The organism is Mucilaginibacter ginsenosidivorax (assembly GCF_007971525.1).
GTDB classification, from domain to species: domain Bacteria; phylum Bacteroidota; class Bacteroidia; order Sphingobacteriales; family Sphingobacteriaceae; genus Mucilaginibacter; species Mucilaginibacter ginsenosidivorax.
The window spans coordinates 2010361-2241046 of record NZ_CP042437.1 but is presented as its reverse complement, the minus strand read 5'-3'; the positions used below and the strand labels follow the sequence as shown (position 1 = coordinate 2241046).

The following is a 230686-nucleotide window of genomic DNA, read 5'->3' as shown; positions in this document are numbered from 1 at the left end:
AGACAGTCATAGAGAAACAATTAATAATATATTCATCAAAAAATAAACAAATTTGTAAATCAGAGGAATGCATCTGACACAATCATCTGCACATCTGAAATCTGCATATTTGCACATCCGATTAAAAATGAACTGGAAATTCTGGAAAAAAGATAAAACCACGCCGAAAAAGAAAAAAGGGGCCGTGCGCGAATGGGCCGATGCCATTTTGTTTGCAGTGATAGCCGCTACCCTTATCCGTACACTTTTTATTGAAGCCTATGTTATCCCCAGCGGATCGATGGAGGGCTCGCTGCTTGTTGGCGATTATTTGTTTGTAAGTAAGGTTAACTATGGCGCACGGATGCCTATAACGCCATTGGCTGTGCCGTTTACTGCGCACACCATACCGTTTACCGAAACCAAATCGTACCTGGATGTGCAATTGCCTTATTATCGCCTGCCAGGTTTAAGCGACATAAAAAAGGGCGATATTGTGGTGTTTAACCTGCCCACGGAAGCAGATTCGCCATTGTACCGGCCGGTTGACCGCCGCGAGAATATCATTAAACGATGCCAGGGTACCCCGGGCGATACACTGAGTTTGGTTAACGCGTTGGTGTATGTTAACAGTAAACCCAGGCCGCCTGTTGAAGCTGGTAAAATGGCCTATGTTATAAAAACAGATGGCAGCGGAATAAACCCTGATGTAGTTAACGAATTGCACCTGGAAAGTTTTGGCGCTGTTGACAACACTACTTTTACAGCCAATGCTACAGTTGAATCGGTGAGGCAGTTAAAAACTTATTCCAATGTAAAATCGGTGACGCCCAATATCGCTATTAAAGGCCTGGTCGACGACGCAAACCCGGTATATCCGCTATCGCATCCAGACTATCAGCTGGGCGCCATGCCACACTACAACTGGAACGTAGATAACTTTGGCCCTGTAATTATTCCCAAAAAAGGCTGGACAGTTAAGCTGGATAGCCTTACCTTCCCAATATATGGGCGGGCTATAGCTATTTACGAGCACAATACTGTAAAAGTTGTTGGCAGGGATGTTTTTATAAACGGAAAAAAAGCCGATACTTACACCTTTAAAATGAACTACTACTGGATGATGGGCGATAACCGCCATAACTCCACCGATTCGCGCTATTGGGGCTTTTTGCCCGAAGATCACGTAGTTGGCAAGGCCTTGTTTACCTGGATGAGTGTTGATAGTACGGCATCGTTTGCAAATAAAATAAGGTGGAGCAGGTTGTTCAGGGGTATAAAATAGCTGTTACTTAAAGAAAATATATAGTGAATATTATAATTGCGTTTTTGTTATTTGTGGTTCTGCCTTTTATTGGTTTATATAAATTATTTGAAAAAGCCGGCAGACCGGGGTGGGAGGGTGTAATACCCCTTTATAATATTTACATTATGATAAAGCTGAGTGGCAGGCCGTTATGGTGGCTGGCGCTCATGTTACTGCCGGGATTAAATATCCTGGTGTTTATTGGCCTGATGGTCGATTTTTTAAAGTCGTACGGTAAATTTTCATTAGGCGAACATATTGGTGGCGTTGCGCTTCCCTTTATATTTTTGCCAAAATGGGGTTTTGATAAAGATACTAAGTATGTTGGCCCATCGGCCAACCTGGAGTTCAGGGAAAAATATAAAAAAGCACTTAAGAAAACGGTTACACGCGAGTGGGCTGATGCCATCATTTTCGCGGTGATAGCTGCTACCCTGATCCGCACACTGTTTATCGAAGCTTACGTGATCCCGAGCGCATCTATGGAAAGCTCGCTGCTTATTGGCGATTACCTGTTTGTAAGTAAGGTAAACTACGGCGCACGATTACCCATGACACCTATAGCCTTTCCGTTTGCGCACCATACCATGCCCCTTATTAATACCAAGGCTTACTGGGATGGCATCGAGCTGCCTTATTACCGCCTGCCCGGTTTAAGCGACATTAAAAAAGGCGATGTAGTGGTATTTAATTACCCGATGGATGCCGATGCCCCTTTAAGCCGCCCGGTTGATAAACGCGAGAATTTTATAAAGCGCTGCCAGGGTACACCCGGCGATACGCTGAGCGTGGTGAACGCCCAGGTGTTTATTAACGGCAAAGCCAAAACAACTCCTGTAAATGGCGAAATTACTTATCGCGTACAATACGACGGGACGCCAATTAACCCCGACCTGATAAGCGACCTGCACCTGGCCGATATTGCCACAACCGATAGGGCTAATGAGTTTGTAACAAACACTACTGTAGCGTCGGCCAATGCTTTAAAAGGGTACGCGAATATAAAATCAGTTACCCCCGATTTGGCTAAGCCCGGTGCTTCTGACGGATACACTGTCTTCCCGTCGAAATACCCTAATTATAAAATTACCCCAAACTTCCCCCGTTTTACCTGGAACCAGGACAACTACGGGCCTATCATCGTGCCTAAAAAAGGCTGGACAGTGAAGCTGGATAGCCTGACATTCCCGGTATACGGCCGCGCTATCGAAATTTACGAAGGCAACAAAGTTGAAGTAGTTGGCAAGGATATCCTGATTAACGGTAAAAAAGCCGACAGCTACACCTTTAAAATGAACTACTACTTCATGATGGGCGATAACCGCCATAACTCTGAAGATTCACGTTTCTGGGGTTTTGTTCCCGAAGATCATATTGTGGGCAAGGCCCTGTTTATCTGGATGAGTATTGATGACCAGGCCGGCTTCCTGCACAAAATCAGGTGGAGCAGGTTGTTTAATGTTATTAGGTAGGTAATAAAGTCAAAATTCAAAAGTCAAAAAAAGGCAGGTAAGTAATGAGCTTTCTGCCTTTTTTTATAAAGGGTTAACTAAGCTGAATTAGATTTAAATATACGGCTTGCCTTTGGTCTTTCACCTTTTACCTTTCGCCTATAATTCGTCAAGTCCCCGCAAAAGTTCCAGGCCTGCTGCCCATTCTCCTAAGCCCGATGAGGCGTTAATATGGCCAGCATCACCTATGTTCACCAGCTTGCTGCCCCAGGCAGTAGCAAATAGTTGGGCGCGTTGGGGTGTTACATAAAAATCGTTGGTGCTCATTACCGTGGTACTTTTAAACGGCAGGTTTATGAGCGGCACGGGTGCAAAGCCGGTTGTTCCGGTTGGGTAGCTTTCGGCTTCGGTATCGCTTGGGGCAACCAGCAGGGCGGCTTTAATGGCTACGTTATATTCCTTTGCCCAGTAGGCAATGGTGGCGCAGGCCAGGCTATGGCCTACCAATATCAAATCTTTAGCGTCATATTTGTCTACATAAGTCTGCAGGGAAGTTATCCAGTCGGTACAAACGGGTGTTTCCCAGTCTTGCTGTTCCACACGGGTAAAACCAAATTGCTTTTCCCAAAGTGATTGCCAATGCTGCGGCCCCGAATTACCCAGCCCCGGGATGATGAGGATAGTTGATTTAAACATGATTTTACAAGATTAACAGGCTTTTTTGGAAGCTTAACGCCACCTTCCAACTCCCCCTTCAGGGGGACGGGGGGCTTCAGCCGCTTTTTTAATTTCCCGGTTGCGTTGTTCCAATAACCGGGTCATATAACGTTCCAAAAACAGGAAGTTAGCTATAATTCCTAAAAATCCCAAGGGGGCATCAAACATAAAAATATCCTTCATCAGGGTTTGGTTATTGATGGGATAAAAATAATGTTCGTGACGGAAGGCTTTAAATACGCCCTCAACCATTTCGTCGGTGAAGTAATTGGGATATTCCATTTCGGTAACCCCGGAGGTTAAGGTTTGCCATATGCCGAAATGCTTTGCCCTCCAGGTAACGGTTTCGCCCAGCTCAATCAGTCCGCTGGTTCGGCCGGCCACAGCAGTCTCGCCGCTTTGCTGCATCGAATCTACATGCATATCAATGCTCCTGGCCAGGTCGAAACACCGGGCAACGGGGGCATTAATGTGGGTGGCTAATTCGATAATGGGCATGGTCAAGCCCCCTCTAAATCTCCCCCGGCAGGGGAGACTTTTATTTTAAAAGCCCTCCCTGCCGGGGAGGGTTGGGAGGGGCTGTTAAAATTCCGCATTCTTCGGGAATCTTGGGAAAGGGATCACGTCACGGATGTTGCCCATGCCGGTAACAAACAGCACCAGGCGCTCAAAGCCTAAACCAAAACCAGCGTGCGGGCACGAGCCAAAGCGGCGCGTATCCAGGTACCACCAAAGCTCATCTTTAGGGATGCCCATTTCGTCCATGCGTTTTTCTAACAGATCCAAACGCTCTTCACGTTGCGAACCGCCTACAATTTCGCCTATGCCCGGGAAAAGGATATCCATAGCGGCTACCGTTTTGCCATCGTCATTTTGGCGCATGTAAAACGATTTGATCTCTTTAGGGTAATCGGTCAGGATCACCGGCTTTTTAAAGTGTTTCTCAACCAGGTAGCGTTCATGCTCACTTTGCAGGTCGGTACCCCAACCTTCCACAATATATTGGAATTTCTTCTTTTTATTTGGTGTCGATTCTTTTAATATTTCGATAGCCTCGGTGTAAGTAAGGCGTTCAAAATCGTTATCTAAACAAAAGTTCAGCTTCTCTAACAAAGTCATGTCAGAGCGCTCGTTTTGCGGTTTTTGTTTTTCTTCTTCCTGCAGCCGCTGAGATAAAAACTCAATATCATCCGGGTTTTTATCCAGGGCAAATTTGATCACGTATTTCAGCATGTCCTCGGCAAGGTCCATGTTATCATGCAGGTCGTTAAAGGCCACTTCCGGCTCAATCATCCAAAACTCGGCCAGGTGGCGGGTAGTGTTTGAGTTTTCGGCACGGAATGTTGGTCCGAAGGTATAAATATCGCTCAGGGCCATTGCGCCCAGTTCGCCTTCCAGCTGGCCGGATACGGTAAGGTTTGTTGATTTGCCAAAAAAGTCTTGTTTGTAATCTACCTCGCCGGTATCGGTTTTGGGCACATTGTTCAGGTCGAAATTAGTTACGTGGAAAGCTTCGCCCGCGCCTTCGGCATCCGATTGTGTGATAACCGGGGTATGCAGGTAAATAAAACCACGCTCCTGGAAAAACTGGTGCACCGCGAATGCCAGGCTGTTACGCAGGCGGAATATAGACCCAAAAGTGCTGGTACGGAAACGCAGGTGAGCGTTTTCCCTCAAAAATTCAAGGCTGTGTTTTTTGGGTTGGATAGGATATTTTTCAGGATCGCTGTCGCCTAAAATTTCAATATCCTGCGCTATAACTTCAACCGTTTGGCCTTTGCCTAACGACGCTATGAGTTTGCCCGATACGCTTAGTGCCGCGCCAACTGTAATACGTTTTAGCAAAGCGGCATCGGTGTTTTCAAAATCAACAACAATCTGGATGTTATTATTAGTTGAGCCATCATTCAAAGCAATAAAACGATTTGACCGGAAGGCACGAACCCACCCTTTAACTGTTACATCAATATCCGTTTGCTGGCTTTGCAGCAATGCTTTGATCTTTGTGCGCTGACTCATAATGTGTAATTATGTATAAAATTGTGTATTTTTTTGAGCCGCAAAAATACAATTAATTATGTAATGTAACTTTGAATTTGCCATCTAAAAAACTTACACTATCGGCCCCGGCGCCCGGCTGACTATCATATGTTTTGATGAATTTCAGGTCGAAAAAACCTTGTATAATCATATCTGCCTGGTTAACCGATATAACGCTTACCGAGTTTAAATGGGTAGGGCTAAGGGCATACTTTTTGGTAATAGCGCCGTTTTTTTTGAGCAAGTAATACCCCTGGTGGTTTTTAAGCGGATAATAGCCAACACCGCCTATGCTTAGTTTAATTGAAAAAGTTTCTTCTTCGCCGCCCTGGGTTTGGGTTCCGGCTATGGTTGTTGTATCGCCCAGTATATTGGAGGCAGCGGGTTGTATCTCCCATTTGACACCGTTTTTATCAGCAATAATAAAATCGGGCGTTACCGGTACTACGCAGCAAGATTTTTTGGCGCAGGAGCTCAAAAGCAATAAGGCAGCGCAAAAAAATGAAAGCAGGCATTTTTTCATAACAGTGAAACAGCAACAACGGTTGATGATAAAGGTTGTACTAAAGGTATACAAATTAAAGGATATGCATTAGCGTATTTAATTTGGGCGCAAAGTTGCCCTATGATATATTCGATGGTTAAAGCACCCGGATGATGAGCTATTTGCTTAAGTTTGCCGCTCAATTAAAACGTTATCATGAACCCTAAAGTGAGCCTGGTTATTGGTATTTTATGTATCTCGTTTTCGCCAATATTTGTGAAGCTTGCCGGGGTATCGCCAATTGGTTGCGCCTTTTACAGGGTGTTTTTTGCCTGGCTTTGTTTGCTGCCCTATTGCATCATTAAAAGCAAACTCCGGGTTAAAAAAAAGCAATTGGTAATTGCCATCATAGCGGGCGTAATTTTTGCCGCCGATGTAGCCGTTTGGAATTTATCATTGTTAAAAATAAGCGCCACCGTATCAACGCTAATTGCCAACCTGGCACCGGTTTGGGTTGGGTTGTTCAGTTTCCTGCTATTCAAAAAAAGTTCGGGCAAGTTATTTTGGATAGGTACCGTTGTGGCCATAACAGGCATGGTGGTGCTGGTGGGTTATCAGCATATTTTACACCTGGAGCTTAACGCGGGTATTTTGCTTGCCGTACTGGCCAGCCTGTTTTACGCTACGTACATCATGACATCAAAAAACATCATGGGCGGCATTGATGTATTTACCTTTATGTTTTACAGCATGATGGGGGCAAGCGTGTTCCTGCTGGTTGTTAATGATTTTATGGGCACAAGCATTTTGCATTTCCCGGTAAAAGTTTGGCTGTGCTTTTTGGGTATGGGGGTAATTTGCCAGCTTGTTGGCTGGCTTACCATCAATTATTCTTTACGCTACCTCGAATCGACCAAGGTATCTATCGCCTTGCTGAGTCAAACTGTTTTTGCCGCCATATTGGCCGCTATTTTATTGAACGAAAAGCTGGAACTGAACGAGATTATCGGTAGCGTAATTGTGCTGGCCGGCATTGCGGTAACATTTTTAAAGCGCAGGCAAGTAAGCATGGCTTAGGTTAAGGATATAATTTATTATCTTCAACTAATGAATTTTTTTCCCTTCGAAAACCTTGTCATTTTAACGCCGCATCAGCCGGCCGAGGTTGAAGCGATTTTGCAGAAAGCTGTAATGCCCTCCCGCTTTAATTATGAAAACTGGGTGTTTTACAACAAAAAGGAGCCATTATTTATTGGTGACGTATTTAACCTTCAATTCAGGTTTAAGCCGCCACATAGCCCCCGCGCGGCCATGGTGCCCATAGCCAAAGGCGGCATTACGCCGCATTTGCAGGGAAGTAAAATAACTTTGAAGATTTTTCCGTCAATGATCATCTTCATGATGATTGGCATGCTTTTTTGCTGGGAAGTGGCTTTTATATTTATTTCAAGGACAATTAAAGATAATTTTAGTTATTGGTTGCCTTTTGTGGCCCCAATTTTGGCTTACCTGCTGCTTGTCGTTTTCTATAAATATGAAGCAAGCGGTGTTAAATCATCGCTGCTTAAATTGTTAGATGGTAAGTTTGCTTAGCGTTGTCGTTTGAATTTTAAACCCCTCGCCATCAAATAAAAGTGTAATTTAACGTTTGCGGATTTAGGGCAACGCTCATCTTTGCCTACATTTGCATTTTAGCGCATGATCATAAAATCCACCATCGACCGTATTATGGAAGCCACCGACATTGTGGAGGTGATAGGGGAGTTTGTGCAGTTAAAAAAGCGCGGGGCCAATTACGTGGGCCTTTCGCCATTTGCCAATGAGCGTACACCATCGTTCACGGTATCGCCCGCTAAAGGCATTTTTAAAGATTTCTCTACGGGTAAAGGCGGCTCGGCAGTTACTTTTTTAATGGAGCTGGAAAAATTCAGCTATCCCGAAGCCTTAAAATGGCTGGCCAAAAAATACGGCATCGAGGTAGAGGAAACCGTTGAAGCACCCGAAAACCGGGAAGAAGACCTGCGCCGCGAAAGCCTGATGATTGTATCGGGCTATGCCGCCAAATTTTTTCACGAAAGTTTGCTTGAAACGGACGAAGGCAAAAGCATCGGCTTAAGCTATTTTAAAGAGCGTGGTTTCAGTAACGATATCATCAAAAAATTTGAGCTGGGCTACTCGCCCGATCAATGGGAAGCATTTACTGGTAGCGCCTTAAAGGAGGGTTATAAAGAACAATTTTTGGTAGATAGCGGCCTGTCTGTTAAACGGGATAACGGTACTTTGTATGATCGTTACCGTGGCCGGGTAATGTTCCCGATACATAATTTTACCGGCAGGGTTATAGCGTTTGGGGGCCGTACCTTAAAAAAAGATAAAAACGTACCCAAGTATGTAAACTCGCCCGAGAGCGAGATCTACCATAAATCAAATGTACTTTACGGCTTATACTTTGCCAAAAAAGCCATCCGCGAGGAAGATAACTGCTACCTGGTTGAAGGCTATGCCGATGTACTTTCGGTAGTGCAGGCCGGTATCGAAAACGTGGTGGCATCGTCCGGTACATCCTTAACCGTTGAGCAGATCAAGCTCATCAGCCGGTTTACCAAGAACATTACTATTTTATATGATGGCGATGCCGCGGGCATAAAAGCCGCCATCCGCGGGCTGGATATGATCCTGGAGGAAGGCCTTAATGTAAAAGTAGTTACCTTCCTTGATGGGCACGATCCCGACTCGTACGTACAGGCCAACGGCTCAAGCGCGTTTAAAAAATACATCGAGGAGAACAAAAAGGATTTTATCCTTTTTAAGGCCAATACACTGCTAAAAGATGCAGGGAACGACCCGATAAAAAAGGCGGGCGTTATCCGCGAGATTGTAGAAAGTATTGCCAAGATACCCGATTCTATCAAGGCATCGGTGTTCATTAAAGAGTGCAGCTATATTTTGCAGATTGATGAACGCGCGCTGCTATCCGAGCTTAACAAAATGCGGCAGGCCAAATCCAAAAAGGATGGTCAGCAGCAGCAAAATCACAACCGCTACCAGCCGGAGATGCCGCCCGATGAGCCTCATTTTTTTGACGAGGTTGACCTGGCGCCAAGCGCCCCCAAAAAAGAGTATTTCCAGGAGAAAGAGGTTATCCGCCTGTTGTTATTATACGGCAGTAAAATGATTGATTGGGATGGCATTGCCAATACCTATATTGGCCCTTTTATGATAGCCGAATTGGGTGATGTTACCTTTGAGCATGAAACCTGCAAGCTATTTGTTGAACTTTATCAAAAAGAGGTTGAAAACGGTATTCTGCCAGAGGATGCATATTTTATTCACCACGCAAATAAAGGCATTGTTGATATCAGTATTGATTTGCTGAGCTCCAAATATACCCTGAGCGAGAACTGGTACGATATGCACAAGATCATGATTCATGACGAGCAGCATAATATGAAGGCTACCATCCTGGGCGCTATTTTTCATCTTAAAAAACATAAGGTAGAGGGGATGCTGGATAACCTGCGGATTGAACTTAAAAATGCATCGTCGGAAGCTGACCAGGAAATATTGCTTAACCAGTATATGCGCATGAAAAAGGTTGAAAAAAGTATCTCCGACTTTTTAGGGTCAGTAATTATCAAATAATGGCCCAACACCTTGATCTTGGTCGCGCGGGCGAAGCTTTAGCCAAAACACACCTGGAAAATGCCGGTTATGAAATACTGGACGAGAACTGGACGTACGGCAAAGCCGAAATTGACCTGATTGCATATAAAGACAAGGTTATTATATTTACCGAAGTGAAAACGCGCACCGGCACCGGCTTTGGCATGCCCGAAGATTTTGTTGATGCACGCAAGCAAAAGCTACTGGCCGATGCCGCCGACGAATATATTTATTTGATGAACCACCAGGGCGAGGTGCGGTTTGATATCATCGCTATTTTGTTTGACAAGGATAAAAATTATATACTAAACCATATCGAAGACGCGTTTTGGCCGTCGGGTACATTATGAAAAAGATGAATAATAAATTAAAGATATTTTTTGCAGCCGGTTTACTGCTGGCTTTGGGCTGTAACAGCTGCAAACAAAAACCGGCGGATAACGGCGCCGATTATACCATCAGCCCGGAAGCCGGCACTACTTACAAAGCCGGTGATGTAGTGAAGGTAAAAGTGGGCCTGCCAGCCGATACCAAACCCGATTCGGTAGTGTACATGATGGAAGAAACCCGTTTAGGCGTTGCTAAAGACTCATCGGCCATCAGCGTGAAAACAGATAGTATTCCCCTGGGTATAAAACTGATTACTGCCAAAGTGTACCAGGGAGGTAAGAGCCAGGATGTAACTACCAATATTTTGCTGCTGGCTGGTAAAGCGCCCGAAGCTTACAGCTATAAAGTAGAGAAGACTTACCCCCATGATACCAGTTCATACACAGAAGGGTTAGAGTATTTGGATGGTATTATGTATGAAAGTACGGGTGATCCTGGTCATTCTACCATTCGTAAAAACAACCTGGAAACAGGCAAGGCAATTCAGCTTACCAAATTGGGCGACCAATATTTTGGCGAAGGGTTATCTGTAGTGGGCGATAAAGTGGTGCAGCTTACCTACCGCGAAAAAGTTGGTTTTGTGTATGATAAAAGCAATTTGAAGCTGCTAAAAACATTTACCAACAACGTGGGCGTTGAAGGATGGGGTATGTGTTTTGATGGAAAAAAACTTTACATGGATGATAGTACCAACAAAATTTGGTTTTTAGATAAGGATACCTACCGGCAAATTGGCTCTATTGAAGTTTGCGACGATAAAGCCAAGATAGATTCTGTAAACGAGCTGGAATATATTAGCGGTAAGTTGTATGCCAATGTTTACCAAAAGGATGAAATATTAGTAATTAATCCTAAAACAGGTGCGGTAGAGCAAAAAATTGACATGAAAAATTTATACCCCGAATCGGAACGCCCGGCAGGCCGCGATTGGGGGAACAACGTGCTTAACGGTATAGCCTATGATGCCGCCACCAAACGCATTTTTGTAACCGGCAAAAAATGGCCGAAAATGTACCAGGTAAAGTTTATGAAGCAATAGGGTTAAGTCGGAAGTACTAAGTCTAAAATTAAGAAAAACAGATCGTCATTGCGAGGTAGGAAGCAATCCCCGATATGATAAGTCCCACCTAGCTCGGGATTGCTTCGTTCCTCGCAATGACGGTAGTTTAGTAAATGGATTTAGTCATATTTCGTTGCACGAGATAACGATTTTTATGTTTAAACGAGCATTTTTGTAAGGTTATTCGCCCTTAGCATACTCAAAAGCCCTCACTCCCTCATACCCGCAATCCTTCCATACGAACAACATGCCCGCAAGCGGCTGCTGCTCCAGTTCATTGGCAGTAAGGCCTTTTTGAGCGGTGGTGATGTACAGGTCGTTTAGGTTGGGGCCGCCAAAAGTGCACGATGTTACATTGGCTACGGGTAGCGGTAAGGTAAATAATTTGGTTGCGGTATGCGGGTTCCAGCGGCTTACCTGCCAGCCGTTCCAGTGGGCAATCCACAGCATGCCGTCGGTGTCTATGGTCATGCCATCCGGGTAGCCATCTTTTTCATCAATAGTGATCACCGTTTTTTTGTTGGAGATTGTGCCGCTATGTACATCAAAATCATAGGCCACCACGTTCATGGTCGGTGTATCGATATAGTAAAACGTTTTGTGGTCGTGGCTCCATGCCATTCCGTTGGATATGGTGGTGCCATGTATTTTGGCTGCGATATCCTGTTTGCCGTTCAGCATATACAGTTTCCCCGCGTTTGGGGTTTCGTCAATAGCCATCGACCCAATCCAGAACCTGCCTGCCGGGTCGCATTTGCCATCATTAAAACGGTTCTGCGGCAAATGAGCTTCCGGGTGGACCAAAAACGCCGGTTCGCCACTTTCGCGGTCAATCATAGCCAGCCCGTTTTTTAAGGCGGCAAGTAATTGTCTGTCGCTGCAAGCCACTACCGCACCAACCATCTGGTTAACATCAATGGTTCTGAAATTCTTGTTTTCGGGCTTGTATTCATGGATATGGCCGCCCATAATATCAACCCAGTATAAAATGTTATCGCGCCAGTCCCAAACCGGCCCTTCGCCCAAAAAGCTGGCGTGGTTAACTGCTACTTCTACCATTGTATTATTTTATTTGATGCCATCAGGCAAAGTACTTACCGATGTCCAGCCGCCATCCACAATCAAGCTTTGGCCGGTAATGTGTTTGGCCTCGTCAGATACTAAAAAGAGCGCCGTATGGGCAATATCGGTAACATAAGCCGGCCGGCCCATGGGGGTAATGTTCGACCATACCCGTTCATAGTCCGCTTCTTCCATAGTACGTTCGGTTAAAGTAGCGCCGGGCGCAACGGTATTTACATTGATGCGGTACTGCGAAAGTTCGATCACCAGGTTTTTGGCCAGCATCTCCAATGCGGCTTTGGTCATGGCATAGGCGGCAAGGCTTTTGAGTGCCTGGTGCCCTACTACTGAGGATGTAAAAAGTATTGCCCCGCCATTTGCCTGGTCTTTCATTTGTTTAGCCGCCGCCTGCGCCAGGAAGAACGAGCCGCCAAGGTTTACATCCAGTACTTTGGAGAAGGCTTCTTTAGTATAAGCAAAAAAATCGCCATATAAAGTAATGCCGGCATTAGCTATCACAATATCCAGCCGGCCGTATAGTTCTACAGCGGTATCAACCATGCTATTGATGAAACCAACATCGCTTGAATCGCCCGGCATGGCTAAACAACTATCCGGACGGTTTTGGTTAATCAGGCCTTCCGCTTTTTTTGCTAAACCGATATCTATATCATTTAGTATTACAGTAGTGCCTTTTTGGGCCAGCATGCGGCAAATTTCAAACCCTATGCCCTGACCTGCACCGGTAACTATGGCAACTTTATTTTTAAAACTCATTATATCAGCTTAATGTGAATCTCGTAAAACCTTGCTGCCCGAACCACCCACCAGGAAATCCATATCGGCCCCCATGTGCGCCTGCTGCACATGGTCAATATACAGTTTCACATATCCTCGGTTGGTAACCGGTTCGGGCGGGGTGTATTGCCGCTTTCGTTCGGCAAACTCTTCGGTACTGATAGCTACATTTAACGTGCGGTTGGGCACATCAAGCGTTATAAGGTCGCCGGTTTGGATGAGGGCAAAATTGCCGCCTGCCGCAGCCTCTGGTGATACGTGCAATACTACGGTGCCAAAGCCCGTCCCGCTCATGCGTCCGTCGGATATGCGCACCATATCAGTAATTCCTTTTTCCAATAGCTTTTTGGGGATGCCCATATTACCTACCTCGGGCATACCAGGGTAGCCTTTGGGTCCTACATTTTTTAATACCAAAACGCTGTTTTCATCAACCTCCAGTTCGTCGGTATCAATACGGGCTTTAAAATCTTCAATGTTTTCAAATACTACGGCTTTGCCGGTATGCTGCATTAAATGCGCGCTGGCGGCCGATGGCTTTATCACCGCGCCCTGCTCGCACAGGTTACCTCCTAAAATAGCCAGGCCGGTAGCTGTATTAAAAGGCGCATCAACCGTGGTAATTACATTGCTGTTATAACCCACGGCATTGCTATAGTTATCGCCAATGGTTTTACCGTTTACCGTTATAGCGTCCCGGTGAAGTATGCCATCCAGCGCCTTTAAAACAACAGGCAGTCCGCCGGCATAAAACAGGTCTTCCATAAAGTATTGGCCCGATGGCTGTAGGTTGGCTATCAGCGGGATGTTTTTAGATAAGGGATCAAAATCCTTCAATTCAAGCGGAACGCCAATGCGGCCGGCAATAGCCAGCAAATGGATCACAAAATTGGTCGATCCGCCTATGGCGGCATTGGTCATGATGGCGTTTTCAAAAGCCTGGCGGGTAAGTATGTCAGATAATTTCAGATCTTCCTTAACCATCCTGACAATGCGTAAACCCGAGAGTTGGGCCAACACCTTTCGCCTGGAATCGGCAGCAGGGATGGCCGCGTTGCCCGGCAGCGAAAGGCCCAGTGACTCAACCATACAAGCCATGGATGAAGCCGTACCCATCACCGCACAATGCCCCTGGCTGCGGCACATGGCTGCCTCGATGGTGAGCAATTCCTCTTCCATGATCTTGCCCGAGCGTACATCATCATGATAACGCCAAACATCGCTGGTGCCAATCTGCCTGCCCCGGTGATTGCCGGTAAGCATAGGCCCGCCACTTACCACGATGGTAGGGATATTTACACTACAGGCGCCCATTACCAATGATGGTGTTGTTTTATCGCAGCCGCAAAGTAACACTACACCATCCAGCGGGTTGGCCCGTATAGATTCTTCTACATCCATACTGGCCAGGTTGCGGTACAGCATGGCAGTGGGCTTCATTAAAGTTTCGCCAAGCGACATTACCGGGAACTCTACCGGGAAACCTCCGGCCTCTAAAATGCCCCGTTTTACCGATTCGGCAAGTTCGCGAAAATGAGCGTTGCAGGGGGTAAGCTCGCTCCATGTATTGCAGATGCCTATTACCGGTTTGCCCTGAAACTCATAGTCGGGGATGCCCTGGTTTTTCATCCAGGCACGATAAATAAAGCCATCCTTGCCTTTGCGGCCAAACCATGCCCTGCTTCGTAGTTCTTGTTCGTCCATTGGTAAATATTGTTTTTCGCCTGAAGGCGTTTATAATTGGTGCTGAAACAAATATAATCGCAATATTTAATTATTGGGGGCGAAATGCATGTTGTTTCTCTTTTGGTAGAGACGCATAATTGCGTCTCCCGCAGGATATTCAGGATTTGCAAGGTGGATTGGATGGCTGGATTTGCATGTGTGATTTGCATGGGGGAGACGCAATTATGCGTCTCTACAAAAAAAACAGGGCCTTTTCATTTCTTGTTGTAGGTCAAGTTTCTCCAACCAATGTCACCGTACTTTTGATGTAAATAAAAACAGCAACTCATAAAATAATCAACATCATGGAAAATACAGTAAACGGCATTCACCACATCACAGCAATAGCAGGCAATGCCAAACGCAATTATAATTTTTATGCCAATGTACTGGGTTTACGCCTGGTTAAAAAAACAGTAAACTTCGACGATCCTGAAACTTACCATTTATATTATGGCGATAAAGAAGGTACGCCTGGTACTATCCTTACCTTTTTTCCCTGGGAAGGTATCACTGCAGGCCGCCGGGGTGCACGCCAGGCTACCGAAATTGGTTACTCGGTTCCTGAAAGCAGCTTCGATTTTTGGCTGAAACGTTTTGATGCCAACAATATCATATACAACAAGGTATCCGAAAAATTTGGCGAGCCATACCTTACCGTTTTAGATCCCGATGGCTTAAAACTGGAACTGATAGCTTCAAAAACTGCCGATAACCGTTTGCCATGGGAAACTACAGATGTTAAGGCCGAAAACGCCACCAAAGGTTTCCACAGTGTAACCATTACTACCAATAAAATGCAGCCTACTGCCGATATTTTAACCGGCGTATTTGGCTACCGTTTACTGGAGCAGCATGTAAATCGTTACCGCTTTATTACGGATGCTGTTGAAAACGCAGCCATTGTTGACCTGGTTGAGGTTGCCGGCGAAGTTGCAGGCCATGTGGCCGGAGGTTCGGTTCACCACGTTGCATTCCGCGTTAAAAACGAGGAAGTGTTGATGCAATACCGCGAGAAAATTGCCGCCCTTGGTTTGCATATTACCGATAAAATAGACAGGAACTATTTTTACTCGTTGTATTTCCGTGAACCAGGCGGTGTATTGTTTGAATTGGCTACCGATAATCCCGGCTTTGCTGTTGACGAACCGGTTGACGAATTGGGTACCCATTTAAAATTACCTGCACAACACGAAAGGTTCCGCAGCACTTTAGAAAAAACATTACCTCAATTATATTGATCATGTACACACATCAAAAAAATTATATAACCACAGGCACCCCGGTTACCGAAGCCGGGGCAGCCCTGGTAATGATACATGGTCGTGGGAGCACCGCCCAAAACATTGCCAGCCTGGCCGATAGCTTAAATGTACAGGGCATGGCTATCTATGCCCCGCAGGCAAGCAATAATAGCTGGTACCCCTACAGCTTTATGGCCGCCGATAAAATGAACCAGCCGGCTTTAAACTCGGCCCTGGATACGATAGACCAGCTGGTGCAACAGATTAAAGCTGACGGCATCCCCGAAGAAAAAATTTATTTCCTGGGATTTTCGCAAGGCGCCTGTTTAACCTTGGACTATGTTACCCGCCATGCCAAAACATACGGCGGTGCCGTAGCGTTCACCGGCGGCCTGATAGGCGAGGTCCTCGACCTTAATAACTACCAAGGTAATTTTAACGGAACACCCGTGCTGATCACCACCGGTAACCCCGATCCGCATGTACCTTTAACAAGGGTTGAAGAAAGCGTTGCTATCATCAAAAACCTGGGCGCCGATGTAACCCTTAAAGTATATGCCGGTCGGCCGCATACCATCACCCAGCAAGAGATTGACCTGACCAACCAACTGGTATTTAAATAAGGAGTGATATATAATTAGCTGCGTTAAACTTCCGCGTTTTAATACACCGGAAGTTTAACAGCATAGCTATGCAATCAATACCGATTCGGCCAGCGCTATAAAATATTTAGCGCCATAAATTAAAGCGTCATCATTAAAATCATAAGCCGGATGATGGAGCGGCATCGACTTTTCGCCATTACCAATCAATGCAAAATTGCCGGGCACATGCTTTAAAAACCGCGCGAAATCTTCAGATACGGTTACCGGTTTAAAGCTGCTATCAATATTATTTGACTCAAATACCGTGGCCGCCGCTTGTAACGCGGCTTTTGTGCATAGATCATCGTTAATAAGCGGGATAAATTCGTGGGAGTAGTTTACTTCAACATGGCAATCATAAGCCAATGCCGTACCGGCCGCCAGGCGCCTCATTTCAGTTTGGATGGTTTGGCTCACTTCGGGCAAAAAACTCCTGGCGTCGCCTTTTAATATCACCTGGCCGGGTAAAGCGTTGCGGGTACCATTAGTAATAAACTCGGTGACAGATACAACGGCTATATCGGCAGGGTTTACACGCCGCGATACAATAGTTTGCAAATCCATTACCAGCGAGCTTGCGGCTACCAGAACCTCGCGGCCCGTATGCGGGCGCGATGCATGGCCGCCAAGGCCGGTCAGCGTAATTTCAAAAAGGTCTTCGGCACCCATAAGCGGCCCTGCGCAGGTGGCAAAATGCCCAACGGGTAAGCCAGGCCAGTTGTGGATGCCATAAACTGCATCAAACGGAAACCGTTTTAACAAGCCATCGTTAAGCATGGCCAGCGCGCCCTGGCCCCATTCTTCGGCTGGTTGAAAAATGAAATATATGGTGCCGTTAAAGGTGCTTTCGGTTGCCAGCCATTTGGCAGCTCCTAAAAGCATGCTGGTATGCCCATCGTGTCCGCAGGCATGCATTATACCATCGTTCTTTGATTTGTAGGGATAATTGCCTTGCTCGGTTATGTGTAACGCATCCATATCGGCGCGTAACGCTATGGATGCTGTGCCGGTTCCTTTTTTTAGCGTACCAACTATACCTGTGCCGCCTATGCCTTCAGCTACATCATCCAAACCAAATTCGCGCAATTTGGCAGCTATGAAAGCGGCGGTTTGTTTTTCTTCAAAACCAAATTCGGGGTGTTGGTGTAATTCCCGTCGCCAGGAACACATTTCTGTACGTAAAGCCTGAATATTTAAGCTGCTCATTTTTTGATGTGGATGAAATGCAGGTTAATGATTGGAGCCGCCCGCAAACTGCTTCTCGCCGGCTTTTACGGCTATGGTTAGCCGGTTTTCGTCGGGCGGTTTGGGGCAGGAGTAATTGGGGCTGAATGCGCAATATGGGTTATAGGCCTTGTTAAAATCAACAATAAGACTGCCTTCCTTAAAATCGGTTGTTTTGAGATCGATGTACCTGCCACCACCATAGGTTTCCTTTCCGTTGGTATCATCAGTAAATGGCAGGAATAGGTAATTGCTGAACATTGGATTTTGCGACAGGTAGATGTTTTTATAAACAGTAAGTTCCATCGGTTTTCCAAGCAGCTTGAATTTAAGCAGTGCATATTTAACGTACTGGCTGCCTGTGCCATGAAATACGGGCATCACAAAATTGGTTTCGTTGCTTAGCAGCGTTACTTTACAGGTAACCCGGTAAGTGCTGTCGGCATCGTAAAAGCGAAGGTTTTTAAGGTCGTCCTTTTTCAAGGGCGAATGGGTATCAGTCAAAAAATCATTCATATAACCCTGGCGAAACTGGTCTATTTGCGCTTTATAGTCCTGCGCGAAACAGTTGATGCCGGTCATAAATAGCAGGATCAGGAGGTATCTCATAAACGTGTATATAATTGCCTTAATAGTAATGGCAATATATAAAATTACAATACTTAATACCGAATAAATGAAAGAGACAGTTTAATTATTAAGGGATAATGCCTGGCTGTAATCCCTGCTTACTGCTTTTTGTTTATCGGCGACTATCTCGTTTTGTACAGTTTTGCTGGTAAAAATGGCAACTCCCAGGTCGGCCTTATACTGGTACCTTAACGAAAGAGTTAGCAGGCTTGAATTCCAGTTATAAATATCGCTGTAGTTATCGGGTCTGTCGGTAAACTGGCCATACATGCTGATGAATTTTTGTAAAACTTTATACGCATCCGTTATTTTAAAAAATAAGTAAATATTCACAACCTTATCTTTATAAGCGCGGATGCCTACCATATCAAGATTTAAGCTATCGCCCAAAGTCAAAACATTTGGGTCATTATAGGCGTATTTTAAGCAACTGTCGGCATCAACACGGCTATCGCCATCAAGGTAGGATAAGTTAGCAGTATGGAGATCCTTGATATCGGAGCCTAAGGTAACACTGTTGCCCGGGCCGTTATTTAATGTTAAGTACGTTATGGAGCCCGTGTTAAGCGACTGTGCATTTGCCATGAACCACTGGCAGCTAATAATGATAAACAGAGCTATTTTGATCCCTGAAATAGCCTTATGGTAAATTCTTTTTTCCATGTCTCTCCACCTTGCATATTGGTGGAGAGGCAAGTTTGATACCGAATTTTAATTGGAATGTTATTTTGATTAATTTTTGATTAAATTGTAAATAAAAGTGCAATAAAAACAGAACATTGCAAGTAATTTATAATCAATCCGCTCTGTTTTAAGTACAAAAATTTCCTATTGGTTAAAAAAATGTCTGAAATATCATGCAATTTTATTTTACGGCCCATTCATGAATACCGGCCGAGTTATCAACCGGGAGTTGGATTTCCATTCGTAAAGCGGTAGTATTTACCGGCTCAAAGCTTACCGTGTTGAAGTTATCCTTGCTAATGGTATAAGGGGTTGTGTTTTTTACCGGCACCCATTGCCCGTCTTTTTTATACAATATTTTGTACGATGCCGGGATACGGCAACCGCCCCACGGTCCATCGTCAAACCAATAAACTTTCGATTCGCTTACGGTATGTGCTGCGTCAAAATCGTACTGTACAAATTCGCTGGTATCCTTGGCCGGCCACCAGTGCATAAATGGGAAGCTGTTATCGTTTGAGCTGGCCGGTTCATATTGGTCTTTTATAGATGCAAACATCTTTTTGTTTTTTAATGATGCACTTACTTTACTGGTGCTTGCAATAGTAGGTGCCGGCTGTGGCCTTGATGCTGATGCCTCGTATGGAATCCAAACCGTCATTTCGCTTGGCCCGCGATTGGCCCATGCGTAGTAAGGAATAGCTTTTACCTGTTGGCTGGTTTCGGTCAGCTTATCGCTATTGAGCTGCCTTTTGGTACTTTTGCCCTCGGCGTTTATGACATCTACACCGTTTAACAGGTCGGCCTGGTAATTGGCGTTTGCTATGGCATTTTTATCTATCATGATGTTTTGCACCAGGCTGTCGCGGTTATCGGGGCCTTCCAGGCAATAAACAATAGGGCCGCGCTCAAACGCAAAACGATCCCGGTCGTCTTTCACCTTTTGGTTGGCTAATACCTTTTCGGTTTCCATAGGCAGGTTAAGGGTTATTTTATCGCCTTTTTTCCAGCTGCGTTTTATTACGGCGTAACCTTTTTCGGTTACAAATGAGGTTGCTTTGCCGTTTACAGATAGCACAACAGGCAGCTGTACTTTATTCATAAATGAATATAAATCGCCGGGAACAGGCTGCTGTTTAGCCCATCCGGGGATGCGTATCCTTAGGGTAAATGCTGTTGCTTTTGCCGGGTTAACGGTAATATCAACCTTACCTTTCCACGGGTAATCGGTTGTTTGCACAATGTTTACATTGCCCGATGTTAGTTTAATGTTACTGGTGTTGCTCATGAACAGGTTAACATACAGGTCGTTTTTATTTTTGGCATACACATAGCCTGGTAACGATGGCAAAAAGCGTGTCATGTTACTGATGCAACAGGCGCAGCTTATCCAGGCGCTGCGTTGGTGCTGGTTCATGGATGCCAGCGGGTTGGGGTAAAAAAAGCGGTCGCCACTAAGCGAAACGCCCGAAAGCAGGCCGTTGTACAGCGTACGCTCCAGCACATCAATATATTTAGCATCGCCGTGCAGTAAAAACATGCGGTTGTTCCAATATACATTGCCTATGGCAGCACAGGTTTCGGCATAGGCCGACATGTTGGGTAATTGATAAGCGTCGCCAAAAGCCTCGCCATTGCCGGTTGCACCGATGCCGCCGGTGATATATAATTTTTTGTTAACCACATCGCCCCATATATCATCAATGGCGCTAAGGTATTTGGTATCGCCGGTTAAGGCAGCAATATCGGCCATGCCGGTATACATGTAGGCTGCACGTACGGCGTGGCCTTCGGCCTCGTGCTGGTCAACCACTTTTTTATTGGCCTGGTTGTATGAGTCGCCTTTGGGGCCGCGTACATCCAAAAAGAATTTGGCCAGGTCAAGGTATTCTTTTTTGCCGGTAACGCGGTACATTTTGGATAGGCCTATCTCCACAATCTGGTGGCCGGGGTACTCTTCAATTTTGCCGGGTCCAAAGGTTTTTACCAGCAGGTCGGCATTTTTTATGGCTATGTTAAGCAGTGTACGTTTGCCTGTGGCCTGGTAATGGGCAACGGCGGCTTCATATAAATGCCCGCAATCATACAATTCATGGCTTAATACCTCTTCGTTCACCCAGCGCTTGTCGCCAATCCACTCATGCGGTTTTTTGGCGTTAACAGTACGGAAGGTATATAGGTAACCATCCGGTTCTTGCGCCGCCCCAATAATATTGATGAGCGTATCGATGTACCTATCCAGCGTAGGGTTCTTTTTATTCTGCATCGAATAGGATGCCCCTTCAATAGCCTTGTATACATCAGTATCGTCAAACGGGAATTCGCTTAGCTTATCGCCATCCAGTTGTTTGGCGGCGCGTAAAAAGTTGTCCATGCGGCCATTCTTTTTGCACTGTGCAAGTACATAAGGGATAGTTACATTGGCATTTACCGCCATTTTAGGCTCCCAGAATTTATCGTTTACCTGCACACTGGTAAATGCTACGGGTTGGATGGGGTAATCTTTTTGCTGGGCAAATAAGCTGTTGCTTAAACCTAATACCGATGCCGAAAGCAGGCAGGCTATTTTAATTTTACTGGTCATCATATTTTAGTTTTTTACCATGCGGCTGCCATATACCGGGCCGGCACTGTTATCTTTTTTAGGTAATAGTTTAACGCTTACTTTTTGCTTTCCTTTGGTTAATTCGATAGGGATCAGATAGCTGATGTCGTAAAAACGGCTCTCTTTGTACTTGTTTAAATCCTCGGTTGCCACTTTTGTGCCATCTATCATAATGTCAAATGTGCGGCCGCGGTTATCCATACCCCAATAGGTGTTAATGAGTGTATTTTGGGTGCTGGTATCAACCTTCATATCATAGGTAAAATAGCCACCGTTTTCTGTCGACCGCCATTTCTTCTGATGGTCCTCGCCGGTGGTGGTGTTTTCGCCGGCAAAATTATGGTCGCGCTCGGGCTGCATTTCGCCTATGCGTAACACATCGGTAGTATGAGCTTCCAGCTCCTGCTGTTTTTTCTTTTGCTCGTCATAAGCTTTTTGCTGTACTACCCAGGCATCCGGTGTAAATACATCCCAATAAACCGAGTAATATTCATCTTTGGTCTGGTTGAAGGGAATCAGCTTTACCTCGACGGGTTTTGAAACGTTGTCGGTACGGAAGCTTAATTGTGTTTTATCAACCATTTGCAGCCATTTGTTGGGGTCGGTTTCGCTGGTTACAAAAACGGGTACCCCTTTTAGCGGGTCGGGTTCGGTGTTACCTAAAACACCTGCTAATAATACAGGGCCGTAAAATATGGCGCGTCTGTTGGCATTATCGGGCATGGCCTCGGTATATAAACTCTCGGGAGTGGTAAACGTTATTTTATCGTTGTTAACCCATTTACGGTTCAATACAAAATAACCTTCCGCATCAGGGTTAAGCTGTTGTGCTTTTCCATTGATGCTTATAGCGGGGTTAGTTGTCCATTTGGGTTTACGGATACGGATAGCAAATGTAGCTGGTTTTGCAAGGGTGATGGTATAGGCCATCTGATCGGCCGAAGGTAAATTGCCTTCCTGTTTAATGCTCAGGCCTTTTTGTTTCCAGTTTAATATTGATGGAATGAACAGGTTGATATAAACACTGCCATCGGCCCCTCTGAAATAAATACTTTCGTTATACTTTACATGGTTTTCCATACCCGAGCCTACGCAGCAGGTAAAATCATCAAAGGGTGTACTGTAGCTTTTTTTACCGCCCATGCGCAGCGGCACAAAATAACATACCCCGCCTGTTTCGTGGTTTTGCGATGCCAGGATGTGGTTGTACAAACCCTTTTCGTAATAATCCATCAACCTTGCCGAAGGCTCAACCGCAAATAAATGACGGGTAAGCTTTAGCATATTATAGGTGTTGCAGGTTTCGGTGGTGTTTTCGGTAAGCTTGTCATTTAGTTTACCCGGTTCGGTAAGGTATTCATAGTTACTATTACCACCAGTGGCGTAGGAGTGAAAGCCGGTTACGGTTTCCCAAAAGAAATCGGCTATGGCTTTGTCCTTTACATCGCCGGTAAGTTCATACCTGCGGGCGCTGGCTATTATTTTAGGTATCTGGGTGTTAGAGTGCTTGCCGGGCAATATATCGTCCTTTTGGGCAAGCGGATCTAATATGCGCTTGTCATAAAACTTGTACGACAGATCGAGGTATTTTTTGTCGCCGGTTATGGCGTATAAGTTAGTCAGGGTTTCGGCCATACCGCCATACTCGCAAAGCAGCATTTTTTGCAGCTTGTCGTCGTCAAGGTTTTTGATGGTTTCGCCTGTCCAGTTGGCCATGCCCTGGCATATTTTAAGCGCCTGTGTATTGTTGGTATATAAATAGGCATCCAAAAGCCCGGCCATAACCTTATGTACCGTATACCACGGCGACCAGCCCCCATTTAAATCAAACCCACGCGAGCGGATGTCGCCTTTGGCTACTTCTGCCCAAATGGTATCTTCTTTAGGTATAGCGCCTACATAACCGGTTTTGCGCGCAACCTGACACTCGTTCAACTGGCTAACTATATAATTTGACCGTTTTAAAAACTCCGGGTCGCGGGTTGATGCGTAGTGCATGGCAATGGCCGATAGGTAATGGCCTAAAGTATGCCCGGCCAGGCCAGAATTTTCCCAGCCATCGTATATTTTCCCTTTAGGCTGTAAGCCCGAGTGCGAGCGGAAGCCTGAAAGTAAACGATCGGGCTCGATAGTTAATAAATAAGCCGCATCAACCTGCATAGCCTTTTTAAAGGGACTTTCTAAAAGTTGTACATCCTTTAAGTCGAAGCTATAGGCTTTTACCGGCACAATGGGTTTTACTTTAAAGCGCGTATCGTTCCACTCGGGTACATAAGATTGCGCCTGCGTTTTTTCGGCAGCAATAAAACAGGCAAAGGCGCAGCAGCTTATTTTAAAATACTTGTTTACAAACATTAGCATAAGGTTAATACTATAAATTCAATTTATAAAATTACCCGGATGAAATGAATGTTTATGGATAATAATTGGCAGGTTTTAGCCGGATATTAGCCCTTTTTACGTGACGTTAACATTTTTGGGGTTTTATTAATTTTAATAGTAAAATAGCCTTAATTGGCGGACTTTATGCAATAATTACAATTTATTAATGCCATTGTAACAAGAGAGTTAATATATGGGCAGCTTTGGCAAAATTTTGTAAAAAATGCAGTGTTGGGGGCAAATAGATTTACATATCTGAAAATCAGGTTGTAGATAAATAGATTTTAACCCCAAAACTTTAATTTATGAAGTTGAAACAATTACTAAAAAAGTTCATTTTGCCTTTAGTAACACTGTTTGTATTTTGCATTAACGCTAATGCCCAAACAGTTACCGTAAAAGGAAAAGTATCTGACGATAAAGGCTTACCCCTCCCGGGTGTCACTGTCAGGTTAAAAGGCACCAATAAAGGTGTTAGTACCAATATTAATGGTGCGTTTAGCATTAATTACCCGGGTACAGGCACACTTGTATTTTCGGCCATTGGGTACATCCCCAAGGAAATTAAGCTTACCGGCGAAACCGAGATTAATGTTGTTTTGCCTGAGGATAACAAGGCGATTAGCGAAGTTGTGGTTACCGCGCTTGGTATAAAACGCGATAAAAGGGTGTTAACCTACAGTAGCCAGGAAATTAAAGGCACCGACCTTGTGCAGGGAAAAGACCCCAACATTGTTAATGATATTGCCGGCAAAGTATCGGGTGTACAAATCACCAGTTCGTCGGGTAATCCGGGTAGTTCTGTGCGTATTGTAGTTCGTGGGGCATCGTCATTTTATGGCGATAACAACGCTTTAATGGTGTTAGACGGTATTCCGGTGGATAACAGCGAAACAGGTAACCTTAACTCCGGCCCTGGTACAAGCAGGATTGCCGACCTTGACCCTAACATTATTGAAAGTATTAACGTTTTAAAAGGTGCCGCTGCTACTGCGTTATATGGTTCGTTAGGTGCCAATGGGGTAATTATCATTACCACTAAAACAGGGTCGGGAAACAAAAAAGCTTCTGTTAGCTTTTCGTCCGATTTTTCGTCCGAAAATCCGTTGCTGCCGCAAATACAAAGCAAGTATGCGCAAGGTACAAATGGAAAATTTTATGACGGCACAACCCTTAAAACCAGTACTTCATGGGGCCCGTTAATGGACACCCTGAAAATAAACGGCCAGCCTGCAAAAAAATATAATCAAGCCGATTTGTTTTTTAAAACCGGGCATACCTATAACAACGTAGTGAGCATTAATGGTGGCGGCGAAGCATCAAACTATTATATATCATACTCCAATTTTAATCAACAGGGTACGGTACCAACCACCTCTTTTGTACGTAATTCGTTATTTGCCAAATATGGTGCAAAGATTCTGCCAAACCTGACTACCACTTTCCAGTTAAATTATTCCAATTCGCAAAACGACAGGCTGCCCGAAGGCTATGCATTAGAGAGCCCGGTGTGGACAATTTTTACCGCCCCCATATCATACAACCTGTTGCCTTACGAGAATGCCGACGGAACACAACGTTTGTACCGCTACTCCAGGAACAACCCTTACTGGGTACTTGATAACATCTCCAACAAATCGGGCGTAAACCGCTTTATGCCAACCTTTACGGCAGATTATAAACCTTTAAAATGGCTTACCATAACCGAGCGTTTTGGTGCCGACGTGTATGTTGAGCAGGATAAATACCATGAATCTGCCAATTCGGTATCAAACCCCAATGGCCGTATTGTGGTTAACAACGCCAATTTTAGGCAAATTAATAACGATTTGATTATCAGTGCCAACCACCGGTTTGGCGATTTTAATATCGATGGTATTTTAGGGAACAATATTTTTTCGCAATATACCGAAGACTCTTATGCCAATGGCCTGGGGCTTGCAGTAGCCGATTTAGATAACATCAGTTCGGCATCTACGGTAAGTTATTCTGAAAGCCATGCATTGGTGCGCAGGATAGGATTTTACCTGCAAACCAACATCGATTATAAAAAGTTCCTGGTACTTTCCCTCACCGGCAGGTATGATGGAAGCTCGGTATTGTCAACAACCCATAATTTTTATCCTTACGGATCGGCAGCTGCCAGCTTCATATTTTCGGAGTTTTTCTCTAAAGATTTCCAGGATGTGATGAACCTGGGCAAATTCAGGGTTTCATATGCTACAGTTGGTAGCAGTAATGTGGGCGCATATTCGCTTACTACGCCGTATTACAGCCAAACCATTCGTAATATCACCTTTCCTTACCAGGGCCAATCAGGATTTTTACTAAGCTCAACTTTGGGTAACCCTTTCCTGAAAAATGAAAGGATAAACGAGTTTGAAGCGGGGTTTGAAACGGGCTTTTTTAACAACAGGATAAGTTTGGAGGCATCATATTTTGCCAAGAAAACTGTGGATGGTATTATTCCGGGAGTAAGTATAGCCCCTTCAACCGGCTATAGCGGTACAACTGTAAATACCGGCGTAATGCAAAATAAGGGTATTGAGTTATTGCTTACCGTAGTGCCTGTTAAAACCAGGGACTTTAACTGGACAATGACCATGAACTTTACCCGTACCCGCAACAAGGTATTAAACCTGTATGGCGACCTGAAACAGCTGGGCAACGGTTTTACCTCGCTTATTGTAGGCCAGCCTTACGGAATAATATACGGCACCAGCTATGCCCGCAACGCGCAGGGACAACTGTTACTTGACGATGCTGGTTTGCCAACCAGTTCGCAAGGCATTATAGGGAATACCAACCCCGACTGGACGGGCGGGATTACCAATAATATCCGGTACAAGCAGTTTAACCTTAGTTTCTTTTTTGATGTGAAAAAAGGGGGCGATATTCAGAATAATGTGGATGGGTACGGATATTTTTACGGAACGCCGAAAATTACCGAAAATAGAGCGCCAAGGGTTGTTCCCGGCATTATTGAATCAACCGGGCAGCCAAATACCATATCTGTTACCGGCCAGGCTTATTACCAACGGTTAAATGGTATCACCGAATCGGTAATACAGGATGGTACTTATATTAAATTGAGGAATGTGAGCGTGGGCTATACCGTAAAACCAGTGTGGTTAAAAAGCACGCCTTTTAAATCGCTTAATTTTAGTGTAACAGGTCGTAACCTGTGGATTTATGCGCCGCACTTTACCGGCGGCGATCCGGAAGTAAGCTCATTTGGCGCATCAAACGGGTCGCAGGGTATTTACTCCTTCTCTACCCCAACTTCCCGTTCTATCGACTTTAGCTTAAAATTCTCACTTTAATTCATTTATCAAACAAAAAAGTATCATGAAAAAAATATCAATGATTTTAATATCATGTACCCTGATAAGTGCTTCGGGGTGTAAAAAGTATATCGACGTAAATCAAAACCCAAATCAACCTATTGATGTGGCCGAAGCCCAGATCCTGGCGCCGGTTGAACTGGATATATCGTCAAGCCTGTATGCGGGCAACGTGGCCGTAATTGTGCAGGAATATATGCAGGTGGCTGCCCTTAACCAGGTGGCGCCAAACGCGGGCACTTACCTGATGTATAACTCGGATATGGATGGCGATTGGACCAACCTTTACGTAACCTGCTTAAATAACCTGGCAACGCTAAATAAAAAAGCTACGGCCGATGGTAAATCAAATTATGCAGGTATAGCTAAAATACTAACCGCATACTGCCTGGGTACAGGTACCGACCTTTGGGGAGATATGCCTTATTCGCAGGCGTTTAAAGGAAGCTCCAACTTTACACCGGTATATGATGCCCAAAAAGATATTTATACCCAGATACAAAGTTTACTGGATGCCGGTATTGCCGATATTGCCAAAAACGGTACCGTAAGCCCATCTGGCGACGACTTTTTTTACGCGGGCGATATGAGTAAATGGACAAAGCTGGCCTACACCCTAAAAGCCCGTTATTACATGCACTTAACAAAAGCACCCGGCTACACGGCTGCGGCGCAGGCCCAGTTGGCACTTACCGCATTGACAAAAGGCATGCAATCAAACGATGACGATTTAAAAATGGCCTACACGGGTGCAGCTGGCGGCGAAAATCCATGGCAGCAAAACTTCATATCGGCCAGCACAGTTGTGTTGGGAAGTGCCTTTGTTAATGGTTTCGCAACCCGTAGCGATCCGCGCCTGAGTGCTATGGTAGCCCCTGCTACAGCAACAGGCCTGTATACCGGCCTGGGGCAGGGCTTAAATACCATTGGCCAGCTGGAGGATTACTCGCGCCCCGGCGATTTTTATGGTGCAACAGGTGCCACCAACTATATTGTAAATTATTCTGAAGCATTGTTTTTAAAGGCCGAGGCTACACTAATAACATCGGGCTACGCAAGCGCAACCCCTGTTTACCAAAGCGCGGTTTTATCGCACATGACAAAACTTGGCGTAAGTACTGCTGATGCCAATACTTACCTGGCCTCAAGAGCGCTAACCGCCAGCAATGCCGAACAGTTGATCATTGAAGAAAAGGGTATAGCCAACTTCCTTTCACTGGAAAATTTTACCGACTACCGGCGCACCGGATATCCTGTTTTGCCGTCAGTGCCAAACGCGCTATCGGCTATACCACGTAGGGTATTATATCCACAGGCCGAAATAACATCAAATCCACAGCCACAGCAAACAGCTAAGCTTACAGACAGGCTTTGGTGGGACGTTAAATAATTTGCACAACCCCTTATTGATAGCATACTATTACACCCGTATTCCCTAACAGGATGCGGGTGTTTTTTTTGCCTGGGGATTTTTTGGGGGGGGGAGGGTTATCAAAAATGCCTGACCTTTTTTTAAAATTCTTCCCAAAAGCGGTCGTTTCCGTCAAATTTATTTTAATTGTTCCCGGTACAATTAACTTGTAAAATAATGCGCGTAAACACATGATTGATAGTTGTAATGAGTGATTTATTATTGTATAAATAACATTTAATATTGTTGCTGAAATGGCCCAAAAAGGCATAAATGGTTACGGTTTTAACCGCTCCATCTGCATGAAATTAACAGATGGTAGCAGCATTTTATCCGTTTGGGGGCAATTGTTGGTTTTTAGAGTTAAGTAATTGTAAATTCAGGGAACATTAACAATCGTTCATATGAAAGTTTTACAATTTACTATCCCTGTACCCCATGATAAGAGTGTGATAGCAGAAAAAGTTTCTCTTCCATACCATTATCCTTATTTGCACCGCCATAAAGAAATACAGATTACCTGGATCCAGAAAGGAGAAGGAACCCTGATTGCCGGCAACAACATGCACGATTATTCATCGGGCGATATTTTTTTACTGGGCGCCAATTTACCCCATGTGTTTAAAAGCAACCCCGAATATTTTGTAAACGGCGGCGATAAACAGATTGAGGCCATATCTATTTTTTTTAATCCCGAAGGAACCTTAGCCCCCTTGTTTGATTTACCAGAGCTAAAATCGAGCAAGATGTTTTTGCAGCAACACCAGCAGGGTTTTAAATTACCTCACAGTGCTTCTGATAAGGTGTCGCAAACCATGATAGCTTTACGAAACGCAGGTGGCACAGATCAGCTTGTTCAGTTTTTTGCCTTGCTTAAGGCGTTGGTGAATATGAAAGTTAAGCTCGACCCTTTATCAACCTATGGCAACCTGCCCGGCATTACCGAGAATGAGGGGATCAGGATAGGCAATATTTACAATTTTATTATGCAACACTATAGCGAGCAAATAACGTTGGAGGATGTTGCCAAAGTAGCCTTTATGACGCCCGAATCGTTTTGCCGGTATTTCAAAAAGCATACCGGGCATACCTTTATATCGTTTTTAAACGAGATACGGGTAAACGAGGCCTGCAAAAAACTGATAGCCCATAAGTTTGAAAGCATTAATACCGTGGCTTACAAATGTGGTTTTAAAAGTATCACCAATTTTAACCGGGTATTTAAATTTGTAATAGGCAACTCGCCCCGCGGCTACCTCGATTCGTATAACAATAACCTGGTAAGTCTGAGCAGGGCGGCAAGTTAACATACCCCAGGCAGGGGCAATTAATTCGACAGTCTTAAAGCTTTAAGACTTGCACTTTTTGCTTTAAGCTTTTAAATAAAACAGCTAACTTACCATCTAAAAAAAACAAACTGTGTTTACCATCACAAAAACAACCACCACCTTTTTTGCTGCAATTTGTTTAACAACCTGCTCATTGGCGGGCAAGGCGCAAACGGCTACCGCTAACAATGCCCTTTACGAGCAAACTAGCGAAATGGCGGGCACCATCATCCGTTACGGGCAGGATGTTAATGCCATTAAAGATTTTTACTCGCCTTATTATGTTAACGAGCATAACGAGGATGAGTATAAAATGAATGTGCTTAATTCGCCCGAGCAGCGTAAAAGGCTGGTTGAGATTGATACCGATTATCTGAAACAATTGCAACAAGCCGATTTTGAATCGATGAGCATTTATGGTAAAGTAGATTATATTTTACTAAAGAAACGCATCAACTTTGACCTGGGCGATCTGAAAAAGGAAGAGGAACAATACAACCAGGTTGCCAAATACCTTTCATGTGCCGATGGTATTTACGCCCTGGAAAAGAAACGCCGCCACGGCGATTTTATGGACGGCGAAAAAGTGGCGACCGAATTAACCGCCATACTGAAACAATTGAAAGCCGATACCGCGGCATATCATAAACTTCCCAGCCTGGATATGCCACTGGCTCGCATTACTAAAGAAGCGCTGGCAGGCCTTAAGGGGCGCCTAAGAGACTTTTATAGCTTTTACAATACGTACGATCCTGCCTTTACATGGTGGGTGCCCGCGCCCTATAAAGCCCTTGATGCCGCCCTTGGCAAATACAGCGATATAGCGTTAAGCAAAGGGAAAGTAATAACAACCCAGAAGCCAGATAGCAGCGGCATAAAAGGCGTGCCCATTGGCCGCGATGCCCTGATAAGCCAGTTACAGGCCGAAATGATTCCCTACACGCCTGAAGAACTGATTCAACTGGCCAATAAAGAATTTGCCTGGTGCGATAAAGAAATGTTAAAGGCATCGCAGGAAATGGGTTTCGGCAGCGACTGGAAAAAAGCGCTGGAAAAAGTAAAGAATAGCTACGTACCAGTAGGCCATCAGCCAGAACTGATTGTGAAATTATATAACGATGCAATCAGCTTCATTAAAGAACGCGACCTGATCACGATACCGCCATTGGCCGAAGAAACCTGGGGAATGACAATGATGTCGCCCGAGCGGCAGTTGGTTAACCCGTTCTTTTTGGGTGGTAAAGAGATCATGATATCGTACCCTACCAATAGTATGGAAGCGCAGGATAAACTAATGAGCATGCGCGGCAACAACCCTTATTTTTCGAGAGGGACAGTACAGCATGAATTAATACCAGGCCACAACCTGCAATATTTTATGAACAGCAGGTACAAAGCTTACAGGCAGGATTTCGTGACCCCGTTTGGGGTAGAGGGCTGGTCGTTATACTGGGAATTATTACTGTATGATAAAGGCTTTGCCAAAACACCCGAAGAAAGGGTGGGGATGCTTTTTTGGCGCATGCACCGCTGCGCAAGGATCATCTTCTCGCTCAACTATCACCTGGGCAAATGGACGCCGCAACAGTGTATCGACTTTTTGATTGACCGTGTAGGGCACGAAAAAGCCAATGCCGCCGGCGAAGTAAGACGCTCATTTGAAGGTGGATATAGCCCGCTTTACCAGGTAGCCTACCTACTGGGCGGCCTGCAAATTATGGAGCTTAAAAAAGAAATGGTTGATAGCGGTAAAATGAGCTACAAGCAATTTCATGATACGTTTATGAAACAGAACCTTATCCCTATTGAAATGATGCGGGCCACATTTATTAACCAGCCATTAACCAGGGACTTTACCACCAGCTGGAAGTTTTACGATTTTAATAAATAACAAAATGCAGCCCGGTTTTAGCGCCGGGATGCTTTAAAAATATTCATCAATTTCATCTGTCTCCAAATGCGATACACTCGTTTTTGTTTGCTGCTGGTTTTTGCAGCTAACTTTAGCTATGCCCAAAAAACGGCGGTTACACCATATTTGCCAACCCATCAACAAATGCTGCAGGCGTATGCCAATGCCGACAGGTTGGATTCGGCCTGGAAAAAGATTCCGGTTGTAACCAACATCAGGCCCAATTGGCAGGCAAACGGCAAACAGTTCTGGTACGATAAACGCGTCGGCACCGATGCAACCGAGTATTGGTTTGTTAATGCAGAAAAGGGAACCAAACACAAGGCCTTTGATGCCAAACAAATGGCCAATGGGGTGGCTGCCGTGTTAGGTAAGCCTGTACCTGCAAATAAACTGCGCATCGCGGTTATGTTTTATGGCGTCGATGAAAAGCAGGTTACTTTTAAAATCGGCAAAAACTGGCTCAAATGCAATTTGAGCAATTACTATTGCGAAAAAACTACTGATACCGTTTTTAAGGATTACGACCCGACCGCCCCGCTGCAAAAACGTACCTATCGCTGGGAGGCTAATGTTACCGATTCGGTTTCGCCCGATAAGCAATGGACGGCTTTTATCAGGAACGGGAATTTGTATGCAAGGTCATTAAAGGGTTCTGCCGAAATACAGTTTACAACCGATGGTACAAATGATAAGCCTTATGGTGAAATCACATGGTCGCCGGATAGTAAACATTTGGTGGCTTACCTTACCGACCCTAAAAAAACAAAGAAGGTATACTATGTATTAAGTTCGGTGCCCGGCACTACAAGGGGACAGCTTGAATCGCATGAGTACGACCAGCCGGGCGATGAATTTACATCGTACCAGCCTTTTGTTTTTAATATTGCCGATAAAAGCAAGCTGGCCGTTGATGCCGAAAAGATTGATTTTTTTGGAGCGCCTATACTGCATTGGCGCGATGGTAACAGCCGCTATTACACATATGAAAAGGTTGACAGGGGGCACCAGCGGTTCAGGGTTATCGAGGTGGATGTACAAACAGGTAAAACCCGCAATATCATCGACGAGAAGACGAATACTTTTATTTACGAGCAAAGGTTATATACGCGTTATTTGCCCAAAACGGATGAGGTAGTATGGATAACTGAAAAAGATGGCTGGCGGCATGTTTACCTGATTGACGAGCTTACCGGCAAAGAGAAACTAATTACCAAAGGCAATTGGGTGGTACGTGATATTGATAGCGTTGACGTAAGCAAAAGGCAGCTATGGTTTACCGCCAGCGGCAAAAATTCAGGTGAAGACCCTTACTTTATTCACTATTACCGTATGGGCCTTGATGGTAAAAACATGGTTGACCTTACCCCGGAAAAGGGGAATCACCGGCTTACTTTTTCGCCCGATAGGAAATATTATATCGATACTTATTCAGAAGTAAATGTTGCCCCGCGTATGGTGCTCAAAAATATGGCTACGCTGAAAACTGTAATGGAGCTGGAGCACCCTGATATAGCGCCCTTATTAAATACCGGCATAAAATTGCCCGAAGTATTTGTAACTAAGGGGCGCGATGGCATAACCGATATATGGGGCGTAGTTTATCGCCCTGCTAATATGGACTCCGCTAAAAGCTATCCCGTTATTGAAAATATTTACGCCGGACCGCAGGATTCTTTTGTGCCTAAAAACTTTGCCGCTGTAAACGAGATGCAAAGTATAGCCCAGCTTGGTTTTATTGTGGTACAAATTGATGGCATGGGTACAGCCAACCGTTCCAAAGCTTTCCATGATGTATGCTGGCATAACCTTGCCGATGCAGGTTTTGCCGACCGTATTTTATGGATGAAGGCGCTTGCAGCCAAATGCCCGCAGGCTGATATCAGCAGGGTGGGCGTTTATGGCACATCAGCAGGCGGGCAAAATTCGGCAGGTGCCGTGTTGTTTCATCCCGAGTTTTACAAAGCAGCAGTATCTGCCTGCGGCTGCCACGATAACCGCATTGATAAGCAATGGTGGAACGAGCAATGGATGGGTTACCCCGTGGGCCCGCATTATGCTGAACAATCAAACATTACCAATGCTGCAAAACTACAGGGCAATTTAATGCTGATAGTGGGCGAGGCCGATACCAACGTACCTCCCGAGTCCACCTATCGTTTTGCCGACGCGCTGATAAAAAACAATAAGTTTTTTGATTTGCTTACAGTGCCGGGCATGGGCCACGGTGATGGCGGTGTTTACGGCCGTCAAAAAAAGCGCGACTTCTTTGTTAAACATTTACTGGGTACCGATCCTCCAGCACGGAATAGCGGCGAAAAGGCATCAACTGCCGGTTTTTAAGTCGGGGAAGCATGATAAATGGAAAAGCACAGAGCTATATGCCCTGTGCTTTTCTGTTGGTGCGCCTGTGCTTTTTTAGCTTAAAGCCCCGCCATGAAATTTAAAATATCGCCGCCAATTTCGTTAACATGGGTTTCTAAAGCGAAGTGCCCGGTATTATAAAATTTAACAGTGGCGTTAGGGTCATCGCGTTTGTAAGCTTCGGCCCCTGCTGGTAAAAAGAAGGGATCTTTATTGCCCCAAACAGCCAGAAATTTGGGTTTGTATTGCCTGAAATAGGCCTGGAATTTTGGATACAGCTCCACATTGCTTTTATAATCCTTCATCAAATCCAATTGAATCTCCACGTTTCCGGGACGATCTAAAAAATGCTGATCTAAAGTATAGCTTTCGGGGGCTATCAATGATGGATCGGTTACGCCTTCGTGGTACTGAAACCAGGTTATTTTTTCTGACACGAAATCTTTCAATGCGTCCCTGTTATCTGGCGACTCGTGTTCCCAGTACCGCTGGATGGGGTTCCAGGCGTTACTTAGGCCCTCAACGTAGGCGTTGCCGTTTTGCGATATGATGCCGGTGATTTTTTCGGGATTGGCCATTGCCAGCCTTAACCCGGTTGGCGCACCATAATCAAATATGTACAGTGCAAAATGTTTAAGGCTAAGTTCGTTTATAAAAGCCTGCATGGTATTGGCCAGGTTATCAAATGTGTAGGCAAACCGGGTATGGTCGGGCGCGTCTGAATAGCCAAAGCCAGGCAAATCGGGGGCTATCACGTGGTATTTTTCGCTAAGTATGGGTATCAGGTTCCTAAACATGTGCGATGATGTTGGGTAGCCATGCAGCAATAAAATTACAGGGGCATCTTTTGGTCCGGCTTCACGGTAAAATATATTCAGCCCGTTAGCTTTAATGTTGCGGTAATAAATTTGAGTAGTTTCCATGGTGTTGTTAATGGGTTTTAAATGCTCGACAGCTAACGCATGCAACTGGCTACCTACCAGGCTGACTGCTGTTAATAGCGAGAGTGTTGTTTTTGTTATGTTTTTCATCTGCTGTTTTGCTTATTCAAAACTAATCCTTAGATTTGATTGTTAAAAACGATTTGTAATGATTTATATAATCATATTTTGTGATTTATGAATACCAACGATCTTAAAATATTTGAAGCCGTGGCGGCCAATGGCAGTTTTACTAAAGCCGCCGAATCAATGTTTACAGTACAATCAAACGTAACGGCACGCATTAAAAGTTTGGAGGAAGAATTTGGCACCGAGCTTTTTACCCGAACATCGCGCAAGGTTGAATTGACGGCAGCCGGGCAAACTTTGATGCAGTACAGCAAACAGGTAGGCCATTTGATTGAGGAAGCCAAAAAAAACATCCAAAATGCCGACCAGGTTAAAGGGCATATAAAAATAGGTTGTATTGAAACAACCATGGCACTCAAAGCCCCCGCGATCATCAACCATTTTGCAGATACCTATCCAGAGGTTGAACTCGAGTTCAGATCGGCTATGGCGGGCAGCCTTATCAGCGATGTTATGAACTATAAATTGGATGCAGCTTTTGTGCCTGCGCCGGTTAACATTCCCGAGCTGGAGCAGGTGATGATTAAAGAAGAGCAACTGGTCATTTTAGCACCGGCCGGCATCAAAAATATTAACGACGCCATTGCCGTTAGTCCCTTAAAAATTGTGGTATTTGACCAGGGTTGTGTTTTTAGGGCAAGGTTGGAATCGTGGCTTGGTTCAAAAGGCATCATTCGCTATAAAAGTATTGTGGTTAACTCCATCGAAGGCATCATCAACTTTGTAGAAGCCGGCCTGGGTGTCAGTATATTACCAGAGGAAGTGATTAGCCAGTATTACAGCAACCGAAAGATAAATACCTTTGTGATGAATAAGGAAATAGGCACCATGACCACAGTACTGATAACCCGGAGAGATGTACCGCAATCAAGAGCATTGAAAGCTTTTTTGGATATGTATTGATTGTTATAAAACGCATATATCCTACCTCAAATAATCCGTAAATACCTGCTGCATAAAAGCCTTGGCATAATCCAACGTTTTATTAGTATAAGCTTTTGGTGCGTTCCTGTTTTGGATATAGCTAACTGTTTGGCCTGCATTATCGTAAGTAACAGCCTGGTTGGGCAGCATAAAGCCCATGCCATTATCCCAGTCGAAAAAAGCGAAATCCAGGCTATAAGGGTTCAGTAAATTCTTCGACCATTTGAATTGCTGATGTGGCAGGTTCAGCTGCGCCAACAGGGTAGCCGCTATATCCGTTTGGTTGCCCAGTTTTTTTACCCTTAGGCCACGATACTCCGGTTTAATGGCATCGCCAAAAAACAGTATGGGAATGTGGTATTTACGTGGTTCGTAAGGTTCCGATTTATCGAGCGGTAAGCGGTGACCATGATCGGCCACTAAAACAAACAGGGTGTTTTTGTACCAGCTTTGTTTTTTTGCGGTATCAAAATATTGTTTCAGGCTGGCATCAGTATAATATGCGGTGCTCCTGAATTTATTGCCCATATCATCGCCGGGGAAATGCGGTGGAACTGGAAGCTCAAAGGGTTCGTGGTTGCTTAGCGTTTGAACATAACTAAAAAATGGCTTTTGTACTTTGTTCAGGTAGCTGATATTCCGCCTGAACAAAATATCGTCGTGAGCGCCCCATTTGGAGTTCATTTCTTTGGCTTCAAAATCTCTTTTATCTACCAGATCGGTTATTTTATGGCTTAGCAGGTAGGCTTTAAAGTTCATGAACTCGCTTTCTCCGCCGTAAAAGTACGATGTTCGGTATCCTTGGTCGGCAAAAACACTGGATAGTGCCGGCAGGCGTTCCTGCTTTTCGTTATCAATGATGATGGTGCGCGTGGCCTGCGATGGGAAAGCGCTCATAATGGCTACGATGCCTTTGTCGGTACGGTCGCTGGCGGCGTATACGCTATCAAACAAAACGCCCTGTTTTATAAAATCTTCAAAGTTAGGCGCATCGCCTTTCTCTCCGCCTAATGATTCAATCAGGTCGGCAGTAAAACTTTCCAGTTGAAAAATAACTACGTTTGGGCGGTTGGTTGTCAGGATATGTAAAGTGCTGTCCTTTTTTACGGCGTACATGCTATCAACCATTGCCGAAGCTTTTTTGGCAGGCATAAACACGTACGGATTGCCCGGCGATTCCAGGTTTTCTACCACGTTCTGGATCAGGTTCCACTCGGTGTTTAATGCCGATTGGTTAAGGATGGGTTTTGACGAGAAATAGGCATTGCTTTGGGCTATCGGCGCTACCTGCAGGCCGCCACGGATAATGAGCAGGGTTATCCCCAGCAACAAAACAACGATAACGGGCTTTACAATCAGTGGCGCATTGGGCTTTTTAAAATCAAAATCGATAATGTATTTCGACAGAAAAACACCTCCGGCTATCAACGCCACAAACAGCGCAAAAGTTAAAAACAGCGGCGACGAACTTGATGCTGCAAAAGCCTCGGATGGCGCGTTAAAGAAAACATCAAACGCCCTGAAATTTACCTTGGTGCCCCATTCGCGGAAAATGTTGAGGTTAACAACCGTTACAATAGCGATGATAACCACAGCCAGGTAAACGTAAAACCTGAGCCATTTACTGCCGATGTGCCCTTTGGTAAACCAGTTAACACAGAATACAAGCAAGGGAACCGAACTGATGTATGCCGCTACCGAGGCATCCATCAGGAAGCCGTACTGAAAGGTTTGAGCTATCTCCGAAAAGCTGGCGCCACTGAGTTTGTTGCGAAAATAGACTTCGAATATCACACGGGTAATGAGGGCCAGTATGATCCAGAAAATAAAAAATCGGCAAAAACTGAAGAGGCTCCTTAACATCGGTTTCAAAAATAACTATTTAAACCTGATGTTAAGAAGCCTTTAATGTAAGGTAAACATAATATGGACTTTAGCTGACAAGCATACTTTTCAGCTCGGTACAAAGCACCTGAATCTCGGCCTCTGTGTTATAATAATGCACCGATGCCCTCACGTTGTTTAGCAAGTGGTTTTTATCCATATAAATTAGCGTGGATATGGCTTTGCCAACCGATACATTGATGTTTTTATCGGCCAGCTTATTTTTTACAAGCGCGTTCTCCAATCCTTTTGCCGAAAAAGTTACGATACCGCATTGCTGTGCACCAAAATCGTGGACCGTAATGCCCTCAATTGCTGCAAGTTCACGGCGCAACAGGGTGGCTAAGTATTGTATGCGCTTCCAAATCCTGTCTACGCCGATGTTTAATGCATAGTCTACCGCTTTGCCCAACCCAAGGGTGAGGGCGCGGTTCTTCTCGTATAGCTCAAATCGGCGGGCATCGCCTCGCGGTTTAAAATCATGCAGGCTTACGGTTGGTGCACTGTAACCATCCATAAACAGCAGCTTCAGCGAGTCCTGAATCCCTTTGCGTATAAACAAAAAGCCGGTTCCTCTTGGTGCCCGCAGGTATTTTCGACCGGTTACAGATAGCATATCGCAGCCAATCTCTTTAACATCCAGCGGAATTTGCCCGGCACTTTGGCAGGCGTCAACCAGATACAAAACCCTGTGCCTGCGGGCTATTTTCCCAATCTCCACAACCGGGATCATGCCACCTGCCGTTGACGGTATCTGCGTCATGGCGATGAGTTTGGTTTTGGGCGAAATGGCCTGTTCAAAAACATCCAGCGGAAAATTGCCCTGTACATCATTGGGGATTATTTTAAGGCTTACACCCAATGTTTTTTGCACATTTATAAAACCGATGATATTGGTTACATATTCCATTTCGCAGGTAATTATCTCATCGCCGGGTTTAAAATCGATACCGTTAAAAGCTATGCCCCAGGCGGTGCTCGCATTTTCTACAATGGCAATTTCGTCGTCATCGGCGTTAATCAGTTTGGCTATCAACCTGTACGTATTGTTTAGTTCATCGCGGTATTTATCTTCAATTTCGTAGCCGCCCAGGGTTGCTTCTTCACGCAGGTAGTTAATTACAGTATCCACCACCACATCGGGATTAAAAGAAGCCCCGGCATTATTGAAGTGTATTTTTTGAGTTGTGCCAATGGTTTCGGCACGTAGTTGTGTTATTTCCTGTTCTGTTATCGGGGTAATGTTCATGGTGTTGTTTAGTAGGGGTTGAAGTGTTTCATACTAAGCCGCTATTGGTTTGCTTACTTTGTTTAGCACCTTCGTCCGAAAAAATTATTGAAAATTTATCTCCATCATAATATCCGCGCGGCCATAAGTACCGGGAGTTACCGGGATTTCTGTAAAGCCCAATTTGTGATAAATATGAATTGCGTTTTTTAAAACGCGGCTGGAGAAAAGGATAAGCTTTTTAACCCCCATTTCCTTTGCTTTATCAATACCGGCCTGGCATAAAAACTTGCCGGCGCCGCCGCCATGATAGGCTTTATCAACTGCCATTTTGGTAAGTTCAAAAACGCCATCTTCAATAAAGCGCAGCCCAACAGTGCCTATAATGGTATCGCCGGAGGCCGCGAAATATATTTTGCCGCCTTGTTTCAACATCGCTTCGTCTGGGTTTTCTAAAACCCATTTGTCGAGTGGCTCAACTACAAAAAATTCTTCGAGCCAGGCCTTGTTAAATTTTTCGAAGTAAGGCTGGTATTCGGGCTGATAGTCGATAAGTTGCAGTTCCATTTTTTTAAATCATTTATAAATACAAATTAAAAACATCTGCCTGTAGTAAAACAGATTCAGTTTCATTAATTTTGACCATAACAGATTTGAAATGGAAAAGCAATTAATAGCCCAGCATGATGATTTTTTATATGCGCAGATCGTATCGCGCATTGAAAAGCAAATCAAACAAAACCTGTTAAAAACCGGCGACAGGCTGCCATCTGTAAGGGCGTTAAGCCTGGAGCAGGGCATCAGCATTAGCACATCGTATAAAGCGTATGTGGAACTGGAGAATATGGGAATGATAGAGGCCCGGCCTAAATCGGGCTACTATGTTAAGTTTTCGCCTGCAAAGGTTAGCCATGTGCCAACCACAAAGCCGCCCGCCAAAAAAATAGCGCAAGCCAGCGTTACCGACATGATAGCCATGGTATACCAGAACATGGATAGCGACAGCGTGTTGCGCCTGTCGCGCTCATCGCCGCCGCTTAGCATGATACCGATGGCCAAGCTCAATAAATCGATGATGGAGGCTATTCGTAAAAGTCCGTCGGGCAACATCAATTACGAAAACCTGCAGGGCAACGTTTCGCTGCGCAGGCAGATAGCCAAAAACGCGTTTAACTGGGGCGGCAACATTACCCAGGAGGATGTGGTAACCACCCAGGGCTGCATGGAGGCGCTGATATTTTGCCTGCGTGCGCTTACCAAACCCGGCGATACCATAGCTATTGAAAGCCCTACTTATTTTGGCATTTTTAATATTATGCTCAGTCTCGATTTAAAAGTGCTGGAGATTCCGGTTAACCCCGATACCGGCATCGACCTGGACTATTTAGGGCAAGCCATTAACGAGGTTGATATTAAAGTATGCCTGTTTGTTACCAATTTTAGCAACCCGGTAGGCAGCTGCATGCCCGATGAAAACAAGCAGCAACTGGTTACCTTATTAGCCGCCAAAAAAATCCCACTGATTGAGGACGATATTTATGGCGAAATATACTTTGGTAAAAGCCGCCCGCGTACCTGCAAAAGCTATGATAAGGATGGCTGGGTATTGTTATGCTCCTCTGTTTCCAAATCTATAGCGCCGGGTTACCGGGTGGGCTGGTGTATCCCCGGGCGGTTTAAGGAACAAATCATCAATCTGAAAATGATGCATACCATCAGTGCGGCCACCCCAACGCAGGCTGCCATTGCCCATTTTTTTGAAACCGGCCGCTATGATTTGCATATGCGCAACCTGCGCAAGGCTTTGTACACGCAATCGCTCAGGTATACGCAGGCCATTGCTACCTATTTTCCGTCAGGCACTAAAATAAGCCGGCCGCAAGGCGGGTACGCGCTATGGGTTGAGCTGGATAAACACATCAATGCGTTTGAACTTTACCAACTGGCCATGGCCCAAAACATCAGCATTGCCCCGGGGCAAATTTTCAGCACCGATGCCCGGTTTACCAATTTTATCCGTATTAGTTTTGGGCTAAGTTTTGATGATGTGGTAGAGCAGAGTATTAAGGTGCTGGGCGAGTTGGTGAGAAGCCTGTGATTTTTTCGTAGAGACGCATAATTGCGTCTCCCGCAGGACATTCAGAATTTACCAGATCGATTTGCATGTGTGATTTGCATGCGGAAAACGCAATTATGAGCTTCTACAAGAAAAAATATTTGGATAAGATGTTCAATCAAGCATAATGCCGTACGGGGCTATGTTAACTAACTTTGCAATATGATAAGGGAAGCAAGAAACACAGACGCACTTACGCTAAGCCAGCTTATTGTCCTTGCCATGGGCGAGCTTGCCCCCAAATTTGTAAACGGCAGAGATGAGAGCGAGGCCGGTTCTCTTTTTGAGCTGTTTGCCGGCAAAACAGGCAATCAATACAGTTATGAAAATGCTTTAGTTTATGAAGATGAAACCGGCATTTGCGGCATGATCCTCGGGTACGATGGTGCTAAACTGGCCACATTAAGGGAGCCGTTTTTACAGCATATTAAAACGACTTACAACTTTGAGCAACCTGTTGAAGACGAAACCGAACCCGGCGAATATTATATTGATTGCCTAAGTGTGTTCCCCGGCCACCAGGGTAAGGGGATAGGCAAAAAACTTATAAAAGCATTTATCGAATATGCGGCTGATAAAGGGTATTTCACCACCGGCTTACTGGTCAGCAAAAATAACCCTGGGGCTAAATCTATGTATACCAGCCTGGACTTTAAGGTAGTGGACGAGCGGCTTTTTGTAGGAGATATGTACGAGCACCTGCAATACAAAATTAAGCCGGAGGCTTAAACCATGCCTCCCACGAGTTAAAACCTCGCGGGAGGTCAGATCTTGTAAATTATTTTATATAAATCCTGCAAAGGATATTCTCCCTGTAATCCATAATCTTCAATTACAATTTTGCCGGTATCGGTATAAAACGTTATTGTCGATTTGGGCTGATCTGGAACGCTAACAGAATATTTATTTTTCAATTTTTTTAAATCAGTATGCTTGAGCATGCTGTCAATTTGCCGCATGTCGTTATTACTTAACAAATAAGTAGAATCTTTGAACTTAGAGCTATCGTAGATTTTTTTACAACTACTTGATTTATCTGCCAGGTTTATCAGGCAATGGATTGATGGATACCATTCTGATTCTACCCCGAAATTGCTCAGGTCTGATTCGATTTTAACGATGGAATTTGCTGTAAGTGTTTTTTGTGCGCAACCAAATGTTAAAGCACAAAAGAATACTATAACTAAAACATAGTACTGCGGTCGAAATCTTAAATGCCACATTTTTCAGTTTTCAAGGATTAATCTTAAAGCCTTTTTTATATAATTCGCGTCAAGGAAGATCTTAGCTTCTTAAGTCTTCAGCGTTTTTTGCTTGTTCCGCAGCATGATCATTGCCTTATCGGCCCTCACTTTGCGCGTATCTTCCTGCTTTGCCGAGCCTACCCAATCGCAGTAACCCTGTTTGTATGATTTGGACAGACTTTCAAAAAATTCCATAGCCTCGGGTTCCTGGTCAAGCAGTACCTGTAGTTCGGTTGGGGTACCTTCAATGTGTTCGCCTTTTTTTAACATTTGGTTTTGTTGAGGTATAAATATATTGATTCTGCTGGATTACATATTGAATAATCTGGTTAAACGCGGGGGTTTTTCAATTTGTCTTTTTTCTTATTTGTAATTAATCTAAATAAAAATAACTTTGCGCAAAAAATAACCCGGCACTTGGTCGCCAAACTTCATACCGGGCAAATAACAAACCTGTTAAAATTTATTATTTAAGTAAAACTATGCATTTTACCGCTACCAGCCCCTCAACATTTGTTAAATTTCCCCTCGTTTTATTAAAAGTCTTCAATTGCATAAAACTCGCCTGCTTATTTGCGCTCCTTATAACTTCTTACCGGGTATCTGCCCAGGTAGCATCAAACGGATCGGTAAAAGGAACAGTAAAAACAGCCGACGGTAAAGCCGCGGAATATGTAAATGTTACCATTACCGAAGCCAGCCAGGGCGCGGTTACTACGCAAAGTGGTCATTATGTGATAAAAAACATTAAGCCAGGCAACTACACATTGGTAGCCAGCTTTATTGGTCTGCAAACCCAAACCCGGCAGGTAGTCGTAACCGCAGGCGGAACCACTACTGTAAATTTTGTTTTAAGCGAAGGCGGCAAGCAATTGCAAGAGGTTTACATACAAAGCGCCAAGCACAACAAGTTTCTGAAAAAGGAAACCGAAGATGTTGCCCGCTTGCCCCTTAAAAACCTCGAGAACCCGCAAGTGTACAGTGTAGTTACCAGCGAACTGATGAAAGAGCAGGTGGTAACCAGCTATGTGGATGGATTTAAAAATATTCCGGGTACCGGCGTTCCGCTGGTATATAATAACGGCCGTACAACTTTGCTGTCGCGCGGTTTTGTAACCGGCAATTTTATCCGTAACAGTGTTGCCGGTTATAACTTTAACAGTATCGATCCGGCAGATATTGAAAAGATAGAGGCCATTAAAGGCCCAACTGGCACCTTATTTAACAGCAGCCTTGCATCATTTGGCGGGCTGTTTAACCGGGTTACCAAACAACCATTTGAAACCGCCCGCACCGAAATTACCTACCAAACCGGTAGCTTTGATCTTAACAGGCTTACCGCCGATGTAAACCTGCCTTTAAATGCAGATAAAACCGTATTGTTTAGAATTAACACCGCTTTGCATAACGAGCACAGCTTTCAGGATGCCGGTTTTAACCGCAGCTTTTTTGTGGCCCCCAGTCTTACCTATATCGTAAACGATCGTTTATCGGTTGATTTAAATTTAGAAATAGGCAATTCAAATGCTACATCGGCCTACCGCCTGGCACCCGACACCAAGGGAAAGATTTTTAATGTTAAAGACCTGGGGATTGACTACAAACGATCCTTCGCCAATAACAGTGTCGATTACCTGAGCAGGCAAATTGACGTTTACGGGCTGATAAAATACAAAATATCAGATAACTGGAAATCGCAGACCATGTTTAACAAAACCTACTCGAGCACCAAAGGCTTCGTTACCCTGCTAACCCTGGTTGATAGTGTAAAAAAGATTAAACAGCAGGCTACCAAAGAAGATTATCCGTACTACATTACCAATGTTCAGCAAAACTTCATAGGCGATTTTAAGATCGGTCAGTTCCGTAACCGTATTGTGGCAGGGGTAGAGTATTATAACCAAAAAAGTAATAATGCTAATGTTACCGTAACCATGCCCGCTATAAGCTATCTTGATCCGGGAGCGGCGTACAACAATTTTACTGCAGACAAACTTTCGGCACTGGTTGCGGCAGCTACGCCTAAAACGAGCGATTACGTTCAGAATAATCAAAGTTCATACGCTGCCTATTTATCTGATGTATTTAACATTACCGACAGGTTAAATGCTATGGCCAGTATCCGTATTGACAGGTTTGATAATAAAGGCGCTTATACACCGGCCGATGGAAAAACAACAGGTAATTTTAAGCAAACGGCCTGGTCGCCTAAGTTTGGTATGGTTTACGAACTGGTTAAAGGCCAGATATCGTTATTTGGCAATTATATGAACGGGTTTAACAATGTAAGTGCAACCAGTTTTGATAATACCCCATTTAAGCCGCAGTATGCCAACCAGTGGGAAGGCGGGGTAAAGGTTGATGCCTGGGATCATAAAATCAGCTCGACCGTAAGTTATTACGATATTTCGGTAACTAATACCACCATGGACGATCCTGCGCACGCTGGTTTTTCGACCCAGGCAGGCACGCAGCTAAGTAAGGGTATCGAAGCGGAGTTAATTGCCAACCCGTTTAAAGGCTTTAATATTGTTGCAGGCTTTGCCTATAATGATAGCAAAATAACTAATGCCGCTGCGGGGACTGGTCTGCAAGGTTTACGCCCGGCCAATGCCGGCCCCGCGCGTTTGGCAAACCTGTGGATGAGCTACCGCATTGTTAGTGGCGGCTTGCAAGGCCTGGGCGCCGGGGTAGGGGGCAACTACGGCAGCCAATCGTACCAAACCAATACACAAACATTTAAATTTGTTATCCCGTCATATACCACCATTGATGCCACGGTATTTTACGATAAGCCCAAATACCGCATAGGCTTTAAACTGGATAACCTGACCAACGAAAAATACTGGTCGTTCCGCCTGGCGCCTCAAAACCCAACACGTGGAACGTTGAGTTTGAGTATTAAGTTTTAAGGGTTTGAGGGAGCGGGGCAAGTATTTGGCCGAAGTCTTAAGCTTAAGTCGAAAATGGCAATTCAAACTTGGGGACTTACGACTAAGTGCTTATGACTTAACAGGAAATGTTATATCAATGTAAAGTGTAAAAAATACACCAACTAAATTAGTCTGCTGGTCCTCATATGCTTAAATTTGCGCCATTAACCATATCAAATACGCATGGAGGCAGAAATTGACGCAGATACTACATCATCAAAGGTTAGCTTAACCATAATCGGTTTTGTAGCATTTACGTTTATCGCTTATGTATCCATCGGGTTATCCCTGGCTGTGCTGCCGGTATTTATCCATCAAAAACTGGGGTTTAGCGCTATCGTAGCAGGCATAGTCATCAGCCTGCAGTATATCACTACGTTTTTATGCCGCATGTTTGCCGGTAACATGGTTGATAAGCGGGGCCCAAAGCCTGCAGTTACTGTGGGTATGGCTGCTTTTACAGTAAGTGGTGTAATGATGCTTTTTGCCTGGTTGCTGCGTGATACACCGTTGATAAGCCTGGGCGTACTGATAATTACGCGGCTGATAACCGGTATTGGCGAAGGCTTTGTAGGATCGAGCCCCATAAATTGGGCCATATTTGCTACCAGCGACGAACACACCGCCAAAGCAATATCATTTAACGGCATAGCCAGTTACGGAGGTATCGCGGTTGGCGCACCGCTTGGGGTCATCATTAGCAACAGCTTTGGTTTAGGCGCCATAAGTTTGCTGATTGCAATGCTTGCCTTTGGCGGCTTTTTGTATGCTAAAAACAAAACGGCGTTGCAGGGTAGTAGTAAAGCACCCCGCCAGGGCTTTCTGCAGGTACTCAGAAAAGTATCGCCATATGGTATTGCTATGGGGCTTGGTGGTTTAGGTTTTGGTACCATATCAACCTTTATAACACTGTATTACATGGCGTTAAAATGGCAAGGGGCGGTATTGTGCCTCTCGGCCTTTAGTTCGATGTTTATTTTAGGGCGCTTGTTATTTTCAAAGGCCATTAACAAATATGGTGGCATGAAAACCACCCTCGTTTGCCTTTCGGTAGAGGTAGTTGGTTTACTGGTGCTATGGCTGGCGCCTGCACCTTACCTAGCTGTAATAGGCGCGGGTATTGCCGGGCTTGGTTTTTCGCTGGTATTCCCGGCTCTCGGTGTCGAGGCGGTTAAACTGGTTCCTGCATCCAACAAAGGAGCTGCGCTCAGCGGCTATAGCTTGTTTATCGATATGTCGTTAGGGTTAACCGGCCCGCTGGTTGGCTTTGTGGCAAGCCAGTTTGGGTTGATGTATATTTTTCCGTTTAGTATGGCTATGGTGGTTATTGGGCTGGGGATTGTGGTGTGTCTGTATAGAGCCCCCTCTAAATCTCCCCCGGTAGGGGAGACTTTTTGATTTTCTGAAGCCCTCCCTTCCGGGGAGGGTTTGGGTGGGGCTCTGCCAGGAGACAAAAGCGCGGGTGCATTTTTTCACTTTCCAGATAGCCAACTTACTCCAAAATGATTTGCTAACCTCATATCGGGGGCTCACGTCGTCTTAGTACGATTTGGAGTTACGTTCCAACTCTTGCTGTACAACGTTAAGTATCCTGCTTGTTTTTTCAGAACAAAAAAGCTCCCCATCCGGCTTTACGATAACAGGCTTGCAGAATAATTCCTTTATCGGATCATATTTGTCCCTTATAAATTCGTTTGAAGCCCATGCTAAGTTGCCTATACACGATACCTCCACAGCGTCATTGGCATAAAAATAATGTGATTTAGGCACCCAGGCTATTAAATAGGCAGCATTAATGTCATGCTGTGGTTTATAAAATTTTATACCATTTAATTGCGCTCCAACGGCCAGCCACGTGTCCCATGGTGGGGAATCTCCGATATCGATATAACAGGCGCTTTCTGCTTCGGGCGCTCCATCAGTTGTTGTTGAATCGGGATCAAATATCATTATCCGGCCATAATTGTGCAATTCCGAAACCGGGATCAACTCCACTCCTGATTCAACCAGTAAAGCCGCTCGGGCTGAAACGATCCTGTTAACAGCCGAAAGCTTTTCACCATCCGGAATTTGATAGTAATAATAATTCGGTGATAACTCCGCAGACCGGAACAGGTTAGTATTAAAGTCGTTGTTAACTTTTTCTATCCAGGTCGCGGTTTCCTGGATCACCTTAATTATATCCATAGAAAGTTGGTTTTAAAATGTATTCGAAACACGTTTTTCGTCTTGATTCTTGACTCTAATCTCTTGACTCTATTTTAACCTCACCACCAACCCATCCATCTCCTCCGTAACCCGCATCTGGCAGGCCAGGCGGCTATGCTCGTCGGCGTTGGGCAGGGTATCCAGCATGTCGAGCTCGTTATCTGTGGCATGAAAGTATTGTTCGGGGCCTTCCAGTACCTGTATGTGGCAGGTGGCGCAAAGGGCCATGCCACCGCAGGTGGCCAGTACATCGTATTCCGAGGCCTTTAAAACCTCCATCAGGCTCAGGTTAATGCCTTCGGGGATTTCTACAGGCTGGCGGTCGCCATTGCGGTCTTCAATAGTTAGGTTGATCATGACTAAAATTCGGTTACGCCGTAAACGGTGGTGTATTTAAAACTTAATTTTTGCTCGGGGTAAACGTACTTGAAGGCGCTTTGGGCCATCAATGCTGCTTCGTGGAAACCACATAATATCAGCTTGAGTTTACCAGGATAGGTATTGATATCGCCGATGGCGTAAATCCGCTCTACGCTGGTGCTGTAATCCCTGGTGTTCACCTCAATGGCCGAGAAGCTAATGTTTAAACCCCAATTGGCAATCGGGCCAAGTTTAGGACTAAGGCCAAACAGCGGGATCAGGTGATCGGCTGCAATGTGACTTACCTCGTTGTTTCTATCCAGCAATGTTATTTCCTGCAAATGACCCTCACCGGTCAGGGCGACTACATTTGATTTCAGGATCAGGTCTATCTTACCTTCGCGGGCCAGTTCAAAAACCTTCTCGGCAGAATCGGGCACACCGCGGAAGGTATCGCCACGGTGAACCAGGGTAACCCGTTCGGCAACGTTGGCTAAAAAGATGGCCCAATCAAGGGCAGAATCGCCGCCGCCGGCCAAAACTACTTTACGGTCGCGGAACAGTTCAGGATTTTTTACCATATAGGCCACGCCTTTGCCTTCAAATTCGATGAGGCGATCAATCTCAGGTTTACGGGGCTCAAAGCAGCCTAAGCCGCCGGCTATCACTACCACTTGGCAATGTACGGTAGTGTTATCATTAGTTTGGATGGTGTATGATCCGTCGTCGTGGCGATTTAGGGTTTCAACCCGTTCACCCAGGCTAAAGGTGGGATGGAAGGGCGCTATTTGTTCCATCAACCTATCTACCAATTCCTGCGCGGTAACTTCGGGGTAGCCGGGGATATCGTATATAGGTTTGTGCGGATAAATTTCGGAAAGCTGGCCACCTACCTGGGGTAGTACATCAATCAAGTGGCAGCGCATTTTTAAAAGCCCGGATTCAAAAACCGCGAATAAACCAACCGGCCCAGCGCCAATAATGCAAATATCAGTATCAATATGTTCCATAACCTACTCTTTAATTCAGTACTCAAAAGTGGCTGTAAAGCGGTTAGCGAACAAATGATATAAAGTAATATACGATTACTTTAAGTTATAATTAGCCAGGCAAAAACGCTTAAAAAGTTCAATGAGTTTACTGTTTTTGCCATGCAGCTGGATGAACTGGAAAGTGCGGAAAATCTCGAGCCCTTTTATCTCAATAACACTCAGCTCATTATATTTTAACTCGCTCACTACAGATTGAATGGATAGGAAAGTAGCGGTATCTGAGTATAAAAGGTACTGTTTTATGGCGATACTGCTCTCCAGCTGAATTTCGATCTTCAGATCTTTGGGGCTGATCTGAACGCCTGCCAACGCCTCGTAAATAACGTCAAGGGTACCCGATCCGGCTTCGCGCAAAACAAGGGGGATATCTAATAATTGTTTCGGACTGATCTCGGCTTTTTTTGATAACTTATTGTTGGCCCTGGTCACCAATACAATTTCATCCTTGGCAAAAGGCGAATAAGCCAGCTGGGGTGAGTGGGACGAGCCTTCGATGATGGCAATGTCCAGCTTTTCGTCCATGATCATTTGGGATACCTGGTCGGTATTGGCCTGTATAAAGTTGAAGGTGATCTCGGGGTAAGTTCTTTTAAACATTGCCAGTATTTTGGGCAATATGGTTTGGGCTACCGTGGTGCTGGCTCCGATGTGCAATGTGCCCGCTTCGATATTGTTAAGCTGCGCCAGTTCGGTTTCGAGGGCGCTGTAGGTTTGGAAAATCTTATCGGCATATTGCACCAGTACTTTACCGGCCGCGGTAAGGGTAATGTTGTTGCCATTGCGCTTAAACAGCTGCACATTAAGCTGCTGTTCCAATTCTTTAATATGCTTGGTAACGGCAGGCTGCGTAATAAACAGTTCATTGGCCGCTTTGGTAAAGCTAAGCCGCTGCGCCACCGTATAAAATACCTTTAACCTAAAATCGAAGATCATTGGGTTAAAGGTAGGGGTTTTAAAATAAAAGAGCCTCACCCTGCCCTCTCCAAAGGAGAGGGTTCTTGATTTGCATGATGCTTAGGTAAAATCGATAATTTCCATCATGCTAATAAAAGTCCTCTCCTTTGGAGAGGATTTAGGTGAGGCTCCCCCTTTGTCTTAACTCTTGATTCTTAACTCTTGGCTCTTCTCCCTATATTTGTACTATGACAGGAAAATCGCCCAAAGAATCATATACCATTATGAATGAACTGGTATTACCCAATGATACCAATACATTAAACAACCTGATGGGGGGGCGCCTGCTGCACTGGATGGATATTGCCGCCGCTATATCGGCACAAAAGCATTGCAACCGTATTGTGGTTACAGCTTCGGTAGATAATGTATCTTTCCAGGCCCCCGTAAAGCTGGGCGATGTAATCAGCATAGAAGCCAGGGTAACCCGCGCTTTCAATACTTCGGTTGAAGTTAGGATGGATGTTTGGGCGCAAAATATTCCCTCGGGTACCAAGGTAAAAAGCAACGAGGCCTATTATACTTTTGTAGCTTTAGATAACGACGGACGAAAAACCCAGGTGCCGGCATCATTGCCCGAAACAGATGAAGAAATAGCGTTGTTTGAAGGAGCACTTCGCCGCCGCCAATTGCGATTAATACTTGGCGGAAAAATGCTTGCCAATGATGCAACCGAATTGAAAGCCTTGTTTTTTGGCGAGCAGCTGCCGCTGAACCTGAAAGATTAATTTTAGTAACAAATGCGGCCAGGCTTAGTCAAAAAGGTATCAGCTTAAAAACTAACAGCCATGAGATACTTTCTTTGCTTTTTATTCCCGCCCCTGGCCATACTCACAACCGGCCGCATTGGCGCATTTATACTCAATATATTTTTAACCCTGTTTTTCTGGATTCCCGGCGTAATTCATTCCATATTGGTTACCAGCGATTATTATGATGCCCGCAGGCACAGGAGATTGGTGAGGGCTGTGAGGAGAAGTGGTTGGTAGTTGTTGATTGGGTGAGTGTTTGATTAAGTTGATTGGGTGAGTGGTTGATTAAGTTGATTGGGTGAGTGGTTGATTAAGTTGATTCGGCTGAGTTAAGTTAATCGAGTACCACCCATAGTTAACCAACTCAATCAACCCAATCCAACCCGCTCCAACTCAATCAACTTAATCCAACCTAATCAACCATTCACCAAAATTTACCATATTTGCCTTGATGCAAAAAGGTAAGCTTTTAATTATTGACGACGAGGAACGGCTGCGTAACCTGATGGCCCGCATTCTGCAACTGGAAGGGCATGAAGTTATTACTGCAGGCACTGCTAAAGAAGGGTTGCGTAAGCTACAGCAGGAGAATATTCAGGTTGTTTTGAGTGATGTTAAGCTGCCCGATACTGATGGTATTACGCTTACCGATACCATCAAAAAAACATATCCATCTACCGAGGTAATTGTACTTACCGCTTATGGCACTATCAATGATGGCGTAAAGGCCATTAAGGCAGGTGCTTTTGATTACATTACCAAGGGCGATGATAATGAAAAGATAATCCCGCTGGTAAGTAAAGCCATGGACAAGGCCCTGTTGCAGCAAAAGGTACTGGAGCTGCAAAGTAAACTGAACGAGAAATTTGGGTTCGACAGGCTCATTGGCAAATCTACCGCCATTAGCGATGTAATTAAGCTGGCCCAAAAAGTAGCCTTAACCGATACCACTGTTTTGCTATTGGGCGAAACCGGTACCGGGAAAGAGATTTTTGCCGAGGCCATTCACCAGGCCAGTAACCGTAATACCAAATCGTTTGTGGCTGTAAACTGCAGCGCCTTTACCAAAGAATTGCTGGAGAGCGAGCTGTTTGGCCATAAAGTCGGCTCATTTACCGGGGCTGTTAAAGATAAAAAAGGACTGTTTGAGGAGGCCTCAGGCGGCACCATATTTTTAGATGAAATTGGCGAGCTCGACCACGATCTGCAAGCCAAACTGCTCCGCGTGCTGGAATCGCAGCAGTTTTTAAAAATTGGCGATACCAAACCTACGCAGGTTAATGTGCGCATTTTGGCTGCCACCAACCGCAACCTGCAAACCGAAATTAACGAAGGCCATTTCCGGTCGGATTTGTTTTACCGTTTATCGGTTTTCCAGATTACGCTGCCCCCTTTGCGCGAGCGTAAAAAAGATATCAAGTTGCTGGGCGAATATTTTATGCAATACTTTGCCCTGAAAGTTAAAAAGCAGGTAAACCAGCTCAGCGAGGAGTTTGTAAGCAAACTGGAAGCCTACCCATGGCCCGGCAACATCCGCGAGTTTAAAAACGTAATTGAACGCGCCGTAATACTCACCGATAACAATGTTTTGGACGAGAGCCTGCTGCCTCATGAAATTCAACAACAACAGGTTAAGGCGGGGGCACCTATTTCTGCCTTCGATCTTTCATCGGTAGAGAAACTGCATATCCAACGCGTGCTTAACCACACGCACGGTAACCGTGCCGAGGCCGCCCATTTGCTGAATATTGGGGTGGCTACGTTGTATAGGAAGTTGAAGGAGTATGGGTTGGAGTGAGGGGAAGACAACTATCCTTTCCCCGCTGTCATGCTGAGTGGTAAAATTTCATGAAATTCTGAAGGGGGAATGACATACAATAAGAGAACTGTCATCCTGAACGTAGTGAAGGATCTATTCGCGAACTTTTCTGTCGGCGATGCATGTCGGTTAACAGATTCTTCACTCCGTTCAGAATGACAAAGGGGTATTAACAACATGTCATGGGTATGGACGAAGCATCTATTCACGAACTTTTATGGCGAATACGCCGCTGCAGCGAGTTTAAACTCGTGGTAAAACATGGTTTCAGTTTTCAGCTGAACTTGTAAGCAATCATGGTTAACAAAGGTTAACATAATTTCGGTTTATTTTTACTTAAATAGTTTATAATCAATATATTATGTAAAAATCATGGTTAACATGTGTTAACCATGATTTTTCCGGGTTTCGTATTGTTACTAATGAAACCTAAGGTTTTTCTATTAACTGAAGTAAGGCCTGATAATAATTGTCAAAACCCTGCTCATGGCAGTTTAAAAACAAATATGGCTCAATAAGCTCAAGCTCCATTAAAACAAAAGTTCCATTTGATATTATTCCATCAACCCTGGCGTACAAAGTGTCTTTGCTGTACTTTTCCACATATTTGCCGGCTGTTTCAAGATGCGCAGTATCTGGGTTTATTTTTTGAACGGAGCCGCCATATTCACTTTGAACTCTAAAGTCGCCTGTTTTAGGAACTTTCAGCGTACAATGACTAAAATTGCCTTTAAAGAACATGAAAGACAATTCGCCTTGTAAAATTTCTTCCATAAAAGGTTGAACCAGGAAACTTTCATGTGCTAAAAGATCGTTAATTGCATTCTGTAACAGTGAAACATTATCCAGGGTAAGTAACATCGTATTTTTGGCGCTTGCACTTACGCATGGTTTAATGATCAATTTTTTGCTTAAGGATTTATCAAGTAATTCTGCCAGGTCTGGTACCAATCCTTTCTCAAGAAATACAGACTGAATTACAGGTAGGCCATCGTCGGCAATTTGCCCTAAATAATGCTTATCGCTATTCCATAGTACTGTTTTAAGTGGATTTAATATTTTGATTCCAGCTGCATCTAAATCATTTAGCCATGATATAAATGAATCAAAATGTTCATGGTAATCCCAGGGCGATTTTAATATAACAACATCAAATTGTTTCCAATCAATTTGCCAATCGTTCCACACTACGCTCTTAACAATCAAACCTTTGGCTTCAAGGAATTTTGATAGTTGAAAATCTTCTTCTAAATGCGATTGAGTTAATTTTTTATTTTGGTAACTGACTAAGGCTATGTTCATTTTCACTATGAAATAATGAGCGTAAATTTATGATTTATCTTAGCCCTCTCCCGATAAAGTGTTTACAAGATGAATTTTAAATTTCCAGCTGCCACGAGTTTTAAACCCATGGCAAATATGGTTTCAACTGAATAGTGAAGTTTATAACCCACAATACCCCTACTGCTTACTGAAAACCATAGGCGAAGGCACGCAATCGGCGTTTGGTGGGCAGGTAAAGTAGAGCGAAAGTTTATTTTTTTTGCTGTTTACCGACAGGCCGTAAGCAACGGTTTTGGAGGCCGAAACGGGTATAAGTTCGGTTACCGGGCCGTAACTATTTTTGGAGTTTGAATAATTTACCTGGTCGAACATCATTAACGAATCATTTTTGATACTGTATTTCCCTGTAACTCTGAAGCGGTACCCTATTATTTTTTTGGTAACCGAATCTGTAGCTATAATATCGTATTGAAACTGGTTGCCATTTTTAAATTCATATTGTTGAATTCCCTGGAATTGCAGAATAGCCCATTTTCCTGTAATATCAATATTTCCGCCTGCATCTTTTTTACAGGCCGAAAAAGTAAATGCTAAAACAACGGCCAAAAGGCCGAGGGTTTTGATAAGGGTAAGTTTTGTTTTCATATTAACCATTACGCTTAAATAGGTGGCGATGATACAGTTGGGGTGATTTTTTTAGGCCGATTGTAATGATATAATTGCAACGAAAATTCTGGCAGAGACGCAAAGTTTTGTGACTTCCGTGTGCCAACAGGCCTTGCTGAAGAAACGAAATTTAATTAGATCAACGCCCTGAACCACCGTAGTTGTGAGTGAGCATCAGGTAAAATCAGAAAAAATATGTTAGACGTGCAGTGAATATAGTCAAACCAATGCCCTAAACCACCGTCATAGTGAGGTACGAAGCAATCCCGAACTATGTGGGACTTAGCATGTAGGGGATTGTTTCGTACCTCAATGACGGTAGTTTGATATTAATAGTCAGTAAGTCCGCCGCTGCCGCGAGTTTTAAACTCGTGGTAAAACGTGGTACGCTATCGCTAACCTCGCGGTAGCAAGAAAGTTCGGTTACAGGGACATGATTTTTTTTGAATTTGCGTAAGCCGTCTTATTAACTATGGTTATTTAATAATCAATATATCACTATCTTTATTGATCATAAACCAATAGCATTGATACAGCTCATCAGTAAAATCACAGGTAAGTTTATATTATTAAGTCTTGCCACTGGTATAATTTTATCATCCTGCCAGAAACAGTCGGAGCAACCGCCCATCGTAGCGTCGCCCACCGCAGTGCCGGGTGCGCCTACTATTACGGGTATTAGTCCGGCTACCGGTGATGGCGGCACTATTGTTACCGTTACGGGTACAAATTTCGATACGGTGATTGCTGGCGATACGGTAATGGTTAACGGTGTACCGGGTGTCGTAAAATCGGCCACGGCAACTTCGCTTACGTTTGCCGTCCCTCAAAACGGCATGTCGGGACCGGTAAGGGTTGCAAGCAGCAAGGGCTTTGCCATCGGGCCCGATTTTCACTTTCCGCATACTATTTATGCAACCGGGTACCAGCGTACAAAGGCAAACAGTAATTCGCTCATCATGATCTGGAAGAATAGCAACGGGCACTATGTCGACGGGTACCAGGCTTTCGGTGAGGGCTTAGGCATTGCCGTAATGGATACCGATGTATATGTTGCCGGTTGGAACTATAACAGCGGTGCTATCGAAACGGCACGCTACTGGAAAAACAATGCTGAAACGGTATTGTATGAAGGATTGAACTGGAGCACGGGTAATGCCATCGCTGTTAATGGAAGCGATGTATATGTTGCCGGCTTCCGGGCGGTGGATGTATATAATTCGCAGTATGTGGCCTGTTACTGGAAGAATGGTGCCTGCACCTACCTGTCGCAGCCCGGGCCGTGGGGCGTTGCCAACAGCATAGCCATATCTGGCAGCAATGTGTATATGGCTGGTTGCTATACCGGATTACAGCCATCTGATTATGTGGCATTTAACTGGCCGTGTTATTGGAAAAACGGGAAAATGGAAACCATAACACCAATGCATCCGGATGGATACTCCACCGCAAATTCCATTTTCATTTCCGGGAGCGATATCTATGTTGCCTGGAGTGAACTATATGGCGTTTCGACTGCCTATATCTGGAAAAACGGCGTCAGCATCGCGCTTACCGACGGTGCTCATGATGCCGATGTGAAATCGGTATTTGTTGTCGGGAACGATGTTTACGCTGCAGGTTACGAGAGCAACGGATCGCGCAAGGTAGCCAAATACTGGAAAAACGGCGTACCGGTATCCCTCACCAACGGTAGTACCGATGCCGAGGCAAATTCAATTTCTGTAGTCGGTAATGACGTATATGTGGGCGGCTATGTGAGCGTAAGTGGCTATGCGCTGATCGATAATTCGGACAGCGGATGCATAGCTACGATCTGGAAAAACGGAACGCCGTATTACCTCAACAATCCCATATATCCGGCTAAGGTATATGCCATCACTGTGAAATAATTACTTAAGATCGTAGGTTGCAATGGACGCAATTATTTCATAGGAAGGAAAAATCCATTTGTAACTATTTTTATGATTAATTATAGCTGAAACAAGACGCTTCAAAAAAACGACTTGTAAATTTTTTCACTAAATGCGGCTATTTTACATTTTATTAAAAAGCTATTTAAAGTTTAATTAATTGATTTTTAATGACTTAAAAAAAGTCTATTTACCTCAAATTCGGAAAAATATTAGTTGGGGGGGCACTTGGGGGGCAAAACCAATTAACGTTTCGGTCTAAAAAGCGCCAATAATAAGCCATTGATAACCTTTAAAAAGTTACGATAGCTTTTTTTTCTTACAAGTGGTTTTGTTTTTAGTTACAAGTGGTTTTCACGATATTAACTCAAATATATTCAACGCCGGGTGGTTTCTTACGCAGTATGCATGCCAAGACATTACATAGACTTATAATTTCAATTACCCCCCTGCGTTAACCATTGCAGCGGATACCGGCCAAGCGCCTAAGGCCTGCGCAGTATGAGCGAAAAGCGTGGGCCGCAGGCAACACCAGGAAAAGAATCAAGAATCAAGAGGCAAGAATCAAGACAGCTTCATTCAAATTAAATCCTGGCTATCCTTTAATCCTAAAAATCAAAGGTTCAGACAAAAAAGATTAACATAACAACGGCCCGTTCCTGGCTTCAAAAAAAGCCAGGAACGAACCGTTTTAAATAATGGGCTAAGGGCTTAACTTAACCAACCCAATCTAACTCAATCAACTTAATCTAACCCAATCCAACCAATTACCCCAACAATTCTTCCAGTTGGTTAAGGCCGATAGTAAAGCCGCCCTGGAAGCCCATGGCTACCAGTTTCTCCAGGTCTGCTTCGGATTGGAAGGTGAGGGTTACGTTAACAATTGTTTTATCGCCCTCCTGTTTCATGGCCACATGCCAGTTGGATGGCGAGAAGCCCGGAGCCTGTACGCCATTTTCGTCGCTGAAAAAAGAGGTGGCTTCAAAGGTGTTGGTACCTACGGTGATAAACTGTACATTGCTCCAATGTACTTCGCCGGCGGGGCCAACCATCGAGTACAGCCATTGGCCGCCTGGTTTAAATTCCATTATTTTGGTTACGGCGTTCCATGGTCTTGGTCCCCACCATTTGTCCAACAGTTCGGCCTCGGTCCAGGCGCTCCATACTTTTGCTATTGGCGCTTTAAATTCACGCACAACGTGTAGTTGCTTTTTTGCTAAGTCTTTTTCAAAGGAGATCATAGTGTTTGTTTTTTACAGTGTATCTAATAAATTATCTAATTGGTTAAAACGGTCTGTCCACATGTTGCGGAAGGCTTCTATCCATTGGTCTACTTCTTTCATCTTGTTCAATTCTAAATGGTAGTAAATTTCGCGACCCTGTTGCTCCTGCTTCAGCGCGCCGCACTCGGTTAATATTTGTATGTGTTTAGATACCGCCTGCCTGCTGCTGTCAAAGTGTTCGGCAATGGCATTGGGGGTCATGGCGCCTGTTACCAGCAGGGTTAAAATGGCCCGGCGGGTTGGGTCGGCAATGGCTTGATAAATATCGCGTCTCATATAATTTGCAACTGATTGATTGCAAATATAAATGCAATTGATTGATTGCGCAATATTTTTTTGAAAATATTTTTTGGAGTGGAGGGAGTGGTGGGATTTCATAGTGTTGGGTTGGGTAGGGCACGAGCACTAGTATGAACGCGGGCGAAGACTCACCCGGTCTACGCTTCGCTGGACCACCCTCTCTCCGGCTAAAGCCGCAAAGAGGGTGAAGCTCATTTTTATTTTCTTATCTTTTTCTTTTTTCGCCCCTCTATGCGCGAAGCGGAGAGAGGGCAGACGGGCGCAGCCTCGTCGGGGTGAGTCGTCTGCGCCCCGCTCCCACATTGATAATCAACTATCAAAATGATAGGCTATTTTCATCAATTAAAACAGTTTTTGTTGGTTGTGCAATGATAATTATCTGTTAATCAGTTATTTGTTAGGTTGTGCCAATTATTGGCATCTGCTTGGTAAACCCTCCTGCAAAAACTAATAGTATGGATATTTTACAGATTGTTATTTATGTGGCCACCTTCATAGCCATATTCTGGATCTTCTTCAAATCAGTTAATTACTTCGAAAACATTTAATCATCATGATCGCATTATTCATTGTAGCAGTGGCTGTGTTTGTATACATGGTGTATGTGCTGCTTAAACCCGAAAAATTTTAAACTATTAAACCCATGAACACTGAAATTTCAGGTGTAATTTTTACCTACCTGCTCACGCTGGCAATAGCCATCCCCCTGGGCCGTTACATCGCCCGCATTTTTAAGGGCGAGAAAACCTGGCTCGACTTTTTAGCGCCGCTCGAAAGGTTCATTTTTCGTTTCAGCGGCATTGATACCAAAAAGGAAATGAACTGGAAACAGCATTTATTTGCCCTGCTTACTATCAATAGCGTATGGCTTATTTATGCATTTGTTTGTTTAATGGCACAAGGCCACCTGCCGCTTAACCCGGATGCAAATCCCGGCCAATCGCCCGATACCGCCTTTAATACCGCCATCAGCTTTTTGGTAAACTGTAACTTACAGCACTACTCGGGCGAAAGCGGCGCCACTTACTTTACACAGCATTTTGTGTTTATGTTTTTGCACTTTGTATCGGCAGCTACAGGTATTGCAGCGCTGATTGTACTGTACAGGGCCTTGAAAGATAAAGTGACCGATAAACTGGGTAACTTTTGGGATTACTTTGTAAAAGCCATCACCCGTATATTATTACCTATATCATTTGTAATAGCCGTCATCTTCGCTTTTAACGGCATGACAACCAGCTACGCAGGTAAAGATACTTTTATCAGCATGCAGGGCGATACCGTTCATGTATCCCGTGGCCCCGTTGCTGCCCTGGTAGCTATTAAACACTTAGGTACAAATGGTGGTGGCTGGTTTGGTGCAAACTCGGCCCACCCTATTGAAAACCCTAATTATTTAACCAACACCGTTGAGTTGGTTGCACAGCTTATTATACCTGTTGCGCTGGTATTTGCCCTGGGCTTTTACCTTAACAAAAAGAAATTTGCCTATGTGATTTTTGGAGTGATGACGCTGGGGATGCTCATGCTGATGATACCAACCATTAATGCCGAACTAAACGGTAACCCAGCTATAGCCCATATGGGTGTTAGCCAGCCTACTGGTGCTATGGAAGGCAAGGAGGTAAGGTTTGGGCCGGCCAACTCGGCTTACTGGAGTGTAATGACTACTGTAACATCAACGGGTTCAGTAAACTCCATGCACGATAGTACCATGCCGTTATCAGGTTGTATGCAATTGCTGGGTATGATGGTTAACTGTTTTTACGGTGGCGTGGGTGTTGGTTTCCTTAACTTTTACATCTTTATTATCATCGCGGTATTTATATCGGGCCTGATGGTAGGGCGTACACCCGAGTTTTTGGGCCGCAAAATTGAAGCCCGGGAAATGAAGATAGCTTCGCTGATTGCTTTATTACACCCATTCATCATATTGGTGGGCTTAGCCGTATCATCATACGTAGTGGTGCACATGCCTGGTGCCGATTGGGCAGTAAAACCATCAACATGGCTAAACAACCCCGGCAATCATGGTTTTTCTGAAATGCTGTATGAGTATACTTCATCGGCCGCAAATAACGGTTCGGGCTTTGAAGGTTTAGGCGATGGTAACATCTTCTGGAACTTTAGTACCGGTTTAGTAATGATTTTGGGTAGGTTTTTACCAATTATTGGTCCGCTGGCTATTGCAGGTTTACTGGCCAATAAAAAATACATTCCAGAATCTGCCGGTACACTTAAAAGCGATACTTCCACTTTTGGACTAATGATATTCGCGGTAATTGTAATTATAGCCGCCCTTTCATTCTTCCCTGCACTGGCTTTAGGTCCAATTGCTGAACATTTTTCACTGAGATAAGCCCCCTCTAAATCTCCCCCGGTAGGGGAGACTTTTGATTAAAGTTTTTTAAAGTCTTCCCTTCCGGGGAGGATTTAGGAGGGGCTGGCACTTTTAATTTTTACAAATCATGAAAACCTCAAATACATTATTCCAGGGCGATCAGATGAAGGAGGCTTTTAAGCAGTCGTTCATCAAACTAAACCCACGCATACTGTTCCGTAACCCGGTTATGTTTACCGTTGAAATAGGAACGGCAGTAATGCTTATAGTAACTATATTTTCCTTTGCAAATAAAGGCCAGGGCAGCTTTGCCTATAACTTCACCGTGTTTTTGGTACTGTTATTAACTGTACTGTTTGCCAACTTTGCCGAAGCTATTGCCGAAGCACGTGGTAAAGCCCAGGCCGAAAGCTTGCGCAAAACCCGCGAGGAAACTCCGGCACGCTTACTGGTTAACGGTAAGGAAACCATGGTAATGTCGAGCCAGTTAAAAAAAGGCGATGTGTTTATCTGCGAAACAGGCGATAATATCCCTACCGATGGCGAGATCATTGAAGGTATTGCTACCATTGATGAATCGGCCATTACAGGCGAATCTGCCCCGGTTATCCGTGAATCTGGCGGTGATAAATCATCTGTAACAGGTGGTACCAAGGTTTTATCTGATAAGATCAAAGTAATGGTAACCACCCAGCCCGGTGAAAGCTTTTTGGATAAGATGATTGCGTTGGTTGAAGGTGCATCGCGCCAGAAAACACCAAACGAGATAGCTTTAACTATCCTGCTTGCAGGCTTTACGCTCATATTTGTTATTGTTTGCGTAACCCTGAAACCATTTGGCGATTATTCAAATACCCCAATAACAATAGCTGCATTCATCTCACTATTTGTTTGTCTTATCCCAACCACTATCGGTGGCCTGTTATCGGCCATCGGTATTGCCGGGATGGATAGGGCGTTACGTGCAAACGTGATAACCAAAAGTGGTAAAGCAGTTGAAACTGCAGGCGATTTGGATACCTTGTTATTAGATAAAACAGGTACCATTACTATTGGTAACCGTAAGGCAACCAATTTTTATCCTGCCACAGGTGTTAGCAACGCCAGCTTTGTAGCCGCCTGTGTATTAAGCTCACTGGCCGATGAAACCCCCGAAGGTAAATCGATAGTGGAACTTGCCAACGAGGATAAAACCTTACCTAAAGTTGTAGCGCCTGCCAATTCGGTATTTATCAAATTTACCGCCGAAACCCGCTCAAGCGGTTTGGATACGCCCGATGGTTTACGCATCCGTAAAGGTGCTTTTGATTCCATCCGTAACATTGCCTTAAAGGCTGGTCACCCTTTCCCAACCGAGGTTGAGGATAACGTTAAAAAGATCTCGTCAAATGGTGGTACACCGCTGGTAGTATCACAAAATGAAGAGATAATGGGGGTAATTGAATTACAGGATATTATTAAACCCGGCATTGCCGAACGTTTTGACCGCCTGCGTAAAATGGGCGTTAAAACAGTAATGGTTACCGGTGATAACCCATTAACTGCCAAATTTATTGCCGAAAAAGCAGGTGTGGACGATTTTATTGCCGAGGCCAAGCCCGAGGATAAAATGAACTACATTAAAAAAGAGCAGCAAGGCGGCAAACTGGTAGCCATGATGGGCGATGGTACAAACGATGCCCCGGCCTTAGCCCAGGCCGATGTTGGCGTGGCCATGAACAGCGGTACCCAGGCTGCCAAGGAAGCCGGTAACATGGTTGATTTGGATAACGACCCAACCAAGCTGATTGAGATTGTAGAAATTGGAAAACAATTGCTGATGACCCGCGGCACACTTACCACCTTCTCGATAGCTAACGACGTAGCCAAGTACTTTGCTATTGTTCCGGCCTTATTTATGGTATCTATACCATCATTAAGAGCGCTGAACATCATGGCATTGCACAGCCCGGAATCGGCCATATTATCGGCAGTAATATTTAACGCCATCATTATCCCGCTGCTTATACCATTGGCCTTACGCGGTGTGGAATACAAACCTATAGGTGCAAGCGCATTGTTACGCCGTAACCTGTTGATATACGGCCTGGGTGGTATACTGATACCATTTATCGGTATTAAATTAATTGACCTTGCCGTAGGGTTTTTTATTTAGATATGAGATGTGAGATATGAGATTTGAGACAGAAAATAAAAGTCGAATATCTTATATCAGCGCACTCAGATCTACATTTCAAGGATGCGGGGCTAATCTCACATCTCAAATCTAATATCTCAAATCTCAAAAAAATGAAAACATATTTGTTGCCATCAATCAAGTTAACTATCATCCTGATAGTAATTACAGCCGGTATTTATCCATTAGCTATAGCCGGTGTGGGCAAATTAACTCCCGGTCATGGTGACGGGGAAACTGTAACATACAAAGGCCGCGTGGTTGGTTATGCCAACGAAGGCCAAAAATTCACTAAAGACGAATACTTCTGGAGCCGTCCATCTGCGGTTGATTATAATGCTGCCGGTTCGGGCGGTTCAAACAAAGGCCCCTCAAACCCCGATTATTTGAAACAGGTAGAAGGCCGCATCCAGGATTTTTTAAAGCATAATCCCGGTGTAACCCGCGCCCAGATCCCTGCCGAACTGGTTACCGCATCGGGTAGTGGGTTAGATCCTGACCTTTCGCCTGCAGGCGCAAAGGTACAGGTGGCCCGCGTTGCCAAAGTACGTGGCTTATCTGCCGATGTTGTAACCAAACTGGTTGACGAGCATACCGAAAAACCAGTGTTCGGCGTATTTGGCCCGTCAAAAGTAAATGTGCTGAAGCTGAATGTGGCTTTGGATGAATTGAAAAAATAGCCCCCTCTAAATCTCCCCTAAAGGGCGAGATTTAGAATTGCAGGTTTTTCTCAAGTCCTCCCCTTCAGGGGAGGATTTAGGAGGGGCTTGGGCTCAAGATATGTATGAATGGTTATATAGTTAATTTTGGTTTAATTATATGTTAGTTTGAGAAACATTCATACCTTAAAAGGGGGGCCGCGAGGGCTCTCCCTTTTATTAAAAAGCCCCCTCTAAATCTCCCCCTGAATGGGGAGACTTTTGATTGGCATAGGTTTTAAACTTGGTCGTAAATCAAAATGGGATCTGTGCAGGTTTAAACATAATGGTTATTAATAAGTGTTAGATAAATTAAAATTTTAAAGTCTCCCCCTTCGGGGGGAGATTTAGAGGGGGCTTGGGCATATGGACGGCGAAAAAGAACGATCGGTTGAGCATTTCCTGGAGCTGATAAAAAAATCCAGACGCGGGAAATTCAAGGTTTACATAGGCATGAGCGCTGGCGTGGGCAAAACCTTCCGCATGCTGCAGGAAGCCCAGGCTTTGATGCGTAACGGCATCGACGTTAAAATTGGCTATATTGAAACGCATAACCGCAAGGAAACCGTTGCCCAATTGGAGGGTTTGCCGGTGATACCGCGCCGCAAATTGTTTTACAAGGGTAAAGAACTGGAGGAGATGGATTTGAAAGCCATCATTAGCCTGCGCCCCGAGGTGGTTTTGGTTGATGAACTGGCCCACACCAATATTGAAGGCAGCAGCAATGAAAAACGCTGGCAGGATGTGCTGGAGATATTAAACGCGGGTATTAATGTTATCAGCGCGGTAAACATTCAGCATATGGAAAGCCTGAACGAAGAGGTGGAACGCATAACCGGGGCCAAAATAAACGAGCGTATACCCGATAAGGTTTTGCAACTGGCAGACGAAGTGGTAAACATCGACCTTACCGCCGATGAACTGATAGACCGCTTAAAGGAAGGCAAGATATACGATGAAAAGAAAGTGCCGATGGCGCTCAATAACTTTTTCCAGGCCGATAGAATTTTACAGCTGCGCGAACTGGCCCTGCGCGAAGTAGCCCACCAGGTTGAGCGGAAGATAGATATTGAAATACCCAAAACCATTAAACTACGGCCCGAACTTTTTTTGGCCTGCATTAGTACCAATGACGAATCGGCCAAAATAATTATTCGTAAAACGGCAAGGTTATCATCATATTACCGCTCAAAGTTTTTTGTTTTGTATGTGCAAACATCACGGGAAAGCAGCGATAAAATAAACCTTGCGTCGCAGCGTCACCTTATTAATAACATGAAACTGGCAACACAACTGGGGGGCGAAGTAATTAAAGTGAAAAGCGACCGCATAGCCCAAACCATTTGGGAAACGGCCGAAAAATACGACATTACAACTATTTGCCTGGGTAAACCCCGCTTTAAATTTTACCAGGTTATTATGAAAACGGCGGTGTTTACTCAATTGTTAAATAAAATGTCAAAAACTGATATAGACCTTGTAATACTATCATAACCATGACTATTAAAAATAAACTCCGTACAGGCATCGGTTTCTTGTTTGTACTGGCGCTCACCTGCTGCGGGTTATCTGTTTACTTCCTTAACCGCCTGTCGGCTGATGCGGGGGCAATACTTAAGGATAATTATAAAACACTGCAGTATACCCAAAACATGCAGGATGCTATTGACGCGAATGATAAGCCGCTTTCGCCAAAACAAATTGCGGTTATCGACAATAACCTTAAACTACAGCAACATAATGTTACAGAAAAAGGGGAGCAGGAATTAACAGATTCATTAACGCTGGTTTACACGCAGATAAAGCAGCATAATAACAATATAACTGAGCAATTGCCTTTAAGGAGCCACGCCCGTCGGCTTATTTATAGTATTATGCATTTAAATATGGATGCTATTTCGCGCAAAAATGCCATAGCTGCCGATACGGCAAGCAGGGCAAATGTGCTGGTGGCCGTAAGTGCTTTTTTGTTGTTCACCATCGCTTTTACTTTCGCAGTAAATTTTCCGGGTTATATAGCCGATCCTTTAAAGGAATTAACAGCGAGGATTAAAGAAGTATCGAACCGTAATTACCACCAGCAGATTGACTTTCACTCGGATGATGAGTTTGGCGAATTGGGGCAGGCTTTTAACAATATGACCCGTAAGCTGGATGAGTACGAGAACAGTAACCTGGCCAGCATCCTGTTTGAAAAAAAACGGATAGAGACTATTATTAACACCATGCACGATGCCATTATTGGTTTAGACGAAAAGCAGTTTATCATATTTGCCAACGAAGTAGCATGTAACCTCATAGGTATGACGACCGAACAGCTTACCGGCCGGTACGCACCAGATATTGCGTTGGAGAACGACCTGCTGCGCAACCTGCTCATTAATGAACAGCCACGATTGAAGATTTTTGCCGATAACCGCGAAAGCTTTTACAGCCGCGATTCATTATCTGTGAGTAGCAAAAGTAAAGTGATAGGTAAGGTAATTATCCTGAAAAATATTACCGAGTACCAGCAGCTGGATGAAGCCAAAACTAATTTTATTGCAACCATATCGCATGAATTGAAAACGCCGATATCGTCCATAAAAATGAGCCTGAAATTGCTGGAGGACGACCGCATAGGCAATGTAAACACCGAGCAAAGGCAACTGCTGGAAAATATTGACGATGATGCCCGCCGCCTGCTGCAAATAACCGGCGAACTGCTGGATATGGCACAGGTTGAAACCGGTAAGCTACAGCTTAATTTTGGCAGCACACACCCCCGTAATATTGTTGATTATGCTGTAAAGGCCATCAAGTTTACTGCCGATCAAAAGCAGGTAAACATCAAAGTAAAATGCGATGATACCCTGCCCGAGGTACATGCCGACCTGGATAAAACTACCTGGGTATTGATCAACCTGTTATCGAACGCTATAAAATACAGCCATGAAAAATCAGTTGTTGAGCTAACTGTTAAAAAACACAAGAACGACGAGATTGAATTTTCGGTAAAAGATCATGGCAAAGGGATAGAAGAGCAATACCTGTCGCGGTTATTTGAGCGCTACTTTAAAGTACCCAACGCCACTGCCGACCAAACCGGCACCGGCCTTGGCCTTGCCATAGCCAAAGATTTTATTGAAGCCCAAAGCGGGCATATTATGGTTGATAGCGAAATAGGGGCAGGGAGCCGATTTGCCTTTACGCTGAAAAGGGCGGTGTAGCGTACTTTTAAAAAAAAATTGTCCATCCTGAGTGGTAAAATTTAGCGAAATTCTGAAAGAGGGAATAACAATCAAAAATAAAAGACTGTCATCCTGAGGTACGAAGGATCTATTTACGAACTTTTCTATCGGGCATGCACGCTGATAGATCCTTCGTACCTCAGGATGACAGGAAAATTGGATATGTCATGAGGAGCGACGAAGTATGACGATCTTTATTTAACATATTTACTCCCCGTCAGAACTTCTCGAAATTTTACTATTCGGGATGACAATATGGAATACAATTAATTCACCTCCACAATCTTCATCCCCCACGGTTCCAACTGCATAGCCGAGTTACTGCTCACACTTGCTCCCGAAAATAACTCTTTCCCATTCCCATAAGGATATATAAAGTTTACTTCCTTATCCGAGTAATTAAAATAATAGTGTACCGTTTTACCGGCCTGGTTTACGCCATACTTGGTAATCAGCGGGAAAGCCAATTGCTGATCGGTACCCCAAAGGCCTGCTTTTTTAACCGCGTCAGCCAGTATTTTATCGGTAACGGCGCTTGTTGTAACGCAGCCAATGTAGGTTGCCAGGCCTTTGCCGTATGTGTTTTCGGTGATGGCGGCGTATTTGCCCCAAACCGGGTGGTCGTAATAGGCCAGTACCTTTGCAGTGGTAGGGGTGATGAGTTCCATCCAGGTATTCAATTTTTTATCTTCAGGTTTCAGGTTAAAATCATCGCCTTTAAGGCCAACGTTTTCGGGTACGGTAAACTGGCTGTAGTAAATCCCCAACGCCTCGTTAATAATGCCCGGCTGGTGGGTTGTGCGCACTTTAACATTTTCGTCGCTGAAGCCGCTTTTAAAGGTGTAGATGATGTGCCCACCATTTTTTACGTAACGGTTAAGTCGTTGTAATAAACTATCGGGTGCGGCATACAAAACCGGTACCACCAGTAATTTATAGTTTTCGATGTTCAGGCTCGTAGGGTCAACAAAATCGCAGCCTACGTTCATGTGGTATAGGCCATCATACAGTTGGCGGAGCACCTCATTATAGCCTGTGCGCACACCCCATCCAAAACCAAAAGCTTTAAAGCCCGTAAGTGCCTCGTTGCTGAATAATATGGCTACATCGTTTTTCTTTTTCAGGTTAATCAGTTTCGGGCTTAACCGGTCAAAATCCTTACCGATAGTTTTAGCCTCATTATAAACCGGGTTGGGTTCAAAATCATGGCTTAACAATCCTTTCCAATAAGTTTCGGCCGAGTTGTGGATGGAGTGCCATGGCCAGTATCCAACCATGTTGGCGCCCGATGCCAGGTGGCTAAAGGCCTGCAATCTTAACTGGCCCGGGTAAGGTGTCCATTGGGCAAACCCTTGTGCTTCGGTTTCTATGGTCAAATAGTTTTTACCGCCCTTCATGGAGCGGGTAAGGTCGCCGCCAAAAGAAATCTCGGCGCCTGTAAGCTTATCCTGGCTGGGGTGATAAATATCTATTCCCGCTATATCCATTACCTTGGCAGCCGCAAAATGATCAACATCAGGCTGGATACCGAAAGATGAGCCGCGCCAGTCAAGGTCAAAGTTTTGGGTAATAAATTGGTCGGGGCGTTTGTATTCGCGCACAATGGCCGCTTGCCAGCCTAAATATTGTGTAACCACCTGGCGCTGAAACTTGGCAAACTCAGATGATAAACTACCATTAATGGTGTTATTCATCGATGGGAAATCTTCCCAGGCGTTAATGCGGTTGCTCCAGTAATCCAGCCCGAAAATATGATTGATATTATCAAGCGTTTTATATTTGGCCTGCATGTATTTTACAAACAGCGCCTGCACATTTGGGCCCGATGTACCGTATGATTTGGTTTCGTTATCAACCTGGTAACCAATAACCGCGGGGTTATCTTTCACATGCTCCATTATCTTGCGGATCACCCGCTCGGCATACATCCTGAAATCGGTATTGGTGATATCCATATTTTGCCTTGGCCCGTATTGGTTTTGGCCCGATGGCGTAATGGCTAATATTTCGGGATGCTTTCTGGCCATCCAGGTGGGTATAGCATAAGTAGGCGTGCCAACAATTACTTTGATGCCGCCTTTTTGCATGGCCGCCAGCATCCTGTCTATATGGGTAAAATCAAAAACACCATCCTGCGGTTCAACGGTGCTCCAGGTCGATTCGGCAATGCGCACTACATTTATACCCGCTTCCTTCATCATCTGCACATCTTTTTCAAGGCGCTCATAAGGCATATACTCATCATAATAGGCTACGCCGTAAAGCAGCTTATCCATTTTGGGATATTGCGCAAATGAAGCGGCGCAAAAACATAATTGCACAATGAAAAGCAGTAGGTATTTCTTTTTCATAAAACTGGATTTTGGTACAAATTGGTTTCGGGCATGAATCTACAAATTAATTGTGTTTTTAACACATAATAATAAAAAGTTTACGCTTTTAAACATTGCTTGCCGGGGTTAGGCAAGCTTTTAGCCAAACCGGGTGCTTTTGTGCAGTAAATGTAGTAGTAAGTCATCTTTTAATTGTTGTTTAAAAACAGATATTAGCATCCTGTTATTACCTATATAAACCAGTGCATATATGATGAAGATAGCTGCCCGTATTTTACTGATACTATTGCTTTACTTTTTCCTGCGGGATGCCAACGCGCAAACCAAAAGGTTAACTTATTGCAACCCGCTAAACCTCGATTATGGCTATACCCCCTTTGATAGTTTTGCAGGCTGGGGCAAACACCGCGCCACTGCCGACCCAACCATGACCTTATTTAAAGGCAAATATTACCTGTTTAGCACCAACCAGTTTGGTTACTGGTGGAGCGATGATATGCTGAACTGGAATTTTGTATACCGCAAATTTGTACGCCCCTACAACCAGGTTGCCGGCGATGAGCTTTGCGCGCCTGCAACATTAGTTTTAGGCGATACCTTGCTGGTAATTGGATCAACCTATAATAAGGATTTTACGCTGTGGATGAGTACCAACCCTACCAAAGATGACTGGAAAGCGGCTAAAGATTATTTTAAAGTAGGCGCCTGGGACCCCGGTATGTTTGCCGATGATGATGGCCGGGTTTACATTTATCATGGCTCCAGTAATACCCTGCCGCTTTACGGACAGGAGATTGACCGTAAAACATTTGAGCCTATCGGCCCCAAAAAAGAAATGGTTAAGCTGGATCCAGAAAAGCATGGCTGGGAACGTTTTGGCGAGCACAATGATAACGTGTTTTTGCTGCCCTTTATTGAAGGCTCGTGGATGAACAAACACAACGGTAAATACTACCTGCAATTTGGCGCGCCCGGCACCGAACAAAGCGGCTATGGCGATGGCGTTTTTGTGGGCGATAAGCCGCTTGGCCCATTCACCTATCAAAAGCATAATCCATTTTCGTACAAGCCCGGCGGCTTTGCAAAAGGAGCAGGGCACGGGGCAACCTGGGCCGATAAGTTTGGTAACTACTGGCATATCAGCACCATGGGGATTTCGGTAAAAAATAACTTTGAACGCCGTATTGGCTTTTGGCCCGCAGGTTTTGATAAAGATGGAACGCTGTACTGCAACACCGCTTACGGCGATTATCCTCAATATTTGGCCACTGGTGCCGAAGACCACCTGCAAAGCAACTTTACAGGATGGATGCTGTTAAACTTCAATAAACCGGTAGAAGTATCATCAACCCTGGGCGCTTATTACGCCAATAATGCGGTTGACGAGGATATTAAAACCTATTGGAGCGCCAAAACTGCCAGCAAAGGCGAATGGTTTAAAACTGACCTGGGCGAAACCAGTACCATCAACGCAGTGCAAATTAACTATGCCGACCAGGATGCCACGTTTATGGGCAAATCATTAGGCGTTTATCATCAGTATATAGTTTATTCGTCGGCAGATGGAAAAACATGGAAACCTTTGATTGACAAAAGCCAAAACAAAAAAGATGTACCACATGATTATATCGAACTAAAAACACCTGTGAAAGCGCGTTACCTGAAAATGGTAAACCTGCATATGCCAACAGGAAAGTTTGCGTTATCGGGCTTCCGGGTGTTTGGTAAAGGAGTTGGCGCAAAACCCGATACTGCTCAAAACCTGATTGTACTGCGTGGCGATAGCGAGCGCCGTAACTCGTGGCTTAAATGGAAACCCAATGATAACGCCACGGGCTACACTATTTATTTTGGCATAGCGCCCGATAAACTGTACAACAACATGATGGTGTACGGCAAAAACGAGTTTTATTTTAGCGGGATGGATAGGGATTTACCTTACTATTTCCAGATAGAGGCTTTTAATGAAAACGGGATTTCGGCGAGGACAAAGGTGGTAAAGGTGGAATGATACAGCATTTTTCAAAATGCTTATTGATATGGCCTGATAGTTGCGGCTTTTTTGTAAACTGCACCTATGCTGAAAACAATACCTGTATTTATAATTTTCCTGTTTATTTATAGTGGAATTGCCGCGCAGACGCCCGATAGCACCCTAAAGAAATCGCCGGTTAAAACTTTAACCGATACGCAGTATACGGCATTGTTGAAAGGGGAGGATATTTATAATATGCCACCGGTGGCGCTGCTAAATCATTATCCAACGCCAGATGTGGCTATACAGTTTAAAAAAGAGGCCGGCCTTAGCCCTGCACAAATTGCTAAGATTGAAGCTATAGCTAAAGAGCTGAAACGCAAGCGAATTGAAATGGGCGGATTTATTGTTACCAATGAAAAGAAGCTGGATGATTTGCTTAGTAAAGGAACCGACGAAGGCAGCATCATTTTTTATGGAAACCGGTCGGGATTATACTACGGCGAACTGCGGGATGCTATTTTGGTTGCCTGCTACAATACCTGGAAACTGCTATCGCCGGCGCAGATAAAAAAGCTGGAAACTTTGCAAAATCATAATTGATAGATTTGCCAATTGATTTGTTTAATTTAGCGGCCCCAAATAAAGTGTATGAAAATAACTTTTGATTTTGAAAAACCCCTTGCCGAGCTGATGCAGCAGATTGAAAAGGTGAAGCAGGTTGAAGATAAAAATAAGCTTGATATGTCGGCAACTATTGCCGAACTGGAAGCAAAATTGGAAAGCACCAAAAAAGAAATATACGGCAACCTTACCGGCTGGCAAAAAGTACAAATTTCCCGTCACCCCGAAAGGCCATATACTTTGCAATATATTGAGCTGATGTGCGATGATTTTATTGAATTGCACGGCGACCGTACAGTTGGCGATGATAAAGCCATCATTGGTGGTTTTGGAACATTAAATGGCCAAACAGTGATGTTTATAGGCCAGCAAAAAGGCCGTAACACCAAAGAGCGCCAGTACCGCAACTTTGGTATGGCTAACCCCGAAGGCTACCGCAAGGCCCTCAGGCTGATGAAAATGGCCGAGAAATTTAACAAACCCGTTGTTACCTTAATTGATACACCCGGAGCTTTCCCCGGCCTGGAAGCCGAAGAACGCGGACAGGGCGAAGCCATTGCCCGTAACCTGTTAGAAATGTCGGTACTTAAAGTGCCTATCATCTGTGTTATCATCGGCGAAGGTGCATCTGGCGGCGCATTAGGTATAGGTATTGGCGATAAAGTAATGATGTTGGATAATTCCTGGTATTCGGTAATATCGCCGGAGAACTGCTCAACCATCCTTTGGAAAACCTGGGAAAATAAAGAACGTGCTGCGGAAGTGTTAAAACTGACATCTACAGAAATGCTAAAAAACAAACTGATAGATGGCGTTATTAAAGAGCCCCTTGGCGGTGCCCACCAGGATCCGGTAGCTATGGCTGCCACGCTTAAAAAGCAATTACTAAAAGATCTTAAAATCCTCAAAGAAAAAGACGTTACCGAACTGGTTAACGAGCGCATCGAAAAATTCTGCGCAATGGGTGTAGTAAATGACTAAGGATTCCCTGATTTGAATGATATACCAAAAAAAGCGGCGATTGCCGCTTTTTTTGTTTTGCCCTTTTGCTCAGTTCACGATTGCTTCGTGCTTTATAATGATTTGCTTGTAGGTGCCTGATTATCAGCATAGAATATCCGTCATTGCGAGGTACGAAGCAATCCCCGACATGCTAAGTCCCACATAGTTCGGGATTGCTTCGTACCTCGCAATGACGGTAATTTAGGACATTCGTTTAACTATATCCGTTGCACGTCATAATCTTTTTTTTTAGGTTTCACCTGATGGATACTTGCAATGAAATGGCTTTACCACTTCCATCGACTGTATGGCGCATCCTAATCAAAAGTCTTAACTCTTGATTCTTGACTCTTAATTCTATTTCCCCGCACCCATGCCCAATTTTTTCTCGTAATCTTTAAACTGCGCATCAAATTTGGCGTTCAGTTGTGGCTGTTTGTAGTTTTTGGTGAATTCTACCAAGCCATTCAGCATGGACATGGAGTATTGGATATCGCGGCTCTCCAGCGTGGTGTCGCCGCTTTGCAGCAGTGTTAAATTATAAGCAAGCAGGTTGGTTACGTAGGCGTCAACCAGGTTGGCCAGTTTGTTGGCCATCTGCGTTTCGCCAAGGCGATAGGCCGTTTCTATCAGGTAATATTTGCGGATGGCTATCTCGGTATTCGGGATGGTTTCCGGCATTACCTCGTCGTATTTTTTTAAGGCATTTTTAGCCAGGTCGGGTTTTCCTTCCTTCAGCAGGTTATCGGCCAGGCTGGAGTATAACCTCGATATCAGCGGGTAAAACATCGTGTTTGATTCATGATCAAGGTAGCTGGCCGTTTTCATGTTACCCCATTTGTATTGGGTCATCATGTTATGGTACATTACCGGGGTGTTAATCAAATCGGCCGCGTTTGCAGCAGTATCTGCTTTTAATGGCATCAGGCGGTTTGCAAAACCTTCGCTATATAAGTATTTGCCAAGGCCTATCAGGTTTTCATCGGGTACGGTAGTGGCAAAGTAAATTGGCCTTTTCCAGTTATTGTGGGCCAAAATATCCATCATGGCCAAAATATCCTTCGTTACATACTTGCCGTTAAATGTCCAGTCCATCTCTGGCGTTATCTGATCTTTTTGAGCAGCAGGTACCGTTCCGGTTTTCACCACATCGTCTGCATTAACCGTTATTTTGAATTTTTTGGTTGGTAAGTAGTTGCCCAGCTCACCATTACCATATTCGGCCATCGCCTCCTTTTGGTCCGAAGTAATAAAATCAAAAACATCCTTTAACTCAGTTGAGCCAGGTAGGTTTTTATCGCTTAAATAAACCACATCGCGTACACCTGCTTTAAATTTATCGTCGGGCATAGTTATGGGCAAAGGCTCAGATTCATTCATTTTATGTTTCATGCCACGGATATACCAATCGGTACCAAGCAAGCTTAAATTTACAATGCGTACATCGGGCCTTACATTTTCAACTTCCTGTATATACCAAAGCGGGTAGGTGTCATTATCGGCATAAGTAAACAAAATAGCATTTGGCGCACAGGAATTAAGGTAATTATAGGCCATATCATGCGGCGTAAGCTTGGTCGACCGGTTATGATCATCCCACTCCTGGCTGGCCATTAATACCGGGGCGGCTGACAGGCAAGCCAGCGTGGCAATAATACCGCTGGTTTTGGCATTAACCACTTTCCTCAAAAGCTCGGCTACACCCATAACGCCAAGTCCTATCCATATTGCAAAAGCATAAAATGATCCTGCGTAGGCATAGTCGCGTTCACGTGGCTGTAAGGGGTCCTGGTTTAGATAAAGTACAATGGCTAAACCGGTAAAAAAGAATAGTACTAATACAACACCGGCATTTCGCTGGTCGTTTTTAAAATGGAAAAATAAGCCTACAAGGCCAATTATTAATGGTAAAAAGAACAAGCGGTTATAGCTTTTGCTTTGGGTAACCTCCGCAGGCAATGGCTTGTTAAAATTCCAGCCGCTTATCCAGTTGCCATCGGCACCGCTGTTGCTGGTTTGCCCGTCAAGATCATTGGTACGACCAACAAAATTCCACAGAAAATAGCGGGTATACATCTGGTTAACCTGCCAGGTACCAAAGAAGCCCAGGTTGGTAGCAAATGTTGGATGTTCGCCATCGGCCAGCTTGCTCCATGCACGGTAAAACTGCGCATGGCCTCCCTTATCGCTAAACATCCGAGGGAAAATGGTATTACGATCATAAACTGTTGTCAGTTTTTTTCCTGCAACTTCGTACTGAGTTTTACCGCGGCGGTAAATTTTAGCGCCTTCGGTTTGTTCGGTCGGGGTCGAATCAAAAAACTGACCGTATAATAAAGGAGTATCGCCATACTGATCGCGGTTTAAGTAACTGTTGAGTGCAAAAGCATCCTGCGGGTCGCTGTTATTCAGGTTAGGGTCGGCCTTGGCGCGTACTACTATCATTACAAATGAACTGTAGCCAAACAGGATGAACAACAGGCATACAAAAAAGCTGTTGAGGGCAAAGCGTTTTTCGCGAATTTTAATCACGTACTCCAGCAGTGCCAAAATACCTATGCCGATAACTGCGCCAATAATGCCCGTGCTGATACCCAGGGCTAATATAAAACACACCGCCGATGCTATGATAGCGGGCTGCGATTGTTTAATAGTATAATAAATGCCAAAAGCAATGGTGCCTATAAGTAAAACAAAAAACGCGATAGCGCCGCTGCCAAAGCCCATACCCAGGGTGTTTACAAAAAGCAAATCGGAAAAGGCGGCGCCTTTAACGGTAAACTGGATAACGCCCCATAACACAAACGCTACCGATACCACGCCCGCAAAAAAAGCCAGTAGCGTACCCTGGGCGGTTATGGCTTTTGCTTTGCGGAAATAGATCACTAAAGCTATTGCTGGTATTACCAGCAGGTTTAACAGGTGAATACCTATTGACAAGCCCATGATATAGGCAATAAACACAATCCAGCGGTTGGCGTTGGGTTCATCGGCATGGGCATCCCATTTTAATATGGCCCAAAAAACGATGGCTGTACATAAAGATGATTGTGCATAAACTTCAGATTCAACTGCCGAAAACCAAAACGTATCTGACCATGCATAGGCCAAAGCACCAACCAAACCCGAACCAATAATAATGATGAGGCTGGCGATATTAATATCTTCGGCTTTTTTTACCAGTATTTTTTTGGCAAGCGCGGTAACAGTCCAAAATAAAAACAGGATAGTTGCGCCGCTGGCCAGCGCCGATGCCATATTGGCCCAGTAGGCTACCTTGGTATTATCGCCCATAGATAACAGCGTAAATACTTTACCTATCATGGTAAACAAAGGTGCTCCTGGCTGGTGGGCTACCTGCAGCCTGAAAATACAGGCTATAAATTCGCCGCAGTCCCAAAAGCTGGCCGATGGTTCAAGCGTTAAAACGTAGGTAACAGTAGCGATAACAAAGGCTATCCAGCCAAAAATATTGTTGATCTTATTGTAGTTCATGTCAGGTACTTTCGTATAGCAAAAGGCTTATTTGAGCCGAAATTAGCAAAAAACTATTATGATGCCGAAATCAAACGCCTTGCGTTAACTCTTTTTAATCATTTTTAGCTGTAAAACAGGCTTGTAAATACTTTTTTCAAATTCTGTTTTGAGAGTTAAAAAATCGTCTTATATTTGCATTCCTTTTCGGAGAGTAAAACATCCAGGGAGATTGCCTGATAGTATAATGGTAGTACGACGGTTTTTGGTACCGTTTGTCTAGGTTCGAATCCTGGTCGGGCAACAAGAGAATTTCGGATTTCGTATTTTCAATTTCGGATTTAGATTCGGGAGAAAAAATGAAATCCGAATTGTATTTTAGGACGTTATCAACACGGCTAATAGTTTTATGATGTAGCGCTAAGCAACTGAAAATTAAACAAATCCGAAATAAAACATCCGAAATCCAAAATCAAAAAAAATGCCATTACAATTTAATCCGGTTAAATTATTTGCAGGTTCGGGCTCAAAAGCACTGGCGCAAAAAATTGCTGAAGCCTATGGCCGCGAATTGGGCGATGTAGTACTTTCACGTTTTAGTGATGGCGAATTTCAACCACATTTTAATGAAACTGTTAGGGGATGCGATGTATTCCTGATACAAAGTACACACCAGCCTACCGATAACCTGATGGAATTGCTAATGATGATTGATGCCGCCCGCCGTGCATCATCGCATTATGTAAACGCGGTTATCCCGTATTTTGGTTTGGCACGTCAGGACAGGAAAGATAAACCCCGTGTAGCTATTAGCGCTAAGCTGGTAGCCAATTTGCTGGTTGCAGCCGGTATTAACCGCATCATGACCATGGATTTGCACGCAGCGCAAATACAGGGATTTTTTGATGTTCCGGTTGATCACCTGGATGCATCTATCATTTTTGTGCCATACATTAAAAGCCTTGGCCTTGGTAATTTAACCATTGCATCGCCGGATATGGGTGGCTCATACCGGGCACGCAGTTTTGCTAAGTTTTTTAATGCCGAGGTTGTAATTTGCGACAAACGCCGTAAACGTGCCAACGAAATTGAATCAATGACGTTGATTGGCGACGTAACCGACCAGGACATTGTGTTGATTGATGATATTTGCGATACCGCCGGTACATTGGCCAAAGCAGCAGGCCTAATTATGGAACGTGGTGCACGCAGCGTACGCGCGGTTTGTACTCACCCCGTATTATCTGGTAAAGCTTACGAAACTATCGAAAACTCGGTATTAACCGAACTGATAGTTACTGATACTATACCGTTGAAGCATCAAAGCCCTAAAATTAAGGTACTGTCAACTGCCGAGCTGTTTGCCAAAGCGATAAGCAATGTAAACGAACACGGTTCGATAAGCCAGTTGTTTAGGGTAGATTAATTAGTCCATAGCTGATGGTCGATGGTCCATGGCGATGAACGTACATTGAATGAATAAAAGCAAATCCATAGTTTATTGACCTTGGACTTAACAATAAATAATAAAATAAAAAACAATGAAATCAATTGCTATTAGCGGTTCTCCAAGAGAGAACGTAGGGAAAAGAGACGCTAAAGAACTGCGTTATCAGGGCTTAGTGCCTGCAGTACTTTACGGTGGGCCAACCCAAACCCACTTTTCAGTGTCCGCAGCTGATTTGAGAGCCGTAGTTTACACTCCGGTTGTTCATTTCATCGATCTTGACGTTGCTGGTGTTAAATCACAGGCTATTATTAAAGATTTGCAGTTTCACCCTTTAACTGAACAAATTATCCACGTAGACTTTTTGTTGCTTGACGAGAAAAAGCCTATCTCTATCGAAATCCCTGTTAAATTAACCGGAACTTCGCCAGGTGTTAAAGTGGGTGGTAAATTAGTTCAAAAACTAAGGAAACTGCGCATCAAAGCATTACCTAAAGATCATTTAGATGCTATTGAAGTAAGCATCGCTGCTTTGGAAGTTGGTAAATCAGTAAAAGTGGCCGAAATTAAATTGCCAAACTTAACTATTACCAATGCACAGGAAGATACTATCGTATCTGTAACCACTTCACGTGCATTACGTCAGGCTGAGCAGGAAGCTGCTTCAGGTAAAAAATAATTTTTATCTCCTGATAAAAAAACGCGGTTGGGCTTTGCCTGACCGCGTTTTTTTTTGCAAGGATTTTAACGGTGCACTATCGTACTTAAATCAACGGCTATTACCCTTGTGTAGAAAGTAAGAAACAAACAAACATTACTTTAGACTCTCGACTAAAGACTTTTTGACTTAACACCAGCTGTTTGAATTTTGTAATATTTGGTTTGATACTTATAACCGCAGCGCTAACTGTTGTATTACATTTGTAGTAACAAAAACATAATACCTATGGAATACAGAAATTTAGGGAACACCGGCGAAAAATTATCAGCAATTGGCTTAGGCTGTATGGGGATGAGTTTTGCCTATGGCCCGATAGATAACGATGAATCATTAGCTACGCTTAACCTTGCGCTCGACCTGGGCATTAACTTTTGGGATACTGCGGATATGTATGCCAACGGGAAAAATGAAGAGCTTATAGCCAAAGTACTAAAACAAAACCGCGACAAAGTATTTATAGCAACCAAATTTGGTTTCAGGGTGCGGGATGTAAACGCCCCTTATGCCGGTAGCGGCACCTCGAATGTTTATTTCGATGCTTCGCCGGCTTACATGAAAACCGCGGTTGAGCAAAGTCTCAAACGATTAAATATCGATACCATCGATTTATACTACGCGCATCGCATAGATCCTAATGTACCTGTGGAGGAAATGGTTGGAGCAATGGCCGAATTAGTTAAGGAAGGCAAGGTACGTTACCTTGGTTTATCAGAAGCATCGGCTGCAAGCATCCGTAAAGCACACGCTGTGCACCCCATTGCTGCCCTGCAAAGCGAATATTCATTGCTTACCCGAGATGTAGAGAACGAAATACTACCGGTACTGCGCGAACTAAATATTTCATTGGTGCCTTATAGCCCGCTATCGCGCGGCCTGGTAACCAATACCTTAAATAAAGAAGGACTTGCCGATGGCGATTTCCGTAAAACACTGCCCCGTTTTAGCGAGGACAACTGGGACAATAACCAAAAACTGGCCCATGAATTTGCTACCCTGGCGCAGCAAAAAAATGTTGCACCTGCACAATTAGCTTTAGGTTGGGTATTGGCACAGGGCGATGATATTATCCCTATCCCTGGCACCAAAAAGCGCAAATATTTACAGGAAAACGCAGGAGCTGTTGATGTGAAATTATCGGCTGCGGATTTGCAGGAGATTGATGATCTGTTAAAAAAATATCCTGATACCGGCCAGCGTTACTATGAGGCATCTTTAAAAATGACCAATCTGTAATTTTATTTAGTGGTGTTTATTTTTATGGTGATATTAGATTATGAAAGATCATCACTATAAAACCACCATCACCTGGACAGGCAATACCGGCGCCGGAACCAAAGATTATAGATCATATGAACGTGCCCACACCATCAGCATTGATGGTAAGCAGGATATTTCAGGCTCATCAGATCCAAATTTCAGGGGGGATAAATCCCGTTATAGCCCCGAAGACCTGTTGCTTGCATCGATAGCTACCTGCCACATGCTGTGGTACCTGCACTTATGTTCGGCGGCGGGCGTGGTGGTAACCGCGTATGAAGATAGGGCAGAAGGTACGATGGTTGAAACCAGCGATGGCGGCGGCTATTTTACCGAAGTAATATTAAAGCCGGTAATCACCCTTAAAGAAGCCACTATGGAGGTAAGGGCAGATGAACTGCACCACGAGGCTAATAAATTATGCTTTATAGCCAACTCTGTTAAATTCCCGGTTTTGCACCAGGCGGAGTATAGGGTAGAGGGCTGAGGTAAATTGCGTTTGGCTTCTTAATGAAAAGGCTCCTACCTGTGTAATAAATAAAAAGATGGAGGAATATTTAAATTCCCGGCGTGTTGGTTTGAAATACCGGGATCCGGAAATTATGCCAGGCTCAATTTTTTGACAAGCTTTAGTTGTAGATTCCGGTTATTTATTCCTTGTTTGCTAATAATTCATTTTGCAATTGTTTTTTACCCCAATTGTGTAAATGCTCTATAAACGGGATTAGTTCCCGTCCTGTTTCGCTCACCGAATATTCTACTTTGGGCGGCACTTCGTGATACATTTTCCGTGTTATTAATTTATCGTCTTCCAATTCCCTTAAAGTTTGCGTGAGCATTTTGGTGGTAATATCGGGCAACGTACGGGTTAGCTCGCCGTAACGCAGTACAGCTTTTGAATGTAAATACCATAAAATCCTCGCCTTATATTTTCCGCCGATGCGTTTAAACGCATATTCAACGCCACAATTCTGGATTTGCTCAGGGATTTCGCGTTTGTTTTTCATTTTTTTATATGTAAATTATTGATAATCAATAATAGATACTTTTTGGTATGTAAGATACAAATAAGTACATACTTGCCAAAAGTATACAAATATATTAGTATTGCAGCTCATTAAAAGCAATAAAATGGACTTAAAGTTAAAAGATAAAGTTGCGGTGGTTACCGGTGCATCAAAAGGAATTGGTGCCGGAATTGCAAAAGCATTTGCAAAAGCGGGTGCAAAAGTTGTGGTCAATTATGCATCGGCGAAGGCGGACGCAGATAAAGTAGTTGATGAAATAACAAAAGATGGTGGCACTGCCATCGCTGTTCAGGGTAACATAACACTATCGGCAGATGTGAAAAGGTTGTTTACCGAAACAAAAACTGCGTTTGGCGGGCTGGATATCCTGGTGAATAATGCAGGCGTTTTTACTTTTGAGCCTTTAGAGGCCGTTACCGAAGATAGTTTTCATGCACAATATAACACACATGTGCTGGGTAACTTATTGTGTACCCAAGGCGCGGTTGCGCTATTTGGCCAGGAGGGTGGCAGTATCATAAACATCAGCTCGACAGTAAGCCAAAATCCCATACCTGGCCTGGTGGTATATTGCGCGGCAAAAGCGGCCGTTGATACCATGACAAAGCTACTGGCCAAAGAGTTGGGCGGGCGGAAAATAAGGGTTAATACTATTGCACCCGGCGTTACAGAAACGGAAGGAACGCGCACTGCGGGTATAATTGGCGGCGATTTGGAGAAACAAATGATTGCTAACACGCCACTGGGGCGCACCGGTCAGCCGGAGGATATTGCAAAAGTTGCGGTATTCCTGGCTTCTGACGATGCAGGTTGGGTAACAGGCGAAAGGATAACTGTCGCCGGCGGGTTGTTGTAAAATTCAGGAACAGCTTTTTCTATCTCCGGTCAGAGGAAAAAATCCCCTTTAAAAAGTAAATCACCGCATCGCGCGGTGATTTACAAACCCAAAAGGGATCAGAGACCAAGCTGCCCCTTTGATATAAAAAGTAAACAAGAAACTATTTTTTTAGCGCCAGGTATTGATATGGCTGAATAGTAAGCTGGGCACCTAAAGTAATATTTGTTTTGGTGAAGCCGTTTGTCCAGGTAGTACCTTGCAGGGCTGCCGGAACAGCGTAAGTAACGCTGCTGTTTTTTGAATTTACCAGTACCAATACATCATCCGCTGCCGTCTTTTTCTCGAAGGATACAATATCATTATCGTTATAAGCGGTTAGTGTTCCCGTTTTAACAGCTTCGTGTGCCTGGCGGAAGGCGATAATCTTTTTGTATTCGGCAATCATATCGGGGTTAGCCGTATAATCTACCGGTACATTGTTAAAGAAATTTATGGAATTTGGATAGCCAACTTCCTGGCTACTGTATATTAATGGCACGCCATCCATATACGCTGCCAATACAAATGCGGCCAATGCACCTTGCTTGCCTTTATATTCGCTGATGGTGCTGCCATCTGACGATGCATTATCATGGTTGGTTATGTACCTTAACTTAATTCCATTGGCCGGTAACGAAGCTTTTTCGGCAGTGTTTGTTGAGAATAGGGCCGATGGGCTGGATGTACCTGCAAATAGGTTTTTAAGCGTACCGTAATAGCTGAAAGCAAAATTCATCTGGAAACCCGCGCTTATTTCGGGACCTTTGGTGCCCTCGGCTAAATAGATCAGTTTATGGGTGGTAATTTTATTTAAAGTATCTATTGCCTGTACCCAGAAATCATTGGGGATATTATCGGCAAAATCGCAGCGATAGCCATCGATATTGGCAGTATACACCCAGTATTTCATGGCCTTGATCATGGCGGCACGCATGCTGGTGTTGTTGTAATTCAAAGCGGCAACATCAGAGTAGTTTGTGCCTGGCGGAATAATGATATTACCCGATGCATCCTGCTGGTACCAGTCTTTATTCTGAATCCATGCATTATCCCATGAGGTGTGGTTAGCTACCCAATCCAATATAACGGCTATGCCCAGCGTATGTGCTTTGGCAACATAAGCCCGCAAGTCATCCAGTGTGCCAAAATCGGAGTTTACTGCCGTATAATCTTTAACTGCATAGGGCGATCCTGAAGCTTTCAAAACGCCTACCGGGTAGGTTGGCATTAGCCATACCACGTTAACGCCAAGCGCTTTGATAGAATCTAAGCGGGCCATGGCGCTACTTAAGCCAACCGGCGAATAGGTTTTTAAATTCACCTCGTACATTACGATATCCTTAGTTGCCGGTACGCCGCTAAAAGGGGTACCGTATTGTGCTGGGTCGGTATTGCTTGGGGGTGGGATGGTGCCGCCGTCATCTGTTGTTGGCGATTTTTTGCCACAGCCCAGTAGCGAGCCTATCAGCATTATAAATAGAATTAAACTGTTCATCTGTTTTTTTTTGTTACTCATGATCATACTCACACTTCCTTTTTAATAATTTATCTGGATGTTATTTGGCGCATTACTGATGGTTACCGTTTTAACAGGGCTGCTATCGGGCCTGTTTATGCTCCCTTGCGGGTCGGTATTTGCTGCGGCACCTAAAAACGCGATGCTGCTATCCTGTAGCTTTAAATTGCGGTTGCCTGCTTTAACTGATGTTGATTGTTCAAAGCCGTGCAGCATCAGCCTGATGTATTTAAAATTGGTTTTAAAGTTCCCTTCTGCCTTATCAAATGTGATGGTTTTTTTATCGGGATCAAAACTGATGGTACGTTTATAAAAATCACCTTTCTGGTAGCCGAAGCTTTTGCCATCATCTTCGTAATACACAAAATGATTGGCCTTGCTGCCTTTGTAAACATGTACGGCAAGGGTATCGGTAGGTAGTTCGGCTGTTGATTGGGTAAGGGACTGCATAGGGATAATGCTGCCACCTTTTACATAAACCGGCAGTTTGCTAACCGTTAGCGGGATAGTTACTTCCTGTGCACCTTTTTGTTGGGCCCCGGTATATAAATCATACCAGTTGCCTTCGGGAAAATATACTTTGCCAAAAGCCGCGGTGCTTTCAAAAGGAGCAACCATAAAGCCGTTACCAAACTCGTATTGGTTTTGGTAAGTGGCGTCCATTACTTTTGGGTCAAAAGTATAATTGATAGCCAATGACCTCATTATAGGCAAACCGTTTTGAGTCGACTCATAAAAGCTGGAGTATAAATAAGGCATTAACTGGTAGCGCAAGCTGATATAGTTTCGTGCAATGTCCAGCACATCCTCGCCAAAAGCCCATGGCTCGGCGGCGCGGCTGTTCAAGGCCGTGTGGTTACGATAGTAGGGGATAAATGCGCCAAGCTCAATCCAGCGTGTATACAAGGAGGTGGTGGGGTTGCCGGTAAACCCGCCAATATCCATCCCCGTAAACGATACGCCGCTTAGGCCAAGGCTATTCATTAAACGCACGCCTAACAACATGTGGTCTTCCTCGGCACGGTTATCGCCTGTCCAAATGGCCGAGTAGCGCTGCAGGCCTGCATAGCCTGAGCGGCTCAGTATAAAAGGCCGCTCTTTAAAATGTTCCAGCGCGCCTTCGTAGCTGGAGCGTACCATTTCTAATCCATACACGTTATGTGCCTGTAAATGGGTGGTTGGGTGGCCATCATAATCAAACAAAACATTATCGGGCATTTTTTGGCCCCAGGTAGATATTTCGTTCATGTCATTCCAAATACCGCTCACGCCCGATTTTGCGAAGAAATCGACCTGGTTACGCCACCATGCGCGGCCTTTATCGCTGGTAAAATCGGTAAAGTTGCACCAGCCCGGCCACACCTGGCCTGTGTATGGCGTGCCATCGGGGTATTTAATATAAACGTCTTGTTTCAGGCCGCTTTCATAAGCAGGGGCGCCTTTTTCAACCTTAATTCCCGGGTCTACAATAACCGTAAGCTTCAGGTTCATTTTGTTGAGCGCATCGGTCATTTTTACAGGTTCGGGAAAGCGGCTTTTGTTCCAGGTGAATAGCTGGTACCTGTCCATGTAATGGATATCTAAAGTAATACCATCAGCAGGGATGCGCTTTTCGCGCAGGGTTTGGGCTATGCGCATTACCTCGGCTTCGGGGTAATAGCTGTACCTGTTTTGTTGGTAACCTAAAGCCCATTTTGGCGGTAAAGGCATACGCCCGGTAAGCCAGGTGTAAGAGGCTATAATATCTGCCATTTTTTTATGGTAGATAAAATAATAGTTCATTTCGCCGCCATGCGCGCCGAATGATGAGAAACGGTTATTGCTGGCGCCAAAGTTAAAATCGCTTTGGTAGGTATTATCCATAAAAATACCATAGTTTAACCCATGGTGAATGCCTGCATAAAAAGGGATAGTAGAGTAAAGCGGATCGGCCATGGTACTGTAGCCATATACATCGGAGTTCCAGTTGGTATAGGCATTGCCTTTTCGGTCAAGGTTGCCGGTTTTTTCGCCAAGGCCTACAAAATGCTCATCCTCCTGCATTTTTTTATAGGTAGTTACCGCATCGTTTACCCAGGATGTGGTTAAACCAGGCTCGTCCTGGTTAATTATTTGGCCATCGATTGTATAAAACGTTACGCTAAAAGGTTTTTTTTGAATTACCGCTTTTAATGAATCGGTGCTGATATCAATCTCATTATCCGTTTGGCTGATCTGCACTTTTACAGCCTGCGCTTTGCCAACCACGGCGTACGAAAAATCGGCACCCAATACCTTTTTATCCAACCGCACCCGAATGATGGATGGGCTGTAAACAGATACGCTGCCGTAAGCATTGGTTGTTTTTAAAGAAACTTCCTGTTGCCCTATGGTAGCGGTTTCGATATTGCCGGGTGTTACTACCGGCGATTGCGCCATAGCACATGGCAAGTTTAAAACGCAGGCAAATAAAAGTGTGATCGTAGTAAATTTCATGTATAAATAAGGGTGATGAATAGTTATTGGGGCAGGCGGTCTGTTGTAAAAATCAGGAGCCCGGCAACCCCGGTTACTCCTGAAAATCAACTAATGCACACATGTAAAACCCGTTAACATACGCAAAGTATATTTAAAAAGGCATTGTGTAAGGCAGCAAACGCGCTGCCTTACCGGTTAATTTTTCTTTAACTTAAAGTTGTAATTGTTTGGATCATGCAGATCCAGTGTAATGGTATAATTACCATTTGACGGTACAGTTAGGTTGCCTAACGAGCCGTTGTACGGTAATGCAGGGTTATCGGCATACTGAATTTTGCCATCTGCTGTGATACCAAAATCAATAGCCCACTGGTTATTAGCCCTGAATTTGAACGATCCGCTTGAAACCATGTTGGCAGTAACCGTCCACACCTGTTTAGCCGGATCGTAAGTCATTTGGGTATCCGTGCTCCAGCCGCCTGGCGTGGCATCGCCAATTATTCCCCAGGTAACCAGGGTGTATGACCAGGTAAGGGTTTGTGGGTTAGCAACCAGTTCATAAACACCCGGGCCAGGCAAAACCAGATCGCCTTTGGTGCCATCGGTGGTTAATAAGCCGGGGCCGCCATCGCCGTAGTTAATGTGGTTCCAATCGGGCGCGCTGGTAAACTTAAAGTGATAGCTGCCGCCTGCAGGCTCATAAATATAACCTTCATAAATGTTAGGTACCGATGCCGCTACAGTTCCCGCAGTGCCCGGCGACCAGCCCTGGTAATCGCCCGGAAGGTATAATACCGGGTAATTGTTGCTTGGCGGCAGGATAATTTTATACGGGCTGATAGTTAATGTTACCGCTTTTGAATAAGCATTCCTATCCTGGTAGGCCTGCACCCTGAACACCATTTTGCCCACTTCATTTGGCGTAACGCCTAAGGCAAGGGCCAGGGTGTTTAAATCGCTGCCTTTGTAGGTTTTGGTCAGCACATCGGTTCCAATTAATACCGATGTAGCGTTTTGCCAGGCGGTTGCGCCTACGGTATCGGCAGGCAAATCGGCCTGCAGGGTGTAGGTTACGTGCGATTTGTAAGGGTAAACTACCGCAGGCCAGGTAAAGGTAATTACCGACTGATCGTCGGTTGTAGCAGACAAGGTGACTGTGGTTGTTGAGGCCGTCATGTTACCCGTGAAGGCAACCGGTTTAAGCGTGGTCAACTCCGCCTGCTTATGGCAGGCAACGGTCATGAAGGCCATCGCTGCAAATGTTAAGTTGATTATTTTTTTCATCACTTTATGAATAATTAATAACCTGGATTTTGTTTCAACGTGGTATTGGCGTTAAGCGCTTCAGTCGGTATCGGGAACAGCATCCTGTAGGCAGGTGTAGTTTGAACAAAACCGTGTGGCAGCAAAAATTTGCCAAACCTGATCATGTCCTGCCTGCGGTGGCCTTCCATGTTCAATTCAAATCCACGCTCATCGTAAATGTTATCTAACGTAGGTGCTGCAATATCGCTAAGACCGGCACGCTCCCTTACCTGGTTCAGGAATGGGGCTGCGGCTGTAACGTTGCCTAAGCGTACATTACACTCGGCCTGCATCAGCAGTACATCGGCATAACGGTAAACCGGGAAATCGTTTGATTCGCCGCTGCCGTCAGATGGTTTTACAGGGAAGAATTTATCGTCGCGGATACCCTCGTTAGGGCCTGCACCCGGGTCTATCAATGATGATACTTCTTTGGTATACGTAATACCGCCGGCCTGCGCGCCAACCAGGAATTGCTTTTTACGTACGTCGGTATTATCAAACTTATCATAATACTCTGACGGGATGATGGTGCCATTCCAGCCTGCAAAGCCTATAAGCGCCACACCATTGGGGCTGTTTAAGCTCCGGATGGTGTAAATGTTACCGCTGATAACGTTTTGCGTAATGTATAAGGCAAAAATGGTTTCGTCGTTAGGGCATACATCGCCAAAAAGGTCATAATAGGTGTTCCCCAGCGGTGCTGTTGTGCTTGCACCGGCGGCATGTAATGTAAAACCGCCTGATGCTACTTTGCTGGCTGCTGCCAAAGCTTCGGCCCAATGTGGGGTGCCAGTATAAACCTGGGCATTTAAGTAAACCTTGGCCAGTACCATGTAACCAGCCCATTTGTTAAAACGCCCATAATAAGCGCCGCCGCGTGTTTCAGAAAGTAAATCAACATTGGCTTTAAGCTCGTTTACCACAAAGTTGTAAACATCGGCACGTTTTGCCTGCGGTATTTTTGAAACGTTGGTATTGTTGTCGGTGTAAAACGGCACATCGCCAAAATCATCTATCAACAGGTAATAGATCCAGGCACGCATCACTTTGGCCTCGGCAATTTTTGCCGGATCGGCTTTGGCTGATGTAAGCTGGGCTATGGCCAGGTTGGCGCTGTAAATTGTAGAGTAAGCCCAGTTCCAGGTATTGTTGATGATACCCAGGTTTGGCAATTCGGTACGGGTATACAGTTGGGCAAAGTCAAGCTGCCAGTCGCCGGTGTTACGGTGCGGTATTACCTGCTCATCTGACGAGAAGCTATTTAAATCGTACCAGCAATTATCGCGGCCGGCGTAGTTAGATCCCCAGCTGCCGGTAATTTTTGAGTACACATTGGCCAAAGCATCATCGGCACCCGCCGCGGTTGAATAAAACTGGTCAGCCGTATATTTGTCATACACATGCTCATTAACCTTGGTACAGCTTGCGGCAAGGCTAATAATACAAATACTGATTAATATTTTTTTCATAATCAAATTATTTTAGAATAACATTTAAACCTAAAGAAAAGGTCCTGGTGCGCGGATAGGTACCGTAGTCGCCGCCTGATGAGCTGTCGCCACTCACGTTCACTTCAGGATCAAGGCCTTTGTATTTGGTTATAATGGCAAGGTTTTGGCCGGTTACAGATAAGCGTAAAGCGCTGATGTATTTTACTTTGGCCAGGTTAAACCTGTATCCTAACGAAAGATTTTCCCACCTTAAATACGATCCGCTCTCCAACCAAAGGTCAGACCCATAAGGCGACGATTGAATGCCTAAAGGCACCGCGCTGGTAAGCACGTTTGATTTTCCCAGGTTTTCTAAAAGGCTTAAATCCTGGCGAAGGCCGTTATAGATTTTGTTACCGCCCGATCCGCGCCAAACCATTGATGCATCAAAGTTTTTGTAGCTAAAGCTTGGCGTAAAGGCATAGGTATATTTGGGCAGCGATTGGCCTTCTTCATACCTGTCTTTACTTTGCGACCCCTGGTCGATAGTACCGTTTTTATCACGGTCAACAACGGTTTCGGCGCTGTTGGCATCTTTGCCCAGGTGTTTTAAAATAAGGAAAGTGCCCACAGGCTTGCCTACAACAAGGTAAGCGTTTGGTCCCCAGCCAACATAGTTGGTAGGTACATCAAAGCCTTGTATGTTGCCGCCTAATTTAAGTACCTTGCTTTGCAGTAATGACCCGTTTGCAGCAAGCGTAAGTGTCATATCCTGGCTTTTTATCACCATATAGCTTAAAGAAAGCTCAACACCTTGCGAGCGCAGGCTACCTACGTTTGCTAAAATGTTGTTCACAAAAAACTGGCCTACAACGGGTACGGTGTAGTGGTATAACAAATTATCGGTAGTAGCCCTGTATACATCAAAGGTACCATTCAGCCTATCGTTAAACATCGAAAAATCGAAACCGGCATTGGCCTGCTTACGGGTTTCCCACTTTAAGTTAGGATTGGCATTTTGTGTATAAAAATAGTTGGGAATGGTTGACCCGCCGAAGAACACCGAACCAGCCTGGCCTACCAAGGCAATAGAGTTTTGCGGGGTAATGCCTTGTTGGTTACCGGTAACGCCATAACCCACACGCAACTTAAAGCTGCTGAACAGGGTTTGGTTTTTCATGAAATCTTCCTGGTCAACCCGCCATGCAAGCGCTGCCGACGGGAAGTTACCCCATTTGTTGTTAACCCCAAACACGGTTGAACCATCGCGCCTGATACTGGCGGTTAACAGGTACTTGTTGTTGTACGAGTAATGGATCTGGCCGATGTAGGAAATAAGCCTCCTGTCGTTTTTGTACGATGAAATATCGCCCTGTAAAACTTTTGAGATATCGCCCAGCTGCAAAGCGTTGTAAGTAGCAAAATCGTTCACAAAACCTCGGCCCTGTGCAAAACTGCCGTTATAGGTTTGTGCCTGCCACTCGTAAATAGCCGATGCATCAAAATGGCTTAACCCAAATTCATGTTTGTAGCTCAGGCTGATGTCCATCAGTTTTTCGTCAACATGGTTGTTGCTGATGTTGGCGATGCCTTTGTTATCAATAGCGGTAGCTATGGTTGATGCTACAGGTGCATAATAACCTGTATTGGTATCAGATTTTCTCCAGCTGCCAAACCATCCGGCAGATATACCTTTGTAAATATCCAGATCGCCTCTTAAACTGGTGAACAGGTTGTTGGTGTTCACGTCGTTTTTAAGCGTTTTTGCAACTGCGTAAGGGTTGATGTACTGGAACACATTAGGATCGGAGTAGTATGATCCATCGGTATTAAATACAGGGTCGGTAGGCCTCGAGATGTACGTATTGCTGATCAGGTTTGAAGTAAATGCTGCCCGGCCGATGCCGATAGGGCTGTAAACATCATTGTTGATGCCGCTATTTACATTCATGGTCAGGGTTAACTTGTCGTCAAGCGCTTTTTGTGTAGCGGTAATACGGCCTATATATTTTTTATAGTTGGAATTGATAACAATACCGGTTTGTGTAATGGCACTTACCGATGCACGGTAGTTAAAGCCATTGGTACCGCCACCAAAAGCAAGATTATGGTTTTGCGTAACGCCGTTTTGGGTAAGCAGGTTAAACCAGTCGGTATTTGAACCGTGGTTTGCAGATACATCCACACCCTGTTTTTCGGCTTGTGCAGTCCATTGCGCGGCGTTTAGTTCCTGCAACTTGTGTGCAATCACGTCCAGCGAGCTATTTTCGGTATACTCAACACTGCTTTTGCCGGCGGCGGTTTTCCTGGTAGTAATCAGGATAACACCAGGCGCGCCGCGCGAACCGTAAATAGCGGTAGCCGACGCATCTTTAAGGATGTCTATTGATGCAATTTCACTCGGCGGCACCTGGTTTAGCAGGTCCATATTGCCTTGAATGCCGTCAACAACAACCAAAGGGTCATTACCACCTTGTAACGATGTTAAACCGCGAATGCGCACCGTTGGGGCCACACCGGGTTCGCTGCCTACCTGGGTAATGTTTACGCCCGCTGCTTTGCCGGCAAGTTGCTGTAATGGGTTGGTAACCGAGCCCGGATTAAGATCTTTAGCACCGATGGTTGCAACAGCGCCAGTTAAATCAGATTTTTTAACCGTTCCGTAACCCATAACCACTACTTCGGTTAAGGCTTTAGATGAGGGAACTAACTGAAAAGTGGGATTTTCGTTGGCTTTAATTACCCGCTCCAACACATCGTAGCCAACAAAAGTAACCTGCACGGTTAATACCTGTTGCGTATCGCCCGTAAGCGAAAACATACCATTGGCATCTGTTACTGTTGTTTGAGATGCACCCTTAACGTGCACTGTGGCGCCAGGCAATGGCTGGTTAAGATCATCAACCACTTTGCCCCTGAAAGCACCTTTTTGAGCAAACGAAGCTATCGCCGAGATTAAAAGGAGCACAGTCAGGCCGTACTTAAATAAGTAAACTTTTTTCATGTAAAATTGGTTTTAAAAATTGGTTTTTGCAGATGTACCATAGCTGGCAAATCCGAATCAAATAAAAGGAGGGAATTTTGGCTAATCAATAGCCTGAAAGCTCAATATAGAAAATACAGGCGGAATAATATTGTTAACTATTTGATTGTTAGTTATTTGTATTGTACTTTTAAAGGCTGTAATATAGATTTAATATAGGGCGATATAGATGTGTTTTGAGGGGAGCTGACGATAAGAAGACAACGATTGGTGAGGATATTATTAAGCCACCGTCATTGCGAGGTACGAAGCAATCCCCCAACTTTTCATTCGTCCATGCATTTGTAGAGATTGCTTATTACTCCCGTAACAAGTTAAAAAACGGTAGTCATCCTGAACTTGTTTCAGGACCCCATAGGACAGGTAGCCCGCATGATGTGCACTTAGCATGTGAGGTGCTGAAATAAATTCAGCATGACATTAGCGGGATGATTGTAGTCCTTACACCGCCTCTATCGCCATAATATGATCTTCAAACTCATCATTAGCGATAAATGATTTGTTTTTGATGCGATTTTTGTAGGAGTAGATGGTATTTACCGAGTAGCCCAACAGTTTGGCAATCCGGTCGTTATCGTGAATGCCCATGCGGATAAGGGCAAAGATGCGGTGCTCGGTGCTCAACAACTGCCCGTCGGCAATGGCAATTTTATCGTCTTTGTGAAACAAGGCTTCAAACTTTTCAATAAAATCGGGGAACAGGGAAAGGAAAACCTTATCGAAGGTATGGAACAACTGGTGTCGCTCATTCTCCAGGTTCAGGCTTTTAATGGCTGCCTGGGCATCTTCGTAGCGTTTGCTGCTCAATTTTTTATCCAACGATTTCTGGAAGCTTTCCAGCTTATCAATATAGATGGAATTGATGTTGAAGTAATAGCCAATGTATTCGTTTTTGATTTTATTGGCCGTACTTAAGTTTCTATTTAACGCTTCCAATGCAACGTTGCTTTCCTGTAACGATACATTGGCCTCCTTGATAAGGTTATCGGCGATGCGTAGCTTTTTAAGCTGACGGAAGATGATGAACGCAAACATTACCACAAAAAGTACCAACACCGTAATGATAGAAGCGTAAATAATCAGCGACTTGCGCTGCTGCTCTACCGTACTGATGCGCTGTGCCTCGATGATGGGCAATATACTGCTGATGGCAACCTGCCGGTGGCGTGCGCCATAAAAGGTAGCATCGTCCATAGCTTGTTTGATATAAACGAAGGCGCTGTTCAGGTCACCTTTTTTATACAGGAAATCGGCCAGCTTATAAATGGCGACTGTTTCTTTAGTGGCCGACTGCAAATCGGCAATGGCCGCCTGGATCAATAATTGGGTGGATTTGTCCTGATTGCCGAGCACTTCGTAGATGTAGCTTAAAGAGCAGGCACTTATGGCAAACTGGTTGGGCGTTAAGTTTTTTAACTTAAGCAGGGCGGTATAATCTTTTACGGCATCAGTATTATCGGCCTTGCGTAAGGCTTGCAGTCCTCTTAATGCATAATAGTTGTAGGTTCCGGGCGAGGCTAATGAAAGGGCTGAATCGATAAACTGAATGCCTTTGGGGTTATATATGGCCGAGTAATCAACATTACGGTCAAAATCGGATAAGTCGAAATAGCTGCGTGCTTTCAGGAAGTAATATTCCACTCTATCATCGGTTGATAGGTATTGCAGGTTGATACTGTTCAGGGTTTCCAGCGTCTCTTTAAACATGCCCGATGAAATGAGTGTAAAGCCCAGTTCCATTTTAGCAAAAGCCATACGGTTAGGGGCGTTTAGCTTGGCGGCGGTTTCCTGTAGTTTTTTGGCGTAGTTATAGGCCGAATCGTAGCTGAAGTTTTTATACTCGTTATACAGCTGTTGGTAAATGTTATATTTTTTATCCAGATCGTTGGCCTGGCTTAGCTGTTTGCCCAGCTCATCAATGCGGTTTGTTTTTTGCTTTACATATACATCTTTATCGGCCAGTACAGCGTTGAGCCTGGTTAGTAGTGAATCGGTGGCAACTGATTGTGCATAGCCCGGCAGGCTTATCGAAACAAATAAGAAAAATAAAAGATATAAGCCTGGCCTCATTTAATTAAAGGTAGTAATTGGATGTTCACCCCTAAAGGTAGGCAAACATATTAAAATATGGTGTATGGTTTTTGGGGGGAGAGCACAAACATTGGCTTTGAACGCCGGCCACTACTCACCCCGGCTACGCTGCGCTGGCCGACCCTCTCTCCGGCTTACGCCGCAAAGAGGGTTGAGCAAAGAAAAATATTTTTTTCGCCCCTCTATGCGCGAAGCGGAGAGAGGGGCAGACGGGCGGAGCCTCGTCGGGGTGAGTCGACTCGCCGCCGTGCGATAAACGTCATTCACCTTTCAGAATTTTGTAAATTTTATCATTCATTTGTGACGCAGAGGATGTTGCCGATAGCAATCTTCTTGCAATTTTCTAATCCAACCCCATACACCCAATCACAATAAGCCCTAACTTGCTATCCTGAACATGAAAGACATTCCCGTACATCTTTTAAAAGAGCGGGCCTCATCGGGCCTGGAAATCAATCGTTTTTTTAAGGGCGATAAACCCAAGGCCGATGAACCCCTGGGTGCGCACCGCGATGATCATTATATATTTTTTGTAATCGAGGGTGGATGGGGCTCGCTGATGGTTGATTTTAACGAGATCGTGATACAGGAATCCTGCCTTTATTATGTGTTACCCGGGCAGGTGCACCATCGTATCCAAAACGAAGGCGCTTACGGATGGTTTATAGCAGTGGATACCATGCTGATACCGCCCGATTATCGTAATGTGTTTGAAAATCAATTACTGTTGCAGCAACCTTATACCTTAAACGATGTACAAAAGCGGCAGTGCGAAAGCTTGCTTAACCTGTTATTTGAGCGGTACCGGGAGGACGAGCAGGCTGTTTTTAATTTATCTGTTGTGCATTCGCTGCTGCAATCGTTTTTGGGGATAGCTGCCGGGTGTTTTAGCCAAACGGGAAAGCCGGGTATGCTGATGTCTCGCCCGGTGCAGTTGGCTCAGGATTTTAAGAAACTGCTGGTTGAGCACGTGCGTACAATCAAAAGCCCGTCGGCCTACGCGGCTAAGCTTAATGTATCTGAAACGTACCTGAATGAGGCTTTGAAAAAAGCTACAGGACTGTCGGTAAGTTACTGGATTCAACAGGAAGTTATTTTGGAGGCCAAACGTTTGCTGTACTATAGCCAGCTGAATGTTAAAGAAATTGCACATGCGCTGGGTTATGAAGACCATGCCTATTTCTCGCGCCTGTTTAAAAAGGCAGAAGGGGTAACGCCACTCGCCTTCAAAGCCGATTACCGCAAATAGTCCAATCATTACCGCAGGTATGCCATTTTGTCGGGCATAGATAAGCCTTTTCTTTGTGATAATAATTCTACATCACATGGAAACATCCACTCTGCAAAAATTAAAACAAAAAACCGGCAAGCTATTTGAAGGCCGCCTGCAAACGGGCAATGTTTTGGAAGTAAGGTATTGGGAGCCCTGCACTTTAATTGAGGTTGACCTGCACCTGCCGCAAATAGATATGACCGGCTGGACCGAAATTCCTTACATTAAATTTAAGGTAGATAACCTTACTTTCAGGGATTACACCCCATCGGGCTGGGATGCCGAAACCCAAACCTGCACCATTTATGTTGATGCCGCTCATAACGGGCCCGGCAGTAATTGGGCGCGGCTGTTAAAAAAGGGCGATAGGGTAAATTATCTTAAAACGGGCACTACTAACCAAAGCCCGGTTGCTACATCGGCAATAGTTGCCCTTGGCGACGAAAGCAGCATGGGGCATTTACTGGCCCTGCAAAAAATGGTACTGCCCCATACCCGGTTTTCGGGCGGCATAGTAATTGGCAACGAGCATCACCGTAAATTATTCCAGGAATACTTTTGGACGCCGCTGGAGCCCATACCCCGCCGCGATGTTTACGGCCATCACAGCCTTATTGAATGGGTGCTCGATCAGCGTTACAGTTTAGAGAACACCGTATTTTATTTGGCCGGCAATAACACTATGGTAGCCCAGTTGCGCAAGCTGCTTAAAGGGCAGGGGTATCCGTCGGCACAAATTAAACTTCAGGGCTTTTGGGGTTAAGCTTTTTAAAAACGCCGGCTAAAATTTTAACACCTGCTTCCAACTCCCTGGGGTTGAGGGATGCAAAACCTATCCTTACGTAGGGATGGGTGCCGGTGTTATGGTAAAAATAATCGCGGCCGTTATTAATGGTAAGGCCCATAGCCGATGCTTTTTCGGCCACGTAGGCAGGGTTTATACCATCGGCATATTTAACCCAAACGGCAAAGCCGCCATCGGGTTTTTTAAAGCTTAGCCAGCTGCCAAGGTGCTCTTTCAGCAGGGCGCAAAGTATATCGCGCCTTTCATGATACAATTTATTGGCCTTTTTAAGGTGACGGCCTATGTCGCCGTTTTTAAGCAGGTTAGCTATGGCTTCTTCCAGCAGGTGCTCGCCCTGGCGGTCAATCATTTTACGCAGCCTGGTGGCCTGCACAATAAGGTTGGCCGGTGCAACCATAAACCCAATGCGGATGCCGGGCGCTACGGTTTTGCAAAACGAACCAACGTATATCACACTGCCATAATAATCGGCACTGGCCAGGGGCAATATGGGGCTGCTGGCATAATGAAAGTCGTAATCGTAATCGTCCTCAATAATGGCAAAGCGGTATTTGTGGGCCAGTTCAAGCAGGCGCATCCTTCTGTCGGCGCTTAGGGTAACCGTAGTAGGACGGTGGTGATGGGGGATAACATATACCAGCTTTACTTTTTTCTGCCGGCAAATTTCTTCCACAGAATCCAGGTTTATGCCGTGTTCATCTACCGGTACCAGTTTCAATTTGGCGCCGGTTTGTTCAAAAACTTCGTTAGCCCCCGGGTATCCGGGATCGGCGGCAATTACCACATCATGTTTGCTTAACAGGATTTGGGCTGCCAGGTAAATGGCCATCTGTGCGCCCTTGGTAACCAGGATATCATCGGCGCTAACCTGCAGGCCACGGGTTTCGCCCAGGAAACGGGCCAGCTCGGTTCGCAGGTTTGCCGAACCCTGCTCGGGGCCGTAGGTTAAATACTTTTGGGTGAAATGGTAATTGGCAAACCTGCGATACTCCCGTACCAGTAATTCAACCGGGGCTACGCGGGTATCCGGAAAGCCATCGTCAAATGTAAGCAACCCGGGCTTATCATCGTTAAATAAATCGGGGTAGGGCACCTTCTCGGTAACATCAAAATAGGTTTTTATGGGGTAAGGATTTCGTTTTAATGTGCTGTTGATTGGCCGGGGCGATACATCGGGCAGGTTTTTGGCTACAAAAAATCCTTTACGCGCATAAACATCTACCCAGCTTTGGGCATACAATTCATCATAAGCAGCCACAACTGTTTTTCTGTGAACTTTTAATGCGGCGGCAAGCAGCCTGCTGCTGGGTAGTGGCGATGCCGGTTTTAATGTGCCCTGCCTGATATGCCCGATAATACTATTGGTTATCTGCAGATAAACCGCTACCTGCGCGTCTTTATCAATAGTAATTAATCCTATGCTGAATTTCATACTGGACTATCTTGTTTGTGTTTTCTGGACTATAAAGATAGGCCAACTGATGCGTAATTTTATACCAGTTAATAAAAAAGATATGCAACTCATTGAAAATTATGCCATCCCGTCTGTCGCTTTGCGTGGTGCTTTGGCTACCAGCTACCTGTGGGAGGTGGCAGATCGCCTTGGTTTTTTTGGCGCCCACGGCCAGCCCCATGTAGGCTGGGGCGACTGGCAGCACTTTATGGAATATGCCAGGCAAGTAATGAACTTTTTGCCTTCCGGAATTATCCCGACACTGGCTGTGATAGCAACCATTGGCGAGGCCGGCGTAGGGCTGTTATTACTTGCAGGTTTGTTTACCCGTACGGCTGCGTCACTTAGCTGCCTGCTTAGCCTGGCGTTTGCTTTGGCCATGGCTATATCCGGCGGTATCGAATCGCCGGTAGGTTACTCGGTTTTTACGGTGAGCGCGGCAAGCCTGTTGCTGGCCACACTGCCCGATTATAAATGGAGTATAGATTCAATTATCAACAAAAACTAAAATAATCATGACAGCAGTTAACCAACAAAAAGCGCCTGCATTATTGGTAATCATAGCATTCGCTACAGTTTATATTGTTTGGGGCTCTACGTACTTTTTTATCGGGATGGCAGTACACGGTTTCCCCGCTATGCTGATGGGGGCGCTCAGATACACTACAGCAGGCGTGCTCATGCTGGGTTGGTGCGCCTACAAGGGCGATAAAATATGGGTAAAACGGGATATCATCAATTCGGCTGTTAGCGGTATGCTGATGTTGTTTGCAGCCACCGGCATGGTAATTTGGGTTGAGCAAACTTTGCCCAGCGCCATGGTAGCCATCACGGTATCGGCCAGCCCAATTTGGTTTGTAGTGCTGGATAGGCCCAACTGGCGTGTTAACTTCAAAAGCAAATCGACCATTATAGGGCTAATCGTAGGCTTTGCCGGTGTTGTGCTGCTGTTTGGCGAACAGGTAACCAAAGCCCTTGCCGATGAACATCATACAACCACTTTTTTGGGCATGGCTTTGCTGATTTTAGGGCCAATAGTTTGGTCGGCCGGTTCATTATATTCAAAGCATAACGTAAACAGCGGCCCTGCACGGTTAAATACAGCCTGGCAAATGGTTATTGCAGGTTTGACATTTATCCCCGCAGGCATGCTGCACCATGAATTTAACGGCTTTAGTTTGACGCAGGTACCGGCTTCATCATGGTTGGCCATTGCCTACCTTGTTATATTTGGATCCATTGGGGCATTTAGCGCTTACGTTTGGCTGTTGCAGGTAAAGCCGGCTACACAGGTAAGCACACACTCGTATGTAAACCCGGTTATCGCGGTGCTTTTGGGTGTATTGTTTGCGGGCGAGCAGATATCTGTTTTGCAGGTTGTTGGTTTGGTTGTTATCCTCATCAGCGTATTGCTTATTAACCTGGTTAAATACCGTAAAGCTATGCCCCCAAAAAAGGTAGTGCCCATGCCTGGTTTGCCAACCGGCGAGTTGCTGGTGAAAGCCTGTTAGCCAAGCCCCCTTACCCCCTAAAGGGGGAACGAATGTGCAGATTTTTAAATAACAAAGGCCGGTTTCGAGGAAACCGGCCTTTGTTATTTATGCTAATCAAAAGCTCCCCCTTCAGGGGGCTGGGGGGCTCGGCTGCGTTCTTATCTCCAGGCCTTGTACAAATTAATCAAACCATTGGTTGATGAATCGTGGCTGCTTATTTCGCTGTCGTCCTTTAATTCAGGTAGAATTTTGCCGGCTAATTGCTTACCTAATTCAACACCCCATTGGTCAAAGCTGTAAATGTTCCAGATAATGCCTTGAACAAATATCTTGTGCTCGTACATAGCAATTAACGAACCCAGGCTGTGAGGGGTTATTTTTTTAAGCAGGAATGAGTTAGTCGGGCGGTTACCTTCAAATACTTTAAATGGCGCAATGGCTGCAATTTCTGCTTCGGTTTTGCCGGCGGCTTTTAACTCTTCAATAACTACTTCTTCTGTTTTGCCGTTCATCAACGCTTCTGTTTGGGCAAAAAAGTTTGATAGCAGCATGTTATGATGTTCGCCAAGCGGGTTGTGCGATTGTGCCGGGGCTATAAAATCGCAAGGGATAAGTTTAGTGCCCTGGTGAATCAGCTGATAAAAAGCATGCTGACCATTGGTGCCTGGCTCGCCCCAGATGATCGGGCCAGTTGAGTATTCTACATGTTTGCCGTTACGGTCAACATGTTTACCGTTGCTTTCCATGTCGCCTTGTTGAAAATAGGCGGCAAAACGGTGCATGTATTGGTCGTACGGTAAAATGGCATTGGTTTCGGCTTCAAAGAAGTTATTATACCAGATGCCTAAAAGTGCAAGTGTTACCGGTATATTTTCTTCAAACGGCGCGGTTTTAAAATGATTGTCGGTAGCATGGGCGCCATCAAGCAGCTGGGTAAAATTATCAAAGCCAATGCTTAGGGCAATTGACAAGCCAATGGCACTCCATAAAGAGTAGCGGCCGCCAACCCAATCCCAAAACTCAAACATGTTTTTAGTATCGATACCAAATTTTTCCACAGCGGCAGCATTGGTTGATAAGGCAGCAAAGTGTTTGGCTACATCGGCCTCGGTAGCACCGGCGGCTAAAAACCAATCGCGGGCGCTGTGCGCGTTGCCCATGGTTTCCTGGGTAGTAAAAGTTTTTGACGCTATCAGGAACAAAGTAGTTTCGGGGTCAACAACCTTCAGTGTTTCGGCTATATGCGTGCCATCCACATTACTTACAAAATGCAGGTTGAGGTGGTTTTTGTAGGCTTTTAAAGCTTCGGTAACCATTACCGGGCCTAAATCAGAACCTCCGATACCTATGTTTACCACATCGGTAATAGGTTTGCCGGTATAGCCTTTCCATGTGCCGGATATGATGGCTTCGCTAAATTCCTTCATATGATCAAGCACCTTATTTACATCGGGCATAACATCTTTGCCATCTACGTAAATGGGGGTATTGCTGCGGTTACGTAAAGCAACGTGCAGTACCGGGCGGCCTTCGGTAACATTAATGGTTTCGCCTGCAAACATGGCTTCTATTGCCTTATTTACTGAACATTCTTTGGCCAGTTGTATCAATAAGGCTATAGTTTCATCGTCGATGCGGTTTTTGGAATAATCCAGCAAAATCTCTTCAAACTGGATAGAAAACTTATTAAATCGCTGATCATCAGCATCGAATAATTCTTTCAAGCTTTTTGATACAATATCAATGTAATGGTCGGCTAAGTATTTATAGCTCTGGGTGGTGGTGAAATCGATATTTGGCAACATAGTTGATGTGTTTTTGACAAAAGTAACAAGTTAATTGTTAGGTGGATATAAATTATCAAACTTACTATTCACAGTGTTATTTTAACACTACACACATAGTGTTTGTTTTACACCTAAAAATTATGAAAATTTAAAAAATATTTACAAATTGTTTTGATATTTAAAATTATTATTTGATATCTTTGTATTGTTGATAATCAAATGAGTGATTTATCATCAATTTGTAAATTTCAGTATAAAATTGTTGCTACTATGTTTGGAAAACTTTTTTTGCTTGTAAAAAATAACGCCGGGATGGCTGTTATTAACAACCCTTCAATTCCTGTAAAATACCATGAAAGTGTGCTTATTGAAGCATCGAGCGCTATCATAGAGGTATTAAAAGGACAAATGGAAAACGGTAAATTGAAAGATTTAGTGAAGTATTTTCGCTCGTCGGGTATTTACAATCAATCATTGGTATCAAGCATGGTTAGCAGGTTTGCCAACAGGCTCAATACTTTTTATCACATCGATCCTGAACAGGCCATGACCGCCTCAAAAGCGTTGATCCCGGCTGTGATGGCCGAGCTGGTAAAAGCGTCAAAAAGCGAGCAGGTTAAAGAATTTGGCCTTAAAAATATGCTTACCAAGCTAAATGGTGACCGTGCTGACTTAAGTTTGCTGGTTGACCGCGCTATGGTTGCTTAATATATTCATCTACCTTGTAAAACGGGTCTGCAGATTGCTAATACAATTTGCAGACCTTTTTTTATTTATGCCGATAATCTAATTGCATATATTTGCCACATGACTAAAGAACAGATTCAGGATTTAAGGGATAGAGCAGCTTCCCTGAGGAGGCATCTTTGACATCGACAAGAAATTAGAGCTACTAAAAGCTGAACAGGAAATAACTATAGGCCCGCATTTTTGGGATCACCCGAAAGAGGCCGAAAAAGTACTGGCATCCATCAAAGTAAAAAAAGTTTGGACAGACGAATTTCAAAAGGTGACAGCTATCATTGAAGATACTGTAGTGCTGTTTGAATTTTACCAGGCTGGCGATGCCACTGAAGCCGAAATGCAGGAGCAGTATAATATTGCCATAAAGGCCGTGGAGGAACTTGAATTTAAAAACATGCTCTCGGCCGAGGAAGATCAGTTTAACGCCGTGCTGCAAATAACAGCAGGTGCAGGCGGTACCGAAAGTTGCGACTGGGCCGGTATGCTGATGCGTATGTACATTATGTGGGGCGAAAAAAACGGCTACAAAGTTACCGAGCAGGATTATCAGCCCGGCGATGTTGCCGGAGTAAAAACCGTAACCCTGCAGTTGGAGGGCGATTTTGCCTATGGATACCTTAAAGGCGAAAACGGTGTACACCGCCTGGTGCGTGTATCGCCATTTGATGCCAACGCCAAGCGCCATACTTCGTTTGCTTCGGTTTATGTTTATCCGCTGGTTGATGATACCATCGAAATTGATATTAACCCTGCTGATATCGAGTTTGAAACTTTCCGCTCGGGCGGTGCCGGTGGCCAGAACGTGAACAAGGTAGAAACCGCTGTGCGTTTGTATCACAAACCATCGGGTATTATTATCAAAAACCAGGAGTCGCGTTCGCAATTGCAAAATAAGGATAATGCAATCCGTTTACTGAAATCGCAGTTGTACGAGATAGAGATGCGTAAACGGATGGAGATCACCAACGCCATTGAGGGCAACAAAAAGAAAATAGAATGGGGATCGCAGATCCGCAACTATGTTTTACACCCATACAAGTTGGTAAAAGATTTGCGTACCGATCATGAAACCTCGAACGCCGCTGCCGTACTTGATGGCGAGCTTAACGAATTTTTAAAAGCGTACCTGATGGAGTTTGGCGGGCCGAAGAGTTAAGCGTAAAATGACAGCAGATTGGGGCACAAGGAAAAGAGATCTGAGGATGGTAACATACCACTTGCTGTCTGCAATCGCCGTTATCTATTTCATGAAATCGGGAAGCTTTAAAAGTGGCCCCTGCACTCCAAATTTAGATATTTTAGGTTTCTTTATGGCATTGTTGATATCAATTGTACTAACCCTTGCCGGAATAGTAATGTTTATAAAGAGCAGAGAAAATAAATATTTCTTCATTATTAATCTGACAGCAATGCTCATATGGCTTTCCATTTTATTTTGGAATAGTTAATCATCCGATATTTAAAACTACAATAGCGATGGAATTACCCCATCGCTATTGTGGTTTTAAAGCATTTTTGCCAAATTCTAAGCCCAGCCTGCCACATACTCATTAGGCGTTGTTGCGCCCCGCAGGTAAATACATTTTTGTGATGTAAATAATAATTGTAAACTTAAACACACATCATGAAAAGTAAATTTTTTGTATGGTTAACCGGGCTAATCCTTAGTTTCATATCCCCGTTACCTTCGCCTGCACAAACAAAGCAGGACCTATCTTTTGGCAATCATTTTACGTTCGAGTACAAGGGGGCGTATTACGGTGTTAAAGACACCAATTTGGCGCAGATGAGTGCCTTTAAAATGATAAATACAAAACACCCCATTTGGCTGGGCGTAAAGCTAAATCCCAACCTTGTTGATTTTTTTGCATCAAGTGTAAAATCAATGTCTAAAGAGTACCCAAGTTATATCATTTCAGATACTTCGGCGGCAATTATAATAGCGTACGGCATTACAAAAGCTAATGTTAACGACTATCGCTACCATGTGGTTGAAAATGATAGTATTGAATTAGTTCCATGGTCAAAATTACCAATGCTCCAACAAAAATATGGGGCAATAGAACCCTATGGTTTTTTGGGCAAGTTTAAAGCTCCCGGTAAGCAACTATTGGTAGAGGTGCTTAATACCAAAAATTACGATATACGGCAAGGAGTGGTGTTTGACTGGAAACCTAACTTTAAACCCTTTGTAACACAAATAGAAATTAACCGGACAAAAGATTATTTTAACCTGGATAATATAAAGCTTAATCATGGGTATGCCACAAAGTTTAAAGAGCACACTGGCGTGCCCTTAGATTTTAGCTTTCCGGCCGATAGTGTTGTTAGCATACGCCTATACTATAAACACCATGAAACTATACCCTATGTGGTGTACCTGGTTAAAAATGTGAATGGAAAAAAAGATACCACCCAAATGGGATATTACAACCGCGAAAACTATTATGATATAGATGGTAAGTTTTACAATAAACCCGGCAAATATGAAATAATTATTCAGCGTGCAAATGAACTTGGCAAGTGGCCCGAAGACCAGGTGCTGCGAATACCATTTGAGGTGAAGCCTCTCCCGGTATCAGATAAAAAAGTCTCCATAAAACAAGCCTTACCATATATCATAGCAACACTCACGGGTGTTGTTTTGCTGTTTGGGGGCTATTACAGGCGCAACCAGGTAAAGTTGTTACGGGCGGCGCAAGAAAAGCAAACGGCAGGGTTAAAGCTGCAATCTATCCGGGCACAGCTTAACCCGCATTTTATGTTTAACGCGCTAACATCCATCCAAAACCTGGTAAATAAAAATGATATCGCAGGTGCAAATCATTACTTAGCTAAATTTGCAGGCTTAACGCGGCAGGTGCTGGATACCGGCAACGAGGAATTATTAAGCCTTGAACAAGAGCTTGCTATTTTAGATGATTACCTGCAAATGGAGCAGTTACGGTTTGGCTTTAAGTATGAGATAATAACGGATCCGGATTTGAACAAAGCCAATATCGAAATTCCGGCCATGTTGCTGCAGCCCTTTGTAGAGAACGCTGTTAAGCATGGCGTAGCAATTGTAAAGGAGCAAGGCCGGATTGAAGTATCAGTGAGAGGCCAAGGCCATGACATCATTTTAACTATAAAAGATAACGGCGAATGGATAGAGGTTAATAATGCTGGCGAAATAAGTGGATACGGGCTAAAACTAAGCCAGCAACGTGTAGCTTTATTAAACCAGTTATATAAAGATCAGCCGGTGAGCTTACATATTGATAAGCAAGGGCCGGGAACTGTTGTACGTATCCGTTTATCAAACTGGATATAAAATTTATGCCTATGAGTATTAAAAGTATTATTGTTGACGATGAGCCTAACAATGTCGAAAATTTACAACAGATTATTCACACCTGGTGCCCCCAAATTGATGTTGTGGCGACTGCTTCAAATGCCGGCGACGCGATAACCGCCATTAAAGCCAACCAGCCCCATTTGCTGTTTCTTGATATCCAGATGCCGGGGCAATCGGGCTTTGATGTGTTGAGGGCTTTTGATAAAATAGATTTTGAAGTAATATTCATCACGGCCTATGATAAGTATGGCATCCAGGCCATTAAATTTTCGGCGCTGGATTACCTGCTGAAACCAATAGATATTGCCGAATTTAAACTGGCAATTGAAAAGGCAACGCGAAAAATTAACAGCAGGCAGCAAAATCACAGCATCGAAAATCTGTTGGAGTACATTAAGACCGGCCAAAAAGAAACGCCCAAAATAACGCTGCCCACGCTAACCGAGATCCGGTACGTAAAAATTACCGATATTATGAGGTGCGAAGCATCAAACAACTATACCACTTTTTACCTGCAAAGCGACGAGCAGGTATTGGTGTGTAAAACACTAAAGGAGTTTGCTGATATTTTAAAACCCCATCATTTTGTACGTACACATCAATCGCATTTAGTGAACGTTCAATTTGTAAAAAGTTATCTTAAAGAGGATGGCGGAACCCTAATGCTGAACGATCAAACCAAAATCCCCATCTCTCGCCAAAACCGCGAATTAGTAAAAGATGCCCTGGGTAAAAGTTTATAATAAAAAACCTATAATTGCATATACCTAACAAATTATGAAAACTATTTTATCAGCCTTTGTTTTGACCATTGCAGCAACTATAGCCTACGGCCAGGAAAAACCGATGCCCTTATATCCAAAAGGCATACCCAACTCAAAACCAACACCGGCAACATATGTAGAAAAAACGGATGCCAATAATTGGATAACCGGCGTAAGTGTGCCAACCCTAACCACCTACCTGCCCGAAAAAGGGAAAGCCAACGGTGCTGCTGTTGTTGTTTGCCCCGGCGGCGGGTATTCCGGTTTGGCCAATGCGCACGAGGGGATGGCCATATGCCGGGAGTTTAATAAAATTGGTTTAACCGCCTTTTTATTAAAATACCGTTTGCCAAGTGATGAAATAATGATTGATAGGTCGATTGGTCCGCTGCAGGATGCGCAGATGGCTATATATACCGTCCGTAAAAATGCTAAGGAGTGGGGCATTAACCCGGCAAAAATTGGCATCATCGGTTTTTCGGCCGGCGGTCACCTGGCATCAACCGAGGGAACGCATTTTGATCAGCCGGTGATTGATGACAAAGACAACATTAGCCTGCGTCCTGATTTTATGATGCTGATATACCCAGTGATCAGCTTCGGTGAGCAGGCCCACGTAGGATCGCGCGAAAATTTGATAGGTAAAACACCATCGCAGGCACAGGTTGATCTGTACTCCAACGAAAAACAAATTACCACCAACACCCCGCCCACGTTTTTGGTACATGCCGAGGATGATAATGTAGTACCTGTACAAAACAGCCTGATGTTTTACGATGGCTTATTAAAAAATAAAGTTAAAGCCGAGATGCACATTTTCCAGGAAGGCGGCCACGGCTTTGGTATGAATAACTCGAAAAACAAAGGCGAATGGTTTGACTGGGCCGCCAGCTGGCTGGAAGAAAATGGCTTTTTGAGCGGGAAGTAAATGAAGATACGAAGACTTGCGAAGTTTTTAAACGGCGTAGCCCTCAACGAGGCCATGAAAATAAATTTCAAAAAAGTTAAACTTCATAAGTCTGGCAAGGTTTAACAATTATGACCAACAAAACATCGTTCGTTGCTTTTCTTATACTTGCTTTCCTTAAATCACACGCTCAACAACTTGTTGATAGTAACGTTACCGCTCACCCTAAACGCGAGTTTCGCGGTGTCTGGGTAGCCACTGTCGAAAACATCGATTGGCCGGCTACCCCCAATGAAACTACAGCCCGGCAGCAACAGGAATTATTAACCATTTTAGATGCCCATCAAAAAACGGGGATCAATGCTATTATACTCCAGATTAGGCCGGCCGCCGATGCCTTTTATGCCAAAAGTCGCGAGCCCTGGTCCAAATGGCTTACCGGGAAGCAGGGCCTTGCACCCAATCCTGTTTACGATCCCCTGGAGTTTGCCCTTACCGAAGCGCACAAACGCGGGATGGAGTTGCACGCCTGGATAAATCCATACAGGGCAACTAAGGATAGTGCCTATTCGCAGCTTAGCCCGCAGCATATTACCCGGATAAAACCCGAATGGTTTTTTACCTACGGCGGTATGAAACTGTTTAACCCAGGCCTGCCCGAGGTGCGGGAATACATAGTACAGGTGGTGCTGGATATGATAACTAATTACGATATCGACGGCATTCATATGGACGATTATTTTTACCCTTACCATGTAGCAGGCCAGCAAATAAACGATCAGCAAGCTTACCAGCAATATGGCAAAGGTTTTACCAATATTGACGATTGGCGGCGCGATAATGTAAACACCCTGATAAAAATGCTGAACGATAGCATCCATCAGCACAATCCACGAATGAAATTCGGCATTAGCCCGTTCAGTATCTGGGCCAACAAAACCCAGTTAGCCGATGGATCTGATACGCATGGCAGTGATTCGTACTTTGCACTGTATGCCGATTCGCGTAAGTGGGTGCAGGAAGGCTGGGTAGATTATATTAACCCGCAGCTGTACCGCCCCATTGATGATAAACTGGTGCCGTTTAAAACGATGATTGACTGGTGGGGCAATAACGCCTATGGCCGGCATTTATACATTGGGCAGGCACCATATCGCATTATCGAAAACAAACTACCCGGATTCAGATTGCCGGGCCAGCTTCCGGGCCAAATTCAGTGCCTGCGTAAAAACGCAAGAGTGCAGGGTAGCGTATATTTTAGTTCCAACTCATTAATGAATAATCCGCTTGGCTTTACAGATTCGCTACGGGCCAATTATTACCATTACCCGGCCCTGCCGCCGGTGATGCTCTGGCGCGATTCAATAGCGCCCAATGCCCCTATAGGCCTTATAGCAAAGCCGGAGATCAACGGAGTTAAACTGATGTGGCAAACACCATTGATGGCAAAAGATAATGAGCCGGTTTATGGTTATGTGGTTTATCGGTTTAGTACTGGTGCTAAACTAAACTTAGATAATGCCGAAAATATATTAAGCATTCAATATAACAGCAATACATTCTATTTGGATACTACGACGGAGAAAGGTAAAACCTATATTTACATAGTCACGGCTATTGACCGGTTGAAGAATGAAAGTGAGAAGGCGTTGCCGGTGGAAGGGGCAAGGTTATGATGTGCCGATTGAAAATTATGGCAAGCTTATGAGTTCAAAGTCTATTGTAAAAATCGTTGTCATTTCGAACCCTCGAAGGGATGGAAAGTGTGGGGAGGGGGTGAGAAATCTTATACCCCATGTATTCCAAGGACGCGCGGTCTCATAACACAAATCGTAAAAGATTTCTCACTCGTACCTCGCTCGAAATGACAATTTATTTCATTATACGCTGATTTATTCCAGGATTATTATCCAATATAGCCAACAATTCATTCAGCTCCACCACTTTCTCGGCCGACCCTAAATTTTCGTAGGCGCTTATCAGGTTGCGGATAACGCGTTTAATGATATCCGTGTTGGAGCAGGGCTCATAAAACTGTTTATCGAATTTGAGGTTGAGTTGTTTTAAAAACATATCTACATCGCGGCGGCCAAAAATAAAACCTTTGTTAAAGGCATTGATATAAAACAGGATGCCGCCTTCAAAATTGTTCTCCATGCTTTCGTCAACATAGGCCAAAATAAAATGCTGGGGCAGGTTTACGCCATATACAGGCACATCCAGTTTTTGGGCAATGATGGAGTAGATGATGGCCAATGATATCTGGTTGCCTTTTTTTGTTTCCAGCACCTGACTCAGGTAGCTGTTTTGCGGGTCGAGGTGGTTGGATATATTACCGCTAAACCCGTAAATATTGTAAAATACATGGTTAATGAGCTTGATCTGCTCCTTAGGGCTGGCCTCATTCATCATCTGTATCCAGATGTCGCGTTTGATTGATTCTACCTGGTTAATTACCCTTTGCTCATCCAGGTCGGGGTATTGGTAACGGTTGATGATGAGGATGCCCTGTAGCAGATCGAACGCGCCGCTTTGATGCCACAGCTGCAGGTCGGTTTTTAACGATCTAAACTGAATTTCGTGCACAAGGTTGGCTATCCGTTCCTGTTGTACAGCATCAAAAGCCTGCTCAAAAGCTGTTTCAAGGTAGGCAATTACCTCGCTGCCGTAGCCAAGCAGTTTTTCGTGAACGTGATCATATATCTCGTTATCGGGGTCGTCCAGCAATCGGATCAAAGAGTTTACTTCTGTCGGATTTATCATACGCTATCATGCTAAAATACTAAACTTTTTTACTTTTGCGGCGATGTGGAATCTCAGATTTGTGCAAGATTATTTAAAACACCGGTTTACGGCCAATAACCGCCATGGCATACACTCGCCATTTGTATATAAACTGATAGACGATGTAATTTATGATTATACTAATCAACAAGTGTTCCACGAGCCCGGATTTGCGCCTGAAAAAGGAGAGGGTCGGCGGGCGGTAAAATCAAAAGTTGCCCAATTGGTTTACCGGTTAACAAAACATTTTAACCCGGCTGTAGTAGTTGAGTTGGGGTCAAATAATCAGGAAGCAAGCGCTTATTTGCAAAAAGCAGCAGCCGAAGCTAAATTCTATTTCCCTCAAAAGGAAAGCGAATTTATTACATTAAATAAAACACCATCGGGCCTGTTAGTTTTTCATGGCGAGAATCTTAAAGAAAAAACGCTGCCATACTTCATACAATACCTGGACAAAATTAATCCGGATACCATTATGCTTTTTACCGGTATGTATACCGCTAAAAGCCTGAAGCAAGCCTGGAGCCAAATCAAGCTAAATCCCAAAGTTACTCTTACCATTAACCTGTTTTGGATAGGCCTGGTGTTTTTTAAGCAAGACAGGAAAGAGCAGGAACATTTTAAGGTACGATACTGAGGATTTGCGGCGTGGTTAGTTTAGGTTGTACATTTGACGTTGTACGTGTTACGTGTTTTTGAGTTTGTGCTATCATGAGACTACGCAAGTCGATTATATTTGGAAGGTGTCCAAACGTACAACCTGCAACGTTAAACGTATAACCTACTCAACCTGCTAATCAAAACGCCTGTCCCAACGCAAGGTAAAACCCGCTTTGCCTGCTCTCTCCCGGATTTTTCTGACCAATGCCATAATCGGCCCGTATGCTCAACCCTTTTTCAATATCAAAGAAGTAGCGCACGCCGCCCCCGTAATTTGGTTTTAATTCGGCCCAGCTAAAGCTTTTGTTAAATACTTCGCCTGTACCAACAAAACCAACAAGTCCCCATCTCTGGCTTAGCCGGTAACGTAATTCAGTTTGACCGGCCAGCATATTCCTGTCCCGATAACGGCCATTATAGTAACCCCGCATCATCTCGTCGTTACCAAGCGCGGGTAACAAATAAAATGGCGACCGGCTACCGGTTAAGCTTTGCTCCTGGATATCAACACCCAAAACAAACTTTTTGCTTAGCGCAAAAAACTGGGAGTATTCTACATTTAAGAAACCACCGCTGTAATCAGTTTTACCATATCCCCTTATCACTTCAAAATAACTTGTTATTATTGCGCCTTTTGTGGTGTAAGTATTGTTATTGCGCGTATCAAAGGTTACGCTTGGGCCAATATAGATATTACTGCCCCCACCATGGTTTTGTACTCTTGGGTCGGAATAAAAGATGGTGCGATAATCTGTTTGCGGTATGTGAAAACGCTGTGCTCCCGATACAAAACCAACATAAAGTTCATCGGTTATTTTTTTTTCTGCACCCAAATAAAGCTTTAACCGTTTTTGATCAATTTTGGTGATATCAGCGCTGCGGGTATCATTACCTATACCATAAAAACTAAAGGGAAAATCTACATAACTTATGCCAACGGTAAAGTGATAGCTGTTGCCGGGTGTCCAATAGCTACTATTAATGCTAAACCTTGTTTGCCCTTTTGTGGCGACTGTTGCATAACCAAATATGCTGGATACGCGGGTATCACTTTTAACAGAATCGGTATAAAAAGAGTATAAACCAGCGCCGCCAACTTCCAAACCTGTTTCTGGTGCCGAACTTATCGCCGGTAAAATAACAAAACTGCTTTTTTTACTGGTATCCTTATTTAAAAACATTTTGCGCAAAAACTTTGGGAGAATGTGCGATTGCGAAAAAGCGGTTTGCAGGAAAAATATCAGCAACAACGAGGTAAAGAATGTTTTCATATAAATTCAGCTAATATAACCCCATTTTTGTGATAAGGTTGATAGGGTAGGGACATTTTAAAGTAAAAAGCGATAAATGCTTTTTACTCCTTTTAGTTTAGATGGCGATTTGCCAATAAGTCAGGAAGTTTTAAAAAATGTAGAATGCCTATATATCATAACATTGGAGCATCACCCGGTGATTATTGCCCAACGTTTGTCGCCCTAAATTAAGGTGTTTTATTGGTTCCCGGGTTCCCGGTTAAAATGGTAACAAACAGGTAACATCAATAAAATTTCATTTAAAAATCATAATCCCGCAAAATTCCTACTTTTGCAACTGAATTTTTATTGATACACTATGAGCATCACACGAGGACCAATTTCGCAGTTTATTGAACGCAACTACCTGCATTTTAACTCCGCAGCATTAATGGATGCCGCCAAGGGATATGAAACCCACCTTAATGAAGGCGGTAAAATGATGGTTACCCTTGCCGGCGCAATGAGCACCGCCGAACTGGGGATTTCATTGGCCGAGATGATTCGCCAGGATAAAATTGCTATAATCTCCTGTACAGGTGCAAACCTGGAAGAAGATATCATGAACCTGGTAGCACACTCGCATTACAAAAGGGTGCCCAACTACCGCGATTTAAGTCCGCAGGAAGAATGGGATTTGTTAGAAAACCATTACAACCGTGTTACCGATACCTGCATTCCCGAAGAGGAAGCTTTTCGCAGGCTGCAAAAACACATCCACAAAATATGGAAAGATGCTGATGACAGTGGCGAACGTTACTTCCCGCACGAATACATGTACAAGATATTGTTAAGCGGCGAACTGGAGCAATATTATGAGATAGATCCTAAAAACTCATGGATGCTGGCTGCTGCCGAAAAAAACCTGCCTATTGTGGTACCCGGATGGGAAGATAGCACCATGGGTAATATATTTGCATCATACCTTATCAAAGGCGAGCTTAAAGCATCGACCATGAAAAGTGGTATAGAATATATGGCCTGGCTTGCCGATTGGTATACCAAAAACTCATCGGGCAAGGGTATAGGCTTTTTCCAGATAGGCGGCGGTATTGCAGGCGATTTCCCGATATGTGTGGTGCCTATGCTTTACCAGGATATGGAGATGCACGATGTACCTTTCTGGAGTTATTTTTGCCAGATATCTGATTCAACAACATCATACGGTTCTTACTCGGGCGCTGTTCCTAATGAGAAGATAACCTGGGGTAAGCTGGATATCCATACGCCTAAGTTTATTGTGGAGAGTGATGCCACCATTGTAGCCCCGCTTATATTTGCCTGGATATTAAAACAATAAAAAGTTTATAATCGATATTGATGGTAAAACCATTAATAAATTTTCAAAATGGCATTAATATGCTTTAAAGAGTATTTAAATGACATTTTTGTGTTTATTTAGAACGATTATAAATTATAGGTTACTGTCATTTATGTGTCAGCGATACTGTAATAAATTTTACTTTTGTGGCTGTAAAAAGCAGATGGGTTACACATCTTTACAGCAGAATAAAACATTAATATAAAAATTATTTAGCATAAATACACTTTATGAGAAGTTTCTCATTGATTTTTAAACAATTCTCAAGGTCGGTTTTACTGATTGTTGGGTTTGCTTTCTGGGGTTTTTCTGCTGCTTACGCGCAAACAGATGCTGCTAAGGGCGAAACCATTTTTAAATCCAAATGTACAGCCTGTCATAAGATCGATCAGATCATGACCGGTCCGGCGCTTGGTCCGCAGCTTACCGAAGAAACGGACGACAAGTACCTTACCAAATGGATTCAGAACAACCAGGCTTTAATTGCTGCCGGTAATCCTAAAGCGCTTGCCATTGTAAAGAAATTTGACGGCAAAGCGATGACCACCTTTACCGAGCTTTCTGATGCTGATGTAGGTAATGTTATTACTTATGTGCGTGCAGAGTGGAAAACGATTTCGGAAAAACCAAAGGTTGATCCCAATGCGCCCGGTGCCGAAGCAAAAGGCCCAAGCGAGCTGGTTGTTTGGGGCTTAATTGGTATCGTTATTATCGCTTTCATCCTGATCATTGTTTTGAATAAGGCTGCAGGCTCGTTAGAGCGTGTTTTGGCTAACAACAAAAACATTGTAGTTGAAGATGAAGCGGTTGTTGCCGAGACCGACAAAAATGTACTGCTTAAAAAGATCTTAAAAAACAAAAAACTTGTATTCTTTATACTGGTTTGCGGCACCATTGCCATGGGCAGCTGGGGTTGGGTTACCTTGTGGAACACTAACGTGCATACAGGTTATCAGCCGGTACAGCCTATCAAATACTCGCATGAACTACACGCCGGGCAAATGAAAATTGATTGCCAGTATTGCCACGGCGGTGCTTATAAATCAAAAAATGCTTCTATCCCATCATTAAACGTATGTATGAACTGCCACAAGGTTGTTAAAACCGAATCGGCAGAGATACACAAGATATATGATGCTTTGGGTTACGATCCAAAAACTCAAAAATACGATAGCACTGCAGCCAAGCCTATCCAATGGATACGTGTTCATAACCTGCCCGATCTGGCTTACTTTAACCACTCGCAACACGTAAAGGTTGCCGGTATTAAATGCCAGGCTTGCCACGGTCCTGTTGAAACCATGAAAGAGGTTTACCAATACTCGCCGCTTACTATGAAATGGTGTATCCAGTGCCACAAACGCACCGAGGTTAACGCCAAAGGCAACGCTTATTACGACAGCATTCTTGCAGCACATGATAAGATTAAAAAAGGCGAAAAAGTTACTGCCGCTGTTTTAGGTGGTATCGAGTGCGGTAAGTGCCACTATTAATAAATAAGAATTTAGCATTACAGTTTATATAGCTTAAATGGACAGCAATAAAAAATACTGGAAAGGTTTAGAAGAACTAAACAAAACCCCAGAATTTGTTGAGAAAAATAAAAACGAGTTTGCAGAGCCTATCCCTATCGAGGATTTGCTGAGCGGATCTGGTTTATCGGCTAAAACCCCACGCCGCGACTTTTTAAAGGCGCTTGGCTTTGGTGTTGGTGCTGTTACGCTGGCTGCTTGTCAAAAAGTGCCTGTACACAAATCAATCCCTTACCTTATAAAACCTGAGGAAGTTACACCTGGTGTAGCTAACTACTACTCTTCATCATATGAAGGCCAGGCTATTTTGGTAAAAACCCGTGAAGGCCGCCCTATTAAAGTAGAAGGTAACCCTAACGATATTTTTGCAAAAGGTGGTTTAAGCGCGCAGGGCCAGGCTTCAGTGCTTGATCTGTACGATGCAAACCGCACCCAGGACCCTAAAATTAATGGCGCTGATGCGGCATGGCCCGAAGTTGACGCGTATGTATTACGCGAACTTGCCGCTGTTGCAGCATCGGGTAAAGGCATCCGTATAGTTACATCAACTGTACACAGCCCGTCTACCTTAGGTGTTATTGCCGATTTTGTTGCAAAATACCCTACTACAAAACACATCAATTACGATGCGGTATCATACACCGGTATTATCCAGGCTAATCAAAACAGCTTTGGTAAAGCCGTATTGCCACATTACAATTTTGATAAAGCAGAAGTGATTGTAAGCTTCGGTGCCGATTTCCTTGGTTCATGGATATCGCCAGAAGAGTTTACCCGCCAATACGTATCAAACCGTAACAGCAAATCGCTTGAGGCAAAGAAAATGTCTCGCCACATTCAGTTTGAGGCAGGAATGAGCTTAACCGGTACCAATGCCGATAACCGTTTCCCTATTAAACCATCTGAAGAAGGCATCGCTTTATTAAGCTTATACAATGCTATTGCCGGTACAAGCCTGGCAGGTGCAAAAAAATTAAGCAATAAGGCAGCCGATACAGCTATCACCTTAGTTGCTAAAGAATTGTTAGCAGCAAAAGGCAAAGCACTGGTAGTTGCAGGTTCAAATGATGTGGCTACACAAACTTTAGTAAACGCCATCAACTCCTTATTAGGCAGCTACGGCAACACTATTGATTTGGATAATCCATCAAAACAATACGCCGGTAACGATCAGGATTTTGTTGGCTTTGTGAACGAATTGGCCGCCGGCTCGATAGGCGCGGTTTTATTCCTGAATGCCAACCCTGCTTACGATTACTTTAAAGCAAAAGAATTTACAGACGCGCTTAAAAAAGTACGTTTAACCGTGTCATTCTCTGATCACGGCGACGAAACCGCTTTGCTATCAAAAGTAGTAGCGCCAAATCATCATTATTTAGAGTCATGGGGCGATGCCAACGCTGTTGAAGGTTATTATACCGTAATACAGCCAACTATCAACCCGGTTTACAATACCCGCCAGGCCGAGCATAGCTTATTAGTTTGGGCCGAAAACCCGGTTAAAGATTACTACACTTACGTACGTAACACCTGGGATAAAGGTTTATTAGCTAAGGGTGGTTTATCTGGCCAAAAAGGATGGGAAAGCTTATTGCAGGCAGGTTTAATAAAAGCTGCCCCCGCAACTGCCGGAACCTACACTTTCAGCCACGATTTAAATGCAGTAGCACAAACTATTGTTGACCATAGCAACAGCCTGGTATCTGGTGATAAATTTGAATTACAGGTTTATCAATCGGTAGCGATGGGCGATGGTAAACGCGCCAACAACCCATGGTTACAGGAATTGCCCGACCCGGTATCTAAAGTTACCTGGGATAACTTCGCGGCCATGTCGATGACTGATATCCAGAAATTGGGTTTCGAAGAAGGTGATGTAATTAAAGTAGAAGCTAACGGCTACTCGGTTGAAGTTCCGGTATTGGCACAGCCAGGTCAGGCACAGGGCACTATATCAATTGCTGTTGGTTACGGCCGCGTTAGCGCAGGCCTTGTAGGTAACAACGTGGGTAAAAACGCTTTCCCTTTCTACAGCTACCGTAACGGTACCTTCCAAACTACTGCGGTTATTACCGACTTCAAAAAAACAGGTATTATATCGCCGCTTGCGCAAACACAAACCCACCACTCATACGAGGGCAGGAGCGTTATTCGCGAAGCTTCATTTACAGCATACAAAAAGAACCCTGCTGCCGGTAGCGGTAACGAGGGCGAACATAAAGATTACAACAAAACATCACTTTGGGATGATCATGACCGCCCCGTTTATAACTGGGTTATGGCTATTGACCTTAACGCCTGTACCGGTTGCGGCGCCTGCGTTGTAGCTTGTAGTGCCGAAAATAATATCCCGGTTGTAGGTAAAGACGAGGTAAAACGTCGTCGTGAGATGCACTGGATCCGTATTGACCGTTACTACAGCTTTAACGATCATGGCGACAGCGAAGAAGCGATAACCAAAGAGAAAGATATTGCCAAGCTTACCAATTTTGATAATGTATCGGTTGTTCACCAGCCAATGCTTTGCCAACACTGTGATCACGCACCTTGCGAAACAGTTTGCCCGGTATTAGCAACCGTTCACTCATCAGAAGGATTAAACCAAATGGCTTACAACCGTTGTATAGGTACACGTTATTGCGCAAATAACTGCCCTTACAAAGTACGCCGCTTTAACTGGTTTAACTACTGGAACGACTCACGTTTTGATAACTACCTGAATAACGAGCACACACAATTGGTATTAAATCCTGATGTTACTACACGTTTCCGTGGGGTAATGGAAAAATGCTCAATGTGCGTTCAACGTATCCAGGCCGGTAAGTTAAAAGCCAAAATCGAAAAACGTCCGCTTAAAGATGGCGAGATCAAGGTTGCCTGTCAGCAAACCTGTTCTGCAAACGCTATTGTTTTCGGTAACGCGAATGACCCTAACTCTGAAGTTTCAAAAGCATTGAAGAGCGAAAGAACTTACTACGTGCTTGAAGAGTTAAACGTACAGCCAGGTATTGGTTACCAGGTTAAGGTTAGAAATTTATCAGAGTTAGAGGCTTAAATTTTTTATATACAGATAACAAAATATATGTCATCTCATAGTGAATCAATAATAAGGGAACCGTTAATTACGGGTGAAAACATCACCTACGGTCAGATTACTGACGATGTATTACGCCCCGTAGAAAATATGCCGGGTAAGGCCTGGTGGATCGGTTTTAGTGTAGCATCATTGGGTGCCCTGCTTTGGGTGGTTGCCATCAGCTACACATTCTGGTTTGGAATCGGTGCCTGGGGCTTAAACAAAACAGTTGGATGGGCCTGGGACATTACCGGCTTCGTATGGTGGGTAGGTATTGGTCACGCCGGTACGCTTATCTCGGCAGTATTGCTGTTGTTCCGTCAAAACTGGCGTAACTCTATCAACCGCTCGGCCGAGGCGATGACCATCTTTGCGGTAATTTGCGCCGCCACCTATATCGGTGCGCACATGGGCCGCCCATGGATGGCTGTTTATTCATTACCATTGCCAAATCAATACGGCTCATTATGGGTAAACTGGAACTCTCCGCTTATCTGGGACGTATTCGCGATATCAACTTACTTCTCAGTTTCATTGGTATTCTGGTACACAGGTTTATTACCTGATATCGCTACCATTCGTGACCGTGCAACAGGTTTACGTCGCCGTATATACTCTGTAATGTCATTCGGCTGGACAGGTTCAGTTAAAACCTGGCAACGTTTCGAGACCGTGTCATTAATCCTGGCCGGTATCTCAACACCACTGGTACTTTCGGTACACACCATTGTATCTATGGACTTTGCAACATCACTGGAACCAGGGTGGCACACCACCATCTTCCCTCCGTACTTCGTTGCGGGTGCTATCTTCTCCGGTTTCGCCATGGTACAAACGCTGTTATTGGTAGCACGTAAAGTATTAGGGTTAGAAAACTATATCACCATGTTCCACATTGAGTCGATGAATAAAATCATCCTTTTAACCGGTTCAATAGTGGGTGTGGCTTACTTAACCGAGCTTTTCATCGCATTTTACTCTCAGGCAGAGTACGAGCAATACGCGTTTATGAACCGTATCTCGGGCCCTTACTGGTGGGCATACTGGAGCATGATGACTTGTAACGTAATTACGCCGCAGTTATTCTGGTTCAAAAAAATCCGTACCAATATTCCATTGGCCTGGACACTGTCAATCGTAGTAAATATCGGTATGTGGTTTGAGCGTTTCGTAATTATCGTAACCTCGCTGCACCGCGATTATATCCCTTCAAGCTGGGCTATGTTCTATCCAACCTGGGTTGATGTGAGCATTTTTATCGGGTCTATCGGTTTATTCTTTACCATGTTCCTGTTGTTTGTGAGGGTACTACCTTCAGTGGCAATGGCCGAGGTGAAACTGATCCTGAAAAGCTCAAGTGAGCAAGCTAAGAGAAAATTACTTGAAAGTGGCCATGTTGAACCTGCCGAGGCTGAGTTCTACATCAATTCATTAGGCAAGTTTGATAGTGTTGAACAGTCTTCATACGAAAAAGTATAAAAATGAGTAGCACCAAATATATATTAGGAATTTTTGATGATCCCGATGATCTGATGCACGGTATCGACAAATTACAAAAAAATAGTGTCCCTATTTACGATGTTTATTCGCCATGCCCAATTCACGGAATCGATGCTAAATTAGGCATCAAGGATTCGCGTTTAGGATATGCAGCCTTCATGTTTGGCTGTTTAGGCGGCACTATCATGTTCAGCATGGTTTATTATATGCTTGTTCACGATTGGCCAATCAACATCGGCGGTAAAAACTTTTTTGCCATCCCCGATTTTGTACCGGTAACTTTTGAGTGGACGGTATTGTGGACAGCGTTTGGTATGACATTTACTTTCTTTTTTGCTACGCACCTTTTCCCGGGCCGTGCACCAAGAGTAATGGACCTGCGTGCTACCAACGATAAGTTTATCATCGCAATTGACGCAAGGGGCAATACGCCAAACGCAGATATTGATAGTATATTAAAAGAAGCAGGAGCTGTAGAAGTTAAGCATAACGACAGAAAATATGTTAGCTATGAATAAGATTAAAATAATAGGAACATTAGTTATGATTATCGCTGCTTCGATAGTTGTAACATCATGTAAAGATAAAAGGAGTACCGGTTGGGAATATGCACCTAACATGTATGAGCATACTGCTTACGATCCTGATCAAAAGAACAGTCAATTTAAAGATGGTAAAACTGCACAGGTACCACCGGCCGGAACAATCCCGGTAGGTTTTACAAAGTTTGATTATCCTAATACCAAAGAAGGTTACGAGCTGGCAAGCGTTGAGGTTAAAACCGTAATTGCGCAAACCCAGGCAAATTATGCTGATGGAAAATTGCTTTTTGCACACTACTGCTCGCCATGCCATGGTTTAAGTGGCCAGGGTGATGGTTTAGTGGTTCAGCATGGTTACCCACCACCGCCGTCTTACTCAAAAGGACAATCATCACGCGGTGGCGCTATGAAGGATTTAACTGACGGTAAAATTTATCATACTATTACTTACGGTGTAAACGCGATGGGCTCTTATGCTTCTCAGTTAAACCCCGAAGAACGCTGGAAAGTGATCATGTATGTTCACCATTTACAAACTTTATAAGAAATAATATTTAATGAGCACTCATAATAGTTTCGACGAGCAATTTGTGTTTACCGGTAAGGTAAAGACATTGAGCCTTGCTGCGATAGCAGTGGGGGTTGTAACCATAATTGCCGGATTTTTAACAAATGGTGAACGTACCTTTGCAAACCTATTGCTGATGGGGTATTACTTTGCCTGTGTTTGTATGGCCGGTGTATTTTTCTGCGCGTTGCAATATGTAGCCCAGGCAGGCTGGTCGGCATCATTGATTCGCGTACCACAGGCATTCGCAAAAACGTTGCCCATTGCGGCTACTATATTACTTGGTATTGTTGTAGCAGGTTTGTTTATAACACACACTACCGAAATTGAAGGCAAACAGGTGGTTGCACCTTATTTATATAAGTTGTGGGCCATCGCCGGTGTTGAAATTAAGGGAAATGCCAATTTTGACCCAATTATTGCCGGTAAACACGTATTTTTAAATAAGGGATTCTTTTTAACCCGTATGATTGTGTTCATGGGTAGCTACGCTATTTTTGGCCAGTTACTTGTGAAATACTCTGAAGGCGAAGATGATTTGGGTGGTATGTTTTACTACAAAAAGAGTTTTACCATTTCATGTTTGTTCCTGGTAATATTTGGTTTCACTACGCCAATATTCGCTTTTGATACCATTATGTCGTTAGAAGCACACTGGTTCTCGACTATGTTTGGCTGGTACAACTTTGCAGCAATGTGGGTTAGTTGTTTAGCCATCATTACCTTAACAATTATTTATTTAAGGCAAAGTGGTTACATGCAATGGATTACACAAGACCATTTGCATAACCTGGGCCAGCTGATGTTTGGTTTCTCTATCTTCTGGACCTATGTATGGTTTGCACAGTTCTTACTGATCTATTACGCCAACATTCCTGAAGAAACAGTTTATTTTATTCGCAGATGGGAGCCCGAATTTAAGCCGTGGTTCTGGTTAAATATTGTAATTAACTTTTTAGCGCCATTGCTGATCATCATGGCACGTGATTCAAAACGTACCACCAGCGTGTTAAAGGTTACCTGCTTTATTTTAATTATCGGTCACTGGTTAGATTATTTCCAGATGGTAATGCCAGGTACGGTAGGCCCAACATCACACTGGTATACAGAGATACTTTGGATTGAGGTGGGTGTTGCTATTGGCTTTGTAGGGTTGTTTGTATTTTTGACTATGAGCGCGTTAAGTAAGTTCAAATCAATGATACCTAAGAAACACCCTTTCCTGCAGGAGAGCCTTCATCATCACATATAATAATTGTTATTTTTGCATCAAATACAGAATACCAAACAAACATTAAAATGGCATTCAAAAAATTAATAAATTCTAAAACCATACTATCGTTTTTTGCAGCGTTTATGCTTTTTGGCACAAACCTGCTGATGGCGCAAACTCCGGCTGCCGCAGCCGGTACAGGCGAAGATGCCAACCAGGTTGACTGGACGGGTGTTGCCTATTATGTGCTGATATTTTTTCTGATATGCCTTGGTGTAGCTGTAATAGGTAAAATTTTAAAGATCTATGACCTTACCCTTAAAATTCAGGGTAAAAAAGGTTTAAAGTGGAACAATGTAATGGGCGTTATTTGCCTTGTATTCCTGCTTGCAGGTTTATATGGCGCATATTGGTCGTTTACTGTTCAAGGCAGCATGACATTGCCCGAAGCAGCGTCAATCCACGGTGTAAAAATTGATGAAATGTTCACGGTTACTACTATTTTAACCATGATCGTTTTCTTTATCACCCAGATACTGTTGTTCGGATTCCTGTTTAAGTACCGTCATTCTGATAAACGCCGTGCACACTTTTTGCCGCACAACAATACCATTGAAAAAGTATGGACAATTGTGCCGGCTATAGTGCTTACTATCCTGGTTGTGTTTGGTTTCTTTACCTGGCAAAAAATTATGGATGATACCGATGCCAAAGGCGAGGTAGCTTCTATCAATATTGACATCACCGGTCACCAGTTTGCATGGGAATTACGTTACCCAGGTAAAGATGGCAAGTTAGGCCCTAAGAGCTTTAAGCTTACAACCGCTTCAAACAAGTTGGGCGTTGATTTTACAAAGAAAAGCAGTTTTGATGATTTATCTGCCGATACGATGTATCTGCCGGTAAACAGGTCGATTAAATTGAACATACAGGCACAGGATGTAATCCATAGTGTTTATATGCCGCACTTCAGGGTGCAGTTAAACGCTGTTCCGGGATTACCAACATACTTTAAGTTTACCCCGACCATTACTACTGCAGATATGCGTCATAAACTTGATGACCCGAAATTTGAATATTTAGTATACTGTAATAAAATTTGTGGTGGTGGTCACTACAACATGCAAAAAGTTGTACGTGTAGTTTCAGAAGCCGAATACCTGGAATGGTTGTCGCACCAAAAACCTTATTTAACCGATGGGTTAAAAAAGGAGTTGCATTTCGCTGATGCGGAGCCGCAAAAAGCAGTGTCACAAAACAGGTTAGCGTTAAATAATTAATATAAGATAAAAGAGCGATTATGTCAACAGTAGCAGTTCACGATCACGTAGTAGCACACCACGACGAACACGGTCACGAACATCACCATAACGAAACTTTCGTGTCTAAATACATATTTAGCATGGATCACAAAATGATCGCCAAGCAATTCCTTATCACAGGTATTACTATGGCGGTTATCGCAATGATTTTATCAATCCTTTTCAGGATCCAACTGGCTTATCCAGATAAAACATTCCCTTTATTAACAACTTTACTGGGTCACTTTGCACCTAATGGCCGTATCAGTACCGAGTTTTACCTGTCGCTGGTTACCATTCACGGTACTATCATGGTATTCTTTGTATTAACTGCCGGCTTGAGCGGTACCTTTGCCAACTTATTGATCCCTTTGCAGATCGGTGCGCGTGATATGGCTTCGCCTTTCATGAACATGCTATCGTATTGGTTCTTCTTTATGGCCAGCGTGGTTATGTTATCGTCATTTTTTGTTCAAAGCGGCCCTGCAAGCGGTGGCTGGACAATTTACCCGCCGTTATCTGCTTTGCCGAAAGCGATGCCAGGTTCAGGTATGGGTATGACATTGTGGTTAATTAGTATGGTAATGTTTGTTGCATCATCATTAATGGGTGGCATCAACTACGTAAGTACCGTATTAAACATGCGTACAAAAGGGATGGACCTTTGGAAAATGCCTTTAACTATCTGGGCTTTATTCCTTACTGCTATATTAGGTATCCTTGCATTCCCGGTACTTGTTGCAGGTGTGGTGTTGCTGATATTTGACCGTAGCTTTGGTACCAGCTTCTACTTATCTGACATTGTATTGAACGGCGTGCAACAACCTTATGAAGGTGGTAGCCCAATCCTGTTCCAGCATTTATTCTGGTTCCTGGGTCACCCGGAGGTATATATCGTTATTATGCCTGCAATGGGTATCTCATCTGAGGTTATGTCGGTAAACTCACGTAAACCAATCTTTGGTTACCATGCGATGGTTTACTCACTGATAGGTATTACTGTGTTGTCATTCATTGTATGGGGTCACCACATGTTTGTAACCGGGATGAATCCGTTTCTTGGTGGTGTGTTCATGATCACTACGTTGATCATCGCGGTGCCATCTGCGGTAAAAACTTTTAACTGGCTGGCCACACTATGGCGCGGTAACATCAGGTTTACACCTGCCATGTTGTTCGCTATCGGGATGGTGTCATTCTTTATCTCTGGTGGTTTAACAGGTATCTTCCTGGGTAACGCTGCTTTGGATATCAACCTGCACGATACTTACTTTGTTGTTGCCCACTTCCACCTGGTAATGGGTTCGGCAGCTATATTTGGTATGCTTGCCGGTGTTTACCACTGGTTCCCTAAAATGTTTGGTAAACTGATGGACGAGAAGTTAGGTTACCTGCACTTCTGGTTAACTTTCATTGGCGCTTACCTGGTGTTCTTCCCTATGCACTTTATGGGTCTGGATGGCGTTCCCCGTCGTTACTACGCGTTCACCGAGTTTGCGTCGATGCAAAAATGGTTAACTATAAATACGTTTATTACATGGGCGGCTATCATGGCAGCTTTGGCACAGGTGGCTTTCATATATAACTTTATTGTATCGATATTTGCAGGTAAAAAAACCACGCAAAACCCATGGCAGTCAAACACCCTGGAGTGGACAGCACCTGTAGAGCATTTGCATGGCAACTGGCCCGGCGAAATACCTACTGTTTACCGTTGGCCATATGATTACAGCAAGCCTGGTGCCGAAGAGGATTATATACCACAAACAGTACCTTTCTCTCAAACCATGAGCTCTAACCTGCCGCATGATTTTGAAGATAACCCTGCCGGTATGGATGAGTTGAAAAAATTTAACGACAAGCTGAAAGCAAACGACAGCGAATCACCAAAAGAATCTTAATACTGATCTGATCTTTTAGGGTACCGGGCTAAATTTGAGGATTTGAAAATTTGAGAATTTGAAAATATTACATCTTCAAATTTTCAAATTCTCAAATTTTCAAATAAAGATGGTACCCTAAATTTTTAGAAGATATTTTAAATGAATACAGCCGCACCCAACAAGCGTTTTCAAAAAACAGGCCTCATAACAATCGTTTTACTTTTTGTTTTGATACTTGCGGGCGGCGTTGTACGTAGTTCAGGTTCGGGCATGGGATGCCCTGATTGGCCTAAATGTTTTGGCCGTTATATCCCGCCAACAAGCAGTGCCGATTTGCCTAAGGATTATAAGCAAACCTATGTTGAAAAGCGGCTGGCCAAAAATCAGCGTTTTGCCAAAACACTGGATGTTTTTGGTTACAGTGAACTGGCCCGCCGGATTCGTGAAGACAGGTCGATCCTGGTACCCGAGGAGTTTAATGCCGGCAAAACCTGGACAGAATATGTGAACCGCCTAATCGGTGCAGTATCAGGAATATTTTTGTTGCTATCGGCCGTTTACTCATTTGGATATTGGAGAATAGATAAGAAAATTACCTTATTAAGCATATTTAATTTGATCCTGGTTGTTTTCCAGGCCTGGCTTGGTTCTATCGTGGTATCAACTAACCTGGTGGCATGGATAGTTACAGTGCATATGTTATTAGCGTTGGCCATACTTGCTGTATGTATTTATACTTATCACCTGGCCCGGGTTTATGGCAATGGTAAGTTAAATACAAGCCCGGTTATATACATTATAACATTGGCAGCATTGGTATTAAGCGTTTTGCAAATAACATTCGGTACTGAAGTAAGGGAGAAGATAGACGCCGTAGCTGCCCATTTTCAAGGAGGTTATCGTAATAACTGGATAAAAGGGGCAGGCGAGATTTTTACACACCATCGCGATTTGGCAATTTTAGTTTTTGTGATAAACGTGGTGTTATATGCATTAATCCGTAAAAAGTTTAACCGGCATTCAATCCATCAGCAGCTGATGAGCTTTAATTTTTTAATGATTATGCTGCAGATTGTTACCGGCATTTTGCTTTCGTATTCGGCCTTGCCACCGGTAGCGCAGGCAGCACATATTGTATTGGCAAGTTTAATATTCGGGGCGCAGTTTTATTTGCTGTTGAATTTACATCAATCGGTTAATGTTAGGGGGGTAAGCAAATGAAATGGAGCGATTATTCAAAACTGATTAAATTACGGCTTACCTTTTTGGTTACGTTTTCTGCTTCGATCTCGTTTTTGATAGGTAGCATGGCCAACAATCATGCACATTGGGTAAATGGTATTAATTGGGTTAACTGGGTTAAGCTTATTATAGGCGGGTTCCTGGTTACATCGGCAGCCAATGGGTTTAACGAGATTATTGAGAAGGACCTGGATAAGCTGATGAAACGGACAATGGACAGGCCATTACCCTCAGGTAAAATGACCAACGGGCAAGCCCTGGTTTTAAGCCTGGGCATGGGTATGGCCGGAACCTATTTGTTAGGCAGCCTTAACCTGCTCACGGGCTTGTTATCGGTATTTTCGATATTGTTATATGCATTTGTTTATACACCGCTGAAACGTGAATCGCCCATAGCGGTATTTGTAGGGGCAATACCCGGCGCATTGCCACCGCTTATTGGATATGTAGCCGCCCAACAACACGGTCGCATTGATGAGATAGCGCTGATTTTATTTGCTATCCAGTTTGTATGGCAGTTTCCGCATTTTTGGGCTATTGCCTGGGTGTTGGATGATGATTATAAACTGGCTGGTTTCAGGCTGTTGCCTACGGGCAACCGCAATTTAGGAAGTGCGGTAATTACCTTTATATTTACACTGATATTGGTACCGGTAAGTTTATTGCCAACCATTTACCATTATGGTGGTTACTATGTTGGAGCAGTATCATTAACATGCAGTGTTATTTTTTTATACCAGGCTTATAACCTGTTGCGTACACAGCAAATTGAGGCGGCCCGTAAATTAATGTTTGGCTCGTTTATGTATTTGCCCATAGTACAATTAATGTTTTTATTTGATTTTATAGGAAAGTGAAAGTATGATGGCTTCGATTCAAAAAAATCCCGACAGGCTTGATCTGGAACCCAAAAAATTCAACATGTGGATATTCATATTCACTTCGTTTATGTTTTTTGCGGCTTTAACCAGCGGGTTTATAGTTTACAGCGGGGGCAAAGGGCATGGGCTTAACGTAATTATGCCAAGTGCGTTTATGTACAGCACAGCGGTTATTATTATGAGTAGCGGTACCTTGTTTTTAGCACAAAGGGCAGCAAAAAACATGCAGGTTGGCGTACAGCAACTGTATTTATGGCTAACGTTTTTATTGGGTGCAGCTTTTTTTGCCATCCAGGTTTATGGCTGGTACGTGTTAACTTATAAAATGAACGTGTATTTAACTGATCCTAATGCATCGCGTTCATTTGTTTATATATTTACAGGTACACACCTGTTACACATTGTTGCAGCTATATTACTATTATTGAGCACCCTTTGGGGTACATACAGAAGTGTTCCGCAGGTACGTAACCTGTATAAAATGCAAATGACTTCTATTTTTTGGCATTTTCTCGGAATTATATGGATTTATCTGTATGTTTTTTTACTTTTGAACCAAAATTAACACACCATTATTTAAGTACAAATGAGTACAACAGTATCACAAATTGATGAAGTAAAAACAACTCCGTGGTCTGGAGGGAGGTCTCCCTTCAATGTTGAGTACGGAAAAATTATGATGTGGTTTTTTCTCCTTTCGGATGCATTTACCTTTTCGTCATTATTAATTTCTTACGGTTCACTTCGGTTCAGCGCAAGTGTTTGGCCGGCAGCAGATAAAGTTTTCCAATCGGTACCTGGCTTGCTTGATAGCGGCGCCCCGTTAGTTTTCGTGGGTATCATGACCTTTATACTTATCCTTAGTTCTGTTACTATGGTATTAGCTGTTGAGGCTGGTCATCGTAACGCAAAAAAGGAAGTTGTTTGGTGGATGATAGCCACAGTTATTGGTGGTTTTATGTTCCTGGGTTGCCAGGCATTAGAGTGGGCTCACTTACATCATGAAGGATTTTGGTGGGGTAGTACGCCTGCGTTAGATGAGTTAGGTAAATTCTTCAATGAAGGCGGTACCGAAGCGGCAAGGCATATGACCGCGCAGGAGTTTGCCAACCTGTTTTTCACCATCACCGGTTTCCATGGTTTCCACGTATTTACAGGAGTTATCATCAACATCATCATTACTGTTAACGTATTGTTAGGCACCTACGAAAAAAGAGGCAGCTACTTGATGATTGAGAAGGTTGGCCTTTACTGGCACTTTGTAGACCTTGTTTGGGTATTTGTGTTTACCTTCTTTTACTTAGTTTAAAAATATTACATATATGTCAACAGAATCACACGAAGTTCACCACGAGGCTGGCGATCATCAATCAATGACTAGGGGGAGAATAGTAAAAGTTGCCCTTATATTGTCAGCTATTACAGCGGTTGAATTTATTATCGCTTTATACCTGGTGCCCAAAGGTATCCTTCCGATACATTTTGCTAATCCTGTGTACATTGTATTAACACTGTTTAAAGCGTTTTACATTGTTGCTTACTTTATGCACTTAAAGTTCGAAAAGCTTGGTTTGGCTTTAGCTATTATTGTCCCAATTTTATTTATAATCGGTTTAATCCTGGTGCTTACTAACGAGAGCCATCACTGGATTGATCTTCGGGGGTAATGAAAACTGCCATCTGGAAAAAAATTACAGTCCTGGTGCTCATATTAGCAGTACCAGGATTTTTGTATTATTTACTAACCGCTAAAGGCAAAAACCGGTATAAGCCGCTTGCCCATTTTGGCCCAAAGGAGGTAGCCAAAACCAGCCACCGGTTTCACGGTAAGGATATCCCCGATACCAATTACTACCAGCTGCCCTCATTTAAACTAACCGACCAGGATGGTAAAACCTTTACGGAGGCCAACCTTAAAGGAAAGATATTTGTGGCGAGTTTTTTTTATACCCATTGCCCTACCGTTTGCCGCACCATCAATAATAATCTTAGTTACCTTGTAGGTACTTATTGGAAAAACAAGATGGTGTATTTTACATCAATCACGGTTGACCCTGACCTGGATACACCGGATGTTTTAAAAAAATACCTGCAAAGTTTTAAACCCGAATCAAACCGTTGGGTGTTTTTAACCGGCGATACCACATCAGTATATAACCTGGCCCGCAAAGGCTTTTTGGTTGATGCAGTACAAACAGGCAAAGACGATTTTATATACAGTGACAAGCTGATATTGATTGACCAGGACAAGCACATCCGTGGTTATTATTCAGGAGCCAACACCAATGATGTAAACCGCCTGAATGACGAGATAAAGGTGCTGATAGCCGAAGAGCTGCGTAAAGTTGATAAAGCCTTATATTAACAGATATGACCGATAAATTTATACTTCGTTTTGTTGCAGCCGTTACCATATTTGTAATAGCCGTAGTTGTTGTGTTAAACAGGCACCTTATTCCGGGCCCGGCGGTAGCACCCGCATTTACACCATACCTGCCTATGCTTAACGCGGTATTAAACGGCACCTGTACCGTGCTTTTATTGCTATCCTTATACTTTATTAAGCAAGGCAATATAACAGTGCATAAACGGCTTAATATCCTCACGTTTTGTTTATCGTCAACCTTCCTGGTATCCTATATCCTGTTTCACTACCTCATGCGCCACGATACGTTGTATGGCGATGCCAACTTTGATGGCGTCCTTTCCGATTCGGAACGTGCCCAGGTAGGGGGGATGCGTACATTGTATCTCTCTATCTTAACACCGCACATTATATTGGCGGCGGGGGTATTGCCACTAATATTACTGAGTTTTTACCGGGGCCTGCAAATGCAGGTTGAAAAACACCGCAAACTGGTACGCTGGACTTTTCCGATATGGCTGTTTGTAACAGTTACCGGCGTAATAGTTTATTTAATGATTAAGCCCTACTACCAGTTTTAAGGCCAGACGCTGATTGTTTTCCATATGCCTCGTTGGTAGAAATGAGGCTGGATTGTGCCCCATATAAGCATCAAACAACACCTTGTTTAGTGTTAACCATAGTGTAAACATAAGATATTGATAGATAAGTATTTGTAAATACTTTATCCGAAATGTGTTAAGTTATGTTAACCCACTTAGGTGTGTTTTTCACGTAAAATGCTGCTAAATTCTTAAACCGTGTAAAAAATCCTGCTATATTTGAGTTTACTCCCTTAAAAAAATCTCTTTTATGAAAAATCAGGTATTAAGCTTCGGCGAAGTTTTATGGGACGCTTTTGGCGATGGTAAAAAAGCAGGCGGCGCGCCTATGAATGTGGCCAGGCACCTGGTACAGCAAGGCGTAAAGGTTGCCTTTGCAAGTTCGGTTGGCTTGGATAACAGTGGCGACATGCTGATTGAATTCCTGAAGTCGAACGGACTGTATTCCGACCTCATCCAGCAAGAGGATGAATACCCAACCTGTGAGGTTACCGTGCAGCTTGACGAAAATAACCAGGCTACCTACATCATCCCCGAGCCGGTTTCATGGGATTATATCGAAACAACCGATGCGCTAAACGCGGCGGCTAAAAACTCGGCCGCCATTGTTTACGGCAGCCTGGCCTGCCGCTCCACCCAAACGCGCGAAACATTGCTCAACCTGCTCGACGAAACGGATGCTCTTAAAATATTTGATGTAAACCTGCGTCCGCCGCACTACACACTATCCACTATCGAAACACTGGTAGCCCGTGCCGATGTAGTGAAAATGAACGAAGATGAGGCCAACCTGTTAATTGGCGGCAGCAGTAGTTCGTTACGCGACCAGATAACCGAATTTCGCTCCAAATACCATAACCGCACCATCTGCGTAACCCGGGGAGAGCATGGCGCTATAGTGTGGCACGATTATGAGTTTTATGAGAGTCCCGGATGTCCCGTAAAAGTTGGTGATTCGGTAGGTGCGGGCGATGCCTTCCTGGCCACTTTTGTGGCAGGGTTGCTGGCCAATCACCCAATGCAAACGGTTGTTGATAAAGCGTGTACTGTTGGTGCCTATGTTGCCAGCCAGCGCGGCGCCAATCCTATATATCCCACCGAGCTTTTAAATAGTTTGGTGTATATATAGCAATGGTAATGGGTTATGAGTTTCAAGTATTGAGTTTTACAAACCTACATTTTTTGCGGTGTTTATAAAACTCAACACTCGTTACTTACTACTCAATACTCATTTGTCATACTTACCTAACAATTTGTTTTAATCCCGGCCGCCTCAAACTTTTCCTGAAAATTATCCGTTCCTTTATAGTACAGAAAGGACAAAATATGCGTGGTTTTGGATTTTCCAGGTTCACCCCCAACCAGATCCCTAAAGGCGGATTTGAAGAATTACTGAAATTATTCCTCGAGTTGCTCAATTATACATCGGGCGATGCAGGCGAAGCTTTAGCCTGGCTAAACGAACTTGATAAACAATACAACCTTACCAACGATGATTATGGTATGGGCGATTTTATTGACGAACTTAAGCAAAAGGGATATTTAAGCGACGACCAGCAAACCGGTGGTTTTAATATCACGGCTAAAACCGAACAAAGCATCCGCCAATCGGCATTAGAAGAGATTTTTGGCAAGCTAAAAAAATCGGGCAAAGGAAATCACCGCTCGCCACAATCAGGGCAGGGGGATGAAAAAAACGCCGAACGCCGGGAGTTTGAGTTTGGCGACAGCCTGGATCAGATAGATATGACCCAATCTATCCATAACGCACAGGTTAACCACGGTATCGGCGATTTTATGATGACCGAGCGCGATCTGGAAGTAGAGGAAATGGATTATAAAACGCTTACCTCTACTGTGTTGATGATAGATATCTCGCACTCCATGATCCTTTACGGCGAGGACAGGATAACCCCGGCCAAAAAGGTAGCCATGGCTTTGGCAGAGCTCATCCGCACCAAATACCCCAAGGATACGTTGGATATTGTTGTTTTTGGTAATGATGCCTGGCCCATAACGCTACAGGATTTGCCATACCTGCAGGTTGGCCCTTACCATACCAATACCTATGCTGGGCTCGAACTGGCAACAGATTTGCTGCGCCGCCGTAAAACACACAATAAGCAGATATTTATGATTACCGATGGTAAGCCCACCTGCTTAAAAGAAGGTACCAGGTATTATAAAAACAGCATCGGCCTGGATAGAAAAGTGGTTAACAAAACCCTGAACATGGCAGCACAATGCAAGCGCCTAAAAATACCTATCACCACCTTTATGATAGCCAAAGACCCTTACCTGCAACAGTTTGTGCGTAAATTTACAGAGACTAATGGCGGCAAGGCCTTTTACAGTTCGCTGAATGGCTTAGGTGAGTATATTTTTGAAGATTATATTAAGAACAGAAGAAAAACGGTACGCTAATTTGAAGATGTGTTAATTTGAAGATTTGAAAATGTTATTTTTCAATTTCGACAGACATAACTTCCCCAATAAAATAAAGACATCAGCTGGCAATTTGAAGATCATGGGGTTTCCATTTTCAAATCTTCAAATCCACAAATTTTCAAATTCAACAATGAGTAAATTATTAGATATAAAAAACCTCGGTCAGCTAAAAAAAAGCGGTTATAAAAGCCGTTCGGTTAAGGACGAATTGCGCGCCAACCTTATAGAACAGCTTAAAAAACGTGAAGGTGGATTTGCAGGTATCATCGGTTTTGAGGATACAGTAATACCCGATTTGCAAACAGCCATTTTATCGCGCCACAATATTTTACTGCTTGGCTTACGTGGCCAGGCAAAAACCCGTATAGCGCGTTTGCTAATCAATTTACTTGATGAATATGTGCCCTATATTATAGGATCAGATCTGTTTGACGATCCGTATAATCCAATATCGTGGTACGGCCATAGTGTTATCGAAGAAAAAGGAGACGAAACGCCAATTGGCTGGATTCACCGCTCAGAGCGTTACACCGAAAAACTCGCTACGCCCGATGTTACTGTAGCCGATTTAATTGGCGATGTGGACCCTATTAAAGCCGCCACATTAAAACTAACCTATTCTGACGAGCGTGTTATCCACTTTGGATTAATCCCGCGTGCACACCGCGGTATATTCGTGATTAACGAATTGCCCGATTTGCAGGCACGTATCCAGGTATCGCTATTCAATATCTTACAGGAAAGAGATATCCAGATACGCGGTTTTAAGTTGCGACTGCCTTTAGATATCCAGTTTGTATTTACAGCCAACCCTGAAGATTATACCAACCGTGGTTCCATTGTTACGCCGTTGAAAGACAGGATTGAAAGCCAGATATTAACGCACTACCCGCGTACGGTTGAAATTTCAAGAAAGATCACCCAGCAGGAAGCATCGTTGACTGACGAGCAACGTAACACCGTTGAAGCCGATGACCTGGTAAAAGACCTTATTGAGCAAATTGCTTTTGAGGCCCGCAACTCCGAGTATATCGACAAAAAATCGGGCGTATCGGCGCGCTTAACCATATCGGCTTATGAAAACCTGGTTAGTAATGCCGAACGCCGGATGATCATGAACCATGAACCTGGCACCTTTGTACGCATTACCGACTTTTTGGGTGTTATCCCGGCCATAACCGGCAAAATTGAATTGGTTTACGAGGGCGAGTTGGAAGGCCCCGGCAAAGTGGCCAACATCCTGATAGGTAAAGCTATTAAAACACTGTTGCTAACGTTTTTCCCCGACCCTGAAAAGGCTAAAAAGGCTAAAGGAGTAAATCCTTATGCCAGCATTATCAATTGGTTTGGCGAGGGCAATAACCTTGCTTTAGTTGATGACATGTCGGCAATTGACTATAAAAGAGAATTATCTGAAGTGGCTGGCTTAAAAGACCTGGTGAAAAAACTGCATCCGCGCCTGAGCGAAAACCAAACTTTATTGCTGATGGAGTTTGTGTTGCACGGCCTGTCTGAATTTTCGCAATTAAACAAAGGATTTCTGGATAATGGTTTTGCATTTTCGGATATGTTTAACAGTTTGTTTAACCTGCAACCTGACGAAGACGATCTTGATTTGGATGATGACCGTTATTAAATAATTGAAAAAAATTTAGCGTTCTACAACTTTAGATATAGCATTATTTGGATGCTGGGGAAGGATTAAATTATCAGCCCTTTAAATCCAATAAAAAACCTGCAAACTTTACAAGTTGCAGGTTTTTTAATTTACATGTTTTCCAATATATAAACTAAAGCTTTTCTATCTCTTCAATTGATAGTTTAGTGAACTTTGCTATTTGAACTGCCGGGAAGCCCTCCTTTTTCATTTCACTGGCAATTGCAATGGCTTCTTCATATTTACCCCTTTCCATGCCTTCTTTAATGCCTTCCTGCCTACCCTCTTTAATACCCTCCTGTCTGCCAGCCTCTCTACCTTCATTTAAAGCATAATCCAGTACATTTTTATTGTCCCATTTGTATTTTAAGCTGCTATCGTACATCGTTTTTTCCTCCTTGCTCAGGTTAGTATATTCCGCTATGTTAAATAGTTTTTCAAATATCGGTTTCCTTAAATAAACCGGAATCTTATCCATTTGACTCATGTTTTTTAAAACATACAGCCATTTGTCTAAATCGGTTTCCAACTGGGTCTCCGTTTTTACAAATCTACTCAATTCAATATATGTATAACCCAGTTTATCGTAAAATATTTTACCGGTCTCCCTGTTACACAGGCAAATATCGTGTAAGTAACCAAGCTCAGTATCAATCTCTAATGTGAAATCCTCCAACAAAGCAACCAGATATACTTCCGTCAAATTATAAGCCCAATCGCTCCGTCTGCCTTTTGGTGCCTGGTTGCTTATTAAGCGGCTGGTGTAAAATAAAGCTCTTTCCTTAAAATATCCTTGCCGTCCTCTTTGTACCTCTATCAAAAATTGCTCGCCGTCCGCACCGGTACAAAGTAAATCGAATATAGCAGCACCTTCATCTTTTAAATCTCCCGGATGCTCATTCTTATTATAAACCAAATCAACAATGTGTTTGCGTCCTCTAAAAACTTCGTTTAAAAAAGCAGTGAGCAAATCCTTATTAGGTTCACTTCCAAATATCTTTTTAAAGGCAAAATCTACCAGGGGATCTATATATTTCCCGGTAACAGGTGGTTTACTTTTGTGCATCATCAAATATAAAAGAATACATTATTCCCAAATTGCTCCTGGAAGGCTTAATGCCCTGCCGATTTGCCAAACTACACCAGATTAGCTTTTATTCAATCACAAAAAAACTTTAATATTGATACCTTTGCTATAGATGACGGAACAGGCACTTAATATCATATTAATCATTTCGGCACTTTTGCTAATTGACCTTTATGTATTAAACGGCATTCGTGGAGCTTTCCAGAAATGGCATTTTTTACGAAAAAAAGTATTTACCTTTTTATACTGGGCAGCTTGCCTTATTGTTATTTTCGGCTTACTTACCGGTGTTTATGTACATTTTGCAGGCCTTGGCGTTCGTGCAGCGGGCCTGCTCATATTTTCGCTGCTATTTATTGGCAAACTCACATTTTTACCGTTCCTGATTATTGATGATATCAAACGTTTGCTGGCATGGCGTAAAAACAGGTTTAAAAATCAAACATCCGACTATAATGCGCTCGTTCCTCCGGAAAACATTCCACGGTCAGAGTTTTTACTAAAGGCGGGGTTGCTTGCCGGGGCTATTCCGTTGGCTGCTATAAAAATAAATATGGCCAAGGGCTTATATGATTATCATGTACGCTATCAAACCCTATACCTGCCCAATTTGCCAAAGGCATTTGACGGCATTAAACTGGGTCAAATTTCTGATATTCATTCCGGAAGTTTTTACAATAAAAAAGCGGTACTGGGCGGGGTAGAAATGCTTTTGAAAGAGAAGCCTGATTTTATATTTTTTACCGGCGACCTGGTTAATGGCCAGGCCAACGAAATGAGGGATTACCAGGATATTTTCAGCAAAGTGAAGGCGCCACTTGGCGTATACTCATCTTTCGGTAATCACGATTACGGGGATTATGGCGACTGGCCAAATGCAGCAGATAAAATAAAGGATCACCAGGATCTGATACTTACCCACAAAAACATGGGCTGGGATTTATTGCGCAACGAGAATCGCCGCCTTAAAATAAATGGTGAAGAAATCGGCATCCTCGGCATCGAAAACTGGAGCCTGCACAGCCGCTTCCCTAAATATGGCCGCATGGAGCTGGCTACCAAAAACACCGATGATCTGCCAGTAAAACTTCTGCTATCACATGATCCTTCGCACTGGCGGGCACAGGTTTTAAAAGATTACCCGCAAATTGATGTCATGTTCTCGGGCCATACGCATGGTATGCAATTTGGTGTACGTACAAACGACTTTCAGTGGAGCCCAATAAAATACGTTTATAACGAATGGGCGGGCCACTACCAGCAAGGCAGCCAACAATTATATGTAAATGTAGGTTATGGCTTTGTTGGTTTGTACGGCAGGGTTGGAATATTACCAGAGATTACGATATTTACATTAAAAGCCGGGCATGCTCCTTCGGGTAAGCTTACATAACATATGCCCCAGGCACATTCATTACCAATGAAAAGAACGCTTCAGTCTGTTTTTGATTTTCTGCTGTTCAGTAATATCTTCATGTCGCTTTGTGCGGTAGCACAAGCCTTGGTAACATTCCACTTAATAGGGTCAAAACCGGTGTTGCCGGTATTGGGTTTGCTGTTTACTTCTACATTAGGAATATATAACTTCTGTATTATTATAACCAAACCTCAAAAACCCGAAACATCGCCTTATAAACGTGTACGCTGGTTTTTTGCTCATTACCGGCTTATGGTTACGTTTACCATAGTTTCGTTATTATCGCTGGTTCCATTATTTTTTTTGATTACCATTGAATCAAAAATCCTCCTGGTTTTTCTGGGTATTTTATCATTTGCATATGGCCTCCCCCTGTTTGCTGTAGGCGAGCAAAAATTCGGGCTGCGTAATATACCCGGCCTAAAACCATTTCTTATTACCCTGGTATGGACAATGAGTTGCGTGCTATTCCCTATACTCGAGGCAATGCATTTCCATGCCGCCAGTGTATCCATGCGCGATACTACTATACTAATAGCCAAACGATTTTTATTCATAGGCGCACTCACTATACCTTTTGATATCCGAGACCTTTTTGACGACCGCAAAATGGGCCTGAAAACCATCCCCGTAGTTTGGGGCGAAAAAAATGCATACCTGTTTTGCCAGGTATTATTAGCCGGCTACGTGGTTCTCCTGTTTATTTTCAGGAACAATGGATTTAGCCCCGATTTTTTTGCGTTAACATTGACTGTATTTTTAACCGGCTGGCTTATCTTTAAATCGGCCTGGAAAAAAGACGAGTATTATTATTTCTTTTTTATGGATGGTGTGCTCGTCCTTCAGTACGTAGTGCTGTTAGCCGTCAACCTAATCTTCAAAAGCCATTGATATGGCTGCCAGCTTTAATAATTCGGCCGGATTTTACGATTTCCTTTCGCGTTTAGTTTATGGTAAAGCCATAATCAATACGCAGCTTTATTTAATTGATCACATTCGCCCCAACAATAATATACTCATAGTTGGCGGAGGCACAGGCTGGATACTTGACGAAATTACAAAGTTGCATCCAACAGGGTTAAAGATAACCTATGTAGAAGCAGCAAAACGGATGATGCAGCTATCCAAAAAGAGGAATACCGGCGGCAATGAGATTGTTTTTATAAATGATGTTATTGAGGGCGTCAACCTCCCCGCCGGCTTCGATGTAGTGATAACTCCTTTTTTATTCGATAATTTTACGGAAGGAACATTAAACAGGGTATTTAATAAAATACATACGTTACTAAAACCCAATGGACTTTGGCTCAATTGCGATTTTCAATTAAAAGGTAAATGCTGGCAGGCCTTCCTTTTAAAAAGCATGTTTTTATTTTTCAGGCTTATTGACGGTATAGAAGCTAATAAGCTACCGGAAATTGAGGCTTGCTTTAATCGCAACAACTATTCTCCAAAAAGCGAACGAACTTTTTTTGGCGATTTTATTGTGGCCAGGGTTTACAGGAAATAGGCACGTCATTACCTGTAAAAGCAATGACGTTATCATACGTCTATTCAATTCCAAATCCGAAATCGAACATCTCAATTTCGAAATCGTTACTGATTGTACACAAACTTATAACCTATCCCCCGCACAGTTTGTAGATATTGCGGCGAATCGGCATTTGTTTCTATCTTTTTGCGCAGGCGCACAATGTGCATATCCAGGGTACGGGTATTTACATCGGCGTTGTAGCCCCATACTTCCATCATCAGCTCTTCGCGGTTAATAACCTTGTTTTTATTTTTAAGGAAATATAGTAGTATCCGGTTCTCTAATATGGTAAGTTCAATTTTACGGCCATCACGAATGAGTAAGTGGGTATTAGGCAGGTGCTCCATATTGGCAAACTTGTACGATTCTGCCTTCTCACTGTTCAGGCTGAATTTAATTTTGCTGTCAATCATAGCTACAAGCACGTCCATGTTAAATGGCTTAGTGATATAGTCTGATACGCCAAAGTTGTAAGCTTCAATCTTATCAACATCCTGGGCTTTGGCGGTCATCATAATCACCAATTTATCATACCCGCTTTCCCTGATGTTGCCGCAAACCTCCGACCCTGTTTTGCCGGGCAGCATCCAGTCGAGCAATACAATATCAGGATTTTCGGCCAGTATCATTGTTTCCGCATCTTCGCCATTGTCGGCTTCCAGCACTTTGTAACCTTCGGTTTGCAAACGTTCGGCAACCAGGAAACGCAGGTTTTCGTCATCTTCAACCAGCGCAATTTTGATTTCTTTGTTCATACTTTAATTTTCGTTTGGAAGCGTAACTATAAATTCCGAACCTTCATTAACCTTACTGTTCACCGTTATCTCGCCGTCCATAAAATTAACCAGTTCTTTACAAAATGCCAAACCCAAACCTACGCTCCCGTTTTGGTTATATTGGTTCTCTATCCTGTAAAATTTCTTAAATACATTGTGCTGTTCATGCCGGGGAATACCTATCCCCTTATCTATAAAAGAGAACACAATATTTCCCTTTTTTTGTACGATATTGATGTTAAGTTCCTTTTTTTTGGGGTGCGAATACTTGTAAGCGTTCTCAACCAGGTTTTGAAATATACTACCCAAAAGCACCGGGTCGGTATAAAAAGTGTGCACACCGTTACTGGTATAATTCAATTTAAAGTCTGGGTATTTAATTTTAAAAGTATCAATATAACGCTCTACAAAATCATTCACTACAATTTCCTCTTTTTTAATATTGATTGATTTATTTTCCAGCTGGGTGAATGATAACAACTTGTTCATCAAATCGTTTAGTTTATCTGCTTCTTCGTCCAAAATTTTTCCGTAATGTTTGCGCTGCCGTTCGGTAAGCTCGCCATCGCCTTTTAAATTCGACCCGGCAATTTTTATTACGCTTACCGGGGTTTTAAACTCATGGGTAAAGTTGTTTATAAAATCGTACTGTAGTTTAAACAGCTTGATATTCACATTCAGGTTGCGGTAAATTAACCACCCTATAGCAACCAAAAAAAGCGTTATCACTAACACTGCAGCCCCGATAGGCATAAAGCGCCGGTTGGTTTCGGCAGTAAGGTATCCCTGCTCCGAGCTGAAGAACAACTTGTAATCAGAAAAAGCACCAGGAAATGAAACCTCGGTTACCAGTTTGTTGCCCTCGCTATCAATAGGGTCATAAACTACCGGCTGGATAGATACATTTTGGTAAAGCTCATGATGGGTATTTTTCACCTTTAGCAAAAGTGGCTCAAGGTAAAAAGTCATCATGTTTTGTTTATACGGTTCAGATACTGTTTTGCCCCGCAGCAGCTCGCGGTAGTTTTTAACATCAAGGGGACGTAAAGTATTGGTGTAGGTAATTTTATTAGGTTTTACATCCCAGAAGGTTTTATACATCTCGTCCTGGCTGGGCAACCGTGTGGTATCCGAAAATGCAATATAGTTACGCAATTTGGACGCCATGGCTGTAAAATCCGGTTCATCGCCTATATGCCGTTGTCTTGCACCCCATATTTTATTTTTGCCCTGGCCGTACAGGTAAATAGCTTTTACCGAAATATCAAGGTTATTTGCCCGTAGCACCACTGGCTCCCGGGTACCTATCTGCACATCATAAAAAACAATCTTTTTTACAAACCGGTATTCTTTAAAAACCGTTGACGCATATTTACGGGCCGAAGCCGAATCTAAAAAGCCACCGTAAAATTGTATCTCGGGGATCTTATTCTGGAAAAAATCGTAGTATGGCTTTAACGTTTGTTCCAATACATCTACCTTTTTTGACGAGAACTCATTTTCGACATATTTAGATGTAAGGCTGTACGATATAAAAAGCGCTACTACAAATGTTATGGATATGAGCACCAGGAATATGATGATCAGCAAAAAGTTTTTCCGGTAAGCAGTTTTTTGTGCCGGCATAACCGCTATGGTTTAACCCCCATGTTGTAATCCAGGAATTTTTCTATCTCGGTATACATTTCAAACCGGTTACGCTCACTCCTGAAAAAAGCGCGTTCATTGGGTTTCAAAAAATATTTTACATCCACATCATGCTTCCGTAATTCGTAAACAAAATGGTTCAGTTCGCTAATATTGGCGCGCTGATCTTTAGCGCCCTGGAAAATAATCAAAGGCACCTTTATTTTATCAGTATGAAACACCGGCGATATAGCCCTTAGCCTATCAGCATCAGTTTCGGGGTTGCCAACCATTTCATAAGTCATTTTTAAATAAGGTTTAAAAAACGGCGGGGCATCCTTAATATAGGTAAAAAAGTTAATGAGCCCGTATTGTACAACAGCGCAATTATATAACTCTGGGTGGAAAGACACACCATACAATGCCGAAAAACCGCCAAAGCGGCCGCCAAAAATGGCAATCTTTTTGGGGTTAGCTATTTTTTTATCTATCAGCCAATGTACACCATCGGTTATATCATCCTGAATTTTGCCACCTACCTGCTTGTATCCCGCGCTCCTGAAAGCTTTGCCATACCCGGTTGATCCGCGGTAATTCATCTGGAAAACCGCGTAACCCCTGTTGGCCAAAAATTGCACCTGCTCGTCGTACCCCCAGGTATCGCGGGCCCAGGGCCCATCGTGTGGCATTACTACTACAGGTAAATTAGTTTTTTTATTGCCCAGTGGCATGGTCAAATAGCCATTGATGGTTAGGCCATCACTGGCTTTGTAGGCAATGGGCTGCATAGAACACAACTCCGAAGGAATTAAAGATGGATTAGTATCGCCCAGTTTAGTTAGCTTACAAGTGCGGGCTTCATACAGGTAGTAAGTGCCAGGGCTGCGATCGGTATAGGTATATAATATGAACTTATTTTCAGAACTGTCGCGGTCAACCACCCTTACTTCGTTGCCTTTAAGCAAGTCGCCCAATTTTTTATACAAACGTTGTATATCGGGCGATAAAAAATACTTTCGTGGTTTGGCCTCATCCCAGCTGGCAAATTCAAGGCGATGTTTATTTTTATAATACTCAACATACATTAAATCGGCATTGCTGTTACTGAAAATGGTACGCTGTTCTTTTCCATCTTCCGCATTAATTTCAACCAGCGCCATTTTATCGCGGTTTACATTTGATAAGGCGTAAAAGTTATTTTTTGAGCCGGCAAAAGCAATAGGCCTTACCGAATTTTTAAAATTATTCTGGATAATGGGTTTAAAGGGCGAGTTATCATCAGGCCGGTATAAAATGGTTTCATCTACCCCATCTGACGATTTTACCAGCCGGATTTTGCCATCGGCATCCGGAAACCATTCCGTTATATTACCGGGGTTGATGAGGTAGGGCGAAAGTTCGCCCGTTTTAATATTCAGGCGGTAGATATCAAAATTAGCAGGATCGCGCTTGTTCATCCTGATGGTGATAATGTCTGGCTGTTGCTTGTTGCGGTTAACCAGGTTCACCCTCACTTTTTCGAGCGACAAGATCGTACGTATCTGGTGCGTAGATATATCAAGCGCGTACATTTTAAATCCATCGTTTGCCACAATATCCTGGTTAAAAACCAGTTGATTGTTATAAGTCCAAAAATACCATCCGTTTACTGGGTAATCATCAAAGGATGTTTCCATATGTTCGGTACCATCGGCCAGCGATTGTATGAACAGGTTTTGTTTATCCTTGTATGGCTTCAGGTATGCTATGTACTTGCCATCGGGAGATATTTTGAAAACTGTTTTCTCAGGAGTCTTAAAAAAATCGGCAATTGGAATTTGCTTTACATGTTTGCATGAACATATAATTGTTGTAAATACAATAAAAAGAAAAATCCTTAAACGCCCAAACATATTTGCTTATGCCATTTTATTAATCAGGTCAAATTAGATAAAATTAGTTAACGTTATCAAAATGTCACTACAATTTTACCCGGTGTTACCTTTATACGGATATTAACCGAAAGTGACCCTGGCATTCGTATTAATTACCTATTTTTGATTAGATGAGGGTTTTATTTGCAATTATTATTTTTGTTTTATTGGGTACCTGTACATTGTTTGCACAGGATAATGAACTTCAATTGGCCATGCAATACAATGCCAATGGCGAAACCCAAAAAGCGCTCGAAATTTATCAGAAACTATACAAGCAAAACAACGAAACCTATTACTCCTATTACGTAAATACCCTTTTAAACCTCAAAAAATTTGATGAGGCCGAAAGCATTACAAAAAAACTGCAGCGTAAACACCCTAACGTAAGCCAGTACCAAATAATGCTGGGCACTATTTACACCCAGCAGGGCAAGCTTGATAAAGCAAACAATATATATGACGACCTGCTGAAAAACCTGCCTGCCGACCAAATGGAGATTGCCAGCCTGGCCAACCAGTTTTACCAGAATGCGAATATTGATTACGCCATAAAAATATTTATTCAAGGCCGTAAACTGCTTAAAAACGACGAAGCTTTTACTTATGAGCTCATTAACCTTTATCGTTTTAAACGCGACAAGATATCGCTTACCGATGAGTATCTTAATTTTTTACCGGCAAATCCAAGTTTTATTACCCAGGCCGAAAGCAATTTTGCCATAGTGTTTGAAGGTGCAGCCGACTATGACCTGCTTAAGGCAGCACTGCTAAGGCGTATTCAAAAAGACCCGCAACAAACCATTTATATTGAGTTGCTCACCTGGCAATATATGCAGCAAAAAGAGTATGACCTTGCGCTTAACCAGGCCCTGGCACTCAGCCGCAGGCAAAATGATGATGGCAATAATATTTACGAGTTGTGCCGAACGCTTACCAGCAGCGAGGCTTATGATGCTGCAATTCGTGGTTATGAATATATTATTGCCAAGGGTGCAAACAATCCACTGTATATTCCTGCTAAGATCGAGCTTATCAACACCAAAAACTTAAAGGTGACCACGGGCAAATACACTCCTGCCGATCTGCTGGGTCTTGAACAGGATTACATTGCCCTGCTTGCCGAATTCGGGCGTAATAATAATACGGTTTTTGCTATGCAAAAGCTGGCCAATTTGCAAGCATTTAAACTCCACAAACTTAATGATGCTCAAAAATTATTGGAGAGCGCCATTACTATCCCTAACATCCGCGCCGAGTTGCTTGCCGGTTGTAAGCTTGATTTGGGCGATGTGTACATGCTGAACAACCTGCCCTGGGAAGCTACCCTGACGTATAGCCAGGTTGAAAAAAGTTTTGAGAATACCAACGTAGGCCAGGATGCCAAATTTCGTAATGCAAAAATGGCCTATTATACCGGCGATTTTACCTGGGCCAAAGGGCAGCTGGATGTATTGAAGGCGGCTACATCGCAGTTAATAGCAAATGACGCGCTGAATCTGTTATTGTTAATAAATGACAATACTGCTGCCGATAGCTCCGGCGGTGCATTAAAAATATATGCCCGGGCCGACCTCCGGATTTTTGCTGAGCAACCCGAAAAAGCATTGATGACTTTAGACAGTATAGACAAAAAATTCCCGGGCAACAGCCTTAACGACGATATATTGATGGCCAAATCGCGCATTTTCATTCAACAGAAAAACTATAATGATGCGGTCCCTCTGCTCAAAAAAATCTTCGACGATCATCCTACCGAACTTTGGGCTGACGACGCCGTTTTTATGCTGGGCGACATTTACGAAAACCACCTTGATGATAAAATAAATGCCAAAGCCTGGTACCAGAAAATAATCACCGATTATCCCGGCAGCCTCTGGATAAACGAAGCCCGTAAACGGTTCAGATTGCTGCGGGGCGATAAAACGGATTCCTGATCGTTCATTGGTTCACTGGTTCATTAGTTCATTGGTGAAAAGTTTATTAAGTCGCTTATGCTATTGGCAAATTAATACCAGTTAACAAATGAACTAACCTTGTAAAAAGACTACAGCTCGCCGGTGCTATTGGCAAATTAATACCAATGAACTAGTGAACTAATGAACCAATGAACTAAATTTGCGCCCATGATTGTATATAACGATACTATAATACTTGACGAAGCTATCCACGACGAATGGCTTCATTATATGAAAACCATCCATATCCCGGCTGTAATGGCTACGGGGCATTTTAGCTCGCACCGCGTTTTAAGGGTTATCGATTCTCCGAACGAGGGGGTTACTTACTGCATCCAGTATAATGCCGACAGCATTGATCAGTTTCAGCAGTATTACATGAACCACTTGCATAAGTTGCAGGCCACCCATCAGCAAATGTTTGATGAAAAGTTTGTGATTTTTAATACGCTGATGGAAGAGATGGAATAGGGCTTATCCTTTTACTATTATTAACGCCGTCAGGCACCTATCTGGTAACTATATACCAGGTAACATAGCCGGATAGGTGCTTAACCGCGCTCAGTAATTTTTATTTGAAACTATTTTGAGCCTTCGGCCTCAAGCAGCTTTGCTACCCGGTCGTTAAAGTTTGCTTTGGTAATGCCCGTTATTTTTTCCAGCGCTTTAAAATAGTTTTCGTTACCTGGTTCCCTTTTACCGCAGCTAATCAATTCAATTACTGCTGCAAAACCTTTATCTTTTTCAAGCTGCTGTATAATTAACGCGTTTATTACGTACGATACATATAGGTGATATTGCTGATTGACGCCAAAGTTTTTATTGTCGTTAAAAGCCGCCAGCCAATCTTTATTATCGCCCATATAGGTTTTAAAACGTTTCAATATATCAGGCCAGCTAATGCCCCAGCTACCACCATATAAGTAGGCACTGGCCTCGTCAAGCGGCTTATTTATCACCGCAATCGGTACAGCGCGATGCAGCCTGCTATGCCAGAGGTCATGCAAATCTAAAGCTGCAGGATCGTTTACGTCCCTGCCTGTTAATGCTAAATCGATGCCGTTTTCAAAGGCCGATAAATTACTTTGTCCGTAACCGTTGTAATCCAGTTTATAATCAATTCCCAAAAGACGCATCGCGTTGGGCAGATTGTTGCACAGGTATACCTGAGTAGCATAATTGGGCGCGTGCAGCCTTTTATCAAACTCCTTTGCCTTTTTTACATACACATTTACTTTATCCAGGTTTAGCGGCGTATTGTAATAAAAAGAAAAGTTCCCATCCTTTTTTACCTGCCATGCCTGGGTGTTGCTTTTCAGTGCCGAACTAAAATAGTACCGGCCTCCGACTTTTTTAGCGGCGAGGGTAAAACTTGCCCGCAACACCGGGGCCGAATTGGTTCCCCCCATGTATGCCAGCTGAATTAAATAGCTTGTACTATCCAGCAAGGCAGCATTAATTAAATAACAAGGGTAAATATTTTTTTTGTCGGTGCCGCTTCCGTCAGCCATACCTCTTATTTCGTCCAGTAAGACCGATGTTTCTGGCAAAGCATCTTTTAACACCAATGTATTTTCCTTGTTCGGTTTTGAAACCTGGTTTAAAAAATCATTCAGCGCGGCAACCAGCAGCTTGCCCTGAACCGAGTCGCCCTGCATATGTAGGTATGGCGGAATAATAACCGGGTTTGTTTGGGCACAAGCGGCAATTGTGCTCAGCATGCCCAGCAACATAAATATGTATTTCTTTAACATGTGAATATTTTTAGGTTAACTAACCTACACAATATTTTTCACGATTACCATTGGCTGCTATTTATTAAATGAATGACCCGCACCAAATCAATTTTCAGGGCGTTGCCTGCGGCCCGTGCTATCCGCTCATACTACACGGGCCTTAGCCACATGGCCGGTATCCGCTACTATCACTAACGCAAACTGCTGGTTGATCATTTGTTAGCCAAATTTCAGCTGAATGCTGAAACCATAATCACCACGGGTTGAAAACCAGCGGCGGCGGCATCGAATAATAAAAAAGCTCCCGGGATTGTTCGGGAGCTTTTTTTGTTATTTACTTATCAGGTTATAAAGTTCATCCAGTTTAGGGGTGAGCACAATTTCAATCCTCCGGTTTTTAGTACGGGCCTCGTCGCTATCGGCCGTGTCAATTGGCTGAAACTCGCCTTTACCGGTAGCGGTGAGGCGGTGAGGGTCAACCATCTCCACTTCGGTGAGGTAACGGGTTACCGATGTGGCACGCAGTACGCTCAAATCCCAGTTATCTTTAATCTGGCCAAGATTTTTTACTTTTTTATCGTCGGTATGGCCTTCAACAGCCATATTGATGTCTGGCTCTTTGTTTAGTACAGCGGCCAGTTGCTTTAGCGCCTCTTTCCCTTTATCGTCAATAATGATACTGCCCGACGGGAAAAGCAGCTTATCTGTAAGCGATACATATACTTTACCGTTACGGATATCTACCGTTAAGCCGCTTTGCTGAAAGCCCAGTAATGCTTTTTGCAGTTTGTTTTTTAGCGCATTAGTTGCCTCGTCGCGCTTTTTAAGAATCTCCTCAACTTCTTTTAATCGAGCTTCGCGCTTTTGCAGGTCAACAGCCAGTTGGTTTGCTTTCGTCGACGTAACATCCAGGTTGTTATTTAAAGCGTTGTTATTGTCGCGTAAATCGTTTATCTGGCGGTGCAGGCGCGCGGTATCGTTTTGCAGGCGCGAAAGTTCTTCTTCCAGGTTGCCGGTACGGGTATTCAATGAATCGCGCTGTGCAACTAATGATTTATACTCTTTTGGCGATAATATTTTACATGAGTTAAAGCCCAAACAACAAATAGCGGCTAATAAAAGATATTTGATTTTCATAAAATAGGTATTAAGTGGGTATACTATGCAAGCGCGTTTTTCAGGAAAACATTCAACGGGTATATTTTGCTGCAAATATCGGCTACCAGTTGCACGGCATCTCCTGAAGTTATTTCCTCGTCGGTAATTTTGTGCCAGGCAACAAAACTTTTTAGTTTCAGCAGGTCGATGTTTTCATTTTCGGCGCTATATTCACGAGGAACAGACTTTAATTGTTCTTGTTTTCTGAAATCGCCAAATAGCTTCACAAATGCTTTATCGTCAATAATAGCCTTCAATTCTGAGGCGTTATAATCTATTTCCTGGCGAATAACTTTCAGGTGTGGTGCCTCGGGCATCCAGTAGCCACCGCCTATAAAAGAATTGCCTGGTTGAATTTGCAAATAAAACTCAACCGTGCCTCCTCTTGAACCGCCAGACGGAATGCTTACGCCGAAATTGTTTTTATATGGTGTTTTATTCTTGCTGAAACGGATATCCCGGTAAATGCGCATTACCCGTTTTTTGGCGTCCACGGTTTCATCAATGGCCGGGTCTATCTTTTGCAGTTTGGCAAGTAACTGGCCGGTAAAATCAATCACGTTTTCACGTGCCGCATCGTATCGTTCTTTGTTGGCCGTAAACCAGTCGCGGTTATTATTTTCGGCCAGATCTTTTAAAAAATCAAGACTTTCCTGGTAAATCATCGGTATCTAAATAAGCCTGGTAATGTATCTTTGGCGATAACCAGTATAACAAAAGCACCCGCGAATATCTGAAATTAATAGGAGCCATAAAAATACAGCCCCCTATCAATACACCAAGATATAACCATGGCGAATCGGAATTGTGCGTAACTAAATAGGTAAGCAAGGCAAGGCCCAGGGCCTCCAGCACATTAAGCGCGTAACTAACATACATGGCCGCGTAAAAATAGCCGGGCTCAATTTCAAAGTACAGGTTACAATGCGGGCAGTTTAAATTTATTTTGTTTGCAAAACTATAAGGCCCGCCCTGGAACATATTGCCCCTGCGGCAACGCGGACATTTACATTTGAGCATAGCCCATGATTTTGGCGTTTCGGGCATAGTGGGTAGTGGGGGGGATGTTAACGTAAGACCTTTTTTATTTTGATCACTATCCTGACACATTTCTCCGTCATTGCGAGGTACGAAGCAATGACGATCTTTCGCTGTATGCTTAATTAAGGTTAAGCCTCTCGTGCCGCATTTCGTTAAGGTTAACGTTTTTACGGCGATATTTTTTGTACCAGATATACCCGCCTATAGCAACTGCAAAGTAAGGGGCGCCAAGCAAAAACAGGATGCCTTTATTAAGGCCTTTAGCCGCATTACCGCCGCTTTTGGTATTAGTTTCTACAGTTGCAGCACATTGCGCACATTGTGCCTTTACAGGCTGTCTTGCACCTATCATTAAGCCAAGCGCAATTACGAAAAGAATGATTTTTGAAACCCGTTTCATGAAGGCAAATTTAAGCAATAAATTATTAGAAACAGAATTGCAGGCAGAGGAAGATAGTTGATGGCAAAGATGTCGTGTCTGAACCGAACAGGCCTGATGGGCACGTTATGTAATACCGGATCATTAATTTATACAAAACAAAATCCTGGTAAATCTTGAAAATCGTGTTTATATTCAAAGTATGAAAAAACTTACGTTCTCTTTTCTCTTTATCCTTTTGGTTTGTGTGTGCCGTGCGCAGGATAAGCAGGCAATTGCCAATTTAATGTATACCCAGGAAAAAGCCTGGAACCGTGGCGATGTTGAAGGTTTTATGCAGGGCTATTGGAAGTCAGATTCGCTGGTGTTTATAGGTAAAACCGGGCCTGATTACGGCTGGCAAACTACGCTTGATCATTATAAAAAGCGTTATCCGGGTAAGGTGGCCATGGGGCAGCTTAAGTTTACCCTGTTGCAGGTTAAAGTGCTTGATGCAACTAATGCCTTCGTTTTGGGTAAATGGCACCTTAAGCGAATTAAGGATGAGCTTGGTGGTTATTACACTCTTTGGTTCCGTAAAATTAACGGGGAGTGGAAAATAGTGTGCGATCATACCAGCTAAATATCATATTTGAGATTTGTTCAAAAGCTTTATACATTTGGCCGGGATTTTAATGGATGAAAAGAGGTTTGGTTATAGGCAAGTTTATGCCTTTGCACAAAGGGCACATCGCGTTAATTGATTTTGCTTTACAGCATTGCGATGATTTGATTGTTTTGGTAAGCGCCAGTTATGACGAACCTATATGGGGAAGTCAGAGGTTGGAATGGGTTAAGGAAACCTATAAAGAAAACAGTAAAGTAAGGCCATGGCTGTTAAACTACGACGAAGCCGTACTGCCAAATACCTCCGCATCGTCAGAAGGGGTATCCCGCATCTGGGCCAATTATTTGCTAAAGGAACTACCAGCTATTGATATCATATTTGCATCGGAAACTTATGGGGCCTACATGGGGCGGTTTTTGAATTGCGAAAGCATGATATTTGACGAGCCACGAAAACTTGTACCTGTATCGGCTACCCAGATCAGGGAAAAACCTTTTGCTTTCTGGAACTTTTTGGCCGATGCTGCCAAGCCTTATTTTACCAAAAAGATATGCCTGCTGGGTACCGAATCTACCGGGAAAACCACAATGGCAAAACGACTGGCCCATCATTTTCATACCCTTGATGTGCCCGAAATGGCCCGCGATATTTTGGAGCATACCAATGAATGTACCGAAGAAGATCTGTTGCAAATAGCCGAACTGCACGCCAAAACCATCAACGAAAAGATAAAAGAAGCAAACAAGATTTTGTTTGTAGATACCGACCTGAATACTACCCGGTCATACAGTCATTTTTTGTTTGATAAGGATTTGCAGGTGCCCGAATGGGTTGAAGCAACTAACCATTTTGATTTGTATATATACCTGGATGTTGATGCACCCTATGTACAGGACGGCACCCGCCTTAATGAGAACGACAGGAACCGGCTGGACGAAAGCCACAAACAGGAGTTGGCCAATCATGGTATCCACTATGTGCTAATACAGGGCAATGACTGGGACGAAAGGTTTGAAAAAGCAGGTAAGGCGGTAGTGCAATTTATTAAAACGGGGGCGGTTTAGGATTTTACTTGTTAATCCAATGCCTTTTAAAATCCGACGGATTTTGGCCCACCATTTTATTGAAAAGTTTGTTAAAGTACGATAAACTTTCGAAGCCAACAGCGTAACACACTTCGGTTACATTTTTATCCTGCATCAGCAGGTTTTTGGCAACATCAACGCGGTACTGGTTTACAAAATCGGTGAAGGTAATGTTGGTTTGTTTTTTGAAATACCTGCAAAATGCCGCTGTGGTAAAATTTACTTTGGCCGCTACCACATTTACATCGGGGTTGCGGTTGTAGTTACTGCCGATGTATTCATACACAGCACCCATCCTGATTTTATCTTTCAAAAAAAATTGCAGGCTGATATCGTCAGCATTCAAAATGGTTATCTCGGCAGAATTGGCCAGTACATGGAAAATCTCCATCAGCGCCAATAATTGGCCGAATGAATTTAACGCCGGTAACTGCTTTAGCTTTTGTACTGCTATGTTCTTGGTTTCGCCATGAAATGCAATGCCGTTGGCCGCTTTTTTAAATAGCTGGTTAATGGGGGTAAACTCGGGTGTTATGCCAACCGCTGTACCCAAAAAATCTTCCCGCAACTGAACAACAATCTGGTGATAATCGCTGCGGAGGCGGTAATCAAAATTAAGGTGGGGCAAATTGCTGCCGATTAAAACCAAATCGCTTTGGGTATACCCTGATATATGAGAGCCAACATGCCTTATCCCGGCATCAGCCTCTACGTATACCAGTTCATATTCGGGGTGGTAATGCCACAGGAAGGTGTTGCGAAGCCTGGGCGAAAACAGCTTGAATGATTTGCCCGGTTCAAAATCAACTACCTCCAACTGTATCTTATCCATGCCTTATTGTTCATTGATGTTCAATAAAGATACATATCTGGTTAATACAGAGCAAATATTGGTCATTGTAAAGAATAGCCGCCTTTGCCAGGGGCGATAGATTTGTATTATTAAACCAATACAAATGATGAAGACAACAGACACCACCATGACTATCACACCCGGGCCGGAAAACGCTCATAAAGAAATCCCCGGCAATCCATCTACAGCCAAAACCAGCAGCATTCGCCTCAACGAACGCAAGAATAACGAGCCCTTGCACATACTCAACGAAGCAGACTGGAAGTTTTGGGTAGAAAATGGATACGTGATCATAAAAAATGCCGTACCTAAAGAGCAGGTTGCCAAGCTGGCCGCTTACCTGTGGCAATACGAAGGCAAGGATGCCGATAATATAGAAACCTGGTATAAAAGGCCCAACGCCCAAATGCAAATGACCGAGCTGAACAATACAGGTATGGTAGAGATTTATAACCAGCAATTGATGTGGGATAATCGTCAGTACCCCAAAGTGCATGCGGCCTTTGCCGATATTTGGGGAACCGAAAAACTTTGGGTTACTATTGACAGGGCCAACCTTAACTTTCCGCTTAAACCAGGTTTTGAATACAAGGGGTTTATCCATTGGGATTATGACCCCGAAACAAGGCCGCAAAACGTGCAGGGCGTACTGGCACTGGCCGACCAGACAGACGAAACCATGGGCGGTTTTCAGTGCATCCCCGAATTGTACCGTACCTACGACACCTGGAAACTTACCCAGCCTGCCGACAGGGACCATTACAAGCCAGATACCACAGGCTTTGAGATAGAGAAGGTAAAACTGGAAGCCGGCGACCTGCTGATATTTAATAGCCTGCAACCCCATGGCATCCGCCCTAATACCAGTAACAACAAAGTGAGAATAGCCCAATATATAGCCATGATGCCCGCCCAGGAAGATAATGAAGAATTGAGGCAGTGGCGCATTAACAGCTGGCAAAGCCGTGAAGCCATGCAAGGTTATGCTTTCCCCGGCGACCCTATGGAGCGCGAAAAACAAAACCCGGTTGCTGAATTATCTGATTTAGGGAAAAAGCTCCTGGGATTGGAGAGGTGGTGAAAGATGATGTGCGCTGTTTTCCGTTGGCTGTGTCGTCACAGCCAACTTTTGCCGTATAGGTGTCTATTACTTTTTAGCTTTTTTCAACGTTGGCGGGATCTTCAACCTGTACAATAGGCAGGCCAGCGCATAAAAATATTTATTGACGATGACCTGTTATTTAACTGGCTAAAGTAATGAGCTTACCATGTAAAAAGATATAATTATAACCATCAGACCATACCTTGTGTTGACGCCTGGCACTGGTTAAAATATCCCGGCCCTTTAGGCTCCTTGCCAGGGCCGACAACAACCGCAAACATTTACATGCTTTTGAGTTGCCAAAAACAGTAAATTAGTGTTAACCATGATTAATTATAAAATATTGACTATTAGATATTTGTAAATATTTTATCTGAAATGTGTTAAGTTATGTTAACCCAATCAGATGCGTTTGACCCGGCTATGAAGATACAGCCAATGGTAGAAATAAAAATAGCGGTGAAGAAAACCTCACCGCCATAAAAAGTCTTTAATAAAACCCGGGCCCGACATCACGTACCAGGCAACAGAAATCAAAAAGGCTTGCCCGCTGCCAACTCCTTATTAGCCCATTTAACAGCCAGTTCCTCGCGAAATTTTGCGTATTTTTCCTTAAAAGCCATTTTGAGCAGGCTATCTACGCCGCCTTTAATAGCCAGGTTATACAAACTGGCGGCTTTGCGGGTCATGGATGCATCCCAGGCACGCAGGCTTAAGGAATAGGAGCCATCAATATATTTCATCCAGTGCCAATAGCCGGTAGGCATAAACAGTGTATCGCCGTGTTCTAAAAATACTTCGGTACCTTCTACACCATCCAGGGCCGGAAATTTCTTTACATCGGGGTTCAGCACATCATAATCCTCCAGCGCATAGGTAGCGTTAGGGATACAATATAAACGGCGCTTCCATTTATTTTCAAATAGTATCACATGTTTACGCCCGCCAAAATGAGTGTGGAAAATATGGGGTAAATCGATATCATAATGTAAAAACGTCACCGAGTTTGATCCGCCGAAGAACATGCCGGGCATGCTTTCTAAAAAACCACCCATAAGGTCTTTGGGTAATACAATATCATTTAACAGTTGTGGCGCCTGTTTAAAAATATTAAAAAAGAAGATACGCAACTCTGTGGGTTTACTGCGTATCAGGTCAATATATTCATCAAAAGGCATTTCTGTTGCCGATGAGTTGATGGGTTTTGATGGATCGGCTTTGGAGTTATCGTACAATGGCACTACCTTATTGCCAACAACGCTCTTAAGATATTCTGGTGTCCATTTTTCGCGGGCTGGCCACGTTTTGGTGAGGCCCTTAATGACTAACGGACGGCGCGGGTTTAAATAGTTGTTCTTGAAATCCTCTGGAGAGATATTTTCAACAGTATCAATGGGCTTAAGTATAAAACTCATAAATGTTACCTTCCGGTTGGGTTAAATTTAATTAGGGATACTACAGTATTACCAAAAAGTAAACAAAGGAACGAAATAAAACACCAAAAGGTAACCGGGGGATGTCAAAAAAAATGTACCTGCTTCATCTTTTACTCATAAACATAGCCTTTTCGGCACGTTTAATAGCCAGTTTTTCTTTCCAATCCATATAGTCTTTTTTAAAACGGGCTTTCATCATATTATCAAACTTACGCTGCAATGTTAAGTTATACAGGCTTTTGGCTTTAATAGCCCATGATTTATCCCATGCCCGCAATGAAATCGAGAACGATCCGTCGAGATATTTCATCCAGTGCCAGTACCCGGTAGGCATAAACAGGGTATCGCCATGTTCTAAGATTGCTTCCAGCCCTTCAATACCGTTTAACGCCGGGAATTTTTCAAAATCCGGATTTTCAATATCGTAATCCTCAAGCGCATAGGTGGCAAAGGGGATACAATATAGCCTTTCAGTCCATTTTTGGTCAAACAAAATTACCTTTTTGCGGCCGTTAAAGTGGGTATGGAAAATGTGGGCCAGGTCAATATCGTAATGTAAAAAAGTAACAGAGCCGGCACCGCCAAAAAACATGTTAGGATATTTATCTAAAAAACCACCCATTAAATCGGTAGGCGAGCGGTAATCATCCAACAGTTTCGGCGCGTGTTTTATGGGGTCGAATAAAAAAATACGCAAATCAGTTGGCTGTTTTTGTATCAGGTTGATATAATCAGCAAACTTCATCTCGCTGGCCGATGCATTTATCGCTTTTGATGGATCGGCTTTTGAACTATCATAAAGCGGAACGGTTTTATCGCCAACAACTTCTTTCAGGTACTCAAATGTCCATTTTTGTAAGGCCGGCCAGTTTTGGGTGGCCTTGCGAATAATCAGCGGTTTACGCGGATTTAAATAGTTGTTAATAAAATCCTCCTTGCCTATATTATCAACCCGGTCAATGGGGCCAAGTAGTATGCTCATCTTCACAATTAATTAACATGCAAAATTAATTAACCATAAAAAACACTCAAGGTTTAACCGTTTTTTTGAAATTCTTTTGACATTTTTCAATTTACTATCAGCCTTCTACTTAAATCGATTAAAAAAAAGAAACCCGACACATTACTGCCAGGTTTCCTTTTTATTAATATATGTAACAGCAGGCGTAATAATTATCTACCGGGGCATTAAAACAGTATTCACTACATGAATTAGGCCATTACTTTGGTTAACATCGGCAATAGTGATCCATGATTTACCGCCTTTTTCGTCAACCAGGTATAGTTTTTTGCCTTGTGCCATAACGGTTAATTTGCCGCCGCTCATGGTGCTTAACTCAGCTTTACCCATACCTGCTTTAACTTTTGCCCATAGGTCGGCCGCGCTCAGTTTGCCTGCAATAACGTGGTATGTTAAAATTTTAGTTAAGGTTGTTTTGTTTTCTGGCTTAATCAGGTTGTCAACTGTGCCGGCGGGCAGTTTGTTAAAAGCCTCGTTAGTTGGTGCAAATACGGTGAAAGGGCCTGCAGACGACAATGTTTCTACCAGACCAGCGGCCTTTACAGCTGCAACCAGTGTGGTGTGATCTTTTGAATTGACTGCATTTTCAATAATGTTTTTAGTTGGATGCATTGCTGCGCCACCTACCATTTTGGTTTGGGCCTGTACTGTGGGGGCTATTGCAAAAGTCGCTAATGCAATGGCGGCGAAAATTATTTTTTTCATTTCGGTAATTTTTGTAATTTTTTAATGGCGCCTTCGCGCCTGATTGTTTGTGTTTTTAATAACCAAACCGCCACGAGCTCTTGACGTTTTAATTATTGTTTATTGAAAGATACGGCCAGTTGTAGAAAGCGGTTTTATTTGGAGAGACTGTTTCTTACACCGTTTTAGGGTAGCGTAAATTAGAAGAAGAGACCGGCAGCTATATTATCGGCATACAGCTTGCCCGTGGCTGTCAGATAGATGATACCATCCTTTTCGGTAATCCATTCTTTATCAAAAAACTCGCGGGCTTCTACCTGGAGTTGATCTGCCGCGCCTTTAGCTATAGCATTTAGCCGGTTCAAGCTTAACCCCCACATGGTACGGATGGAGGTCATGATGTATTCGTTTAACCGATTAGCTTCGGTAAGGGTTTCTGTTTCGGCGGGAATTTTGCCGCCTATGATGGCTTTAGTGTATTTAGCGTTATTGGCAATATTCCACTGCCTAACCTCGCCATTGTAGGAGTGTGCCGATGGGCCAATGCCCAGGTATTTAACCCCCTGCCAATAGTTGGAGTTATGTTTTGAGTATTTACCCGGTAAGGCAAAGTTTGATATTTCGTAATGCTCAAAACCATGATCGGCCATGGCCTGCATCAGTACCATAAACTGGGCGGCGCTTTGCTGATCGTTCATGGGTGGCTGCTTTTTTTTGCTGATAAAGGCCGCCAGCGCGGTTTGCGGCTCTACCGTCATAGAATAAGCGGATACGTGTGGGATAGACAATTCAAAGATCCTATCCAGGTTTTGCTTCCATTTGGTATCAGTGAGTAAGGGGTAACCGTAAATTAAATCGGCCGTAATGTTTTCAAACCCGGCATCCTGTACCCTTTTTACTGCCGTTTCAGATTCGCGGGCCCGGTGGGCTCGGTTCATCCAAACTAAATCCTCGTCAAAAAAAGATTGGATGCCAATACTAAAACGGTTTACATCGGTTTGTTTAAACGCCTTTACTTTGGCCACATCCAAATCATCCGGGTTGGCTTCCAGCGTAATTTCGGCACCTGAGGCAACGGTATGCAGTTCTGTTATGGTATTAATAAGCAGCTGAATTTCGTCTGCTGCCAGTACCGAAGGGGTGCCGCCGCCAAAGTAAATGGTCTCAACTGTTTCACTGTTCAGGTAATTCTTTTGCAGTTTAATTTCGCTTACCAATGCCTGCACCAGCTCATCCTTATATTGTGGCGATGTGCTGAAATGGAAATCGCAGTAATGACAAGCTTGTTTGCAAAAGGGGATATGTATGTAGATGCCGGCCATTTGGCAAAGGTAAGCGTAAATATGAGTTTCTTAAGGCCTATGTTGATTATGCTTATCCTTAAGCAAAAATCTGGATTTGTGAAGATGAGGAAGGGGGTGAAATTAAGGATCGTTTTAGCAACTTATGATCATGGCATAAGGAGACCCTAAAGGTACCCTTATGTCATCGAACAAGTAAGCGTACCCCAATAAGGTAATACATTACAAAAGGAATGGCGGGTATAGCTACCAGGAAGCCTGCTGTACCAAAGGGCTCCGGCCAGGAAGGAGGTATTAGTTCCAGCAAAATGGCAATTAAGCTGCAGCCTATAAACCAACGCGCTGAAGGTTTGCTAAGCGAGCCTGTTATTTTGAGCGCCACCGCAAAAAGGAAGGTGCCCAGGTACATCAATATAACTTCGGCCACGCTGATTACATAAAATAAGCTTTTTATGGCAACGTACAACTCAGGGCGTTTCGCATCCGGGTTTGCAGCAAATACCCGGAAAGCATCGGTAAGGTAATAACCCCAGAATGCCATATTGATTATAAACAGGGGCATTGCGATGCTCAAGGCTGCAAATGCCAGTATAGAATACAGGTTTTCGCCGGTTGCCTGTAATTGCGTTTTGAGCAGGGCGGCACCCAACAAAAGCAATATGCCGCCTGCTATAAGTATAGCATAACGTGTTTGCTGTTCGGCAGCTGTATTAACCCAGCCCTGCAGCGTTGAGGGCGGTGGCCCCATGCCAGCGAACATGGAAAACAACAACCAGGGCATAAATAGTAACAGCGCGGTAATAGCTTGTTGTTTGCCGGATGGTCCTTGCGCCCACAGTTTACGCAGGCCAAGATGGTATGCGGAAAGGATTATTAAACAAGCGTTCAGCAACCAAACAGGTAAGTATATTTTATAGCTAACAGGCGCTATGCCAAACCCAACAACCATAGTTACCGGTGGAACAAGCCATAGGTATGCCCGGCTCAGTTTTTGTTTAAAAGTGGTAGCATCGTTATTCATCTCAATTTATTTTATCCCTTTTTCCAGTTTGGCATTTTGCCCGGCAAGAATTTTCCAGGTGCCATCGCGTTTTACCAGTACAATCATCCTCCTGAACTCAAAAGTTTGGCCCGGAAAACGTTCGTCGCCATCTAAGCCTGTACGCACGTGTGATATAGCGAGGTTAGGATACGGGTAGGTAATATCTTCAACCGCACGCGTATAATAATGCGTTGCTTTAAAATAGGTGGTATGCACTTGCTGATAATGAAATTGAATATCGTCCCGCCCTTTATAATAGGCTCCAAACCAGTTAACCCAGGTGGCGTCAACTGTATAGTTGTCGGCCAGGCCTTTTGGGTCGTGGCGGTTCCAGGCGTCTTCGTAATTTTTAATCAGTTGCCTGATCTGCGGGTTTTCCCGGGTGGTGTCTGTTTGCTGGCTGTAGGCTTTAAAACCATACAGCCAGCACATCCCAACTATTACTAACTTAAAACTATTGAATTTCATAACTATTTATTACTACGGTAAGTGGTTGTAATTAAAAGGCTTTCAGTATGTCAATTGGCGGCCCAACCCGCTCAAAGCCGTGTTGTTTCCTGAATTCGTCCTGCTCGGCTTCGGGTTTGCCTTTCATTTGTCCTTCGCTTATGGCTATAAAACACTCTTCCATTTTACCAGCCGGCTGGAATGTAGTGAGCATACGCCCTACACCTTCTCCAACCTTCGAAAATGCATGCGGCACTCCACGCGGGCCAAACACGCTATCGCCCGGCTTAACATGGTGCATTTTATCGCCCACTTTTATCACAAACTCACCTTCTAAAATGTACCACCATTCATCCTGGTTATAATGAAGATGGAGGTTTGGTCCTCCTTTTTTTACGCGTGATGATTCATACACGTATAAATCGCCATCGGTGTCTTTGGTGGATACTTTGGTGTAAAACGTATCTCCATCAAACAGGTTGATAGGCTTCTGAAAGCGATCGGTCCCGGCATCTATTTTATAGCCGGCCTTTTCTCTGAGCATGGTATAACTTTTGGCAATTAGGCTAACCGGGCTGGCTAAAACAGCGCTTGTTACAGAGAGTATTTGAAGGAAAGTATTGCGTTTCATGATCGTGTTTTATTTAAAGGTTTACTGTTTATTGCCGGGTAAAATTTAGCACGGTATCAAAAAGTTCTTTTCCACCAATGCTTTCATGCCATTCAAGAGTATAATGACTATCATTTATAAATTTAAGAAGCACATGAAATTTGCGCATGGCACCGGCAGGCGCATCGCCTCTTGGAGGAGATAGCGTTTCGCCATCATAGGTAATTATCTTTGTGCCGGGGTCGTAGCTGCCCTCCAACAGAATAATACCTGTTTCAAATTCATTGTTAATGTAGGCGCTTATAAATTTTCCTTTCACATTATCGTATCCTTCAGTAGTCATTTCATGTAAAGTAACCAACTTTCCGTTCGACCAAGGCATAGGGATATCCTGGCCGGTAACTTCCGATGTAAAGTACCGGTTATCCCACAATGCCTTTCTTACCATACTGCCGGCAAATTCAATGGGTTTATGTTTACTACCTGCGAAAGTATGCTTTCCGGTAAATATCCATGAGCCGGTAATGCTTGTAAGTAGTTGATGGTTTTCATTAGTTGCGGCAAGCCGCCCGGTTTCATTTTTATCCTGTGCAAAAGCCGCTATGTTTGTGAAAAACATTAATAGCCAAAAATTTATGTTGTATAATATTCTAACTTTATTCATCTCCGATTTTATTTAATGAATAAGTCATCAGTGGCCCAGGTTGGATTTTTGGCGTAAGCTTTCCAGAATATCTGGTCTAAGTCATTGTCAAAATTGACTTTAAAACTGCGTGTATTGGTCAAAATCACAAAGTTAAACCCGTTATCCAGCCGGGCCTGCTCTGTGGCTGTACCGGGTAAACTTCCCTGGTGAAAATAGTTTTTGCCGGCAATAGCCCATCCGCATCCATAAGCCGCATTAGCTGTCGAGCCTGTATACATGGTTGTCAACGCTGTTGAAGAAAGAATATCTGTTCGTACCGGAAATTTATCAATATATACCAGGAACCTGGCCAGGTCGGCAGCTGTGGCAACCCATCCCCCGTGCGAGTCCATTCTGCTGATGTTGTAGGCATAGGGGTCTTCGCCACTCTGGCCGTAATAAGTAACTTCTTTAGGTAGTTTCTGGACAAACGTGTTACCGCCAATCGTCATATCGGTAATTCCTATTGGTGTTAACACCAATGTTTTTACAGCTTCTTCATAAGTTTGACTGGTAATTTTTTCTATCACGCGGCCTAATATGCAATAGCCAAAGTTGGAGTAGTCGTAGTTTGTGCCTGGTACATGGTCAAGCGGGCGGTTATCTAAGGTCCAGGTGATGAGTTGTGCCGCTGTCATCCCCGGGTTACTGAACATTGGGTCGTTAACTGTATTACCCCAGCCTCCGGATGTATGATGCAGCAGTTCATCAACAGTAATATCGGTAATGTGCGCACCGTAGGCTTTTGTACCATAGGTTTTACCCAATAAAGCACCATCGCCAAATACTTTGTCGTCCAGCTTTATTTTACCCTGATCAAGCAATTTCATAATAGCCACCGACGTGAACTGTTTTGAAAGGCTGGCTAAACGGTAACGATCGCTGATCATCGCCTTGGTGCCGTTAGATTTATCGCTGGTGCCGTACGCTTTCAGGTAAACCAATTTTTCTCCTTTGGTGATGGCCACAGATACTGACGGCACGTTATAAGTGGTCATAAAGGTATTTACTTCATCATCTAAAACAGTTACAGCAATTTTGCTGGGGGTAAGAGTATCAACTACGGTTCCGCTTCCGCTTCCGCTTCCGGTACCAGTACCCGTTCCCGTTCCGGTTCCGGTTCCGGTCCCAGTTCCGTTGTCTGTTTTGGTTGCCGGGGCCGACTCTTTACCACAGCCGGCGAAAAGCAGGATGCCAGCAAATGCAGCTATTTTTATAAGTTTTAAAGTACCCGCCGCAAAGCGGTAAATTTCCGATTTAAAAGTTTTTTTCATAGGTAGTAGGTTTGTTCTTTAATACTAAAGCTTTCCAGGAAATCAAAGGGACATAAATTGGCTGAAAAATTCTTTCGAGTTTGTTGCATATCCTTTTGATTTTGTTGCATAATTAACCCAGGCGTAAATTATCAGCAGGATGGTCGCTTAATAGAGAAATATATTTGCCATTATGTCAAATAATTTACAAGATGATACAATACGCTGTGGTTATTTATGTGACAGCGGTGCGTTAAACGAAATCTATTTGCAGTTGTAAGTAAAAGCGTTTATGCCCGAGCCATCAAGTGCCATGCTAACCGGGAAATTCTTGTCGTTGTACTGGTAGGTAATGGTTGAGTTAATGGTAGCTGCCGGCTGGCCGCCAACCGTTATCAGTTTGCCGGTAATTTTGATTGGGTTGTTTTTGCTTAGGATTGCGCAACGACCTAACCAAAAACGAAGCTTATCCAGGTTGTATGCGCCATAGCCGCCAAAATCGTTGCCTATAAATTTCCAATATTTGGTGATAGCGGTGTATGGCGAAGGTTTGTCGTCATAAGTAATATTAAGTGTTTCGTCAGATTTTTGTATATAATCTGTCCGGCTTTCACCGGATGGGTAAACAACAGTTTTTTTAGAGTAATCATATATAATTTTCACCTGGCTTACGTTGTCGTTGGCATCATAAGCAAAAACGAGTTCGGTCCTGAAAAGCGTAAAACCCAGGGCGTCCTGCGATCCGTTACCAGGTGCAAGTACTGTAGTAAGGTGTTTCTTTGCATCGTCATAATTGAATTGAAACATAGAATCGGTTTTCATTAACGAGTTTGATATGGTGCTGTAAAACAGTTGATGCAAAAATTGAGGGTTACCATCATAAATATTTCCGCTGCCGCCACTGTAACTATAGGTAATGTTAATATTGCCGTAAAAATGGTTCCCCTGGCCGTCAACCGAGGCACTGGGATAGGCATCTATAACTTTAGATGTAGTAATAGTGCGTACAAAGGGGCCGTAATAATAATTGGGCCCTGTCATTTTTGTAAGCAGGCCTTTATCATCATATTCAAAGTTACGTGCACCAAGCGCCTGGTCCACATCGCTTGTAATAGCACAGGCCGAAATATTGATTACATTGGGGATGGGGTTGTTAGAAGGTTTTCCGCAACCAGTAAAAGCGACCAGCAGCATAAAAATGAAGGGATATAAAATAAGCGATTTGGCAGATATTGTTCCGTTCCCATTTTGTCCGAGAGGTTTGATGATGTTTTGTTTGGTGGTAAATGCAATGTGTTTTGTGTGTGTTTTCATAACTGGTAGATTTTCTTTAGTGGATGTTGATGTAAGGAGGCAAATAAACCCTACACTGTTAAAAAATACTTTTGTACATGTTGCGCATGCTTTCGAGTTTGTTCCATTTCTTTCCACGTTTAATATTTGGGCATGTAGTTAACTGGTAGTTATAATGCATAGCTGCATTAAAGCCCGTGTAACATGCGCTACACCAGGAGGTTTTCAGTCGCTTTTTGGCTTCCCATCTGAAGCAATCACACGAAAATGAGTTATTATAACATAATCATACCATCTGTATAATACCTATCAAATGTTTGTAGTGGTGAAATACGTTAACACAAAACGCGAGTTTGTGAAAGCAGGAGGAAAAATAACGGGTATGCTGATAGAAACGAAAACAGAAATGTGTTTAACCCCATAACAAATGCCATGGATATATGAAATGCAGCGCCCAATACTAACCAAATAAAACATATTGGCCGAGGCAAAAAAAATACCAGGGGAAATGTACATTCCCAGATAATAATTAGCCAACAGAAAAATATTGCCGCCGTTTTATTTTTAAAGATGAACAGCAAACCGGGTTTACCGTAAATAACGGTAGCCAATACTTTTTTCACAGCGCTGCCATCCCTCCATGTACCTGATTTTAGTTTATAGATTCCGGATATAAAATAAGATAACGTAAGCTGTGCTATAATAAAACCCGGCCCAACCCATCTTAAAAGCGATCCTTTATCAATAGCATAATAAGATGCTAAACCTAATAATATTATAAATGTAATCTCATCAGCCCCGTCCCGCCCATGAGTGTGCCTGATATTGATTAAACAGGATATGAAAAAAAGCACAAACAGGCAAAAACTTACAAAGAAACGATTTTCTATATTGACTACAATCAAAGCGGCGAGTAGCAAACGTAAGATGATGATCACCCTAAATCTGTTGCCTTCAAAAACAGAGTTGAAGAAAGTTGCCCGCCACCCTGTAAACAGCCAGCCATCTCTTGCACCCGAAATTTCCCATGAAAAAAATGTATTTGTATCAAATCTGCGTTTTTGAATCAGGTACAAATATTCGATACTCATAAATATAACTGTAAAGGCGACGCAGAGAGTAGTTAACATAACGGCGCCGCCTTCAGATGGGCTGAATAATTTACTTAAGTCTACAAGCATTAAGATAATTGATGTGTGTTAGATATAAATACCTGTGAAAGGTTATCCCCCTGGCATGGCACCTTCCTGGCAATTGTAAACTGAATTAATTGCCCTAAGTCATGGCGGCACAAATAATTTACATGATTTAATACCAGTAAATAAGGCACTCCAAATAATATTTCTTCCTGAGATTCAACGGGTACTGTCAATATTAACTGGCAGAGATCAAAGAAAGCTTTCCTATGCCGCCGGTTTGGGTTCCACAAAAAACCGTACCAGGCTCTTTTGTTGCCAAACTCAGTTAATCTCCATGGAGACTGAAAGTCTTCTGAAAAAACTCTGTAAAAAAGGTAATAATCGGTACTGTTGGGTTCCGGCGCAAAAAAGGTCCAGGTTGGAATAAGCGTAAGTGTATCAGCTCTGTCTATCCAATTTTTTGCAAACGGAAAATATCTCATCACCGAAATAATAAAATACTTGGCCAGCATGAGGCCTAATAATAAGCCTATGTAATCATTTAGTTTCAAGTGATTTCTTTTAAATGGTGCGCGCTATAATTTTTTGACGGGCCAAAACCAGTTCCTTTACTGTTGGATTGGAGGTTTTAAAGGCGGCGGCAGGTATGTCGTTGGTTGTAGCCTCCTGATACCACTTAAGACAACGTGACCCAACTATTGTCGCAACAGTTGCAACCAAAATGCCTGGCGTTAAGGTAGCGGTTATTAAAGCTGGCGTGGCGAATTGGGTATCATCGCCCCCCACCTTTCCAAATTTCATCGAAGATCTTTCGATTGGAATATTAACTGCCTGCTTTTCTAATTCAGATAAATGTGGTTGATGAAGAATAACCATAACCTTTGGTTCAATAATTAATTCATCATCTGAATAAACGGTATATTTAAAATTATTTGCATCAAAGTCTCCTCCCGAAAAAGCAAAGAGCACCTTTGTGATTTCTACATCTTTAATGGTAAATAAATTTATAGCGATTGTCTTCGTTCCATAATTCAGGTCGACAATAAACGGAGCTGCTTTTAAAGCCGCCAACGCCTCCTCGTCAGATACTTTGTTGAGCTTGTTAACGGCCAATTTGTTTTTGTAAGCCAAATCATTAATCTTGTCAGTATCTAATGAAACAACTGCCTGTTCCAATTGGTCATAAAACGTTGAGTTGCCGTTGGCTACTATAACCACTCCGCTACCTGGCAATAATAACTCTGTAGCGGGGCCGCTTAGTGTGTATACCTTAGCAGTCCTTGTAGTTTCTAATTTGTCTTCACGGTTTAAAGCTGCATTTTGAATTGATTCCATAAGTAAGATGTTTATTGTAAATTATTGAATTATTTTAAAGGCAAATAAACATATGTGTTCGGAAAATTCACTTTCGCTAATGTTGCAAATGCTTTCGATTTTGTTGCAATTTTTATCTTCAGGAGACAATTTTGCCTTCAAACTACTATTAATAGTTAAATATTAGGCCTCAACTACCTTGCTTGGGGCGAAGCCGAAATGGCGCGAGAAACTGGCCGAGAAGCTGGCAGGGCTGCCAAAGCCAACCATATATGCCACCTCGGATACCGTTGCCACGCGGCGTTCTAAAAGGTCATGCGCATATTGCAGGCGAACAATCCGGATGAGTTCGCCCGGGGCCTGGCCAATAAGGCCTTTTAATTTACGGTGTAATTGCGTGCGGCTAAGTCCCATATCTGAGGCAAGCTGATCGGCACTGTAACCTTCTTCATTTAGGTGGCTTTCAACAGCCTGGCGTATTCTCGCTATAAAATCCTGCTCAATTGACGGCAGAACGATGGTGTTTTTAAGCCAGAGGTCGCTTGTACTGTAGCGCAGTCGTAATTGCTCGCGTATATTGATTAGATTTTCGATTAAGGCGAGCAATTCCCGCTGATCGAAGGGTTTGGCCAAATAACCATCGGCACCGGTTTCTATACCCTGGATGCGGCTGTCTACGTCGGCCCTGGCGGTTAGGATGATCACCGGAATATGGCTGGTTTTTTCATCTCCTTTAAGCGTTTTGCTCACTTCATAGCCACTTACCCTGGGCATCATCAAGTCGGTAATAACCAGGTTGGGTATGTGCTTTAAACCAAGTGTTATGCCTTCCTCACCATCGCCTGCGGTAATTAGCCGGTACCGGCCACCTAACGATTGTCGTATAAATTCCCTCAGTTCAGGATGGTCTTCAATAAGCAGGATGAGCGGGCTGCTTTCATCGGCCACCAAAACCTCATCGGTAGTTGCCATCGGCGTAAATAATTCATTGAATACCAACTCCGATGCCTGTTCAATAACAGCATCGGCAGCCCGGTATGGCATATCAATGCGGATAAGGGTAAACAAACCCTCGGTGCTGTCGGCGGTTATTTGACCACCCATCAATTCAACCAGCTCTTTCGTAAGCGCCAGGCCAATACCGGTGCCCTCTTCCGATCGCGTATCCGACGGATCGGCCTGGTAAAAGCGGGTAAAAATGTACGGCAGCTTGGCGGCGGGTATCCCTTTACCTGTATCCCTTATGGTAAGCGTAAAGGTGTTGGTTTGTGCTTCCAAATTTTGGCATAAAGTAATTTCTATGGTCCCTTCGTCAGTAAATTTTAGTGCGTTTGATAATATATTGAGGATTACCTTGTCCATCTTATCCCTGTCGGTTAGCATCCAAAAAACATCCTGGTCGGCTTTAAAATGCAGGGAAATGCCTTTTTGTAAAGCGAGCGATTCGTAGGAGAGCGTATGCAGCCTTATAAGCGCCACAAAATCTACAGGTGCAAGGTTTATGCCCATAAGGCCGCTTTCTACCTTGCTTAAATCAAGCAACTGATTTATCAACTGCAGCAAACGTTCGGCATTGGAAATAATCAGCCGGAGGTTTCTATTAGTATCTCCGGTAGCGGTATGCAATAACTCCTTAGCCGGGTTCATGATTAGTGTAAGCGGCGTTTTAAACTCGTGGGTAATATTGGTAAAAAAGCGCGATTTTACCGCATCCAACTCCATCAGTTTATCGGCCTGTTCTTTTAGCTCAGCAGTACGCAGTTGCACAATTTGCTCCAGTCGCCGGGCCTCTGTGGCTATCAGTTCAGTTTTCTCGGCCTCCTGGGCAAGGGCCCGGGCTGATAGGTTTTCAACCTCCCGCAGTTTTACTGTAAGATTTTGATTAGTGCGTGCAAAATCAAGCGCAAGGTAAAGTGATAAACAAAACGGCAGTACCAATGATCCGGCGCCCATAACAAACAAGCGCATGGAGTTGAGCCCATAGGCCCAAACAGAAAACGTATCATCCCAGGCAAAAAAATAAACCAATATTATGGTGCCAACACCAATGCCAATAAGCCATGCATCTTTTTGTCCCCTTTTAATAACCTGTGCTGCCGACCATAACCCATCCATCATACACACAAAATAGGCTACCGAAAAATAGTCATCCCATTTATCCGCCCTGAAAACCCAAAACGTTAAAATATAACTTGTAAAATAAAACAGCGTAATGACGGTTAATGCCGCCACGCGCCAGCGTGGTACCCGGCGGTAATTAAGCACGTACAGCAAAATTACCGCCGACCACATAATGAGCGCCTTGCACGCAAAAGTTGTAAAATCGGCAAGGTATTGTATCGATGGGTATGGTGTTAAATAAAATTGGTAAACAGCAATTCCGTTGATGCCTATCAGCAATACAAACAGCGCATAATAGGCATTAAGCTTTTGCCTGGGGTAAAACAGGAAAAACAGGAAATGTAAAAGCCCCAATATTAACTGCGCAGCAGCAAACATGGGCAAATAATCAAGCAGCCGTTTACCATCGCTTGTTTTTTGGGCACGTTTTACATAATCGCCGATAGAAAGCTGGAATCCCAGGAAATTGGAGTAAACACCAAAAAAATTTGAATACCGGATGGTAAGCAGGTGAGGGCGGGTATCGGCTAACCAAAGCGGTATTAGTTCCCTTGGTGCACGGATAGCTTCCATTTGGTGTGCCGAGTGTCCAACCTTTCCGTAGCCACCTATAGGTTTGCCATCCAAAAATAGTTCAGAAGCACCATCATGATTAATACTGATGAAGAGTTTTTTGTTTACCAGCGCTGTATCCGCCCTTACCCATAAACCAAACCAACCCATGCCCCGCCATTGCCGTGGCGCATTAGTTTTGCCAAAAATGGTATTGTGCAGGGTATCCCAACCGGCAGTGCTGGTTATAGACTGGTTTTGGCCAGGCAATTCGCCGGGATGGAAAAACCAAAGGGAATCATCAAGAAATACCTGGTTATGTTTGCCGAAATCGCTGCCCCGTATTATGGCGGCCTGTTGCGCAACTGCCCGGTTTACCAAGCACGATAATGCCAGGCACATTAAAACCGTGCAACACTTAATGTACTTATATGGAAAAATATTATTCCTATACATGTAAATATCCAACAACTGACTATTTGAATATGCTATAACTACTTGTTTATCAAAAATAATACTTTCAAATCAGGCAGGCAATGATAAATGATAATAAAGGTTTTAATACAATAATTTGACAGATATGTATACAAGCAGCAATTGTATCATGCTTCCTGGCGCTGTTAGTTCGCCCATAATCAAATTCAATTAGTATAGCCAATCCCCCTTGTAATCAACCAACAGTTATGTGTACAAGAGCGTATAGTATACAGATGCTCCGGTACCAAAAAATGCTGATAAGCCCCGCGGGTTATCAGCATTTAAATTATCTGTGGCGCTAAATAATAGTTATAACAGGGTTCGCTATTGTTTGTGGCGTACCTATTATCCTGCGCACAAAAAAGTTGCAGGACATTATTTGCCCGGTTTACGGTGTATCCATTAGGCCCCTAACAAGGCAATAAATTTAACGCCCTGCGGGCAAACCGGCCTCGCCGCCTGCCTGATTTGGTGGCGCTACCGGGCTGCCCAGGCCACCCGGAAAATTAACCTGTATCTCTTTTTGCCCCTTTGGTATTTCTATACCCTCTTTTTCAAACTCAATGTATATTTCAAGCATTACACTACTTTTCAGGCTTTGCCACTTCGTAATATCCTCGGCCCAAAACAGGGCTTTAAATTCGATGGCCGAATCGCTAAAGGTATTTAAGTATACAGATGGTGATGGGGTTTTCATAATATCAGGGTGCCCCTGAACAACGCTGTTCAAAACCTTTTGTACTTTAGCTACATCCGACCCATATGCAACCCTGATCACCAACTCAACCCGGCGATTATTGTTGCTCAAAGTCCAGTTCACCACATGCTGCGATATCAGGTCGCCGTTGGGTATAATCAGTTCTGATCCATCGCCGCATTCAATCTTGCTCGATCGGATACCGATCTCGGTTATGGTGCCCGATTTTCCGCTCACCTCTATGATGTCGCCCACCTGTACTGGTTTTTCAAATGCCAGTATCACACCGGATACCAGGTTATTAACTATATTTTGTAAACCAAAGCCAATACCTACACCTAATGCGCCAATTATAATGGTTACCCTATCCATTGGGATACCTGCAGCTGTTATAGCTACAAAAAAACCAACTACAAACACGGTTAGCCGGATGAGTAGTATTGAGGAACGTGTTTTTTTGGCCTGCGGTGTAAGCTTGGTTTGCTGCCCTGCAAAATCATAAAAATAACTGATAACGCGGGCCACCAGGCCCGACACCCAAATTACGGCCACAAACACCAAAATACTGCGGAAGGTGAAGGCTGTGCTGCTTACCTGGTGCGGCGAATTCAAAAAATCGTTGGCCTGGTCGTAAATAAAATCGTCGATGGCAAGGTTTTTGGCTAAGGCTACCAGCCATAATATCCCAATAATTTTTACCAGGAAGCCTTTTGATTTTTTTTGTAATTCCTTAAAATCAAGAAACGATGTAAGGCTGTTGCCTGCTTTTTTATTACCCTCCAATTGTAAAAACAAACTTTCCATCAGTATCTGCAGCAGCAAATAAAAGCCCATGCCCAGGCACAGGTTCAGCGTAGCGCTTACCGATATTATTTTGGCCAGGCTAAACCGTCCGCAAATATTTAACAATACCGAAAAAGCCTGCAGGCCGATAAATAACTTCGATATTAAAACCATATAAGGCGGATAACCCGCCCCATCTTTTTTTAGCTGTTTGAGAAATTGTGACGAATAATATATAACCACCCCTGAAACAACCAGCAATATAACTCTATCCAAATAGGTTACTATCACCATTAAACTACTGATACAGAAAAATACAGCAGCTATAAACAGTACTTTATAAAATTTATATAACGGCTTGGGCCAGTTGTGTTTAATTAAAACACCTATGCTTGCCATCATAATTAAAAACATGGTATGTGTAAATGCCTGTGTGGCATGGTCATACAAATACGGCGCGATGATACTGAAAACTGTTAAGGTTGACAGGTAAGGATACTTTACAATATAATTGGTTTGCTCAAAAACGCCCTCATGACCTGTGTTTAATCGGGTAATTTTTCTGCGGCTGCTGTAAATCCAGGCAAAAAATGCTACCAGTATCAACAGGTTAACCACGTGCGCCACATAGTTGGATTTGCTGACGATAAAGTAGGCGTACAAAATGTAAACCAACCTACTGGTTTTAGTAACAGCGGTACCCAAATCATTAGGTGTTTTGCTTTTATGCGGGTTCCAGATAAAGCCATACTCATTGGTGAGTGCTTTAAGGGTAAACTCGTGAATTTTTAAATCTATCCGATCGTCAAGGTCGATAAGCAATATGGATAATGCCGATACCCTGTTCTCTAATAAGCCAACCCTGATCATTGATTTTTGAGCGGCGCTATCAAGGCTTTTCCATTTGGCATCCAAATCCTCTACCTGCGCAATGGTTTTGGCCCTCAGGCTGCTGTCGGCAGGGGCATTGCGTAATACGGTATCCGATTTAAAGTCAGACACTTTGGCCCGTATGCCATCAAGCTGGTTGTTATAAATGGTTACCCGGTCTTCCCAGGAGTTCATCTGATCTTTCAGGTGATCGATAATATCCCTGATGGTAATTAGGTTACCCAGGGTTGATGAACGATCGATAGCGTTACGCATTAAGGCCATACGCTGCTCTAACGTTGGCAATTCCTGACTAATCTCTAAGGTGTCAAAACCGCGCGCGAGATCTGAATTGGTTTCAACATATGATGTGGTATAATCTTCAATCTTGCCCAGCAGGATATTTACCGAACCATCAACGTTTTTAAAGGAACGGATCACCGAATCGCGCTTCAAAACTTTTTCCCGCAGGGAATCCCTTACCGATAAATGGGCTTTCTTTTTTTTGACCTGGGCTGGGCAGTCCTGGCTAAATGCCATTGCAGCAATTAAAAACAAACAAATGGTTTTAAATAGGTTTTGCATCATCAATTATACGTAATAGATATTGTTGAAGTACTGCTGGCAACCAAATAGTTTTAACATTACCCCTTAGTTTTGGCAATTATACTGATAACGGTATTAACACTGCAATTGTGTTTTTTTAGTCTATCTTTATTATTAAAAAATTAATGCCAAATTTATACATCATAGCGGGCTGTAATGGCGCCGGTAAAACAACGGCAAGTTACACCGTTTTACCCGAACTGCTTAACTGTTACGAGTTTGTTAAAGCCGATATTTGGAATACTATTTTAAGGCAAAGCGATGATAACGAAAGCAAATACTAATATGAATATTGATGAATTCGCATCAAAGGTTATGGAAGGCTTGAAAAGAGCTAACCGTAAATTAGTTGAAAACGCCGCTTTGAATGACAGAAGCCTCATTGTTGGCGATAATAAAGGCGGCTTTAAAGCCGTGCCAGCAAAGGAGTTGTTAAAAAAACTGCCCCAATAAATACTTCAGGCTCCGTATTGGTTTTATATCTTTAGCCCAATCAATAACATTATGGGCCTCAAACCAGCTATTATTTTTACGGCATTTCTTTTGTTTTCAACCGTGGCCAACGCGCAACGGGCAGGTAAAGCAATTCAAATCAATATAGACACTTTACTAAATGCCCGCCCGGTTAGCACTTGCTTTAATGGTTTACTTAAAAGCTGGACAAAAGGTATTGATGGTAACGGCGATGGCGACGGTTACCTCACCATGTCGGCAGCCGTTTATTGCGACAATAGAGATCCTCATGCCTTGCCTGATAATTCGCTGATACCAGCTTCTGACATGCATCCGGCAATTAAACTGCACTATAATAACCGGGACAGTGTGGGCCAACAAGCCCGGTATGTTTCGGGCGAGGGTGGGTTTGCTTTTAATGTTCCTAAGAAGAAATACCAGGGGATGTATTTAAGTGTTACCAGTTCAGAAGGCCCGTCGCAGCTACAGATACAGCTGATTTATAATGACGGTACCGAAATAAAGGATTTTACATTGCCCGATTACTACAATGATATAACTACAGGCGATGAAAACTTTAGTTATCTGCTACATAACCTGGCCAAATGGGGCAAAAAGAATATCATGACAGAAAGCGATCATCATAATATTGATGTGCTTAATATTCATCCAAACCCTAACCGGGTACTCAGGCGTATTATTGTTAAAAAAAGCAAACCGGGTTTCCTGGTTTTTTGGGCAGCTACGGGTGTGGTTATTTAACGCTTATCTTTAATTACCAGCCATTACAAAACAACCAATTATTACCTTAATTTTGCAGCGAATTTTAAAGGGTCGATTTTTAGATGCGTTTAATTGCCTTAAGTTTTTTGTTGATGTGCTGCGTTGTTTTTGCCGTCTTTGGCCAGCAAGATTCTGCGGCGGTACGCAAGGCTCCATCCTACAGGCATATCGGTATCGGCGGTAATTCCCTGCTCGATTCTGTTGCCAACGCTATGCAGGCCCGAAAACTTTTTGTGGCCGATTCAATAGCGATGCGCTTTATCCGTATGCCCGATTCAAGCACCACCAATGAATTTACTGATAGCCTACTTGCCCGCACCCAATATAAAGGATATGGATTTTTAGATATTCATTTAAAAACAAAAGGTAAAGTAAAAGATGGCCTAAGCCGCCCGCAGCGCGACCCATGGGTTATTGCAATTATTATTTGCCTGCTGCTATATACGGCAATATTAAATATCACCCTTAACAGCGATGTGAGTTTTGTATGGCATTCATTTTATAGCAAGCGCGTTTTATCGCAGGCGGGCAAAGAAGATGGGGTGGTAAGCCTATGGGCTTTTTTGGGATTGTTTTTGCTTTTCTGTTTAACTTTTAGCCTGTTTTTATACCAGTTGGCAGCCTATAAAGGCGTTTATTATGTGGTAAGCGGCAGCAGGCTTTTTGTGTTGCTTACTATTGGTGTTATTGCTTTGTTTGCGCTAAAATTTGTTGTACTTAAACTGCTGGGTTTTGTGTTTGATATTAATAAACTGGTAACCGAATACCTGAACATACTACACCTTACTTATTTTAATATAGCGTTCGTTTTTTTACCGGTAGTGATATGTTTTAGCTTATTGGGCGCTCAGTACATCCCGGTATTGCTTACCCTCACACTCATCATTGTTATCATAATTTTTATATGGCAATATCTCAGGAGCAGCGTAAACATAATTTCTACTTTTAGATTTCACAAATTTTATTTATTTACGTATCTTTGTGCCCTCGAAATTTGCCCTATTTTAATTTTGATAAAGGCATTAAACATTAGGATTTAGGTAGTTAAAAGAATTGACTTGGAAGACAGAAAGAAAAAGGTTAAAAGTATATTAGTTACTTTATCAAAACCCGAAAACGACAAAAATCCGTACGCCGAGCTGGCTAAAAAGCTGAATTTGAAAATTGATTTCAGATCATTTATTCATGTTGAGGGCGTACCGGCAAAGGATTTCAGGAAGGAAAAAATTAACCTGGGCGATTTTACCGCGGTTATTTTTACCAGCCGCAACTCTGCCGACCATTTCTTCCGCATTTGTGAAGAAATGCGTTTTGAAGTGCCTGTGGAAATGAAATACTTTTGTTTGTCGGAAACAATTGCACTTTATCTTCAAAAGTATATTCAGTACCGCAAGCGCAAAATCTTTTTTGGCAAGCAAACGGCCGCCGATTTAGCCGAAGTATTAAAGAAACATTCTGCCGAAAAATTCTTATACCCGTGCTCGGACGTAGCTGCCGAAGAAACCCAGCGCTTTTTGCTGGAGAATGGTTACAACTTTACACCGGCAGTGTTATTCCGTACCGTTTGCAGCGATCTATCAGACCTGGCCGAGGTATTTTATGATGTTATCGCCTTTTTCAGTCCTTCAAGCATCCAGTCCCTCTATAAAAACTTTCCCGATTTTAAACAGAATAATACACGTATAGCAGCCTTTGGTGCTACAACCCACAAAGCTGTGCTTGAAGCGGGTTTAATACTTGATATTCCTGCACCAACGCCTGCTGCGCCATCTATGACAATGGCTATTGAACAGTATTGTAAATTGGTAAATAAATAAAAAAAAGGAAATTTATTTACGAGTTCGAAACTTTTTGGTAGTTAATAGCGTATTAGTGACATCTAATTTACACTTTAGTAGTTAGTTAGTTCATTGTTTTTTGCACTGTAATTTATTAATAAAACAATGCTCATAGCATTTAAAAGGGCTTTTTATTGCTTAATTTAAATGTTTTTTGGCGCGGTAACGCAAATTTGATATATTCGGGGGTCTTATAATGTTATATTTTTATAACTGATTTTTGATTTTAAAATGAAGCAGATATACTTTTTAATAGTTGTTTTAGCTGGTAGTGTGTTAAGTGGTTGCGGTGGCGGCGGCGATAGGGGCGAGCTAACCGGGGTGCCGCAGCGTTCTTTTAAGGCCGAAGTGCCTTACGGAATGGTTTATATACCAGGCGGGTCGTTTATGATGGGCCAAACAGATCAGGATGTAACCTTTGCGCAAACTGCCCAGCCAAAACAGGTAACCGAGGCTCCATTTTTTATGGACCAAACAGAAATTACCAATAGCGAATACAAAAAATTTGTATTTTGGGTACGTGACTCTATTGCCATTACCAACTACGTAAACGATAATAAATATTACCTGCAGCCAAAAGGCGGCCGGGGAGCTACCTCAAACGGTAAAAAATACATCAACTGGGCGTATGTAAAAAAGAACCCTGTTTGGAGTAGTAAAAAGGGAGCTGCAAGCAACAGATCAAAACTGCAGGGAATGTTTTACCAAAACGAAGACCGGGTGTTTGATCGCGATGAACTGGATGTACGCCTGCTTAAATACAACTATGCGCTTATGGTACTGCGCGACGCTGCAAACCACCGTAACGATCCAAAATCAAGGCGTTCGGATTTCATTCTGCGCGATACCGTTACCGTATATCCTGATACATTGGTTTGGTTAAGCGATTTTTCGTACGCAGCTAACGAGCCTATGGTCGAGGCTTATTTTTCGCATCCTGCCTTCCGCAATTACCCGGTAGTAGGTGTTACCTGGAGACAGGCAAGGGCTTTTACCGTTTGGCGCACACGTTATAACGAAGCTTATAAAAATTCAAGACATTTACCTCCGCGTGCCGATTATCGCTTACCTACCGAAGGTGAATTTGAATATGCTGCCCGTGGTGGCAGGTTAGGTACCGATTACCCATGGGGTGGTCCTTACATTAAAAACGCAAAAGGCTGTTTACTGGCAAACTTTAAGCCCGGCCGTGGTAATTATACAGATGACGGTGGTGCATACACCGTAAATGTACGTTCCTATTTCCCTAATGATTACGGCTTATATAACATGGCCGGCAATGTGGCAGAGTGGACGTCATCAGCTTTTGACGAGTCCGCTTCAACATTTGTTCATGACCTTGCTCCAACCTTTGCCGTTGAGGCAAAATCTTCTGATCCCGAAGTGCTTAAACGTAAAGTTGTACGTGGCGGATCATGGAAAGATATCGGTTACTTCCTTCAAAATTCTACCCGTACCTACGAGTACCAGGATACCGCTAAATCATATATCGGTTTCCGCTGCGTAACAAGTTACCTGGGCCGGGATATCAAAGACAAACGATAAACAAAACAATAAACGTAAAATCTAAAAACAAAGTTATTTCTGATTATTATGGCTGGAACTGGAAAGAAAAAACCATTTGGAATAGGAAACATTATTTCAATCGGTGCAACGGTAGTTATCATCGGTTTGTTATTTAAAATTCAACACTGGAAATATGCTTCTGAGTTTATTACCGCGGGTTTAACAACCGAGGCTATACTTTTCTTTATTTTAGGATTACAACGTGAAGACAAAGAGGTTGATTGGGTGCGGGTATACCCTGAGCTGAATGAGGATTTCCAGGGCGAACTGCCAAAATCATCATCGCATCCGGTTGCTATTGGTGCAACCAACAGTACAGCCGCTTTAGATAAAATGCTTGATGATGCCAAAATTGGTCCGGACCTGGTACGTAGCCTGGGCGATGGTTTAAGAACTTTTGGCGATAAAGTAGCCGCTATATCAAGAGTAACTGATGCCGGCGAAGCTACCATTGCTTTTACAACTAAAGTTAAAGCAGCAACTGCAAGCTACGATAACCTGAGCGCCGCATTTGAAAAAGCTTCGGCCAACTTAGCCGAAATGGCCGATACCAATGTAGATTCAAAAGCTTATCATGAGCAGGTAAACAAACTGGCTAAAAACTTAGGATCTTTAAATGCCGTTTATGAGCTGGAGTTACAGGATTCAAACGCGCACTTAAAATCGATGAGCAAGTTTTACCAAAACATGGCCTTAACTATGAACAACTTTAACGAGTCGTTAGATGATTCGAAACAGTTTAAGGAAGAAGTTGGCCGTTTAGCAAAAAACCTGGGATCATTGAACGCTATATATGGCAACATGCTTACAGCCATGAACCAGCCACGTGTTAGTTAATTATTAAACAGAATTTTTTAAAAGCTAAGATTTATATAGATGGCCGGAGGTAAGGAAACCCCAAGACAGCGAATGATAGGTATCTTATACCTGGTGCTTTTAGGCTTAATTGCCCTAAACGTGCCAGAGAACCTGTTGGATGCTTTTAAAAATATTACCAAAAGTTTGGATGCATCAACAAAGAATGTAAATACCAGCTTACAGTCTACTTATAGTGCATTTGAAGCGAAAATAAAAGCTCAGCCCGATAAAGCTAAATATCTTAATGCTGCTAAGGAAGCAAAATCGATTACTGCTGACCTTAACAAATATATTGAAGATTTAAAAGTTGAGTTGACTGAAAAAGGTGGTGGTATCAATAAAGAAATTGATGATATCATGGCCCGCGATAATTTAGACATCTCATCAGAAGTGATGATTAATGGCAAGAAGGCCGATGTTTTAAAGGATAAGATAGAAGCTACACGTGCTAAATTGTTGCAATTATTAGGCAAGGATGCCGAAGGTGTAAATTTTTCTTTAAATGCTGATGCGCCAAAGGCAAATACCGGGATGCAGCAAAAGAGCTGGCAACAAGCATATTTTGGCGAAGGTATTCCGTTGGGTGCAACCATAACCACACTTGCCAAAATACAGGCTGATACTAAAAATGCAGAAAATGAGGTTGTAAAGAAACTATACAGCAACGTTGATAAAGCAGAGGTTACCCTAAATGCATTCCGCGCAGTGGCAGTTGCACCAAGCAGCTATGTTTTAGCCGGTCAGCAGTTTAAGGCAGATATTTATTTGACAGCTTATGATTCACATACCAATCCAACTATTACGGTGGGAGGATCGCCAGTGCCTACGAAAGACGGTATAGGTACTTATACAACTACTGCAAGTGGCGAAGGTAAGCATACCATGAGCGGCGAATTGGTTGTTAAAGCTGTTGATGGCGGGCCGGATAAAAGGTACACATTTTCACAGGACTATATGGTTGCAAGACCATCGGCTGTGGTATCTCCGGATAAAATGAATGTATTGTATATAGGGGTTGCTAACCCCGTTTCAGTGTCGGCACCTGGCGTGCCAACTTCAAGCTTAAATGTAAGCATGAGCGGTGGCTCCATCAGCGGTTCCGCAGGGCATTATACCGTGAAAGTAAGTAATGTTGGTGCTGCAAAGATTACTGTTACAGGTGAAAAAGGGATGGTTTTAGGCGCATCAGATTTTCGTATAAAACGAATCCCTGATCCTAAAGCGCAGTTTGGTGGCAAAAGTGGTGGTTCAACCAGCGCTGCTAACTTAAGGGCGCAAGACAGGCTTTTTGCCAAACTTGACAACTTTGATTTCGATGCCAAATTTAACGTTACCCGTTTTACGGTGTTAATTATAAAACCACGCCAGGATGCCATCATATATTCGGGCTCAAGCGGCGAACTTACCGGAGCAATGAAATCGGCATTGAATACTGTTACACCAGGTACTACAGTGGTATTTAAAGATATTGTGGCTGTTGGCCCGGATGGCACACCACGCGGGCTGGACGCAATTGTATTATCCGCAAATTAAACGCGTATGAAAAAGAGAATTTTAATTGTTTTACTTTGTATAGCCTGTATTGGCGCTTATGCGCAAAAAAAGCCTGCAAAAAAATCAACCAGGAAATCAACAGGCACCTCTGCAGCTGCAAAAAGGAGGGCTACGCCTCCGCCACCGCAACCACCCAATACAGTGGCCAGCCAGGCAACTCCTGATACTGCTAACAAAAAGCCAATGAAGCCCTTTGAAAGGCCGCTTGATGGCTACTATAAAAAGAATAACATTTTAAGTGCAAAAGTAACTCCGTACCCTAACCTGCGCGAAAGCGATGTTGCCTTTGCAAAAAGGGTATGGCGCGAGATTGATGTACGCGATAAAATGAATACTTACCTTGCATCGCCAAAACGCCGTTTAATTGATGTTTTGCTGGATGCTATTACAGCGGGCGAGCTAACGGCTTATGACCCGACACCAGGTAAAAAGGATGACGTTAACGGCGATAGCTTTAGCACACCGTTAAGTGGTTCGCAGGCCAAAGGACGCCTATCCGGTGCAGACAGTAGCGTGGTTAAGAAATTTGATGCCAACGGCAATGAAATAGGATCTACAATGGTAGCCAGTGAATTTAACCCTGATAGCGTATTGAAATATCGTATAAAGGAAGATTGGGTGTTTGATCGTCAGCGGTCTATATTTGAGCCACGCATCATCGGCATAGCGCCGCTTGTTAAGCCAAAAGGCGTAGGTGGCGCAGATGTAGATTATCAGCCTGCTTTCTGGATTTATTTTCCTGAAGCCCGCCAGGTATTGGCAACCAAAGAAGTGGTTAGCCGCGCCAGCGATGCAACAGGCTTAAGTTTTGATGATGTTTTCATGAAGCGGATCTTCGCCAGTTATATCGTGAAACAAAGTAATGATAAAGACGAACGCGTTAAAGATTACGCCCAGGGGATAGACAAGCTTTACGAATCGGAACGAATCAAAAAGAGTTTGATGGATTGGGAACTTAACCTTTGGCAATACTAATTGTTAAGTCAAAATTCAAAAGTAAAAAGTCAAAACCGGTATGGTTTTGACTTTTTGCATTTTATATAAAAAAAACTACCGTCATTGCGAGGTACGAAGCAATCCCGAACTATTTGAGACTTAGCAGGTAGGGGATTGCGTCGTACCTCGCAATGACGGATATTCGATATTGACGGTCAATAACTTAATTTTGACTTTGATCAAAATATCCCAAAATCGCCTTCGCCTGTTTTAAATTAACAACTTCAAGCAATAACTCCTCATTAGCTTCGCGGATCTTTTTTACAGATTTAAAGTATTTTAAGAGTTTTTCGGCTGTGGTTTTGCCTATGCCTTCTATCAGTTCCAATTCGGTAGCCAGCGTGCCTTTGTCGCGTATCTTACGGTGAAAGGTGATGCCAAAACGGTGTGCCTCATCCCGCAGATGCTGGATCACCTTAAGCGTCTCTGATTTTTTATCCAGGTACATGGGGTACTGGTCATTAGGGTAATATAATTCTTCCAGGCGTTTGGCTATGCCTATCACGGTTACTTGTTTGTCTATCCCCAATAGTTTCAAGCTATGCATGGCGCTTGACAGTTGCCCCTTACCTCCATCTATAATAATGAGTTGAGGTAGTTCGGTACCCTCATCAAGCATGCGGCGATAGCGGCGGTGAACGGCTTCTTCCATTGTGGCAAAGTCATTTGGCCCTTCTACCGTTTTTACGTGGAAATGGCGGTAGTCTTTTTTTGAGGGCTTGCCATCTTTAAATACCACTATGGCCGAAACCGGATATTTGCCCTGGAAGTTGGAGTTATCAAAACATTCAATATGACGTGGCAATTGGTTCATCCGTAAATCCTTCATCATCTGCGTCAGCAATCGCTCGGTGCGGATTTCGGGATTCAACTTTTCATACTGATCAATTTTTTCCTTTTTGAAATACTGCACATTCTTTTGCGACAAATCGAGCAGCTTACGTTTTTCGCCCAGTTTTGGCACCGTGAATTTAATACCGGGATGGTCTTCCACATCAATATCAAAAGGCACAATCACTTCTTTTGATGTGCTGTTATACCGGCTCCTGAATTCGATAATGGCTAAAGTAAGCAGTTCCTCGTCGCTTTCATCCAGGCGCTTTTTAAGCTCGATGGTTTGTGTTTGGATAATAGTGCCATTCATCACCTTTAAATAGTTCACAAAGGCCAGTTTCTCTTCTGATGCTATGTTAAACACGTCCACATCGGTAATGGACGAGTTTACGATGGTTGATTTGCTTTGGTAATTCTCCAGCAAATCAAACTTACGTTTCAGCCGGTGGGCAAGCTCGTAGTTGTATTCGGCTACAGCTGCCTCCATCTCGCCTTTAAGGCGGCGTAATATAGCGCCTATCTTACCGTTCAGGATATCGGTAATATCAGCTATGCTATTGTCGTAGTCTTCTTCTGTCTGGTAGTTTTGGCAGGGCCCTTTGCAGTTGCCTAATTGGTACTCCAGGCAAACTTTGAATTTGCCCTTATCAATATTTTCGCGGGTTAGCGCCAGGTTGCAGGTGCGCAGGGGATAGGTTTCCTTTATCAGCCCCAAAATGTTGTGCATCATGCTTATTGATGCATACGGCCCCAGATATTTTGATCCATCCTTAACAATACGTCTTGTCCAGAAAATACGGGGAAAATTTTCGTTTTTGATAATTACCCATGGATAAGTTTTATCATCCTTAAGCAGTACATTATACCTGGGCTGATGCTTTTTGATCATGCTGTTTTCAAGCAGCCATGCATCTACCTCGGTATCTACAATGGTAAAAGTTATATCGCGGATTTTGGATACCAAAACCCGCGTTTTGGCATTAATGTTAATGTCTTTATTAAAATAAGACCCAACACGGTTACGCAGGTCTTTAGCCTTGCCGATGTATATCAGCTCCTTCTCCTCGTCCCAATATTGGTAAACTCCCGGTTTATGGGGGATGTTTTTTAATGCTTCCCGGTAATCGAATTTATCCATTGCTGTTCATTGGTTCAGTGTTGTTCATTGGTTCATTAGTTCACTGGTTCATTGGTGAAAAGTTCAATTAGATTTGGCGGTTGATTAAATAGTTTCATAAGAAGAACCAATAAACACGAAACAAATTAGACCACTGGCAATTATTCAAGTAATGAAGCAGACCAATGAACTAATGAACCAGTGAACCAATGAACAACACTGAACCAATGAACAATTTTAGAAATCTAATTTCTTATCCACTTCATTGGTCCCTTGCTGTTGCTGGTTGTACTGGCCGCAATCTAATACAATGCTTACGCCTGTTTTTGGGGCGTCAAAATCAACCGTTTTTTTGATGCCGAGGGCAGCATTCGCGTATACTTTTTTCATGTATAACGCAAATATAGGCAACGCGCTGTTTGCTCCCTCGCCCAGGCGGGTTGATTGAAAAGCGATGTCCCGGTCTTCGCAACCCGTCCACAGGCCGGTTACCAGCTGAGGGGTGATGCCGATAAACCAACCATCGGAGTTGCCGTTGGTGGTACCGGTTTTGCCGCCTATAGGGTTACGCAGCCCGTATTTATAAGCCAGCCTTGATCCTGTTCCATCCTCAATAACGCCTTTTAACATATAGGTCATTACGTAAGCGGTTTGCGGGTTCATGGCCTGCACTACTTTTGGGGTATGGCTATATAAAACATTGCCGTTTTTATCTTCAATACGCAATATATAAGTAGGTTCGGTCCATAAACCGTGGTTGGCAAATACCGAGTATGCCGCCGTCATTTCAAATACCGATGCATCAAATGTGCCCAGGCATATAGATGGGTAGGCGGGTACGGCACTGGTTATCCCCATTTTTTTAATCAGCTCTACAACAGGCTCGGGCTTCACCTCACTCATTACGTGGGCTGTTACCCAGTTTTGTGAATGGGCCAATGCCTGGCGCAGGGTTATAAAGCCCGGCAAGGTTTCTGATGGTGATGAGCGGGGGCACCAAGGATCGCCATAACCGCGGATGGTATCGGGTACGTTATTTATTTTTAAACATGGCGAATAACCGTTATCAATGGCCACCGCGTACGTAAATGGTTTTGCTGTTGAACCTACCTGGCGGGTGCCATTTTTAACCTGGTCGTACTTAAAATGCTCAAAGTTGGTGCCGCCTACCCAGGCTTTAACATAGCCGGTGGTCGGGTCCATACTCATAAGGGCGTTGCGCAAAAGCATTTTACAGTATATAATAGAATCGGTAGGCCGCATTACGGTATCAATATTGCCATGCCAGGTAAACAGGTTCAGGGTATCTTTGGTATCAAAATTGGTTTTGATATCCTCGTCGTTCATGCCTTGCATTTTCAGCTGTTTGTACCTGTCGCTTTTCAGCATCCCCTGGTTTATCAGGAATTTAAAATTGTGGATGCTTTTGGCCAGGTTTTGCCCCCGCCAGTGATCATTGAACTGTACCTGCAGGTTTTTCATGTACTCCTGCTGGGCCTCTTCGGCATATTGCTGCATCGTGGCATCAATGGTGGTGTAAATTTTTAAGCCGTCGCGGTCAAGATCATAGGGTGTACCATCGGGGCGATTGATACTTTGTTCTTTAAAAATCTTTTGAATCTCTTTTTTAAGCACCGATCTGAAGTAAGGGGCGGGGCCATCAAAATGATTATTTTGGTGAAAGTTTAAACCAAGCGGTTTCTGTTTAAATTCGGCTACCTGGCCACTGCTTAAAAAACCTTGTTCCTGCATCCGGTTAAGTACAAGGTTACGGCGATTTATAGCATTAAGTGGATGCCTGATAGGAGAGTAGATGCCAGGCCCATTAACCATTCCTATTAATAATGCGGCCTGATCGGGCATCAATTTATCCGGCGTAGTATTAAAATAGGTACGTGCAGCCGATTTTATACCGTATGTATTGTAAGCACCAAAATCAACGGTGTTTAAGTACATCGTTAGTATTTCTTCTTTGGTATAATGGCGCTCTAATTTAACTGCTGTTATCCACTCCTGCAGCTTTTGGGTTATCCGCACAAATGGGTTATTTGATTTTTCGGTAAATAAGTTCTTCGCCAGTTGCTGGGTAATAGTACTGCCTCCCTGTTTTTGCCCTATAAGCAGGTGCAGGAATATAGTAAAACTGCGGCCGAAATCAATCCCCGAATGGTCGTAAAAGCGCTTGTCTTCAGTAGCAACTAAAGCATTAATAACGTTAGGCGATAACTCTTTATAGGTAACATTTGACCGGTTTTGAATGTAATACGTACCTAAAACCTGTTTATCAGATGATATAACTTCTGATGCAAGGTTACTTTTGGGGTTTTCCAAATCGCGGAAAGAAGGAAGCTGGCCAAATACATCAAAAACGGTGAGCGTTATCATCAGTGCCACAAAAACAAAAAGGGCTATTACGGCGCGCCATATATACCAGTTATAGTGTCGTATTTCCTGCGGACTAAGGGCTGGCTTTTTATTGTAGATCTTCATTTTATTTAATAATATCTTTGATAGTAATCAATATAGCTATCTAATGTTTTTTTGTCGGCTAATTTATCCAGATTTTCCCTTGTAATGATAAAAAAACTGTATTTATCCTTGGGCACCTTCATAATATCGGGCATTACCGGGATTATAGAACGGGCGTACTTTTTAACATCCTCCAGGCTATAAAAACGGCCCACAAATATCAGCTGATTATCGTCGCCCACCGGTTTTAAATCGTGCTTAATGGTACTGCCCGAAAATCTGCTTCGATTGTACTGCCCAATACCAAAACGTGATGATGCCAGGTTAGTTGTACCGGTACCTACATTTACCACAAAATAGTAGTTACTGCTATCGCGTAAGCTAAATATATAGTTTACCGGCGTGGCGGTTATTACAGGAGGGGCGCTTACCGCTGGTTGTGTTTGCTGCGCCTGTTTGGCTGCTGCAAACTGATCAAGTAGTTTCCTGACCGAATCGACGCTTGGTGCAGTGTTGGCGTTAATTGGTTGTACAGGGGACTGAACTAATGTTTTTACCGAATCTTTACGGGACACAATCAGCGTATTAACCGATTTTTTTACCGAATCTTTACGGGATACAACTACCGTGCTAACCAATGTTTTAACGGAATCTTTACGCGATACAACCACAGCGCTAACTGGTGGCTTAACGGGTTCGGCGGGTTTAGGTTTTTCGACCGGCGGGGCAGGTTTTGCTACCGCTGCGGGAGGCGGCACAGGTTTCCGCACCTCGGGTATTAGCGCAACTGCTGCGGATGGATGATACTCAGGGCGGTATTCTGTTTGTTTTTGATATGCCACAGGTGGGGTAAATGGTATCTCATTAACATCGTTGCCGGTTAATACCACAGTGCGTGTTTCCATTTCCACCCGGTTCGAGTCGATGTAAGTTAAATGCTGGGCCGCTAAAGGTGTTACCAGCTTATCGTCCGGGTATTTGGCTACTATCTGCTGCAAATCGGTCATGAATGGTGCAAGCTTTTCCTGGTGGCCGGCTGCTATGGTGCGTAAATAAAATAGCTGGGCGGCAAAGCGGTTGTCGGGATATTTGGCCAGCAAGTCGTTTGCGCGGGTAATTACTTCGGTATATTTTCTTTGTGCATACAAATCATAAACGCCATTATACAAAATGGTGAATTCTGCATTGGCATCATCAAGGTGCTTGCTGTACTCCGGGTCGAGGATGATTTTTGCAAAAACACTTTGCCCGAATTCTTTCAGGATCATATTCTTGTATGCTTCAGATTTGGTTGCATCAATATCGGCATAAAGGCGGTACAGGTTATAATATACCGCGGCTTTATCGGTGCTTTTTGGGAAACGCGTTAGTATAGCTTCGTATGTTACAATGGCCTCTTTTTTATCGCCTAATAAATCGCGGTAAAAATTGGCCATATCCATATAGGCGTTATAAACCCGCAGGTTTGAACGGTTGAGTAAATCGGGTGTCAGTGGCAGGTTTTTAATCAAATCTTGGCGGTAGCTGCCCGCGTCGCCATTGGCCTGTGTAGTTGCGTCCTGCATGGTGGGGGCAAAAGGATCATCTGCAGTTGATGCGATAGCGCCATTGCCATTGGCTGCCAGATTTGCGGTAGACCGTTTACTGCGGCGCCAGTTATCTTCCAGCTTGCGGTTGCCCCATTGCCTTTTAAAATCATTTACGCCAAGGCTTATTGCGGTGGAATTATAAAAATAAAACGTACTGCTGCCGCTTTTATTGGCCTGTTGGTTATTGAGGTTATTGCCGCTTCGGCTGCTTTCAAACTGCCCGTTGTTGGTTGCCGCCGTAACCGTTGCCGCTTTATCCTGTAATATTTTACGGTTAACCATGGCATCAATGCGTGCGGCCCGTGTTTGCTCGTCAAGCCCGGCAAGCATTTGCAGGGTATCTTCGCGGCTGATGGTTTGCAGCAAGCCTGTGAGTATTTGCAGGTTGTTGGCCTTTTTGCGAATGATCTGGTAACCCGGGTAGGTTGGCGCCAGGTAGGTAAGTGTGCTATCGTAATATAATTTGGCCCCGGCATAGTCGGCTTTATTTTTAAAATCAATATCAGCAATGCGCAGGTACGAGAGGCCTTTCTGGTTTTGGTTTTTAATGCTGCTACGCACCGATAGCTTATAATTTTTTACAGCGCCGTCAATATCGCCGGCGGCATAAAGTTGCTGCGCAACCTGGTAGTAAATCTGATCGGTAAACTCTTTGTTATTTTGATTTTTAAGCAGCTTGCGCAGGCGTTCAACCTTATTTTGTTTGATGCCGTTTTCCTGGTCCTGCAGGCGGATGCGGTTCAGGTTGGCGTTAAAGGCCATCTCGAAGGATGAATTGCTTTTAGCAATACCGGCGTAATTAACTATGGCAGCATCAGGTTTTTGATTAAGCTCCTGTAGCTGGGCCAAAATGAATGTCCAACGGAGCTTCAGCTCGCCATCGCGGCAAAGTTTTAGGGCAGTTTTAGCGCTTTCTTCTGCGGCAGGGTAATCTTCGGTATTAATATAGTATTGCAGCTGTGTGGCGTAAATGCCTGCTGGAGTACTTTTTTTAGGGTTGATGTTTTTGATGGCTGTATCTATAGCCACTTTAGCTTCAGTTGGATTATTGAGATACAACAGCGCCCGGCCCTTCCAAATCAATGCCTCCTGTTTAAGGTTAGCCTGCTTACCATATGATGCAATTACATAATTAAAATATTCTATCGCATCAAAATAACTTCCTTCTAAAAAGCGGGCTTTGCCCATAACCAGGTAGGCGTCGCCCAAATAATGGCTTTGCTCTTTAATGTTGATGATTTTATTGGCTTTGCTAAAGGCCAGTTCCAGGTCTTTATCGGGAGTGCTGGTTTGGCTTACGGTATCGGGGTAAACATTTAGCAATTCGTTATACGAATCAACAAAACCGGCGGCGTAGCTTTCCTGCTTAAGGCGCAACAGTTCATTGGCATTAAACAGGATATTGTAATGCGCGGTAAGGTTTTGCATCTGGCGGTTAAAACCGCTTTCCTTTTCGAGCGAGCAACCTGCTATGACAAGCAGAAGCGCAAACAGCACAAAGTAGATTTGTTTGGTAGGAATGGAAATAATGTTGCGCCTCAAAGGTTTTATATTAGTAGATTTAGTTTTATTTATCAAATGTATTAGCAGACAGCTATAACTCTTTCAGTAATTCCTCCGCCGGTCGTCCTTTTAATTTTCCGCTTTTAATTAGGTTTACTTCTGCCACAGCTTCCTTTAGCTCGGCTAAAAACAAAAGATTGGCCCCAGTCAAAAAACCTTCTTCCGGCAGGTTTAAATGCGTTTCCATAATAATTGATCATTAAGTGTTTTAATTAAAGCCAACTTATTCTTCAAAAGCAACAATCTTTTATTTCTTTGCTTCTTAGCGTCTTTGCGCGAAATTCACCTATAAAAGCACTCTGTCGGTTTTAACTAATGTTTACTTAATAAAAGCCTTGCTAAAATACTAAAGATTATACAATAGGTTTAATAAATTTGCGCATGACCCAAAACGAAAAAGGTGATGATAAGGATAACGCTGGTAAGGAAGTAAACAGCTATGCCAAATTTAGCGGCGTAGCTTTCCAGATGATTGCCGTTATCGGGGTGTTTGCGTTTGCCGGTTATAAAATAGACCAGGCCGGTAACCATCAAACTAAATGGGCCACGGCCGCTTTGTCGCTTGTTGGGGTATTTATTTCATTGTACATTGTTATCAGATCCGTAAAGAGTTGAAACTACTTCCTACCGCATTATCTTTTCTTGTATTTATTGTTATTATTTCGTTACCTCCTTTGGTGTTGGGCTATGGCGGCCATGCCGGTTTTCTTATAGAAAAGTTCTGGCTGATGTTTTTTTTTATTGGCGGACTTACTTTTTTTACCGTAATGGCTATCGTTTTTGTAGGCCAAATTAACAAGGAAATGTACGCACAGGCCTTTTTGGCGGCCACTACGGTTAAGATATTGGCCTGCTTGTTTTTTGTGCTCATTTTTTTGAAGAAAAACACAGTAAACAGGTACGTTTTTGCCGGCGATTTTTTTTACGTATATTTTCTAAATATGGCCTTTGAAATTTATGGTTTGTTACGTAACTTGCGCAACCAAAAAATAAGGTAGAAAACTTCATTTAGATGTATAACAGCTCGATTTTGAACTCAAAAATATTTAAAACATTCCTGATTTCCGCGCTTTTTTTGTTGTTAGGTGTAATGCCTACACTTTCATTTTCGCAGGAAAATGTCAAAAAAGAAGAGTCAAAGCCTTTTGATCCTAAAGAGGTAGTATTTGAACATATCGGCGATTCGCACTTCTGGCCAGTTACAATTCCGTTGATGCACGAGCACTTTATTTCGCTGCCGGTGATATTGTATACTGATAAAGGATTGGAAATTTTCTTATCTGGCGTTCTGTTAAAGGAAGAGGGGAAAGAAGAAGGTCCGGTTTATAAAGGTACCCACTACAGCTACAAGCTTGAAGGCAATAAAATTGTTGCTGTAAACGAAGCTGGCGAGGTAGATAAAACTGCTAAGGTTTATGATTTTTCAATTACCCGTAACGTAGCCAGTATGTGGATGGGAATGATTATTTTGTTAATTGTTTTCTTCGCTGTTACTTCCGGTTACAGGAAAAATGTTGGCAAAGCGCCTAAAGGCATCCAGGCATTGTTAGAGCCGGTTATCCTTTTTGTACGCGATGATGTGGCTATTCCTAATATAGGCATTAAGCACGGAAGGTACATGCCTTTATTGCTTACTATATTCTTTTTTATATTAATCAATAACCTGTTGGGTTTGGTGCCGTTTTTTCCGGGAGGTTTTAACTTAACGGGTAATATAGCGGTAACTTTAGTATTATCGGTAATTGTATTAATCGTTATTAATTTTAGCGGTAACAAATACTACTGGAAACACATTTTTACTCCCGACATCCCTGTTTGGTTGTATCCAATCATGGTTCCGGTTGAGATTATCGGTATCATTTCAAAGCCTTTCGCTTTAATGATCCGTTTGTTTGCAAACATTACTGCAGGCCACATTATCGTACTGAGTTTAATATCATTGATCTTTATCTTTAAAACCGCATGGATGTCGACAGTTTCTGTTCCGTTTGTGGTGTTTATGGATATGATAGAATTGCTTGTGGCATTTTTACAGGCGTTTATTTTTACGATGCTTACATCCCTGTTTATAGGTATGGCTGTTGAAGAGCATCACCATTAATCTGAATTAATTATAATTATATATACACGTTTTAAATTATCAAACAATGATTGGAATGATTGGAACAATTGCACAGGCTGTAGCTGCAGCAGGCGTTACAGGTAAAATTGGTGCAATTGGCGCTGGCTTAGCCGTTATTGGTGCTGGTATTGGTATCGGTTCTATCGGTGGTAAAGCCGTTGAAGGTATCGCCCGTCAGCCAGAAGCTGCCTCAAAAATTCAAACTAACATGATCATCGCTGCAGCCCTTGTTGAAGGTGTTGCTTTGTTTGCCGTGGTAGTAGCTTTGCTCTAATTAATTTTAGGCAAAAAAGAAAAAAACAACCCGGGGCGATTGGCTCCGGGCTTGTTTTAATTCCCGTTAAAAGAATATTATACAAGTAATAGCTATACAGAATTATGGATTTAGTTACTCCCGCATTAGGCTTAGTTTTCTGGACAACGATATCATTTGCGGTACTGTTGTTTATATTAGGAAAATTTGCCTGGAAACCAATCTTGGGCGCGTTAAGCGATCGTGAACGTTTTATTGAAGATTCGCTTCAGAAAGCCGAAGCTGCCAAAGAAGAAATGTCCCGTTTAACTAACGAGAATGAATCGTTACTAAAACAAGCCCGTGCCGAGCGCGATCAGATCCTTTCTGATGCCCGTAAGGTCAAAGACCAGATGATTGTTGATGCTAAAGAACTGGCACACAAAGAAGGCGCGCGCATGATTGAGCTTGCCCGCGTTGAAATTAACAATCAGAAAGCTATCGCGATGGCTGATGTTAAAAACCAGGTAGCTACATTATCGCTGCAAATTGCCGAGAAAGTATTACGCAAGCAGTTTGAAGATCAGCAAAAACAAGATGAACTGGTAAGCCAGTTATTAAAAGAAGTGAAGTTATAGGGATTTCGGATTTGGGATGTTCGATTTCGGATTTATTCCTGATTGGCATCTAAAATCAATCTCCTGAAATTCAAAATAAAAAATTCCGAAATCGAAAATTCGAAATCCGAAATAAAAAAACTATGTCAGAATTAACGGTAGGAACCAGGTACGCTAAATCCCTTATTGACCTTGCACAGGAACAAAACAGTGTTGACGTGATTAAGGGTGATATGGATCTTTTTATCCATACCTTAAAGGCAAGCCCGGAGCTTAAAGCTGTTTTGAGCAACCCGATTATCGCCCACAGCAAAAAAACCAAGATACTTGATGCCGTATTTTTAGGTAAAGTAAATAAGGTTACCATAGCGTTTTTTAAACTGATGGTTGATAAAGGTCGTGGCGAGGTTTTATATACAACTGCCCACGAGTATATAAACCAGTTCAACATCAAAAAGCACATCACTAAAGCTAAAGTTACATCGGCTACCGAATTATCGGCAGTTAATAAAGCCACGCTTGCCGCCGAAGTGCAAAAAGCTGTTGGCGGAACAGTTGAACTGGAAGCTAAGGTTGATGCATCATTAATTGGTGGTTTTGTATTAACCGTTGGCGACAGGCAGGTTGATACCAGCATTGCTGCAAGCTTGAAAAAATTGAAAAAAGAATTTGCCGAGAAGGTAATTCAATAATAGTAAAAACAAAACTCTAAATAAATTTAAACAATGGTAGAGGTAAGACCAGACGAAGTATCGGCAATTTTGCGTCAGCAATTGGCAGGCTTCAAGTCAGAATCTGAATTAGAAGAAGTGGGTACTGTACTCCAGGTGGGTGACGGTATTGCACGCGTTTATGGATTAACAAAAGTACAATCAGGTGAGCTTGTTGAATTTGGAACAGGATTACAAGGTATCGTACTTAACCTTGAAGAAGATAACGTGGGTGTGGTATTGTTAGGTAAATCTGACGATATTAAAGAAGGTGATACCGTTAAACGTACCAACCGTATTGCATCAATTAACGTAGGCGAAGGTATGCTTGGCCGTGTTGTTGATACTTTAGGTAACCCAATTGATGGTAAAGGACCGATTGTTGGCCAAACTTACGAAATGCCTTTAGAGCGTAAAGCGCCGGGTGTTATCTACCGTCAGCCGGTTACCGAGCCTTTGCAAACAGGTATCAAAGCTATCGACGCGATGATCCCTATCGGCCGTGGCCAGCGTGAGTTGGTTATTGGTGACCGCCAAACCGGTAAAACTGCGGTTTGTATCGATACCATCATCAACCAAAAAGAATTTTATGATGCCGGCAAACCGGTTATCTGTATATATGTTGCCTGCGGTCAAAAAGCGTCAACAGTAGCAAACATTGTGCGCACACTGGAAGAAAACGGCGCTATGCCATTCTCTATCGTAGTTGCCGCAAATGCTTCTGACTCTGCTACCATGCAGTTCTTTGCTCCTTTCGCGGGTGCAGCTATCGGCGAGTATTTCCGCGATACTGGCCGCCCTGCATTGATCATCTATGATGATTTATCAAAACAGGCTGTTGCTTACCGCGAGGTGTCGTTGTTGTTACGTCGTCCACCGGGCCGTGAGGCTTATCCAGGTGACGTATTTTACCTGCACAGCCGTTTATTGGAGCGTGCCGCTAAAATCAACTCAAATGATTCTATCGCGCAGCAAATGAACGATCTTCCGGAGTCTATCCGTGGTATCGTAAAAGGTGGCGGTTCATTAACCGCGTTGCCTATCATCGAAACACAAGCTGGTGACGTATCTGCATACATCCCAACCAACGTAATTTCAATTACCGATGGTCAGATTTTCTTAGAGTCTAACTTATTCAACGCCGGTATCCGTCCGGCCATCAACGTAGGTATCTCGGTATCACGTGTGGGTGGTAACGCGCAGATCAAATCGATGAAGAAAGTAGCTGGTACTTTGAAACTTGACCAGGCTCAGTTCCGCGAGTTAGAGGCCTTCTCTAAATTTGGATCAGACCTTGATGCTTCAACAAAATCAGTGTTGGATAAAGGTATCCGTAACGTAGAGGTATTGAAACAAGGACAATTTTCGCCGGTAACTGTTGAAAAACAGGTGGCAATTATTTACTTAGGTACCAAAAACCTGATGCGTAATGTACCTGTGAAAGATATCAGGAAATTCGAATTAGAGTTCACCAGTCAGTTAGAGGAGCGTCATCCGGAAGTATTAGCTGCGCTTAAAGCAGGTAAATTCGACGATCAGATAACAGGCGTACTGGAAACAGTAGCTAAAGAACTGGCAGGAAAGTACTAAATATGCAAATGTGCAGATTCCAGATGTGCAGATGATTTGCGCATCCGGAATCTTAACATAAATAATAAACAGTGCAGTGTTGCAATTTGCACATCTGCACATCTGAAATTTGCACATCTTAAAGAATGGCTAATTTAAAAGAAGTAAGAAACAGGATAAAGTCTGTAACATCAACCCAGCAGATTACCAAGGCCATGAAAATGGTTTCGGCAGCTAAGCTGAAACGTGCTACAAACGCTATTGTTCAATTGCGCCCATATGCCAATAAGTTGAAAGACCTTTTGGCAAACTTGTCTGAAAGTTTGGAGGATGGTGCATCGCCATATTTACAGGAGCGTGAGCCTGTACGTGTATTGGTGGTTGTGGTATCGTCAAACCGCGGTTTGGCGGGTGCTTTTAACGCCAACGTTATTAAAACGGCCAATAACCTGATTGCAGAAAAATACAGCAAGCAATTGGCGGCGGGTAATGTTTCGATAGTAGCGATTGGTAAAAAAAGCCAGGAGTTTTATGAAAGGCGCAAGTACAACGTAATTGGCAACAATAACGACTTATACCTTGACCTTAACTTCGAGAATGCTTCAAAAATTACTGAAAGCATTATGGAAGGTTTTGTGAATGGCAAGTACGATAGAGTGGAGTTGGTGTATAACCATTTCCGTAATGCTGCTGTACAATTTTTAATTGCCGAACAGTTATTACCAGTTCCAAAACCTGAGAAAAAAGAAGCTGTGAAAGCGGCAAATGTTGATTACATCCTGGAGCCAAACCAACGCGAAATTGTTGAGCAACTGATCCCTAAAAATATCAAGATTCAGTTATACCGTGCGGTATTAGATTCAAACGCATCTGAACATGGTGCACGTATGACTGCGATGGACAAAGCGACTGAAAATGCTGGCGAATTGCTGAAAGCTCTGAAGCTTTCATACAACCAGGCCCGCCAGGCAGCCATTACTACCGAGCTTACCGAAATTGTGAGCGGCGCGGCAGCACTGGCCGGATAAACAAGCCCATCATAAACTTATTTTATATAGGCCTCCTTGTAAAAGGGGGCTTTTTTTGTTTTGGGCTAACCTGTCGGTGGTGAGTTTATATTCTTTGGCTATTAATCTATAGGACAATCATGAATAAACTCATAAGAAATGAAATGGGCGAGATACATTTTAGACATTGTTTTAAATGTAGTAATCAGGCCCAATTTTTATAAAAAACAATCAAGTAAAACGATTTATACGAAGAATTTGCGGAAGTGGTGACAAAAATCATTGACATTGTGTGTTTTGTTTTGGTTAACTAAAGCTTAATTTCCGGGTAGAACAGGGATGGCTTTTATCTGTTTAAATGGTGTTTTCTTTGTTTTTTGATCAAAAAATCGTGCTTATTGCCGTTTTAAGGGTAAAAACGTGCATATTTGGCGAAAATTGAAGAAAATGATCCTGTTTATCGTTAATTAAGATGAATTTTTTATGAATTTTTGATTTTTTAAAAAGTTTTACATTTTTTGAGCCAAAAATGGCTTTAGTTTTCTTTATTTTTAATAAAAAGTCGGTAACGTTAAAAATTTTATTTTATTGTTTGCGTGTTGGTGCGAAAATCATAATTTAGAAAATTAACTTAACTGATTTTTATACAATGAAAAAACTTTTAGTCACAAGTTTGTGCCTTCTGTTGTTATGCTTAACACAGGCGTATGCACAAAACCGAACTGTTACTGGTACGGTTACCGCGAAAGATGATGGCCTGCCCATCCCGGGAGTAACCGTAATTGTAAAGGGTACAACCTCAGGTACCCAAACTAACGCCTCCGGTAAATTCTCATTAAGCGCCCCGGCAAACGCTACCCTTGTTTTCAGGTTTGTAGGTTACACACCGGTTGAAAAGCCGGCTACTGCCGATCCTATGGTTGTAGTGCTTACATCGGTAAGTAACCAGCTTGGCGAGGTTGTGGTAACGGGTGCATTCAATACCAAACAAACTTCACGCGCTATCTCTTACGCAGCGCAGGTTGTAAAGTCTGATGCGTTAAACACCATCCGTCAGCCAAACGTTAACAATGCGTTGGCAGGTAAGGTTGCAGGTTTGCAGGTACGTAGCCAGTCGGTAGGTGCTTTGGGCCGCAACACACAGGTAAGGCTTCGTGGTGCTACCGGTTTCGGTAACAGCTCTGGTGCCCTGTATGTTGTTGATGGTACTATTCTGCCAAACTCCGATGATCTTAACCCCGATGATGTTGAAAATATCACGGTATTGCAAGGCCCTGCTGCATCAGCGCAGTTTGGTTCTGCCGGTGCAAATGGTGCTATCGTTATTACTACTAAAAGAGGTGGTAAAGTTAAAGGTGTTGGCATCGAGTTAAATGCCGGCGTAAACTTTGATAAGGTTTACATACTGCCTAACTACCAAAATACTTATGCCGGTGGTGCAGCTGCAGATTTAATGCAGTATCATTACAAAGCGGGCGATCCTGAAGGATGGAAAGCTTTGGATGGCAAATTCTACCCGGATTATACAGATGATAGCAGCTGGGGTCCTAAAATGGTGGGCCAGGAGTATATTCCATGGTATGCATGGGCTCCGGGAACCAAATACTCGTTTAAAACAGCAAAGCTTGTTGCGCAGCCAAACAACGCGCGCGATTTCTTTGAAACAGGTACTACCCTTAACAACGGCATTGCCTTCACAAAATCGGCCGATGATTATAACATCAGGATGTCGTACAACAACCAGCACGTAAATGGTATAGTTCCGTATACCGCCCTGATGAAAAACGTATTTAACTTAAATGTTAACTACGATTTAGGCAAACACTTTACCGTAGGGGCTAATGTTAACTTTGTTAGCCAAAAGGTACATGGTAACATAAGCGACGGTTACGCCAATGCTTCTACAGGTAACTTTAACCAATGGATGCACCGCGACCTTGATATGGGCATCATAAAAGAATTGAAGGATTTAACAAGTCCGGATGGTACCTTGGTAAGCTGGAATCACCAGAACCCAACTTCATACACAACTGATGATCCGGGTTATTTTTATGCTGGTAACTACTGGTATAACATGTACAAAATAGCCGAGCTTAATACCAAGGATAATCAGCGCGACCGTTTTTATGGTAACGTGTATTTACAATACAAGCTTAATAAGGATTTTAACATTAAGGCAACTTACCGTAAAAATTCAAGAAGCGAGTGGCAGGAGGAATTTATCCCGGCTATCCTTCAAAAAAGCGGATCGCAAACAGGTGTGAAAAATTACTACCGCACTTACAATGTTTATGAAAACCGCGAAAACTACGAGTTGCTGGCAAATTACAACAAGCAGATAGCTGATTTTAAAATTGATGTAAATGCCGGTAGTGATATTTATAACAGGAGCTACAAGGATAATGGTGGTAACACTGTTGATGGTTTAAGTATCCCCGATCTTTATAATATCACCAACTCGGTTAGTGCGCCATCAGTTTTTAACACCCGTATAAACGAGCAATACAGGGCGTTATTTGCAAAAGCAACATTAGGTTACAAAAACTTCCTGTTTTTAGATGGTACTGTACGTAACGATTGGTTTTCATCATTGTTCCCTAAAGATAACAGCGTATTAGCTAAGTCATTTGGTGGTTCATTTGTTTTCAGCGAGTTATTGCCACAGTTTAATAACTGGTTAAGCTTTGGTAAGGTAAGGGTATCATATGGTGAAACCCCGCAAGCGCTTGCAACTGCTAATGATAACTACGGCGGATACAGGAATAACACTGTTTACGGCGTTAACCAATACAAATTTGGTACAAACATTTTAATGAACACTCCTGACCAAAGCGTTGACCCAGCCTTACACGGTGCCGTGTTTAAGCAAACAGAGGTAGGTTTGGATTTAAGGTTCCTTAACGATAGGTTAGGTTTATCTGCTACTTATTACGCAGGTACCGATGTTGATTTCCCTGCTTCGGTTACGGTTAACCCAGCCAGCGGTTTTTCGAGCATATTAACCAACTTTGGTAAAATTCAAAGAAAAGGTATCGAGCTTACTTTAAGCGGTACCCCGGTACGCATCAATAACTTTAACTGGGATGTAACCATCAATGGTGCACGCCAGCTACAAAACAAAGTTATCGAGGTTAGCAAAAAATATGGTGTAACCCGCTATACCAACCCTAACGACCAGGTTTGGGGAACAGATATGCCTTACATGGTGTTCCAGGAAGGTAAAGAGTGGGGCCAGATATACGGTAACGGTATAAAACGTAATGCCGCCGGCGTTCCTATTATTGCCGCCAACGGTATGTATGCTAACGATCCGAACGTATATTTTGGTAGCGTGCTTCCAAAATGGACCGGCGGTATCCAAAACTCATTCACCATTTTTAAAAGCTTTGTGCTTAATGCCAACATCGATTACCAGGTTGGCGGTAAATTTGTTTCATTATCAAACAGGTGGGGGCAGTTTAGTGGTTTAACTTCTGTAACCGCTTCACTTAACGATAAAGGAGTTCCTGTTCGCGATCCTGTGGCCGATGGTGGTGGTGTTAAAGTTAGTGGTGTTGACGATAGCGGCAAACCGGTTTCTAACTACATCGATGCTAAAACCTATTTCCAGGGCTTAACCAACAACAAAACTTACGATTCATATATCTATGATTTAACATTTGTTAAACTTCGTGAGGTTTCAATCGGTTACAAAATACCGGTAGCTAAATTAGGTTTAGGAAAAGTTATCCAGTCGGCAAGGTTTGATATCACCGGTCGTAATTTACTGTTGATCTATGCTAAATCAAAAGATTACGATCCGTCTGAAATTAGCTCGCAACAAGGTGAAACAGGCCAGTTACCAGGCACCAGGGGCATAGGTTTTAACCTTAAGGTAACTTTCTAAGCAAATACAAATTAGATTCAAAGAAAATGAAAAAGAGATATATTTATACACTAACAGCCGCGTTTGTTTGGTTAGGTACGGGCTGTAACAAGTTGAAAGACTTTGGTGACGTTAACCAAAACCCTACCGCAACAACGCAGCCTATTATAGCTGGTTTGTTAACTAATGCCCAGGTAAGTGTTACCGGCCTGTCGTCAACAGGTACCCCAGCAATTGCAGGCGGCCAGTACGCGCAGTTTTTTACCGAAACCCAGTATTCCGGCACATCGTTATACACTCTGCCTCAGAATGATTTTACACCTTACTACTCTGGCCCGTTATATGATTTGCAGAATATCATTAACCTTAACCAAAGTAAGGCATCATCAGCAGTAGCCAAAATTTTGCAGCAATATATATTCTGGGTAGTAACAGATTCCTGGGGCGAAGTTCCGTACAGCGACGCTTTAAAAGGCTTAACCGCTATTCAGCCTAAATATGATACACAGGAGACTATTTATAAGGGTATTATAGCCACGTTAACATCTGCCCAGGCCGAGCTTGACGGTTCGTCATTAGCAGGCGATGTAATTTACGGTGGTGATGTTGCTTCATGGAAACGTGCTGCAAACTCTATTAAACTATTAGCTGCTGTTCAGCTGTCAAAAGTTGTTCCTGCTGCAAGCGGGTATGCTGCAACTGCCGTTAAAGAAGCTATTGCTGCCGGCGTTATTGAATCAAACAGCCAGAATATGAAGGTAACCTTTCCTGGTGGCGGTATTAAAAGCCCCTGGTATACCTTGTATGATGGCCGTAAGGATTTTGCAGAATCTGCTACCATGACCGATATACTTAAAGGACTTAATGACACCAGGCTTAGCGTATACGGTGGTAAAAGCGAAGCGATTGGCAACACAGAGTCATCGGATATCGGTGTTACATACGGCCTGGCCCGTAACAACGTGCTGGCGTTTATTGAAGCTAACCCGAACTGGGCGCGTGTAATGCGTGGCGATTTCCGCACAACTACAGGTTCGGTAACTATTATTACTGCTGGTGAGGTTTATCTTGCAAGGGCGGAGGCGGCATCATTAGGATGGACCACCGAAGTTGTTGCAACTGATTATGTGGCTGGTATCACGGCTTCAAACGGCCAGTGGGGCTTAGCTGCACCAACGGCTGCTTATATTGCAGCTGCACCGCCAACCATAGCAAACATCACCATCCAAAGGTGGATTGCAAGTTACCCTGACGGACACCAGGCATGGGCTATCTGGCGTAAGTCGGCTACTACCGCTAATCCAAAAGGTTATCCTGCACTTAACCCGGCACCAGATGCTGTTAACGCTTCTAAGAAGATTGTAAGCCGCTTTGTATACCCAACAAGCGAGTACAGCTCAAACGAAAAGAACGTTAACGCAGCGGTTGCCCGGATTACCGGTGGCGATGTTCAGGATGCGCATGTATGGTGGGATGTAGACTAATTAATTGTAACTATTAATAAAAAAAGACATGAAAAGGAATAAATTTTTAAATCATATCCTGCTTGCCTGCTCTGTTTTGGTAATGTTTTCTGCCTGCCGTAAGGTGCCGGCCGGCGACTTATCAAACGAGAATTCAACGGCAGGAAAATCATACATCGGCTTTACCGGTGATATGGAAAGTGCAACGTTTTTCGATCCCTTTACTGATGTTAAAACAATCAGTGTATTCTCTGTAAAGAAAGATGCAGCCAAGCCGGCTGATTTGACAAAAGGTCAAACAATTGTAGTAACAGCATTGCCAGGAGCGATTGACGCTTATAACGAAGCTAATGACGCTTCATATGAGCTTTTGCCGGCATCATTCTACACGCTTGCAAACAGCAATGCAACTCAGGCTGCCGATGGCTCCCTTACCTTTAACTTTGCCCCTGGCGATTTTCAGAAAGAGTTTGCGATTAAACTTGATGGCAGCAAATTAGACCTTTCTAAGAGCTATGCACTGGCCTATAAAATCACCAAGTCTGATGATTTAGCAGTGCATGCTGCTTCAAAAGATACCTTGTATGCTTTTTACAGTGTGAAAAACAAGTATGATGGAGTGTACACGCTTGCAGGTAATATTAAACGCTATACATCCAAAACTGATCTTGACCCTGATCTGAGTGGTGATTTCCCCGACGGCCAGGAATCAAAGGTGGCAACCATTGCAGCCAATGCCAATACCTTCGAAATATTCTGGCATACCGGCGGCGGTGTTGGTGGCGTAGCTGGTCTTCAACTTGCTGTTGATGCAAGTAACAAAGTCACTGTTACAGCGAGCGGCAATCCTAAACTTCATAACACAGCTGGTATCGACAATTATTATGATCCCGCTACCAAAACGTTCCACCTGGCCTTTGATTGGGGCGCTGATGAAAATAGTAAGCGGGCTGTTGTTGCCACATTAACTTATAAAGGCGCACGATAATTCAATCACATAAACTAAAAACCGTTATAGGTTACGATAACGATCCTGTTCAATAGTTAAATTAAGGGGCTGTCCGCTTGGACAGTCCTTTTTTATTTTGCCCGCTTTTTACGTTTACTGTTTTATTATACCTTTACAACATCAACAAATTGAACTTTAATGCCAGTCGCTCTAAATGATAATATGCAGGATGATGCCAAATCCAACAAGCTTATCATCTATTTTTTATTGCTTTGGACGGCGCTGAACATCCTGCAAGCTGCTACATTGGAGGTGCATGCCGATGAAGCCTACTACTGGCTTTATTCGCGTTTTATGGATTGGGGCTATTATGACCACCCGCCGATGGTGGCCGTGTTTATCCGCGCCGGATATGGCCTTATCCATAACCAATTCGGGCTTAGGTTGCTTACAGTTATCAGCAGCAGCCTGTCGCTTTGGTTTATATGGCTAACGCTTAAAAAGTACCGGGTTGATGCGCTTACATATATCCTGGTAGTATCCGGAATTTTTGTGTTTCACATTTATGGTTTCATCACCACGCCCGATGCGCCGCTGCTTATTTTTACCGTGCTGTTCCTGTTTTTTTTACAGCAATACCTTGAACAGGATAGCTGGAAGCTGGCGCTGATACTGGGTGTAATAGCCGCTTGTTTGCTATATAGTAAATATCACGGCATATTGCTGTTAGGCTGCACTGTAGTATCAAGCCCTAAATTGTTTAAGCGGGCATCGTTTTATGGTATTGTGATACTGGCGCTGTTATTGTTTATACCTCATATTTTGTGGCAGGTTAACAACCAGTTTCCATCTATAAGCTATCACCTGGCCGAGCGGGCAGATAAACCCTATGACCTTTCTTTTTCCTATAACTATCCGTTGGGGCAGCTGCTTATGGCCGGCCCATTAATTGGTTGGCTGTTGTTTTATAAAGGCTTTACCCTGCGTATTAAGGATGCTTTTACCCGGGTGCTGCTGGTAAATAGTATTGGTATACTGCTGTTTTTTTTCCTGACATCATTTAAGGGCGAAGTACAGCTGCACTGGACGCTTATTGCCTATGTACCGCTATGTATGCTGGCGCTTATTCATTTTACACAGCCGGGTGGCAAACCTGCCTGGTTTAACCGATTGGCCATCATTAATATTATTCTGATTGTTTTTGTAAGGCTGCTGATTATAACAGGCCTGCCCGTATTAAAACAAATGCACGCGCTCAGGATTTTTTACGATTTTGAAGATTGGGCAAAACAGGTACATGACAAGGCGGGCGACAATTATGTAATTTTTAATGAGGGCTTCCAAAACCCATCAAAATATAATTTTTATAACAATACCTTAAAAGGATTTGATTACGACCCACGCTATTACCGCCGTACGCAATACGAGTTTTGGCCGATAGAAGACAGCCTGCAACACAAACGCGCGTATTATGTATTGGAGCACCCGCAGCAGGGGTTAAGTACCGATACCATTAATACACCCGCCGGCACCTGGTACGGCGGCTGGGTAGATGATGTGCGTACCTATCAGAAAATTGAGTTTGACGCAACCGAAAAAGAGGAGATAGTATCACCCGGGGAACCGAAGGTTTTTGATTTAACATTTAAAAACCCTTACCGCGTACCCATTAGTTTTAGCAACAAAGGGCAATTGCACCAGCTTGTTTTTGAAGCCAGCTTTATTGTTGATACCGACGTGTTCAGCAGCCAAAAGGCCGATGATAGCTTCTATAACATCAGTCTGAAACCGGGCGAAACAGCCCACTTTAAGTTTAAAGTAACAGCCCCAGCTAAACCGGGCAAATATCAATTGGTATTTTCGTTACGTACCGATCCGTTTAACGGCGGGCGTAATAGCAAGGCTATTGCGTATAAGGTAAAATGATAAAAAAACTATTTTTTGCGTAACAATTTCCTGAGGGGCGATGCCGAAGCCCCGGCTTTATCATTATAAGCTTAAATAGGTTGCCAAAACCCTGGCCGTATTAATAAAGTGATTGAAATCATATTTATTAACAGCTATTTACGCATCTTTATTTTAAAATATTCCGTACAATTACCTCAAAAGGAAGCGTGATGTTTAAAAGGAGGGAACACTCCTTTAATATCCCGGTGAAACCATCCTAAATTGTTATCCCTTTAGTTAACTATGTTAAGTTTCAGTATTAAGATACTACACCTCGAAAACGTGCGGAAAGATGCCGGTATGGTTAGGCAGGTACTTGAAAAAGCAGGTGTGATTTTTGAAAAACTTGACATTGACGATTATGCAAGCTACATTAAGGCGCTCAAGGAATTTAATCCCGATGTTGTACTTGCTAACTGGCAAACACCAACCATTAATTGCACGCAGGCTTTAAATGTTCTTAAAGAGCAAGGCCTTGTTATCCCTTTAATACTAGTTACCGACCCAACTTCGGAGGAGGTTGCCATAAATGCCATGATGGATGGCGTGGCCGATTATTTATTAAAAGACAGGTTACAGCGCCTACCCATAGCCATATTTAACGCCATGGAAAAAGCTTTACTGATAGAAGAGAATAAGCAATATTCAAGGACAGTCGCAAAAGATCAGTCGTTACTGAAGGAAGTCGAAAATGTGGCTCGCATCGGTATTATTGAAGCTGACCTTGTTACGCAGGAGCGCAGTTGGTCGGATGGGGTGTTTGAGATTTTAGGGTACAGCAAAGGCGAATTGGAACCTTCGTTACAAGCCCTTACCAGGCGTATTCACCCTGACGAAGTTGAGCGATTTATAGCGGAGTGCGATTATAGTATCCCCAATTTAGATACGCTGGATCTGCAATACAGGATAGTTACTCCCTCAGGAGAAATAAAATTTGCCCGTTGTAATTTAGGTATTACACGGAACAATCTGGGTATACCGGTAAGGGCTTACGGTACCATACAGGACATTACCGAACTACAAGTAGTTGGGCAAAAATTAAACCAGGCAAGCCAGGAATTAAACAGGCTGTTTAACACGCTCGACGATGTGCTTTTTTCCCGGGACATGATTAACAACAAGCTTGTCCTGATTTCGCCTGCCTGCGAAAAATTATATGGGTACAAAGCAGAAGATTTTCTTGCTAATTCAACCTTGTGGAGAGATGTCCAACACGATGATTACAAAAATATTTCCCAGGAAATTGTTGAACCGCTCAGTAAAGGAGAAACTGTAATTAAACAATACAAAATAGTGCACAAAACCCAGGGTGTTAAATGGGTAGAGAGCAAGATTGTGCCTACTATTAACGAAGAAGGGAAACTTATCAGGATAGACGGTGTTACCCGCGATATTACCGAAAGTAAAAGGCTTGAGCTGGAACTGCAGCAAAGCGAACAGCGTTTTAGGGAATTAATAGAAAACAGCAGCGATATTATTGTGCTAACCGATAGGTACGACCAGTTAATTTATTCCAGCGAAAATGTTGGCAAAATTATGGGCTATACTAAAGATGAATATGCCAATATAAGGCTTAATCCCGAATTTGTGCATGAGGACGACAGGGCGCTTCGTGAAAGGGTTTCATCAGAAAGCCACCAAAAGCCTGGTAAAATAATCCCGTTTTGCCTGCGCTTTAAACACAGCGGCGGTTCGTGGATGTGGGTTGAGGGCACCGTGGTGAACTTGTTGCACGTACCGGCGGTAAATGGAATTTTGGCCAACTACCGCGATGTTACCGAACGTAAAAATGCAGAGGCCCAGGCCGAAAGAAGCCGTGTTCATTTACGCAGAATATTTGCTATCCAGGCGGCTATTTTGGATGCCTTACCCCCACAGGTAGCTTTGCTTGATGAGAATGGCCGTATTGTTACTGTAAACAAATCATGGAAAAATTTTGCCGGCCAGAACAATTTGCCCGAGGCCAGTTACAGTGCCGGTTTTAATTACTTGCAGGTTGCCGGGAACGCTACCGGAATGGATAATGAGCAAGGATCAATGATATACCAGGGTATTAAAGATGTAATATCCGGAGATCGTGCCGATTTTTCGATAGAATATCTTAAAGATACCTTATCGGGCGAGAAATGGTTTCTGCTTGTAGCTGCGCCCTTAGCTGGCTTGATGCAAAAAGGAGCTGTAATATTAAACGTTGATATATCTGATCGTAAAATTATCGAAAACAACCTGGTACTTAGCGAGCAAAGGTACAGGCAGATAGCCGAGACCGCACAGGAGGGTATTTGGGTTATTGATAATGAATTGAAAACAATTTTTGTGAATAAAAAGATGTGCGATATGCTGGAGTACGAAGTTCATGAAATTATGGGTAAGCACAATTACGACTTTAAGCACGAAAGCGATAAAATACAAACCCTTGAAAGAATTACACAAAAAGAACTTGGCGTAGTTGAAACCCACGAATCGACGTTTATTACAAAAAGTGGCAAAAGGTTAGTATGCAATGTATCTACCAATGGTATTTTTGATCCGGGTGGCGCTTATGTAGGTACCCTGGCCATGATAACGGATATTACCGGAAGAAAGGTTCACGAAGAAGCGCTAAGAAAATCAGAAGCCAATTTATCTGCCATCATCGAGAATACTACCGATTTGGTTTATTCGCTGGATAAGGATTTGAAATTCATAACCTTTAATAACCAGTTTAAAAATGCCATTAAACACGTATACGGGCTTAATGTAGAACAGGGAGCGTCGGTGCTTGATATGCTTGCTGGTTTTGATCCGGTAACCGCCGGGAAATGGAAAGAGAATTACGCAAAGGCATTGGCTGGCGAGCCCCAGCAATTTATAAATGAATACCCGAATGGTGATGGTAAAATCTATCTTAGCTATTCTATAAACCCGATACGGGAAAGGGATAAAGTGATAGGGTTATCCTGCTTCTCGCGGGATATCACAAGGCAAAAAATGGATGAGGCTGCTATTATCAAATCAGAAGCCAACCTTAGGTCGGTATTTGAAAACACCGATCTGGCTATCATTATGTTTGATAATGAGCTTAACATAGTTTCATTTAACAGCAATGCCGCCAAACAATCTGTAAAATTCTTTGGAAAAAAATTAAAGGCCGGTAAATCGGGGTACGACTACTTTATTCAAAAACGGTTATCGTTCATTAAGGAGGTTATTGAGCGGGCGAAAAAGAGACAGTCTGTTAGCTATGAAACATTTTATGAGATACAAGATGGTGTTACCCAATGGTTTGAAGTAAAATCGGTGGGGGTTTTTAAGGATAAAAAAGAAATGGTGGGCATCATCCTCACCCTGAAAAATATCACCGAAAGGAAAAACGCCGAACTGGAACGCGAACGGATGACCGCCGATATGATAAAACGTAACCAGGACCTGGAGCAATTTACTTACATCATATCGCATAATTTACGGGCGCCTGTGGCCAATATCAAGGGCCTGTCGGGTTTGCTTTATGATTTTGAAATGCCCGACCCCGAATGCCGGTTTACGCTTGATGCGCTTGCCGCATCTGTAAGTCACCTGGACCAGGTTATCCTCGATCTGAACCAAATATTACAAGTAGATAAACAAGTTAACGAAAAAAAGGAATTTGTTGTGATGCCGCAACTGGTTGAAGATGTAAAGCATGAAATTCAGCCGATGATGCAAAAAAACAACGTAATAATTAATTGCGATTTTACGGCCATTGATGAGTTTTTTACCATCAAGAGCTACTTGTACAGCATTTTTCAAAACCTTATCATCAATAGTATTAAATACAGGCGCGTTAATATTGCCCCGGTAATCAATATCAAATCTGTTTTAGATAATAACCTGGTTACTATTTATTTTGAAGATAACGGAAAAGGTATTGATCTTGATAAATCCGGCGACCAGCTATACGGATTATACAAACGGTTTGATTTTAGTGTTGAAGGTAAAGGAATGGGATTGTTTATGGTAAAAAAACAGGTTGAAAGCTTGGGCGGCCAAATAAATGTAAAAAGCCAGCCAGGCAAAGGAACCCAATTTATAATAGAACTGCCGCTGTAACAATCCGTTTGTTTTCCATAGCTCATTTAGATTTTGAGTACAAGGGCTTTGCATCCTGATAGCTTTTGGGCAGGTAGGGGGTATAACTAAGCTCCCGGAACAAAGCCCTTGTTTTTTGCAAGCCTGTGGTGCCGTTCGCCGCGAAATACCAGAAATATTCCACATCACCATCGTTCATGGTCATTTGGGTAACGCCTTGCGATTTGTGTTCGGCAATTTCCCAGTTGGCTATCACTTTGTAATTTACCCTGTTTTTGTAGCTGAAGGAGGCGGTACGGTCTACCTTAAAATTCGCCGTGTCTGTTAATGGCTTCGTTTGCGGATAACTGCCGTAGCCGGTAAACCGGGTAAGGGTATCGGCCTTGTTGCAGGTAGCTGCAGCTAAAATAACCGGCCTGTTATTGGCCGGCAAGGTTGTTATGGCATTTAGGGCAATCAGCGCGGCAGCTTTATGGGCGCCATGGGTACCTGCCTCGGGCAATAGGGTAAATATAAAATCATAATGGTTGCTGGTTAAAACCTGGTGCAGGCGGTTGTTTACATTATTAACATTCCAGCTGGTATCCAGTGGTTCCTTTTCATTTAGGGTATAATGGGCATCTTTTTGATCGATAAAATAATAATTGTTTACGCCCAAAATATGGCCCGCGTTTACCAGCTCGCGCTTGCGGATGCGTGGCAGGTTGGCGCGACCGGTTTTCTCGTCGGTAAGTTCCAGTCCATAATAGTTTTCGGCCAGGGTGGCATACTTGTAGCCCGCTTCGCCGTTGGTTATTACAAACAAATCAACAATGCCATGTTGCTCTTTGGCTATTTTGTATAACGTTACCGCAAATGTGCTCTCGTCGTCAGGATGCGCTATAACTACAAGTACACGCGGGCCGGGAGATGTAGCCTGGGCGTTCCCCCGCTTTAATCCCGCCAAATAAAATACAACAGTTAACAATACTAATACAACAACCCTTTTCATAGCCTGTTTTTAACATTAAACCCGGAGGCGTGAGGGTGGATTCGAACCACCGTAAAGGGTTTTGCAGACCCCCGCCTGAACCACTCGGCCACTCCGCCTTTTTTATAATACCTATCAACTAATATCAGCCGAAGCAAATCAGCTTTAAAAACGGCCATGCCGGGTATCAACCCCAAACATGGCCGTTTATCATTATTAATTCACATCAAACCATAGTTTGGTTGTCAGCACGTCGGCGCCCTGGCTGGCTACCGCCGCCTTGTAGTTGGCACCGTTTAACGATTGCTCTGTGCCGGGGTAAATAAACCTTACAGGTAGTTTACCGCTTAATGTACCCGCTACAGCAGGCTGCAGCTGCGGGTAATCAAGCCTGCGCCACTCGGTGAAGGCTTCCAGTCCCTGGCCAAAAAGGGCTATCCATTTTTGCTCGCCAATTGATTTTTTGTAATTGGTGGCATCGTATTGCACAGCTGGCAGGGCGGTGTAAGTAGCAATGTCCGCATCGGCAATGCTGTATTGTTTTAATGATGCCGTTACGGCCTGTTTGTATAAGGCGGCGGCATCCCCGGCAATAAAACCGCGTGCCACGGCTTCGGCCTGGTCAAACAAGGTTTCAGCATAGCTGATGATCACCGCGGGGGCGTGCGGAGCTAAAAAGTAAGTACCCGGTTTTGATGTTTTGGTAAAACCCAGGTTGCTGGCATCGCCAACCAGCAGGCCGTTGGGTATGCCCACATAGGTTTGCGGCGTGGCATCCTTGGTTTTGCTGGCGTACACGGGCAGGCGCGGATCATTCAGCGCGAAAAGTTTATCAACAATAGTTTTGCTGATGCGGTAATCGTCGCGGGTATCAAACAAATTGCTGATGGGGTTTTGGTTCGGCGAATCTACATAGGTAAACTGCGCGGTTTCGGTATTGGCGCTGATGTAGCTGCCGCCCTCGGTTTGTATATCGGCCAAAACCTGTTTGGCTTTTGCAGGCTCCCTATCGGCAATCCTTAACGCAATGCGCAGGCGCAGCGAGTTGGCAAACTTTTTCCATAAGGTTATATTGTTGCCATAAATAACATCGCCGGCAATGGCTTTGCCCGATGGATCAAGCGCGGTTTGGGCCGCTTTTAAATCATCCAACAGGGCAAAATAAACATCTTTTTGGGTATCATAAGCGGGGGTGAGGTACTGATCGATATTGGCTGCCTGCTTGTACGGGATATTGCCATATGCCTCGGTAAGCAAGGTAAATACCCATGAACGCAGTACCAGTGCTACACCTTTGTAATTGGTATTTCCCTGCGCGTCGCCCAGTTTAATGATCTGGTTAAGGTTAACTATACTTTTTGAATAGCCTACCGTCCATAACTCCTGGAAAGCGCTGTTGCTGTATATATACCTGTCGGGATCGGTATACTGAATTTTGGCCCAGTATTGTACAAACAACAGGCTGGCGTCCATGTTATTGGCGGTACCCCAATACGTATCGGCAGTAACCTTGCTTGCTGCCGTGAGCAGGTAATCGGGCTGTGCCGTTTGCGAGTTATTAGGGTTCTGGTTAATTTTTACCAGGTCTTTTTTGCACGATGCTGCGGATAATAACAGCGCACCTGATAATATGAGGGTTGTATATTTAAGTTTCATGGTTATTAAAATTTAAGGTTGATGTTAAAGCCAATGTTGCGTACGGTTGGCAGGGTAAGGTCTTCCAGGCCCTGGCCGTTGCCGTTGTTAAAGGCGGTTTCGGGATCGATGTTTGGCGCGTTTTTGTGGATTATCCACAGGTTGCGGCCAACAACAGATAAGGTTGCCGATTGCAGGCCAACGCTTTTTACCCAGTTTGAAGGGAAAGTGTAACCCAGTTTAACCTCGCGAAGTTTAATGTACGATGCATCGTAAACAAAAGCTTCATCAACATTGGTAAACCCTTTGTAGTATGATTGGGCTGGCAATATGGTAGTATTGGCTGTCCCATCGGCCTTTACGCCTTTAAATATCATACCATCGTTATATACAGTCACGCCCGCGGGTGCGCTGCCGCTTACCTGTACCGCGGTTGCCGATGTATTGTTGCCCGGGTAGTAATAGCTGATACCACCGTTTGCGGCGCCGCGGCCCGGCAGGGTTGAGGCCAGTACGCCGGTGTAGGTACCCGTGCGGTTGGTGTTTGAATAGATAGAACCGCCAAACCTTGCATCAACCAAAAAACCAAGATTTATATGTTTGTAGGTAAAGCTGTTATTAATACTGCCCAGCCAGTTAGGTGTAAATTTGCCCAGGTATTGTTTGGTTGGATTGATAACCGGGGTGCCATTGGCGCCTATAACAATTTGGCCCGATGCATCGCGGGTGTAGGCGTTGCCATATAGGGTGCCATAAGGCTGGCCAAGGGCTGCCAATACCTGTACGGTGCGGTCGCTTCCTAATATGATGCTTTGCAGGCGGCCTTCATCATCAAGCTTAACTACCTTACTGCGGTTAAGCGAGTAGTTGGTGGTTATATCCCAGGTAAAATCTTTTGATTTTATGGGTGTTAAACCCAGCTGCACTTCGATCCCTTTATTGTTGATGCTACCGCCATTGATGAGTTTTTGGCTGTATCCGGTTGATGGGCTTACATCAACGGTAACAATCTGGTTTATACTGTTGGTATTGTAAGCGCTTACATCTAAATGAACCCTGTCCTGGAAAAAGCCAAGCTCAAAGCCGGCCTCGGCCGATGTGGTGGTTTCCGGTTTCAGCTTGCTGTTCAAATCAACAGTGCCCAGGCTTTGCTGCGGGCTTGACCCAAAAGGAGGGGTAAAATTGTAGTAATTGATAAGTTGATAAGGGATTGTAGCCTTACCCACTTTTGACCATCCGCCACGTAATTTGGCGTAGGTTAAAATGTCGCTTTTAATATCAAGCGCTTCTGATAGTATCAAACTGCCGTTAACAGAAGGGTAAAAGTACGATAGGTTGGCCGCCGGGAGGGTTGACGACCAATCGTTACGGCCGGTAAGGTTAATAAAAGCGTAGTTTTTAAAACCTATTTGGGCCGATGCAAAGTAGCTGTAAGTTTTAAGCTTGCCATAGTAGTTGGATGATACCAGCGGATCGCGCGAGTTACTTAAGGTGTACAAACCGGCTACTGCCAGTTTAGGCGCTACCTGGTCGTTTTGCTCATTTAATATGGTGCTGATGTTACCGCCTCCTAAAACATCTAACGAAAAATCGTTACCCAGTTTTTTGGTGTATTGCAGTCTGGCTTCGGTATTGGTTTCGTTTACGGTGTAGGCATCTTCCTCGTACGATCCAAATGGGGTACCGTTGGTTCCGTAAGCTACTTTAATTTTGCGGCGGTCGTTATAATAATCGGTACCGGTACGGAAATTGGCCGACAAGCCTTCGATGATCTTATAATTCAGTTCAACACTTCCTATAATGCGGTTTTTGTGTTGCCCTACCGTGTTTTCATAAGTCAGCCAGTAAGGGTTGCTATAGTAGCTGTTGTTCCAGTTAAAAGTGTTGCCGTTGGCATCTTTATAATTTTTTAGCTGGCTGATATCAACCTGGCGGCCAAACCATGTAAACTGCAGCATGGTGCTGGTTGCACGCTTGCCACCTGCGCCGGGCAGGTTATCTGCATCGTCTTTAATATAGTTGGCAATGGTAGTAACGGTTAATTTAGGACTAAGCTTAAAGGTAGAGTTCAGCAAAAACGAATTACGGCCCTGCGAGGTGTTAGGAACAATACCCGTTTGGTGCAGGTTATTGTACGATAAGCGGTAGTCGGCCTTATCGCTGCTGCCTGCCAGTGCTACGCCGTTATTTAAGGTAACGCCTGTGTTAAAAAAGTTTTTTACGTTATCCGGATGGGCCACAAACGGAACAGCCTGGCCATTGGAGTAAAATTGCGGAATGAGCGATCCGTCTAAAGCCGGGCCCCAGCTTTCGTCAACACCATCGTTAACGCCGCCCCCCTTGCCGTCTACATAGCTAAACTTGCCGTTTGATCCTTGTCCGTACTCGTTCTGGTAATCGGGCAGAATGTTTACGGTAGAGAAGCTGGTGTTTGAGTTGATGGTAACGCCAAGCCCTTTTGCGCCCTTACCTGTTTTGGTTTTAATAAGTATAACACCCGCCGCAGCCCGGTAACCGTAAAGCGCCGCCGCGTTTGGCCCTTTAAGCACACTTACCGATTCAATATCTTCGGAGTTAAGATCGGCTATGGCGTTGGCAAAGTCCCTGGAACCATTGGTGCCCAAAAACTGGCTGTTATCAACAATAACACCATCAACCACAAATAACGGCTGGTTGTTATTGCCAATGGATGTTTCGCCGCGGATAATGATGCGCGACGAACCCATATCGCCCTGGCTGTTGGTAACCTGTACACCGGCAATTTTACCGGCCAGCGCGTTCACCAGGTTGGTTTCCTTGGCTTCCGAGATATCTTTTGATTTTAAACCCTGAACCGAATAGCCCAGTGTCTTTTTATCTTTTGAGATATTGAGCGCCGTGATCACCACTTCGTTAAGCGAGTTGGGTGCATCCTGCAGCACAATTTGCAGGTTGGTTTCAGCTTGTTTAACCGTAATTTCCTGTGTAGCGAAACCGAGGTAGGAAACTTTAAGTACATCGTTAACATTGGCATTCAGGCTGAATTTGCCATCGGCGCCGGTTTGCGCACCGGTGGCAGTGCCTTTTACAGCCACACTTACACCGGGTAATGGTAAGCCATCGGACTTGGCGGTTACCGTACCGCTTATTTTAACAGATTGCGCTACAACTGTTTGAATGAGAAAAAAGGGCAACAGGATTGCCAGCAAAAATTTGTAGTTTTTTAACATGATAGTTAATGATTAATAGTTTTTATTGCCGGTACGGCAAAGCCAGCCACAACATTTTGGGCATAGCAATGCCCGCTGTTGAATTTTTAGTACCGGTAAATTGATTGTTGATTGTGTTGGTTATAAGCCCAAGCGGCCAGCTGCAGCAGGGGATCCGCAACTAATAACCCTTGCTGTTATTAACAGCAACAACGCATACCCTGCATATGCAGGTAAACAGAAGCGGAAGAGAATGATGCAAATTTACTGGCAGGGAATACGTTTGGAAAAGGTGTTCTTGTTGTTTTCATAACAATTTGATATATAGATAGTAGTATTAGGTAGATAGTGCTGCGTTTTGAGTAAAAAGTTTTATTTGCCTTTTTTGACCTGGGAGGTTTTTCAAACCCGGAAATCAATATAAAGCTTTCAGCTTAGTTTACAGATGCAGTTTTATTGTTCACCAATGCATCAACCACTTTTAGCATCGATGCAAATTCCTGGGTATCATAAAGGCGGGTGAGGTAAACAATTTTACCGTCTTTATCAATCACCACGTTGCGGGTTACACCGCTTTTTTTGTTGGCAAAGCGCCCGAAAATATCAGCGCCCGGATCAAGAGCCAGCGGGTAACTGATATTCATTTCCTGCTGAAAATGCTGCACTTTTTCAAGCGGCTCATCCCTGTCGACCCCGATGAGCACCAGGCCTTTGTTTTTATAGGCCTGCCATACATCTTTTTCAAGGTGCGGCATTTCCTGACGGCATACGCTGCACCAGCTTGCAGTAAATTGCAGGATAACTACTTTACCCCGAAGCTGTTTTAGTGAAGTTTGGGTACCATCGGCCAGCACCAGTTTAAAATCATCGGGTGCCTGGTCGCCGGTTTTAACAATATAGCCGCGATCAATTGATGCGGGCAACGGAGCCGGCGTTGCGGTTTGCGCAACGGCCAAATAGCCGTTTATTAATAATGAGCAGGTGATGAGTAGCTGTTTAATTTTCATGACGTAATTTTTTAACTGCGTTTAATGCAGGGTTAAAAGCGCTGAAATTTAATTAAACAAGAAACTTAGACGATAAAGATATGATGGTACAGCTATGTAGCTGTAAGTAACGTAACATACATTATCTTTTCCGCCACTTGAATGGCGAACAGGAATTAGCACCTTTATAACAATTGGGCTTACAGGTTGCTAAGACATCACAGGGCCTTTCCCTCCGTCTTTCTTGATAATTAAATTAAAGAACCATTTAATGATGCAAATATATAATATATTCTACTAAATACATAGACATTATATAATTTAATTGTCATGAAATGGGAAGGGGGGAAAGAAGGGAACTTGGTTTGAACGCTGGCGACGACTCACCCCGGCTACGCTTCGCTGGCCGACCCTCTCTCCGGCTGCGCCGCAAAGAGGGTTGTGGAAAGAAAAATTATTTTTTCGCCCCTCTATGCGCGAAGCGGAGAGAGGGGCAGGCGGGCGGAGCCTCGCCGGGGTGAGTCGTCTCCGCCATGCGATATACGTTGGTGTATATCAGATTTTATGATTACTTGAGATGTAATTTGTAATAAGAAAACGCTGGCCACGACTCACCCCGGCTACGCTTCGCCGGAATCTCTCTCCGGCTTGCACCGCAAAGAGGGTTGAGGAAAGAAAAAAAAACTTTTTAGCCCCTCTATGCGGCGCAGCCGGAGAGAGGGGCAGGCGGGCGGAGCCTCGCCGGGGTGAGTCGTCTCCACCATGCGATATGCATTGTTGTATATCAGATTTACTACTACTTGAGATGTAATTTGTAATACGAAACGCTGGTTTTGAACGCTGGCTACGACTCACCCCGGCTACGCTTCGCTGGCCGACCCTCTCTCCGGCTTGCGCCGCAAAGAGGGTTGGAAAAAATAGAAATGATCTCGTCGGGGTGAGTTGCCGCCATGCATTTTTTTGAAAATATTTATATTTTTATCTATGTCATCCATCATAGAGCTGTGCCGGCTACTTCGGCAACGGGAAACGCCCGCCGAAAAAGTTTTATGGCAGTATCTCAGGAATAGACAATTAAACAACAAAAAATTTTTAAGGCAATTCCCACTTTGTGTTCAATCGACCATTAAAGGCAATACTTACTATATTCCTGATTTTTATTGTGCCGAACTGAAACTTGTAATAGAAGCCGATGGCCCGATTCACCTGTTAAAAAAAGAATACGATCAAAATCGCGATGAGGTTATGAAAGCGCTCGGATTGACGGTTTTGAGATTTAAAAACGACGAAATTATAAGTAATACAGAAGCGGTGTTGAATACAATAATGGCGCATTTATAGCGATTATTGAACGCGGGCTATGACTCACCCGGCCGACGCTGCGCTGGGCCACCCTCTCTCCGGCTTGCGCCGCAAAGAGGGTTGAGGAAAGAAAAAAAAATTTTACCCCTCTATGCGGCGCAAGCCGGAGAGAGGGGTGACGGGCGGAGCCTCGTCGGGGTGAGTCGTCTCCGCCATGCGATATACGTTGGTGTATATCAGATTTTATGATTACTTGAGATGTAATTTGTAATAAGAAAACGCCGGTTATTGAACGCGGGCTACGACTCACCCGGCCGACGCTGCGCTGGGCCACCCTCTCTCCGGCTTGCGCCGCAAAGAGGGTGGAAGCTCATTTTTGTTTTTTTAGCCCCTCTATGCGGCGCAGCCGGAGAGAGGGGCAGGCGGGCGCAGCCTCGCCGGGGTGAGTCGTCTCCGCCATGCGCCCCCCTACATTCCCATCAAATATTTTTCTATATTTATTCCCGAAAATGAATAACCTTGATGCCTTATAAACCCGGATTACATTTATTATCTGAATTCAGTACCGATAAACCTAACCTGTTACAATCAAGTGCGGCCTGCAGGCAGTTGTTTGATCAGCTCATCGATACCTATCAGCTAACCAAAGTTGGTGAAGTTTACCACGATTTTGATGGCGGTGGTTTCACCGCGGTGGTGTGTTTAACCGAATCGCATATGTCTATCCATACCTGGCCCGAGTATGGCCTGGCCACGTTTGATGTGTTTTTATCCAATTATCAAAAAAAGAACGACGATAAGGCGCGTGCTATTTACCAGGGTGTTATCGCTTTTTTTGAAGGCGTGGAAATACAGAAAAACGAAGTAAAAAGGTAATATGGCAGCTACACTAAACCCCAAAGCATTCCCTTTTTCGAGCGAGATTACTTGCCCCGGTTGTCAGCATAGTATTACGCTTTATGATCAGGCAGGCTGCGAAGCGGTGGTTTGCCCGCAGTGCCGGTCTTACCTGCTTTTTAATGATGCAGGCAGGCCTTATGTTGAGCAGAAAATTCACCTTTTAAAGTTTAAGCCTGTTATGCCTTTAGGTACTACAGGTACATTAAAAGGTGTGGAGTACAAACTGATCGCTTACCTGGAAAAGAAGGAGGGGGCAACCAGGTACGAGTGGCGCGAATACATGCTATATAACTACGCCAAGGGCTATGCTTTTTTATCGGAGTATGATGGCCACTGGAGCCTGATAGCCGGCGCCAGTTTTTACCCCGATTTGGCAAAGGTAAATAGTATTTATGGCAACGAGGCCGAATATGACGGCAATACCTATCTTAAATATAACGCTTACAGCCCGGTTATAACGGCCATGATAGGCGAGTTCGACTGGGATATATTCTCCGAAAAATTAAGGGCTAAAGAGTTCATAGATCCGCCTTATATGCTCACCAGCGAGGAAAACATCAAAAAGTATGTCACCGACTGGTACCTGGGCGAATACCTGGAAGAGGCGGAAATAGCGGCGGCTTTTAATATACCTGTTGAAAGCTTTCCCGAAAAAATTGGCATCGGTGCAAATCAGCCATCAAAACACAAAGCCAGGTGGCTGGCGGCTTATAAAATAAGCGGCGTTGCCGCGCTGGTTTTCCTGCTGGTGCAACTTGCTGTAATATGGCTAAGGCCCGAGAAAGTATTACTATCTGATACTTATGCATTGGCCATGCCGCCGCCTGTGCAGGATACATCAAAGCATGTAAGAACCGCGATTGATTCTTTAAAAAATTCTGCGGCGCAGGCGCCGGTTGATTCCTTAAACGCCTTTACTCCTGATGCTAATGGCAATTATGAGTTTAAGCCTTTTAAAACACCCACATTTACAATACCTGATGGGCCTGTACCTTTAGAGTTTGAGTTGAACTCGGAGGTGGATAACAACTGGTTATCGGCAACGGTTGAGTTGGTAAGCGAAAAGGACAACCAAACCTGGAGCATATCAAAAGATATTGAATACTATCATGGTTATGAGGATGGCGAAAGCTGGTCGGAAGGGTCATATACACAAACGGTGCTTTTATCAGAAATTCCAGCCGGCAAATATCATATCAACATTTATCCTTATGCAGGCACAAGATATGTTTCATCGCTGGCTATTAAGGTTACCGAAAGTGTTACGCTTTGGCGCAATGTATTGGTTACGCTGTTATTGCTTTGCCTTTATCCTTTGTACTGCTGGTACCGGATGCGCAAATTTGAGACAGACCGCTGGATGAACAGCGATTTTTCACCCTATCAAAAAGATGACGAATAATGAAAACAGGAATCATAAAATCAAATGCAATATATATAGCCATTGTGGCTGCAATTGTGGGTTATTATTCATATGCAGCTTTTGATGGCCTGGCCTTTTGGCAAAGTAACGATGTGCAGCGCAATGCCAGCTATAATGGCACCGTAGCGCACTCGGGTTACGGGGTTAGGTTTTATCATAAATAACAGTCATGAACAAAAAACTTCCCGTTCTTTTACTCGTATCGGTTTTTATTATTGCCACCTGCGGGCTTATTTATGAGCTGATAGCCGGCACACTGGCCAGCTACCTGCTGGGCGATTCGGTTACCCAGTTTTCTACCATTATCGGGGTTTACCTGTTTTCGATGGGGCTGGGCTCCTGGGTATCCAAGTATTTTGATAAAAACCTGCTGGCCTGGTTTATCCGTATCGAAATACTGGTTGGCCTGGTGGGCGGCACAAGCTCGTCAATCCTGTTTTTAGTGTTCGAGAGTGTAAGCTCGTTCCGCATCATATTATACGGGCTGATATCGTTTACCGGCATCCTCGTAGGGTTAGAGATCCCTTTGCTGATGCGCATTTTGCAGGATAGGTTTGAGTTTAAAGACCTGGTATCAAAAGTGTTTACGTTTGATTACATCGGCGCTTTAATAGCCTCGCTGGTATTCCCGTTGTTGCTTATCCCTTACCTGGGTTTGGTGCGCACGGCCTACCTGTTTGGTATGCTGAATGTGCTGGTGGCGTTAATAACCTGTATCAATTTCAGGCACGAAATTAAGGGGGCCAGATACCTGCAAAGCGCGTCCATCATTAGTATGCTGGCCTTGCTGGTTGGTTTTGTGTATGCCAATACCATTACCAGTTTCTCGGAAAGTTTAACGTATAGCGATACCATCATTTTTTCGAAAAGTACACCGTACCAGCGTATCATCATCACCAAAAAAGGCCGCGACCTGCGCTTGTTTTTAAACGGTAACCTGCAATTTAGTTCGGTTGATGAATACCGTTACCATGAGGCATTAATTCACCCGGTATTACAGGCCCTGCCCGATGCCAAAAATATTTTGGTAATGGGCGGCGGCGATGGCCTGGCCGTACGCGAAATTTTAAAGTATCCGCAGATTGAAACCGTTACCCTGGTTGATTTGGATAAGGAAATGACCAAACTGTTTCGCACCAACGATATGCTGCTGAAGCTGAACCGCCGGTCGTTATTATCGCCCAAGGTAACGGTGACGAATGCCGACGCCTTTTCATGGGCAAGGGCGCAGCACAAAACCTACGATGCCATTATTATTGATTTTCCCGATCCGTCCAATTACTCGGTTGGCAAACTATACACCAATACCTTTTATGCCATTGTAAAGCATTTGCTTAATCCCGATGGTATTATGGTGATACAATCCACGTCGCCCTATGTAGCGCCAAAATCATACTGGACAGTGGAGAAAACCCTGCAATCGGTTGGTTTGCATACTGTGCCTTACCATAACTATGTGCCCTCGTTTGGCGAGTGGGGCTATATTATGGCCATGACTAAGCCTGCATATAAAGTGCCCGATCATTATTTGCCCGGCCTGCGTTTTATGTCGAAAGCCTGTTTGGAGCAGATGTTGTACTTTCCGGCGGATATGGCCAGGGTACCGGCGCAGGTTAACAAGCTGAACAACCAGATACTGGTAAAATATTTTGAGGATGAGTGGTCGACCGTTTTATAGCCGCAGCAGCGGGATGAAGCCGACCAGTCGCCGCGGGTTTATTTTGCAGGCGGGTTTGGTTACAGGGGCCATATTACTTAATGGCTGCATCCGCAGGCTAAGCGGCGGTAAACCGGAGTATGCCCATATAAAAGGCAAATTAGCCGGGCCCAATGCCAAAGCCGGCCATGCCCTGCGCGACAAACTGCCCATGCCGGCACCCACTACACAACAAACGGTTAAAACCTTAATTATCGGCAGCGGTATTTCGGGCCTATCGGCCGCGAGGTGGCTGTTAAAGCAGGGCGAAACAGATTTTCAGTTATTGGAGCTGGAAGATCATGTTGGCGGTAATGCTTACTTCGGAACCAATGAAGTATCGGCCTATCCCCTGGGTGCGCATTATATCCCCATTGTAAATAACGAAGATAAACTGCTGGTTGATTTTTTGCAGGAGCACCAGGTAATTACCCATTTTGACGAAAAAGGGCTGCCCTTTTACAACGAATTTTACCTGTGCTTTGATCCCGAAGAGCGGCTGCTGATAAACGGCCACTGGCAGGAGGGCATAGTACCCGATTTTGGTGTTACTGATAGCGACAGGAAGCAGATCATTCGTTTTTTTGCCCTGGTTACCCAGCTGAAAAACGCGAAGGGCAACGATGGTAAGTATGCTTTTGATATCCCTTTAGATAATAGTTCGGCCGATGATACCTACCGCAAGCTGGACAGGATATCGTTTAATGATTATCTAAAAGATAATGGCTTCAATTCGCCTTACCTGCTCTGGTACCTAAACTATTGCTGTAAAGACGATTATGGCACGCCGGCCCAAAATGTAAGCGCCTGGGCGGGGCTGCACTATTTTTCGGCCCGCAAAGGCACGGCATCCAACGCCGATCCAAACGCGGTAATTACCTGGCCCGAGGGTAATGGCTGGCTTATGAAACGCCTGCGCGAAACCGTAAAAGGCCATATTAAAACAGGGCACCTGGCTTATAATGTCCAGGTAGCGGCAGGCGGCAAGGTGGCGGTAAAGGTGCTCGACCTCAAAAAAAACACATCCGCTGTTATTTATGCAGATAAGGTGATTATGGCATCACCACAGTACGTTAACCAAAAGCTGTTAAAAAATACTGCCAGGCCAGGGTTTGATGTGAGTAAGCTGCATTATTCGCCGTGGCTTATTGCCAATATTACGGTTAATAAATTACCCTCGGCAGCCAAGGGAATGGTGCTGTGCTGGGATAATGTGGCCTATAACACGGCATCGGTAGGGTACGTGAATGCCAACCAGCAGGATATTAAACTGGTAGAACAGCAAAAGGTGCTCACCTATTATTTGCCCCTTTGCGATAAAGAACCCCGCATTGCGCGGCTGGCAGCTTATACCCGTACCTGCGAGCAGTGGATGGATATTGTGGTACCCGAAATGGAACAAATGCACCCCGGAATAACGGAGTATATCGAGCATGTGGAGTTTTGGCTGTGGGGCCATGGCATGATCAGCCCGTCGGTTAATTATATCTGGGGCGATAACAGGAGGCAGGCACGGTTACCCATCAACAACCAGGTCTTTTTTGCGCATACCGATTTGAGCGGGGTATCTATTTTCGAGGAAGCATTTCACCAGGGCATCAGGGCGGCACAACAGGTTTTAGCACATGAGCACGCAGCAATATAATAACCAGGAACAGCCCTGGATAAAAAGCCGCCTTGTGGATGGTATTTTTATCCTGTCGCCCCCGTTTATTGCCTTGCTTATTGTGGCGCTGTTCCCTGCGCAGTTTAAAAACTCGGGCCTGATGCCGGTGCAATATTGGGTGGTACTTATTGTGATGATAGATGTTGCCCATGTGTACAGCACGCTTTACCGTACTTATTTTAACCCGGTATCTTTTAAGCAGCAGCGGCATTTGCTATTGGCCATCCCCCTGTTTTGCTACATAGGCGGGGTGATGCTGTATGTGGGTGGTGGCATTTATTTTTGGCGGGTATTGGCCTACCTGGCAGTGTTCCATTTTATCAGGCAGCAGTATGGTTTTATGCGCATTTACTCGCGCCAGGAAAAGCAAGGTTGGGTGTGCAGGTATATTGATAATGCGGCCATTTACATCGCTACCATTTACCCACTGCTGTACTGGCATTTTACCGGCTACAAAAAAAACTTCAACTGGTTTGTTGATGGCGATTTTGTGCCGTTCCATTTCGATGGTATTCTGATGTTTTGCAAGGCGATTTACCTGCTTACCATTTTGTTGTATTTTGTTAAAGAAATTTGGGTTTTTATTACCACAAAACAGTTTAATATTGCAAAAAACGTATTGGTTTTTGGCACTTTTTTGTCGTGGTATTTCGGCATCATTTACTACAACGGCGATATGGCTTTTACCACCCTCAACGTGGTTTCGCACGGCATTCCCTACATGGCCCTGGTATGGATTTATGAGCAAAAGAAATTTACCGGCGGGGCTAAGCCCAAAACAACTTTCCTCAAAATCACCTTCAGCCGGTATGGTGTGCTCTCCTTTGTGGGCCTGCTCATCCTGTTTGCCTATTTTGAAGAAGGCCTGTGGGATGGCCTGGTATGGAAGGAACACGCTTCGGTTTTTAAACCCTTTGCCACCCTGCCCACCATCAACAGCGATATGCTGCTGGCGCTCATTGTGCCCCTGCTGGCGCTACCACAATCTACCCATTATGTGCTGGATGGCTTTATCTGGAAGATGAAAAAGCAGCACCAGGGAAGTAAATCAGCACCGTACGGCGAAGATTATTCTGGTACTTAGAAGCTCCTAAAAACAAACACGACCGTCATTGACCGGTAAAATCAGGGTACTCTGAAAGGGGGAAAGATGTATCATAAAAGACTGTCATGAGTAGTAAAATCCGCGGATTGTGAATGGAAATGACATTTAAAAATAAAAGACTGTCATCCTGAGTGGTAAAAATTCGCGGAATTCTAAAGGGAGAATGACAATCAAAATTAAACGACTGTCATCCTGAGGAACGAAGGATCTGTTAGCGAACTTTTTGGGTGGTTATGCATGGCGTAGAATAGATCCTTCGTGCCTTATAATGACATGAATATAAGTTATTGATTATCAATTATGTTTTTATTCCCCTCTCGAGAGGGGGCGGGCTGGGAAGTGCGTTGGCAGGGGTGTGTTTTTCCGCGTTTCATTGCGCGTGTATAAACACACCCCTCCGCCCCTCTCAAGAGGGGATTCGCACATTCCCCCGCTTTTTTAAAAAGGGATTCGCGAAATATTGCGTTTACATTAACCCATTTGCAACCATGTCATCACTGTTTTTTCCAGCCTGGCTGGTGGTTCCTCAGGATGACAGGAAAATGGGATATGTCAATGGCAGGTACGAAGAATCTAATCGCGAACTTTTCTATCGGTCATGCACAGTGGATAGATCCTTTGTGCCTCAGGATGACACGGGAATAGGATATGTGGCGAGTATGCGGAACGACGAAGCAATCCCCTAATTACTGTGCGGATCTGCATAATAGGGAATTGCTTCGTTCCTTATTTGATGAAACCTAATACCCGAGCTTATCCCTTCGGAAAAAACTTCCTGAGCGACATGATGTAACCGGCATGCAAACCCTCATGAAAAGGCAAAAACGCCACCGCCGTATCTATTGAATCAAGCTCGACACCATATCGGGTGGTGAACGCACCATAATTACCAAAAATGCCTTTATCCAGGTCGGTTTCCAGTTGTTCTATGGTAGATACGAATAACGCTTTGATGGTGGCGATATCTTCTTCGCCCACAAAATCAGTGGGTTTAGTATCAGGGCGGTAGGGGGTATAAAATTTATCATCGGTAACAATAGGCAAACCTGCACGGGTATAGCAAATGCCCTGCTGGGCCGATATCATGTGTGCTAAGTTCCAGATAATATTGTTGTTAAATCCCTGTGGTACCAGGTTCAATTGTTCGGCGCTAAGGTCTTTAATGGAGTTAAGTACCATCAGGCGCGGTTTAAGTATAATTTCTATCGATTTACGCATGTGAGATATTTTAGCTGATTTATGGCGCGGCTAAAGTATGAAGATTTGGTGTATTATTTTATCAAATTACTTAATGGTGATGGTGTAGTTTTAGGTGTTTAGGCTTTTATTATACCTTTGCGGCTTATGTTACGTTAGCTAAATACCGCTTGATTTACAACATCAAAAGATATGATTAAAAAGATTTACTTACTCGCCATCATCACTATAGTTACTGCAACGGCCTCCCTGGCCCAGGAACAAACGCCGCAGGAGCAAACCATCGATATTCATTTTAATGCCCTTGGCTTTTTGGATAACCGCGAGTACAAGGCTTTTATTCCCCGCTCGCGCACTTATAGCGGCGTGCGTACCGAACTTGATTTAGGCTGGAATATTGATAGCCTAAACCACTTTGTTTTTGGGGCCAACGGCATTCACGAGTTTGGCGCCAAACCCTACTTTTTAAAAGTGAACCCGGTAGCCTATTATAATTTTACAGGTAAAAGCTGGCTGTTTTATGCCGGTGCTTTCCCCCGCGAAGGTTTGCTTGACGATTATCCGCGTGCTATTTTGAATGATACCCTGCGCTACTACCGGCCTAATATTGAGGGTTTACTGGCCCGTGTGCACAACGAACATTTTACCGAAACCGGCTGGATTGACTGGGTAAGCCGCCAAACCCAAACCGACAGGGAGCAGTTTTTATTTGGGTTTTCGGGTAAATACAAGCCATCGGTTAAAGGGCCGTTTTATGTATCCCATTATTTTATGCTGATGCATGATGCCGGTGCCGAAATAGCCGTTCCTAACGATAATATCAGGGATAACGGTGCCGGGCAAATAAGATTAGGGTTAGACTTTAGTCATAAAACCTTTTTAGATTCGTTATCAGTTGAAGCCGGCGGCATGATGTCATTAGAGCGGGTGCGGGGTATAGACGGTTTTCATAAACCGGCAGGATTTGTGGCAAATGTTTATTTCAGCTATCACCAGTTTGCCTTGTTTGATGAATTTTACAAAGGCCAGGGACATGAAATTACCTACGGCGATTCGTGGTTTGAGAAGAAAACGTATAACCGGATGGATATCATCTGGACACCATTTTTATATAACCGGGTAAAGGGACAGTTTATTTTAAGCTTTCACCAAACACCGGGTTTCAGGATGAGTAACCAGGAGGCTTTCAGGGTCACTGTTGACCTGGGTCGCAAAACATTAATCAGAATGAAGAATTAAATTATATCCTGATAGAGGTAGATATTAATATAAAGATCTCCCCTGCAATGGAGATTAAAAACAATCTTATCATCACTTTATAAATAATACATCTATGCAATTAAAAAAAAAGTTACTGATTTTGGCCGCCTTATTGTTCATTGTACCTGCCCGGTTATTTGCGCAGGATAACCAGTTTTCGGGTTGGGCAGCAGTGTTCCACTCGCAAAAACTATCCGAACATTGGGGCTACTCGTTCGACGGACAACTACGCTCACATGACGAGCTGAGTTACCTGAAACATATTTTGCTGCGCCCATCTGCCAATTACTATTTTGCCAAAAACAAGGTTGGCGCTTTGGGTTATGCCTACATAGCCACCTATGGCCGCACCACTGCCGGCGATCAAACCTTTCGTCCCGAACACCGTATCTGGCAACAATATACTTATACCCATAAACTGAGCAAAAATGTAAACCTGGCGCATCGTTTGCGTTTGGAGCAGCGCTTTTTGGGTAACACTGCCGCAACCAAAAACGATAACTACTTTGCCCAGCGCTTCAGATATTTTGCACGGGCCATTGTGCCTTTGAAAAAGGACTCGGCTGTGTTTGCGCAGGGACCGTTTGTGGCCTTACAAAACGAGGTGTTTGTAAACATCCAAAACAAAAACAAGGTAAACAAACACTTTTTCGACCAAAACCGTGCCTACGTAGCTATTGGTTATCGCATTAATAAAATGATTGATGTGGAAACCGGCTACCTGAATCAATACATTAAACAAGCCGAAGCGTACACCATTAACCACGTGGCGCAGCTTGCTTTTTATACGAGATTTTAAAGCCTCATCCCGGCCCTCTGCAAAGGAGAGGTGGGAAAAAACAATATTGAAAATAGAAAAAGCGATGAGTTCAATTCATCGCTTTTTTTATGAAGGCTTTATGCAAATCAAAAAGCCCTCTCTTTTGGAGAGGGTTAGGTGAGGCTCTTACATCCTGCTCACATCGCCGCTTCCTATCTTAGAGCTGCTCACACTTTTTACACTGCCTGTATAATAAACATCGCCCGAGCCTACTACGGATGCTTCCAGTTTTTGGCTTACGTTCACCCTGGCATCGCCTGAGCCTGCAACACGTACCGATGCGGTATTGGTTGTTAAATCCCTTGCGGTATAATCGCCAGAACCGGCTACGCTGATGTTTGAATTATCGGCGGTACCGCTTATTTTGATATCGCCCGAGCCAGCAAGGTTCACATCCAGGTTTTTAACCCAAAGCTTGCCGCTTACATCGCCCGATCCGGTAAGTTTCAATCTAAAAGAGCCGGCACGCAAACCTTCCCTGAATGATACATCGCCCGAACCTGAAAGTGATACGCCGTTTACTTCTTTAATAGATACGTAGATCATAACCTTTTTGTGGCCGCCATCAAACCAGTGCCAGTCGTTATCGCTTTTGGTATAAATTTTAAGGGTGTTACCTTCCACTTCGGTAATAATGCGGCTGATAACATCAGAAGGCGCCTGTACCTTAACAGATTCTGTTGCCCCCTGGGTAATAACCACATCAAACGAGCCGGCAACGCTTACCGATGTGAAACCAGATAAGTGGCGGTCTTCTGTGTTTTGGGTAACCTCGTCGGTTGGGGTATTTGTTTTTGCAATTGTATAGCCTGCAGTACCTGTTATCAAAGCAGCAATCAGTAATATTTTACTTAATGTTTTCATCTTAATTATCTCTTATGTAGCTATATGACGCAAGTTATTTGGCGAGGTTGCATGGAAATCAAAAAAAAGCCCCCTCTAAATCTCCCCCAGTAGGGGAGACTTTAAAATTTTTTTAAGCCCTCCCTTCCGGGGAGGGTTTGGGTGGGGCTCACTCCACCAACACCCCAATATAATAATTAAATGTGTCAATTTCAATGTTATCCTTTGTGGCGCCTGCTAACTCAAAAGGTTTGAATTGTTTGGTTGGGGTGATAAATTTATAATCGCCGCCTTTTACGCGCACTTTAACGGACATGGCAAAGTCTTTGGCATCTGTGCTGGTCCAGCGGGCATAGCTTTTGCCTTCACGGAACATGATCTCGAGGATGGGGATGGTTTTGTAATGCAGGTACTGGTCAAATACCGGCGCCAGGTTCATGCCGGCCTCTTTGCTGATATAATCAACCACCTGGTTGTAAGTAACGGTTTGGTGGTAAAAAGTTTTGTTGAGGCCACGCAGGATGCTGCGCCATTTGTCATCGTCATTAATAATAGTGCGGATCATGTTAAGCATATTACCGCCTTTGTAGTACATATCGCCCGAGCCTTCTTTGTTTACGCCGTAAGCGCCAACAATGGGCCTGTCGTTCACGATAGCCATGCGGGTGCCGTGTACATATTCCTGGCCAGCCTGTTTGCCGTAAAAGGTTTCTACAAATAACGACTCAGAGTAGTTGGTGAAACTTTCGTGGATCCACATATCGGCAAGGTCCTTAGATGTAATGTTGTTGCCAAACCATTCGTGACCGCTTTCATGTATTACGATGAAATCCCATTTTAAGCCCCAGCCTGTACCCGAAAGATCGCGGCCCAGGTAGCCGTTTTTATAGTGATTGCCGTAAGCTGTGCCGCTTTGGTGTTCCATACCCAGGTGGTGGCTTTCTACCAGTTTGTATCCATCCTCATAAAAGGGGTAAGGGCCAAACCAATGTTCAAATGCTTTGAGCATCCGCGGCGCATCAAGCCCCCATTGTGCTTTGGCTTTATCAAGGTTATAGCTTAGCGGCCAAAAATCCATGGTGAGTTTGCCTTTTTCGCCGTCATAAATGCCTTCGTAATGGGTGTAATCACCAATATTGGCTTCAATATCATAGTTGTTAATAGGGTTGGCTACAAACCAATCAAAACGGGTATAGCCATCTTTCAGGTCGGTAACTTTGCGTAAACGGCCGTTTGATACATCTTTTAAACCTTTTGGTACGCTGATGCTGATGAGGGCGCTGTCAACCTCATCCTCCTGCTGATCTTTAGTTGGCCACCATACGCTGGCCCCCATGCCCTGGCAGGCTGTTGATACCCAGGCATGGCCCAGCGAGTCGGTGTTATACTCCACTCCGCCATCCCATGGCGCACGTTTGGCAATAGTTGGGTTGCCCGAGTAGTAAACGGTAAACTCGTCCTTACTGCCCTTGCTGATGTTTTTGGGGAAGGTTAAAAACACGGCGTTAAACTCGCGGGTATATTTTAACTCCTGCCCTTTGTAAACCACTTTTTCAATCTTCAGGTTATTCCAAAGGTCAAATTGCAGCTTATCAAAATCGCTTACTGCGGTAAACTTAAACAGCACGTTACCGCTGATAAATTTTTTATCGACATCAAATTTCACATCCAGGTGATAGTAATTGATATCGTAACAGGTACGCAGCGGCGTAGTTAACGATCCGCGTAAAGTATCGGCCCTGGTAAATTTTTCTTTTACTGTACCTAATTGTGCATTTGCCGGCAAAAAACTTGCACCAGCCATCAAAAGGCCCAGTGTGTATTTGTATAGATTTTTCATATTCAATATTGTAAAATTCCACTCCTTTAAGCATTAAAAAAACGTTGTCATTTCGAACGAGGTACGAGGAGAAATCTTCTACACCCTGCATATCGAGAAGCTCGTTAAGATGCAGGGTGTAGAAGATTTCTCCTCACCCCCAATGCTCAAGGCCCTGCTGGTTCGTTCGAAATGACAACGAGTTTAACCTAATCAACTCAATCCAACCCAATCAACCACTCCCTCAATCCACCAACACCCCCACATAAAAATTCAACTTATCCACCTCAATATTATCCTTGTTTACCCCGTCGATGTCAACAGGTGTAAAGCGGGTAGTAGGCGTTATAAACTTGTATTCGCCGCCTTTTGCGCGGACTAAAACGGGCATAGCGAAATCTTTGGCGTTGGCTATCCACCTTGCGCTGAATTTGCCCCTTACAGTTGCAAACTCCAGGATGGGCAGGTCTTTATAGCGCAGGTATTGGTCAAATACCGGCAGCAGGTTTTTGCCCGATTGTTCTGTAATGTAATTTACCACCTGGTCGTATGTAACGGTTTGGTGGTAAAAAGTTTTGTTGAGGCCGCGTAGTATAGCACGCCATTTTTCATCATCGTTAATAATGGTGCGCACCATGTTAAGCACTACCGCTCCTTTGGGGTACATGTCGCCCGATCCTTCTTTGTTTACATTGTAGGGGCCAACAACAGGGCTGTCGTTGTTAATGCCTTCCCTTAAGCCAAAGTTGTAATCCTGCCCGGCTTTTTTGCCCCAGTTATCTTCTATGAACAACGATTCCGAATAACAGGTAAAGCTTTCGTGGATCCACATATCACCCAAATCTTTCCCGGTAATGTTGTTGCCAAACCACTCGTGGCCGCTTTCGTGTATAATAATGTAGTCCCATTTCAGTCCCCAGCCCGTGCCCGACATATCGTAGCCCAAATAGCCATTTAAAAAATGGTTGCCATAGGCCGTAGCGCTCTGGTGCTCCATGCCCAGGTGCGGGGTTTCTACCAGTTTGTAGCCGTCCTCATAAAAAGGGTAGGGGCCAAACCAGTGCTCAAAAGCTTTAAGCATAGGCCTTGCATTGGCACTAAAATGTTTTTTCGCCTTCTCCAAACTGGTGGGCAGTACCCAGTAATCCATGGTAAGTTTGCCTTTTTCGCCCATGTAGGTATCGCCAAAATGTACATAATCGCCAATGTTGGCAACCACATCATAGTTGTTAATGGGGTTGGCCACAAACCAGTCGAATTTAGTGTAACCATCCTTTAAAGGCGTAACCTTGCGCAGGCGACCGTTAGATACATCTTTTAATCCCTTGGGTACGCTGATGCTGATGAGCATGCTATCAACCTCATCGCTCAGGTGATCTTTATTGGGCCACCAGATGCTGGCACCCACACCCTCGCAGGCAGTAACCACCCATGGCTTTTTAAGCGAATCTTGTTTGTAAACAACGCCGCCATCCCAGGGCGCGTTTAGGGCAATGGTTGGTTTGCCCGAGTAATAAACGGTGAACTGATCTTTACTGCCTTTGGTAATCGTTTTTGGAAAAGTTACAAAAACGGCATTGGCATCGCGCTTAAAAGGCAGTGGTTTACCTTTATAAACTACTTTATCTACACTAAGATTGGCAAACAAATCAAACTGCAGCAGTGTAAAATCGTGTGTGGCGGTAAATTTAAACAGGTTGCTGCCGCTGATAGCTTTATGGTCGATATCAAACTTAACATCCAGGTGGTAGTAATTGATATCGTAGCATGCGCGCGGTGCGGTTAAGTTACCGCGCAGGCTATCGGCATGGGTAAAGGCTTCTTTTTCCTGCAGAAGTTGAGCGTTTGATGTAAAAGGGACTAATCCTACGAGGATAAGGAGTGGGTATAAAAGCTTAAAATTCATATCTTATAGATACAGGGAAATGAAGTGAATAATAAAATCAGTCAAAATAACAGCCTAATTTAGCAACATAATTGCTAACAAATAATTTAATACAACACTGTTACATGAAGCAGCTAATAAATGGCCAATGTTAGCTAAAATACGACAGGGAAATGGCTTTTTAAATTTGATGTAGAAAGGTAGGTAACCCCTACGGGGCATAAATAGAAATTTGACGTTTTTCTACAAACAGGTAGCCTCTACCGAGGCAAGCGCCTTTATTAGTATTGCGTCGACCTGGAGAGTTTACGGTTTTTTAGAAGCGGTCTAAAAACAAAAAAAGACGATTATTGAGCATTAAAGCCGGGCGAACCGCGGCGGTGGGAAATGTGGTATATCGCATGGCGGAGACGACTCACCCCGGCTACGCTGCGCTGGCCGACCCTCTATCCGGCTGAAGCCGTAAAGAGGGTTTTATAAATTTTTATTTTATAAATTGTTGATTATAATAACATTAGTGTACTATGCCCTCTTTCCGCCGAAGGTGAAGAGAGGGTGGCCCAGCGCAGCGTCGGCGGGGTGAGTCGTAGCCAGCGTTCAATCGGATGTTTAAATATTCAAATACGTGATGGTGTGTATAAAGCAATAACACTTTTTTATTTAACCGTTTTTGGACAGCTTCTTTGATAATCCTGTCCCGGTATTAAAAATCCTATTACATTAAAAAGTTTAAATGCTATTTCCCTGTAAAATAGGATAAAACCCGTCCCGGTTTTATTCATTTTCGTATCATTGCAGCCCTTTTTCAATTTTTAAAACTATGGCACATTTTCCCGTTCAATATTCTACCTTATCGGCCATTGCTTTAAAAAATTATATCGCCAACGCTTATGGCTTGCAACTCATTAGCTGTAAATTTTTATTGCGTGGGGTAAGCGATACCTATATCATCGAAGCGATTGATGCCAAATATGTATTGAAAATTTACCGCGAACAACACCGCTCGCACGGTGAAATACAAGGTGAAATTGAATTACTCAATTTATTGAAAGATGGCGGTGCAAGTGTAGCTTACCCTATAACCGCTATCGATGGCAGCCAACTGCAACAATTCAACGCGCCCGAAGGTGCCCGTTACGGCATCCTGTTCTCATACGCCGAAGGCGCCCCGGTTATGGATTTAAGCGATGAACAATTGAGAACTATTGGTCACGAGATGGCGAAGGTGCATAACATCACGTCGGTGGTCCGGCTTAGTTATCCCCGTAGGGAATATAGCATTGAAACTACGCTTATCAATCCCATAAAAAGTTTTGAACCTGCTTTTAAAGAGCTGCCTGATGAGTATGCTTATTTGAAAGACCTGGCAGGCAAGGTTGCGCAAAAGCTAAACTTGTTGAATACCGCCAACTTTAGCTATGGCTATTGTCAGTAAGATTTTTTGCCCAAAAACTTTCATTTTGACGATGCCGGTAACTTAACTTTTTTCGATTTCGACTTTGCCGGTAAAGGCTTGCTTGTTAACGACCTGATGTCGTTTTTCGTCCACTTTTTTATGCACGTGTATACCGGCAGGTTAAAGAACGAGGAAGCCGACCGGATGTTTGCCGTTTTTGTGGCTGCCTACCGGGAAACAAGAGCCGTTAGCAACGATGAACTAAAAGCCATCCCTTACCTTGGCGTTGGCTTCTGGATTTTTTACCTCGGGTTTCAGCATGAACATTTTGACGATTGGTCGAACCTGTTTTTTGGGCCGAAGTTTATCAAGGATAGGGTGGCATTGATAAAAGTGTGGGTGGATAAGTATGGTGTGTCGGGATTTATTTAATGCGTGATTGTTTGAACGCTGGCGACAACTCACCCCGGCTACGCTACGCTGGCCGACCCTCTCTCCGGCTAAAGCCGCAAAGAGGGTTAAAACGCATTTTTCCTTTTCTTTTTTGAGCCCCTCTATGCGACGCAGTCGGAGAGAGGGGCAGACGGGCGCAGCCTCGTCGGGGTGAGTCGTCTTCGCCATGTTATAACGGCTCGCCGGGTGAGTCTTGGCCGCAATACAACGCTATTCCCCAATTCACTAATTCACCAATTCAATAATTCAGTAATTCAATAATTCCCACTAACTTTGCCGTCCTATAAAACAAAATACTATGCAATATGATGTTATCGTTATCGGTTCGGGCCCAGGTGGCTATGTGGCCGCTATACGTTGCGCCCAGTTGGGTTTAAAAACCGCTATCGTCGAAAAATATAGTACCCTTGGCGGTACATGCCTTAATGTGGGCTGTATCCCATCCAAGGCCCTGCTCGATTCATCCGAGCATTACCATAACGCCGCCCACACTTTTACCACCCATGGTATTAAGCTGGAAAATTTAAGTATCGATTTTGGCCAGATGGTAAAACGCAAGCAGGAAGTAGTAAATGCCAATACCAGCGGCATTAGCTACCTGATGAAGAAAAACAAGATTGATACCCACTACGGTGTAGGATCATTTAAAGATAAAAACACCATCACTGTTAAAAAGGCCGATGGTATCGAAACCGAGATAACCGGTAAAAATGTAATTATTGCCACCGGGTCAAAACCATCGGCATTGCCATTTTTAAAAATCGATAAAAAACGCATCATTACTTCAACTGAGGCTTTATCGCTTACCGAAGTGCCTAAGCACCTGGTGCTGATTGGCGGTGGTGTTATTGGCCTGGAGCTGGGTTCGGTATATGCCCGTTTAGGCGCAAAAGTATCTGTAATTGAATTTATGGATGGCATTATCCCAACTATGGACAAAGCCCTTGGCCGCGAACTGCAAAAAGTGTTGACTAAACTGGGCATGGAGTTTTACCTGGGCCATAAAGTAACCGGCGCTACCGTAAAGGGTAAAGAGGTGACTGTTACTTTCGACACGCCTAAAGGCGAGAAACAAGAGTTAAAAGGCGATTATTGCCTGGTGGCCGTTGGCCGCGTAGCTTATACCGATGGTTTAGGTTTAGATAAAATTGGCATCACCGTTGAAGAACGCGGCCGCAAAATTACCGTGAACGACCACCTGGAAACCAGCGTTAAAGGTGTTTATGCCATTGGCGATGTAATTAAAGGCGCCATGCTTGCTCACAAGGCAGAAGATGAAGGTACCCTTGTTGCCGAAATTATTGCCGGCCAGAAACCGCATATTGATTACAACCTGATCCCCGGTGTAGTATATACCTGGCCCGAAGTTGCAGCTGTTGGCCAGACAGAAGAGCAATTGAAAGCAGCCGGTGTAAAATATAAAACAGGATCGTTCCCCTTTAAAGCCAGCGGCCGCGCACGTGCCAGCGGCGACCTGGACGGTTTTGTTAAAGTACTGGCCGATGCCACTACCGACGAAATTTTAGGCGTACACATGATTGGCCCCCGCGCGGCAGATATGATTGCCGAGGCTGTAGTTGCCATGGAATTCCGTGCATCGGCAGAGGATATAGCCCGGATCAGCCATGCCCACCCAACTTATACTGAGGCTATGCGCGAGGCTTGTTTAGCAGCTACGGAGAATAGAGCGATTCATATTTAATTTCGGATTTCGGAATTTGGATTTAGGATTTTTGATAAAGCAGGGACAATTTAGGTTGTTTCTGCTTTTTTGTTTTGATGGGGAATTGTGTCTGAACTGAATTAAACGAATTTTTTGAATGGGCAGAATTTAGCCGCGAGGGGGGGGGACCCTAAGAAGCTGTTAAATTTGAAAAGGAAGGCCATGATTGAAATCAAAACCTGGCGAAACGTAGGAGCGGGAATGCGGAATATCGCATGACGGTTAAGACTCACCCGGCGAGGCTGCGCCCGCCACCCTCTCTTCACCTGCGGTGGAAAGAGGGGCTTGAACGTTGACTATCAATACATTGTATCGAAAAAAATAAAGAATTTTCAAGCCCCTCTTTCCGGCGAAGCCGAAGAGAGGGTGGCCAGCGCAGCGTAGCCGGGTGAGTCTTCGCTGCCATGCGAATACGTTGTTGTCTATTCATTAGAAGCATAAAAACATTAGCAAATCAAATTTAGACAGCGTCTAAGAAGCTGTTAAAGCTGATTTGATAAAAATATTATTGCTTTATACACGCCATCAAGTATTAGGATATATATAAACATCCGGTTGAACGCCGGCCACGACTCACCCGGCCGACGCTACGCTGGGCCACCCTCTATGCGGCGAAGCCGCATAGAGGGTTTGGTATATTATTCTATTGATAACCAACAATTTTTAGAATGAAGACTTCAAAACCCTCTTTGCGGCTTTAGCCGGAGAGAGGGTGGTCGGGCGCAGCCTCGACCGGGTGAGTCGTCTCCGCCATACTATACGCCGCTGTATTT

General features: G+C 43.7%; 184 protein-coding genes, 2 tRNA genes and 1 riboswitch. Of the genes, 111 read left to right on the top strand and 75 right to left on the bottom strand.

The window, feature by feature from the left end; translation table 11 throughout:
• Window positions 1–127 precede the first annotated feature (127 nt).
• Window positions 128–1264, top strand: a complete 1137-nt coding sequence (gene lepB, locus FSB76_RS09420) for a signal peptidase I (RefSeq protein WP_147053331.1) — start codon at window positions 128–130, stop codon at window positions 1262–1264.
• A 29-nt stretch (window positions 1265–1293) separates the two neighbouring features.
• Window positions 1294–2757, top strand: coding sequence for a signal peptidase I (lepB, locus tag FSB76_RS09415; protein ID WP_394349432.1), 1464 nt, complete (start codon window positions 1294–1296; stop codon window positions 2755–2757).
• A 138-nt stretch (window positions 2758–2895) separates the two neighbouring features.
• On the opposite strand, the gene FSB76_RS09410 is transcribed toward lepB (FSB76_RS09415), so the two are convergent.
• The 4 genes from FSB76_RS09410 to FSB76_RS09395 form a co-directional block, all read right to left on the bottom strand.
• A complete protein-coding gene (locus FSB76_RS09410) occupies window positions 2896–3432 on the bottom strand; it encodes an RBBP9/YdeN family alpha/beta hydrolase (protein WP_147053329.1) in 537 nt (178 codons plus the stop codon).
• Window positions 3433–3465: 33 nt separating this feature from the next.
• Complete coding sequence (locus FSB76_RS09405) at window positions 3466–3951, bottom strand: SRPBCC family protein (protein ID WP_147053328.1); 486 nt, start codon at window positions 3949–3951, stop codon at window positions 3466–3468.
• 84 nt (window positions 3952–4035) lie between these two features.
• Window positions 4036–5472 carry an asparagine--tRNA ligase gene (asnS, locus tag FSB76_RS09400; protein ID WP_147053327.1) on the bottom strand — a complete coding sequence of 479 codons (1437 nt, stop codon included), beginning with the start codon at window positions 5470–5472 and terminating at the stop codon, window positions 4036–4038.
• Between the two features lie 52 nt (window positions 5473–5524).
• Window positions 5525–6016 carry a hypothetical protein gene (locus FSB76_RS09395; RefSeq protein WP_147053326.1) on the bottom strand — a complete coding sequence of 164 codons (492 nt, stop codon included), beginning with the start codon at window positions 6014–6016 and terminating at the stop codon, window positions 5525–5527.
• Window positions 6017–6193: 177 nt separating this feature from the next.
• Here FSB76_RS09395 and FSB76_RS09390 point away from each other — a divergent pair, with 177 nt between their 5' ends.
• The 5 genes from FSB76_RS09390 to FSB76_RS09370 all read left to right on the top strand — a co-directional run bounded on the left by FSB76_RS09390 (window position 6194) and on the right by FSB76_RS09370 (window position 11069).
• On the top strand, window positions 6194–7054 hold the full coding sequence (locus FSB76_RS09390; RefSeq protein ID WP_147053325.1) for a DMT family transporter: 861 nt from the start codon (window positions 6194–6196) through the stop codon (window positions 7052–7054).
• Between the two features lie 30 nt (window positions 7055–7084).
• Window positions 7085–7570 carry a hypothetical protein gene (locus FSB76_RS09385; protein WP_147053324.1) on the top strand — a complete coding sequence of 162 codons (486 nt, stop codon included), beginning with the start codon at window positions 7085–7087 and terminating at the stop codon, window positions 7568–7570.
• Window positions 7571–7675: 105 nt separating this feature from the next.
• Window positions 7676–9619: a DNA primase gene (gene dnaG / locus FSB76_RS09380; RefSeq protein WP_147053323.1), complete on the top strand. Its 1944-nt coding sequence runs from the start codon at window positions 7676–7678 to the stop codon at window positions 9617–9619.
• Window positions 9619–9990 (top strand): YraN family protein, encoded by a 372-nt coding sequence (locus tag FSB76_RS09375; protein WP_147053322.1) that lies wholly within the window; start codon window positions 9619–9621, stop codon window positions 9988–9990. Before dnaG ends, FSB76_RS09375 begins: the two co-directional genes overlap by 1 nt.
• Window positions 9991–9995: 5 nt before the next feature.
• Window positions 9996–11069, top strand: a complete 1074-nt coding sequence (locus tag FSB76_RS09370; RefSeq protein WP_225976466.1) for a glutaminyl-peptide cyclotransferase — start codon at window positions 9996–9998, stop codon at window positions 11067–11069.
• Window positions 11070–11270: 201 nt separating this feature from the next.
• Here FSB76_RS09370 and FSB76_RS09365 read toward each other — a convergent pair whose 3' ends face one another.
• The 3 genes from FSB76_RS09365 to FSB76_RS09355 are packed head-to-tail and all read right to left on the bottom strand — an operon-like array spanning window position 11271 to window position 14654.
• Window positions 11271–12149 carry an SMP-30/gluconolactonase/LRE family protein gene (locus FSB76_RS09365; RefSeq protein ID WP_147053320.1) on the bottom strand — a complete coding sequence of 293 codons (879 nt, stop codon included), beginning with the start codon at window positions 12147–12149 and terminating at the stop codon, window positions 11271–11273.
• 9 nt (window positions 12150–12158) lie between these two features.
• On the bottom strand, window positions 12159–12929 hold the full coding sequence (locus FSB76_RS09360) for an SDR family NAD(P)-dependent oxidoreductase (RefSeq protein WP_147053319.1): 771 nt from the start codon (window positions 12927–12929) through the stop codon (window positions 12159–12161).
• Window positions 12930–12938: 9 nt separating this feature from the next.
• The gene (locus FSB76_RS09355) at window positions 12939–14654 is read right to left on the bottom strand and encodes an IlvD/Edd family dehydratase (RefSeq protein ID WP_147053318.1); all 1716 of its coding nucleotides are present in this window, start codon (window positions 14652–14654) and stop codon (window positions 12939–12941) included.
• A gap of 326 nt (window positions 14655–14980) precedes the next feature.
• Here FSB76_RS09355 and FSB76_RS09350 point away from each other — a divergent pair, with 326 nt between their 5' ends.
• The gene (locus FSB76_RS09350) at window positions 14981–15916 is read left to right on the top strand and encodes a ring-cleaving dioxygenase (RefSeq protein ID WP_147053317.1); all 936 of its coding nucleotides are present in this window, start codon (window positions 14981–14983) and stop codon (window positions 15914–15916) included.
• 2 nt (window positions 15917–15918) lie between these two features.
• On the top strand, window positions 15919–16542 hold the full coding sequence (locus tag FSB76_RS09345) for an alpha/beta hydrolase (protein WP_147053316.1): 624 nt from the start codon (window positions 15919–15921) through the stop codon (window positions 16540–16542).
• A gap of 66 nt (window positions 16543–16608) precedes the next feature.
• Here the strand turns inward: FSB76_RS09345 and FSB76_RS09340 are convergent, their stop codons facing one another.
• From FSB76_RS09340 to FSB76_RS09320, 5 genes are all read right to left on the bottom strand, one after another.
• A complete protein-coding gene (locus FSB76_RS09340; protein ID WP_147053315.1) occupies window positions 16609–17769 on the bottom strand; it encodes a M20 aminoacylase family protein in 1161 nt (386 codons plus the stop codon).
• Between the two features lie 24 nt (window positions 17770–17793).
• Window positions 17794–18396: a DUF1684 domain-containing protein gene (locus tag FSB76_RS09335; protein WP_147053314.1), complete on the bottom strand. Its 603-nt coding sequence runs from the start codon at window positions 18394–18396 to the stop codon at window positions 17794–17796.
• 81 nt (window positions 18397–18477) lie between these two features.
• A complete protein-coding gene (locus tag FSB76_RS09330; RefSeq protein ID WP_147053313.1) occupies window positions 18478–19080 on the bottom strand; it encodes a hypothetical protein in 603 nt (200 codons plus the stop codon).
• A 202-nt stretch (window positions 19081–19282) separates the two neighbouring features.
• Window positions 19283–21688, bottom strand: coding sequence for a glycoside hydrolase family 127 protein (locus FSB76_RS09325; RefSeq protein ID WP_225976465.1), 2406 nt, complete (start codon window positions 21686–21688; stop codon window positions 19283–19285).
• Window positions 21689–21691: 3 nt separating this feature from the next.
• Window positions 21692–24067 (bottom strand): glycoside hydrolase family 127 protein, encoded by a 2376-nt coding sequence (locus tag FSB76_RS09320; protein ID WP_225976464.1) that lies wholly within the window; start codon window positions 24065–24067, stop codon window positions 21692–21694.
• A gap of 326 nt (window positions 24068–24393) precedes the next feature.
• Between FSB76_RS09320 and FSB76_RS09315 the strand changes: the two genes are divergently transcribed.
• From FSB76_RS09315 to FSB76_RS09295, 5 genes are all read left to right on the top strand, one after another.
• Window positions 24394–27411 carry a SusC/RagA family TonB-linked outer membrane protein gene (locus FSB76_RS09315; protein WP_147053312.1) on the top strand — a complete coding sequence of 1006 codons (3018 nt, stop codon included), beginning with the start codon at window positions 24394–24396 and terminating at the stop codon, window positions 27409–27411.
• A gap of 25 nt (window positions 27412–27436) precedes the next feature.
• Window positions 27437–28822, top strand: coding sequence for a SusD/RagB family nutrient-binding outer membrane lipoprotein (locus FSB76_RS09310; protein ID WP_147053311.1), 1386 nt, complete (start codon window positions 27437–27439; stop codon window positions 28820–28822).
• 425 nt (window positions 28823–29247) lie between these two features.
• The gene (locus tag FSB76_RS09305; RefSeq protein WP_147053310.1) at window positions 29248–30150 is read left to right on the top strand and encodes an AraC family transcriptional regulator; all 903 of its coding nucleotides are present in this window, start codon (window positions 29248–29250) and stop codon (window positions 30148–30150) included.
• A gap of 112 nt (window positions 30151–30262) precedes the next feature.
• Complete coding sequence (locus FSB76_RS09300) at window positions 30263–32062, top strand: DUF885 family protein (protein WP_225976463.1); 1800 nt, start codon at window positions 30263–30265, stop codon at window positions 32060–32062.
• Window positions 32063–32128: 66 nt separating this feature from the next.
• The gene (locus tag FSB76_RS09295) at window positions 32129–34426 is read left to right on the top strand and encodes a S9 family peptidase (protein ID WP_147053309.1); all 2298 of its coding nucleotides are present in this window, start codon (window positions 32129–32131) and stop codon (window positions 34424–34426) included.
• Between the two features lie 80 nt (window positions 34427–34506).
• Here the strand turns inward: FSB76_RS09295 and FSB76_RS09290 are convergent, their stop codons facing one another.
• A complete protein-coding gene (locus tag FSB76_RS09290; protein WP_225976462.1) occupies window positions 34507–35478 on the bottom strand; it encodes an alpha/beta fold hydrolase in 972 nt (323 codons plus the stop codon).
• Between the two features lie 87 nt (window positions 35479–35565).
• On the opposite strand from FSB76_RS09290, the gene FSB76_RS09285 reads away from it, so the two are divergent.
• Window positions 35566–36420: a LysR family transcriptional regulator gene (locus FSB76_RS09285; RefSeq protein ID WP_147053308.1), complete on the top strand. Its 855-nt coding sequence runs from the start codon at window positions 35566–35568 to the stop codon at window positions 36418–36420.
• A gap of 21 nt (window positions 36421–36441) precedes the next feature.
• Here the strand turns inward: FSB76_RS09285 and FSB76_RS09280 are convergent, their stop codons facing one another.
• From FSB76_RS09280 to FSB76_RS09270, 3 genes are all read right to left on the bottom strand, one after another.
• Window positions 36442–38235 carry an LTA synthase family protein gene (locus tag FSB76_RS09280; RefSeq protein WP_158642873.1) on the bottom strand — a complete coding sequence of 598 codons (1794 nt, stop codon included), beginning with the start codon at window positions 38233–38235 and terminating at the stop codon, window positions 36442–36444.
• Between the two features lie 139 nt (window positions 38236–38374).
• Window positions 38375–39574 (bottom strand): aminotransferase class V-fold PLP-dependent enzyme, encoded by a 1200-nt coding sequence (locus tag FSB76_RS09275; RefSeq protein WP_147053306.1) that lies wholly within the window; start codon window positions 39572–39574, stop codon window positions 38375–38377.
• An 84-nt stretch (window positions 39575–39658) separates the two neighbouring features.
• On the bottom strand, window positions 39659–40120 hold the full coding sequence (locus FSB76_RS09270; RefSeq protein WP_147053305.1) for a GNAT family N-acetyltransferase: 462 nt from the start codon (window positions 40118–40120) through the stop codon (window positions 39659–39661).
• Window positions 40121–40211: 91 nt separating this feature from the next.
• Between FSB76_RS09270 and FSB76_RS09265 the strand changes: the two genes are divergently transcribed.
• Together FSB76_RS09265 and FSB76_RS09260 are read left to right on the top strand one after the other, a co-directional pair.
• Window positions 40212–41651 (top strand): aminotransferase-like domain-containing protein, encoded by a 1440-nt coding sequence (locus FSB76_RS09265; RefSeq protein ID WP_147053304.1) that lies wholly within the window; start codon window positions 40212–40214, stop codon window positions 41649–41651.
• A 180-nt stretch (window positions 41652–41831) separates the two neighbouring features.
• Entirely contained in the window at window positions 41832–42398 is a 567-nt protein-coding gene (locus FSB76_RS09260; RefSeq protein ID WP_147053303.1) for a GNAT family N-acetyltransferase, read from the top strand.
• A 35-nt stretch (window positions 42399–42433) separates the two neighbouring features.
• On the opposite strand, the gene FSB76_RS33040 is transcribed toward FSB76_RS09260, so the two are convergent.
• Complete coding sequence (locus tag FSB76_RS33040; protein WP_449406760.1) at window positions 42434–42892, bottom strand: DUF6438 domain-containing protein; 459 nt, start codon at window positions 42890–42892, stop codon at window positions 42434–42436.
• Between the two features lie 69 nt (window positions 42893–42961).
• Window positions 42962–43183, bottom strand: coding sequence for a YdeI/OmpD-associated family protein (locus FSB76_RS09255; protein ID WP_147053302.1), 222 nt, complete (start codon window positions 43181–43183; stop codon window positions 42962–42964).
• A gap of 212 nt (window positions 43184–43395) precedes the next feature.
• On the opposite strand from FSB76_RS09255, the gene FSB76_RS09250 reads away from it, so the two are divergent.
• Window positions 43396–45825 carry a TonB-dependent receptor gene (locus tag FSB76_RS09250; protein ID WP_147053301.1) on the top strand — a complete coding sequence of 810 codons (2430 nt, stop codon included), beginning with the start codon at window positions 43396–43398 and terminating at the stop codon, window positions 45823–45825.
• A gap of 204 nt (window positions 45826–46029) precedes the next feature.
• Entirely contained in the window at window positions 46030–47244 is a 1215-nt protein-coding gene (locus tag FSB76_RS09245; RefSeq protein WP_147053300.1) for an MFS transporter, read from the top strand.
• A 141-nt stretch (window positions 47245–47385) separates the two neighbouring features.
• Here FSB76_RS09245 and FSB76_RS09240 read toward each other — a convergent pair whose 3' ends face one another.
• The 4 genes from FSB76_RS09240 to FSB76_RS09225 all read right to left on the bottom strand — a co-directional run bounded on the left by FSB76_RS09240 (window position 47386) and on the right by FSB76_RS09225 (window position 50399).
• A complete protein-coding gene (locus FSB76_RS09240; RefSeq protein ID WP_147053299.1) occupies window positions 47386–48033 on the bottom strand; it encodes a hypothetical protein in 648 nt (215 codons plus the stop codon).
• Between the two features lie 69 nt (window positions 48034–48102).
• A complete protein-coding gene (locus tag FSB76_RS09235; RefSeq protein ID WP_147053298.1) occupies window positions 48103–48411 on the bottom strand; it encodes a 2Fe-2S iron-sulfur cluster-binding protein in 309 nt (102 codons plus the stop codon).
• A 2-nt stretch (window positions 48412–48413) separates the two neighbouring features.
• The gene (locus FSB76_RS09230) at window positions 48414–49424 is read right to left on the bottom strand and encodes an NAD(P)/FAD-dependent oxidoreductase (protein WP_147053297.1); all 1011 of its coding nucleotides are present in this window, start codon (window positions 49422–49424) and stop codon (window positions 48414–48416) included.
• Between the two features lie 75 nt (window positions 49425–49499).
• Window positions 49500–50399, bottom strand: a complete 900-nt coding sequence (locus FSB76_RS09225) for a LysR family transcriptional regulator (RefSeq protein ID WP_225976461.1) — start codon at window positions 50397–50399, stop codon at window positions 49500–49502.
• A gap of 209 nt (window positions 50400–50608) precedes the next feature.
• Between FSB76_RS09225 and FSB76_RS09220 the strand changes: the two genes are divergently transcribed.
• From FSB76_RS09220 to FSB76_RS09210, 3 genes are all read left to right on the top strand, one after another.
• A complete protein-coding gene (locus FSB76_RS09220; RefSeq protein WP_147053296.1) occupies window positions 50609–51148 on the top strand; it encodes an acyl-CoA thioesterase in 540 nt (179 codons plus the stop codon).
• Between the two features lie 60 nt (window positions 51149–51208).
• Entirely contained in the window at window positions 51209–51409 is a 201-nt protein-coding gene (locus FSB76_RS09215; protein WP_147053295.1) for a YqaE/Pmp3 family membrane protein, read from the top strand.
• Between the two features lie 214 nt (window positions 51410–51623).
• Window positions 51624–52970, top strand: coding sequence for a sigma-54-dependent transcriptional regulator (locus tag FSB76_RS09210; RefSeq protein ID WP_147053294.1), 1347 nt, complete (start codon window positions 51624–51626; stop codon window positions 52968–52970).
• Between the two features lie 450 nt (window positions 52971–53420).
• Here FSB76_RS09210 and FSB76_RS09205 read toward each other — a convergent pair whose 3' ends face one another.
• Window positions 53421–54293 carry an ATP-grasp domain-containing protein gene (locus tag FSB76_RS09205; protein WP_147053293.1) on the bottom strand — a complete coding sequence of 291 codons (873 nt, stop codon included), beginning with the start codon at window positions 54291–54293 and terminating at the stop codon, window positions 53421–53423.
• 159 nt (window positions 54294–54452) lie between these two features.
• Window positions 54453–54920 (bottom strand): lipocalin family protein, encoded by a 468-nt coding sequence (locus FSB76_RS09200; protein WP_147053292.1) that lies wholly within the window; start codon window positions 54918–54920, stop codon window positions 54453–54455.
• A 548-nt stretch (window positions 54921–55468) separates the two neighbouring features.
• Here FSB76_RS09200 and FSB76_RS09195 point away from each other — a divergent pair.
• Window positions 55469–56833 (top strand): IPT/TIG domain-containing protein, encoded by a 1365-nt coding sequence (locus FSB76_RS09195; RefSeq protein WP_158642871.1) that lies wholly within the window; start codon window positions 55469–55471, stop codon window positions 56831–56833.
• 788 nt (window positions 56834–57621) lie between these two features.
• On the opposite strand, the gene FSB76_RS09190 is transcribed toward FSB76_RS09195, so the two are convergent.
• Both FSB76_RS09190 and FSB76_RS09185 read right to left on the bottom strand, forming a co-directional pair.
• Window positions 57622–58095, bottom strand: a complete 474-nt coding sequence (locus tag FSB76_RS09190; protein WP_147053290.1) for an SRPBCC family protein — start codon at window positions 58093–58095, stop codon at window positions 57622–57624.
• A 12-nt stretch (window positions 58096–58107) separates the two neighbouring features.
• Entirely contained in the window at window positions 58108–58413 is a 306-nt protein-coding gene (locus tag FSB76_RS09185) for an ArsR/SmtB family transcription factor (RefSeq protein WP_147053289.1), read from the bottom strand.
• 577 nt (window positions 58414–58990) lie between these two features.
• Between FSB76_RS09185 and kdpF the strand changes: the two genes are divergently transcribed.
• From kdpF to FSB76_RS09155, 6 genes are all read left to right on the top strand, one after another.
• Window positions 58991–59068, top strand: a complete 78-nt coding sequence (gene kdpF, locus FSB76_RS32945) for a K(+)-transporting ATPase subunit F (RefSeq protein WP_090651871.1) — start codon at window positions 58991–58993, stop codon at window positions 59066–59068.
• A gap of 12 nt (window positions 59069–59080) precedes the next feature.
• Entirely contained in the window at window positions 59081–60796 is a 1716-nt protein-coding gene (gene kdpA / locus FSB76_RS09175) for a potassium-transporting ATPase subunit KdpA (protein ID WP_147053288.1), read from the top strand.
• A gap of 109 nt (window positions 60797–60905) precedes the next feature.
• Window positions 60906–62933, top strand: coding sequence for a potassium-transporting ATPase subunit KdpB (kdpB, locus tag FSB76_RS09170; RefSeq protein WP_147053287.1), 2028 nt, complete (start codon window positions 60906–60908; stop codon window positions 62931–62933).
• A gap of 134 nt (window positions 62934–63067) precedes the next feature.
• Window positions 63068–63634 carry a K(+)-transporting ATPase subunit C gene (locus tag FSB76_RS09165; protein ID WP_147053286.1) on the top strand — a complete coding sequence of 189 codons (567 nt, stop codon included), beginning with the start codon at window positions 63068–63070 and terminating at the stop codon, window positions 63632–63634.
• A gap of 384 nt (window positions 63635–64018) precedes the next feature.
• A complete protein-coding gene (locus FSB76_RS09160; RefSeq protein WP_090651826.1) occupies window positions 64019–65146 on the top strand; it encodes a sensor protein KdpD in 1128 nt (375 codons plus the stop codon).
• 2 nt (window positions 65147–65148) lie between these two features.
• Complete coding sequence (locus FSB76_RS09155; RefSeq protein ID WP_147053285.1) at window positions 65149–66861, top strand: HAMP domain-containing sensor histidine kinase; 1713 nt, start codon at window positions 65149–65151, stop codon at window positions 66859–66861.
• A gap of 287 nt (window positions 66862–67148) precedes the next feature.
• On the opposite strand, the gene FSB76_RS09150 is transcribed toward FSB76_RS09155, so the two are convergent.
• Complete coding sequence (locus FSB76_RS09150) at window positions 67149–69233, bottom strand: beta-galactosidase (RefSeq protein WP_225976460.1); 2085 nt, start codon at window positions 69231–69233, stop codon at window positions 67149–67151.
• A gap of 232 nt (window positions 69234–69465) precedes the next feature.
• On the opposite strand from FSB76_RS09150, the gene FSB76_RS09145 reads away from it, so the two are divergent.
• From FSB76_RS09145 to FSB76_RS09135, 3 genes are all read left to right on the top strand, one after another.
• Window positions 69466–71226, top strand: coding sequence for a family 43 glycosylhydrolase (locus tag FSB76_RS09145; protein ID WP_225976459.1), 1761 nt, complete (start codon window positions 69466–69468; stop codon window positions 71224–71226).
• Window positions 71227–71292: 66 nt separating this feature from the next.
• Window positions 71293–71793, top strand: coding sequence for a hypothetical protein (locus FSB76_RS09140; RefSeq protein ID WP_147053284.1), 501 nt, complete (start codon window positions 71293–71295; stop codon window positions 71791–71793).
• Between the two features lie 48 nt (window positions 71794–71841).
• Window positions 71842–72795: an acetyl-CoA carboxylase carboxyltransferase subunit alpha gene (locus FSB76_RS09135; RefSeq protein WP_147053283.1), complete on the top strand. Its 954-nt coding sequence runs from the start codon at window positions 71842–71844 to the stop codon at window positions 72793–72795.
• A 378-nt stretch (window positions 72796–73173) separates the two neighbouring features.
• Here the strand turns inward: FSB76_RS09135 and FSB76_RS09130 are convergent, their stop codons facing one another.
• Complete coding sequence (locus tag FSB76_RS09130) at window positions 73174–76311, bottom strand: glycosyltransferase family 117 protein (RefSeq protein WP_147053282.1); 3138 nt, start codon at window positions 76309–76311, stop codon at window positions 73174–73176.
• Window positions 76312–76523: 212 nt separating this feature from the next.
• On the opposite strand from FSB76_RS09130, the gene FSB76_RS09125 reads away from it, so the two are divergent.
• The 5 genes from FSB76_RS09125 to FSB76_RS09105 all read left to right on the top strand — a co-directional run bounded on the left by FSB76_RS09125 (window position 76524) and on the right by FSB76_RS09105 (window position 80202).
• Window positions 76524–76594 (top strand) — tRNA-Gln (locus FSB76_RS09125).
• Between the two features lie 177 nt (window positions 76595–76771).
• The gene (locus tag FSB76_RS09120) at window positions 76772–77716 is read left to right on the top strand and encodes a ribose-phosphate pyrophosphokinase (RefSeq protein WP_147053281.1); all 945 of its coding nucleotides are present in this window, start codon (window positions 76772–76774) and stop codon (window positions 77714–77716) included.
• A 115-nt stretch (window positions 77717–77831) separates the two neighbouring features.
• Window positions 77832–78416, top strand: coding sequence for a 50S ribosomal protein L25/general stress protein Ctc (locus FSB76_RS09115; RefSeq protein WP_147053280.1), 585 nt, complete (start codon window positions 77832–77834; stop codon window positions 78414–78416).
• A 267-nt stretch (window positions 78417–78683) separates the two neighbouring features.
• Entirely contained in the window at window positions 78684–79691 is a 1008-nt protein-coding gene (locus FSB76_RS09110; protein WP_147053279.1) for an aldo/keto reductase, read from the top strand.
• Window positions 79692–79731: 40 nt separating this feature from the next.
• Window positions 79732–80202, top strand: coding sequence for an OsmC family protein (locus FSB76_RS09105; RefSeq protein ID WP_147053278.1), 471 nt, complete (start codon window positions 79732–79734; stop codon window positions 80200–80202).
• 163 nt (window positions 80203–80365) lie between these two features.
• Here the strand turns inward: FSB76_RS09105 and FSB76_RS09100 are convergent, their stop codons facing one another.
• Complete coding sequence (locus FSB76_RS09100; RefSeq protein ID WP_147053277.1) at window positions 80366–80722, bottom strand: winged helix-turn-helix transcriptional regulator; 357 nt, start codon at window positions 80720–80722, stop codon at window positions 80366–80368.
• A gap of 124 nt (window positions 80723–80846) precedes the next feature.
• Between FSB76_RS09100 and FSB76_RS09095 the strand changes: the two genes are divergently transcribed.
• Window positions 80847–81599, top strand: a complete 753-nt coding sequence (locus FSB76_RS09095) for an SDR family NAD(P)-dependent oxidoreductase (protein WP_147053276.1) — start codon at window positions 80847–80849, stop codon at window positions 81597–81599.
• A gap of 142 nt (window positions 81600–81741) precedes the next feature.
• On the opposite strand, the gene FSB76_RS09090 is transcribed toward FSB76_RS09095, so the two are convergent.
• From FSB76_RS09090 to FSB76_RS09065, 6 genes are all read right to left on the bottom strand, one after another.
• Complete coding sequence (locus FSB76_RS09090; protein WP_158642870.1) at window positions 81742–83115, bottom strand: alpha-amylase family glycosyl hydrolase; 1374 nt, start codon at window positions 83113–83115, stop codon at window positions 81742–81744.
• A gap of 42 nt (window positions 83116–83157) precedes the next feature.
• The gene (locus FSB76_RS09085) at window positions 83158–85611 is read right to left on the bottom strand and encodes a glycoside hydrolase family 31 protein (RefSeq protein ID WP_147053274.1); all 2454 of its coding nucleotides are present in this window, start codon (window positions 85609–85611) and stop codon (window positions 83158–83160) included.
• Between the two features lie 177 nt (window positions 85612–85788).
• Window positions 85789–86877 (bottom strand): SusE domain-containing protein, encoded by a 1089-nt coding sequence (locus tag FSB76_RS09080; RefSeq protein WP_147053273.1) that lies wholly within the window; start codon window positions 86875–86877, stop codon window positions 85789–85791.
• A 14-nt stretch (window positions 86878–86891) separates the two neighbouring features.
• Entirely contained in the window at window positions 86892–88370 is a 1479-nt protein-coding gene (locus FSB76_RS09075) for a RagB/SusD family nutrient uptake outer membrane protein (RefSeq protein WP_147053272.1), read from the bottom strand.
• A gap of 7 nt (window positions 88371–88377) precedes the next feature.
• The gene (locus tag FSB76_RS09070) at window positions 88378–91335 is read right to left on the bottom strand and encodes a SusC/RagA family TonB-linked outer membrane protein (protein ID WP_147053271.1); all 2958 of its coding nucleotides are present in this window, start codon (window positions 91333–91335) and stop codon (window positions 88378–88380) included.
• Between the two features lie 480 nt (window positions 91336–91815).
• Window positions 91816–93444, bottom strand: a complete 1629-nt coding sequence (locus FSB76_RS09065; protein ID WP_147053270.1) for a DUF6377 domain-containing protein — start codon at window positions 93442–93444, stop codon at window positions 91816–91818.
• A 418-nt stretch (window positions 93445–93862) separates the two neighbouring features.
• Between FSB76_RS09065 and FSB76_RS09060 the strand changes: the two genes are divergently transcribed.
• Both FSB76_RS09060 and FSB76_RS09055 read left to right on the top strand, forming a co-directional pair.
• A complete protein-coding gene (locus FSB76_RS09060; protein ID WP_147053269.1) occupies window positions 93863–94714 on the top strand; it encodes a helix-turn-helix domain-containing protein in 852 nt (283 codons plus the stop codon).
• 76 nt (window positions 94715–94790) lie between these two features.
• A complete protein-coding gene (locus tag FSB76_RS09055) occupies window positions 94791–95501 on the top strand; it encodes an SIP domain-containing protein (RefSeq protein ID WP_147053268.1) in 711 nt (236 codons plus the stop codon).
• Here the strand turns inward: FSB76_RS09055 and pdxR are convergent.
• On the bottom strand, window positions 95476–96975 hold the full coding sequence (gene pdxR, locus FSB76_RS09050) for a MocR-like pyridoxine biosynthesis transcription factor PdxR (RefSeq protein ID WP_147053267.1): 1500 nt from the start codon (window positions 96973–96975) through the stop codon (window positions 95476–95478). The two genes, FSB76_RS09055 and pdxR, sit on opposite strands and share 26 nt — an antisense overlap.
• Between pdxR and FSB76_RS09045 the strand changes: the two genes are divergently transcribed.
• Both FSB76_RS09045 and FSB76_RS09040 read left to right on the top strand, forming a co-directional pair.
• On the top strand, window positions 96962–97504 hold the full coding sequence (locus FSB76_RS09045; protein ID WP_147053266.1) for a DoxX family membrane protein: 543 nt from the start codon (window positions 96962–96964) through the stop codon (window positions 97502–97504). The genes pdxR and FSB76_RS09045 overlap by 14 nt on opposite strands.
• A gap of 7 nt (window positions 97505–97511) precedes the next feature.
• Window positions 97512–98507 (top strand): EamA family transporter, encoded by a 996-nt coding sequence (locus FSB76_RS09040; RefSeq protein WP_147053265.1) that lies wholly within the window; start codon window positions 97512–97514, stop codon window positions 98505–98507.
• 140 nt (window positions 98508–98647) lie between these two features.
• Here the strand turns inward: FSB76_RS09040 and pgi are convergent, their stop codons facing one another.
• Window positions 98648–100294: a glucose-6-phosphate isomerase gene (pgi, locus tag FSB76_RS09035; protein WP_147053264.1), complete on the bottom strand. Its 1647-nt coding sequence runs from the start codon at window positions 100292–100294 to the stop codon at window positions 98648–98650.
• Window positions 100295–100546: 252 nt separating this feature from the next.
• On the opposite strand from pgi, the gene FSB76_RS09030 reads away from it, so the two are divergent.
• The 6 genes from FSB76_RS09030 (at window position 100547) to FSB76_RS09005 (ending at window position 107704) form a co-directional block, all read left to right on the top strand.
• Window positions 100547–100984 carry a hypothetical protein gene (locus FSB76_RS09030; RefSeq protein ID WP_147053263.1) on the top strand — a complete coding sequence of 146 codons (438 nt, stop codon included), beginning with the start codon at window positions 100547–100549 and terminating at the stop codon, window positions 100982–100984.
• 99 nt (window positions 100985–101083) lie between these two features.
• A protein-coding gene (gene prfB, locus FSB76_RS09025) for a peptide chain release factor 2 (RefSeq protein WP_147053262.1) occupies window positions 101084–102176 on the top strand; the annotation gives its coding sequence in 2 pieces (ribosomal slippage) (window positions 101084–101143 and window positions 101145–102176; 1092 coding nt in all).
• A gap of 468 nt (window positions 102177–102644) precedes the next feature.
• Window positions 102645–104333, top strand: a complete 1689-nt coding sequence (locus tag FSB76_RS09020) for a sensor histidine kinase (RefSeq protein ID WP_147053261.1) — start codon at window positions 102645–102647, stop codon at window positions 104331–104333.
• Window positions 104334–104344: 11 nt separating this feature from the next.
• Window positions 104345–105100: a LytR/AlgR family response regulator transcription factor gene (locus tag FSB76_RS09015; RefSeq protein WP_147053260.1), complete on the top strand. Its 756-nt coding sequence runs from the start codon at window positions 104345–104347 to the stop codon at window positions 105098–105100.
• A 34-nt stretch (window positions 105101–105134) separates the two neighbouring features.
• Entirely contained in the window at window positions 105135–106049 is a 915-nt protein-coding gene (locus FSB76_RS09010; protein ID WP_147053259.1) for an alpha/beta hydrolase, read from the top strand.
• 110 nt (window positions 106050–106159) lie between these two features.
• Window positions 106160–107704 carry a glycoside hydrolase family 10 protein gene (locus tag FSB76_RS09005; protein WP_147053258.1) on the top strand — a complete coding sequence of 515 codons (1545 nt, stop codon included), beginning with the start codon at window positions 106160–106162 and terminating at the stop codon, window positions 107702–107704.
• A gap of 196 nt (window positions 107705–107900) precedes the next feature.
• Here the strand turns inward: FSB76_RS09005 and FSB76_RS09000 are convergent, their stop codons facing one another.
• Window positions 107901–108791, bottom strand: coding sequence for a transglutaminase family protein (locus FSB76_RS09000; protein ID WP_147053257.1), 891 nt, complete (start codon window positions 108789–108791; stop codon window positions 107901–107903).
• Window positions 108792–108834: 43 nt separating this feature from the next.
• Between FSB76_RS09000 and FSB76_RS08995 the strand changes: the two genes are divergently transcribed.
• Window positions 108835–109449: a hypothetical protein gene (locus tag FSB76_RS08995; RefSeq protein WP_147053256.1), complete on the top strand. Its 615-nt coding sequence runs from the start codon at window positions 108835–108837 to the stop codon at window positions 109447–109449.
• A 160-nt stretch (window positions 109450–109609) separates the two neighbouring features.
• Here FSB76_RS08995 and FSB76_RS08990 read toward each other — a convergent pair whose 3' ends face one another.
• Complete coding sequence (locus FSB76_RS08990) at window positions 109610–110743, bottom strand: BamA/TamA family outer membrane protein (RefSeq protein WP_147053255.1); 1134 nt, start codon at window positions 110741–110743, stop codon at window positions 109610–109612.
• Window positions 110744–111083: 340 nt separating this feature from the next.
• On the opposite strand from FSB76_RS08990, the gene FSB76_RS08985 reads away from it, so the two are divergent.
• The 19 genes from FSB76_RS08985 to FSB76_RS08895 all read left to right on the top strand — a co-directional run bounded on the left by FSB76_RS08985 (window position 111084) and on the right by FSB76_RS08895 (window position 132874).
• Window positions 111084–112064 (top strand): deoxyhypusine synthase family protein, encoded by a 981-nt coding sequence (locus tag FSB76_RS08985; RefSeq protein WP_147053254.1) that lies wholly within the window; start codon window positions 111084–111086, stop codon window positions 112062–112064.
• Window positions 112065–112315: 251 nt separating this feature from the next.
• Entirely contained in the window at window positions 112316–113578 is a 1263-nt protein-coding gene (locus FSB76_RS08980) for a cytochrome c3 family protein (protein WP_147053253.1), read from the top strand.
• Window positions 113579–113615: 37 nt separating this feature from the next.
• Window positions 113616–116672 (top strand): TAT-variant-translocated molybdopterin oxidoreductase, encoded by a 3057-nt coding sequence (locus tag FSB76_RS08975; RefSeq protein WP_147053252.1) that lies wholly within the window; start codon window positions 113616–113618, stop codon window positions 116670–116672.
• A gap of 27 nt (window positions 116673–116699) precedes the next feature.
• Window positions 116700–118172: an NrfD/PsrC family molybdoenzyme membrane anchor subunit gene (nrfD, locus tag FSB76_RS08970; RefSeq protein ID WP_147053251.1), complete on the top strand. Its 1473-nt coding sequence runs from the start codon at window positions 116700–116702 to the stop codon at window positions 118170–118172.
• 2 nt (window positions 118173–118174) lie between these two features.
• Window positions 118175–118711 (top strand): DUF3341 domain-containing protein, encoded by a 537-nt coding sequence (locus FSB76_RS08965; protein WP_147053250.1) that lies wholly within the window; start codon window positions 118175–118177, stop codon window positions 118709–118711.
• Entirely contained in the window at window positions 118704–119279 is a 576-nt protein-coding gene (locus FSB76_RS08960; RefSeq protein ID WP_317131369.1) for a c-type cytochrome, read from the top strand. The genes FSB76_RS08965 and FSB76_RS08960 overlap by 8 nt, the downstream gene beginning before the upstream one ends.
• A 13-nt stretch (window positions 119280–119292) precedes the next feature.
• On the top strand, window positions 119293–120555 hold the full coding sequence (locus FSB76_RS08955; RefSeq protein WP_147053248.1) for a quinol:cytochrome C oxidoreductase: 1263 nt from the start codon (window positions 119293–119295) through the stop codon (window positions 120553–120555).
• Window positions 120556–120602: 47 nt separating this feature from the next.
• Entirely contained in the window at window positions 120603–121796 is a 1194-nt protein-coding gene (locus FSB76_RS08950) for a cytochrome c oxidase subunit II (protein ID WP_147053247.1), read from the top strand.
• Between the two features lie 122 nt (window positions 121797–121918).
• A complete protein-coding gene (locus tag FSB76_RS08945) occupies window positions 121919–123718 on the top strand; it encodes a cytochrome c oxidase subunit I (RefSeq protein WP_147060926.1) in 1800 nt (599 codons plus the stop codon).
• A 141-nt stretch (window positions 123719–123859) separates the two neighbouring features.
• Window positions 123860–124921 carry a COX15/CtaA family protein gene (locus FSB76_RS08940; RefSeq protein WP_147053246.1) on the top strand — a complete coding sequence of 354 codons (1062 nt, stop codon included), beginning with the start codon at window positions 123860–123862 and terminating at the stop codon, window positions 124919–124921.
• Entirely contained in the window at window positions 124918–125799 is an 882-nt protein-coding gene (gene cyoE / locus FSB76_RS08935) for a heme o synthase (protein ID WP_147053245.1), read from the top strand. The genes FSB76_RS08940 and cyoE overlap by 4 nt, the downstream gene beginning before the upstream one ends.
• A gap of 4 nt (window positions 125800–125803) precedes the next feature.
• Window positions 125804–126388, top strand: a complete 585-nt coding sequence (locus FSB76_RS08930; RefSeq protein WP_225976458.1) for a cytochrome c oxidase subunit 3 — start codon at window positions 125804–125806, stop codon at window positions 126386–126388.
• A 21-nt stretch (window positions 126389–126409) separates the two neighbouring features.
• Complete coding sequence (locus FSB76_RS08925) at window positions 126410–127132, top strand: cytochrome c oxidase subunit 3 (protein WP_147053244.1); 723 nt, start codon at window positions 126410–126412, stop codon at window positions 127130–127132.
• A 13-nt stretch (window positions 127133–127145) separates the two neighbouring features.
• The gene (locus FSB76_RS08920; RefSeq protein WP_147053243.1) at window positions 127146–127490 is read left to right on the top strand and encodes a cytochrome C oxidase subunit IV family protein; all 345 of its coding nucleotides are present in this window, start codon (window positions 127146–127148) and stop codon (window positions 127488–127490) included.
• A complete protein-coding gene (locus FSB76_RS08915) occupies window positions 127490–128188 on the top strand; it encodes an SCO family protein (protein ID WP_147053242.1) in 699 nt (232 codons plus the stop codon). Before FSB76_RS08920 ends, FSB76_RS08915 begins: the two co-directional genes overlap by 1 nt.
• A 5-nt stretch (window positions 128189–128193) precedes the next feature.
• Window positions 128194–128769 carry a DUF420 domain-containing protein gene (locus FSB76_RS08910; RefSeq protein WP_147053241.1) on the top strand — a complete coding sequence of 192 codons (576 nt, stop codon included), beginning with the start codon at window positions 128194–128196 and terminating at the stop codon, window positions 128767–128769.
• A gap of 271 nt (window positions 128770–129040) precedes the next feature.
• Complete coding sequence (locus FSB76_RS08905) at window positions 129041–129919, top strand: carbohydrate kinase family protein (protein WP_147053240.1); 879 nt, start codon at window positions 129041–129043, stop codon at window positions 129917–129919.
• Between the two features lie 197 nt (window positions 129920–130116).
• Window positions 130117–131214, top strand: a complete 1098-nt coding sequence (locus tag FSB76_RS08900) for a vWA domain-containing protein (RefSeq protein WP_147053239.1) — start codon at window positions 130117–130119, stop codon at window positions 131212–131214.
• A 154-nt stretch (window positions 131215–131368) separates the two neighbouring features.
• Window positions 131369–132874, top strand: coding sequence for a sigma 54-interacting transcriptional regulator (locus FSB76_RS08895; RefSeq protein WP_147053238.1), 1506 nt, complete (start codon window positions 131369–131371; stop codon window positions 132872–132874).
• Window positions 132875–133028: 154 nt separating this feature from the next.
• Here FSB76_RS08895 and FSB76_RS08890 read toward each other — a convergent pair whose 3' ends face one another.
• Window positions 133029–133961, bottom strand: coding sequence for an Rpn family recombination-promoting nuclease/putative transposase (locus FSB76_RS08890; RefSeq protein WP_147060924.1), 933 nt, complete (start codon window positions 133959–133961; stop codon window positions 133029–133031).
• A 133-nt stretch (window positions 133962–134094) separates the two neighbouring features.
• Between FSB76_RS08890 and FSB76_RS08885 the strand changes: the two genes are divergently transcribed.
• Genes FSB76_RS08885 through FSB76_RS08875 form a run of 3 tightly spaced genes read left to right on the top strand, consistent with a single transcriptional unit; the run spans window position 134095 to window position 136909 of the window.
• Entirely contained in the window at window positions 134095–135375 is a 1281-nt protein-coding gene (locus FSB76_RS08885) for a metallophosphoesterase (RefSeq protein ID WP_147053237.1), read from the top strand.
• 27 nt (window positions 135376–135402) lie between these two features.
• On the top strand, window positions 135403–136290 hold the full coding sequence (locus FSB76_RS08880; protein ID WP_225976457.1) for a UbiA prenyltransferase family protein: 888 nt from the start codon (window positions 135403–135405) through the stop codon (window positions 136288–136290).
• A 1-nt stretch (window position 136291) separates the two neighbouring features.
• Entirely contained in the window at window positions 136292–136909 is a 618-nt protein-coding gene (locus FSB76_RS08875) for a class I SAM-dependent methyltransferase (protein ID WP_147053236.1), read from the top strand.
• Between the two features lie 86 nt (window positions 136910–136995).
• On the opposite strand, the gene FSB76_RS08870 is transcribed toward FSB76_RS08875, so the two are convergent.
• Genes FSB76_RS08870 through FSB76_RS08860 form a run of 3 tightly spaced genes read right to left on the bottom strand, consistent with a single transcriptional unit; the run spans window position 136996 to window position 141227 of the window.
• Complete coding sequence (locus FSB76_RS08870) at window positions 136996–137688, bottom strand: response regulator transcription factor (RefSeq protein ID WP_147053235.1); 693 nt, start codon at window positions 137686–137688, stop codon at window positions 136996–136998.
• Window positions 137689–137691: 3 nt separating this feature from the next.
• Window positions 137692–139335, bottom strand: a complete 1644-nt coding sequence (locus tag FSB76_RS08865; protein ID WP_147053234.1) for a sensor histidine kinase — start codon at window positions 139333–139335, stop codon at window positions 137692–137694.
• Window positions 139336–139340: 5 nt separating this feature from the next.
• The gene (locus tag FSB76_RS08860) at window positions 139341–141227 is read right to left on the bottom strand and encodes an alpha/beta hydrolase family protein (RefSeq protein ID WP_147053233.1); all 1887 of its coding nucleotides are present in this window, start codon (window positions 141225–141227) and stop codon (window positions 139341–139343) included.
• 152 nt (window positions 141228–141379) lie between these two features.
• Between FSB76_RS08860 and FSB76_RS08855 the strand changes: the two genes are divergently transcribed.
• Window positions 141380–143185: a tetratricopeptide repeat protein gene (locus FSB76_RS08855; RefSeq protein WP_147053232.1), complete on the top strand. Its 1806-nt coding sequence runs from the start codon at window positions 141380–141382 to the stop codon at window positions 143183–143185.
• A gap of 189 nt (window positions 143186–143374) precedes the next feature.
• A complete protein-coding gene (locus FSB76_RS08850) occupies window positions 143375–143677 on the top strand; it encodes a DUF4286 family protein (RefSeq protein ID WP_147053231.1) in 303 nt (100 codons plus the stop codon).
• A gap of 110 nt (window positions 143678–143787) precedes the next feature.
• Here the strand turns inward: FSB76_RS08850 and FSB76_RS08845 are convergent, their stop codons facing one another.
• From FSB76_RS08845 to FSB76_RS08825, 5 genes are all read right to left on the bottom strand, one after another.
• Entirely contained in the window at window positions 143788–144960 is a 1173-nt protein-coding gene (locus FSB76_RS08845; RefSeq protein WP_147053230.1) for a hypothetical protein, read from the bottom strand.
• A gap of 312 nt (window positions 144961–145272) precedes the next feature.
• Window positions 145273–146079, bottom strand: a complete 807-nt coding sequence (locus FSB76_RS08840; protein ID WP_147053229.1) for an OmpA family protein — start codon at window positions 146077–146079, stop codon at window positions 145273–145275.
• A 23-nt stretch (window positions 146080–146102) separates the two neighbouring features.
• Entirely contained in the window at window positions 146103–146765 is a 663-nt protein-coding gene (locus FSB76_RS08835) for a DUF2461 domain-containing protein (RefSeq protein WP_147053228.1), read from the bottom strand.
• Window positions 146743–147147, bottom strand: coding sequence for a DUF983 domain-containing protein (locus FSB76_RS08830; protein ID WP_147053227.1), 405 nt, complete (start codon window positions 147145–147147; stop codon window positions 146743–146745). Before FSB76_RS08830 ends, FSB76_RS08835 begins: the two co-directional genes overlap by 23 nt.
• 112 nt (window positions 147148–147259) lie before the next feature.
• Window positions 147260–147541: a hypothetical protein gene (locus FSB76_RS08825; protein ID WP_147053226.1), complete on the bottom strand. Its 282-nt coding sequence runs from the start codon at window positions 147539–147541 to the stop codon at window positions 147260–147262.
• A 181-nt stretch (window positions 147542–147722) separates the two neighbouring features.
• On the opposite strand from FSB76_RS08825, the gene FSB76_RS08820 reads away from it, so the two are divergent.
• Both FSB76_RS08820 and FSB76_RS08815 read left to right on the top strand, forming a co-directional pair.
• Entirely contained in the window at window positions 147723–148142 is a 420-nt protein-coding gene (locus FSB76_RS08820; RefSeq protein ID WP_147053225.1) for a YybH family protein, read from the top strand.
• 56 nt (window positions 148143–148198) lie between these two features.
• On the top strand, window positions 148199–149191 hold the full coding sequence (locus FSB76_RS08815; protein ID WP_147053224.1) for an AAA family ATPase: 993 nt from the start codon (window positions 148199–148201) through the stop codon (window positions 149189–149191).
• Between the two features lie 4 nt (window positions 149192–149195).
• Here FSB76_RS08815 and FSB76_RS08810 read toward each other — a convergent pair whose 3' ends face one another.
• The gene (locus FSB76_RS08810) at window positions 149196–150044 is read right to left on the bottom strand and encodes a helix-turn-helix domain-containing protein (RefSeq protein ID WP_147053223.1); all 849 of its coding nucleotides are present in this window, start codon (window positions 150042–150044) and stop codon (window positions 149196–149198) included.
• Window positions 150045–150168: 124 nt separating this feature from the next.
• Here FSB76_RS08810 and FSB76_RS08805 point away from each other — a divergent pair, with 124 nt between their 5' ends.
• Complete coding sequence (locus FSB76_RS08805; RefSeq protein ID WP_225976456.1) at window positions 150169–151146, top strand: phytanoyl-CoA dioxygenase family protein; 978 nt, start codon at window positions 150169–150171, stop codon at window positions 151144–151146.
• A 554-nt stretch (window positions 151147–151700) separates the two neighbouring features.
• Here the strand turns inward: FSB76_RS08805 and FSB76_RS08800 are convergent.
• The 10 genes from FSB76_RS08800 to FSB76_RS08750 form a co-directional block, all read right to left on the bottom strand.
• On the bottom strand, window positions 151701–152582 hold the full coding sequence (locus tag FSB76_RS08800) for a cupin-like domain-containing protein (RefSeq protein WP_147053222.1): 882 nt from the start codon (window positions 152580–152582) through the stop codon (window positions 151701–151703).
• Between the two features lie 124 nt (window positions 152583–152706).
• Complete coding sequence (locus FSB76_RS08795; RefSeq protein WP_147053221.1) at window positions 152707–153585, bottom strand: cupin-like domain-containing protein; 879 nt, start codon at window positions 153583–153585, stop codon at window positions 152707–152709.
• Window positions 153586–153780: 195 nt separating this feature from the next.
• Entirely contained in the window at window positions 153781–154329 is a 549-nt protein-coding gene (locus tag FSB76_RS08790; protein ID WP_147053220.1) for a fasciclin domain-containing protein, read from the bottom strand.
• A gap of 179 nt (window positions 154330–154508) precedes the next feature.
• On the bottom strand, window positions 154509–155630 hold the full coding sequence (gene hemW / locus FSB76_RS08785) for a radical SAM family heme chaperone HemW (protein ID WP_147053219.1): 1122 nt from the start codon (window positions 155628–155630) through the stop codon (window positions 154509–154511).
• 163 nt (window positions 155631–155793) lie between these two features.
• Window positions 155794–156630 carry a hypothetical protein gene (locus tag FSB76_RS08780; protein ID WP_147053218.1) on the bottom strand — a complete coding sequence of 279 codons (837 nt, stop codon included), beginning with the start codon at window positions 156628–156630 and terminating at the stop codon, window positions 155794–155796.
• Between the two features lie 6 nt (window positions 156631–156636).
• Window positions 156637–157119, bottom strand: coding sequence for a YybH family protein (locus tag FSB76_RS08775; protein ID WP_147053217.1), 483 nt, complete (start codon window positions 157117–157119; stop codon window positions 156637–156639).
• Window positions 157120–157150: 31 nt separating this feature from the next.
• Window positions 157151–157729, bottom strand: coding sequence for a cupin domain-containing protein (locus tag FSB76_RS08770; RefSeq protein ID WP_147053216.1), 579 nt, complete (start codon window positions 157727–157729; stop codon window positions 157151–157153).
• 28 nt (window positions 157730–157757) lie between these two features.
• On the bottom strand, window positions 157758–158327 hold the full coding sequence (locus tag FSB76_RS08765) for a DUF1579 family protein (RefSeq protein ID WP_158642869.1): 570 nt from the start codon (window positions 158325–158327) through the stop codon (window positions 157758–157760).
• A 53-nt stretch (window positions 158328–158380) separates the two neighbouring features.
• On the bottom strand, window positions 158381–159667 hold the full coding sequence (locus tag FSB76_RS08760) for a serine hydrolase domain-containing protein (protein ID WP_158642868.1): 1287 nt from the start codon (window positions 159665–159667) through the stop codon (window positions 158381–158383).
• Window positions 159668–159910: 243 nt separating this feature from the next.
• Complete coding sequence (locus FSB76_RS08750; protein ID WP_147053212.1) at window positions 159911–160960, bottom strand: hypothetical protein; 1050 nt, start codon at window positions 160958–160960, stop codon at window positions 159911–159913.
• 819 nt (window positions 160961–161779) lie between these two features.
• Between FSB76_RS08750 and FSB76_RS08745 the strand changes: the two genes are divergently transcribed.
• On the top strand, window positions 161780–162004 hold the full coding sequence (locus tag FSB76_RS08745; RefSeq protein ID WP_147053211.1) for a hypothetical protein: 225 nt from the start codon (window positions 161780–161782) through the stop codon (window positions 162002–162004).
• A gap of 635 nt (window positions 162005–162639) precedes the next feature.
• Here the strand turns inward: FSB76_RS08745 and FSB76_RS08740 are convergent.
• The 3 genes from FSB76_RS08740 to FSB76_RS08730 form a co-directional block, all read right to left on the bottom strand.
• Window positions 162640–163413 carry a hypothetical protein gene (locus FSB76_RS08740; protein WP_147053210.1) on the bottom strand — a complete coding sequence of 258 codons (774 nt, stop codon included), beginning with the start codon at window positions 163411–163413 and terminating at the stop codon, window positions 162640–162642.
• Between the two features lie 162 nt (window positions 163414–163575).
• On the bottom strand, window positions 163576–166467 hold the full coding sequence (locus tag FSB76_RS08735; RefSeq protein WP_158642867.1) for an ATP-binding protein: 2892 nt from the start codon (window positions 166465–166467) through the stop codon (window positions 163576–163578).
• A 502-nt stretch (window positions 166468–166969) separates the two neighbouring features.
• Window positions 166970–169480 carry a mechanosensitive ion channel family protein gene (locus FSB76_RS08730; RefSeq protein WP_147053208.1) on the bottom strand — a complete coding sequence of 837 codons (2511 nt, stop codon included), beginning with the start codon at window positions 169478–169480 and terminating at the stop codon, window positions 166970–166972.
• Window positions 169481–169623: 143 nt separating this feature from the next.
• On the opposite strand from FSB76_RS08730, the gene FSB76_RS08725 reads away from it, so the two are divergent.
• The 9 genes from FSB76_RS08725 to porN all read left to right on the top strand — a co-directional run bounded on the left by FSB76_RS08725 (window position 169624) and on the right by porN (window position 177525).
• Window positions 169624–169782: a hypothetical protein gene (locus FSB76_RS08725; protein ID WP_225976455.1), complete on the top strand. Its 159-nt coding sequence runs from the start codon at window positions 169624–169626 to the stop codon at window positions 169780–169782.
• A 1-nt stretch (window position 169783) separates the two neighbouring features.
• Window positions 169784–169951, top strand: a complete 168-nt coding sequence (locus FSB76_RS32350) for a hypothetical protein (RefSeq protein WP_192910140.1) — start codon at window positions 169784–169786, stop codon at window positions 169949–169951.
• 51 nt (window positions 169952–170002) lie between these two features.
• Window positions 170003–170713, top strand: coding sequence for a hypothetical protein (locus tag FSB76_RS08720; RefSeq protein ID WP_147053207.1), 711 nt, complete (start codon window positions 170003–170005; stop codon window positions 170711–170713).
• A gap of 83 nt (window positions 170714–170796) precedes the next feature.
• Window positions 170797–171774 (top strand): DUF4271 domain-containing protein, encoded by a 978-nt coding sequence (locus tag FSB76_RS08715; protein ID WP_147053206.1) that lies wholly within the window; start codon window positions 170797–170799, stop codon window positions 171772–171774.
• A 12-nt stretch (window positions 171775–171786) separates the two neighbouring features.
• On the top strand, window positions 171787–172551 hold the full coding sequence (locus FSB76_RS08710) for a uroporphyrinogen-III synthase (protein ID WP_090642486.1): 765 nt from the start codon (window positions 171787–171789) through the stop codon (window positions 172549–172551).
• A gap of 252 nt (window positions 172552–172803) precedes the next feature.
• Window positions 172804–174117, top strand: a complete 1314-nt coding sequence (gene porK, locus FSB76_RS08705) for a T9SS ring complex lipoprotein PorK/GldK (protein ID WP_147053205.1) — start codon at window positions 172804–172806, stop codon at window positions 174115–174117.
• A 48-nt stretch (window positions 174118–174165) separates the two neighbouring features.
• Window positions 174166–174975, top strand: a complete 810-nt coding sequence (porL, locus tag FSB76_RS08700; RefSeq protein WP_147053204.1) for a type IX secretion system motor protein PorL/GldL — start codon at window positions 174166–174168, stop codon at window positions 174973–174975.
• A 39-nt stretch (window positions 174976–175014) separates the two neighbouring features.
• Entirely contained in the window at window positions 175015–176529 is a 1515-nt protein-coding gene (gene porM, locus FSB76_RS08695) for a type IX secretion system motor protein PorM/GldM (RefSeq protein WP_147053203.1), read from the top strand.
• Between the two features lie 6 nt (window positions 176530–176535).
• Window positions 176536–177525: a type IX secretion system ring subunit PorN/GldN gene (gene porN / locus FSB76_RS08690; protein WP_147053202.1), complete on the top strand. Its 990-nt coding sequence runs from the start codon at window positions 176536–176538 to the stop codon at window positions 177523–177525.
• Window positions 177526–177709: 184 nt separating this feature from the next.
• Here the strand turns inward: porN and uvrC are convergent, their stop codons facing one another.
• From uvrC to FSB76_RS32085, 4 genes are all read right to left on the bottom strand, one after another.
• Window positions 177710–179518, bottom strand: a complete 1809-nt coding sequence (gene uvrC / locus FSB76_RS08685) for an excinuclease ABC subunit UvrC (protein ID WP_147053201.1) — start codon at window positions 179516–179518, stop codon at window positions 177710–177712.
• 216 nt (window positions 179519–179734) lie between these two features.
• On the bottom strand, window positions 179735–181987 hold the full coding sequence (locus FSB76_RS08680) for a penicillin-binding protein 1A (protein WP_147053200.1): 2253 nt from the start codon (window positions 181985–181987) through the stop codon (window positions 179735–179737).
• A 5-nt stretch (window positions 181988–181992) separates the two neighbouring features.
• Complete coding sequence (porW, locus tag FSB76_RS08675) at window positions 181993–185097, bottom strand: type IX secretion system periplasmic lipoprotein PorW/SprE (RefSeq protein WP_147053199.1); 3105 nt, start codon at window positions 185095–185097, stop codon at window positions 181993–181995.
• Window positions 185098–185149: 52 nt separating this feature from the next.
• Window positions 185150–185305: a hypothetical protein gene (locus FSB76_RS32085; protein ID WP_158642866.1), complete on the bottom strand. Its 156-nt coding sequence runs from the start codon at window positions 185303–185305 to the stop codon at window positions 185150–185152.
• A 194-nt stretch (window positions 185306–185499) separates the two neighbouring features.
• Between FSB76_RS32085 and FSB76_RS08670 the strand changes: the two genes are divergently transcribed.
• From FSB76_RS08670 to FSB76_RS08610, 13 genes are all read left to right on the top strand, one after another.
• A complete protein-coding gene (locus tag FSB76_RS08670) occupies window positions 185500–185733 on the top strand; it encodes an AtpZ/AtpI family protein (RefSeq protein ID WP_147053198.1) in 234 nt (77 codons plus the stop codon).
• Window positions 185730–186116, top strand: a complete 387-nt coding sequence (locus FSB76_RS08665; protein WP_147053197.1) for a hypothetical protein — start codon at window positions 185730–185732, stop codon at window positions 186114–186116. The genes FSB76_RS08670 and FSB76_RS08665 overlap by 4 nt, the downstream gene beginning before the upstream one ends.
• A gap of 32 nt (window positions 186117–186148) precedes the next feature.
• Entirely contained in the window at window positions 186149–187219 is a 1071-nt protein-coding gene (gene atpB / locus FSB76_RS08660) for a F0F1 ATP synthase subunit A (protein WP_225976454.1), read from the top strand.
• A gap of 46 nt (window positions 187220–187265) precedes the next feature.
• Window positions 187266–187514 (top strand): ATP synthase F0 subunit C, encoded by a 249-nt coding sequence (gene atpE, locus FSB76_RS08655; protein ID WP_449406759.1) that lies wholly within the window; start codon window positions 187266–187268, stop codon window positions 187512–187514.
• A 104-nt stretch (window positions 187515–187618) separates the two neighbouring features.
• Window positions 187619–188110, top strand: coding sequence for a F0F1 ATP synthase subunit B (gene atpF / locus FSB76_RS08650; protein ID WP_147053195.1), 492 nt, complete (start codon window positions 187619–187621; stop codon window positions 188108–188110).
• 122 nt (window positions 188111–188232) lie between these two features.
• Window positions 188233–188781: an ATP synthase F1 subunit delta gene (atpH, locus tag FSB76_RS08645; RefSeq protein WP_147053194.1), complete on the top strand. Its 549-nt coding sequence runs from the start codon at window positions 188233–188235 to the stop codon at window positions 188779–188781.
• 33 nt (window positions 188782–188814) lie between these two features.
• Complete coding sequence (gene atpA, locus FSB76_RS08640) at window positions 188815–190389, top strand: F0F1 ATP synthase subunit alpha (RefSeq protein ID WP_147053193.1); 1575 nt, start codon at window positions 188815–188817, stop codon at window positions 190387–190389.
• Window positions 190390–190514: 125 nt separating this feature from the next.
• Complete coding sequence (atpG, locus tag FSB76_RS08635; RefSeq protein ID WP_147053192.1) at window positions 190515–191396, top strand: ATP synthase F1 subunit gamma; 882 nt, start codon at window positions 190515–190517, stop codon at window positions 191394–191396.
• 628 nt (window positions 191397–192024) lie between these two features.
• A complete protein-coding gene (locus FSB76_RS08630) occupies window positions 192025–195261 on the top strand; it encodes a SusC/RagA family TonB-linked outer membrane protein (protein WP_147053191.1) in 3237 nt (1078 codons plus the stop codon).
• A gap of 26 nt (window positions 195262–195287) precedes the next feature.
• On the top strand, window positions 195288–196724 hold the full coding sequence (locus FSB76_RS08625; protein WP_147053190.1) for a SusD/RagB family nutrient-binding outer membrane lipoprotein: 1437 nt from the start codon (window positions 195288–195290) through the stop codon (window positions 196722–196724).
• A gap of 28 nt (window positions 196725–196752) precedes the next feature.
• Window positions 196753–197691: a DUF1735 domain-containing protein gene (locus FSB76_RS08620; RefSeq protein ID WP_147053189.1), complete on the top strand. Its 939-nt coding sequence runs from the start codon at window positions 196753–196755 to the stop codon at window positions 197689–197691.
• A 159-nt stretch (window positions 197692–197850) separates the two neighbouring features.
• Window positions 197851–199578 carry a glycosyltransferase family 39 protein gene (locus FSB76_RS08615; protein WP_147053188.1) on the top strand — a complete coding sequence of 576 codons (1728 nt, stop codon included), beginning with the start codon at window positions 197851–197853 and terminating at the stop codon, window positions 199576–199578.
• Window positions 199579–199842: 264 nt separating this feature from the next.
• Window positions 199843–203667 (top strand): PAS domain S-box protein, encoded by a 3825-nt coding sequence (locus FSB76_RS08610; RefSeq protein WP_147053187.1) that lies wholly within the window; start codon window positions 199843–199845, stop codon window positions 203665–203667.
• Between the two features lie 22 nt (window positions 203668–203689).
• On the opposite strand, the gene FSB76_RS08605 is transcribed toward FSB76_RS08610, so the two are convergent.
• The 5 genes from FSB76_RS08605 to FSB76_RS08585 form a co-directional block, all read right to left on the bottom strand.
• A complete protein-coding gene (locus FSB76_RS08605) occupies window positions 203690–204637 on the bottom strand; it encodes a PIG-L family deacetylase (RefSeq protein ID WP_147053186.1) in 948 nt (315 codons plus the stop codon).
• 25 nt (window positions 204638–204662) lie between these two features.
• Window positions 204663–204735, bottom strand: a tRNA-Cys gene (locus FSB76_RS08600).
• 97 nt (window positions 204736–204832) lie between these two features.
• A complete protein-coding gene (locus tag FSB76_RS08595) occupies window positions 204833–206272 on the bottom strand; it encodes a SusD/RagB family nutrient-binding outer membrane lipoprotein (RefSeq protein WP_147053185.1) in 1440 nt (479 codons plus the stop codon).
• A gap of 5 nt (window positions 206273–206277) precedes the next feature.
• Window positions 206278–209460, bottom strand: a complete 3183-nt coding sequence (locus FSB76_RS08590) for a SusC/RagA family TonB-linked outer membrane protein (RefSeq protein WP_147053184.1) — start codon at window positions 209458–209460, stop codon at window positions 206278–206280.
• Between the two features lie 413 nt (window positions 209461–209873).
• Entirely contained in the window at window positions 209874–210446 is a 573-nt protein-coding gene (locus FSB76_RS08585) for a peroxiredoxin family protein (protein ID WP_147053183.1), read from the bottom strand.
• Window positions 210447–210564: 118 nt separating this feature from the next.
• Window positions 210565–210679, bottom strand: a riboswitch (SAM riboswitch).
• A gap of 730 nt (window positions 210680–211409) precedes the next feature.
• On the opposite strand from FSB76_RS08585, the gene FSB76_RS08580 reads away from it, so the two are divergent.
• The 7 genes from FSB76_RS08580 to FSB76_RS08550 all read left to right on the top strand — a co-directional run bounded on the left by FSB76_RS08580 (window position 211410) and on the right by FSB76_RS08550 (window position 218496).
• Window positions 211410–211766, top strand: coding sequence for an endonuclease domain-containing protein (locus FSB76_RS08580; protein ID WP_147053182.1), 357 nt, complete (start codon window positions 211410–211412; stop codon window positions 211764–211766).
• Window positions 211767–212249: 483 nt separating this feature from the next.
• Window positions 212250–212603 (top strand): S-adenosylmethionine decarboxylase family protein, encoded by a 354-nt coding sequence (locus FSB76_RS08575; protein ID WP_225976453.1) that lies wholly within the window; start codon window positions 212250–212252, stop codon window positions 212601–212603.
• Window position 212604: 1 nt separating this feature from the next.
• Window positions 212605–214029: a DUF4178 domain-containing protein gene (locus FSB76_RS08570; protein WP_147053180.1), complete on the top strand. Its 1425-nt coding sequence runs from the start codon at window positions 212605–212607 to the stop codon at window positions 214027–214029.
• On the top strand, window positions 214029–214214 hold the full coding sequence (locus tag FSB76_RS08565; RefSeq protein ID WP_147053179.1) for a hypothetical protein: 186 nt from the start codon (window positions 214029–214031) through the stop codon (window positions 214212–214214). Before FSB76_RS08570 ends, FSB76_RS08565 begins: the two co-directional genes overlap by 1 nt.
• Window positions 214215–214219: 5 nt before the next feature.
• A complete protein-coding gene (locus FSB76_RS08560; protein WP_147053178.1) occupies window positions 214220–215728 on the top strand; it encodes a polyamine aminopropyltransferase in 1509 nt (502 codons plus the stop codon).
• A 13-nt stretch (window positions 215729–215741) separates the two neighbouring features.
• Complete coding sequence (locus FSB76_RS08555) at window positions 215742–217391, top strand: FAD-dependent oxidoreductase (protein ID WP_225976452.1); 1650 nt, start codon at window positions 215742–215744, stop codon at window positions 217389–217391.
• Window positions 217372–218496, top strand: a complete 1125-nt coding sequence (locus FSB76_RS08550) for a hypothetical protein (RefSeq protein ID WP_147053176.1) — start codon at window positions 217372–217374, stop codon at window positions 218494–218496. Before FSB76_RS08555 ends, FSB76_RS08550 begins: the two co-directional genes overlap by 20 nt.
• 774 nt (window positions 218497–219270) lie before the next feature.
• On the opposite strand, the gene FSB76_RS08545 is transcribed toward FSB76_RS08550, so the two are convergent.
• The gene (locus FSB76_RS08545) at window positions 219271–219735 is read right to left on the bottom strand and encodes a DinB family protein (RefSeq protein WP_147053175.1); all 465 of its coding nucleotides are present in this window, start codon (window positions 219733–219735) and stop codon (window positions 219271–219273) included.
• A gap of 171 nt (window positions 219736–219906) precedes the next feature.
• On the opposite strand from FSB76_RS08545, the gene FSB76_RS08540 reads away from it, so the two are divergent.
• On the top strand, window positions 219907–220953 hold the full coding sequence (locus tag FSB76_RS08540) for a hypothetical protein (RefSeq protein WP_147053174.1): 1047 nt from the start codon (window positions 219907–219909) through the stop codon (window positions 220951–220953).
• Window positions 220954–221047: 94 nt separating this feature from the next.
• On the top strand, window positions 221048–221773 hold the full coding sequence (locus FSB76_RS08535; RefSeq protein ID WP_147053173.1) for a DUF2490 domain-containing protein: 726 nt from the start codon (window positions 221048–221050) through the stop codon (window positions 221771–221773).
• Window positions 221774–221920: 147 nt separating this feature from the next.
• On the opposite strand, the gene FSB76_RS08530 is transcribed toward FSB76_RS08535, so the two are convergent.
• From FSB76_RS08530 to FSB76_RS08520, 3 genes are all read right to left on the bottom strand, one after another.
• Complete coding sequence (locus FSB76_RS08530) at window positions 221921–222658, bottom strand: head GIN domain-containing protein (protein ID WP_147053172.1); 738 nt, start codon at window positions 222656–222658, stop codon at window positions 221921–221923.
• Window positions 222659–222806: 148 nt separating this feature from the next.
• The gene (locus FSB76_RS08525) at window positions 222807–224477 is read right to left on the bottom strand and encodes a M1 family metallopeptidase (RefSeq protein WP_147053171.1); all 1671 of its coding nucleotides are present in this window, start codon (window positions 224475–224477) and stop codon (window positions 222807–222809) included.
• A gap of 223 nt (window positions 224478–224700) precedes the next feature.
• The gene (locus FSB76_RS08520) at window positions 224701–226362 is read right to left on the bottom strand and encodes a M1 family metallopeptidase (RefSeq protein WP_147053170.1); all 1662 of its coding nucleotides are present in this window, start codon (window positions 226360–226362) and stop codon (window positions 224701–224703) included.
• A gap of 799 nt (window positions 226363–227161) precedes the next feature.
• Here FSB76_RS08520 and FSB76_RS08515 point away from each other — a divergent pair.
• From FSB76_RS08515 to lpdA, 3 genes are all read left to right on the top strand, one after another.
• Entirely contained in the window at window positions 227162–227776 is a 615-nt protein-coding gene (locus FSB76_RS08515; RefSeq protein ID WP_147053169.1) for a phosphotransferase, read from the top strand.
• 6 nt (window positions 227777–227782) lie between these two features.
• Complete coding sequence (locus tag FSB76_RS08510) at window positions 227783–228169, top strand: aminoglycoside phosphotransferase/kinase family protein (protein ID WP_147053168.1); 387 nt, start codon at window positions 227783–227785, stop codon at window positions 228167–228169.
• A 319-nt stretch (window positions 228170–228488) separates the two neighbouring features.
• Window positions 228489–229892 (top strand): dihydrolipoyl dehydrogenase, encoded by a 1404-nt coding sequence (gene lpdA / locus FSB76_RS08505; RefSeq protein ID WP_147053167.1) that lies wholly within the window; start codon window positions 228489–228491, stop codon window positions 229890–229892.
• Window positions 229893–230686: the final 794 nt, after the last annotated feature.

Coding starts and splice junctions, on each gene's coding strand:
- FSB76_RS08885 (WP_147053237.1), top strand. CDS start 134,095: ATGACGGAACAGGCACTTAATATCATATTAATCATTTCGGCACTTTTG.
- FSB76_RS09275 (WP_147053306.1), bottom strand. CDS start 39,574: ATGAACATTACCCCGATAACAGAACAGGAAATAACACAACTACGTGCC.
- FSB76_RS09020 (WP_147053261.1), top strand. CDS start 102,645: ATGAAAAGTAAATTTTTTGTATGGTTAACCGGGCTAATCCTTAGTTTC.
- FSB76_RS08965 (WP_147053250.1), top strand. CDS start 118,175: ATGAGTAGCACCAAATATATATTAGGAATTTTTGATGATCCCGATGAT.
- FSB76_RS08790 (WP_147053220.1), bottom strand. CDS start 154,329: ATGAAAAAAATAATTTTCGCCGCCATTGCATTAGCGACTTTTGCAATA.
- FSB76_RS08670 (WP_147053198.1), top strand. CDS start 185,500: ATGACCCAAAACGAAAAAGGTGATGATAAGGATAACGCTGGTAAGGAA.
- asnS (WP_147053327.1), bottom strand. CDS start 5,472: ATGAGTCAGCGCACAAAGATCAAAGCATTGCTGCAAAGCCAGCAAACG.
- FSB76_RS08715 (WP_147053206.1), top strand. CDS start 170,797: ATGCGTTTAATTGCCTTAAGTTTTTTGTTGATGTGCTGCGTTGTTTTT.
- FSB76_RS09235 (WP_147053298.1), bottom strand. CDS start 48,411: ATGATCAACCTAACTATTGAAGACCGCAATGGCGACCGCCAGCCTGTA.
- FSB76_RS09210 (WP_147053294.1), top strand. CDS start 51,624: ATGCAAAAAGGTAAGCTTTTAATTATTGACGACGAGGAACGGCTGCGT.
- FSB76_RS09345 (WP_147053316.1), top strand. CDS start 15,919: ATGTACACACATCAAAAAAATTATATAACCACAGGCACCCCGGTTACC.
- FSB76_RS08545 (WP_147053175.1), bottom strand. CDS start 219,735: ATGCGTAAATCGATAGAAATTATACTTAAACCGCGCCTGATGGTACTT.
- FSB76_RS09335 (WP_147053314.1), bottom strand. CDS start 18,396: ATGAGATACCTCCTGATCCTGCTATTTATGACCGGCATCAACTGTTTC.
- FSB76_RS08570 (WP_147053180.1), top strand. CDS start 212,605: ATGGCAGCTACACTAAACCCCAAAGCATTCCCTTTTTCGAGCGAGATT.
- FSB76_RS08875 (WP_147053236.1), top strand. CDS start 136,292: ATGGCTGCCAGCTTTAATAATTCGGCCGGATTTTACGATTTCCTTTCG.
- FSB76_RS09140 (WP_147053284.1), top strand. CDS start 71,293: ATGCTGAAAACAATACCTGTATTTATAATTTTCCTGTTTATTTATAGT.
- FSB76_RS09045 (WP_147053266.1), top strand. CDS start 96,962: ATGCTGAATTTCATACTGGACTATCTTGTTTGTGTTTTCTGGACTATA.
- FSB76_RS09250 (WP_147053301.1), top strand. CDS start 43,396: ATGCATTTTACCGCTACCAGCCCCTCAACATTTGTTAAATTTCCCCTC.
- FSB76_RS09040 (WP_147053265.1), top strand. CDS start 97,512: ATGACAGCAGTTAACCAACAAAAAGCGCCTGCATTATTGGTAATCATA.
- FSB76_RS09185 (WP_147053289.1), bottom strand. CDS start 58,413: ATGAGACGCGATATTTATCAAGCCATTGCCGACCCAACCCGCCGGGCC.
- kdpF (WP_090651871.1), top strand. CDS start 58,991: ATGATCGCATTATTCATTGTAGCAGTGGCTGTGTTTGTATACATGGTG.
- FSB76_RS09295 (WP_147053309.1), top strand. CDS start 32,129: ATGCGATACACTCGTTTTTGTTTGCTGCTGGTTTTTGCAGCTAACTTT.
- FSB76_RS09365 (WP_147053320.1), bottom strand. CDS start 12,149: ATGGTAGAAGTAGCAGTTAACCACGCCAGCTTTTTGGGCGAAGGGCCG.
- FSB76_RS08530 (WP_147053172.1), bottom strand. CDS start 222,658: ATGAAAACATTAAGTAAAATATTACTGATTGCTGCTTTGATAACAGGT.
- FSB76_RS08890 (WP_147060924.1), bottom strand. CDS start 133,961: ATGCACAAAAGTAAACCACCTGTTACCGGGAAATATATAGATCCCCTG.
- FSB76_RS08870 (WP_147053235.1), bottom strand. CDS start 137,688: ATGAACAAAGAAATCAAAATTGCGCTGGTTGAAGATGACGAAAACCTG.
- atpE (WP_449406759.1), top strand. CDS start 187,266: ATGATTGGAATGATTGGAACAATTGCACAGGCTGTAGCTGCAGCAGGC.
- FSB76_RS09150 (WP_225976460.1), bottom strand. CDS start 69,233: ATGAAAAAGAAATACCTACTGCTTTTCATTGTGCAATTATGTTTTTGC.
- FSB76_RS09405 (WP_147053328.1), bottom strand. CDS start 3,951: ATGCCCATTATCGAATTAGCCACCCACATTAATGCCCCCGTTGCCCGG.
- FSB76_RS09265 (WP_147053304.1), top strand. CDS start 40,212: ATGGAAAAGCAATTAATAGCCCAGCATGATGATTTTTTATATGCGCAG.
- FSB76_RS08975 (WP_147053252.1), top strand. CDS start 113,616: ATGGACAGCAATAAAAAATACTGGAAAGGTTTAGAAGAACTAAACAAA.
- FSB76_RS09200 (WP_147053292.1), bottom strand. CDS start 54,920: ATGAAAACAAAACTTACCCTTATCAAAACCCTCGGCCTTTTGGCCGTT.
- FSB76_RS08630 (WP_147053191.1), top strand. CDS start 192,025: ATGAAAAAACTTTTAGTCACAAGTTTGTGCCTTCTGTTGTTATGCTTA.
- FSB76_RS09105 (WP_147053278.1), top strand. CDS start 79,732: ATGAAAGATCATCACTATAAAACCACCATCACCTGGACAGGCAATACC.
- FSB76_RS08840 (WP_147053229.1), bottom strand. CDS start 146,079: ATGAAAATCAAATATCTTTTATTAGCCGCTATTTGTTGTTTGGGCTTT.
- FSB76_RS09285 (WP_147053308.1), top strand. CDS start 35,566: ATGAATACCAACGATCTTAAAATATTTGAAGCCGTGGCGGCCAATGGC.
- FSB76_RS08805 (WP_225976456.1), top strand. CDS start 150,169: ATGATGAAGACAACAGACACCACCATGACTATCACACCCGGGCCGGAA.
- FSB76_RS08860 (WP_147053233.1), bottom strand. CDS start 141,227: ATGTTTGGGCGTTTAAGGATTTTTCTTTTTATTGTATTTACAACAATT.
- FSB76_RS09110 (WP_147053279.1), top strand. CDS start 78,684: ATGGAATACAGAAATTTAGGGAACACCGGCGAAAAATTATCAGCAATT.
- nrfD (WP_147053251.1), top strand. CDS start 116,700: ATGTCATCTCATAGTGAATCAATAATAAGGGAACCGTTAATTACGGGT.
- FSB76_RS08830 (WP_147053227.1), bottom strand. CDS start 147,147: ATGCCCGAAACGCCAAAATCATGGGCTATGCTCAAATGTAAATGTCCG.
- FSB76_RS08940 (WP_147053246.1), top strand. CDS start 123,860: ATGAATACAGCCGCACCCAACAAGCGTTTTCAAAAAACAGGCCTCATA.
- FSB76_RS09395 (WP_147053326.1), bottom strand. CDS start 6,016: ATGAAAAAATGCCTGCTTTCATTTTTTTGCGCTGCCTTATTGCTTTTG.
- FSB76_RS09410 (WP_147053329.1), bottom strand. CDS start 3,432: ATGTTTAAATCAACTATCCTCATCATCCCGGGGCTGGGTAATTCGGGG.
- atpA (WP_147053193.1), top strand. CDS start 188,815: ATGGTAGAGGTAAGACCAGACGAAGTATCGGCAATTTTGCGTCAGCAA.
- FSB76_RS09100 (WP_147053277.1), bottom strand. CDS start 80,722: ATGAAAAACAAACGCGAAATCCCTGAGCAAATCCAGAATTGTGGCGTT.
- FSB76_RS08765 (WP_158642869.1), bottom strand. CDS start 158,327: ATGTTTTTCACAAACATAGCGGCTTTTGCACAGGATAAAAATGAAACC.
- FSB76_RS08625 (WP_147053190.1), top strand. CDS start 195,288: ATGAAAAAGAGATATATTTATACACTAACAGCCGCGTTTGTTTGGTTA.
- FSB76_RS09240 (WP_147053299.1), bottom strand. CDS start 48,033: ATGGATATAATTAAGGTGATCCAGGAAACCGCGACCTGGATAGAAAAA.
- FSB76_RS09290 (WP_225976462.1), bottom strand. CDS start 35,478: ATGAAAAACATAACAAAAACAACACTCTCGCTATTAACAGCAGTCAGC.
- FSB76_RS08945 (WP_147060926.1), top strand. CDS start 121,919: ATGGATCACAAAATGATCGCCAAGCAATTCCTTATCACAGGTATTACT.
- FSB76_RS09260 (WP_147053303.1), top strand. CDS start 41,832: ATGATAAGGGAAGCAAGAAACACAGACGCACTTACGCTAAGCCAGCTT.
- FSB76_RS08740 (WP_147053210.1), bottom strand. CDS start 163,413: ATGGAATCAATTCAAAATGCAGCTTTAAACCGTGAAGACAAATTAGAA.
- FSB76_RS08915 (WP_147053242.1), top strand. CDS start 127,490: ATGAAAACTGCCATCTGGAAAAAAATTACAGTCCTGGTGCTCATATTA.
- FSB76_RS32085 (WP_158642866.1), bottom strand. CDS start 185,305: ATGGAAACGCATTTAAACCTGCCGGAAGAAGGTTTTTTGACTGGGGCC.
- FSB76_RS09015 (WP_147053260.1), top strand. CDS start 104,345: ATGAGTATTAAAAGTATTATTGTTGACGATGAGCCTAACAATGTCGAA.
- FSB76_RS08680 (WP_147053200.1), bottom strand. CDS start 181,987: ATGAAGATCTACAATAAAAAGCCAGCCCTTAGTCCGCAGGAAATACGA.
- FSB76_RS09030 (WP_147053263.1), top strand. CDS start 100,547: ATGTTTGGAAAACTTTTTTTGCTTGTAAAAAATAACGCCGGGATGGCT.
- FSB76_RS09165 (WP_147053286.1), top strand. CDS start 63,068: ATGAAAACATATTTGTTGCCATCAATCAAGTTAACTATCATCCTGATA.
- porM (WP_147053203.1), top strand. CDS start 175,015: ATGGCCGGAGGTAAGGAAACCCCAAGACAGCGAATGATAGGTATCTTA.
- FSB76_RS09060 (WP_147053269.1), top strand. CDS start 93,863: ATGAAAGACATTCCCGTACATCTTTTAAAAGAGCGGGCCTCATCGGGC.
- FSB76_RS08780 (WP_147053218.1), bottom strand. CDS start 156,630: ATGAATAACGATGCTACCACTTTTAAACAAAAACTGAGCCGGGCATAC.
- FSB76_RS08535 (WP_147053173.1), top strand. CDS start 221,048: ATGCAATTAAAAAAAAAGTTACTGATTTTGGCCGCCTTATTGTTCATT.
- FSB76_RS08845 (WP_147053230.1), bottom strand. CDS start 144,960: ATGTTAAAGAAATACATATTTATGTTGCTGGGCATGCTGAGCACAATT.
- FSB76_RS08950 (WP_147053247.1), top strand. CDS start 120,603: ATGGCATTCAAAAAATTAATAAATTCTAAAACCATACTATCGTTTTTT.
- FSB76_RS08925 (WP_147053244.1), top strand. CDS start 126,410: ATGAGTACAACAGTATCACAAATTGATGAAGTAAAAACAACTCCGTGG.
- FSB76_RS08775 (WP_147053217.1), bottom strand. CDS start 157,119: ATGAAATTCAATAGTTTTAAGTTAGTAATAGTTGGGATGTGCTGGCTG.
- FSB76_RS09080 (WP_147053273.1), bottom strand. CDS start 86,877: ATGAAAAAAATAATCAACTTAACATTTGCAGCGATGGCCTTCATGACC.
- FSB76_RS09205 (WP_147053293.1), bottom strand. CDS start 54,293: ATGAACATAGCCTTAGTCAGTTACCAAAATAAAAAATTAACTCAATCG.
- kdpA (WP_147053288.1), top strand. CDS start 59,081: ATGAACACTGAAATTTCAGGTGTAATTTTTACCTACCTGCTCACGCTG.
- FSB76_RS08795 (WP_147053221.1), bottom strand. CDS start 153,585: ATGAGCATACTACTTGGCCCCATTGACCGGGTTGATAATATAGGCAAG.
- atpH (WP_147053194.1), top strand. CDS start 188,233: ATGTCAGAATTAACGGTAGGAACCAGGTACGCTAAATCCCTTATTGAC.
- FSB76_RS08930 (WP_225976458.1), top strand. CDS start 125,804: ATGATGGCTTCGATTCAAAAAAATCCCGACAGGCTTGATCTGGAACCC.
- FSB76_RS08810 (WP_147053223.1), bottom strand. CDS start 150,044: ATGGATAAGATACAGTTGGAGGTAGTTGATTTTGAACCGGGCAAATCA.
- FSB76_RS08730 (WP_147053208.1), bottom strand. CDS start 169,480: ATGATGCAAAACCTATTTAAAACCATTTGTTTGTTTTTAATTGCTGCA.
- FSB76_RS08800 (WP_147053222.1), bottom strand. CDS start 152,582: ATGAGTTTTATACTTAAGCCCATTGATACTGTTGAAAATATCTCTCCA.
- FSB76_RS09085 (WP_147053274.1), bottom strand. CDS start 85,611: ATGAAATTTACTACGATCACACTTTTATTTGCCTGCGTTTTAAACTTG.
- FSB76_RS08920 (WP_147053243.1), top strand. CDS start 127,146: ATGTCAACAGAATCACACGAAGTTCACCACGAGGCTGGCGATCATCAA.
- pdxR (WP_147053267.1), bottom strand. CDS start 96,975: ATGAAATTCAGCATAGGATTAATTACTATTGATAAAGACGCGCAGGTA.
- FSB76_RS09215 (WP_147053295.1), top strand. CDS start 51,209: ATGAGATACTTTCTTTGCTTTTTATTCCCGCCCCTGGCCATACTCACA.
- FSB76_RS09270 (WP_147053305.1), bottom strand. CDS start 40,120: ATGGAACTGCAACTTATCGACTATCAGCCCGAATACCAGCCTTACTTC.
- FSB76_RS09070 (WP_147053271.1), bottom strand. CDS start 91,335: ATGAAAAAAGTTTACTTATTTAAGTACGGCCTGACTGTGCTCCTTTTA.
- FSB76_RS08615 (WP_147053188.1), top strand. CDS start 197,851: ATGCCAGTCGCTCTAAATGATAATATGCAGGATGATGCCAAATCCAAC.
- cyoE (WP_147053245.1), top strand. CDS start 124,918: ATGAAATGGAGCGATTATTCAAAACTGATTAAATTACGGCTTACCTTT.
- FSB76_RS09360 (WP_147053319.1), bottom strand. CDS start 12,929: ATGAGTTTTAAAAATAAAGTTGCCATAGTTACCGGTGCAGGTCAGGGC.
- FSB76_RS08540 (WP_147053174.1), top strand. CDS start 219,907: ATGATTAAAAAGATTTACTTACTCGCCATCATCACTATAGTTACTGCA.
- FSB76_RS09090 (WP_158642870.1), bottom strand. CDS start 83,115: ATGAACAGTTTAATTCTATTTATAATGCTGATAGGCTCGCTACTGGGC.
- dnaG (WP_147053323.1), top strand. CDS start 7,676: ATGATCATAAAATCCACCATCGACCGTATTATGGAAGCCACCGACATT.
- lepB (WP_147053331.1), top strand. CDS start 128: ATGAACTGGAAATTCTGGAAAAAAGATAAAACCACGCCGAAAAAGAAA.
- lpdA (WP_147053167.1), top strand. CDS start 228,489: ATGCAATATGATGTTATCGTTATCGGTTCGGGCCCAGGTGGCTATGTG.
- FSB76_RS09055 (WP_147053268.1), top strand. CDS start 94,791: ATGGAAACATCCACTCTGCAAAAATTAAAACAAAAAACCGGCAAGCTA.
- FSB76_RS33040 (WP_449406760.1), bottom strand. CDS start 42,892: ATGTGGCATTTAAGATTTCGACCGCAGTACTATGTTTTAGTTATAGTA.
- FSB76_RS08550 (WP_147053176.1), top strand. CDS start 217,372: ATGAGCACGCAGCAATATAATAACCAGGAACAGCCCTGGATAAAAAGC.
- FSB76_RS09255 (WP_147053302.1), bottom strand. CDS start 43,183: ATGTTAAAAAAAGGCGAACACATTGAAGGTACCCCAACCGAACTACAG.
- FSB76_RS08815 (WP_147053224.1), top strand. CDS start 148,199: ATGAAAAGAGGTTTGGTTATAGGCAAGTTTATGCCTTTGCACAAAGGG.
- FSB76_RS09230 (WP_147053297.1), bottom strand. CDS start 49,424: ATGGAACATATTGATACTGATATTTGCATTATTGGCGCTGGGCCGGTT.
- FSB76_RS08745 (WP_147053211.1), top strand. CDS start 161,780: ATGAAAAAAAGCACAAACAGGCAAAAACTTACAAAGAAACGATTTTCT.
- uvrC (WP_147053201.1), bottom strand. CDS start 179,518: ATGGATAAATTCGATTACCGGGAAGCATTAAAAAACATCCCCCATAAA.
- FSB76_RS08605 (WP_147053186.1), bottom strand. CDS start 204,637: ATGAAAAGGGTTGTTGTATTAGTATTGTTAACTGTTGTATTTTATTTG.
- FSB76_RS08910 (WP_147053241.1), top strand. CDS start 128,194: ATGACCGATAAATTTATACTTCGTTTTGTTGCAGCCGTTACCATATTT.
- FSB76_RS08905 (WP_147053240.1), top strand. CDS start 129,041: ATGAAAAATCAGGTATTAAGCTTCGGCGAAGTTTTATGGGACGCTTTT.
- FSB76_RS09220 (WP_147053296.1), top strand. CDS start 50,609: ATGACAGGAAAATCGCCCAAAGAATCATATACCATTATGAATGAACTG.
- FSB76_RS09095 (WP_147053276.1), top strand. CDS start 80,847: ATGGACTTAAAGTTAAAAGATAAAGTTGCGGTGGTTACCGGTGCATCA.
- FSB76_RS09120 (WP_147053281.1), top strand. CDS start 76,772: ATGCCATTACAATTTAATCCGGTTAAATTATTTGCAGGTTCGGGCTCA.
- FSB76_RS09225 (WP_225976461.1), bottom strand. CDS start 50,399: ATGATCTTCGATTTTAGGTTAAAGGTATTTTATACGGTGGCGCAGCGG.
- FSB76_RS09005 (WP_147053258.1), top strand. CDS start 106,160: ATGACCAACAAAACATCGTTCGTTGCTTTTCTTATACTTGCTTTCCTT.
- FSB76_RS08980 (WP_147053253.1), top strand. CDS start 112,316: ATGAGAAGTTTCTCATTGATTTTTAAACAATTCTCAAGGTCGGTTTTA.
- FSB76_RS09075 (WP_147053272.1), bottom strand. CDS start 88,370: ATGAAAAAAATATTAATCAGTATTTGTATTATTAGCCTTGCCGCAAGC.
- FSB76_RS08865 (WP_147053234.1), bottom strand. CDS start 139,335: ATGCCGGCACAAAAAACTGCTTACCGGAAAAACTTTTTGCTGATCATC.
- FSB76_RS09190 (WP_147053290.1), bottom strand. CDS start 58,095: ATGATCTCCTTTGAAAAAGACTTAGCAAAAAAGCAACTACACGTTGTG.
- FSB76_RS08560 (WP_147053178.1), top strand. CDS start 214,220: ATGAACAAAAAACTTCCCGTTCTTTTACTCGTATCGGTTTTTATTATT.
- FSB76_RS08525 (WP_147053171.1), bottom strand. CDS start 224,477: ATGAAAAATCTATACAAATACACACTGGGCCTTTTGATGGCTGGTGCA.
- FSB76_RS09305 (WP_147053310.1), top strand. CDS start 29,248: ATGAAAGTTTTACAATTTACTATCCCTGTACCCCATGATAAGAGTGTG.
- FSB76_RS08515 (WP_147053169.1), top strand. CDS start 227,162: ATGGCACATTTTCCCGTTCAATATTCTACCTTATCGGCCATTGCTTTA.
- FSB76_RS08855 (WP_147053232.1), top strand. CDS start 141,380: ATGAGGGTTTTATTTGCAATTATTATTTTTGTTTTATTGGGTACCTGT.
- FSB76_RS09155 (WP_147053285.1), top strand. CDS start 65,149: ATGACTATTAAAAATAAACTCCGTACAGGCATCGGTTTCTTGTTTGTA.
- FSB76_RS09390 (WP_147053325.1), top strand. CDS start 6,194: ATGAACCCTAAAGTGAGCCTGGTTATTGGTATTTTATGTATCTCGTTT.
- FSB76_RS08960 (WP_317131369.1), top strand. CDS start 118,704: ATGAATAAGATTAAAATAATAGGAACATTAGTTATGATTATCGCTGCT.
- FSB76_RS08900 (WP_147053239.1), top strand. CDS start 130,117: ATGCGTGGTTTTGGATTTTCCAGGTTCACCCCCAACCAGATCCCTAAA.
- FSB76_RS08985 (WP_147053254.1), top strand. CDS start 111,084: ATGAGCATCACACGAGGACCAATTTCGCAGTTTATTGAACGCAACTAC.
- FSB76_RS08720 (WP_147053207.1), top strand. CDS start 170,003: ATGGGCCTCAAACCAGCTATTATTTTTACGGCATTTCTTTTGTTTTCA.
- FSB76_RS08880 (WP_225976457.1), top strand. CDS start 135,403: ATGAAAAGAACGCTTCAGTCTGTTTTTGATTTTCTGCTGTTCAGTAAT.
- FSB76_RS09375 (WP_147053322.1), top strand. CDS start 9,619: ATGGCCCAACACCTTGATCTTGGTCGCGCGGGCGAAGCTTTAGCCAAA.
- FSB76_RS09320 (WP_225976464.1), bottom strand. CDS start 24,067: ATGCTAATGTTTGTAAACAAGTATTTTAAAATAAGCTGCTGCGCCTTT.
- FSB76_RS08520 (WP_147053170.1), bottom strand. CDS start 226,362: ATGAATTTTAAGCTTTTATACCCACTCCTTATCCTCGTAGGATTAGTC.
- FSB76_RS08835 (WP_147053228.1), bottom strand. CDS start 146,765: ATGATTTACCAGGAAAGTCTTGATTTTTTAAAAGATCTGGCCGAAAAT.
- kdpB (WP_147053287.1), top strand. CDS start 60,906: ATGAAAACCTCAAATACATTATTCCAGGGCGATCAGATGAAGGAGGCT.
- pgi (WP_147053264.1), bottom strand. CDS start 100,294: ATGTTGCCAAATATCGATTTCACCACCACCCAGAGCTATAAATACTTA.
- atpF (WP_147053195.1), top strand. CDS start 187,619: ATGGATTTAGTTACTCCCGCATTAGGCTTAGTTTTCTGGACAACGATA.
- porN (WP_147053202.1), top strand. CDS start 176,536: ATGAAAAAGAGAATTTTAATTGTTTTACTTTGTATAGCCTGTATTGGC.
- FSB76_RS08585 (WP_147053183.1), bottom strand. CDS start 210,446: ATGAAAATTAAACAGCTACTCATCACCTGCTCATTATTAATAAACGGC.
- FSB76_RS08590 (WP_147053184.1), bottom strand. CDS start 209,460: ATGTTAAAAAACTACAAATTTTTGCTGGCAATCCTGTTGCCCTTTTTT.
- FSB76_RS09135 (WP_147053283.1), top strand. CDS start 71,842: ATGAAAATAACTTTTGATTTTGAAAAACCCCTTGCCGAGCTGATGCAG.
- FSB76_RS08990 (WP_147053255.1), bottom strand. CDS start 110,743: ATGAAAACATTCTTTACCTCGTTGTTGCTGATATTTTTCCTGCAAACC.
- FSB76_RS08725 (WP_225976455.1), top strand. CDS start 169,624: ATGCCAAATTTATACATCATAGCGGGCTGTAATGGCGCCGGTAAAACA.
- FSB76_RS08580 (WP_147053182.1), top strand. CDS start 211,410: ATGTCATCCATCATAGAGCTGTGCCGGCTACTTCGGCAACGGGAAACG.
- FSB76_RS08610 (WP_147053187.1), top strand. CDS start 199,843: ATGTTAAGTTTCAGTATTAAGATACTACACCTCGAAAACGTGCGGAAA.
- FSB76_RS09115 (WP_147053280.1), top strand. CDS start 77,832: ATGAAATCAATTGCTATTAGCGGTTCTCCAAGAGAGAACGTAGGGAAA.
- FSB76_RS09065 (WP_147053270.1), bottom strand. CDS start 93,444: ATGAGGCCAGGCTTATATCTTTTATTTTTCTTATTTGTTTCGATAAGC.
- FSB76_RS09350 (WP_147053317.1), top strand. CDS start 14,981: ATGGAAAATACAGTAAACGGCATTCACCACATCACAGCAATAGCAGGC.
- porL (WP_147053204.1), top strand. CDS start 174,166: ATGGCTGGAACTGGAAAGAAAAAACCATTTGGAATAGGAAACATTATT.
- FSB76_RS08750 (WP_147053212.1), bottom strand. CDS start 160,960: ATGAAAACACACACAAAACACATTGCATTTACCACCAAACAAAACATC.
- FSB76_RS09370 (WP_225976466.1), top strand. CDS start 9,996: ATGAATAATAAATTAAAGATATTTTTTGCAGCCGGTTTACTGCTGGCT.
- FSB76_RS08575 (WP_225976453.1), top strand. CDS start 212,250: ATGCCTTATAAACCCGGATTACATTTATTATCTGAATTCAGTACCGAT.
- FSB76_RS09355 (WP_147053318.1), bottom strand. CDS start 14,654: ATGGACGAACAAGAACTACGAAGCAGGGCATGGTTTGGCCGCAAAGGC.
- FSB76_RS08995 (WP_147053256.1), top strand. CDS start 108,835: ATGTGGAATCTCAGATTTGTGCAAGATTATTTAAAACACCGGTTTACG.
- FSB76_RS09245 (WP_147053300.1), top strand. CDS start 46,030: ATGGAGGCAGAAATTGACGCAGATACTACATCATCAAAGGTTAGCTTA.
- FSB76_RS08770 (WP_147053216.1), bottom strand. CDS start 157,729: ATGAAACGCAATACTTTCCTTCAAATACTCTCTGTAACAAGCGCTGTT.
- hemW (WP_147053219.1), bottom strand. CDS start 155,630: ATGGCCGGCATCTACATACATATCCCCTTTTGCAAACAAGCTTGTCAT.
- FSB76_RS08555 (WP_225976452.1), top strand. CDS start 215,742: ATGAAGCCGACCAGTCGCCGCGGGTTTATTTTGCAGGCGGGTTTGGTT.
- FSB76_RS08825 (WP_147053226.1), bottom strand. CDS start 147,541: ATGAAACGGGTTTCAAAAATCATTCTTTTCGTAATTGCGCTTGGCTTA.
- FSB76_RS09310 (WP_147053311.1), top strand. CDS start 27,437: ATGAAAAAAATATCAATGATTTTAATATCATGTACCCTGATAAGTGCT.
- FSB76_RS09315 (WP_147053312.1), top strand. CDS start 24,394: ATGAAGTTGAAACAATTACTAAAAAAGTTCATTTTGCCTTTAGTAACA.
- FSB76_RS08735 (WP_158642867.1), bottom strand. CDS start 166,467: ATGTGCCTGGCATTATCGTGCTTGGTAAACCGGGCAGTTGCGCAACAG.
- FSB76_RS08895 (WP_147053238.1), top strand. CDS start 131,369: ATGAGTAAATTATTAGATATAAAAAACCTCGGTCAGCTAAAAAAAAGC.
- FSB76_RS09330 (WP_147053313.1), bottom strand. CDS start 19,080: ATGGAAAAAAGAATTTACCATAAGGCTATTTCAGGGATCAAAATAGCT.
- FSB76_RS09010 (WP_147053259.1), top strand. CDS start 105,135: ATGAAAACTATTTTATCAGCCTTTGTTTTGACCATTGCAGCAACTATA.
- FSB76_RS09160 (WP_090651826.1), top strand. CDS start 64,019: ATGGACGGCGAAAAAGAACGATCGGTTGAGCATTTCCTGGAGCTGATA.
- FSB76_RS32350 (WP_192910140.1), top strand. CDS start 169,784: ATGAATATTGATGAATTCGCATCAAAGGTTATGGAAGGCTTGAAAAGA.
- FSB76_RS09145 (WP_225976459.1), top strand. CDS start 69,466: ATGATGAAGATAGCTGCCCGTATTTTACTGATACTATTGCTTTACTTT.
- FSB76_RS08760 (WP_158642868.1), bottom strand. CDS start 159,667: ATGAAAAAAACTTTTAAATCGGAAATTTACCGCTTTGCGGCGGGTACT.
- FSB76_RS08565 (WP_147053179.1), top strand. CDS start 214,029: ATGAAAACAGGAATCATAAAATCAAATGCAATATATATAGCCATTGTG.
- FSB76_RS09130 (WP_147053282.1), bottom strand. CDS start 76,311: ATGAACTACAATAAGATCAACAATATTTTTGGCTGGATAGCCTTTGTT.
- FSB76_RS08850 (WP_147053231.1), top strand. CDS start 143,375: ATGATTGTATATAACGATACTATAATACTTGACGAAGCTATCCACGAC.
- FSB76_RS09325 (WP_225976465.1), bottom strand. CDS start 21,688: ATGATGACCAGTAAAATTAAAATAGCCTGCCTGCTTTCGGCATCGGTA.
- FSB76_RS09340 (WP_147053315.1), bottom strand. CDS start 17,769: ATGAGCAGCTTAAATATTCAGGCTTTACGTACAGAAATGTGTTCCTGG.
- FSB76_RS08620 (WP_147053189.1), top strand. CDS start 196,753: ATGAAAAGGAATAAATTTTTAAATCATATCCTGCTTGCCTGCTCTGTT.
- porK (WP_147053205.1), top strand. CDS start 172,804: ATGAAGCAGATATACTTTTTAATAGTTGTTTTAGCTGGTAGTGTGTTA.
- FSB76_RS09385 (WP_147053324.1), top strand. CDS start 7,085: ATGAATTTTTTTCCCTTCGAAAACCTTGTCATTTTAACGCCGCATCAG.
- FSB76_RS08595 (WP_147053185.1), bottom strand. CDS start 206,272: ATGAAACTTAAATATACAACCCTCATATTATCAGGTGCGCTGTTATTA.
- atpG (WP_147053192.1), top strand. CDS start 190,515: ATGGCTAATTTAAAAGAAGTAAGAAACAGGATAAAGTCTGTAACATCA.
- FSB76_RS09000 (WP_147053257.1), bottom strand. CDS start 108,791: ATGATAAATCCGACAGAAGTAAACTCTTTGATCCGATTGCTGGACGAC.
- FSB76_RS08820 (WP_147053225.1), top strand. CDS start 147,723: ATGAAAAAACTTACGTTCTCTTTTCTCTTTATCCTTTTGGTTTGTGTG.
- FSB76_RS08955 (WP_147053248.1), top strand. CDS start 119,293: ATGAGCACTCATAATAGTTTCGACGAGCAATTTGTGTTTACCGGTAAG.